The sequence below is a fragment of the Cupriavidus sp. 05T41 genome (genome assembly GCF_056396525.1).
Genome location: NZ_JBFTLQ010000001.1, coordinates 1 through 229,048, shown reverse-complemented (window position 1 = coordinate 229,048; position 229,048 = coordinate 1). Strand labels below are relative to the sequence as shown.

The 229,048-nt window shown below is 64.1% G+C and carries 205 protein-coding genes and 2 pseudogenes (1 of these 207 cut by a window edge); 92 read left to right on the top strand and 115 right to left on the bottom strand.

Annotated elements, in window-relative coordinates; all coding sequences use genetic code 11:
* The 13 genes from AC1DKV_RS01035 to poxR all read right to left on the bottom strand — a co-directional run.
* A protein-coding gene (locus AC1DKV_RS01035) for a 2-hydroxymuconate tautomerase (RefSeq protein WP_441614282.1) crosses the window boundary here: on the bottom strand, positions 1–91 show its 5' portion. It extends 101 nt beyond the left edge of the window; only the first 91 of its 192 coding nucleotides appear in the window; its start codon is at positions 89–91; the stop codon falls past the left edge of the window.
* Positions 92–310: 219 nt separating this feature from the next.
* Complete coding sequence (gene dmpH / locus AC1DKV_RS01030; RefSeq protein ID WP_441614280.1) at positions 311–1,099, bottom strand: 2-oxo-3-hexenedioate decarboxylase; 789 nt, start codon at positions 1,097–1,099, stop codon at positions 311–313.
* A 31-nt stretch (positions 1,100–1,130) separates the two neighbouring features.
* Entirely contained in the window at positions 1,131–1,913 is a 783-nt protein-coding gene (dmpE, locus tag AC1DKV_RS01025; protein ID WP_441614364.1) for a 2-oxopent-4-enoate hydratase, read from the bottom strand.
* Positions 1,914–1,975: 62 nt separating this feature from the next.
* Positions 1,976–3,430, bottom strand: a complete 1,455-nt coding sequence (locus tag AC1DKV_RS01020) for a 2-hydroxymuconic semialdehyde dehydrogenase (RefSeq protein WP_441614278.1) — start codon at positions 3,428–3,430, stop codon at positions 1,976–1,978.
* 138 nt (positions 3,431–3,568) lie between these two features.
* Positions 3,569–4,501 (bottom strand): catechol 2,3-dioxygenase, encoded by a 933-nt coding sequence (locus AC1DKV_RS01015; RefSeq protein WP_441614276.1) that lies wholly within the window; start codon positions 4,499–4,501, stop codon positions 3,569–3,571.
* A gap of 94 nt (positions 4,502–4,595) precedes the next feature.
* A complete protein-coding gene (locus AC1DKV_RS01010) occupies positions 4,596–4,910 on the bottom strand; it encodes a 2Fe-2S iron-sulfur cluster binding domain-containing protein (protein ID WP_441614274.1) in 315 nt (104 codons plus the stop codon).
* Between the two features lie 24 nt (positions 4,911–4,934).
* Entirely contained in the window at positions 4,935–6,005 is a 1,071-nt protein-coding gene (locus AC1DKV_RS01005; RefSeq protein WP_441649858.1) for an NADH:ubiquinone reductase (Na(+)-transporting) subunit F, read from the bottom strand.
* 29 nt (positions 6,006–6,034) lie between these two features.
* Entirely contained in the window at positions 6,035–6,394 is a 360-nt protein-coding gene (locus AC1DKV_RS01000; protein ID WP_441614270.1) for a phenol hydroxylase subunit P4, read from the bottom strand.
* A 104-nt stretch (positions 6,395–6,498) separates the two neighbouring features.
* Positions 6,499–8,013 (bottom strand): aromatic/alkene/methane monooxygenase hydroxylase/oxygenase subunit alpha, encoded by a 1,515-nt coding sequence (locus AC1DKV_RS00995; RefSeq protein ID WP_441614268.1) that lies wholly within the window; start codon positions 8,011–8,013, stop codon positions 6,499–6,501.
* A gap of 44 nt (positions 8,014–8,057) precedes the next feature.
* Complete coding sequence (locus AC1DKV_RS00990) at positions 8,058–8,330, bottom strand: MmoB/DmpM family protein (RefSeq protein ID WP_441614266.1); 273 nt, start codon at positions 8,328–8,330, stop codon at positions 8,058–8,060.
* A gap of 13 nt (positions 8,331–8,343) precedes the next feature.
* A complete protein-coding gene (locus tag AC1DKV_RS00985) occupies positions 8,344–9,336 on the bottom strand; it encodes an aromatic/alkene monooxygenase hydroxylase subunit beta (RefSeq protein WP_441614264.1) in 993 nt (330 codons plus the stop codon).
* A 77-nt stretch (positions 9,337–9,413) separates the two neighbouring features.
* Positions 9,414–9,632, bottom strand: coding sequence for a phenol hydroxylase subunit (locus AC1DKV_RS00980; RefSeq protein WP_441614262.1), 219 nt, complete (start codon positions 9,630–9,632; stop codon positions 9,414–9,416).
* Positions 9,633–10,049: 417 nt separating this feature from the next.
* A complete protein-coding gene (poxR, locus tag AC1DKV_RS00975) occupies positions 10,050–11,756 on the bottom strand; it encodes a phenol degradation transcriptional regulator PoxR (protein ID WP_441614260.1) in 1,707 nt (568 codons plus the stop codon).
* 177 nt (positions 11,757–11,933) lie between these two features.
* Here poxR and AC1DKV_RS00970 point away from each other — a divergent pair, with 177 nt between their 5' ends.
* On the top strand, positions 11,934–12,893 hold the full coding sequence (locus tag AC1DKV_RS00970; protein ID WP_441614259.1) for a patatin-like phospholipase family protein: 960 nt from the start codon (positions 11,934–11,936) through the stop codon (positions 12,891–12,893).
* A 101-nt stretch (positions 12,894–12,994) separates the two neighbouring features.
* Positions 12,995–14,212 carry a CaiB/BaiF CoA transferase family protein gene (locus AC1DKV_RS00965; RefSeq protein WP_441614258.1) on the top strand — a complete coding sequence of 406 codons (1,218 nt, stop codon included), beginning with the start codon at positions 12,995–12,997 and terminating at the stop codon, positions 14,210–14,212.
* Positions 14,213–14,276: 64 nt separating this feature from the next.
* Here the strand turns inward: AC1DKV_RS00965 and AC1DKV_RS00960 are convergent, their stop codons facing one another.
* The 14 genes from AC1DKV_RS00960 to AC1DKV_RS00895 all read right to left on the bottom strand — a co-directional run bounded on the left by AC1DKV_RS00960 (position 14,277) and on the right by AC1DKV_RS00895 (position 31,036).
* Positions 14,277–15,668, bottom strand: a complete 1,392-nt coding sequence (locus tag AC1DKV_RS00960; protein ID WP_441614257.1) for an efflux transporter outer membrane subunit — start codon at positions 15,666–15,668, stop codon at positions 14,277–14,279.
* Positions 15,665–18,841 carry an efflux RND transporter permease subunit gene (locus AC1DKV_RS00955; RefSeq protein WP_441614256.1) on the bottom strand — a complete coding sequence of 1,059 codons (3,177 nt, stop codon included), beginning with the start codon at positions 18,839–18,841 and terminating at the stop codon, positions 15,665–15,667. Before AC1DKV_RS00955 ends, AC1DKV_RS00960 begins: the two co-directional genes overlap by 4 nt.
* Entirely contained in the window at positions 18,838–20,037 is a 1,200-nt protein-coding gene (locus tag AC1DKV_RS00950; RefSeq protein WP_441614255.1) for an efflux RND transporter periplasmic adaptor subunit, read from the bottom strand. The genes AC1DKV_RS00955 and AC1DKV_RS00950 overlap by 4 nt, the downstream gene beginning before the upstream one ends.
* 123 nt (positions 20,038–20,160) lie before the next feature.
* Complete coding sequence (locus tag AC1DKV_RS00945; RefSeq protein WP_441614254.1) at positions 20,161–20,472, bottom strand: hypothetical protein; 312 nt, start codon at positions 20,470–20,472, stop codon at positions 20,161–20,163.
* 471 nt (positions 20,473–20,943) lie between these two features.
* Positions 20,944–21,642, bottom strand: a complete 699-nt coding sequence (locus tag AC1DKV_RS00940; protein ID WP_441614253.1) for an SDR family NAD(P)-dependent oxidoreductase — start codon at positions 21,640–21,642, stop codon at positions 20,944–20,946.
* 52 nt (positions 21,643–21,694) lie between these two features.
* Positions 21,695–22,411: an ABC transporter ATP-binding protein gene (locus tag AC1DKV_RS00935; RefSeq protein ID WP_441614252.1), complete on the bottom strand. Its 717-nt coding sequence runs from the start codon at positions 22,409–22,411 to the stop codon at positions 21,695–21,697.
* Complete coding sequence (locus tag AC1DKV_RS00930) at positions 22,392–23,126, bottom strand: ABC transporter ATP-binding protein (protein WP_441614251.1); 735 nt, start codon at positions 23,124–23,126, stop codon at positions 22,392–22,394. Before AC1DKV_RS00930 ends, AC1DKV_RS00935 begins: the two co-directional genes overlap by 20 nt.
* 12 nt (positions 23,127–23,138) lie before the next feature.
* Positions 23,139–24,161: a branched-chain amino acid ABC transporter permease gene (locus AC1DKV_RS00925; RefSeq protein ID WP_441643234.1), complete on the bottom strand. Its 1,023-nt coding sequence runs from the start codon at positions 24,159–24,161 to the stop codon at positions 23,139–23,141.
* Between the two features lie 13 nt (positions 24,162–24,174).
* Positions 24,175–25,059 carry a branched-chain amino acid ABC transporter permease gene (locus AC1DKV_RS00920; RefSeq protein ID WP_441614249.1) on the bottom strand — a complete coding sequence of 295 codons (885 nt, stop codon included), beginning with the start codon at positions 25,057–25,059 and terminating at the stop codon, positions 24,175–24,177.
* 93 nt (positions 25,060–25,152) lie between these two features.
* Entirely contained in the window at positions 25,153–26,418 is a 1,266-nt protein-coding gene (locus AC1DKV_RS00915) for an ABC transporter substrate-binding protein (protein WP_441614248.1), read from the bottom strand.
* 101 nt (positions 26,419–26,519) lie between these two features.
* The gene (locus AC1DKV_RS00910) at positions 26,520–27,500 is read right to left on the bottom strand and encodes a transketolase family protein (protein WP_441614247.1); all 981 of its coding nucleotides are present in this window, start codon (positions 27,498–27,500) and stop codon (positions 26,520–26,522) included.
* Between the two features lies 1 nt (position 27,501).
* On the bottom strand, positions 27,502–28,392 hold the full coding sequence (locus AC1DKV_RS00905; protein WP_441643233.1) for a transketolase: 891 nt from the start codon (positions 28,390–28,392) through the stop codon (positions 27,502–27,504).
* Positions 28,393–28,474: 82 nt separating this feature from the next.
* Positions 28,475–29,929 (bottom strand): NAD-dependent succinate-semialdehyde dehydrogenase, encoded by a 1,455-nt coding sequence (locus AC1DKV_RS00900; RefSeq protein ID WP_441614245.1) that lies wholly within the window; start codon positions 29,927–29,929, stop codon positions 28,475–28,477.
* Positions 29,930–29,941: 12 nt separating this feature from the next.
* Positions 29,942–31,036: an iron-containing alcohol dehydrogenase gene (locus AC1DKV_RS00895; protein ID WP_441614244.1), complete on the bottom strand. Its 1,095-nt coding sequence runs from the start codon at positions 31,034–31,036 to the stop codon at positions 29,942–29,944.
* A 221-nt stretch (positions 31,037–31,257) separates the two neighbouring features.
* Between AC1DKV_RS00895 and AC1DKV_RS00890 the strand changes: the two genes are divergently transcribed.
* From AC1DKV_RS00890 to AC1DKV_RS00880, 3 genes are all read left to right on the top strand, one after another.
* On the top strand, positions 31,258–32,121 hold the full coding sequence (locus AC1DKV_RS00890; protein ID WP_441614243.1) for a shikimate dehydrogenase family protein: 864 nt from the start codon (positions 31,258–31,260) through the stop codon (positions 32,119–32,121).
* Between the two features lie 67 nt (positions 32,122–32,188).
* The gene (locus AC1DKV_RS00885) at positions 32,189–32,869 is read left to right on the top strand and encodes a GntR family transcriptional regulator (protein ID WP_441614242.1); all 681 of its coding nucleotides are present in this window, start codon (positions 32,189–32,191) and stop codon (positions 32,867–32,869) included.
* Positions 32,870–33,210: 341 nt separating this feature from the next.
* Positions 33,211–34,116, top strand: coding sequence for a LysR substrate-binding domain-containing protein (locus AC1DKV_RS00880; protein ID WP_441614241.1), 906 nt, complete (start codon positions 33,211–33,213; stop codon positions 34,114–34,116).
* A 190-nt stretch (positions 34,117–34,306) separates the two neighbouring features.
* On the opposite strand, the gene AC1DKV_RS00875 is transcribed toward AC1DKV_RS00880, so the two are convergent.
* On the bottom strand, positions 34,307–35,305 hold the full coding sequence (locus AC1DKV_RS00875; protein ID WP_441614240.1) for an NAD(P)H-quinone oxidoreductase: 999 nt from the start codon (positions 35,303–35,305) through the stop codon (positions 34,307–34,309).
* A gap of 248 nt (positions 35,306–35,553) precedes the next feature.
* Here AC1DKV_RS00875 and AC1DKV_RS00870 point away from each other — a divergent pair, with 248 nt between their 5' ends.
* On the top strand, positions 35,554–35,934 hold the full coding sequence (locus AC1DKV_RS00870) for a VOC family protein (protein WP_441614239.1): 381 nt from the start codon (positions 35,554–35,556) through the stop codon (positions 35,932–35,934).
* Positions 35,935–35,978: 44 nt separating this feature from the next.
* On the opposite strand, the gene AC1DKV_RS00865 is transcribed toward AC1DKV_RS00870, so the two are convergent.
* Positions 35,979–37,382: an aminotransferase-like domain-containing protein gene (locus AC1DKV_RS00865; protein ID WP_441649859.1), complete on the bottom strand. Its 1,404-nt coding sequence runs from the start codon at positions 37,380–37,382 to the stop codon at positions 35,979–35,981.
* Between the two features lie 133 nt (positions 37,383–37,515).
* Here AC1DKV_RS00865 and AC1DKV_RS00860 point away from each other — a divergent pair, with 133 nt between their 5' ends.
* From AC1DKV_RS00860 to AC1DKV_RS00850, 3 genes are all read left to right on the top strand, one after another.
* On the top strand, positions 37,516–38,802 hold the full coding sequence (locus tag AC1DKV_RS00860; RefSeq protein ID WP_441614237.1) for a hydroxymethylglutaryl-CoA reductase, degradative: 1,287 nt from the start codon (positions 37,516–37,518) through the stop codon (positions 38,800–38,802).
* 157 nt (positions 38,803–38,959) lie between these two features.
* A complete protein-coding gene (locus AC1DKV_RS00855) occupies positions 38,960–39,472 on the top strand; it encodes a hypothetical protein (protein ID WP_441614236.1) in 513 nt (170 codons plus the stop codon).
* A gap of 30 nt (positions 39,473–39,502) precedes the next feature.
* Positions 39,503–40,891 carry a tripartite tricarboxylate transporter permease gene (locus AC1DKV_RS00850; protein ID WP_441614235.1) on the top strand — a complete coding sequence of 463 codons (1,389 nt, stop codon included), beginning with the start codon at positions 39,503–39,505 and terminating at the stop codon, positions 40,889–40,891.
* Positions 40,892–40,919: 28 nt separating this feature from the next.
* Here the strand turns inward: AC1DKV_RS00850 and AC1DKV_RS00845 are convergent, their stop codons facing one another.
* The 6 genes from AC1DKV_RS00845 to AC1DKV_RS00820 all read right to left on the bottom strand — a co-directional run bounded on the left by AC1DKV_RS00845 (position 40,920) and on the right by AC1DKV_RS00820 (position 49,750).
* Positions 40,920–41,921, bottom strand: coding sequence for a tripartite tricarboxylate transporter substrate binding protein (locus AC1DKV_RS00845; protein WP_441643232.1), 1,002 nt, complete (start codon positions 41,919–41,921; stop codon positions 40,920–40,922).
* A 79-nt stretch (positions 41,922–42,000) separates the two neighbouring features.
* Positions 42,001–43,803, bottom strand: coding sequence for an acyclic terpene utilization AtuA family protein (locus AC1DKV_RS00840; protein WP_441614233.1), 1,803 nt, complete (start codon positions 43,801–43,803; stop codon positions 42,001–42,003).
* The gene (locus tag AC1DKV_RS00835; protein ID WP_477137351.1) at positions 43,800–45,806 is read right to left on the bottom strand and encodes an acetyl/propionyl/methylcrotonyl-CoA carboxylase subunit alpha; all 2,007 of its coding nucleotides are present in this window, start codon (positions 45,804–45,806) and stop codon (positions 43,800–43,802) included. The genes AC1DKV_RS00840 and AC1DKV_RS00835 overlap by 4 nt, the downstream gene beginning before the upstream one ends.
* A 50-nt stretch (positions 45,807–45,856) precedes the next feature.
* The gene (locus tag AC1DKV_RS00830; protein ID WP_441614231.1) at positions 45,857–46,744 is read right to left on the bottom strand and encodes an enoyl-CoA hydratase/isomerase family protein; all 888 of its coding nucleotides are present in this window, start codon (positions 46,742–46,744) and stop codon (positions 45,857–45,859) included.
* A gap of 53 nt (positions 46,745–46,797) precedes the next feature.
* Complete coding sequence (locus AC1DKV_RS00825; protein ID WP_441614230.1) at positions 46,798–47,958, bottom strand: acyl-CoA dehydrogenase family protein; 1,161 nt, start codon at positions 47,956–47,958, stop codon at positions 46,798–46,800.
* A 172-nt stretch (positions 47,959–48,130) separates the two neighbouring features.
* Positions 48,131–49,750: an acyl-CoA carboxylase subunit beta gene (locus AC1DKV_RS00820; RefSeq protein WP_441614229.1), complete on the bottom strand. Its 1,620-nt coding sequence runs from the start codon at positions 49,748–49,750 to the stop codon at positions 48,131–48,133.
* Positions 49,751–49,930: 180 nt separating this feature from the next.
* Here AC1DKV_RS00820 and AC1DKV_RS00815 point away from each other — a divergent pair, with 180 nt between their 5' ends.
* The 7 genes from AC1DKV_RS00815 (at position 49,931) to AC1DKV_RS00785 (ending at position 58,198) form a co-directional block, all read left to right on the top strand.
* Complete coding sequence (locus AC1DKV_RS00815) at positions 49,931–50,656, top strand: IclR family transcriptional regulator (protein WP_441614228.1); 726 nt, start codon at positions 49,931–49,933, stop codon at positions 50,654–50,656.
* Positions 50,657–50,885: 229 nt separating this feature from the next.
* A complete protein-coding gene (locus tag AC1DKV_RS00810; protein WP_441614227.1) occupies positions 50,886–51,875 on the top strand; it encodes a hypothetical protein in 990 nt (329 codons plus the stop codon).
* Between the two features lie 16 nt (positions 51,876–51,891).
* A complete protein-coding gene (locus AC1DKV_RS00805; protein WP_441614226.1) occupies positions 51,892–53,244 on the top strand; it encodes a hypothetical protein in 1,353 nt (450 codons plus the stop codon).
* Between the two features lie 34 nt (positions 53,245–53,278).
* Positions 53,279–55,363 (top strand): 8-amino-7-oxononanoate synthase, encoded by a 2,085-nt coding sequence (locus AC1DKV_RS00800; protein ID WP_441614225.1) that lies wholly within the window; start codon positions 53,279–53,281, stop codon positions 55,361–55,363.
* An 18-nt stretch (positions 55,364–55,381) separates the two neighbouring features.
* A complete protein-coding gene (locus AC1DKV_RS00795; protein WP_441614224.1) occupies positions 55,382–56,518 on the top strand; it encodes an aminotransferase class I/II-fold pyridoxal phosphate-dependent enzyme in 1,137 nt (378 codons plus the stop codon).
* Positions 56,511–57,398, top strand: a complete 888-nt coding sequence (locus tag AC1DKV_RS00790) for a GIY-YIG nuclease family protein (RefSeq protein ID WP_441643229.1) — start codon at positions 56,511–56,513, stop codon at positions 57,396–57,398. The genes AC1DKV_RS00795 and AC1DKV_RS00790 overlap by 8 nt, the downstream gene beginning before the upstream one ends.
* Entirely contained in the window at positions 57,395–58,198 is an 804-nt protein-coding gene (locus AC1DKV_RS00785) for an amidohydrolase family protein (RefSeq protein ID WP_441614222.1), read from the top strand. The genes AC1DKV_RS00790 and AC1DKV_RS00785 overlap by 4 nt, the downstream gene beginning before the upstream one ends.
* On the opposite strand, the gene AC1DKV_RS00780 is transcribed toward AC1DKV_RS00785, so the two are convergent.
* From AC1DKV_RS00780 to AC1DKV_RS00770, 3 genes are all read right to left on the bottom strand, one after another.
* Complete coding sequence (locus tag AC1DKV_RS00780) at positions 58,140–59,486, bottom strand: sigma 54-interacting transcriptional regulator (protein WP_441614221.1); 1,347 nt, start codon at positions 59,484–59,486, stop codon at positions 58,140–58,142. The two genes, AC1DKV_RS00785 and AC1DKV_RS00780, sit on opposite strands and share 59 nt — an antisense overlap.
* Before the next feature lie 666 nt (positions 59,487–60,152).
* Positions 60,153–60,401: a GlsB/YeaQ/YmgE family stress response membrane protein gene (locus tag AC1DKV_RS00775; RefSeq protein ID WP_441614220.1), complete on the bottom strand. Its 249-nt coding sequence runs from the start codon at positions 60,399–60,401 to the stop codon at positions 60,153–60,155.
* A gap of 58 nt (positions 60,402–60,459) precedes the next feature.
* Positions 60,460–60,648: a hypothetical protein gene (locus AC1DKV_RS00770; protein WP_441614219.1), complete on the bottom strand. Its 189-nt coding sequence runs from the start codon at positions 60,646–60,648 to the stop codon at positions 60,460–60,462.
* A gap of 289 nt (positions 60,649–60,937) precedes the next feature.
* On the opposite strand from AC1DKV_RS00770, the gene AC1DKV_RS00765 reads away from it, so the two are divergent.
* A complete protein-coding gene (locus AC1DKV_RS00765; protein WP_441614218.1) occupies positions 60,938–61,846 on the top strand; it encodes a DMT family transporter in 909 nt (302 codons plus the stop codon).
* Positions 61,847–61,891: 45 nt separating this feature from the next.
* Here the strand turns inward: AC1DKV_RS00765 and AC1DKV_RS00760 are convergent, their stop codons facing one another.
* On the bottom strand, positions 61,892–63,874 hold the full coding sequence (locus tag AC1DKV_RS00760) for a methyl-accepting chemotaxis protein (RefSeq protein WP_441614217.1): 1,983 nt from the start codon (positions 63,872–63,874) through the stop codon (positions 61,892–61,894).
* A gap of 408 nt (positions 63,875–64,282) precedes the next feature.
* Between AC1DKV_RS00760 and AC1DKV_RS00755 the strand changes: the two genes are divergently transcribed.
* On the top strand, positions 64,283–64,516 hold the full coding sequence (locus AC1DKV_RS00755; RefSeq protein ID WP_441614216.1) for a hypothetical protein: 234 nt from the start codon (positions 64,283–64,285) through the stop codon (positions 64,514–64,516).
* A gap of 62 nt (positions 64,517–64,578) precedes the next feature.
* On the opposite strand, the gene AC1DKV_RS00750 is transcribed toward AC1DKV_RS00755, so the two are convergent.
* From AC1DKV_RS00750 to purB, 6 genes are all read right to left on the bottom strand, one after another.
* Positions 64,579–68,052 (bottom strand): error-prone DNA polymerase, encoded by a 3,474-nt coding sequence (locus AC1DKV_RS00750; RefSeq protein ID WP_441614215.1) that lies wholly within the window; start codon positions 68,050–68,052, stop codon positions 64,579–64,581.
* Between the two features lie 105 nt (positions 68,053–68,157).
* Complete coding sequence (locus tag AC1DKV_RS00745; RefSeq protein ID WP_441614214.1) at positions 68,158–69,711, bottom strand: Y-family DNA polymerase; 1,554 nt, start codon at positions 69,709–69,711, stop codon at positions 68,158–68,160.
* Positions 69,644–70,540 carry a translesion DNA synthesis-associated protein ImuA gene (gene imuA, locus AC1DKV_RS00740; RefSeq protein WP_441614213.1) on the bottom strand — a complete coding sequence of 299 codons (897 nt, stop codon included), beginning with the start codon at positions 70,538–70,540 and terminating at the stop codon, positions 69,644–69,646. The genes AC1DKV_RS00745 and imuA overlap by 68 nt, the downstream gene beginning before the upstream one ends.
* Positions 70,541–70,808: 268 nt before the next feature.
* On the bottom strand, positions 70,809–71,918 hold the full coding sequence (locus tag AC1DKV_RS00735) for a mandelate racemase/muconate lactonizing enzyme family protein (protein ID WP_441614212.1): 1,110 nt from the start codon (positions 71,916–71,918) through the stop codon (positions 70,809–70,811).
* Between the two features lie 49 nt (positions 71,919–71,967).
* The gene (locus AC1DKV_RS00730) at positions 71,968–72,957 is read right to left on the bottom strand and encodes a tripartite tricarboxylate transporter substrate binding protein (RefSeq protein ID WP_477137350.1); all 990 of its coding nucleotides are present in this window, start codon (positions 72,955–72,957) and stop codon (positions 71,968–71,970) included.
* Positions 72,958–73,027: 70 nt separating this feature from the next.
* Positions 73,028–74,392 (bottom strand): adenylosuccinate lyase, encoded by a 1,365-nt coding sequence (gene purB, locus AC1DKV_RS00725; protein ID WP_441614210.1) that lies wholly within the window; start codon positions 74,390–74,392, stop codon positions 73,028–73,030.
* Between the two features lie 103 nt (positions 74,393–74,495).
* Here purB and AC1DKV_RS00720 point away from each other — a divergent pair, with 103 nt between their 5' ends.
* On the top strand, positions 74,496–75,383 hold the full coding sequence (locus AC1DKV_RS00720; RefSeq protein ID WP_441614209.1) for a LysR substrate-binding domain-containing protein: 888 nt from the start codon (positions 74,496–74,498) through the stop codon (positions 75,381–75,383).
* A gap of 65 nt (positions 75,384–75,448) precedes the next feature.
* Here AC1DKV_RS00720 and AC1DKV_RS00715 read toward each other — a convergent pair whose 3' ends face one another.
* Complete coding sequence (locus AC1DKV_RS00715; protein ID WP_441614208.1) at positions 75,449–77,020, bottom strand: class I adenylate-forming enzyme family protein; 1,572 nt, start codon at positions 77,018–77,020, stop codon at positions 75,449–75,451.
* A 326-nt stretch (positions 77,021–77,346) separates the two neighbouring features.
* Positions 77,347–77,790, bottom strand: coding sequence for a PRC-barrel domain-containing protein (locus AC1DKV_RS00710; RefSeq protein ID WP_441614207.1), 444 nt, complete (start codon positions 77,788–77,790; stop codon positions 77,347–77,349).
* Positions 77,791–78,446: 656 nt separating this feature from the next.
* Here AC1DKV_RS00710 and AC1DKV_RS00705 point away from each other — a divergent pair.
* Positions 78,447–79,370, top strand: coding sequence for a class I SAM-dependent methyltransferase (locus AC1DKV_RS00705; RefSeq protein WP_441649686.1), 924 nt, complete (start codon positions 78,447–78,449; stop codon positions 79,368–79,370).
* A 245-nt stretch (positions 79,371–79,615) separates the two neighbouring features.
* A complete protein-coding gene (locus AC1DKV_RS00700) occupies positions 79,616–79,957 on the top strand; it encodes a hypothetical protein (RefSeq protein WP_477137349.1) in 342 nt (113 codons plus the stop codon).
* 72 nt (positions 79,958–80,029) lie between these two features.
* On the opposite strand, the gene AC1DKV_RS00695 is transcribed toward AC1DKV_RS00700, so the two are convergent.
* The 9 genes from AC1DKV_RS00695 to AC1DKV_RS00655 form a co-directional block, all read right to left on the bottom strand.
* Positions 80,030–80,341, bottom strand: a complete 312-nt coding sequence (locus AC1DKV_RS00695) for a Dabb family protein (RefSeq protein ID WP_441614204.1) — start codon at positions 80,339–80,341, stop codon at positions 80,030–80,032.
* Positions 80,342–80,395: 54 nt separating this feature from the next.
* On the bottom strand, positions 80,396–80,698 hold the full coding sequence (locus tag AC1DKV_RS00690; protein WP_441614203.1) for a YciI family protein: 303 nt from the start codon (positions 80,696–80,698) through the stop codon (positions 80,396–80,398).
* A gap of 5 nt (positions 80,699–80,703) precedes the next feature.
* Positions 80,704–81,603, bottom strand: coding sequence for an intradiol ring-cleavage dioxygenase (locus AC1DKV_RS00685; RefSeq protein WP_441614202.1), 900 nt, complete (start codon positions 81,601–81,603; stop codon positions 80,704–80,706).
* Positions 81,604–81,664: 61 nt separating this feature from the next.
* Entirely contained in the window at positions 81,665–82,621 is a 957-nt protein-coding gene (locus AC1DKV_RS00680) for a sugar ABC transporter substrate-binding protein (RefSeq protein ID WP_441614201.1), read from the bottom strand.
* 164 nt (positions 82,622–82,785) lie between these two features.
* Positions 82,786–83,754 carry an ABC transporter permease gene (locus AC1DKV_RS00675; protein WP_441614200.1) on the bottom strand — a complete coding sequence of 323 codons (969 nt, stop codon included), beginning with the start codon at positions 83,752–83,754 and terminating at the stop codon, positions 82,786–82,788.
* Entirely contained in the window at positions 83,751–84,725 is a 975-nt protein-coding gene (locus tag AC1DKV_RS00670) for an ABC transporter permease (protein ID WP_441614199.1), read from the bottom strand. The genes AC1DKV_RS00675 and AC1DKV_RS00670 overlap by 4 nt, the downstream gene beginning before the upstream one ends.
* On the bottom strand, positions 84,718–86,226 hold the full coding sequence (locus tag AC1DKV_RS00665; protein ID WP_441643227.1) for a sugar ABC transporter ATP-binding protein: 1,509 nt from the start codon (positions 86,224–86,226) through the stop codon (positions 84,718–84,720). Before AC1DKV_RS00665 ends, AC1DKV_RS00670 begins: the two co-directional genes overlap by 8 nt.
* Positions 86,223–87,614: an FAD-linked oxidase C-terminal domain-containing protein gene (locus AC1DKV_RS00660; RefSeq protein WP_441614197.1), complete on the bottom strand. Its 1,392-nt coding sequence runs from the start codon at positions 87,612–87,614 to the stop codon at positions 86,223–86,225. Before AC1DKV_RS00660 ends, AC1DKV_RS00665 begins: the two co-directional genes overlap by 4 nt.
* 81 nt (positions 87,615–87,695) lie before the next feature.
* Complete coding sequence (locus AC1DKV_RS00655) at positions 87,696–89,042, bottom strand: amidohydrolase family protein (protein WP_441614196.1); 1,347 nt, start codon at positions 89,040–89,042, stop codon at positions 87,696–87,698.
* Between the two features lie 336 nt (positions 89,043–89,378).
* Between AC1DKV_RS00655 and AC1DKV_RS00650 the strand changes: the two genes are divergently transcribed.
* Positions 89,379–90,293, top strand: coding sequence for a LysR family transcriptional regulator (locus tag AC1DKV_RS00650; RefSeq protein ID WP_441614195.1), 915 nt, complete (start codon positions 89,379–89,381; stop codon positions 90,291–90,293).
* A gap of 1,037 nt (positions 90,294–91,330) precedes the next feature.
* Here AC1DKV_RS00650 and AC1DKV_RS00645 read toward each other — a convergent pair.
* From AC1DKV_RS00645 to AC1DKV_RS00625, 5 genes are all read right to left on the bottom strand, one after another.
* The gene (locus tag AC1DKV_RS00645; protein WP_441614194.1) at positions 91,331–92,206 is read right to left on the bottom strand and encodes an NAD(P)-dependent oxidoreductase; all 876 of its coding nucleotides are present in this window, start codon (positions 92,204–92,206) and stop codon (positions 91,331–91,333) included.
* Between the two features lie 71 nt (positions 92,207–92,277).
* A complete protein-coding gene (locus AC1DKV_RS00640; RefSeq protein WP_441614193.1) occupies positions 92,278–93,345 on the bottom strand; it encodes a maleylacetate reductase in 1,068 nt (355 codons plus the stop codon).
* A gap of 311 nt (positions 93,346–93,656) precedes the next feature.
* Positions 93,657–94,535, bottom strand: a complete 879-nt coding sequence (locus tag AC1DKV_RS00635) for an alpha/beta fold hydrolase (RefSeq protein WP_441614192.1) — start codon at positions 94,533–94,535, stop codon at positions 93,657–93,659.
* A 107-nt stretch (positions 94,536–94,642) separates the two neighbouring features.
* Positions 94,643–95,761: a succinylglutamate desuccinylase/aspartoacylase family protein gene (locus AC1DKV_RS00630; RefSeq protein WP_441614191.1), complete on the bottom strand. Its 1,119-nt coding sequence runs from the start codon at positions 95,759–95,761 to the stop codon at positions 94,643–94,645.
* Positions 95,762–95,805: 44 nt separating this feature from the next.
* Entirely contained in the window at positions 95,806–96,876 is a 1,071-nt protein-coding gene (locus AC1DKV_RS00625; RefSeq protein WP_441614190.1) for an ornithine cyclodeaminase, read from the bottom strand.
* A 201-nt stretch (positions 96,877–97,077) separates the two neighbouring features.
* Here AC1DKV_RS00625 and AC1DKV_RS00620 point away from each other — a divergent pair, with 201 nt between their 5' ends.
* Positions 97,078–97,503, top strand: coding sequence for an Lrp/AsnC family transcriptional regulator (locus AC1DKV_RS00620; protein ID WP_441614189.1), 426 nt, complete (start codon positions 97,078–97,080; stop codon positions 97,501–97,503).
* Positions 97,504–97,508: 5 nt separating this feature from the next.
* Here AC1DKV_RS00620 and AC1DKV_RS00615 read toward each other — a convergent pair whose 3' ends face one another.
* Positions 97,509–98,417: a GntR family transcriptional regulator gene (locus AC1DKV_RS00615; protein WP_441614188.1), complete on the bottom strand. Its 909-nt coding sequence runs from the start codon at positions 98,415–98,417 to the stop codon at positions 97,509–97,511.
* Between the two features lie 178 nt (positions 98,418–98,595).
* Between AC1DKV_RS00615 and AC1DKV_RS00610 the strand changes: the two genes are divergently transcribed.
* From AC1DKV_RS00610 to AC1DKV_RS00590, 5 genes are all read left to right on the top strand, one after another.
* Positions 98,596–99,801, top strand: coding sequence for a C45 family autoproteolytic acyltransferase/hydolase (locus AC1DKV_RS00610; protein WP_441643225.1), 1,206 nt, complete (start codon positions 98,596–98,598; stop codon positions 99,799–99,801).
* Between the two features lie 17 nt (positions 99,802–99,818).
* Entirely contained in the window at positions 99,819–101,420 is a 1,602-nt protein-coding gene (locus AC1DKV_RS00605) for an ABC transporter substrate-binding protein (RefSeq protein ID WP_441614186.1), read from the top strand.
* A gap of 62 nt (positions 101,421–101,482) precedes the next feature.
* Positions 101,483–102,439, top strand: a complete 957-nt coding sequence (locus AC1DKV_RS00600; protein ID WP_441614185.1) for an ABC transporter permease — start codon at positions 101,483–101,485, stop codon at positions 102,437–102,439.
* Positions 102,436–103,248, top strand: a complete 813-nt coding sequence (locus AC1DKV_RS00595; RefSeq protein WP_441643224.1) for an ABC transporter permease — start codon at positions 102,436–102,438, stop codon at positions 103,246–103,248. The genes AC1DKV_RS00600 and AC1DKV_RS00595 overlap by 4 nt, the downstream gene beginning before the upstream one ends.
* On the top strand, positions 103,245–104,993 hold the full coding sequence (locus AC1DKV_RS00590) for a dipeptide ABC transporter ATP-binding protein (protein WP_441614183.1): 1,749 nt from the start codon (positions 103,245–103,247) through the stop codon (positions 104,991–104,993). The genes AC1DKV_RS00595 and AC1DKV_RS00590 overlap by 4 nt, the downstream gene beginning before the upstream one ends.
* Positions 104,994–105,065: 72 nt before the next feature.
* Here AC1DKV_RS00590 and AC1DKV_RS00585 read toward each other — a convergent pair whose 3' ends face one another.
* From AC1DKV_RS00585 to AC1DKV_RS00565, 5 genes are all read right to left on the bottom strand, one after another.
* Positions 105,066–105,641, bottom strand: coding sequence for a nitrogen fixation protein NifQ (locus tag AC1DKV_RS00585; RefSeq protein ID WP_441614182.1), 576 nt, complete (start codon positions 105,639–105,641; stop codon positions 105,066–105,068).
* Between the two features lie 291 nt (positions 105,642–105,932).
* Complete coding sequence (locus AC1DKV_RS00580) at positions 105,933–106,892, bottom strand: EAL domain-containing protein (RefSeq protein ID WP_441614181.1); 960 nt, start codon at positions 106,890–106,892, stop codon at positions 105,933–105,935.
* A 400-nt stretch (positions 106,893–107,292) separates the two neighbouring features.
* Positions 107,293–108,411 carry a hypothetical protein gene (locus AC1DKV_RS00575; protein WP_441643223.1) on the bottom strand — a complete coding sequence of 373 codons (1,119 nt, stop codon included), beginning with the start codon at positions 108,409–108,411 and terminating at the stop codon, positions 107,293–107,295.
* Between the two features lie 171 nt (positions 108,412–108,582).
* Positions 108,583–110,289 (bottom strand): hypothetical protein, encoded by a 1,707-nt coding sequence (locus AC1DKV_RS00570; RefSeq protein ID WP_441614179.1) that lies wholly within the window; start codon positions 110,287–110,289, stop codon positions 108,583–108,585.
* 446 nt (positions 110,290–110,735) lie between these two features.
* Complete coding sequence (locus AC1DKV_RS00565; RefSeq protein ID WP_441614362.1) at positions 110,736–111,527, bottom strand: XpsR family transcriptional regulator; 792 nt, start codon at positions 111,525–111,527, stop codon at positions 110,736–110,738.
* Between the two features lie 136 nt (positions 111,528–111,663).
* On the opposite strand from AC1DKV_RS00565, the gene AC1DKV_RS00560 reads away from it, so the two are divergent.
* On the top strand, positions 111,664–111,882 hold the full coding sequence (locus tag AC1DKV_RS00560; protein WP_441614178.1) for a hypothetical protein: 219 nt from the start codon (positions 111,664–111,666) through the stop codon (positions 111,880–111,882).
* Positions 111,883–112,120: 238 nt separating this feature from the next.
* Positions 112,121–113,227 carry a helix-turn-helix domain-containing protein gene (locus AC1DKV_RS00555; RefSeq protein WP_441614177.1) on the top strand — a complete coding sequence of 369 codons (1,107 nt, stop codon included), beginning with the start codon at positions 112,121–112,123 and terminating at the stop codon, positions 113,225–113,227.
* Positions 113,228–113,254: 27 nt separating this feature from the next.
* On the opposite strand, the gene AC1DKV_RS00550 is transcribed toward AC1DKV_RS00555, so the two are convergent.
* Positions 113,255–114,073: a transcriptional regulator gene (locus tag AC1DKV_RS00550; RefSeq protein ID WP_441614176.1), complete on the bottom strand. Its 819-nt coding sequence runs from the start codon at positions 114,071–114,073 to the stop codon at positions 113,255–113,257.
* Between the two features lie 771 nt (positions 114,074–114,844).
* On the opposite strand from AC1DKV_RS00550, the gene AC1DKV_RS00545 reads away from it, so the two are divergent.
* From AC1DKV_RS00545 to AC1DKV_RS00515, 7 genes are all read left to right on the top strand, one after another.
* Positions 114,845–116,251 carry an undecaprenyl-phosphate glucose phosphotransferase gene (locus AC1DKV_RS00545; RefSeq protein WP_441614175.1) on the top strand — a complete coding sequence of 469 codons (1,407 nt, stop codon included), beginning with the start codon at positions 114,845–114,847 and terminating at the stop codon, positions 116,249–116,251.
* Between the two features lie 45 nt (positions 116,252–116,296).
* Complete coding sequence (locus AC1DKV_RS00540) at positions 116,297–117,538, top strand: lipopolysaccharide biosynthesis protein (RefSeq protein WP_441614174.1); 1,242 nt, start codon at positions 116,297–116,299, stop codon at positions 117,536–117,538.
* 130 nt (positions 117,539–117,668) lie between these two features.
* A complete protein-coding gene (locus AC1DKV_RS00535) occupies positions 117,669–118,769 on the top strand; it encodes a glycosyltransferase (RefSeq protein WP_441614173.1) in 1,101 nt (366 codons plus the stop codon).
* Positions 118,770–118,781: 12 nt separating this feature from the next.
* Complete coding sequence (locus AC1DKV_RS00530; protein WP_441614172.1) at positions 118,782–119,816, top strand: NAD-dependent epimerase/dehydratase family protein; 1,035 nt, start codon at positions 118,782–118,784, stop codon at positions 119,814–119,816.
* A gap of 9 nt (positions 119,817–119,825) precedes the next feature.
* Positions 119,826–120,671, top strand: a complete 846-nt coding sequence (gene kdsA, locus AC1DKV_RS00525) for a 3-deoxy-8-phosphooctulonate synthase (RefSeq protein WP_441614171.1) — start codon at positions 119,826–119,828, stop codon at positions 120,669–120,671.
* A 46-nt stretch (positions 120,672–120,717) separates the two neighbouring features.
* Positions 120,718–121,650 (top strand): KpsF/GutQ family sugar-phosphate isomerase, encoded by a 933-nt coding sequence (locus AC1DKV_RS00520; protein ID WP_441614360.1) that lies wholly within the window; start codon positions 120,718–120,720, stop codon positions 121,648–121,650.
* Positions 121,651–121,670: 20 nt separating this feature from the next.
* The gene (locus AC1DKV_RS00515) at positions 121,671–122,831 is read left to right on the top strand and encodes a beta propeller repeat protein (RefSeq protein ID WP_441614170.1); all 1,161 of its coding nucleotides are present in this window, start codon (positions 121,671–121,673) and stop codon (positions 122,829–122,831) included.
* A gap of 69 nt (positions 122,832–122,900) precedes the next feature.
* Here the strand turns inward: AC1DKV_RS00515 and AC1DKV_RS00510 are convergent, their stop codons facing one another.
* From AC1DKV_RS00510 to AC1DKV_RS00480, 7 genes are all read right to left on the bottom strand, one after another.
* Positions 122,901–124,091, bottom strand: a complete 1,191-nt coding sequence (locus AC1DKV_RS00510) for a capsular polysaccharide export protein, LipB/KpsS family (RefSeq protein WP_441614169.1) — start codon at positions 124,089–124,091, stop codon at positions 122,901–122,903.
* Between the two features lie 98 nt (positions 124,092–124,189).
* Positions 124,190–124,999 (bottom strand): glycosyltransferase, encoded by an 810-nt coding sequence (locus tag AC1DKV_RS00505; protein ID WP_441614358.1) that lies wholly within the window; start codon positions 124,997–124,999, stop codon positions 124,190–124,192.
* Positions 125,000–125,124: 125 nt separating this feature from the next.
* The gene (locus AC1DKV_RS00500) at positions 125,125–126,309 is read right to left on the bottom strand and encodes a hypothetical protein (RefSeq protein WP_441614168.1); all 1,185 of its coding nucleotides are present in this window, start codon (positions 126,307–126,309) and stop codon (positions 125,125–125,127) included.
* A gap of 90 nt (positions 126,310–126,399) precedes the next feature.
* The gene (locus AC1DKV_RS00495) at positions 126,400–128,622 is read right to left on the bottom strand and encodes a polysaccharide biosynthesis tyrosine autokinase (RefSeq protein ID WP_441614167.1); all 2,223 of its coding nucleotides are present in this window, start codon (positions 128,620–128,622) and stop codon (positions 126,400–126,402) included.
* A 20-nt stretch (positions 128,623–128,642) separates the two neighbouring features.
* On the bottom strand, positions 128,643–129,080 hold the full coding sequence (locus AC1DKV_RS00490; RefSeq protein ID WP_441614166.1) for a low molecular weight protein-tyrosine-phosphatase: 438 nt from the start codon (positions 129,078–129,080) through the stop codon (positions 128,643–128,645).
* Positions 129,077–130,216: a polysaccharide biosynthesis/export family protein gene (locus AC1DKV_RS00485; protein WP_477117150.1), complete on the bottom strand. Its 1,140-nt coding sequence runs from the start codon at positions 130,214–130,216 to the stop codon at positions 129,077–129,079. The genes AC1DKV_RS00490 and AC1DKV_RS00485 overlap by 4 nt, the downstream gene beginning before the upstream one ends.
* 599 nt (positions 130,217–130,815) lie before the next feature.
* Positions 130,816–131,100, bottom strand: a complete 285-nt coding sequence (locus AC1DKV_RS00480) for a hypothetical protein (RefSeq protein ID WP_441614165.1) — start codon at positions 131,098–131,100, stop codon at positions 130,816–130,818.
* A gap of 672 nt (positions 131,101–131,772) precedes the next feature.
* Between AC1DKV_RS00480 and AC1DKV_RS00475 the strand changes: the two genes are divergently transcribed.
* Positions 131,773–131,976, top strand: a complete 204-nt coding sequence (locus tag AC1DKV_RS00475) for a hypothetical protein (protein ID WP_441614164.1) — start codon at positions 131,773–131,775, stop codon at positions 131,974–131,976.
* Between the two features lie 216 nt (positions 131,977–132,192).
* Here the strand turns inward: AC1DKV_RS00475 and AC1DKV_RS00470 are convergent, their stop codons facing one another.
* Positions 132,193–132,942, bottom strand: coding sequence for a carbonic anhydrase (locus tag AC1DKV_RS00470; protein WP_441614163.1), 750 nt, complete (start codon positions 132,940–132,942; stop codon positions 132,193–132,195).
* 773 nt (positions 132,943–133,715) lie between these two features.
* Positions 133,716–134,645: a viperin family antiviral radical SAM protein gene (locus AC1DKV_RS00465; protein WP_441614162.1), complete on the bottom strand. Its 930-nt coding sequence runs from the start codon at positions 134,643–134,645 to the stop codon at positions 133,716–133,718.
* A gap of 178 nt (positions 134,646–134,823) precedes the next feature.
* On the opposite strand from AC1DKV_RS00465, the gene AC1DKV_RS00460 reads away from it, so the two are divergent.
* The 3 genes from AC1DKV_RS00460 (at position 134,824) to AC1DKV_RS00450 (ending at position 138,913) form a co-directional block, all read left to right on the top strand.
* Entirely contained in the window at positions 134,824–137,544 is a 2,721-nt protein-coding gene (locus AC1DKV_RS00460; RefSeq protein WP_477137348.1) for an ankyrin repeat domain-containing protein, read from the top strand.
* A gap of 440 nt (positions 137,545–137,984) precedes the next feature.
* Complete coding sequence (locus AC1DKV_RS00455; protein WP_477137347.1) at positions 137,985–138,266, top strand: hypothetical protein; 282 nt, start codon at positions 137,985–137,987, stop codon at positions 138,264–138,266.
* 5 nt (positions 138,267–138,271) lie between these two features.
* Complete coding sequence (locus AC1DKV_RS00450) at positions 138,272–138,913, top strand: GIY-YIG nuclease family protein (RefSeq protein ID WP_441614159.1); 642 nt, start codon at positions 138,272–138,274, stop codon at positions 138,911–138,913.
* Between the two features lie 115 nt (positions 138,914–139,028).
* Here the strand turns inward: AC1DKV_RS00450 and AC1DKV_RS00445 are convergent, their stop codons facing one another.
* Entirely contained in the window at positions 139,029–139,709 is a 681-nt protein-coding gene (locus AC1DKV_RS00445; RefSeq protein ID WP_441614158.1) for a PIN domain-containing protein, read from the bottom strand.
* A 206-nt stretch (positions 139,710–139,915) separates the two neighbouring features.
* Between AC1DKV_RS00445 and AC1DKV_RS00440 the strand changes: the two genes are divergently transcribed.
* From AC1DKV_RS00440 to AC1DKV_RS00425, 4 genes are all read left to right on the top strand, one after another.
* Positions 139,916–140,599, top strand: coding sequence for a hypothetical protein (locus AC1DKV_RS00440; protein WP_441614157.1), 684 nt, complete (start codon positions 139,916–139,918; stop codon positions 140,597–140,599).
* A gap of 508 nt (positions 140,600–141,107) precedes the next feature.
* Positions 141,108–142,211 carry a BamA/TamA family outer membrane protein gene (locus AC1DKV_RS00435; protein WP_441614354.1) on the top strand — a complete coding sequence of 368 codons (1,104 nt, stop codon included), beginning with the start codon at positions 141,108–141,110 and terminating at the stop codon, positions 142,209–142,211.
* A 1,254-nt stretch (positions 142,212–143,465) separates the two neighbouring features.
* The gene (locus AC1DKV_RS00430; protein WP_441614156.1) at positions 143,466–143,756 is read left to right on the top strand and encodes a hypothetical protein; all 291 of its coding nucleotides are present in this window, start codon (positions 143,466–143,468) and stop codon (positions 143,754–143,756) included.
* A gap of 1,037 nt (positions 143,757–144,793) precedes the next feature.
* Positions 144,794–145,396: a cysteine hydrolase family protein gene (locus tag AC1DKV_RS00425; RefSeq protein ID WP_441614155.1), complete on the top strand. Its 603-nt coding sequence runs from the start codon at positions 144,794–144,796 to the stop codon at positions 145,394–145,396.
* 274 nt (positions 145,397–145,670) lie between these two features.
* Here the strand turns inward: AC1DKV_RS00425 and AC1DKV_RS00420 are convergent, their stop codons facing one another.
* From AC1DKV_RS00420 to mdlC, 5 genes are all read right to left on the bottom strand, one after another.
* A complete protein-coding gene (locus AC1DKV_RS00420; RefSeq protein ID WP_441614154.1) occupies positions 145,671–146,615 on the bottom strand; it encodes a ketopantoate reductase family protein in 945 nt (314 codons plus the stop codon).
* Positions 146,616–146,631: 16 nt separating this feature from the next.
* Complete coding sequence (locus tag AC1DKV_RS00415) at positions 146,632–148,014, bottom strand: MFS transporter (RefSeq protein WP_441614153.1); 1,383 nt, start codon at positions 148,012–148,014, stop codon at positions 146,632–146,634.
* Positions 148,015–148,285: 271 nt separating this feature from the next.
* A complete protein-coding gene (gene pobA, locus AC1DKV_RS00410; protein WP_441614152.1) occupies positions 148,286–149,476 on the bottom strand; it encodes a 4-hydroxybenzoate 3-monooxygenase in 1,191 nt (396 codons plus the stop codon).
* A gap of 13 nt (positions 149,477–149,489) precedes the next feature.
* The gene (locus AC1DKV_RS00405) at positions 149,490–150,938 is read right to left on the bottom strand and encodes an aldehyde dehydrogenase (protein ID WP_441614151.1); all 1,449 of its coding nucleotides are present in this window, start codon (positions 150,936–150,938) and stop codon (positions 149,490–149,492) included.
* 49 nt (positions 150,939–150,987) lie between these two features.
* Positions 150,988–152,607, bottom strand: a complete 1,620-nt coding sequence (mdlC, locus tag AC1DKV_RS00400; protein ID WP_441614150.1) for a benzoylformate decarboxylase — start codon at positions 152,605–152,607, stop codon at positions 150,988–150,990.
* Positions 152,608–152,728: 121 nt separating this feature from the next.
* On the opposite strand from mdlC, the gene AC1DKV_RS00395 reads away from it, so the two are divergent.
* Together AC1DKV_RS00395 and AC1DKV_RS00390 are read left to right on the top strand one after the other, a co-directional pair.
* Positions 152,729–153,637 carry a LysR family transcriptional regulator gene (locus tag AC1DKV_RS00395; RefSeq protein ID WP_441614149.1) on the top strand — a complete coding sequence of 303 codons (909 nt, stop codon included), beginning with the start codon at positions 152,729–152,731 and terminating at the stop codon, positions 153,635–153,637.
* A gap of 370 nt (positions 153,638–154,007) precedes the next feature.
* The gene (locus tag AC1DKV_RS00390) at positions 154,008–154,382 is read left to right on the top strand and encodes a hypothetical protein (RefSeq protein ID WP_441614148.1); all 375 of its coding nucleotides are present in this window, start codon (positions 154,008–154,010) and stop codon (positions 154,380–154,382) included.
* Positions 154,383–154,499: 117 nt separating this feature from the next.
* Here the strand turns inward: AC1DKV_RS00390 and AC1DKV_RS00385 are convergent, their stop codons facing one another.
* The 3 genes and pseudogenes from AC1DKV_RS00385 to AC1DKV_RS00375 form a co-directional block, all read right to left on the bottom strand.
* The gene (locus tag AC1DKV_RS00385; protein ID WP_441614147.1) at positions 154,500–155,039 is read right to left on the bottom strand and encodes a carboxymuconolactone decarboxylase family protein; all 540 of its coding nucleotides are present in this window, start codon (positions 155,037–155,039) and stop codon (positions 154,500–154,502) included.
* 19 nt (positions 155,040–155,058) lie between these two features.
* Positions 155,059–155,262 carry a hypothetical protein gene (locus tag AC1DKV_RS00380; RefSeq protein WP_441614146.1) on the bottom strand — a complete coding sequence of 68 codons (204 nt, stop codon included), beginning with the start codon at positions 155,260–155,262 and terminating at the stop codon, positions 155,059–155,061.
* A 280-nt stretch (positions 155,263–155,542) separates the two neighbouring features.
* Positions 155,543–155,764: pseudogene (locus tag AC1DKV_RS00375) on the bottom strand (transposase); the annotation flags it as partial.
* A 234-nt stretch (positions 155,765–155,998) separates the two neighbouring features.
* Between AC1DKV_RS00375 and AC1DKV_RS00370 the strand changes: the two are divergent.
* Positions 155,999–157,237: an IS110 family RNA-guided transposase gene (locus tag AC1DKV_RS00370; RefSeq protein WP_441614145.1), complete on the top strand. Its 1,239-nt coding sequence runs from the start codon at positions 155,999–156,001 to the stop codon at positions 157,235–157,237.
* A gap of 25 nt (positions 157,238–157,262) precedes the next feature.
* On the opposite strand, the pseudogene AC1DKV_RS00365 reads toward AC1DKV_RS00370, so the two are convergent.
* Positions 157,263–158,326 (bottom strand): annotated as a pseudogene (locus tag AC1DKV_RS00365) (IS256 family transposase); the annotation flags it as partial.
* Positions 158,327–158,463: 137 nt separating this feature from the next.
* Positions 158,464–159,270, bottom strand: a complete 807-nt coding sequence (locus tag AC1DKV_RS00360; RefSeq protein WP_441614144.1) for an alpha/beta fold hydrolase — start codon at positions 159,268–159,270, stop codon at positions 158,464–158,466.
* Positions 159,271–159,544: 274 nt separating this feature from the next.
* On the opposite strand from AC1DKV_RS00360, the gene AC1DKV_RS00355 reads away from it, so the two are divergent.
* The 4 genes from AC1DKV_RS00355 to AC1DKV_RS00340 are packed head-to-tail and all read left to right on the top strand — an operon-like array spanning position 159,545 to position 163,428.
* Positions 159,545–160,354, top strand: a complete 810-nt coding sequence (locus AC1DKV_RS00355; RefSeq protein WP_441614143.1) for an SDR family NAD(P)-dependent oxidoreductase — start codon at positions 159,545–159,547, stop codon at positions 160,352–160,354.
* Between the two features lie 20 nt (positions 160,355–160,374).
* Positions 160,375–160,692, top strand: a complete 318-nt coding sequence (locus AC1DKV_RS00350; protein ID WP_441614142.1) for a c-type cytochrome — start codon at positions 160,375–160,377, stop codon at positions 160,690–160,692.
* Positions 160,693–160,703: 11 nt separating this feature from the next.
* Positions 160,704–161,162 (top strand): (2Fe-2S)-binding protein, encoded by a 459-nt coding sequence (locus AC1DKV_RS00345; RefSeq protein ID WP_441614141.1) that lies wholly within the window; start codon positions 160,704–160,706, stop codon positions 161,160–161,162.
* 10 nt (positions 161,163–161,172) lie between these two features.
* Positions 161,173–163,428, top strand: coding sequence for a xanthine dehydrogenase family protein molybdopterin-binding subunit (locus AC1DKV_RS00340; protein WP_441614140.1), 2,256 nt, complete (start codon positions 161,173–161,175; stop codon positions 163,426–163,428).
* 492 nt (positions 163,429–163,920) lie between these two features.
* Here the strand turns inward: AC1DKV_RS00340 and AC1DKV_RS00335 are convergent, their stop codons facing one another.
* Positions 163,921–164,871, bottom strand: coding sequence for a GlxA family transcriptional regulator (locus tag AC1DKV_RS00335; RefSeq protein ID WP_441614139.1), 951 nt, complete (start codon positions 164,869–164,871; stop codon positions 163,921–163,923).
* Positions 164,872–165,122: 251 nt separating this feature from the next.
* On the opposite strand from AC1DKV_RS00335, the gene AC1DKV_RS00330 reads away from it, so the two are divergent.
* The 5 genes from AC1DKV_RS00330 to AC1DKV_RS00310 all read left to right on the top strand — a co-directional run bounded on the left by AC1DKV_RS00330 (position 165,123) and on the right by AC1DKV_RS00310 (position 169,737).
* Positions 165,123–165,653 (top strand): response regulator transcription factor, encoded by a 531-nt coding sequence (locus AC1DKV_RS00330; RefSeq protein ID WP_441614352.1) that lies wholly within the window; start codon positions 165,123–165,125, stop codon positions 165,651–165,653.
* A gap of 94 nt (positions 165,654–165,747) precedes the next feature.
* A complete protein-coding gene (locus AC1DKV_RS00325; protein WP_441614138.1) occupies positions 165,748–166,506 on the top strand; it encodes an SDR family oxidoreductase in 759 nt (252 codons plus the stop codon).
* A gap of 140 nt (positions 166,507–166,646) precedes the next feature.
* Positions 166,647–167,795, top strand: coding sequence for an MFS transporter (locus AC1DKV_RS00320; RefSeq protein WP_441614137.1), 1,149 nt, complete (start codon positions 166,647–166,649; stop codon positions 167,793–167,795).
* 17 nt (positions 167,796–167,812) lie between these two features.
* Positions 167,813–168,532: a hypothetical protein gene (locus tag AC1DKV_RS00315; protein ID WP_441614136.1), complete on the top strand. Its 720-nt coding sequence runs from the start codon at positions 167,813–167,815 to the stop codon at positions 168,530–168,532.
* A gap of 788 nt (positions 168,533–169,320) precedes the next feature.
* Positions 169,321–169,737 (top strand): HNH endonuclease, encoded by a 417-nt coding sequence (locus AC1DKV_RS00310; RefSeq protein WP_441614135.1) that lies wholly within the window; start codon positions 169,321–169,323, stop codon positions 169,735–169,737.
* 218 nt (positions 169,738–169,955) lie between these two features.
* On the opposite strand, the gene AC1DKV_RS00305 is transcribed toward AC1DKV_RS00310, so the two are convergent.
* Positions 169,956–170,861, bottom strand: coding sequence for a LysR family transcriptional regulator (locus AC1DKV_RS00305; RefSeq protein ID WP_441614134.1), 906 nt, complete (start codon positions 170,859–170,861; stop codon positions 169,956–169,958).
* A gap of 126 nt (positions 170,862–170,987) precedes the next feature.
* Here AC1DKV_RS00305 and AC1DKV_RS00300 point away from each other — a divergent pair, with 126 nt between their 5' ends.
* The 5 genes from AC1DKV_RS00300 to AC1DKV_RS00280 are packed head-to-tail and all read left to right on the top strand — an operon-like array spanning position 170,988 to position 175,288.
* Positions 170,988–172,025, top strand: a complete 1,038-nt coding sequence (locus AC1DKV_RS00300; protein ID WP_441614133.1) for a tripartite tricarboxylate transporter substrate binding protein — start codon at positions 170,988–170,990, stop codon at positions 172,023–172,025.
* A gap of 3 nt (positions 172,026–172,028) precedes the next feature.
* Positions 172,029–173,159, top strand: coding sequence for an NAD(P)/FAD-dependent oxidoreductase (locus tag AC1DKV_RS00295; protein ID WP_441614132.1), 1,131 nt, complete (start codon positions 172,029–172,031; stop codon positions 173,157–173,159).
* Complete coding sequence (locus tag AC1DKV_RS00290; protein ID WP_441614131.1) at positions 173,128–173,439, top strand: (2Fe-2S)-binding protein; 312 nt, start codon at positions 173,128–173,130, stop codon at positions 173,437–173,439. Before AC1DKV_RS00295 ends, AC1DKV_RS00290 begins: the two co-directional genes overlap by 32 nt.
* Positions 173,436–174,911, top strand: coding sequence for an FAD-dependent oxidoreductase (locus AC1DKV_RS00285; protein ID WP_441643221.1), 1,476 nt, complete (start codon positions 173,436–173,438; stop codon positions 174,909–174,911). Before AC1DKV_RS00290 ends, AC1DKV_RS00285 begins: the two co-directional genes overlap by 4 nt.
* Entirely contained in the window at positions 174,911–175,288 is a 378-nt protein-coding gene (locus tag AC1DKV_RS00280; protein WP_441614350.1) for a RidA family protein, read from the top strand. Before AC1DKV_RS00285 ends, AC1DKV_RS00280 begins: the two co-directional genes overlap by 1 nt.
* A gap of 263 nt (positions 175,289–175,551) precedes the next feature.
* Here the strand turns inward: AC1DKV_RS00280 and AC1DKV_RS00275 are convergent, their stop codons facing one another.
* Both AC1DKV_RS00275 and AC1DKV_RS00270 read right to left on the bottom strand, forming a co-directional pair.
* Entirely contained in the window at positions 175,552–176,814 is a 1,263-nt protein-coding gene (locus AC1DKV_RS00275) for an HNH endonuclease (protein WP_441614129.1), read from the bottom strand.
* A 63-nt stretch (positions 176,815–176,877) separates the two neighbouring features.
* On the bottom strand, positions 176,878–177,786 hold the full coding sequence (locus tag AC1DKV_RS00270) for an AraC family transcriptional regulator (RefSeq protein WP_441614128.1): 909 nt from the start codon (positions 177,784–177,786) through the stop codon (positions 176,878–176,880).
* Between the two features lie 115 nt (positions 177,787–177,901).
* Here AC1DKV_RS00270 and AC1DKV_RS00265 point away from each other — a divergent pair, with 115 nt between their 5' ends.
* From AC1DKV_RS00265 to AC1DKV_RS00245, 5 genes are all read left to right on the top strand, one after another.
* A complete protein-coding gene (locus tag AC1DKV_RS00265; protein WP_441614127.1) occupies positions 177,902–178,267 on the top strand; it encodes a nuclear transport factor 2 family protein in 366 nt (121 codons plus the stop codon).
* A gap of 618 nt (positions 178,268–178,885) precedes the next feature.
* On the top strand, positions 178,886–180,175 hold the full coding sequence (locus AC1DKV_RS00260; RefSeq protein ID WP_441614348.1) for a serine hydrolase domain-containing protein: 1,290 nt from the start codon (positions 178,886–178,888) through the stop codon (positions 180,173–180,175).
* A 147-nt stretch (positions 180,176–180,322) separates the two neighbouring features.
* Positions 180,323–181,429 carry a porin gene (locus tag AC1DKV_RS00255; protein ID WP_441614126.1) on the top strand — a complete coding sequence of 369 codons (1,107 nt, stop codon included), beginning with the start codon at positions 180,323–180,325 and terminating at the stop codon, positions 181,427–181,429.
* 306 nt (positions 181,430–181,735) lie between these two features.
* Complete coding sequence (locus AC1DKV_RS00250) at positions 181,736–182,284, top strand: DUF2726 domain-containing protein (RefSeq protein ID WP_441614346.1); 549 nt, start codon at positions 181,736–181,738, stop codon at positions 182,282–182,284.
* Positions 182,285–182,293: 9 nt separating this feature from the next.
* Positions 182,294–182,674 (top strand): DUF4124 domain-containing protein, encoded by a 381-nt coding sequence (locus AC1DKV_RS00245; RefSeq protein ID WP_441614125.1) that lies wholly within the window; start codon positions 182,294–182,296, stop codon positions 182,672–182,674.
* A gap of 89 nt (positions 182,675–182,763) precedes the next feature.
* Here AC1DKV_RS00245 and AC1DKV_RS00240 read toward each other — a convergent pair whose 3' ends face one another.
* The 3 genes from AC1DKV_RS00240 to AC1DKV_RS00230 form a co-directional block, all read right to left on the bottom strand.
* Positions 182,764–183,177, bottom strand: coding sequence for an ExbD/TolR family protein (locus tag AC1DKV_RS00240; protein ID WP_441614124.1), 414 nt, complete (start codon positions 183,175–183,177; stop codon positions 182,764–182,766).
* Positions 183,178–183,218: 41 nt separating this feature from the next.
* Complete coding sequence (locus tag AC1DKV_RS00235) at positions 183,219–183,947, bottom strand: MotA/TolQ/ExbB proton channel family protein (RefSeq protein ID WP_441614123.1); 729 nt, start codon at positions 183,945–183,947, stop codon at positions 183,219–183,221.
* Between the two features lie 72 nt (positions 183,948–184,019).
* Positions 184,020–184,691, bottom strand: coding sequence for an energy transducer TonB (locus AC1DKV_RS00230; RefSeq protein WP_441614122.1), 672 nt, complete (start codon positions 184,689–184,691; stop codon positions 184,020–184,022).
* A gap of 784 nt (positions 184,692–185,475) precedes the next feature.
* Between AC1DKV_RS00230 and AC1DKV_RS00225 the strand changes: the two genes are divergently transcribed.
* On the top strand, positions 185,476–185,829 hold the full coding sequence (locus AC1DKV_RS00225) for a hypothetical protein (RefSeq protein WP_441614121.1): 354 nt from the start codon (positions 185,476–185,478) through the stop codon (positions 185,827–185,829).
* A gap of 239 nt (positions 185,830–186,068) precedes the next feature.
* Here AC1DKV_RS00225 and AC1DKV_RS00220 read toward each other — a convergent pair whose 3' ends face one another.
* From AC1DKV_RS00220 to AC1DKV_RS00205, 4 genes are all read right to left on the bottom strand, one after another.
* On the bottom strand, positions 186,069–186,503 hold the full coding sequence (locus AC1DKV_RS00220) for a cupin domain-containing protein (protein ID WP_441614120.1): 435 nt from the start codon (positions 186,501–186,503) through the stop codon (positions 186,069–186,071).
* A gap of 106 nt (positions 186,504–186,609) precedes the next feature.
* Positions 186,610–187,971, bottom strand: a complete 1,362-nt coding sequence (locus tag AC1DKV_RS00215) for an MFS transporter (RefSeq protein ID WP_441614119.1) — start codon at positions 187,969–187,971, stop codon at positions 186,610–186,612.
* A gap of 120 nt (positions 187,972–188,091) precedes the next feature.
* Positions 188,092–189,030 carry a 3,5-dioxohexanoate:acetyl-CoA acetone transferase gene (gene kce, locus AC1DKV_RS00210; protein ID WP_441614118.1) on the bottom strand — a complete coding sequence of 313 codons (939 nt, stop codon included), beginning with the start codon at positions 189,028–189,030 and terminating at the stop codon, positions 188,092–188,094.
* A gap of 28 nt (positions 189,031–189,058) precedes the next feature.
* Positions 189,059–189,973 carry a 3-hydroxyacyl-CoA dehydrogenase family protein gene (locus AC1DKV_RS00205; protein WP_441614117.1) on the bottom strand — a complete coding sequence of 305 codons (915 nt, stop codon included), beginning with the start codon at positions 189,971–189,973 and terminating at the stop codon, positions 189,059–189,061.
* Between the two features lie 137 nt (positions 189,974–190,110).
* Here AC1DKV_RS00205 and AC1DKV_RS00200 point away from each other — a divergent pair, with 137 nt between their 5' ends.
* Positions 190,111–191,136 carry an AraC family transcriptional regulator gene (locus AC1DKV_RS00200; RefSeq protein WP_441614116.1) on the top strand — a complete coding sequence of 342 codons (1,026 nt, stop codon included), beginning with the start codon at positions 190,111–190,113 and terminating at the stop codon, positions 191,134–191,136.
* A gap of 367 nt (positions 191,137–191,503) precedes the next feature.
* Positions 191,504–192,223: a tetratricopeptide repeat protein gene (locus AC1DKV_RS00195; protein WP_441614115.1), complete on the top strand. Its 720-nt coding sequence runs from the start codon at positions 191,504–191,506 to the stop codon at positions 192,221–192,223.
* 316 nt (positions 192,224–192,539) lie between these two features.
* On the opposite strand, the gene AC1DKV_RS00190 is transcribed toward AC1DKV_RS00195, so the two are convergent.
* Together AC1DKV_RS00190 and AC1DKV_RS00185 are read right to left on the bottom strand one after the other, a co-directional pair.
* Positions 192,540–194,744, bottom strand: coding sequence for an OsmC domain/YcaO domain-containing protein (locus AC1DKV_RS00190; protein WP_441614114.1), 2,205 nt, complete (start codon positions 194,742–194,744; stop codon positions 192,540–192,542).
* 359 nt (positions 194,745–195,103) lie between these two features.
* Positions 195,104–195,826: a hypothetical protein gene (locus AC1DKV_RS00185; RefSeq protein WP_441614113.1), complete on the bottom strand. Its 723-nt coding sequence runs from the start codon at positions 195,824–195,826 to the stop codon at positions 195,104–195,106.
* A gap of 389 nt (positions 195,827–196,215) precedes the next feature.
* Between AC1DKV_RS00185 and AC1DKV_RS00180 the strand changes: the two genes are divergently transcribed.
* The 4 genes from AC1DKV_RS00180 to AC1DKV_RS00165 all read left to right on the top strand — a co-directional run bounded on the left by AC1DKV_RS00180 (position 196,216) and on the right by AC1DKV_RS00165 (position 200,480).
* Positions 196,216–196,977 carry a hypothetical protein gene (locus tag AC1DKV_RS00180; RefSeq protein WP_441614112.1) on the top strand — a complete coding sequence of 254 codons (762 nt, stop codon included), beginning with the start codon at positions 196,216–196,218 and terminating at the stop codon, positions 196,975–196,977.
* 1 nt (position 196,978) lies between these two features.
* Positions 196,979–198,229: an AAA family ATPase gene (locus tag AC1DKV_RS00175; protein ID WP_441614111.1), complete on the top strand. Its 1,251-nt coding sequence runs from the start codon at positions 196,979–196,981 to the stop codon at positions 198,227–198,229.
* Positions 198,230–198,651: 422 nt separating this feature from the next.
* Positions 198,652–199,305 carry a hypothetical protein gene (locus tag AC1DKV_RS00170; protein WP_441614110.1) on the top strand — a complete coding sequence of 218 codons (654 nt, stop codon included), beginning with the start codon at positions 198,652–198,654 and terminating at the stop codon, positions 199,303–199,305.
* Between the two features lie 5 nt (positions 199,306–199,310).
* The gene (locus tag AC1DKV_RS00165) at positions 199,311–200,480 is read left to right on the top strand and encodes a hypothetical protein (RefSeq protein ID WP_441614109.1); all 1,170 of its coding nucleotides are present in this window, start codon (positions 199,311–199,313) and stop codon (positions 200,478–200,480) included.
* 178 nt (positions 200,481–200,658) lie between these two features.
* Here AC1DKV_RS00165 and AC1DKV_RS00160 read toward each other — a convergent pair whose 3' ends face one another.
* The gene (locus AC1DKV_RS00160) at positions 200,659–201,192 is read right to left on the bottom strand and encodes a tautomerase family protein (protein ID WP_441614108.1); all 534 of its coding nucleotides are present in this window, start codon (positions 201,190–201,192) and stop codon (positions 200,659–200,661) included.
* A gap of 109 nt (positions 201,193–201,301) precedes the next feature.
* Between AC1DKV_RS00160 and AC1DKV_RS00155 the strand changes: the two genes are divergently transcribed.
* The 4 genes from AC1DKV_RS00155 (at position 201,302) to AC1DKV_RS00140 (ending at position 204,788) form a co-directional block, all read left to right on the top strand.
* The gene (locus tag AC1DKV_RS00155; RefSeq protein WP_441614344.1) at positions 201,302–202,342 is read left to right on the top strand and encodes a GlxA family transcriptional regulator; all 1,041 of its coding nucleotides are present in this window, start codon (positions 201,302–201,304) and stop codon (positions 202,340–202,342) included.
* Between the two features lie 402 nt (positions 202,343–202,744).
* Positions 202,745–203,128, top strand: a complete 384-nt coding sequence (locus AC1DKV_RS00150; RefSeq protein WP_441614107.1) for a DUF2946 family protein — start codon at positions 202,745–202,747, stop codon at positions 203,126–203,128.
* A 90-nt stretch (positions 203,129–203,218) separates the two neighbouring features.
* Positions 203,219–204,259, top strand: coding sequence for a transporter (locus tag AC1DKV_RS00145; RefSeq protein ID WP_441614106.1), 1,041 nt, complete (start codon positions 203,219–203,221; stop codon positions 204,257–204,259).
* Positions 204,249–204,788, top strand: coding sequence for a TlpA family protein disulfide reductase (locus AC1DKV_RS00140; RefSeq protein ID WP_441614105.1), 540 nt, complete (start codon positions 204,249–204,251; stop codon positions 204,786–204,788). Before AC1DKV_RS00145 ends, AC1DKV_RS00140 begins: the two co-directional genes overlap by 11 nt.
* A 183-nt stretch (positions 204,789–204,971) precedes the next feature.
* Here AC1DKV_RS00140 and AC1DKV_RS00135 read toward each other — a convergent pair whose 3' ends face one another.
* The gene (locus AC1DKV_RS00135; RefSeq protein WP_441614104.1) at positions 204,972–205,220 is read right to left on the bottom strand and encodes a DUF6130 family protein; all 249 of its coding nucleotides are present in this window, start codon (positions 205,218–205,220) and stop codon (positions 204,972–204,974) included.
* Positions 205,221–205,294: 74 nt separating this feature from the next.
* On the opposite strand from AC1DKV_RS00135, the gene AC1DKV_RS00130 reads away from it, so the two are divergent.
* Genes AC1DKV_RS00130 through AC1DKV_RS00120 form a run of 3 tightly spaced genes read left to right on the top strand, consistent with a single transcriptional unit; the run spans position 205,295 to position 207,241 of the window.
* Entirely contained in the window at positions 205,295–205,972 is a 678-nt protein-coding gene (locus AC1DKV_RS00130; protein WP_441614103.1) for a VOC family protein, read from the top strand.
* 48 nt (positions 205,973–206,020) lie between these two features.
* Complete coding sequence (locus tag AC1DKV_RS00125; RefSeq protein ID WP_441614102.1) at positions 206,021–206,281, top strand: hypothetical protein; 261 nt, start codon at positions 206,021–206,023, stop codon at positions 206,279–206,281.
* Positions 206,282–206,311: 30 nt separating this feature from the next.
* Positions 206,312–207,241 (top strand): enoyl-CoA hydratase/isomerase family protein, encoded by a 930-nt coding sequence (locus tag AC1DKV_RS00120; RefSeq protein WP_441614101.1) that lies wholly within the window; start codon positions 206,312–206,314, stop codon positions 207,239–207,241.
* A 54-nt stretch (positions 207,242–207,295) separates the two neighbouring features.
* On the opposite strand, the gene AC1DKV_RS00115 is transcribed toward AC1DKV_RS00120, so the two are convergent.
* On the bottom strand, positions 207,296–208,312 hold the full coding sequence (locus AC1DKV_RS00115) for a cupin domain-containing protein (RefSeq protein ID WP_441614100.1): 1,017 nt from the start codon (positions 208,310–208,312) through the stop codon (positions 207,296–207,298).
* Positions 208,313–209,050: 738 nt separating this feature from the next.
* Between AC1DKV_RS00115 and AC1DKV_RS00110 the strand changes: the two genes are divergently transcribed.
* The 5 genes from AC1DKV_RS00110 to AC1DKV_RS00090 all read left to right on the top strand — a co-directional run bounded on the left by AC1DKV_RS00110 (position 209,051) and on the right by AC1DKV_RS00090 (position 212,120).
* Complete coding sequence (locus tag AC1DKV_RS00110; RefSeq protein ID WP_441614099.1) at positions 209,051–209,497, top strand: OsmC family protein; 447 nt, start codon at positions 209,051–209,053, stop codon at positions 209,495–209,497.
* Between the two features lie 189 nt (positions 209,498–209,686).
* Positions 209,687–210,133 (top strand): OsmC family protein, encoded by a 447-nt coding sequence (locus tag AC1DKV_RS00105; protein ID WP_441614098.1) that lies wholly within the window; start codon positions 209,687–209,689, stop codon positions 210,131–210,133.
* A 498-nt stretch (positions 210,134–210,631) separates the two neighbouring features.
* On the top strand, positions 210,632–210,919 hold the full coding sequence (locus AC1DKV_RS00100) for a hypothetical protein (protein WP_441614097.1): 288 nt from the start codon (positions 210,632–210,634) through the stop codon (positions 210,917–210,919).
* Positions 210,920–211,019: 100 nt separating this feature from the next.
* Positions 211,020–211,367 carry an MTH938/NDUFAF3 family protein gene (locus AC1DKV_RS00095; RefSeq protein WP_441614096.1) on the top strand — a complete coding sequence of 116 codons (348 nt, stop codon included), beginning with the start codon at positions 211,020–211,022 and terminating at the stop codon, positions 211,365–211,367.
* 315 nt (positions 211,368–211,682) lie between these two features.
* The gene (locus AC1DKV_RS00090) at positions 211,683–212,120 is read left to right on the top strand and encodes a GNAT family N-acetyltransferase (RefSeq protein ID WP_441614095.1); all 438 of its coding nucleotides are present in this window, start codon (positions 211,683–211,685) and stop codon (positions 212,118–212,120) included.
* Between the two features lie 274 nt (positions 212,121–212,394).
* Here AC1DKV_RS00090 and AC1DKV_RS00085 read toward each other — a convergent pair whose 3' ends face one another.
* From AC1DKV_RS00085 to AC1DKV_RS00065, 5 genes are all read right to left on the bottom strand, one after another.
* Positions 212,395–212,544, bottom strand: a complete 150-nt coding sequence (locus AC1DKV_RS00085) for a DUF1214 domain-containing protein (protein ID WP_441614094.1) — start codon at positions 212,542–212,544, stop codon at positions 212,395–212,397.
* Positions 212,545–212,593: 49 nt separating this feature from the next.
* Positions 212,594–213,100, bottom strand: coding sequence for a 2,4'-dihydroxyacetophenone dioxygenase family protein (locus AC1DKV_RS00080; RefSeq protein ID WP_441614093.1), 507 nt, complete (start codon positions 213,098–213,100; stop codon positions 212,594–212,596).
* Positions 213,101–213,148: 48 nt separating this feature from the next.
* Positions 213,149–213,679 (bottom strand): VOC family protein, encoded by a 531-nt coding sequence (locus AC1DKV_RS00075; protein WP_441614092.1) that lies wholly within the window; start codon positions 213,677–213,679, stop codon positions 213,149–213,151.
* A gap of 110 nt (positions 213,680–213,789) precedes the next feature.
* Positions 213,790–214,566: an SDR family NAD(P)-dependent oxidoreductase gene (locus tag AC1DKV_RS00070; RefSeq protein ID WP_441614091.1), complete on the bottom strand. Its 777-nt coding sequence runs from the start codon at positions 214,564–214,566 to the stop codon at positions 213,790–213,792.
* A gap of 4 nt (positions 214,567–214,570) precedes the next feature.
* Positions 214,571–215,554 carry a Bug family tripartite tricarboxylate transporter substrate binding protein gene (locus AC1DKV_RS00065; protein WP_441614090.1) on the bottom strand — a complete coding sequence of 328 codons (984 nt, stop codon included), beginning with the start codon at positions 215,552–215,554 and terminating at the stop codon, positions 214,571–214,573.
* 172 nt (positions 215,555–215,726) lie between these two features.
* On the opposite strand from AC1DKV_RS00065, the gene AC1DKV_RS00060 reads away from it, so the two are divergent.
* A complete protein-coding gene (locus AC1DKV_RS00060) occupies positions 215,727–216,230 on the top strand; it encodes a carboxymuconolactone decarboxylase family protein (protein ID WP_441614089.1) in 504 nt (167 codons plus the stop codon).
* On the opposite strand, the gene AC1DKV_RS00055 is transcribed toward AC1DKV_RS00060, so the two are convergent.
* The gene (locus AC1DKV_RS00055) at positions 216,227–217,282 is read right to left on the bottom strand and encodes a LacI family DNA-binding transcriptional regulator (RefSeq protein ID WP_441614088.1); all 1,056 of its coding nucleotides are present in this window, start codon (positions 217,280–217,282) and stop codon (positions 216,227–216,229) included. The genes AC1DKV_RS00060 and AC1DKV_RS00055 overlap by 4 nt on opposite strands.
* Positions 217,283–217,735: 453 nt before the next feature.
* On the opposite strand from AC1DKV_RS00055, the gene AC1DKV_RS00050 reads away from it, so the two are divergent.
* Positions 217,736–218,914, top strand: a complete 1,179-nt coding sequence (locus tag AC1DKV_RS00050) for a monovalent cation:proton antiporter-2 (CPA2) family protein (RefSeq protein ID WP_441614087.1) — start codon at positions 217,736–217,738, stop codon at positions 218,912–218,914.
* A gap of 68 nt (positions 218,915–218,982) precedes the next feature.
* Here AC1DKV_RS00050 and AC1DKV_RS00045 read toward each other — a convergent pair whose 3' ends face one another.
* Together AC1DKV_RS00045 and AC1DKV_RS00040 are read right to left on the bottom strand one after the other, a co-directional pair.
* Positions 218,983–219,366: a nuclear transport factor 2 family protein gene (locus AC1DKV_RS00045; protein ID WP_441614086.1), complete on the bottom strand. Its 384-nt coding sequence runs from the start codon at positions 219,364–219,366 to the stop codon at positions 218,983–218,985.
* A 344-nt stretch (positions 219,367–219,710) separates the two neighbouring features.
* The gene (locus AC1DKV_RS00040; protein ID WP_441614085.1) at positions 219,711–220,700 is read right to left on the bottom strand and encodes a GlxA family transcriptional regulator; all 990 of its coding nucleotides are present in this window, start codon (positions 220,698–220,700) and stop codon (positions 219,711–219,713) included.
* Positions 220,701–220,782: 82 nt separating this feature from the next.
* On the opposite strand from AC1DKV_RS00040, the gene AC1DKV_RS00035 reads away from it, so the two are divergent.
* Complete coding sequence (locus tag AC1DKV_RS00035; protein WP_441614084.1) at positions 220,783–221,241, top strand: tautomerase; 459 nt, start codon at positions 220,783–220,785, stop codon at positions 221,239–221,241.
* A 382-nt stretch (positions 221,242–221,623) separates the two neighbouring features.
* Entirely contained in the window at positions 221,624–222,334 is a 711-nt protein-coding gene (locus AC1DKV_RS00030; protein ID WP_441614083.1) for a dienelactone hydrolase family protein, read from the top strand.
* Between the two features lie 261 nt (positions 222,335–222,595).
* Here the strand turns inward: AC1DKV_RS00030 and AC1DKV_RS00025 are convergent, their stop codons facing one another.
* The 3 genes from AC1DKV_RS00025 to AC1DKV_RS00015 all read right to left on the bottom strand — a co-directional run bounded on the left by AC1DKV_RS00025 (position 222,596) and on the right by AC1DKV_RS00015 (position 226,842).
* Positions 222,596–223,015 (bottom strand): DUF1254 domain-containing protein, encoded by a 420-nt coding sequence (locus tag AC1DKV_RS00025; protein WP_441614082.1) that lies wholly within the window; start codon positions 223,013–223,015, stop codon positions 222,596–222,598.
* A 60-nt stretch (positions 223,016–223,075) separates the two neighbouring features.
* On the bottom strand, positions 223,076–224,413 hold the full coding sequence (locus tag AC1DKV_RS00020; RefSeq protein WP_441649685.1) for a DUF1254 domain-containing protein: 1,338 nt from the start codon (positions 224,411–224,413) through the stop codon (positions 223,076–223,078).
* 626 nt (positions 224,414–225,039) lie between these two features.
* Positions 225,040–226,842, bottom strand: coding sequence for a sulfatase family protein (locus tag AC1DKV_RS00015; protein ID WP_477137346.1), 1,803 nt, complete (start codon positions 226,840–226,842; stop codon positions 225,040–225,042).
* 599 nt (positions 226,843–227,441) lie between these two features.
* Between AC1DKV_RS00015 and AC1DKV_RS00010 the strand changes: the two genes are divergently transcribed.
* Both AC1DKV_RS00010 and AC1DKV_RS00005 read left to right on the top strand, forming a co-directional pair.
* On the top strand, positions 227,442–228,560 hold the full coding sequence (locus tag AC1DKV_RS00010) for a substrate-binding protein (protein WP_477137345.1): 1,119 nt from the start codon (positions 227,442–227,444) through the stop codon (positions 228,558–228,560).
* Positions 228,561–228,590: 30 nt separating this feature from the next.
* A partial coding sequence (locus AC1DKV_RS00005) for an IS607 family transposase (RefSeq protein ID WP_477137344.1) occupies positions 228,591–229,048 on the top strand: 458 nt, incomplete at its 3' end.

Here is a 229,048-nt window from a genome sequence, read left to right as displayed (position 1 = left end):
ATTCCACCGCGGCGTCGGTGAGCGCGCGGATGAGGCGCGCCTTCTGCTCTTCGGTCCTGCCTTCGATCAGGAAGACTTGCATGATGGGCATGGTGTTTCTCCAGTCTGGTTTGGTCTGGTTTGGTTTGGGTTGGGTTGGCTTGACCTGGCTTGGGTCGATCGATTGCGTATAAGGTGCCGCCAGGCCCCGCGCACTCGGCGCGGGCTTGCCATGCCGTGCGGCAGGCCTAGTTCGGCCAGCATGACATCGTAACAGTGGGTGCCGTTGCTGTAGCCCTCGCGCTCGGCCAGCCACCTGCTGGCGGCGTGCTCAGACGAAGCGCATCGAAACCGTGCCCAGGTGCTGGTAGCGCACCGTGATGCTGTCGCCCGCCGCCACCGCGACGGCCTCGGTCACGCCGCCGGTCATGATGAAGGTGCCGGCCGGCAGCTCGCGCCCGCGCGCGCCCAGCATATTGGCCAGCATCGCCACGCTGCTGGCCGGATGGCCCAGCACCGCCGCGCCGGCCGCGGTGGCCACCACCTCGCCGTTCTTCTCCAGCACCACGCCGAGGTTCTTCAGGTCCAGCCCGTCGGCACCGCGGTGCGTGCCGCCGGTGACGAAGCGCGCGGACGAGGTGTTGTCCGCAATCACGCTCTTGAGATCGAAACGGAACTGCTCGTAGCGCGAGTCGATCACCTCCACCGCCGGCAGCACGAAGTCCGTGGCCGCCAGCACGTCGCCGATATGGCAGCCCGGGCCACGCAGCGGATGCTTGAGCACGAACGCGATCTCCGCCTCCACCTTGGGATGGATCAGCGCGGCGGTGTCGATGGCGCCGCCATCCATGCAGGCGCCGTAGTCGGTCAGGAAGCCGTAGACCGGTTCGGTCACGCCCATCTGGCGCATCTTGGCAAACGAGGTCAGGCCCATCTTGAGGCCAGCGATGCGGGTGCCGCGCGCTTGCTTGCGGGCGCGGATCGCGTCCTGGATGGCGTAGGCGTCGTCCCAGTCCATGTCGGGATGGGTATCGGTGATCTTGCGCACCGGCTCGCGCGTGAGTTCGGCGTTCTCCAGGAACTCGGCGAGCTGGAGGATGGTGTCTTGGGTCAGGTTCATGGCTAGCTCCTGTGCAGCGGATAGACGGGATTCACACGAAGCGCACGCCGGCCGAGCCGATGCCGCCGAGGCTGATGCGCAGCTGGTCGCCGGCCTTGACCGGCACCATCGCGGCCAGCGAGCCGGACAGGATCACCTCGCCCTTCTTCAGGCCAATGCCGAGCCGCCCGAGCGTGTTCGCCAGCCACGCCACCGCATTGGCCGGGTGGCCCAGCGCGGCCGCACCCGCGCCGGTGGCAACGATCTCGCCGTTCTTCTCCAGCGTCATGCCCACGGTGCCCAAGTCGAGCCCGCGCGGGTCCACCGCCGCATCGCCGAGCACGAACACGCCCGACGAGGCGTTGTCCGCCACGGTGTCCTGGATGCGGATCTTCCAGTCGCGGATGCGCGAATCGACGATCTCGAAACACGGCAGCACGTAGGCGGTGGCGCGCAGCACGTCGGCATTGGTCACGCCCGGCCCGGCCAGGTCTTCCTTGAGCACGAAGGCGATCTCGCCTTCGGCCTTGGGCGCGATCAGCGTGTCGGCGGCGATCGCCGCGCCGTCGCCGTGGACCATGCCGGACAGCAAGTGGCCGAAATCCGGCTGGCGCACGTCGAGCATGTCCATCACCACGCGGCTGGTCACGCCGATCTTCTTGCCGACCACCCGCTCGCCGGCATCGATCCGGTGCTGCACCATGGCCAGCTGGATGCGGTAGGCGTCGTCGATGGACAGGCCTGGCCAGGTCGCGGTCAGCGGAGCCAGCGGCGCGCGCGCGACCAGTGCCTGGTGCAGGCTCGCGCCGATCTCGCGGATCTGTTCTCGCGTGATGCTCGTCACGTCCATCTCGTTTGTCGCGTTTGTCGCGTTTGTCTCGTTGCCCATGGCCAGCCTCACAGCTTCACGCAGATATTGCGCAGTTCGGTATAGAACTCCAGCGAATGCACCCCGCCCTCGCGGCCAATGCCGGATTGCTTGGCGCCGCCGAAGGCCGTGCGCAGGTCGCGCAGGAACCAGGCGTTGATCCAGCAGATGCCCACGTCCAGCGCACGGCCCATGCGGTGGGCGGTGCCGAGGTCGCTGGTCCACACGGTCGCGGCCAGGCCATAGGGCGTATCGTTGGCGAGCCGCACGACCTCCTCTTCCGTATCGAAGGGCGCGATATGGCAGCAGGGCCCGAAGATCTCCTCGCGGATCACCGCCGCGTCCTCGGGCAGGCCGGTCCAGATGGTCGGCTGCACCCAGGCGCCTTCGGCCAGCGCGCCCGGCATCGGCGGCACGCCACCGCCGGTGACCACGGTGGCGCCGGCCTGCGCCGCCTTGCGGTAGTACGACAGCACCTTGGCCTGATGCTCCAGCGACACCAGCGGCCCCATGTTCACGCCGTCGTCGCCCGGCTTGCCCAGCTTCAGCCCCTCCGCCCTGGCCTTGAGCGCGGCGACGAAGCGCGCGAAGATGGGCCGCTGCACATAGACCCGCTCGGTGCCCAGGCACACCTGGCCGCTGTTCTCGAAGGCCGAGCGCGTGATGCCGGCGACGGCCTTGTCGAAGTCCGCATCCGCGAACACGATGCCGGCGTTCTTGCCGCCCAGTTCGAACGAGACCGGACGCACGCCATTGGCGGCAGCCTTCATGATGGCCTCGCCGGTGCGTGTCTCGCCGGTGAAGGTAATGCCGTCTACATCCGGGTGCGCGGTCAGGAAGGCGCCGGCGGAATCGGGGCCGAAACCGTGCACCACGTTGTAGACGCCGGGCGGCACGCCGGCTTCGTTCATCACCTCGCCCAGCAGCGTGGCGGTGGCTGGCGTCTCCTCCGATGGCTTGACCACCACGGTATTGCCGCATGCCAGCGCGGGCCCGACCTTCCACGTCATCAGCAACAGCGGCAGGTTCCACGGGCACACCACGCCGATCACGCCGCGCGGCGCGCGCACCGCATAGTTGATGGCCTCGCCGCCGTCCGGGGTGGCCATGGCGAAGCTCTCCGCCGGCACGTTCTTGATGAGGTCGGCAAACACCTTGAAATTGGCCGCGCCGCGCGGGATGTCGACATGGCTGGCCAGCGACAGCGGCTTGCCGGTGTCGGCGATCTCCGCCTGCAGGAAATCGTCGAAGCGGCGGTTGATGCCGTCGGCCACCGCGTGCAGCAACTCCACGCGCTGCGCCACGGTCATCCTGCCCCACGGTCCGTGCAGGGCCTGCCTGGCCGCGCTCACGGCGGCGTCCACCTCGGCCTGCCCGGCTTCGTGCACGCGGGCGATCAGGCTGTTGTCGACGGGGTTGCGGTCGTCGAACTGGCGGGCGGTGCCGACCCACTCGCCGTTGATGAAGTTCTTGAATTCTTTCATGTCTGTCTCGATGGTTGGGACGTTGCGCCGGGCCGGGCGCCCGGCCGGCTGTGCGCGCTCTCCCCTCTCCCACCGCGTGGGAGGGGGGAGCAAACCGGCGCCATCCGGTGCCACGCCGGTCCGCTCAACTCGCGGCGCTCAGGTCAGCACGCTCAGGAACGCATCATTGAGCTTGCGGTCGTGATAGAAGATCGCCCGCCCCAGTTCGTTGTCGGTCCAGGTGATGGTGGGCTTGTCCGGATAGTGGATATAGCCGCCGGAGAACACCTCGTTGCGGTTGCCGGAAGGATCGAAGAAGTAGATGGTGGCGCCGCGCGTGATGCCGTGGCGCGTGGGCCCGATATCGAGCGAGACGTCCTTCTTGGAGATGATGTCGGCGGCCTTGAGCACTTCGCCCCAGTTGTCCAGGTTGAACGAGGCGTGGTGGAACTTGTTCTTCTCGGGGTGGCGGATAAAGGCGATGTCGTGCGCCTTGTTGGAGCAGGTCAGGAAGGCGCCGATCAGCATCCGGTCCGGCCCGGCCACCACTTCCTCGGCCAGCGTGAAGCCGAGCACGTCGCGGAACAGCCTGACCGTGCCGTCGACGTCGTCGCCATACAGCAGGCAATGGTCGAAGCGGCTCGGCGCCATCCCGCGCAGGTCGTCGGGCCACGGGTCGGGGTTGCTGTCGCCGGTCATGCAGCCCAGCTTGTCCTTGTCCGCGAACAGCTCGATGGCATGGCCGGTGGGGATGGTGAAGCGAAAGCGCACGCCGGTGCGCGGATGCTCGCCGGCGGCAATCCACTGGCAGTCCGAGGCCAGGCCCGACTGCTCCACTTCGTGCGCCAGCCGCTCCAGCGTGCGGCCGCTGTCCACGCGAAAGCCCATGTAGTCCATGCCCGGGCTGTCGGCCTCGCGCAGGACCACGCTGTGGTGGTCATGCTCGTCCCAGGCCTTGAGGTAGACGCGGCCCTTGTCGTCGCGCGCGGTTTCGATCAGCCCGAGTACCTCGGTGTAGTGCCTGAGCGCCGGCTCCAGCTCCAGCACGCGCAATGCCACGTGCCCCGGACGCAATACGCCTGTCAATGCCATGACTGTCTCCTTGATCCTTGATGATGGGGTTATCGGTCCATCTTTTCTTGCTGCGTTTTTTCTACTGATCTACTGTTCTACGGTTCTGCTGCGACTACGTCTTCGGCATGCGCCGCTCCAGGCAGCGCTGCAGCAGCGCCACCGGCCGCAGGCGGATGTCGCTGTCCGGGTAGGCCTTGCAGGCCAGCACCAGGCCGCTGCCCTCCTCCGCCTCCGACAGGCAGGCGCGGCTCATCTTGCCGGTGTGGTAGCGCCCGGATTCGATGCGCACCTTGCAGACGCCGCAGCCACCGCCGCGGCAACCGGCCGGGATGCCGCGCTTGCCCAGCGCCTCCATGGCGCGCAGCAGGTTCTGCTCCGGCGCGCACGGGTAGCACTGCCCGCTGCCGGCGATCTCCACGTTGTGCATGGCGAGTCCTCGTGCAGGGTTCGTTCAGATCTTGAACAGCGGACTGCGCGCGCTGTTCTGCGCGTCGCCCGCCGAGATGAACTTCTCGGTATGGATGTCCGCCTCGAACAGCCGCCCCTGCATCAGCGTGCGGATGCAGGCCTCGATCATCGGCGGCGGCCCGCACAGGTAGGCCTTGTGCCCGCGAAAATCCGCGCCGCCGCCGCTGGCGCCATAAAGGCCCTGCAGCACATCGTGGACGTAGCCGCGCGCGCCGTCCCAGCCGCTGTCGCCGGGCTCGTCGGACAGCGCCGGCACGTAGCGGAAGCCCGGGTGGGCCGCCGCCAGCGCGCGGAATTCCTCGTCGTAGTACAGCTCGGCGCGGTTGCGCGCGCCCTGCACCAGCGTGATGGGCAAGGTCTCGCCGGCGGCCAGCATGTCGAGGATCATCGCGCGCGGGCTGGACAGGCCCGAGCCGCCGGCCAGGAAGATCATCGGCACGCGCGCGGACTTGCGCACGAAGAAACGCCCGTACGGTGCCGAGAAGCGCAGTTCGTCGCCCACCGCGAGCTGCTCATGCAGGTAGCCGGTGGCCTGGCCCCCCGCCACGCGCCGCACATGCAGCTCGACCAGGTCGTCGCCGGGCCGGTTGGCCAGCGAGAAGGCGCGCGGCTGGTCGCAGCCGGGCACGCGCAGGTTGAGGTACTGCCCGGCCTGGAAGGCGGCGGCGCCGCCGTCCTTCACGCGCAGCCAGATGCCGCGGATGGTGGGCGTGAGCGCGCGCGTGGCCACCACTTCGGCGCGGTAGTCGGCCAGCGGCAGGCCGAGCGAGTCGGCATCTTCCTCGATATCGGCCTCGATCACCATGTCGGACTGCGCGGTGGCGCAGCACGCCAGGCACTGGCCGTTGTCGCGCTCGAAGTCCATCAGCGCGAAGCTCGATGCCTCGCCGTGCTCGAACTCGCCACCCACCACCTGCACCTTGCAGGTGGCGCACAGGCCATGGCAGCAGGCATGCGGCAGCCACACGCCGTTGCGCAGGCAGGCATCCAGCACGGTCTGTCCCGGCGCGATGGGGATGGTCTGGCCGATCGGTTCAATGGTCAGGGAATACATCTCGGTTCTCCTTCAAACCCGCGCCGCGCTCAGCTGCAGCTGCCTGCGATACCGTCCAGCCCCGGCGTGCGGAAGCGGATCACGTCCTTGTGGCCGAGGCCGTTTTCCGCCAGCGTGCGGTCCAGCTCCGGCTGCCACGGCGCATTGCCGCGCAGCCACTCCACGCGGCTCCAGTCGATGCGGGCGAAGTCGGGGTGATAGCCGTAGACGCCAGGCAGCACGTTCTCCACCACGTCGCGCAGGCGCATCGCGGGCGGGAACGGGAAGCAGTGCGGCGCGCAGAACAGCAGGTGGCGGTCCCAGCCGATATAGAGCAGCCGGTTGCCGTGGAAGGCGGCTTCGCGGTCTGCCGCCTCGAAGGCGTAGGGGCCGATGGATACGACGGGCATGGTGGTCTCCTTTGCTCTCTTCTGTCTTCTGTCTTGTGTCTTCTGTCTTGTGTCTTGTGTCTTGTGTCTTCGGTCTGCGGTCTGCGGTCTTGCGTGCGCGTCGTTCAGCCCGCGCCGCCCGCCACGCCCTTCCAGGCGTTCCAGTTCTTCTGGTCCTGCGAGCCCTCGAAATCGAGGTTGTCCGCGCCGGGGTCGAGGCGATACCACTTGAGCACGTCATCGAGCGAGGCGCCGCCGCAGTTGCCCTGGTAGATCTGGTGCACCGGCAGCCAGGCCTGCGCGTATTTCTCCGGCTCGCCGTCGAAGATGTCCTTGCAGCCGTCCGAGCAGAAGTGGAACTTCATGCCGTGGTAGCTGCTTTCGCGGTAGCAGGTCTGGGTGGGGTCGTCCGGCTCGGAGAACACCATGGGAATCTGGCAGGTCTGGCACAGCATCGGCAGCGTGCCGTTGTAGAAGCGCTCGCCGGCTTCCTGGCGCTCCTGCCAGTGGTCCAGGCGCGGCTTGTAGTAGCGCTCGAAGGTGTCCGGGTATTTCTCGGCCAGCCAGCCCATCTCGTCCGGCTTGGGCACCCAGGTATGGAAGCCCGCCGCGCCGGCGTAGTTGTAGAAGGTGGCCCAGGCCTCATGCGTGATGCGGTCCTTGGTCTTGGTGGCGACCTCGTGGTACTTGGGCATGCGCAGGCCGTAGCGCTCCAGGTCCTTGAACAGCGCGCCGCCGGCCTGCTCGAAGTACATCTCCCAGGCTTCGGCCCACGACATCACGCGGCGTGGCAGCATGTAGTCCATCATCATGCCGACCAGCGTGAGCAGGCGGAAGCCGCGCCAGAACCATTTGTCCAGCCACTTCTGCAGGATGGGGATGTTGTCCGGGTCCTGCTGGCACAGGAACTTCACCACTTCCAGGCCCAGCGTCATGTGACGCGACTCGTCCGACTGGGCCGAGAAGCCGAAGGTGACCGTGGCCATGTCGCCGTTGTAGGCCGCGCCCGACATGAAGGGCATGAACAGCAGGTTGGTCAGCACGTACTCGAACGAGAACGAGATCGCGGTGATGAACTCGAACGGGCCGGCGCTCATGGCGTCCTCGAAGTAGGACTTGGGCACCGACAGGTACCAGACCCGGTCGTGCATGTGGCGCCATTCGCCGAAGCCATGGAAGTACTTGTTGTAGACCGAGAGCGTGTGCAGCTGCGTCTGCGCATGGCGCAGCTCGTCGATGGACTGCATCTGCGCCGCCACCCGCGCGCCGGCGCCGCGGAAATGGCGCCCCAGGTGGGCATAGCCACGGTGCGCGGCGTATTCGAGCGGCGTCACGCCGGTCAGGAACAGCCGCAGCGCGTTCAGGTAGCGCGGGTCCGAGACGTTGAGGTGGCCATTGTTCTGCACAAAGGAGTCGATGATCGCGTACAGCTTGCGCTCCTTCTCCGACTGGTATTTCCAGTAGGCGTCCATGGTCATGCGGAACGGGTCTTCCCACTTGTCCCAGTCATGGATCTTGATGCCCTCGTACTTGTCGTACGGGAAGACCTTGTCCATCGGCTCGTAGGTGGTTTCCCAGCCCAGGTCGCGCGTCATCGTCGCGTACTTCTCGCGCAGGTTGAGTTTCTTGCGTGCGTCCATGATGTCTCCGTTATTGCTTGCCTGCCGCGGGCGCGGCGGCGAATTCAGTCGTTCCAGCGCAGCGTGAAGGCGTCGTCGTCCTCGTCGATGTTGCCGGACAGCGAGATCAGGTTGAGGTGGATCTCCTGCAGGTCCCACTCGCGCCCGAGCTTCTCGGACACCAGCTCGCGCAGGATGGTCAGGTGCCCCGGCGCGTCGATCTTGACCATGGCCGGAAACCGCGACACCACGGCATGCGGGTTGGCTTCGGTGATGGCGTCGATGATGGGACGGGTGTCGTCGTTGCTTTGCAGCGCGATATAGACATTGGCGGTCATGGCGGCGCTCTCCTCAGGCAAGGCCAAGCTTGTGCAGGCGCGCGTCGAACTGCTCCAGGCACAGCGCCACGATCTGCTCGCCGCCGTCGCCCAGCAGCGTGTCCGCCACCGGCACCAGCGCCGCGCCCACCTGCTGTCGCGCCGCGCGCGCCCAGCCCGACAGCAGCATGCGGTTGGCCTCGGACTCGGCTGCCGCGGCCTGTACCACCGCGTCGACCCAGCGCGCATGCTCCTCGCGCCAGTCGTTCATGAACTCGGTCAGCACCGCCAGCCCGGTGCCGCAGGCGCGCGCGATGACGGCGTCGGCGTGCTGGTACACCAGCGGGTAGAGCAGCCCGTCGAGCACCAGGTTCTGGGTGACGAAGGTCTCGAACCAGTCCTCGATCACGAAGCTGTGCTCCACCAGGCGGCGCAGCGGCTGCCACGCGGCGCTGTCCATCCAGGCGGCCTTGGCGCGCTCGAGCGCCACGCCCGTGTTGCCGTCGAGCAGCATGCCGATGCGCGACAGGTACTGGGCAATGCCGAGCCGGTCCATCGCGCAGTAGGTGCAGGCCTGCGTGATGGCAGTGCCCCAGCCATAGTCCGCGCAGTAGAAGTTGTTCATGTTGGCGGCCCACTCCACGTGGCGCAGCGGCAGCAGGCCGTCGGCCAGGCGTTCCTGCCACTCCAGCGGCAGCGCCGGCAGCAGCCCGCGCTTTTCCACGAAGGCGAAGCTCTTCTCGGCGGCGTCCTGCTGGCGGCCGCGCGCGCCGACGTAGGCGCCGTAGTAGTACTGGCGCGGGTCCTTCAGCGCGTACCAGTCTTCCATCACGATCGCCGTGCGGCGCTTGTCGTAGAGCGCGTACTGCGGGTCCCACGTGGGGCGGTAGTGGAAGTTGACCTCCGACTGCACGTCGTAGGTGGCTTCCTGGTAGCGCGAGGCCGGCTTGTCGCCGAAGCGGCGCGCGATATTGCCGTAGGTCTGGCGCAAGGGCTGGATCTGCTGGGTCTTGATATCGACTTGCATCGCTGGGTCTCCTGGGTCGTGTTGTTCTTGTCGTGTTGTTCTTGTCGGGGGGATCGGGCCGGGTGCCGCCGGCCTGGTCAGGCGTCCTGCCCGGACGGCGGGGCCTGCGGCGGGAGGAAGCGCACGTGGTTGACGCTGCAGAACGCCTCGAACATCGGCTCGGGCATGATCAGCTCGACGTTGAGCTCGGGGTCCGCCACGCTGAAGGCGAACTGCACGAAGCCCTCGGGCGTGCGGCCGTCCACGCGCACATAGCGCGGCGTGGCTTCGAACAGGGGGACCGACTGGTTGATCATGGCGCGCTCCTCTGGTGGCAGATACGAGCTCTATTGCGAAGAGCGTGCCAGGCAGCGCGAAGCACGGCGGCACAAGGGCCGGCGGCGTCGAGGCGGGATTCGCCTGCGCGTTTACCCGCAAGCGCCGGGTGCCGCGCCATCGATGAATTGATCAATCCGGCGAAGGGGCTTGATCAAATGGTGAAAAGCCGCCCGGGGCGGACGTTTGCGGACAGGCTTGCGGCGCGGCGCGGATGCCCCGCGGTGCAACAGGCGATTTGCCGGAGACGGCGCAATGCCATGCGCGGGCTGGGCCGCGCGGCATATGCGGTGCAGCAGGCCGCGCTGGCGGCCTGGCCGCGCCGTTCGGGGGAGTGCATCAAATGGTGAAACGCTGCCTGGCGAGCGTTTTCGCGGGGCGGCCAGGAGATCGGGCGCTCAGGCGCCGCGGCTGCCCCGGTTCTTCCAGCGGTAGGCCAGCTGCGGCCGGGTAATGCCCAGCAGGCGCGCGGCCTGGCTCATATTGCCGTTGGCCCGCTCCATGGCCGCCTCCATCAGCACCGTTTCCACGTCGCCCAGCGCCAGCTGCTGCTCGGCCATATGGTCCAGCAAGCCGTGCACGGCCGCTTCGCGCAAGGCCGGCAGGGTGCCGCCCGCGCCGAGCCGCGGCGCCGTGTCCATGGCGGCCGGCGCGCTGGCGGGCAGGAACAGGTGGTCGGCCGAGATCAGGCCGCCGTTGCTGGCCAGGATGACCCCGCGCTCGATCACGTTCTCCAGCTCGCGCACATTGCCGGGCCAGTCGTAGCGGCGCAGCTCGGCCAGCGCGCGGTCGGTGATGCCGACGATCTTCTTGCCGTGGCGCGCGCCATAGCGTGCCACGAAGCGCTCCACCAGCAGGCGGATGTCGTCGAGCCGCTCGCGCAGCGGCGGGATCGTGACGGGATAGACGTTGAGGCGGTAATACAGGTCCTTGCGGAAGGTGCCGGCCTTGACCGCCTCGGCCAGGTCCACGTTGGTGGCGGCCACCAGCCGCACATCCACGCGGCGCGCTTCGGTGCCGCCCACGCGCTCCAGCTCGCCCTCCTGCAGCACGCGCAGCAGCTTGGACTGCGCCGGCAGCGACAGCTCGCCCAGCTCGTCCAGGAACAGGGTGCCGCCATGCGCCCGCTCGAAGCGGCCCGGGCGCGACTGGTGCGCGCCGGTGAAGGCGCCCTTCTCCACGCCGAACAGCTCGGACTCGATCAGCTCGTCGGGGATGGCCGCGCAGTTGACCGCCACGAAGGGCTTGTCCGCGCGTGCGCTCACGCCGTGCAGCGCCTGCGCGAAGCGCTCCTTGCCGACCCCGGTCTCGCCCAGCAGGAGCACGGTCACGTTGCTGGCGGCGGCGCGCTGCAGCAGGCCCCAGGCGGCGCGGAACTCGGGCGAGCAGCCCACCAGGTCGGCGGGCTTGCCGTTGTTGCGCTGGAGCGCGCGCAGGTGCTCGACCTCGCTTTGCAGCTCCAGGATGGTCTCGATCACCGGGTCGGGCTGGTACAGGGCCAGCACTTCGGCGCCGTCCTCCCATGCCTCCAGCGGCTTGCCGATGATGCGGCAATGCGCATGCCCGCAGGCGATGCACTCCACCTCCCGGTAGAGGATGGTGCGGCCCATCAGCGCCGAGGTATAGCCGGTGGCGTATCCGATCTGCATCCAGCAGGCGGGCGCGTCGACGACGCCGAACAGCTGGCGGTGCACGTCGCCCTCGAAGGAGTCTTCCCACAGGAATTCGCCATCGTAGATGCCGGCGGCGATGTCGATGTCCACCTTGACCGGCGTCACCCGCACCACGCCTTCGATGGTATGCAGGCAGGGACCGATCTCGAGCAGGCCGAAGTCGCTCTCGTTGGGTCGCATCTTCTTGGCCAGCTCGGCGTCGCGCATGCCGGAATGGAAACCCATGCGCATGAACAGGCCGCGCGCCCGCTCCATGCCGAGGGTATCCACCAACTCCTTGCGCAGCGCGCCCAGTGCGGCGGTATGCAGCAGGATCATGCGCTGTTCGTCGAGCCAGATGGAGCCCTCCTCCATCACAAAGCGCAGGCGCCGCGCAAGATTGGCCAGGCCATCGCGCATGGTGGCCGAGAATTTGTCGGTTGAACTACTCATCGTCTCCTCTCTTGTCGGCCCGGAAAAGCAGGCGCGCTCGTGCTTTTTCTGGCACTGTATGCACATTATGTGCCATAGGCGCACCCTCGCGCGTCCAACGCCTGTCAAGCCGGCCCAATGTCGCCTATGCTGTCCTTGTCAGGATTCTTCTAGCGCTGTTGCTCTGCACCACGAACCATGGAAAAAACCGCATTTGTCTTCGCCGGGGGAGGCAGCCTCGGCGCGATCGAAGCCGGCATGCTGCGTGAACTGGTGGCCTGGGGCGTCAAGCCGGACATGGTCATCGGCGCGTCGGCCGGCGCCATCAACGGCGCCTACTACGCCTGCAACCCCCACACCGCCGGCACCGCGAAACTGGAATCGATCTGGCGCAGCCTGCGCCGCGCCGAGGTGATGCCGTGGTCGTGGCGCAGCCTGTTCGGCATGCTGCGCGGGCAGCGCGGCCACCTGGTGGAATCCGCCGCGCTGCGGCGCCTGCTGTCGCACCACTTCGGCGACATGCCGCTGGAGCGAGCCGAAGTCCCGCTCTATGTGGTCGCCACCGATATGCAGAGCGGCGCGGAGGTGGTGCTCTCCTCCGGCAGCCTGGTGCAGGCGGTGCTGGCCAGCGCCGCCATCCCCGGCGTGTTCCCGCCGGTGGCGCTGGGCGGGCGCACGCTGATCGACGGCGGCGTGGCCAACAACACCCCGGTCTCCACCGCCATCCGGCTTGGCGCCACGCGCGTGGTGGTGCTGCCGGCCGGCTTTGCCTGCGCGGCCAGGCGCGAGCCGCGCGGCCCCATCGACCATGCCTTCAATGCGCTGTCGCTGCTGGTGGCGCGCCAACTGGTGCAGGACCTCGAGCGCTGGGCCGACCGGGCGCATATCTCGGTGGTGCCGCCGCTGTGCCCGCTCGATGTTTCCCCGTACGACTATACGCAGTGCGGCACGCTGATCGACCGCGCCGCGGCCGCCACGCTCGCCTGGCTCAATGCCGACGGCCTCAACAACCGGCACATCCCCGGCGCGCTGCACCCGCACTCGCACGACGCGGACAACCCGAGCTGCGATTTCGACCCCAACCAGGCGGCGGCAATGCATGTGCACGAGGCCGACCACGGCCACGCTGGCGAGCACAAGCCCCACGCCGCCCACTAGCACGCTTTGGCCGCGCCGTAATCCGGCTTTGGCATTGGCGAATTGCATGAACCCCGGATCCGGCCAATGATGCCGGATCTCCTTATTTGGCTGGCACGTACATGAGCGCAATCCTGGAAGGCATCAAGGTACTGGACCTGACGCGCGTGGTGGCCGGTCCCTGGGCCACGCAGAACCTGGCCGACATGGGCGCCACCGTCTACAAGATAGAGAAGCCCGGCGACGGCGACGATACCCGCAAGCTGGGGCCCTTCCTGACCGACGCCGACGGCAACGTCACCAACGACTCCGCCTTCTTCCTCGCCGGCAATCGCGGCAAGCAGTCCGTCACCATCGATATCTCCCAGCCCGAGGGCGCCGAGCTGGTGCGCCAGCTGGCCGCGCGCTGCGACGTGGTGGTGGAGAACTACAAAGCCGGCAGCCTGAAGAAATACGGGCTCGACTACGAATCCATCCGCGCGCTGCGCCGCGACATCATCTATTGCTCGGTCACCGGCTTCGGCCCGGACGGCCCCTACAGCGCGCGCCCGGCCTATGACTTCATCCTGCAAGGCATGGCCGGCCTGATGAGCACCTGCGGCCAGCCCGACGGCAGCCCGGGCGGCGCGCCCATGCGCACCGCCATCCCCATCACCGACATCCTCACCGGGCTGTACGCCTCGGTCGCCCTGCTCGGCGCGCTCTACCACCGCCAGGCCACCGGCGAAGGCCAGTACATCGACGCCGCCATGCTGGACGCCTCGGTCGCCGCCAACGGCCACCTCGCGCTCGGCTACCAGATGACCGGCAATCTGCCGCGCCGCGCCGGCAACACCAACCCCGTGGCCTCGCCCTCCGAGGTCTTCCCCTGCCGCGACGGCCACCTGATCGTCGCCGCCGGGAACAACGGGCAGTTCGCCGCCTTGTGCAAGCTGCTCGGCTGTGCCGAGGTCGCCACCGACGAGCGCTTCGTGCAGAACATGGGCCGCGTCGACAACCGCGACGCCCTGCGCGAGATCATCGGCGCGCGCATCGCCGAATGGCAAAGCGCGGATCTGCTCGCAGCCCTGGAGCGCGCCGGCGTGCCCGGCGGCCCGATCAACCAGCTCGACGCGGTCTTCGAGGATGAGCAGGTCAGGCACCGCGACCTGCTGATGCACCTGCCGCACGGGCGCGGCGTCACGGCGCCGAGCCTGCGCAGCCCGCTGCGGTTTTCAGCCACGCCGGTGGTGGTGAAGGCGCCGCCGATGCTCGGAGAACATACCGAGGGCGCGCTCCGGGCGGAGCTGGGCCTGAGCGAGGCGGAAGTGAAGGGCCTGAAGGAGCGCGGGGTATTGTAGGTCTTGCCGCCCCGCGGCCATCACCGCCCCATGCGGAGCGGTGATCCGGCCCCGCCGACCGTTCTTATTGCCCCAGGGCCGTGACAAGACCGGCCTGGCTCTGCAGTTCCACCGTCTGCGCCACGCACAGCGCGTCTTCGGCCTCCAGCAGCGTGCGCTGCACCTGCAGGGTATCGATAAAGGGCGTCTCGCCCGCCCGCCAGGAACGATCGATCTGCTCATAGGCAGCGCGGGCACTGGAAGTCGCGCTTGCCAGCCTGGCAACCCGGTCCCGGCTGCGCGCGGACGCCGCCACCGCGCTCTCGACCTCGGCGACCGCCCTCAGCACCGCGGCGCGATAGGCATAGAGCGCCTGCTCCGCTTCGGCGCGCCGCAGCGTCACCACGCTGCGGCGGCGGTTGCCGTCAAACACGGGCGCGCTGGCGCCGGCCCCCAGCATCCATGCAATTGAGCGCGCCAGCCCCGCGCCGGAGAACCCGTCCGCCACGGCGCCGATCGCGCCGGCCAGTTGCAGGTGCGGCATCAGCTCGGCTTGCGCCACGCCGACGCGCGCATAGGCGGCGACCACCCGGGCCTCGGCCGCCCTGATATCGGGACGCCGGCGCAGCAGCTCGGCCGGCGTCCCGATGCCCGCGGGCGGTGTCCAGCGCGGGCGCGCCGCGAGCGGCTCCATCTGCTGGTAGACCTCCGCGGGCGTGGCCGCCACCAGGATGGACAAGCGGTGCAGCGCGTTCTGCCGCTCCAGCTCGAGCAGCGGCAACTGGGCGAGCGTGGTCTGCGCCTGGGCTTGCGCGCGATCGACGTCCGCCACCGGCAGCGCGCCGGCGTCGAACATCAGGCGCGTCAGCTTTTCCGTCTCCGACTGGTTGCGCGCATTCTCGCTGACCAGCGTCAGCCGGTACTCGAGGCTGCGCGCGGCGAGATAGGTCTGCACGACCTCGGCCGTCACCGCGATCCCGACCGCCCGGGCGTCCTCCTGCGCCGACCTCACGTCGGCCTCGGCCGCGGCCACGCCTTGCCGGATACGGCCAAAGACATCGACTTCCCAGGAAGCTTCGAGGCCTGCCCCGAATGCGTTGGCGGTGACCGGCACCCCCGAGGGGGATTGCGCGGCCGGCAGCCGCCGCCGCGCGGTGTCGATACCCAGGCTGACTTCCGGCAGCCCCTGCGCGGCGGTGCCGGCCCGCAAGGCGCGGGCCGCGTCGATGCGGGCGACCGCCGTCTTCAGGTCCAGGTTCTCGGCCAGCGCGGCATCGACCAGCTTGTCCAGCACGGGATCGCGAAAGCCCTTCCACCAGCCGGACAGATCGGGCACCGCCGCGTCGCTGGCCAGGGAGGCATTGGCATAGCCATCCGCCAGCGGCAGCGGCGTGGGTGCCGCGGGCGGCGCGCCGGCGCAGGCGCCCAGCAACGCGACGGCGGCCAGCAAAGCAGGAATCAGGCGAACGGCGTTCATTGCGTCACCTCCGGCAATGCCAGCGTCGCGGCGTGCGCTCCCCTTCGTCGCGTCACCAGCTTGCGGATGCCGACATAGAACACCGGCGTGAAGACCAGGCCGAACAAGGTGACGCCGATCATGCCGAAGAAGACGGCGGCGCCCACGGCCTGGCGCATCTCGGCGCCCGCGCCCTCGGAGAGGATCAGCGGCAGCACCCCCAGGATAAAGGCGAGCGAGGTCATGATGATCGGGCGCAGCCGTTGCTGGCATGCCTCCACCACCGCCTCGACCAGGGCCACGCCCTGCGCCTCGAGCTGCCGCGCGACCTCCACGATCAGGATCGCGTTCTTCGCCGCCAGCCCCACCAGCACGATAAAGCCGATCTGCGTGAGGATGTTGATGTCCTGTCCCATGCCCTTCACCCCGAGCGACGCCGCCAGCAGGCACATCGGCACGATCAGCAGGATCGACACCGGCAGGCTCCAGCTGCCGTACTGCGCGGCAAGCACCAGGTAGACCAGCAGCACGCACAGCGGGAAGACCAGCAGGCCCGAGTTCCCCGCCGTGCTCTGCTGATAGGACAGGTCGGTCCATTCGAAGGCGATGCCCGGCGGCAGCACTTCGCCGGCCAGCCTTTCCATGGTCCGGATCGCGAACCCGGAGCCGAGCCCGGGCTCGGTATCGCCGCTGATCTCGGTGGCGGGATAGAGGTTGTAGCGCGGCGCCCGGTCCACCCCGGGCCGTTGCTCGATGCGCGTCACGCTGCCCACTGGCACCATGTTTCCATCCTTGTTGCGCACCTTCAGGCGCGCCAGGTCCTCGGCGGTGACGCGGAACGGCAGGTCGGCCTGCGCCGTGACGCGATAGGTGCGCCCGAGGATGTTGAAGTCGTTGATATACGTGGAGCCGAAATAGGTTTCCACCGCGTCGTTGATCTCCTTGCTTGGCACGCCCAGCATTTCCGCCTTCTCGCGGTCCAGCTCGACGAAGACTTGCGGCGTGGCGGCAGAGTACGGCGAGTAGACGCCGACCATGCCTGGCGTCTTGCCGGCCGCTGCGACCAGGTCTTCGGTGGCCTTCGCCAGCGCCGCCGTGCCCAGCCCGCCGCGGTCCTCCAGGCGCATGGAGAAACCGCCCGTGCTGCCCAGACCCTGCACCGGCGGCGGCATGGCCACCACGATCGAGGCTTCGGTGATGCCCGCCAGCCGGCCGCGCAGGTCCGCGGCGATCTTGTCGATGGTAAGGCCCAGCGGCTTGCGCTCGGCCCACGGCTTGAACACGGGGAACAGGCCGGCATTGCTCGCGGAGTTGGTGCCGGTGGCGGCCGAGACGCCGGAGAATACCGGCACCCGCGCCACGCCCGGCACCTGCAGGGCGATGTCCTCTATCTTGCGGGCCACGGCACTGGTGCGTTCCAGCGTGGCGCCATCGGGCATCCGCACCAGGACCACCAGGTAGCCGCGGTCCTGCTGCGGGATAAAGCCCTTCGGCGTCGATGCCAGCAGGTACAGCGTCGCCCCGATCAGCAGCACGTAGAGCCCGAGCATTGCCGGCATCGCCGCCACGACGCGGCGCACCAGCCTGCCGTACGCCTGCGCAAGACGCTCGAAGCCCCGGTTGAATGCCGCCGCCAGGCGCCGCATGCGCCCGCGCAGGCCGGTGGCGTCCGTGGCCGGCTCGCCGTGCTGGTGCCGCTTGAGGATCGAAGCGGCCAGCGCCGGCGCGAGGGTGATGGAGCTGAAGAACGAGATCGCGGTGGAAACGGCGATGGTCACCCCGAACTGCCGGAAGAACTGCCCCGAGATGCCGCTGATAAAGGCGGTCGGCACGAACACCGCGCACAGCACCAGCGTGATGGCGAACAGGGCGCCGCCCACTTCCTTCATGGTCAGCAGCGTGGCATCGCGCGGGCTGGCCCCGCCGGCGAGATGGCGCTCGACGTTCTCCACCACGACGATGGCGTTGTCCACCACGATGCCCACCGCCAGCACCAGCCCGAACAGCGTGAGGTTGTTGATCGAGTAGCCCAGCATCGCCATCACCGCGAAGGTCCCCACCAGCGACACCGGGATGGCGAGGATGGGGATGATGGACGCGCGCCACCCTTGCAGGAAGACCAGCACCACCAGCACGACCAGCACCACGGCTTCGTAGATGGTCTTGACCAGTTCGTCGATGCTGTCGCCGATGAACTCGGTCGGGTTGTAGCCGATGTTGTAGACGATGCCCTTGGGAAAGTCCTTGCCCAGGCGGGCCATGGTCTTCTCGACCGCGGCCATGGTGGCGACCGCGTTGGCCCCCGGCCGCTGCAGCACCTGCAGGGCAATGGTGGGATTGCGCAGCATATAGCTGTCCGTGGCATAGGCGAGCGCGCCTACTTCCACGCGCGCCACGTCCTTGAGGCGGACAATGCGGCCGTCCGCGCCCTGCTTGACGATGATATTGCTGAAATCGGCCGGCTCCTTGAGCCGCCCCTCGAAGATCAGGTTGGGCTGGAAGGCCTGGGCACTGATCGGCGGCTGCGCGACCACGCCGCCCGCCACCTGGGTGTTCTGCGCGCGAACCGCCGCGATCACGTCGCCCGGGGCCAGGCTGAACGAAGCCACGCGCTCGGGATCGAGCCAGATGCGCATCGCGTATTCGCGCGCGCCCAGCGGGTTGATATCGCCCACGCCGTCGATGCGCTTGAGGGCGTCGGCCACGTTGCGGATGGCGTAGTTCGAGACGTAGAGCTGGTCGTAGCTCTTGTCCGGCGAATACAGGAAGATGGTGGCCAGCTGGGTCGGCGACGACTTGCGCACCGAGACCCCGCTGCGCTGCACCGGCTCCGGCAGCCGCGGGGTGGCCAGCGCTACGCGGTTCTGCACCAGCACCTGGGCCTTGTCGACATCGGTGCCGGGCTTGAACGTGACGGTGATGTTCAGGCCACCGTCGGAGGTGGCCTGGCTGTACATGTAGATCATGTCCTCCACGCCGTTGACCTCCAGCTCGATCGGCGTCGACACGGTCTGCGATACCGTCTCGGCCGAGGCGCCGGGATAGCTGGCCTGGATCACCACGGTGGGCGGCGCGATCTCCGGGTACTCGGACACGGCCAGCGAGAAATACGCCAGGCCGCCCACGATGGTCAGGACGATGGACAGCACGATGGCAAGCACCGGCTGCTCCACGGATATGCGGCCGATATTCATGGCGTGGCCTCCGGCTTGCCTTGCTGCGCCAGCCTGGACTCCGCGGCCCGCGCCCTGGGCGTGACGGCTTCCCCGGCGCGCACGCGCTGGAAGCCTTCCACGATGACGTTGTCGCTGGCCTGCAGGCCCGAGGCGATCTCCCGCAGATTGCCGAACAGCTTGCCCAGCGTCACCGCGCGCACTTCCACGGTCTGGTCTGGCTTGACGAGATAGAGCACGCGACGCGTGGCGTCGGTGGCGACGGCGGCGTCGGGGACCAGCAGCGCGGCATGGGGCGTGGTGCTGGCGAGATGCACGCGGCCGAACTGCCCGGGGCTCAGCGCCAGGTCCGGGTTGGGCACCCTGGCGCGTTGCCTGAGCGTGCCGGTCGAACTGTCCAGACGGTTCTCCACGAAGTTCATCTTGCCGGCGAGCGTGGGCTGCGCATCGCCGGGCAGGGAGATCGTGACCTCCCTGCCCGCCCCCGCGCCGCCACCCTGCCCGCCTGCCGCCGTCGCGCGGACGTACCTCAGGTAGCTCTGCTCGTCCACATCGAAATAGATGTCGATCGGATCCTGCGAGACGATGCTGGTCAGCACGGTTGCCGCGCTGTCGCCGCCCCGCACCAGGTTCCCTTCGCTGACCTGCTTGCGGCTGATCCGGCCCGACATCGGCGCGGCGATGCGCGTGAAGGAAAGCTCCAGCCTGGCCCGGGCAAGCGTGCCCTGCGCGCTGGTGACTTCGGCGCGCGCGCCCTGTACCGCCTGCTTGCGCTGGTCGAACAGGCTCCTGGCGATCGTATTGGTCCCGATCAGCACGTTGGCGCGCTCGAACTCCTGCTCGCTCAGGGCCAGCTGCGAGCGCGCCTTTGCCAGCGCCCCCTCGGCCTCCATGACGGCAGCCTGGAAGGGACGGGGATCGATCACGAAGAGGAGGTCGCCCTTCTTGACGAAGGCCCCGTCCTGGAAGGCGATCTTCTCGAGATAGCCGCTGACGCGCGAGCGCACTTCCACCGCGTCGGTAGCCTCGAAGCGGCCCGTGTAGGTGTCCACGTCCTGCACCTCGCGCGCGGCGGGCTTGCTCACCGTCACGGTCTGCCGCGCGGGCTTGCCGACATCTTCCGACCGGCAGCCCGACATCAGTGCCAGGGCCGCCAGCGGCAGCGCAACAAGCACGGCCGCCCGCGCCAGGCGCCGGGTCCGTAAATTCTGTTTCATTGGGATTCCTGTACGCATTTCCGTGCCCGCCGGCTATCCGGGGGCATGCCGGTTGCTGCCGCCGGCGCGGGACCCTGCCTGGCGTCCCGCCCGGCGCGCCGGCATGCGCGCTGTGGCGATGGCTTACGCGCGCGCGCCGTCGGTGAAAGGATCGGCCTTGGTGCGGGCGCCGTCGGTGAAGGTGTCGCGCTGGCGCGCCGGATCCGCCGACGGTCCGCTGCGGTCGAGCCCGGCGATGCGCGCGCCGGCCAGGTAGGGATCGACACGGGCATGGGCACCGTCGGCGCGGGCATCGCGCTCGCGGGCAAGCGCGCCCTGCACGGCGGTGTTGCGTGCCGCCCTGTCGACGACGTGGTTCACATAGGCGGCCTGCGCCGAGCCGGCGAACACAGTGGCGGCGAGCGCGGCGGCGGTGATGAGGGTCCTGGCATTCATGATGATCTCCATGGCGTTACGGTGTATCGACGCTCGCAATGAGCGCGATGCGTGGCGGGGTGTCCCGGCTGGGGCCTGCCGCACGCTGTGCAACGAAGTATGGAGAGCCGGTGGCGCGAGAAAAACCGCCGCGCGGGCATAAGAGACTTGAATTCGCTGCAACAATGGCAGCGCGCCGGCCGCCCCCCGCGCGGACGCGCCAGGGGCCGGCGGCCATTCTTGACCGGCGCACAAGGATGATTTGCGCGCACGCAGGTTTTTCGGCGCCGCGGGTTTCCGGATAATCCGTGCCCGAGATCAGGCGAGACATCCGCCTGCCCGGGCCCGATGACCATCCACGAATTCGCCGCGCTGCCGGCGGCGCTGGCCGCCCGCAAGTGCGGCCATGCGCGCGGCAGGCAACTGGCCAGGCGGTGAGCGCACGCCGCGTCCGCCAGCACGACGGACGCGGCGCCAGGGTAGCGAAGCGCGTCAGGCGATGCCGAAGCCGCCATCCACCGGCAGGATCACCCCGGTCACATACTGGGCGTCCTCGGAGCAGAGGAACCGCACCACGCGCGCCACGTCGCGCGGCACGCCCCAGCGGCGCATCGGCAGCCGCGCCATGATGGCGGCGCTGCGCTCCGGATTGTCGAGCGCGCCGGCCGACAGGCGCGTGCGGATCCAGCCCGGCGCGACCGCGTTGACCCGCACGCCGTGCGGCGCCAGCGCGGCGGCGTACGAGCGCGTCAGGCCCAGGATGCCGGCCTTGCTGGCGGCATAGGCCGGATTGTTGGCCGAGCCGAAATAGCTCCACATCGACGCGATATTCACCACCGCGCCACGGGCGCGCACCAGGCGCTCCTGCAGCACGCTGCTGAGGATCTGCGATCCGTTCAGGTTCACGTCGACCACGGCGCGGAAGCCTTCCGGCGTGAATTCATTGCCCTCGTGCCGGATGATGCCGGCGGCGTTTACCAGCACCGCCACCTCGTCGAGGTCCGCCACGGCGGCCCGCGCGTGCTCGGCCGAGGTCACGTCGAGCTGGCGGAATGCCAGCCCGCCGGGCAGGTCCGCATCGGCATCCATGCCGAGGCAGACCACGCGCATCCCCGTCGCGTTCAGTTCTTCGGCAATGGCCCGGCCAATGCCGGTGCCGCCCCCCGTGACTACCGCTACAGCTTGTTCCATCTTTCCTGACTCCTGTTGGTCTTGCATCGGGCCGAGCCCTTGGACGCCTGCACTAGACGCCGAGATAGGTTGCGCGCAGGTGCGGGTTGGCAAGCAGTTCCCTGCCCGTTCCCGCGAGCGCGATCGTGCCGCTTTCGATCACATAGCCGTAGTCCGCCATGTCCAGCACCTGGTTGACGTTCTGCTCGATGACCAGGACGGCGAGGTCGCGCTCCTTGAGGCGGCGGATGCTGTCGAACAGCCGGTCGACCATGATCGGCGCCAGCCCCAGCGACGGCTCGTCGAGCGCCAGCACGCGGGGCATCGCCATCAGCGCGCGCCCCACCGCCAGCATCTGCTGCTGTCCGCCCGACAAGGTGGAGGCCGCCAGCTTCTGGCGCTCCTCCAGGATCGGGAACAGCGTGAACACTTCGCGCAGGCTCTGCGCGCGGCGCTGGCGCGCGCGCGCGTTGCTGGCGCCGATCAGCAGGTTCTCCAGGATCGACATGCCGAGGAACAACTGCTTGCCCTCCGGCGACTGGACAAAGCCCTCCAGCACCACCTCGTGCGGGGCCAGCCCGCCGATATCCTTGCCATTCAGGCGCACCGTGCCCCGCTTGCGGCGCAGCAGGCCCGACACCGTGCGCAGGAAGGTGGTCTTGCCGGCACCGTTGGCGCCGATCAGCGCCGTGATCGAGCGCGGCGCGAGCGACATGCTGACGCCGCGCAGGATCTGCTGCTCGCCGTATCCGGACCAGATATCGCTGACTTCAAGCACTGGCGCTGACATAGCCCTCTCCAAAATAAGCCTTCAGTACCTGCGGCATCTTCACCACTTCCGCCGGCACGCCGTCGGCGATCAGCCGTCCCTGCTCCATCACGATGACGCGGTCCGACAGGCCCATGATCACCTTCATCACATGCTCCACGATCAGTACGGTGATGCCGCGGTCGCGCACCTTGCGCACCAGTTCGACCATCTCGCCCGCCTCGTTCGGCGTGGCGCCGGCAACCACCTCGTCCATCAGCAGCAGGCGCGGGCTGGTGGCCAGCGCGCGGCCAAGCTCGAGCTTGCGCTTGTCGAACGCGGTCAGGTCGTTGGCATCGGTGTCCGCGCGCTGCGCCAGGCCCAGGAACTCCAGGCAGGCGTAGGCTTCGTCGCGCACCCTGGCGCGCGAGGCGCCCCGCGCGAAGCCGCCCACCATGACGTTCTCCAGCGCGCTCAGCCCGCCGAACGGCTTCGACAACTGGAAGGTGCGCGCGATGCCGCTGGCGCAGATCTGGTAAGGCTCGCAGCCGCGGATCTGCTTGCCCCCGAACAGGATCTCGCCTTCGTCCGCCTTGATGAAGCCCGCGATCAGGTTGAAGGCCGTGGTCTTGCCGGCGCCGTTGGGGCCGAGCAGGCCCAGGATCTCGCCGCTGCCGACGGTGAACGAAAGCTGGTTCACCGCCTGCAGGCCGCCGAAGCGCTTCGAGATGGATTTCACTTCAAGTAGGTTTTGCATGGTGTCCTCCCGCTAGACCTTGCGCGTGGCAGCCGTGTCCACCGCCGCGCGCCGCCTGGCGCGTGGTTGCAGCAGGCGCTCGAGCGGGCCGATGATGCCCTTGGGAAAGTAGAGCACCGCGCCGATCAGCACCAGGCCATAGATCACCAGGTGCAGTCCGAGGAAGCGCCCGGCGAAATAGGTCCGCGTGAACTCGGCGATCGGGTGCAGCACGAAGGCGCCCAGCACCGGGCCGATGATGGTGCCCTGCCCGCCGACGATGGCCATGATCGCAGCGTCGATCGACAGGTCCAGGCCCATGTTCCGCTCCGGGTTGATGTAGCGGAAGAACTGCGCGTAGAAGGCGCCGCCGAGGCCGGTCATGAAGGCGCTGATCGCCAGGGCGATCAGCGGGTACTTCGTGGTGCTGACCCCCACCGCCTGCGCCGCGGCCTCGTCGCCGCGGATTGCCTTCAGGTAGTAGCCCAGGCGCGAGCGCTCCAGCGCGTAGGTGGCCAGCAGCATCGCCACCAGCATGGCAAGGATGATGTAGTAGTAAGGCACCTTGCCATCGAACTGGAAGACCGCCCAGCCCCCCGCCGACGGCGGAATCACCAGGCCCTGCGCGCCCTTGAGCGGAATGCCGAGGAATTCGTCGGTGTTCTCGATCCAGATGCGCACGATCTCGGCGAAGGCGATCGTGGTCAGCGTGAAATACGGCCCCTTGAGCTTGAAGGTCGGATAGCCGATGCACACGGACAGCAGCGCCGCGGCCAGCCCGCCGGCGAGCATGCCGAGCCAGGGCGACACGCCCAGCCCGGTGAACAGCAGCACGGTGACATAGCCGGCGCCCCCGGCGAAGACCGAGTGCCCGAGCGAAAGCTGCCCGACATAGCCGCACACGAAGTTCCATGCCGACGCCATGTAGGCGAAGTACAGCACCATCACGAGCGAGTGCAGCGCGTAGCTGTCCTTGACGAACAGGGGCAGCACGACAGCTGCGCACAGCAGCGGCATGCCCAGCACCAGGTTGATATTGGTCCTTGACGACGTCATACGGAGGTCCCCCTCATTTGCGGCCTAGCAGGCCGTTCGGCCGGACCAGCAGGACAATGATGAACAGGCAGAACGAGAAGACCGACGCGGACGTGGCGGTCACGAACTGCGAAGAGAACGATTCGAACACTCCCAGCACCAGCCCGCCGAGCAGGGAGCCCGGAATCGAGCCGATGCCGCCCAGCACCACCACCAGGAAGGACTTGATGCCGAAGCCCAGGCCGGTGGTGGGCGAGACGGAAAGGAAGGGCACCAGCAGCGCGCCGAACAAGCCGAGGATGCCGGCGCCGATGCCGAAGGTCACGTTGTAGATGCGGCCTACGTTGATGCCCGACAGCGCCGCCGCCTCGCGGTTCTGCGCGGTGGCGCGGATCTTCCGGCCGGTGTCGGTGAAACGCAGCCAGTAGGCCAGGCCGGCGGAAACGGCAACCGCGGCCGCGCACGCGATGAGGCGCGGCACGTTCACGGGCAGGCCGCCGATGTCGATCGAGCCGCTCAGCACATCGGAGGTCACGGTGCGCACATCCGGGCCGAAACCCATCAGGATTGCGTTGTCGATGACAAGGAAGACGCCGGTGGTGAGCAACAGCGCGCCAAGCGGCTCGACCACCATGGTGGTCTCGCGCCGGAACAGCGGCGCGATGACGACGGCCTGGGTGAAATAGCCGAGCAGGAACAGCAGCGGCACCGTCAGCAAGGCCGTGGCATACGGATGGATGCCGAACACCGACCAGATCAGGTAACTGAGATACATGGCGAGCATCAGGAAGGAGCCGTGCGCGAAGTTGATCACCCTCAGCACACCGAAGATGAGACTCAGGCCCAGCGCGATACCTCCGTAGATCCCGCCGAGCAGTACGCCGTTGACGACGGCGTAAGCCAGAATGATTGGGTCCATATACCTACCTCGATTGGGCACGGCCGGCCGCGGCCGCCGTGCGGGATGTGACGGTCCGGCGCCCGCGCCGGACCGTGCGACTGCGCGGGGGGCTCAGCGCGCGCCGGGTGCCGGCAGCGGCCACACCGGCTTGACGCCCGCGAGCCGGTTGTCCGCCGGCCAGATGGTGCGACGCTCGCCGTTCAGGTTCTGCGAGATCACGCCATGGGCAAAGGTGTTCTGGCCCTGGGCGTCGAACTTGATGCGCTGGTAGCCCGTGACAAGCGCCGGCCCGCTGGCGATGTCGGTGGCCGCGAGCGCATTGCGCACCTTCTCCCGGTCGACGGAGGCGGCACGCTCCAGCGCATCCTTGACGATGTACACGTTGGACACGCCCTGGGCGCCATACGAGTTCATGCCGTAGCCCAGTGCCGCCTTGAACCTGGCATCCGCGGCGATGAGCACGGGGTCCTTGGCGGCCCGCATGATGTCGACCTGGAAGTCATCCTGCACGAACATGTACTCGACGGCCTTGGGCGACACCGCCTTATAGAAGTTCGGGTCTTCCGAACCGCCGCCCACCGAGTGCACGCCGTACGGGATATAGAGCCGGCTTTCGGCAAGCTGGCGCGTGAAGAGGATGTGATCCGGCGTATAGGCCACCACGATCAGGGCATCCGGCTTCGCGCTGCGGATCTTCAGCAACTGCGCGGACAGGTCGGTCTGGTTGGGCGGGTACGATTCATCGAGCGAGATCGCATAGCCGCGCTCCTTGGCCAGCTTCTTGATATTGGCCGCATGCGAGCGTCCCCAGTCGGTGCCTTCGTAGAAGAGGCCGATCGTCCTGGGCCCGTTGCCGGTCTCCTTCTTGAGCAGGTCCAGTGCGTCGATCTGCTCGCGCGCGTCGTAGATGGCCTTGTTGTTCGGGCGGAATACGTACTTGAAGCCGCGCTCGGTGATCTCGTCCTTGACCGCGCCGGTCACCAGCCAGGACACCTTGTAGCGCTCCGCGACCTCGGATGCCGGGAAAGTCACCGCGCTGTTGTAGGCGCCCACGATCAGGGGAACGTTCTCGCGCTGGATCAGGCGCTCGGTTTCCGCCACGCCCACGTCGGGCTTCGACTGGCTGTCGGCGAAGATCAGCTTGAGCCTGGCGCCCCCGAGCGAGCGGATGCCGCCCGCCTGGTTGATCTGCTCCGCGGCGATCTCCGCGCCCAGCTTGGTCTGGTTGCCGATGGTGGCGGCGCCGCCCGACAGCGGCAGCACGAATCCGATCGGCACTTCCCTGACCTGGGCAAGGGCCGTGGCGCATGCCAGCGCGGCGCCCATGCCAGCCGCCAGCAGGAACCCGCGCCGGGTTCTTGAAATAAGGGTACGCATATTGTCTCCTGTGTCGAATCGACTCTGTCTTGTTCTGGCAAAGGCGGATGCCTGCGACGCGGCGGACAGGCCGGTGCCGTGTCCGCCGCCGCCGGGTCCGCCTATGACGCGATGACTTGCCGCGCCAGCTGCTCGACGCCATTCGCATCGAGCTTGTAGTGCGCGTAGAGATGCGTCGGCGGTGCGATCAGGCTGTACTCGTCGAGGATGCCGTGGCGCACCAGGCGCACCCCCGCGCCGGCATCGGCCAGGACTTCCGCCACCGCGCCGCCGAGGCCGCCGAGCACGTTGTGCTCTTCCACTGTCATCAGCACGCGCGAACGCGCGGCAGCGCGCATGACGGCATCGCGGTCGAGCGGCTTGACCGTCGCCATGTCGATCATCCCGACCGAGTGCCCCGCGGCGTTGAGCCGCCTGGCGGCCTCCAGCGCGGGATGCACGCTCGAGCCGGTGGCGATCAGCGTGAGCTCCTCGCCCTGGAGGTGCTCGATGGCCTTGCCGAACTCGAACGCAATGCCGTCCTCATAGACCTGCGGCTCGCGCCCCCGGCCGATGCGGAAGTAGATCGGCTGCGCGTGGCCGGCCGAGGCCTTGATGGCGGCGCGCAGTTGCGGACCGTCCGCAGGCGCCACTACGGTCAGGTCGGCAATCGAGCGCATGATGGCCAGGTCTTCGGTGGCGTGGTGCGACGTGCCATAGAAGCCCAGCGAGATACCGGCGTGGTGGCCGATCAGGCGGACCGGCAGGCCCGAATAGGCCACGTCCATGCGGATCTGCTCGCAGCACAGCAGCGCGAGGAAGGATGCAAAGGTCGCGACGAACGGCGTGTAGCCGACGCTGGCCATGCCCGCCGCCGCGGTCACCATGTTCTGCTCGGAGATGCCGAACTGGATATAGCGCTCGGGGAAGCGCTGCGCGAAGCGGGCCAGCCCGTTCGAATATTGCAGGTCGGCCGAGCCGGCGAGCACCGGCGCGCCGGCTTCGACCAGGTCGGTCAGGCCGTCGGATAGGTAGCTGAGGCCGGGCGTGATGGCGTTCAGGCCCCGGTACTGCCAGGAGTCCTTGGAAAGTGGCTGGTTCATGCTATCGATCCTTTGCGAGAATTTCTTCGACGGCGCGCCGCGCGTCGTCGGGAGCCAGATAGCCAAGGTGCCATCCGGGTTCGGTCTCCATGTAGGAGACGCCCTTGCCCTTGACCGTCCTGGCGATCACGCACACCGGCGTGGTGCGGCCGTCATCGGCGCGCACCTGGCGCAGCAAGGCGGTCAGGGCGGCCACGTCATGGCCATCCACCACGTGGACTTCCCAGCCGAACGCGCGCCACTTGGCGTCGAGCGGCTCGATGCCCATCACCTCGTCCACCGCCCCGTCGAGCTGGTAGCCGTTGCGGTCGACGATGGCGACCAGGCGGTTGGCGCGGTGGTGCGCGGCGGACATCGCCGCCTCCCACACCTGCCCTTCCTGCATTTCACCGTCGCCCAGCATCACGAAGGTGGTGAAGTCGAGCCCGGCGTGCCGTCCGGCCAGCGCCATGCCCAGGCCCGCCGAAAGCGCGTGCCCGATCGAGCCCGAGCTGAAATCGATGCCCGGCACCTTGCGCATGTCGGGGTGGTCGCCCAGCGGGCTGCCCAGCCGCGTGTACTCGTCGAGCCAGGCCTTGGGGAAGAAATCCAGGTCGGCAAGGATCGGGAACAGGCCCACCGCGGCGTGTCCCTTGCCCATCAGGAAGCGGTCCCGCATCGGCCAGCCGGGTTCGCCCCGGCGCAGCTTCATCACGTCGTAGTAAAGCGCCGCGAACGTTTCGGCCGCGGAGAACACCGAGGTGTAATGGCCGGTCTTGGCGATCTCGATCAGCCTGATGGTTTCGAGGCGCACGAAGGTCGCGCGCTCCTTGAGCAGCGCGATCTGTCCGGCGCCCGGAGCGAACGCGCTCTCGGTGGCGGCCGGCTTGGCTGGCGCAATGGCGTGGTTCATCTGTCGTCTCCGGCTGTCTTTGATGCACGATATATCATGCATTCTTGTGAAAGATAAAGAAAATGCATCGCTTACGCTCCTCTTAAATACCGCCCATGCACATGTACTTGGGTTCCAGGTAGTCTTCGATACCCTGCCGGGCGCCTTCCCTGCCCAGGCCGGATTCCTTCACGCCGCCGAAGGGGGCGACCGCGGTGGAAATCAAGCCTTCGTTGATGCCGACCATGCCGCATTCCAGCGCCTCGGCGACGCGCCACACGCGGCTCAGGTCGCGTGTGTAGAAATAGCCGGCGAGGCCGAACGGCGTGTCGTTGGCCATCCGCACCACCTGCTCGTCGGATTCGAAGCGCAGCAGCGGCGCCACCGGCCCGAAGATCTCTTCGCGCCCGAGCTCCATCGCCGGCGTGACGTCGCCGACTATGGTGGGCGCATAGAATGCGCTGCCCGCATCCGGGCGCTTGCCGCCAGCCAGTATCCGGGCACCCCGGGCGGCCGCGTCTTCCACCATGGCGTGCACGCGGCCGGCGGCGCGCGCGTTGATGAGCGGCCCCACGGTGATGCCGGGCTCGCTGCCGTCGCCGACCTTCAGCGCCGCCACGGCTTCGCCCAGGCGGCGCGCGAACTCGTCGTAGACGGCGGCATGCACGAACATACGGTTGGCGCAGACGCAGGTCTGCCCCGCGTTGCGGTACTTGGAGACCATCGCGCCCCGCACCGCGGCGTCGAGGTCGGCATCTTCGAAGACGATGAACGGCGCGTTGCCGCCTAGCTCGAGCGACAGCTTCTTGATATTGGCGGCGGACTGTTCCATCAGCAGCCGGCCGACGCGCGTGGAGCCGGTAAAGGAGAGCTTGCGCACCACGGGGCTGCGCGCCAGCACCGCGCCGACCACCGCGGCCCGCGCGCTCGTCACGACGTTGAATACCCCGGGCGGCACGCCGGCGCGGCGGGCGAGCTCGGCCAGCGCCAGCGCGCACAGCGGTGTCTCGGAAGCAGGCTTGAGCACCACCGTGCAGCCTGCCGCCAGGGCCGGCGCCACTTTCCGCGTGGCCATGGCCACCGGGAAATTCCAGGGCGTGAGCGCGGCGACCACACCCACCGGCTGCTTGATCACGATCAGCCGGCGGTCGCCGGCCGGCGCCGGGATCAGCTCCCCGTAGGTGCGCGTGGCTTCTTCCGCGAACCACTCGACGAAGGAGGCGCCATAGACGACTTCCCCCTCGGCTTCGGCCAGCGGCTTGCCCTGCTCCGCGGTCATCAAGGCAGCGAGATCCGCCTGGTGCAAACGGATCAGGTCGTACCAGCGGCGCAGGCAGTCGGCCCGGTGCTTTGCGGTGGTGGCGCGCCAGGCCACCTGCGCGCGCTCGGCGGCGGCGATCGCGCGCAGCGTTTCCGCCTCGCCCATGTCGGGCACTTCGGCAATGCGCGCGCCGTTCGCGGGATTGGTCACGGGGAACCGTGCGCCATCGTCGGCCTGGGCCCATTCGCCATCGATGTACGCATGCGTGCGCATCAATGCGGCGTCCTTCAGATTCATGTTGTCTCCGGCTTATCGTGGGGTCTGTACAGCGCGCGCATCCACCTGCCGCATCGCATCCGCGATGGCGGCTGCGTCCAGCTCGCGCGAGAAATTCTTCATGTGCGGGGCGGCAAGCGACAGCGCGGCGGCGGATTCGAGTTCCTCGCGCGAGGCGTCGGTCAGCCCGAGATCCGCCAGGCGCAGGGGCAAGCCGATACGGCGATAGAGCGCCTCGACCTCCGCGCGCGCGTCGTCCTGGCGCCGCTCCAGCTCCAGCTGGACCAGCAGGCCATATGCCACCTGCAGCCCGTGCGGGGCCCGCTGCGCCTGGCGCAGCGTGGAGAGCCCGCGCGTCAGGGCGTGCGCGATCGACAGGCCGCCGCTCTCGAAACCCAGGCCGGACATCAGGATGGTGGCCTCCACTACCCGCTCGAACGCGGCATCCGGCCTGCCCGTGCCGGCAACCGCCAGCGCGGCCTGCGCATCGGCCATCAGCACGCGGTGGCATTCGCGCGCAAGCGCCGCGGCCGACAGCAGGGGCCGGGTGCCGAACATGTTCACGCCCTGTGGCGCGGCCGCGCATTGCGCCGCCTCGAACGATTTGGAGATGGCGTCGCCGATGCCCGCCAGCAGCATCGCTGCCGGGGCCTGCGAGATCAGCGCGGTGTCGGCGATGACGCAGGCCGGGCTGTAGGGCAGATGCCTGACCGCCAGCAGGCGGTGATGCTCGTCGTACAGGACGTAGTTCTTGCTGGTCGGGGCATCGTTGGAGGCAACGGTCGGCACCGTGACCACCGGCACCCGGTAGTGATCCGCCAGCGCCTTGCCCGCGTCGATGCCGCGCCCGCCGCCGGCGGCAATGACCACCGCCGGCGCGCTGGCGCCGAGTTCGTCCACCAGGCGGGCGACCAGTTGCGGGGTCAGTCCCTGGTCGAAGCTGACGCGGCGCAGCGCCACCGCGGCGGCACTGCATTGCCGCCCGACCCGCTCGCCGATCATTTCCATCACCCAGCGGTCCGCGACCAGCACGGCGTCGCCGCCGAGCCGGGCCACATGCGCGCCCAGCAAATCCAACGCTCCCACGCCCTGGACGTAACGTCCGGGCGAGCCAAATACCGCTTGCACGTTCTCTCCTCCTTGGATAGCGCCGGCCTGCCAGGTGCCGGCCTGCTGCTGTGTGCCGGAGGGCGCCGCCCGGCCGATCCGATCGGTGCCGCGCCCTTCCAAATACATGATATAGGATATATGCTACATCATTATCGACGCGTGGCAAGAAGCTTTTTTCCGCCGCCGTCACCGCAACCCTGCCTTCACAGCCTTTTTCGATTCTTCAGGAGCACCGCACCATGCCGGAAACAACCAAGCCCCCCGTGACGCCGATCGACGGCCGCACGCGGGTCGTCGTCATCCTCGCCTACCCCACGCACCACGTGCGCACGCCTGCCTTCTTCAATGCACGCGCCGCCGCCCTGGGGCTGAACGCGGTGCTCGTGCCATGGCAGATCTCGCCAGAGCAACTGCCCGGCGCGCTGGCGGGCCTGCGCCAGGTGGAGAACCTGGCCGGCGTGATCGTCACGGTGCCGCACAAGCAACAGATGGCCCGGCTCTGCGATGAACTCGAAGGCGTCGCCGCGGACCTGGGCGTGTGCAATGTGGCGCGGCGCACGCCCGATGGCCGCTTCGTCGGCAGGATGTTCGACGGCGTGGGCTTCGTCGCGGGCATGCGCGCGGAGGGGATCGATGCGGCGGGCAAGCGAGCGCTGCTGCTGGGCGCGGGCGGCGCCGCCACCGCGGTTGCCGCCGCCTTGCTCGATGCAGGCGTCGCGCAACTGACCATCGTCAACCGCTCGCGCGACAAGGCCGACAGCCTGGTGGCGCAACTGAAGGCGAAGCGGCCCGGCGCGCCCGTCGCCTCCGCGGCGAGCCCGGCCGGCCAATGGGATCTGGTCGTCAACGGCACCTCGCTCGGCCTCAAGCCCGACGATCCCCTGCCGCTCGATCCTGCCACGCTGGGAGCGCACAGCATCGTGGCCGAAGTCATCATGCAGCCGGCACAGACGCGCTTGCTGCTCGCGGCGAAGGCGCGCGGGTGCCGCATCCATCTCGGCGAGCACATGGTGACGGCGCAGATCGACCTGCTGGTGGATTACCTGCTGGGCATGCCGGCAGGCGAGGAAAGCGTGGGAAGCGGGGAACGTGGCGCGGGATGACGGGCGGGCCGGCGTTGCATATCATATATGATGTGTTCCTGAACATTCCTTACCGAGGCAAGCTGTCATGAAAGAACTCGCGCGCGTGGAGAAGAGCAATCTGTCGTCACGCGTCTACGACCAGATTCGGTCCGCATTGATGAGCGGCAAGTACGTGCCGGGCGAGCGATTGCGCGTGGCGGAACTGGCACAGTCGCTGGGAACGAGCACCACCCCCGTGCGCGAGGCGATCTTCAGGCTGGTGAGCGAGCAGGCCCTGGAGATGACCGCGGCAACCTCGATCACCGTGCCCGAGCTCGACCCCGGCACGGTCTCGGAGATCCAGCTGATGCGCACGCTGCTCGAAGGCGCCGCCGCGGAGGCCGCCGCGCTGCGCATCACCCCGCAAGAGATCGCCCGCCTGCGCAAGACGCACGAAGCCTTTATCAAGGCCGTGTCGACCAGCCCGCGCGAAGCGGCGAGCCAGAACCGCAAGTTCCACTTCGAGCTGCTTGCCGCGGCCCACCTGCCGAACCTGTTCGCGGTCGTCGAGAGCATGTGGGTGCGGATGGGTCCCCTGCTGCATATCTTCCATACGGAACTGCAGGCCAGCCGCGAGAGCCTCGAGGAGCATCCGCACTACCGCGTGCTCGACGGCCTCGCCAGGCGCGACGCCAAGACTGCCTCGGCGGCCATTCGGGACGATATCCAGTGGGGCAAGACCGTTCTGCTCGAATGGATGGCATCGCGCGAAGAAGAGCCTGTCTGATCTCCCGGGGCGCGCACGCCCGTGCGCCCGATTTCTCGTCCCCCGCTACCCAGGTGGTGAACCGGTTGCACGGCAGGGCATCGCCGGAAGACGCAAACCCGTCCCCGCCCGCAGCCACGCGCTGATCCCGATTGGCCGCCCTTGGCCGGGCCGGCCGCCATTGTTGCCCTCCAGGCAAATATCTTCTGACTCCGGACGGGTTTTTCCCGCACGCGGGGAGGCGCGATACTCCAGCCGCGCAAGCCCTCCGGCTTGCGGCGGCAGACCCCGCCCCGCGCCAATTGCGCCGGGCATGTCGGCCATCCGCCAATATCATCAGCCGCCTGGGCAAGACCGCAGCCATGAAGACCACCCTGGACGAACTCCTCACCTTCACCATCGTGGTGGATACAGGCTCCATCACCGCGGCCGCCGAGCAACTGCAGCAGACCGTCTCCGCGGTCAGCCGCTCGCTTACACGGCTCGAAGAGAAACTGGAAACCACGCTCTTGCGGCGTACCACGCGCCGGCTGGAGCTGACCGAAGAAGGCGGGACGTTCCTGGCCCACGCGCGGCGGATACTGGAGGCCGTCGAGTCCGCCGAGGACCAGATGGCGACGCAGCGCCGCACACCGGCCGGGAAGCTGCGGATCAACGCGGCAACGCCGTTCATGCATCATGTGATCGTGCCCCTGATCGGCGGCTTCCGCGCGCGCTACCCGGAGATCGAACTGGACCTGCACACCAGCGAGCACATCATCGACCTGCTGGAGCAGCGCACGGACGTCGCCATCCGCATCGGCATGCTGCGCGATTCGACCCTGCACGCGCGCCCCCTGTGCAATAGCCGCCTGCGGCTGGTGGCAAGCCCCGCGTACCTCAAGGCACGCGGCACGCCGCGCGAGGTGGCGGCGCTCCAGGGCCACAGCCTGCTTGGCTTTACCCAGCCCGACACGCTGAACCAGTGGCCATTGCGACACGAACTCGGCGAGGCCCTGCGCATCGAACCCAGCGTGCGCGCATCCAGCGGCGAGACCTTGCTCAAGCTGGCCCTCGCCGGGGAGGGCATTGCCTGCCTGGCCGACTTTATGACCCAGGCCAGCCGGTCGCGGGGAGACCTGGTCCAGGTACTGATGCAGGACACCGTGGAGGTTCGACAGCCCATCCATGCGGTCTACTACCGCAACACCCTGCTCTCCTCGCGCATCACGGCGTTCCTCGACTACGTCGGCGCGCAGCTCGGCGATTCCGTGTCCGGCCGCGCGTGACCGCGGCCATGCCCGCGGAAATGCGCCGGCCTACTTCAGCCGGTCCATCAGCGCGGCGGCGACGGCCAGGGCCGACGCCGGGTCCTGCCCGGTGATCAGTTCGCCGTCTGTCACGACGTACGGCGCGCGCCGGTCGCCTGCGCGGCGCAAGGCGCGCCGGCGGGACGGCCCGGCGCGCCTGCGGCCAGCCTCAGTCCTGACCGCCCGCCTGGCTCACTTCGAGCAGGATCTTGCCGGCGTGCGTGCTCGACTCCATCAGCGCGTGCGCCTTGCCCGCGTCGGCAAGCGGCATGATGGCGTGGATAAGCGGCAGGCACCGGCCCTGCTCCAGCACCGGCCAGAACGCGCTGCGCAGGCCCTCGATCAGTTCGGCCTTGTTCTCAGGCGTGCGCGCCCGCAGCGTGGAGCCGGTCATGTTGAGCCGCTTCAGCATGACCGGCAGCAGGTCGATCTCCACCCGGCTGCCCTCCAGGAATGCGATCTGGACCAGCGCGCCGTCCAGCGCCAGCGCACGCAGGTTCTTCTCGATATAGCGCCCGCCGACCATGTCCAGGACCACGTCGACACCCCGGCCACCGGTCACCTCGGCCACGACGTCGTTGAAGTCCTGCTCGCGATAATTGATCAGGTGCGACGCGCCGTGCTGCCGGCAGATCGCCAGCTTCTGCGCGTTGCCGGCGGTCACCGCGACGTCGGCGCCAACCTCGCGGGCAAGCTGGATGGCGGTGATGCCGATGCCGCTGCTGCCGCCGTGAATCAGGATGGACTTGCCGGCCGAGACCAGCTTGCCGGCGAACAGGTTGGCCCAGACCGTGATGTAGTTCTCGGGCAGCGCCGCGGCCTGCTGCAGCGTCAGCCCCGCGGGCACCGGCAGGCAATGCCGCTCGTCGGCCGCGCAGAACTCGGCGTATCCGCCGCCATGGGTCAGGGCGCAGACCTTGTCGCCGACCTTCCATTTCGTCACCGCTTCGCCAACCTGCACTACCGTGCCCGAGACCTCGAGGCCCAGGTAAGGACATGCCGACGGCGGCGGGTTGTAGAGACCAAGCCGCTGCAGCACGTCGGGCCGGTTGACCCCGGCAAACGCAACCCGGATCAGGACTTCACGGGCGGCCGGCCGCGGGGCATCGGCTTGCTTCAACACTAAGGTATCCGCCCCGGTTCCGGGGCCATGGCTGATGTACTTCATCGAGACGTCCTTTGCCTTACGGCGTTCTTTGTTGGTGGTGCGCGAGACGCGTCAACGCCGGATATCCCTGCCGCTGCGAGCCAGGCGCGGCCCCGCTTCACGCCCGGACATTGACGCGAACAGAATATATCATGCATGATACTTCGGCGTGCGGCGTGCTTGCGCCGCGCTTGCGGGAACGCCTAGACTGGGACTTCCCCACGCCGTATCAATCAGGGAGCGGACCGCTTCCGCCAAAGGAGCAAGGCATGCCGATTGCCGGGATGAACCATTTCACCGTGCTGACGTCCGCGCTCGAAGACAGCGTCAGCTTCTATCGCGAGGTGCTGGGCTTCGAGACCGGCGCGCGCCCGCCGTTTGCCTTCCCCGGGGCGTGGCTGTACGCCGGCGGCGCTCCCATCGTTCATCTTGTCGTCACCGATACGATGCCCAAGCCCGCGGCCGGGGTGCTCGACCACATGGCATTCAGTGCGACCGACCTCCCCCACTTCGTGAATCATCTGCGGCGGCTGGATATTCCGTTCAGCCTCGGGCGGCAGGCCGGCTCCGGCATCTGGCAACTATTCCTGCACGATCCCAACGGCGCGCGGATCGAACTGGATTTCGATCCGCGAGAACAGCAGCCCTGACGCGGCCAGCGCTGCCCGCCGCGCAGCGTGCCCGGGCGCGCCGGTCACGCGCCGCGCGAGCGGCCCAGCGTGCCACGTACCGCCGCTTCGAACCTCGGGTCCAGCACGGCGCCGACATTGAAGCGTGACCACGGCGAGGTGGCTTCGGAGTCGACGCGGAAGACGCGCCCGGGGGCGATCATGACCTTCTGCGCGAGAAGCTGCTCGGCCAGGACCAGCGAGTCGTCCACCTGCGGCAATGCACCCCAGAGGTACAGGCTCTGCTCGGTCCGCGCGAAGATGCGCGCATCCAGCCTGTCGAACAAGGACAGGGCCCTGGCGGTAGCTTCGGCCAGGCGGGATCTCAGCCTGGTGATGTAGCGCTGGTAGTGGCCTTCGCTCAGGATCACGTCGACGGTGCGCTCGCAATACTCCGAGCTGCTCACGTGGATCAGCGCCTTGAGATCGGCAAGATCGCTGGCCAGGTCGGCGCCGCAGGCAATGAAGCCCACGCGCAGCGCCGCGGAGAAGGACTTCGAGAAGCTGCCGATATAGATTGTCCGCTCCAGCTGGTCCAGTGCCGCCAGGCGGGGCAGCGTGGTTGGCTTGAAGTCCGCCAGCGCGTCGTCTTCCACCAGCAGGAGGTTGAACCGCTGCGCGAGCTGCAGCACGCGGTAGGCCTTGGCGGCCGAGAGGTCCGATCCGGTCGGGTTGTGCGCCACGGACTGGGTGAAGAACAGGCGCGGCCGCTCCTGGACCAGCAGTTGCTCCAGGGCCTCGAGGTCGGGGCCATCGGCAAGGCGCGGCACGCCGATGATCCTGGCGCCGGCCAGCTTGAGCTTGCCGAACAAGGGATAGTAGCCGGGATCGTCGACCAGGACGGTGGCGCCCGCCGGCAGGAAGTAGCGGATCACCAGGTCGATCGCGTCATTGGCGCCATGCGTCAGCACGATCTGCCGGGGGTCGGCGCCGATGCCCAGGTCGCCCAGCTTGCGCACCAGATGGTCGCGCAGCGGACCGTACCCGAAACGGTTGCCGTACCGGAACAGCGCCCCCAGCCCCGTGCGCACGACCTTGTGGTGGTACTTGTCCAGCCGCGCCTCCGACAGCCACGCCACCGGCGGGAATCCGTCCCCGACCGCCAGCACGTCGGGACTGCTCTTCAATTGCTCGCGCATCAGCCACACGATGTCCAGCGCGCGCCGGAACGAGCCGGCCTCTTCGTCCTGCCGCGCCTTCACCGGCCTGTCGAGCACGAAGTAGCCGGCACCGCGCCGCGGCTCGACCAGCGCGCGCCCGACCAGGATCTCGAACGCGGCAACCACTGTGTTCTTGCTGTAGCGGTGCAGTTGCGCCAGCTCCCGCAGCGAGGGCAGCTTGTCGCCGACGCGGTAGGCGCCTTCGACGATCTGGCGTTCGATGGAATCCGCCAGCGTGGTGGCGATCGATGGCGATCTGGGCTTGGTCACGGGCTTGTACTCCACATTCCGGTCGGCGATTCGATATCTGGGTGGCGACAACTGTCCCGCCAAACTGTACCTTTTTGCACTGGTACAGTACACCTAGACTGTCTCCATTCCTATACCACTCACGGAGACACCGATGGTGACCGATTCCCGCCTGCCCAACTTTCGCGCCATGACGCCGGCGCAGCGCCTGCAATATATTGGGGGGGCCGCCGCCCTGACCGACGACGAAATCCGGCTGGTCGCCGAGGCAGGCGCCCTTGGCGCCGAGCGGGCCGACGGCATGATCGAAAACGTGATCGGCACGTTCGAGCTGCCCTTCGGCGTGGCCGGCTATTTCCGCATCAACGGCCGGGACGTGCTGGTGCCGATGGCGGTGGAAGAGCCGTCGGTGATTGCCGCGGCGTCCTACATGGCAAAGCTCGCCCGCGAATGCGGCGGCTTCGAGACTTCCAGCACCGGTCCGCTCATGCGGGCGCAGGTGCAGGTCCTCGGCATCACCGATCCCTACGGCGCCCGGCAGGCACTGCTCAGGCATCGGGACGCGATCCTCGAAGTGGCCAACAGCCGCGACAAGGTGCTGATCGGCCTCGGCGGCGGCTGCAAGGACATCGAGGTCCACGTCTTCCCCGACACCCCGCGGGGCGCGATGATCGTGATGCACCTGATCGTGGACGTGCGCGACGCCATGGGCGCCAATACCGTGAATACCATGGCCGAAGCCGTATCGCCGCTGGTGGAGACGATCACGGGCGGCTCCGTGCGGCTGCGCATCCTCTCCAACCTGGCCGACCTCCGGCTGGCGCGCGGCCGGGTGCGGCTGACGCCAGAGGTGCTCGCCACGAAGGAGCGCAGCGGCGCCGAGATCATCGAAGGCGTGATCGACGCCTGCACCTTCGCCGCCATCGACCCCTACCGGGCCGCCACGCACAACAAGGGGATCATGAACGGCATCGATCCCGTGATCGTGGCCACCGGCAACGACTGGCGCGCGGTCGAGGCCGGCGCCCATGCCTACGCCTGCCGCGGCGGCCGCTACACGTCCCTGACGCACTGGGAGAAAGACACGGCCGGCGCCCTGGTCGGCACGATCGAGATGCCGATGCCGGTGGGACTGGTCGGCGGCGCCACCAGGACGCATCCCCTCGCGCGCCTGGCCCTGAAGATCCTTGGCGCGCGCTCAGCCCAGGAACTGGGCGAGACCGCCGTCGCGGTGGGCCTGGCGCAAAATCTCGGCGCGCTGCGGGCGCTCGCCACCGAAGGCATCCAGCGCGGCCACATGGCCCTGCACGCACGCAATATCGCGCTGGTGGCGGGCGCGGTCGGCGCGGAGGCAGACAGCATCGCCAAGCGGATGGCCGACGAAAAAGACGTGCGCACCGACCGGGCCGTCGCGCTGCTGGCCGAACTGAGGGGCAGGTAAGCGCGCGGCAGGCGGGCCGGCATCCACCCCGATATGGCCCGATGTGGCCCGATGTGGCTCGATACGGCCCGCACCGGACCAGGGGACAAACAATAAACAGAGCTGCCAGCGACGCGCCAGCGCGCCTCGGTGCCAGCCATATTCCGGAGACAAGCCAATGAACAAACAGGAAGCGGCGCCGGCGCGGCGCCTGGTCGAAGTCTGGGGCGATACCGCCGATACCCGCCACCTTGCGTGGTCGATCGCGATCGGAGCGGTGGTCAGCCTGACCGGGTTCCTGATCGCAAGCCGCATTCTCGCCGGGCTGGTCCGATCGCCGGAACTGGCGCGCGCCTATGCCATGCTGGCCGGCCTTGCCGGTTGCCTGCTGGCGGGCGTCATCTGCGCGCTGGTGTTCCGGCCGAAACGCGAAGTGATCGAGGACGCGGCGGGCGGACCCGGCGCAGCGCACGCCCCGGCCTGGCGCGAGGAAGTGCTCGACAAGCTCGAGGAAGAAACCGGCGGCCTCGGCTCGGTCGCGGACCTGCCGCCGGCCGTGGTGCAGGAACTGAAGGAACTGCAACTCTACGAGCTCTTCGCCTCGCGCGAACGCCGCGCCACGGCCCCGCACGCCGCGCAGGACAGCACCGCGCCCGCCCGGCCCGTCAGTGCGCGTTCCACACTGGCCTGACCCCCCGCCCAAGGACATCGAAGGTTCATCATGATCGAATCCGCACTTCTTACCCACATCCTCATTGCCACCGGCATGGGACTGGCAGGCGCCATCGTCTTCGCCGCGATCGGCCTGATCTCAGGCACCGACGAGACCACCACGCTGGCACCGCTGACGCTGCTGGTCGTGCTGCTGGGCGTGCCGCCCGAGGGCGTGTTTACGTTCTTCCTTGCCGGCGCCGTCGCAAAGCACATGACCCATGCCATCCCGACCGCGCTGCTCGGCATCCCCGGCGACACCATGGCCACGCCGCTGCTGCAGGATGCCAACCACCTGCGCAACCTCGGCGTGCCACACATCGCGCTGCGCAAGATGATCTCGGGCGCCATCATCGCGGCCTTTATCGCGGTGCCGCTGGCGGTGCTGTTCGCCGTCCTGCTCGCGCCGTTCGGCGCGGCCATCACCAAGGCCGCGCCATGGATCTTCGTGGCCGCCGCGGCGGTCATCGCCTACAGCTCCGCCGGCCGGTGGGCCTCCGTCGCGACGCTGGTTCCCTTCGTCGTCGTCATCGTGGCGCTGCAGACGCTGACCGCGAAATTCGGCGTCAAGCTGAGCATCAGCTACTTCCTGGGCATCGCGATCGGCCCGCTCGTCGCCGATCTCTTCTCGGTCATCTCTCCGGTGGACCGGCCGCGCATGCAGCGCGACCGCGTGCGCACCTTCGCCCTCGCGCCCGATGTCAAGGGATGGTCCGGCTATTTCCCGAATCCGCTCAAGGTACTGGACCGCAGCCAGGTGAAATGGACCGTGGCCACGGCCACCGTGTCCAGCGCGACGTTCGTCTTCAGCCCCGTGGCCATGACGGTGGTGCTGGGAGAACTCGTGGGCGCAAGGATCAGGCACGCCTATCACCGGCTGACCACCGTGCTCAGCGCCCGCAACGGCGTGACGGAAGCCACCTACATCGCCGAGGCCCTGATTCCCCTCATCGCCTTTGGCCTGCCGCTCAGCCCTGTTGCCGCCGGCCCTGCCGCACCGCTGTTCAATGCGCCCCCGGTGTATACCGTGGATGCAGGCTCCGGCCAGACGCACAACTTGCACAACCTCCTGAGCCACGGGGAATTCCTCGGCTATGGCTTGCTCGCCGTCCTGCTCGCCGCGCTGGTGTCCTACCCGTTCGCCATGAACCATGCCCGCCGCGCCGCCCTGTTCGTCTCGCGCAAGGTGTCGCACGAAGCCATCATCGCCACCTTCGTCGGCCTGATCCTGGTGATCAGCGTGTGGGAAGGCCAGTTCCTCGGCCTGCTGGTCATCCTGACCATGGGACTGCTGGGCGGGCTGCTCTCCAGGGCGATCGGATTCAACACCGGCGTGCAGTTCATGGGCTACTACACCGCCGTGCTGACCGTGCCCGCCTTGCTCAAGCTGATCGGCTAGGACAGGGGTGAAGGGAGCGAATCCCCCTTCACTCCACCTTGATCCCTCCCTTCTTCACCACCGCGCCCCACCGGACCGACTCTTCCCTGATGAATCCCTGGAACTGCTCGGGGGTTCCTCCCACCGGGTCGATGCCGTATTCGATCAGGCGCGCCTTCACGTCGGGCTGGTGCAGCACGGCATCCATGTCGCCGGACAGTTTCGCCAGCACGTCCTTCGGCGTCTTCGCCGGCGCGATCAGGCCGATCCAGCTGCTGGCGGTCACCGCCGGATAGCCGGCCTCGGCCATGGTCGGCACGTCGGGCGCGGCGCTCCAGCGCGTCGGGCTGGTGATAGCCAGGGCCTTGAGCTTGCCGGCCTTGACCTGCGGCATCATGGTCTGCACCGAGTCGAAGATCATCGCCACCTGGCCGGAAAACAGGTCCGGCAAGGCCGGCGAGACACCCTTGTAGGGCACGTGCGTCATCTTCATGCCCACGGCCTGCGAGAACAGCTCGCCCGCGAGGTGCGCGCCCGAGCCATTGCCGCTGGAGGCGAAGGTCATCTTGTCGGGATGCGCCTTGCCCCAGCTGACGAGCTCCTTCACGCTGCCGGGCGGCAGCTGCGCGCTGGAGACCAGCAGCAGCGGGATGCGGCCGATCTGGCTCACGCCGGTCAGGTCCCTGACCGGGTCGTAGGTCATCTTGGGATACAGGCTGGGATTGATGGCGTGGGCGGCCACCACCACCAGCAGCGAGTAGCCGTCCGGCGCGGACTTGGCGACATTGTCGGAGCCGATCATGCCGTTGGCGCCGGGGCGGTTTTCCACCACCACCGGCTGGCCGATGCGTTCGGCCAGCTTCTGCATGACCAGCCGCGTCACCGCGTCGGACACGCCACCCGGGGTGTAGGGCACCACCACCCGCACGGGCTTGGCCGGGTAAGGCGCATCGGCCTGCGCCGCGCCGGAAATGCCGCAAGCCAGCGCTGCCGCGAGCAGGCAGGCTTGCAGCCACTGGCTGCGGCCCCGGTTCGTCTTCGTCTTGTTCATGTCTCCTCCGTCAGGATAGGGCCGGCGCCTTGGACATCGGGTGGCTGGCGGCCGGTGTTATGCAATGGCAGCCCCGGGTCTACGCCCAGCCCTGCGGCACCGTCAGCGGAAAATCGAGCAGCATCTGCGCATAGCTCTTGCCGAGCGGGTCCGAGCGCAGGCTGGCCACGCCGCCGCCGCCCAGCGCGCGGTGCATCAGGAAGTTGAGCGCATGCAGGCCCGGCACCTCGAAGCGCTCGACCTCGCCCTCGACCAGGTGCGCGAAGTACGCGCGCACGGCGTCGGCCGTCAGCTGTTCGCGCAGCAACGGCAGGAAATCCGGCCGGCGGGCGATCACGCCGATGTTTTCGTCGTCGCCCTTGTCGCCGCTGCGCGCGAAGGCCAGCCTGACCAGCGGCACGGTCGCGCGCGGGCCCGCGGGCATGGCCGGCGCCATCGCGGCCGACAGCGGTGCCGCGGGCGGCAGGTCACCCGCCACGGCGGCGCAGGCGAGCATCTCTGCGCTGCCGTCGAGCTCCACCCGCACCGGCACCTCCGACTTGCGCACCAGGAAGGAAAACACCTTCACCACCGGCTGGATGTCCACGCGCCCCGCGAACGACGAACGGGTGCCGGCCGCCATCGAGGTGCCGGCCGACGAGCATTCGCGCTGCAGGAAGCGCAGCGCCCTGGCCTGCGCATGGCGCGCGCCGATGCGCAGCACCACTTCGCGCGTAGGCAGCGCGCGCGCATGCGGGCCATATTGCGACTCGCAGCCGAGCAGCTCGACCACGGTCTCGGTGTAATCGGGCAAGCCGCTCTCGGCCAGCATGGCGCGCGTGCGGGCCAGCAGCGCATCGGCGGTGCGGCGAGCCTTGGCGGGCGCGTCGATGCCGCGGATGGCCATCATCAGGCTGAGCTGGTAGCCGTCCTGCCAGGTGCCGTTGGCCTTGTAGTGCGCGCCGGGCGCGCGGCCGCGCGCGCCATGCACGCGCACCTGCCCCGGCGCCAGCAGCTCCGTGCGCACCATGCGGAAATCGCAGGTGACATCCGGCATCAGGTAGTTGGCGGGATCGCCCACTTCATACAGCACCTGTTCGGCCACGGCGGCGGGATCGACCAGACCGCCGGTGCCTTCCGGCTTGGAGAGCACGAAGCTGCCGTCCTCGGCGCAGTCGATCACCGGGTAGCCGATGCGGTCCCAGTCTGGCACGCGCTGCCAGTCGGTAAACAGGCCGCCGGTGGCCTGCGCCCCGCATTCGATCACATGCCCGGCCAGCGTGCCGGCGGCCAGGCGGTCCCAGTCATGCCATTGCCAGCCGAATTCGTGCGCCAGCGCGCCGACCACCACCGCGCTGTCCACGCAGCGCCCGGCAATGACGATGTCGGCGCCCATGGCCAGCGCGCGCGCAATGCCCTGCGCGCCGGTATAGGCGTTGGCCGACAGCAGTTCCGCGGGCGGCGCCGCGCCGGTATAGAGATCGGTCAGCCCCTGGGCGCGCCAGCCCTCGAAGCTGCCCAGCACGTCATCGCCGCTCACCACGGCGACCTTGAGTGCCAGCCCCTGCTTTGCCGCGGCCCCCAGCAAGGCCGCGCGGCAAGCGTGCGGGTTGAGGCCGCCGGCGTTGGCGATCACGCGGATGCCGCGCGAGAGAATCTGGCCGAGGTGCGGCGCCATCGCGGCCTGCACGAAATCGGTGGCATAGCCCAGTGCCGGGTCCTTGGCGCGGGCGCGCGCCAGGATGGACATGGTGGTCTCGGCGAGGTAGTCGTAGACCAGGTATTGCAGGCCGGGCACGGCCAGCAGTTGCGGCGTGGCGATGGCCGAATCGCCCCAGAAGCCCGATGCGCCGCCAATCCTCACGGTGCTCACCGCGCGCGAAGTACCGAAGATCCTGCTCATGCCTTCTCCCCTGCGCCGGCTTGCGCTTCGACCCGGGCCAGCAACGCGCCGGCGCGGGCCTGCCCGCCTTCGCGCGCATGAAGCTCAGTCAGCACGCCGTCGAACGGCGCGACGATGGCGTGCTCCATCTTCATGGCCTCCAGCACCACCAGCACCTGGCCGGCCCGCACCGGCTCGCCGGCGGCGGCCTTCACCGCCACGATGCGCGCGGTCAGCGGCGCCAGCAGTTCACCGGCGCTCTCGGCGCTGCCGGGCTTGCGTTTTTTCTGGCGCGGGTCCAGCCGGGCAAAGCGCCAGGCGCGCCCGGCGCTGAACAGATGCAGGGTATCGGCCTCGCTGGCGAAGACCAGCGGCAGGGCCGCGCCATTGCATTCCACCAGCGCGCTGCCGTCGCCGGCGTCCGCCCGCAGCACGCGGGTGGCGACGCTCTGCGGCGAGCCATCGTCGCCTTCGCGCAGGGTCACTTGCCAGCCGTCGGCGGCGGCACGCACATCCACGCGCCATGATTGCGCGCCGGCCTGCAGGCCGAGGCTGAAGGCGGGCGCCACCAGGCCCGGGCGCGCCGCGGCGGCCAACAGGCCCGTGGCAGCCAGCGCCGCGCAGGCAAGCTGCGGGAGCCCGGGAGACGGCGCCCCCAACGCAGCCTGCATATGCGTATCGACGAAACCGGTATGCACGTCATTGCCGGCAAAGGCCCCGTGCGCCAGGCAATCGGCCAGGAAGCCCTGGTTGCTGGCCACGCCCAGCAGCACGGTCTGCTCGACCGCGCGCAGCAGCTTGCGGCGCGCCTCCTCGCGGGTGGCGCCATGCGCCACCAGCTTGGCCACCATCGAGTCGTAGTGGACCGGAATCTCGCCGCCCTCCTGCAGCGCGTGATCCACGCGCACGTCGTGCGCGGCGCCCGGCACGCGCCAGCGCAGCACCGGACCGCCCTGCGGCAGGAAGCCGGCGGCCACGTCTTCGGCGGTCAGCCGCACCTCGATCGCATGGCCTTGCAGCGCCACCTGCTGTTGCGTCACCGGCAGCGGCTCGCCGGCCGCCACGCGCAGCTGCCACTCGACCAGGTCGAAACCGGTGATGGCCTCGGTCACGGCATGCTCGACCTGCAGGCGCGTGTTCATCTCCATGAAATAGAAATTGCCGTCGCCGTCGAGCAGGAACTCCATGGTGCCCGCGCCCACGTAGCCGATGGCCTGGGCGGCGCGCACCGCGGCCTCGCCCATGCGCGCGCGCAGCGCCGGCGACACCGCCGGCGACGGCGCCTCTTCCACCACCTTCTGGTGGCGGCGCTGCACCGAGCAGTCACGCTCGCCGAGGTGGATCACCTTGCCCTGCGTATCGGCAAAGACCTGGATCTCCACGTGGCGCGGCGCGATCACCGCGCGCTCCAGGATCAGCTCGTCGGAACCAAAGGCGGTGCCGGCTTCGGAACGCGCGCTGGCCAGCGCGCCCGGCAAGGCCTGCGCCTCGTGCACCAGGCGCATGCCGCGCCCGCCGCCGCCGGCCGCGGCCTTCACCATCAGCGGGAAGCCGATCTGCGCCGCGGCGTGCAGCAGCGCGGCGTCGTCCTGCGCCTCGCCCTGGTAGCCGGGGATGCAGGGCATGTCGGCGGCCAGCATCAGGCGCTTGGCCTCGGCCTTGTTGCCCATGGCGCGGATGGCCGTGGCCGGGGGGCCGACGAAGACCAGGCCGGCCTGCGCCACCGCTTCGGCGAATTCGGCGTTCTCGGCCAGGAAGCCATAGCCGGGGTGCACCGCGTCCGCGCCGCTGCTGCGCGCGGCCTCGACGATGGCCGCGATGTTCAGGTACGACGCGCGCGGCGCGGCGTCGCCGATACGCACGGCGCGGTCGGCGAACGCGACGTGCGGGCTGTGGCGGTCGGCCTCGGAGTACACCGCCACGGTGGCGAAGCCCAGGCGGCGCGCCGTGCGCATGATGCGCATGGCGATCTCGCCGCGGTTGGCGACGAGCAGGGTATGGAAGGGTCGGCTGGTAGCGGGCATGGTGCGGTCTGGAATGCGGAAAATCGGTATGGATGGATGGGCGGGCGCGCTCAGCCCTGCGTGGCCTGGGCAGCGCGCACGGCGGCGGCATCGAAGCGCACCACCCAGGCGGCGTCGCGCTTCTCGCGGAAGGCCTGGATGCCCTCCGCGCCTTCGCTGCGCATGCATTGCGCGAACAGCTTGGAGGCCTCGTCGAGCAGCTCGCCCTGCGGCAGTTGCGCGGTGCGCGCCACCAGCGGCTTGAAGGCGCGGTTGGCCTGCGGGCCGCAGCGGCAGATGCGCGTGAGCCACTCGGCCAGCAGCGCGTCGAGCCCCGCGCCGTCTTCGGCAAGCCCGTCGACGAGGCCCAGCGCCACCGCCGCGTCGCCGCTCACGCGTTCGCCCGACAAGCCAAGGCGCCGCGTGGCCGCCGCGCCGACCCGCGCCACCACGAAGGGCGCGATCTGCGCGGCAATGATGCCCAGCGATGTCTCGGACAAGGCAAAGCGCGCGTCGCGCGTGGCCAGCACGATATCGGCGGCGCAGGCCAGGCCCATGCCGCCACCCATGGCCGCGCCTTCCACCGCCGCCACCACCGGCACCGGCAGCGCGGCCAGGCGCTGCATGAAATAGCCAAACTCGCGGTTGCGGCTGGCCACCGGATCATCGGTGCCATGGTCCGCATCGAGGCGCGCGCGGAAATTGCCCACGTTGCCGCCCGCGCAGAAGAAACCGCCCGCGCCGCGCAGCACCAGGGCGCGCACCGCGATACCGGATCGGGCATCGGCTTCGGCGCGCGCCAGCGCGGCCTCCAGCGCGGCCACCACCTCGGGCGCGAGGGCGTTGCGCGTGGACGGCACGTTGAGGGTGACGAACAGCACGCCCTGGACTTCGCGCACGATCACGGCTGGCGCGGCGTGGCTGGACTGGGCGGCTTCGGACTGGATGGCTTGGTTCATGGCAGGGTCGGTCAGCGTCTGGATTGGTGGCACGGCAGGCAACGGCGCGGCGCTCAGCCCTTGGACATGATGCCCATCTGCTTGGCGATCACGGTGAGCATCACCTCGTCGGCGCCGCCGCCGATGGAGCCCAGGCGGAAGTCGCGATAGGCGCGCGATGCATGGTTGTCCCAGGTGTAGCCCATGCCGCCCTGGAACTGCATGCACCAGTCCGCCACCTCGCGCGACAGGCGGCCGGCCTTGAGCTTGGCCATGGACGCCAGCTCGACCACGTCGCCGCCGTCGATATAGGTGCGCGTGGCCATGTAGACCAGGGCGCGCAGCGCTTCCATCTCGGTCTTCAGTTCGGCCAGCTTGAACTGGATGAACTGGTTGTCCAGCAGCGGCTTGCCGAAGGCGATGCGCTGGCGCAGGTAGTCGGCGGTCTCCTCGATCAGCGCGGTGCAGGCCAGGCGGCGCGCGGCGCCGTTCAGGCGTTCTTCCTGGAACTGCTTCATCTGGTAGATGAAGCCCATGCCTTCCTCGCCGATGCGGTTGCGCACCGGCACGCGCACTTCGTCGAAGAAGATCTGCGCGGTGTCGGAGCACCACATGCCGAACTTCTTGATCTTCTGCACTTCCACGCCCGGCGTGCGCTTGCCGCCCTGCTTGAGCGGCACCACGATCAGCGACTTGTTCTTGTGCACCGGGCCGTCGGAGGTATTGCACAGCAGGCAGATCCAGTCGGCCTGCGTGCCGTTGGTGATCCACATCTTGGAGCCGCTGATGACATAGTCATCGCCATCGCGGCGCGCGCGCGTCTTGAGCGAAGCCACGTCCGAGCCGGCGCCCGCCTCGGACACGCCGATCGCCGCCACCATCTCGCCGGCGATGGCCGGCGCCAGGAACTCGCGCTTGAGCGCGTCCGAACCGAATGCCGTCAGGGCCGGCGTGGCCATGTCGGTCTGCACGCCCACCGCCATGCCCACGCCCTGCGCGTTGACGTAGCCGAAGGCCTCGGCCGCCGCCACCGCATACGAGAAATCGAGGCCAAGGCCGCCGTACTCCACCGGCTTGGTGATGCCGAGAAAGCCGAGTTCGCCCATCTTCTTGAACAAGGCATGCGCTGGGAAGATCTCCGCGGCCTCCCATTCGTCCACGAAGGGGTTGATCTCCGCCGCCACGAAGCGGCGGATGCTGTCCATGATGTTGCGATGGTCTTCGGTGTAGAGCATGTCCTTGTCTCCTTGCTTGTTCTTTGCCGGCGCAAACGCTTGACGCGTCCGCACCGGGGTCAATTCAATCTGCGCAGGTGCGCCAAACCGTCCGGCGTGCCCGCTGGTTGTCAGTCGTCACGCCCGCCCCCCAATCGGCAGTCGGGAGCAAACCATGGGTACGCGCCGGCCCTCAGAAACGCGCCACGCCGAACTGCATGGCACGCGGCGCGCGCGCCGCCGCCTCGCGCGCCGTGGCCAGCACGAAGGCCAGCACCGCGCGCGTGTCGCGCGGATCGATCACGCCATCGTCGAGCAGCAGCCCGCTGGTGATGAAGGCGCTGGCCTGGCGCTCGAAGTTCGCCACGATCTCGCCGGTCTGCTGGGCGAGCCTGGCCTCGTCCACCGCCACGCCCTTGCGCTCGGCCTGCTGGCGGGCGACGATCTCCAGCGTCATGGCGGCCTGCTCGCCGCCCATCACCGCGGTGCGCGCATTGGGCCACGAGAAGCAGAAGCGCGGGCGGAAGCCGCGGCCGCACATGCCGAAGTTGCCGGCGCCGAACGACGCGCCGCAGTAGATGGTGACCTGCGGCACGGTGGAATTGGACAGCGCCTGGATCATCTTGGCGCCGTGCTTGATCATGCCCGCTTCTTCCGAGGCGCGGCCGACGATAAAGCCGGTGGTGTTCTGCAGGAACACGATGGGCGTGCCGCTCTGGTTGCACAGCTGGATGAACTGCGCCGCCTTGGTCGCGCCGGCGGGGTCGATCGGGCCGTTGTTGCTGATGAAGCCCACCGCGTGGCCGTCGATGCGGCCGCGCCCGCACACCGTGGACAGGCCGTAGTCGGGCTTGAACGCCAGCCAGGCGGAATCGTCGGTGATGCGGCCGATGATCTCCAGCATGTCCACCGGCTTCTTCACGTCCAGCGTCATGACCGCGTCCAGCTCGCGCGCATCCAGGCGCGGCGGCTGCACCGGCTGCGGCAGCGCGGGCGCCACGGCGGGCCAGTCCAGGCTGGACACGATGTCGCGTGCCAGCGCGATGGCGTGCTCGTCGTCCTCGGCCAGGTACTCTGCCAGGCCGCTGACGGTGGCGTGCAGGTCGGCGCCGCCCAGTTCCTCGTCGGTGGCGATCTCGCCGGTGGCGGCCTTGAGCAGCGGCGGGCCGGCCAGGAAGGCGCGGGCACGGCCGCGCACCATCACCACGTAGTCGGACAGGCCCGGCATGTAGGCGCCGCCGGCGGTGGACGAGCCGTGCACCACGGTGATCACAGGCAGGCCGGCGGCGGACAGCCGCGCCAGGTTGTAGAAGATGCCGCCGCCGCGCACGAACTTGTCGACGCGGTACTTGCGCAGGTTGGCGCCGGCCGATTCCACCAGGTGGATGAACGGCAGGCGGTTCTCCAGCGCGATCTCCTGGCAGCGCATCAGCTTGAGGTTGCCGCCTTCGGTCATGGCGCCGGCATCGATGCCGGAATCGGTCGCCACCACCATGGCGCGCACCCCGCACACGAAACCGATGCCGGCCACCAGCGAGCCGCCGGGGATGGAGGTGTCGGGATCGGGATCGTCCATGCCGTAGCCGGCCAGGTTGGCGATCGGCAGGAAGGCGCTGGCCGGGTCCAGCAGGCGGGCCAGCCGCTCGCGCGGCAGCAACGCGCCGCGCCTGGCAAAGGACGGGCGGGCGCGCTCGGAAGCGGCGGCGGCGCGCTGCTCCAGCGTGCGCAGGCGCTCGATCAGGGCTTGCATGCCGCTGCGCTGGCTGGCGAAGGCGGGACTGGCGGGATCGATCCGGGACTCGATGGGAAGCATGGCGCTCGGCAAGGGACTAGGAATGTATCGATTGCAAACCAGGCGCCGGTGCGAGACAAGCGCAATCCCTCCGTTTGTGCATAATGTGCACAAATCCGTCTTTGAGACACGCCCCCGATGCCGACCCCTGCCGCCCGTCACCCCGCGCCGTCCCCCGTGGCCGCTCCGCAGCCCGCGCCCATGCCCGGCGTACAGAGCCTGGACCGCGCGTTTACCCTGTTGTGCCTGCTGGCCGAGCAGCATGAAACCGGCCTCACGCTGGCGCAGCTGGTGGCGCAGACCGGCATCGACCGCACCACGGCCCACCGCATGCTGCGCTACCTGCTGCACGCCGGCTTTGCCAGCCAGGACGAACAGGGCAAGCGCTTTCGCCTCGGCATGGCGGCCATGGCGCTGGGCCTGCGCACCATGAACCGCTCGCCGCTGGCCAGCGCCTGCGCCACGCGCATGAAGGCGCTGGCGCGCCGCACCGGCGACACCGTCTTCCTGATCGTGCGCATCGGCGACCACGGCTACTGCATGCATGCCGAGGAAGGCAGCCACCGCGTGCAGCACTTCCACCTGCTCGCCGGCAGCACCCGCCTGCTGGGCCAGGGTACCGCCAGCATGGCGCTGCTGGCCAAGCTGGCCGACGAGGAAATCGTCGCGCACTACGAGCGCCACCGCGCCGAGTACGAATCCAGCGGCCTGAGCCTGCTCAAGCTGCAGCGCGGCGTGGAGCGCAGCCGCAAGCTCGGCTATGCGCTGGCGGGCGCCGGCGGCGTGGCGGGGGTGGGCTACGCCTTCGCGCTGCCGCTGGCCGGCGAGGCCGCGATCAGCATCGTCTCCACGGCCTCGCGCATGCCGGTGGCGCGGCGCCGCGAGATCGGCGAGATGATCCGCGAGGCATTCGGCTCGCCCGCCTGAGACGCACCCGGCGCGCCGCCCCGCGCGCGAGGTGGCGAAGCGCGCTTCGCGCCGGCGTCCCTGCGCAGGTGTCCCGGCGAAGCCACATTCGCAGCCCGCCCGTGGCCGCGAATCGCAAACCCCTTTCTTTTCAAAGACTTGGCTCCTGGCGCCGAGGTGGCACGCTCGATGCGAACAGCTTGTCACGCGAGTGCCGCTGCTCGCCAACCTCTGCTGAAAGGAGCTGCAAATGCACGATATCGGGAGCGCCAGGCCGGGCGGTTGGGGGACCGGCTACAACGAGTTCGAACACGAGCTTTCCGGGGAAACGGCCGGCGAGTTCGGCCATGAGCAGGAAGGCGCGTTCGGCCACGAGTTCGAGACTGAATTCGAGCAGGGCGAAAGCGAGTTCGAGAACGAGTTCGAGACCGAAGTCTCCGGCGAGATGCAGGAGATGGAGCTTGCCGCGGAACTGCTCGCGGTCAACAGCGAACAGGAGATGGAGCAGTTCCTCGGCGGGCTGATCAAGTCGGTGGGCCGCGTCGCGACCAACTTCGCCAAGTCGTCGGCGGGCAAGGCGCTCGGCGGCATCCTGCGCTCGGCGGCAAAGTCCGCGCTGCCCATCGTCGGCAGCGCGCTGGGCAATCTCGTGCTGCCCGGCGCCGGCGGACTGATCGGCGGCAAGCTGGCCGGCATGGCCGGCAGCGCGCTCGGGCTCGAGCTCGAAGGCCTCAGCAATGAAGACCGCGAGTTCGAGGTGGCGCGCCGGCTGGTGCGCATCGGCCAGCACGCGGCACACCATCTGAGCAGCATGCCGCGCAATGTGCCGCCGGCCCGCGCGGCGCGCATCGCCTTCCTGCGCGGGGCACGCCAGGTGGCGCCCGGCCTGCTGCCGGCCATGCGCGCGATCTCCCAGGGTGGCATCGCCGGTGCGCGGCAACTGCCCATGCCGATCTTCGGCGCCCCTGCCGCCGCACCACGCGCGATGCAGCCGGCCTTCATGGGCGGGCAACCGGCCTTCGCCGGCGGGCAACCCGACTACGCCGGCGCGGGCGCCGCCTATGCGCCGGCGCCGCCCATGCGGCCCATGCCTGGCGGCTACCCCACCCCCGGCCCCGCATGCCCGACCTGCGGCGCGGGGCCGGCCCACGTCCATGTGGCGCAGGGCGGCACGTGGCGGCGCTCGCGCAACGGCCACGCCATCATCCTCTACCTCGCGCCGCGCCGGCAACCGTACTGAGCCCGGGAGCATTGCGATGAACGCCTGCGTCCAAGCCCTGCGGCTGCTCGAACAGGAAGTGCTCGGCATCCGCGCACGCCTGGACGCGCAACTGCCCTACGCCCTGCAGATGCCGATGGTGCCCGCGGCCAACGTCAGCGACGAGGCGATGGGCGCCATCGAGCGGCACATGCAGGCCGCGCGCAAGCAGTTGCGCGTGCGCATCGCACGTTTTCTCGCTTACCTGCGGCACGCCCGCGCCACGCCGCGCGACGTGGCACAGGCGCAGCAGCGCTATGCCATGCTGAAGCTGTACTTCCACGCCGCGCTGACGCACTTCGAGATCTTCGCCGAGGTGCTCACCCAGCGCAGCCAGCATGGCACCGGGGTATGGCTCTCGGGGCTCGACGTTGCCGCGCAGGACGGCTTGCGCCAGCCCGGCGTGCCGATGGCGCTGCCGCCCGTGATCTGCTACGTCGAGCGTGGCCACGGCGGCGCGATCCGGCGCGCGCGCACGCGCCTGCCCGGCGGCGGCGCGAACCCGGTGGCGGTCATCCGCATGCCGCGCGAGCGCATGGTCGGGACCGGCGTGGCGGCGTCGCTGTTCCACGAGGTAGGCCACCAGGCGGCTGCGCTGCTCGACCTGGTGAACGGCTACCGGCGCGCTTCCGCGGCACGTTTCGGCCATGCGCAGGCGCACTCCGTCTGGCGTGTGTGGGAGCGCTGGATCAGCGAGATCATGGCCGACCTGTGGGCCGTGTCGCGCGTAGGCATCGCCGCCACCTGCGGGCTGATGAGCGTGGTGAGCCTGCCGCGCGCGTTCGTGCTGCGCATCAACCTGGACGATCCGCATCCGGCGCCGTGGATCCGCGTCAAGCTGTCCATCGCGATGGGCAACGCGCTCTATCCGCATCCGCAGTGGGCAGCGCTGGCGCAGCTGTGGGAACGGCTGTATCCCCGCTGGCAGATGAGCGCGAGCCAGCGCAGCGCGTTCGACGAACTCGACCGCGCCATCCCGGCCTTCCTTGCCATGCTGCTGTCGCTGCGCCCGCCGCTGCTCGCCGGGCGCACGCTCGGCGCGGCACTGCGCCTGCCCGACCGCCACCCGCACACCCTGCTGCGGCTCTGGCACACGGTGAAGGCACGGCCCCAGCAGTTCCTCGCGGACACCCCCACGCTGGCCTTCGCCGTGCTCGGGCAGGCGCGCTACAGCGGACTGCTGCCGGCCAGGCAGGAACTGTTCGTGATCTCGGAGCTGCTGCAGCGCTGGGCGCTCGCGGGCTATCTGCCGTGGCGCGCGGGGAGTCCACAGTTGAGTGTGGTGTTGAACCAGCGGCAGCCGGTCCGGCCACAGGCCGGCGCGGCGGCGCCCTTTGGCATGTACGCCTGAAGTCTGTGCAGTCTGTGAAGTCTGATGGAGAAGGATGATGACGACGATCGAGAAGATGACTTTCAGCGCTCCGCTGGACCTGGGCGGCGGGTACGTGGAAGACGGCCAGTTCTTCGTGGCGCGCAATCCGGCCTCGCTTATCGAGGAGGGCGGATGGATGCATGCGGTGCAATGCGCGGCGAGGATCAAGAGCGGAGACAAGTATGCGGACATCCCCAAGGAAGGGCTGCAATTTGCCTCGCGGGAGGCGCCTGAGGCCATCCTGACGATCCAGCCGAAGGAAATCTCGGGCCGGGTCGGCGATGAGAAAGCCATGAAGAAGGCGGTCTCCGAAGTACGCAAGATATTCACCCAGTTGCTGGCACTGCCGGATGACTCGCGGGACGTCATGATCCTGGAGATCGTCAGCTGTCTCATGCTCCAGAAGGAAGCGCAGATCAGCGGCAAGATCGTATTTCCGTCCCGCGCCGATCCCAATGCCAACCCGGGGGTCCCGGCGAACCCTGGCACGGGCACAGGCACGGGCACGGGGGGCCAGGTCACCGGCTTCCACCCCCTGCCCGACCTCATCACCGAGCGTTCCGGCCCGCTCGCGCGCGACAGCTACGGCCACCCCACCCCGGTCACCCTGCAGCGGACCACCCGGACGCTGACCGGCGACGTCGCGCTGTGGCTGCTGATCAAGCTCAATGCCGACATGCTGAGCTGGGACAACTACATCAACCAGATGGACCGCCTGTTCTTCCCGGGCGATTTCACCGACGGCATGGCCGGCACCGCCGCGCCGATGTATGCCGCGGCCGCCCAGCTCAGCCGCCGCCGCTTCCTGCCGTTTACCGATACCGACGCCTACCGCGCCCTCAAGGTCGCCACCGAAGCGTTTATCGTGACATGGGGCGCGGTCGTGCCCAAGCCGCTCGACGCGGCCCTCCTGAGCGAGCTGCTGAGCGCGGACTCGGCCGCCATCGCGCTGGCCAACGACCGGCTCGGCCTGCGCCTCAACCAGCTCGCGGTGGAGGGCCTGGTCGCCAAGTATTTCGGCGACGCCAGCGTGCCGCCATCGCTGCCCTACCTGCAACGGGTGGCGATCGCCATGCAGGGCACCGACGCGGCCGGCGTGATCCAGGGCATGCTCGAGGACGAGGCCGGCAAGGTAGGCGACGACGTGCCCGACCCCAACGGCGCGTGCGGCAACAATTGCCTGTGGCTGCGCCACTGGAACCGCAATATCTCCGCCAAGCTGGCCCAGCCCCCGCTGATCGAGCTGATCTGGAGCTACTGGATGGAGGAGCTGCAACTGGTGCAGACCATGAACGCGATCTCGCGGCGCTTCCAGAACATCTCGGTCGGCCAGCACGACCCGCTGGCCCAGCTCGAGCTCGATCCGCTGCGCCCGCTCAACAACATGATCTGGGGCTGGGTCCAGGACGAGCAGCACCGCCTGCCGATCGAGCGCCGCGCGGCCGAGTACATGCACGAGTACGGCTTCCGCCTGATCGGCAAGGCCGTGCCGCAGATGCAGCCGGCCGACACGCGCAGCAAGTTCCTCGCCGCCTTCCATACGCTGCTCAACCTGTGCGTGCCGTTCTTCCGCCAGGCCGACGACACCACGGTGGTGCCCGACGGCTTCCCGCTGCTCAATGCCTTGCGCGAGGTCCACCTGATCCTGTCCGAAGGCGCGCACAACCAGTTCCGCGACCTGCCCACCACGGCGCGCGTGGAGATGATGATGCAGCAGTGGATGCTGGCGCGCACCGAGTTCCGCGAGTTCCTGCCGCGCCGCTCGATGATCGCGTACCCGGAGCCGTGGATGCATTCGGTGGAGAGCATGCGCAAGCTGCAGGGCTGGGGCGACACCAATACCTACCAGTTCTGGCAGCTGGCCACCACCGGCGAGCAGATCGTGTCGTCGATCCGCTGGAGCGACTGGAACTCGGTCAACGACCCGTCCAACGCGGCGAACTGGGCGGCATTCTTCCGGCCCGAGATCCAGACCTACATCCACTCCTATCGCGCGGTGACCGGCATCGACGTCGGCGCAGAGCCGGTCGACGTGCAGGTGCCGGGCATGCACCTGCTGCGCCGCCTGCGCGAGCAAAAGGGCATCAAGGTGGCCTGAGCGACAGGATGCGGCGCCATGGTCGACTTTGCTTCCGCGCTCTACCTGGGCCTGGCGCACCCCGCCTCGCGGATCGGCGGCTTTGCGGCGCTGACCACCGGCATGCCGGCCGCGCTGGGCGCGTCGCCGCAAGCCGGGCGGCTGGCGCTGCAGGCCGCGGCGCTGCAGGGCAGCGAGGCGGGCCTGGTGGCGCCATCCACGCTGCACCTGGCGATCGACGTGTTCGACCGGCTGGCCCGCACCCATGTGCTGATCGCCGACGACGCGCTCTACCCGGTCATGCGCTGGGGCCTGGAGCGCGTGGCCGGCCTCGGCACGCCGGTGTCGTGGTTCGCGCATGCCGACCTGGCCGGCATGCTTGCCCGCTTGCGCCGCATGCGCCAGCGCCACCCTGCGCGCGCGCCGGCGGTCATCACCGATGCCACGCGCCGCGAGGGCGCGGTGGTGCCGCTCGCCCGGTATCTCGCACCGGTGGCCGCGTGCGGCGGCGTGCTGGTGGTCGATCACAGCCAGGTGCTCGGCCTGCTGGGCCGGCAGCCTTCTGCGCGCCATCCGTGGGGACACGGCGGCGGCGGCATCCTGCGCTACGCAGGGCTCGGCGCGGCGCAGCCCGTGCTGCTGCTGGCGTCATGGGCCAAGGCCTTCGGTGCGCCGCTGGCCAGCCTGTGCGGCCCCGCCGCGCTGATCGCGGAGATCGCGCGCGACGGCCCGACCCAGTCGCACTGCAGCGCCGCGAGCGAGGCGGCGCTGCTGGCCGGGCTCGATGCGCTGGCCACCAACCGGCGCGAGGGCGACGCGCTGCGGCTGCGCCTGCTGCAGCGCGTGCACCACCTGCGCGCCGGGCTGCACTGGCTCGCGCGGGCGGCCTTGCCGGACCTGCAGGCCACGCTGCCCACGCATCCGATGCAGCAGATCTGGCTCGGCGCACCGGAGCGCACGCTCGCGCTCCACGCCGAGCTGCGCGCGGGCGGATTCCGCACCGCCTTGCTGCGCCGGCCCGAGGGCCGCTACGTACTGGCCGTGATCGTGCGCGCCAGCCACGGGATTGACGAGATCGACGCGCTGCTGGCCACGATGGCCACGCTGGTCCGGCAACTGCCGCCCTGCCGCGCCGTGCCCCACGCACCTTGCCTTGAGGAGCAACAGCATGTTTAAGACCGCAGATGGGGAGATGCTGGATCTCGCGCCATGGCGCATGCGCAGGCTGCTGCGGCTGCTTGCCGACACGCGCCGCTACCCCGCCGGCACGCCGCCGCAGATGCTCGTCAACGACCTGCGGCAGATCGTGGCGCGCGCGCGCCGCGTCAGCACGCAGCCGCGGCTCGGCACGGCGCGCTTCGAAAGCGCCGGGGCGTGCTGCCGCGCCTGCCTGCTCGCGCGGCTGCAGCAAGGCGTGCTGTCGCTGGTTGGCCTGAGCCTTGTGCCAGCGCTGTCGGGAGATCTCCCGGAAGATCTGCCGGCGCGACTGTCCGCGCGTCTGCCGGCGGATCTGTCGGCGGATCTGTCGGGGCATCTGTCCGAGCGCTATCTGCCGAAGGGCTACGCGGATGAGGCCGAGTACAAAATGCCCAAGCGCTCGGTCAACCGCACGCTGGCGTGGCGCCGGTGGCCAAGCCTGATCAACGCGGCGGTCAGCGCCCAGCAGGCATTGCCGCGCAGCGGTGTCTATCTCCTGGAGCGCAACGGCGTGCCGGTCTATGTCGGCAAGTCCCGCGACCTGCGCGGTCGCATGCTGGACCATCGCCTGCACGAACGGCTGCATCGCGACACAGGCCTTGCCGTGTGGGCCGCCGAGGTCCCGCCGGCGGACCTGGACGCCGTCGAACATGCGCTGACCCGCCTGCTCTCCTACTGGGCGCCCAGGACCACCGGCAGGCGCTCCATGCTGGTCAATACGCAGCGCACGGGCTCGGTCTCGGTCGGCGCCGGCGGCGTCGATATCCGCTGCGTGCTGCCGGTGGCCATGTCGGCGCTCGCGCCGCCGGGCAATCACATGTCCCATCCGGCGGACTCCGCGTTCGAGCTGGCGCCATGATCATCGACTTCCACGTCCACGCCGGCCAGGGCGATGGCATGACCGGGCCGTGGGACACCACCGCCCCGCTGGCCGCCTATGCCCGCCGCGCAAGCGAGGCCGGCATCGCGCACTCGGTATTGCTGCCCGTGTTCCAGTCGGACTACGCGCAGGGCAACCGCGACGTGGCCGCGCTCGTGCGCGCCGACCCGCGCCGCTGGACCGGTTTTGCCATGGTGCACGCCGAGCGCGACCGCGAACGGGTCCACCGCATGATCGAGGAGGCGGTGCTGCGCCTGGGCCTGCGCGGCATCAAGGTCCATCGCCACGATGCGCGCATCCACCGGCAGGTCTGCGACGCGGCGCGGCGCTGGCGGCTTCCCGTGCTCTACGACCCCGGCGGCGAGACCGGCGCGCTGAGCCTGCTGGCGCAGACGCATCCGGATGTGCCCTTCGTGTTCGCGCACCTGGGCAGCTTCGCCGACGACTGGGCCGCGCAACGCCAGGTGATCGACCTGATCGCGCGCTACCCGAACCTGTTCGCCGACACGGCGGGCGTGCGCCGCTTCGACCTGCTGGAGGAGGCGCTCGCACGCGCGGGGCCCGGCAAGCTGTTGTTCGGCTCGGACGGGCCCTGGCTGCACCCCGGCCTGGAACTCGCCAAGATCCGTGCGCTGCGGCCGTCGGCCGCGGCCTTCGCGCGCATGGCCGGCGGCAACGCGCTGCGGCTGCTGCGCCGCGCGCCGTTGCCGGCCGCCCGGCTCATTGGCCGCCCTCCACCGGCCGCAGTTGCCGCCGCAACTGCAATGCGCGCGGAGTGACGCGCAGCATCTCCGCCGCGCGCCCCGTGGAGCCCGCGCGGCGCTCGGCCACCTGCACCGCGATGGCCTCGGCGATCTGGCCGATGCTCTTGAGCCCGAGCCCGGCGTCGAGCGCGCCTTCCACGGCCCGGGCAAGCGTCTGCGTCCAGTCGTCCGGCGCGTCGGGCGCGCCACCGTCCGTCGCCTGGCGGTCGAGCGAGCCGGTGCTCAGCACGCCGAAGCCGTGCTGACGGTCGGCCATGCGCAGCACCACATTGCGCAACTCGCGCACATTGCCCTGGTACTCGCGCCGCATCAGCTGGTGCATGACCTCGGGCATCACCTCCGGCACCCCGGCATCCGCTTCGGCCAGGAAATGCCGGACCAGCAAAGGAATGTCCTCGCGCCGCTCGGCCAGGCCCGGCGCGCGCACGGTCCATTGCGTGATGCGGAAGTAGAGATCGCCGCGAAAACGGCCGGCCAGCACCTCGGCCTCGAGATCGCGATTGGTCGCGCAGGTGAGGCGGAAATCCGAACGGCGCCAGTTGTCCTCGCCCACCCGCTTGTACATATGCTCCTGGATCACCCGCAGGAGCCGCGCCTGCAACGACGGCTCGAGCTCGCCGATCTCGTCGAGGAAGAGCGTGCCGCCGTCGGCCAGCGCCACCGCGCCGTCGCGCGCGGCCACCGCATGCGTGAAGGCGCCCTTCGCATGGCCGAACAGTTCGCTGCCCGACAGCTCCGGGCTGAGCGTGGTGCAGTCGACCACCATGAACGGTCCCCGGCGGCGCACGGGATCCAGGTCATGGATCAGGCGCGCCAGCAACTCCTTGCCGCAGCCGCTATGGCCCAGCAGCAGGCAGGCGCCGCGCCCGAAGCGCCCCACCTCCGCCACCGCGCGCAGCGTGCCGCGCCACACCGGCGACTTGCCCACGGCGCGCTTTTGCAGCCAGTCCGAGGACAGGATGGTCTCCATCTCCGCGAGGCGCGCCAGGCGCAACGCGAGTTCGGTCAGCAATGCATCGTCGTCCTCGGCCGCAACCAGGTCGCAGACCGCCGCGGGCCACCACCCCTGCGCCTGGCAATCGCAGCGCGTGCTCGCCGTGCAGCCGGCGATAAAGGCATCGGGCAGCGGAAAGCCGCGCAGCCATTGCTGCGCGGCGGCCGCCACGCGGTCGCCGCGGGCGCGCGCGACGACCACCAGCATGCCCTCGCCCGCGCCCGACACGTCAAGATGGTCGGGCAGGCCGTGTGCGCGCAGCAACTGCGCGGCCTGCCGGGGGTCTTCCTGGTAGAGAACGACACGCATCCCATGGCCCGCGAAGATGGGTTACCGGTCCGGACTCAGGGCAACCGGGCAAAGCGCGCGGCCGGGCCTGCGGCGGCCCGGCAAGAACGCGGCAAGTCGTGACTGGTATCGGCAGAGCGCCGGCTTCGGGATGATGAGGGGGTATCGGAATCGCCCGCCGATGGCGTGGCGGCAGAAGACCGCACGCCGACGCTGCGCGAGGCACGCGGCCTCACGTCCTGGCGCGGGCCGGTAGTCGCCCCCGCATGCCGACGGTGCGGCCAGCGACAGTGCTGGATCCTGCCAGGCGGCGCGGTTCGATACCGCGCGGGCGGCGGCCGGAAGGCCACGGGCGTTCGAGACTGCTGCATCTGCGCCTCCCCAACGACCCGCCGGTTTTTAGTTTTTCCCCATACTAGGCGGCGCCTTGGCGCCAGGCAAATTGAATTTACTTAATCCTGTCATCGCGCTTCTGGCAATTCTTGCCACGGTGATGTGACCGCGAGGCGCCATTCGCCATTGGCCGTTGATGGCACGCGATCGCAGGCCCCGCGCGACGCATCGGCGCCGCGTGCCGGCATAGGCCGGCGCAAATGCCGGGGCGCGCCGCGGCGCGCATCACGCACCATGTCGAGGCGCTTCGCGCGCCCGGCGCCGCGGCGGAATGCAGGCGCCCGCGCCACGGCCTCAGCGCTTGCCGGCGACCAGGTGATAGCCAAGCAACAGGATCACCGCGCCGACCACGGCGCCGATGAAACCGGCCGACTGGCCCGGTCGATACCAGTGCAGGAACTGGCCGAGAAGGGTCGCGGCCAGCGCGCCGGCGATGCCGAGCGCAGCGGTGAGGATGAAGCCGCTGGGGCCACTGCCAGGCGTGATGGCGCGCGCCACGAGGCCGGCAATGAAGCCGATGAGAATGGTCCAGATCAGGTGCATGGGTCAGCAGGCAGGGAAAGGAATGCGCCCCGGGCGGAGCGCATTCCGGAACACCGCATTATTGCGCGGCGGGCTTGGCCGGCGAAGCGGTCTTGCTATGTTTGGTGGCGTGAGTCTTGTTGCTCTTGTGCGCGCTCTTTTCGACCTTGGCCGGCTCCTTGCTTGGTTCGGCGGCCGGAGCGGGGGTCTGGGCGTAAGCGCCCGCTGCGAAGAGTCCAAGGGTCAGGATGGCGAGGACTTTTTTCATTGCGATCTCCAGGTGAGGCGCGCAGCTTGCGCGTTGCCTGTAAAAACGGCCCGCCGCTTTGCCGTGTTGACAGCCTGCCCGCATCCACGTGTAACAGTTCGTATCCGGACCTCGCCGGGCATGCCGGACATCGCTCGCAAGCCGCGCGAGGCGCTCGCGCACCGGCATGGTCCCGATTGCACGTTTCCGACCGCGGGTTCCGGGACGATTGCATTCGACGCTGCGGCATAATGCCCGCCAGACGCGGAACCAAGAAAAACAGCAACACCGACAGGACCATAACCCTCTGATGCGCGCTACCGCCGCCGGCAAGGCCGGCCTCGACTGGACCACGCTTGGCCTGCTGACATTTCCGCCGTTGAGCTGGGCCGGCAACGCCATCGTCGGCCACTACGCCGCCGGCGCCATCCCGCCCATCACGCTGAACTTTGCCCGCTGGGCGCTGGCCGGGCTGCTGCTGGCGCCCGCCGTGTGGCGGGGCTTGCGCGAGCACGCCGCGACCCTGAGGCAGCACGCCGGGGTGATCGCCGCCATGGGCATGCTGTCGGTGTCGGTCTACAACGCCTTGCAGTACCTGGCGCTGACCACGTCGTCGCCGATCAACGTCACCCTGATCGGGGCTTCCGCGCCGATCTTCCTGCTGATCATCGGCGCGCTGTTCTTCCACGAGCGCGTGCGCGGCTGGCATGTGGCGGGCGCCCTGCTCTGCCTGGCCGGCGTGGGCGTGGTGCTGCTGCGCGGAGATCCCGCGCGGCTGGCGCAGCTCGATTTCGTGCCGGGGGACCTGTTCATGCTGGCGGCCACCATCATGTGGAGCGCCTATACCTGGCTGCTGCGCAAGCGGCGCCCCGACCTGCCGCTGGCCGTGCTGCTGTTCGCGCAGATCGTGGCGGGCGTGCTGGCCAGCGCGCCGTTCGCAGCGTGGGAGATGATGGCCGCGCACGCGCCGCTGCAGCTGGACGGCAAGGTGGTCGCCATCCTGCTGTACGTGGCCACGGTGCCGTCGCTGCTCGGCTACTTTGCCTGGGACCGCGCCATCGCGCGCGCCGGCGCGCAATTGCCGGTGTTCTTCTTCACGCTCACACCGGTGTTTGCCGCGCTGATGTCGAGCGCGCTGCTGGGCGACTGGCCGCGCTGGTTCCATGCGGCCGGCCTGGCGGCCATCGTCGGCGGCATCTGGCTCGCCAACCGGCGCTGAGTCGACGGCCGGGCGCCTGCGCCTGGCTTGCCATGCCCGGGCGCGCTACGCGGCCAGCGCCTGCTCCAGCCGGAACACCCCGACCGCCTGCTCCATGCGGTGTGCCTGCTCCTTGAGCGCATCGGCCGCCGCCGCGGCCTGCTCCACCAGCGCGGCGTTCTGCTGCGTGACCTGGTCCATCTGCGTGACGGCCTGGTTGACCTGGGCAATGCCGTTGCTCTGCTCGCGCGAGGCGCTGCTGATCTCGTCCATCATGGTGGTGACGCGCCTGACCGCGTCCACGATGCTGGCCATGGTCGCGGTGGCATCGCCGGCCAGCGCGGAACCCGATTGCACGCGCTGCACGGATTGCGAGATCAGCGCGCGGATCTCCTTTGCCGAGCTGCCCGCGCGCTGGGCCAGGCCGCGCACTTCGGTGGCCACCACGGCGAAGCCGCGGCCGTATTCGCCCGCGCGCGCCGCCTCCACCGCGGCATTGAGCGCGAGGATATTGGTCTGGAAGGCAATCGCGTCGATCACCGCGATGATCTCGACGATGCGCCTCGAATCGGCCTCGATCTCGCCCATGGTCTGCAGCACCCGCCCCACCGAGGCGCCGCCCGTCACGGCGATATCGCGGGCCTCGCCGGCCAGCGCGCTGGCCTGGTCCGCGCTGCTGGCGTTCTGCTGCACGGCGGCCGTGAGCTGCTCCATGCTGGCGGCGGTCTGCTCCAGCGAGGACGCCTGCGCCTCGGTGCGCCGGGACAGGTCCAGGTTGCCCTGGGCGATTTCACCGGCGGCGGCCAGCACGTTCTGCGCACCGGCCTTGGTATCGCCGATCAGCGCGCGCCAGTTTTGCACCAGCGAGAGCAGGTGCCGCTTCACCTCGCTCAGCTCATCGCGGCCATGCACAGCCATGCGCAGCGCCAGGTCGCCCGCGTTGATGCGCTCCACCATCGCGCCCACCTCGCGCACATCCGCGCGCATGCCGCTGCTGAAGCCCGCGAACAGGTAGAACGCCGCGCCCACCGCCAGCAGCGCCACCCCGCCCAGCGCTGCTAGCTCCCGCGTATCGGCGGCGATGCGCTCCTCCAGCATGGCGTGCCCGATCACCGAGAATTCCTTGTTGACCGCCGACACGGCGTTGATGGCGGCGCTGGCCTCGTCGAAGTAGGCCTTGGCATCGATCGCGATGCCGCTGGCACCCAGCATCTTGTCCTTGAGCGTGCGGTAGAACGCGTCCACGGCGGCCAGTTGCGCCTGCGACGCTTCCACGCGCTGGCGATATGCCGGGGCGCCGCGCATGACGCGGCCCATGTCGCGCCGCACGGATTCCAGGCCGTCCTGGATCTGCTCGCCCAGCGCGGCCAGTTCTGCTTGCTGCGCCGCATCGGAGTAACCGCCCTGGCTGATGATGGCAGCCCCCCGGCCGCGCGCCAGCGCGCTCAGCTCCGCCAGCTTGGGCATGGGCCCGACCATCAGGTTGACCAGGTAGTACGAGCCGCTGTCGGGATCGAGCGCGAGCGACGAGCGGTCGGCCACGTCGCCGATAAACAGGCGGATCTGCTTGACCAGCGCGCTGTGCTGCGCGAACAAGGGGCCCGCGGTCCCGTTCAGGCCCGATTCATGCATGGCCTGCCACGCCTGAACGAGCTTTTCCGCATCGGGCGTCACATCGAACCTGCCGCCCGCGCCGGCCTGCTGCCTGAGCGCCGCCAGGTGTGCCGCAGCCTTGGCATCGGCATCGTCGAAGGTGGCGCGAAATGCGGCGTTGCCGGCCAGCACGGCGTTGGCCGCGCCGCGCCTGACCTGCGTCTCGCGCATGAAATCGAGCGCGCGGTCGACGATGGCGAGGCCGCGCAGTTCGTCCTGCGCGGCGCGAATGGACTGTACGGACATGCCCAGCACCGCATAGAGCGTGCCGCACAGCGGGATCAGAAACAGGATGGCAAGCAAGGCAAGCTTGCGGGTGATGTTCAGGCGCGCCATCAGGCGCACTGCGGGAGAGAGAAAAGACGCCACGGAGGTCCCCAGGAATGACACATGCATGCGCCTTGTATCGGCCGCTCCGCAATGTACTGAAGGGCCCTTTTATGGCTTATTTTCGCGCGCACAAGGGTGGGGCCGAAACAGCACGATGACGGTGCAGGATGCCCGCAAAACGGGCGCGAAACAGACATGCGAAGGACGAGACAGGCGGCGCGGACGCGCTGGCCGGCGGCAGGCACGATGCGCTGCGACGGAATCGGAAAACAGGAGAACGAAATAATGCGGACACAAAACGGACGCACGCAGGACGCAATCCGCTCGTAGAAAGGGAGGGGACACGAAATCCGGCGCGCCGCGCCGGCCACGCGGCGCGAAACGCATGAACCAATCCGCGGCAGCGCTGTCTTTCCGTCAGTCACCGCGCACCGCGGTCCTGCGAAAGCAGGCATCCCTAACCTGGAGTCACCGATGTTGAGCCCCCACGAATTTGCCACCTTGCTATTGGTCCGCGATGCGCAGGACTGCCTGCAACTTGACCCCGTGGACCTTGAGACGCTGGTCGAGCACGGACTGGTATCGCTCGAGGAATGTACTTCCGGCCATCGCTGTCCGCGCGTGACGGTGCATGGTTTTGCGGTGCTGAAGGCGGTGGGGTGGCGCGACAGGGTGGGGGGCGCTTCGGAGCGGGTAGGGGCGGCCTGAGGCCCGCCTGCACCGGGCTTGCCGCCCGGCCCGCGGATGCCCGGGCAGCCGCACCCTCCCCCTCAATGAAAGTCCCGGCTGCTCACCATCAGCCGCCCCAGCATCGGACTCAGATCCACCAGCTCCGTCGCCACCAGGTGCCTGACCTCGCCCTGGCGCTGCCAGACCCCGATCACGCCCAGCATGGTCGCGCCCAGCACCTCCTTGCGCTGACGCTCGACCAGGTCTGGCCACAGGATCACATTGACCGAGCCGGTCTCGTCCTCGATCGACGCAAAGATGGTGCCGCTGGCGGTGGATGGCCGCTGGCGCACGGTGACGATGCCGCAGGCGCGCACGCGCCGGCCGTTGCCGTACTGCGCGAGCTGCTGCGCGGTGGCGTATTTCATGGCGTCCAGGCGCGGCCGCAGCAGCGCGAGCGGATGCGACTTCAGTGACAAACCCAGGCTGGCGTAATCGGCGGCCACGTCTTCGCCCAGCCGCGGCGCGGGCAGGACCAGTTCGCTCTCGGGCGGCGGTGCTTCGTAGAGCAGGTCGCGGTGGGCTGCCTGCAGCGCGGCGGCGCGGGCCTGCCAGCGGGCCTGGCGGCGATGCCCGGCCAGGCCGCGGAGCGCATCGGCGGCGGCCAGCACGTCGATGTCGTGGCGGTCCAGGCGGGCGCGCAGCACCAGGTCTTCCACGCTGGCGAAGGGCCGCGCGGCGCGCGCGGTTTCGATGCGCCGCGCGGCCGCCTCGCGCATGCCGCTCACGCGGCCGAGGCCGAGCCGCACCGCCGGCTGCGCGTGGGTTGCCGCCTCATGCTCGAGCGTGCTCTCCCAGCCGCTCACCGTCACGTCCACCGGGTGCGTGCGCACATCGTGGCGGCGCGCGTCCTGCACCAGTTGCGAGGGCGAGTAGAAGCCCATCGGCTGGCTGTTGAGCAGCGCGCACAGGAAGGCGGCCGGATGATGGCACTTGATCCACGCGCTGATATACACCAGCTTGGCAAAGCTGGCGGCATGGCTTTCCGGGAAGCCGTACTCGCCGAAGCCTTCGATCTGCTTGCAGATGGCCAGCGCGAAGGCTTCGGGATACCCGTTGGCGGTCAGCGCCCTGACCAGCTTGTCCTGGTGCTTGCGCAGGTCGCCCTTGCGCCGCCACGCCGCCATCGAGCGGCGCAGCTGGTCGGCCTCGCCGGGCGAGAAGCCGGCCGCGTCGATGGCCAGCTGCATCACCTGCTCCTGGAAGATCGGCACGCCCAGGGTGCGGCCCAGCACGTTCTCGATGACTTTGTCGTGGTACACCGGCGGCTGGCCGGTGCGCCGCACCAGCTCGCGCCGCTTCAGGTAGGGATGCACCATGCCGCCCTGGATCGGGCCGGGCCGCACGATGGCCACTTCCACCACCAGGTCATAGAAGGTGCGCGGCTGCAGGCGCGGCAGCATCGACTGCTGCGCGCGCGACTCCACCTGGAACACGCCGATGGTGTCGGCCGCGCAGATCATGTCGTAGGTCTTCCCATCATCGCGAGGAATGTCCGCCATGCTGCGAGGCGCGCCGGGGAAACCGCCGATCATCTCCAGCGCGCGCCGGATCGCCGACAGCATGCCCAGCGCCAGCACGTCCATCTTGAGCAGGCCGAGCGACTCGAGATCGTCCTTGTCCCACTGGATCACGCTGCGGTCCGCCATGGCCGCGTTCTCGATCGGCACCAGCCGCGACAGCTTGTGCCGCGCGATCACGAAGCCGCCCACGTGCTGCGACAGGTGGCGCGGAAAACCGCGCAGCTGCGTGGTCAGGCTGGCCCACTGCCGCACCGCCAGGGACTCGGGATCCAGCCCGTACTGGGCGATGCGCTCGAGAAATCCCCTGCCGCCGTCCCACCACGCCTGGCCCTTGACCACCTGCTCGACCACGCTGGCATCGATGCCCAGCGCGCGGCCCACGTCGCGCAGCGCGCTGCGCGAGCGGTAGGTGATCAGCGATGCCGCCAGCGCGGCGCGGTCCCGGCTGTATTTCTCGTAGATGTACTGGATGACTTCTTCGCGCCGCTGGTGCTCGAAGTCGACATCGATATCGGGCGGCTCGTCACGCTCGCGCGAGAGGAAGCGGCCGAACAGCATATTGGCGTCGGCCGGATGGACCTCGGTGATGAACAGGCAATAGCAGACCAGCGAATTGGCCGCCGAGCCGCGCCCCTGGCACAGGATGCCTTCGCCGCGCGCGAAACGCACGATGTCGTGCACGGTGAGGAAGAACGACTCGTACTGCTTCTCGCGGATCAGGGCGAACTCTTGCGTCAACTGCGTTTCCCACCTGGGTTCGAGTCCGCCGGGAAAGCGCAGCTTCACGCCTTTCATGGTCTCGCTGTACAGGTAGCCAAACGGCGTCAGGGCAGCGGGCACCAGTTCTTCCGGATATTCGTAGCGCAGCGTATCCAGCGAGAAATCGCACAGGCCGGCGATGCGCAGCGTCTGCGCCAGCGCATCGCGCGGGTACAGCCGCGACAGCCGCTGGCGCATGCGCAGGTGCTGCTCGGCATTGGGCGCCAGCGCCATGCCGCATCCGGCCAGCGTCTGCCCGGTGCGGATCGCGCTCAGCACGTCCGACAGCGGCTTGCGCGAGCGCACATGCATGGTCACCGCGCCCGCCGCCGCCAGCGGCACGCCGGCCTGCGCGGCGGCATCCTCCAGCCGCAGCCGGTGCAGGGCATCGGCATGGCCCTGCAATTGCTCGAGCGCGATCCAGGCGCGCGCGCCGAAGACCTGCCGCATCCACTGCGCCTGCCGCAGCAGCGCCTGCGGCTCGGGGCAATACGCGGGCAGCAGCAGCGCCACGCAATCGGGCATGCCGCGCAGGTGGGCCTGCTCCGCCTGCGGCGCGGCGATGTCTTCCGGGTGCAGGCAATAGGCGCCCTTCCCCGCGCGCCGGCGGCCCAGCGTGATGAACTCGCAGAGATTGCCGAAGCCTTCGCGGTCCTGCGCCAGCAGCACCAGCCGCAGCGCCGGCTCGCCATCGTGGCCGGTGAGCGTGAAGCGGCTGCCGATCAGCAGGCGGAACTCCTGCGCGGCGGCGGCCACGGCGGATAGCTTTTCATGGCGGAGCAGGCGCGCTTCGGCGGCCTCGCCGGGGCCCGCGGCGACCGCGGCATCCAGCCAGGCGCCCTGCGCGCCTGGCTCGCTGCTTTCGCCCTCCTGCGCTTCTTCCGCGGCCAGGGCCTCCAGGTCATCTTCGCCTTCCTCGTCCTCGCCCGCATCCAGGCCGGCGGCCAGCCGCGCCGCGCTGCGCGCGAGCGCGTCGCTGGTGCGCTCGCGCAGATCCTTGAGCGCCTGGTGCGCGCGCGCCGTGCCGGCCACCGAGCATTCGTCGGTCAGCGCCAGGCCGCCATAGCCCAGCGCGAACGCGCGCTCGATCAGCTCCACCGGGTGCGAGGCCCCTTCGAGGAAGGTGAAGTTCGAGATGCAGTGCAGCTCCACATAGTCGGGCAAGGCCGGCAGCAGCGCCGAGAGCGCGGCCGGCAAGGCGGAAAACGAAGGAGCGGCAGGCTGGCTGGACATGATGGAGGCGGACGGGAAGCAACGATGCGAAACTGGAATGCGAACAGGGAATGCAAATAGGGAACGCGAAATAGGAAATGCGGGGGCCTGGGGGCCGTTCCGGTTTCAGAACAACCCGTGGAGGAACCAGCGGTACTCGCCGCCCTCCTCCCGCCCCGGGCGCTGGCGATAGACCCAGCAGCGCAGGCCGTCGGCGCGCTCGGCGACGAAGTAATCGCGCGTGGCCAGCGCGTCGTCCCACCAGCCGGACTCGATGCGCTCGGGCCGCGACAGCAGCGCCAGCGGCCCGCCGTGGCAAGGCCGGTGGCGCTGCACGGTCAGTGGCAGCGGCTGCGCCAGCAGCCAGGGCGGGCGCTCGGGCCAGGCCTGCGTGCCCGCCCCCTGCGCGCGCGCGGGCATCTCGTCCACGGGGCACCAGCGGCTGGCGCGCTCGGGCCGGTGGTCCGCCAGCGGCTGCGGCTGCAGTACGTTCTCGCGGCCCAGGCGCGCCATCAGCGTATCGAGCAGGCGGCCCAGCTCGGCCGGCGTGCCGCCCGGCTCGGGAAACAGCGACTCGCTCTGCGGCAGGTACGCCTGCATGGCCTCCACCACCAGCATCAGTCCCACCGCCGGCACGGTGAACTGCACCCTGTCCAGCCGCTCCTGCAGCAGCCGGGACAAATGCGCCGGATCGCGGCTGGGCTCGGCCAGGCTCACCGTCACCGGCGTGGCCGGGGTCTCGCAGCCCAGGCGGTAACGCTCATGCTCGAGCCGCAGCACCACGCGCGTCACGCCGGCCTGTTGCACCGCCAGCCAGCCGCCCAGCGCCAGCAGCAGGCGCTGCGCGCCCGCCATCACGCCCTGGACGGATTCGGTGCGGCCCGGCAGCTCCATGCGCTGCGCGAAGGCGGGCGGCGCGCCGAACCAGGCAAAGCGCACCGGCACCTCGCCGTAGGCCTGGTCCAGCCGTACCAGCAAGTCCGCGCCGAGGCGGCGCCGCAGGCCGGCGCGCGGCAGGCGGCGCACCTCGCCCACGGTGCGGCAGCCGATGCCGTCCAGCCAGCCCTCGTCGGCCACGCCATGCAGCATCCCCACCGGCAGCCGGTCCAGCAGCCGTGCCATGCGCGCCGGCTGCAGCGCGCGCCGCGCCGGGCGCACCATGGCGCCGCGCCGGTCGCGCCTGAACGGCTGCGCCGCCAGCCACGCCGCGCCGAAGGCGCTCGGCGCGCAGCCAAGCTGCAGGAACGCCCCCAGCCGGCGCACCCGCGCATACACGGCGCGGCACAGCGTGCGATGCCCGCCGAACAGCCGCACGCTGGCGCCGGCATCGATCATCACCGTGGCCGCGTCGGGGTCCGGGTGCAAGGCCACATGCGGCGAGAAATGCAACAGCGCCAGCGCCAGCGCCGTCATCAGCTGCGCCTCCGCCGCCGGCTCGCGCTCGAGCTGCACCACCTGCGCCGACAAGGCCTGCACCCCGCCGCGCCGCATGCCGGCCTGCACGCCCAGCGCCGCCGCCGGCCCGTTGGCCAGCACCACGCGCTCGCGCTCCACCACCGCCACCGGCACGCTGTGATGCAGCAGGCCGGGAACGGCAGCGGCCGCGGCAGGCTCAGGCCAGTTCGGCTGCAGCGCGTCCAGCGACAGGCGCGGCAGATGCACCGCGATCCAGTACGACATGGGCTTGCTCTCCCGCAATAGCCTGGGAAACCGGCGATGGCGCAACCTCCGCAGGCAAGGTCCGCGGCGCGCACGGACGGCCCGGCACCGCCATCATCTCGTCGAGCGGCAGCACCAGCGGCTGCTCGCGCACCGGCCCGCGCCGCTTGTGAAAGGTGATCGACATCGCATTGCCCGGCGCCGGCGCCAGCAGCAGCCGCAGCACCGCCGGCGACGACTCGTGCAGCACGCCGGCCGGCCGGCACGCCCATACCGCCGCGTCGCCGGCCTGCGCCAGCACCTGCAGGCGGCGCAGCGCCTCGGGACGCGCCGCGGGCAGCCATACCACCACCGCGCCGAAGGCCTGGCTGCGCAGCACCTGCTCCGCCGCCCACAACACATCGGCCTGCGCCGCGGCCTTGCCCGCGCCGGCCGGCGCGCGCATCCAGAACACCTGCCGGGCCGGCAAACCCCAGCTGGCCAGGCACGTTGCATTGGGCAGGTGCGGCGGCCCCACCAGCGCCAGGCGGCGCTGCCCCGCCGCCAGCGCCACCAGGGCCGGCCGCAGCAGGCGCAGCTCGCCCACGCCGGGCTCGGCCAGCAGCAGCTCCGTCAGCGCCCCCAGCGGCCAGCCGCCGCCCGGCAACTCAGCCGACAGCGCGGCATGTCCAGTCTCCACCGCCGGCACGCTACCCGCCTGCCCCGCCCGGCCGAGCTGCCCCGCGCGCCACAGGCCGGGATAGCGCCGCTCGAGCGCATCCAGCGCCTCCTGGCGGCCCCCCGCGGGTGCCGGCGCCAAGGAAGAAACGCCCGGCAAGCCGGGCGAGTCGGTCTGAAGATGGGGTGTCATGTGACGCTTGCGGCCTTACCCCGAGGGACAAGGCGAGATTTCCGATTACTGTATATTTATACAGTATCACGGTTGGGCGCAAGGGTGAAGCGGGAGGGTCGGGGACGGTGCGCGGGAACGACGCCGGAAGGGGCAGAGAAGGCGCAAGGAAAGAGCACGGAAAGCCTGCCCCGAGGCGCGCGCGGGCCGGCCGGCAAGACATATCGGGACGCCCCGGCACGCCGTGCCCTGCAGTTGCAGTTGCAGTTGCAGTTGCAACTGCAGTCGCTCAGTTCACCCGGTATCGCTTCACCATGTCCCAGTCCAGCTCGATGCCGAAGCCCGGGCCTTGCGGGATCGCCATGATGCCGTCCTTGATGCGCGGCGGGTTGGCCCACATGCCGGGGAAGATCGGATCGCGGTCCGGGTCGGGGAAGCACTCGACGCAGATCCCGTGCGGCATGGCGCCCAGCATGTGCGAGGCGATCTGCGGCTCTTCGTGGTGCGCCATGCGCACGCCGGCCAGCGCGCAGGCCGCGGCGGCGCGGCGCCATTCGGTGATGCCGCCGCCTTCCGAGGCGTCGAAATTGACGATGTCCACCGCGCCGGCGTCCAGCAGGCGGCGCACGCCGGCCGCGCTGACTTCGCTCTGGCCTGCGTTGATGGGGATCGAGGTGGCCTGGCGCACCGCCGCCATGCCGCGCACATCGTCATGCCAGTGGCAGGGTTCCTCGAACCATGCGATGTCGTACGGCTCGACCAGGCGGGCGAAGCGCGTTGCCTCCGCCACGCTCCAGCCGCGGTTGGCATCCACCGCGAGCAGGAAGTCCGGGCCGCCGCCTTCGCGTGCGTACTTCACCCGCTCGGCGTCTTCCTCGGGCGTTGCCCCGCCCACTTTCACCTTGCAGCCGGCCATGCCGACCGACCTCAGCCACGCCATCTCGCCGGCCAGGTCGGCAGGCGTCTTGCCCGGCAGGTAGTAGCCGGCGATGGCGATGATGGGGATTTCCTGGCGGTAGCCGCCCATCAGGCGGCACACATTGACGCCGAGCGCCTTGCCGGCCAGATCCCAGACGGCCGAATCCACGCAGGCGATCGCGTTCATGACCAGCGGCCGGTCCGGCGCCTTGATGGTCAGGCGGAACAGCTTCTCCCAGATGCGTTCGCAGGCATGCACGGACTCGCCGACCAGCAGCGGCGCCATGTCCTGCTCGATCATGCGGGCGATCTCGGGGCCGTGTTCGCGGGGGTCGCCGTTGTACACCTCGCTGACCAGCCCCGAGCTGGTATGGATGCGGGTGATCACGGTGGCGCGGCTGTCGACCTTGTACGAGCTGCCGGAGAACACCTTGTTGAGCGGGATGCGGACGGCAATGGCCTCTACGCGTTCGATCTTCATGGTTGCGGATTCCTGTGGTCTTGCGGTTGGATGGGCGTGCGGGCCAGGCTCAGTCGATGGTGGCGCCCGAGCGCTTGACGATGGCAGACCACTTGACGCTCTCTGACTGGATGTAGGCGCCCAGGGCCTCGGGGGTGGAGCCCACCGGCACGATGCCGTCGAACATGAAGCGCTTGCGCAGGTCGGAGTTCTTGATCAGGGCCGCGATCTCGCCGCTGAGCTTGTCGACGATGGGGCGCGGCGTGCCGCGCGGCGCCAGCAGCGCGTACCAGACGTTGGATTCGTAGCCGGGCACGCCCGCCTCGGCGATGGTGGGCACGTTGGGCATCGAAGCCGCGCGCTGCGCCGTCGACACCGCGAGCACGCGCAGCTTGCCGGCCTTGATCTGCTGCGACGCGACGCCGTAGCTGGCGAACATCGCGCTGACCTGCCCGGCCAGCAGCGCCGGCATGGCGGGCCCCGTGCCCTTGAACGGCACATGGACCATGTCGAGCCCGGCCATGGATTTCAGGAGCTCCATCGACAGGTGCGGGCCGCTGCCGTTGCCGGACGAGCCGTAGGTGTACTTGCCGGGATTCGCCTTGACCAGCTTGATGAATTCCGCCAGGTTCTTCGCCGGCACGGAGGGATGCACGACCAGGAAGTACGGCGCGGAGGCCAGCAGCGAGACCGGCTCGAAATCCTTGATCGGGTCGTAGGGCAGTTTGCGGTACAGGCTCTGGTTGACGGCGAGCTGCGAGGTCAGCGCAAGCGCCAGCGTATAGCCGTCGGCAGGCGCCTTGGCGACCATGTCCATGCCGATATTGCCGTTGGCGCCGCCATGGTTGTCCACGATGATGCGCTGGCCCATGCGCTCGGACATGTACAAGGTCAGCGGCCGCGCGACGGTATCGCCGCCCCCGCCCACCGGATAGGGCACCACCACGCGCACGGGGCGGTTCGGATAGGTGTCGGCCTGCGCTGGCGCCGCCGCGGCGGCGCCCATGCAGAGCAGCGCCAGCGCGCCTGCGCGCCCCAGTAACCTGGCAATTCGGTTCATGACTGTGTCTCCTGTCTGTTTTCTGTTATCTGTTATCTGTTGACTGCTGTCTTTGCAGGCATGGTCGCCTTCAGTCCAGCCAGCCGCTTGCCCGGGTCTCGCCAAGGAAGCGCTCCACGATCTGCGGGGCAAGCCCGACATAGGTGGCGGGATCGAGCAGCGCATTGAGCGCCGCCGGTTCGAGCGCCGCCCGGATGGCCGGATCGCGCGACAGTGCCTGCTCGAAGGTGATGCCGCTTTCCATGCCCAGCATGGCGGCGGCGTAGACCAGTTCGTGCGCGCTCTGCTTGCCGACCTTGTCGGCCAGCGCGAACATCACGCGCTCGGACATCAGGAAGCCGCCGAGCAGGTCGAGGTTGGCGCGCATACGCGCGGCGTTCACGGTGAGGCCGGACAGCGCGTAGTGCATCATCTGCAGCATGGCCGCCGCCATCATGCAGCCCTCGGGCACGGCCTTCCATTCCATGCGCACGGCCGCCACGTCGCGCTCATGCTCGGCCATCTGGGCGTCGTGCATCATCGCCACGCTGTAGCGGATAGCGCGGCTGAGCGTCACCACGGTCTCCACCACGGCGGGATTGCGCTTGTGCGGCATGGTGGACGAGCCGACCTTGCCTTCGCTGAACGGCTCGGCCAGCTCGCCGATCTCGTCGCCCTCGAGGTTCATGATCTCGTTGGCGATCTTGCCCAGCGTGGCGCCGATCAGGCCGAGCACGCTCACGTACTCGCCCAGGCGGTCGCGCGCGGGCTGCCAACTGATCGGCGCCACGCCCAGTCCGAGGCGCGCCATCAGCCGCGTCTCCAGCTCGCCGGCCTGCTCGCCGAACGAGGCCTGCGTGCCGACCGCGCCCACCATCTGGCCCACGAAGGTGCGCTGCTCCAGGCCGCGCATGCGCTCGTGGTGGCGGCCGAGTTCCGACAGCCAGATCGCGCATTTGTGGCCGAAGGTGATCGGCAAGGCCTGCACGGCATGCGTGCGCCCGGCCATCGGCGTGTGCTTGTGCTCGTCGGCAAGGCGGTACAGCTCGCGCGACACGGCGCCCAGGTCGCGCATCAGGATGCCGTGGGCCTGCCGCACCTGAAGCATCATGCCGGTGTCGTAGACGTCCTGGGAAGTCGGCCCGAAATGCACGAACTCGCCCAGCCCGCCGGCGCATTGCCGCTGCAGGGCGCGCACCGCCGGCACCAGCGGGTGCTTTACGCGGCGGGTTTCGGCAGCGAGCGCGGGCAGGTCGATGTCCGCCACCCGCGCCCGGGCGCCGATCTCGGCGGCCGCCGCGGCGGGGATGATGCCGAGTTCCGCCTGCGCGGCCGCCAGCGCGGCTTCGAAATCGAACCACTTCTGCACGCGGTTCTCCTCCGAGAACACGGCCCGCATCTCATCGGTGCTCCACATGTGCTGCTGGAGGGACTGGTCGAACACACTGCTGGTCATCGCGGAAGCCTTTTTCGCCTGAGGGGTTACAGCCATTCTCGGCCGCCGGCTTCTTTCTGTAAAATGACATGTTCGTAGACAATCATTGCCAAAATGGCATGATATGACCCTCCAACAACTACGTTGCCTGCAGGCAGTCATTGCCAGCCAGCTCAGCGTCTCCCGCGCCGCGGACGCCCTGCACACCACCCAGCCGGCAGTCAGCAAGCTGATCCGCTCACTGGAGAGCGAGATTGGCGTGGAGCTGTTCGTGCGCCGTGGCAACCGGCTGGTGAGCCTGACCGATGCGGGACAGGAAGCGGCGGCGCTGTCGCGGCGCGTGCTCAACGACACCCGCGCGCTGAACGGGCTGGCCGGCGCCGGGCAGGCGGGCGGCGGCAGCGGCACGCTGCGCGTGGGCACCACGCACATCCATGCGCGCTATGGCCTGCTCGACGCCATCCGCCGCTTCAGCACCGCGTACCCGGCGGTCAACCTGGAACTGCTGCAGGGCCACCCCGCGCAGATCCTGCAGTGGGTCAGCGAGAACGCGGTGGACCTGGGCATCTCCACGCTGCCGGACGTCACGCCGGAGGGCATCATCTCGGTCGAGGCCTACCCCATCCCGCGCTGCCTGATCGTGCCGCGCCGCCATGCGCTGCTGAAGCTGGCGCGCGTGACCATCGAAGACATCGCGCGCTACCCGCTGGTGACCTACGACGAGCACTTCAATTCGGGATGGGTGGTGATGCGCGAGTTCCAGCGCCGGGGGCTGTCGCCGCGCGTGGTGGTGCGCGCGACCGACGCCAATGTGATCAAGGCCTATGTCGCCGCCGGCCTGGGCGTGGCCGTGGTCCAGCAGATGGCGGTGGAGCCGCGGCGCGACACCGATCTCGCGGTAATCGATACCGCGGACCTGTTCCCGCCGTCGATGGCGGCAGTCAGCCTGCGGGCCGACCAGTACGTGCGCGGCTATATGCAGGATTTCATCGACATGATCGCGCCGCGATAGCGGTTGGCGGCAGACGGCAGACGGCAGGGGGCGAGCGGTGCGCCCGCCGCCTGCCCCGGGCCGCCTCAGTCCAGCGCCTGCCCCGGCCGGAACCCGTCGCGCAGTTCACGCTTGAGCACCTTGCCGATCGCGCTGCGCGGCAGCACGTCCACCAGTTCCACCACGGCCAGGCGCTGGGTCTTGCCGACCTGATCGTTGGTCCAGTCCATCAGCGCCCCGGCCGATGCCGCGGGGGCTGCCGCGCCGTCGCGCAGCACCACGAAGGCCACCGGTGTCTCGCCCCAGCGTTGCGAGGGCACGCCCACGACCGCGCAGTCGGCCACGGCGGGGTGCTTCTGCAGGATGCCTTCGAGATCGCTGGGATAGATGTTGAAGCCGCCGCTGATGATCATGTCCTTCTTGCGGTCCATCAGCGTGAGGAAGCCGTCCTGGTCGAAACGGCCGACGTCCCCCGTGCGGATGAACAGCTTGCCCGCGGCGTCGTGCCAGTGGGCGGCGGCGGTCTTCTCGGGCTGCTTGTGGTAACCGGCCATGATGGCGTTGGAACTGCCGACCACTTCGCCGATCTCGCCCACCGCGACTTCCTTGCCGTCGTCGTCGATCAGGCGGATATCGTGGCCTTCCATGGGGCGGCCCACGGTATGGAGCTTGTCCGGGAATTCGTGCGCGGCCAGCACGCAGCTGCCGCCGCCCTCGGTCATGCCGTAGTACTCGACCAGGCCGCCCGGCCAGCGCTTGAGCACATCGGCCTTGAGCGCCGCGCTCAGCGGCGCGCTGGTGGAGAACTTCATGCGGTACGAGGACAGGTCGTAGCTGTCGAAGTCGGGGCGCGCCATCAAGCGCTGGTATTGCACCGGCACCAGCATGCTGTGCGTGACGCGGTGCCGCGCGGCCAGCTCCAGGTAGCGCTGCGCATCGAACTTCGGCATCAGCACCGCGGTGCCGCCCAGCGCCAGCGTGGGAATGAAGCTCACCAGGGTGGTGTTGGAATAGAGCGGCGTGGAGATCAGCGTGACGGCGTCGGGGCCGTAGCCACCGCTTTCCTGCACGCGGCGAATCTGGTTCCAGCGCAGCGCGTGGGCATGCACGATGCCCTTGGGCGTGCCGGTGGTGCCGGACGAGTAGATGATGTTGAACACCTGCTCCGGGTCCAGCGGGTGCTCCTGCGGCCGGCTGCCCTCGGGCGCGAGCCAGGCCTCGAACGACTGGCCGGCCGGCGCACCGGCCAGGCCCACCAGCGGCACCCCGATGCCGTCCTTCACCGGCGCGAGCTCGCGCAGGACATCCGCGTCCACGAACAGCACCCGGGCATCGGAGTCAGCCACCATGCCGGCCAGGCTGGCCGGCGTGGACGACGGCGCCAGCGGCACCAGCGCCACGCCCGCGCGCAGGCCGCCGATCAGCAGCGCCGCGTACTCCGCCGACGCCGCCGCGCAGATGGCCAGCGCCGCGCCGGGCCGCAAGCCGTCACGCTGCAGGGCGGCGGCGACCCGGTCGGCCAGCGCATCGAATTCCGCGTAGGTGAGCGAGCGGCGGTTGTCGATCACCGCCGTGTGGCCGGGCCGCTCGGCGGCGTGCAGCCGCACGCAGTCCGCCAGGTTGCCAATCGGCTGCGCAAGAAGTTCTGTGATGCCCATGGGAAATTCCTGTCTCCATCTGGTGCCGCGATCGGTTCCGCCGGATGCGGCGGCCGTCGCGAACGGATTGTGATCGGGAACGGCAATACGCCGCACCGTCCGGCAAATCCCGCCGCCGAGCTGCGGCCGGACCGGAGGATTCTCGCACGGACGCGACGTTCGGGTGCGGTGGGCCCGACGGGGCCGTCCGCGGGATACACAAGCGAAGGCCCCGGGGGCACCCCCGGGGCCTTCTCTCCCCTGCAACGCGGCAGGCGGAAACGCGAAGGACCGGCTACCGGCTTGCGCCAGAGGCTTGCCTTAAAGCCATGCCTTAACGGCTTGCCTCAGAGCGGCCCACTGCCGCCGATCCAGTAAGGCGAGCGCCCGTAGTATTCATGCAGCGTGGTGCCCCACTGCGGATCCGCCATCGCAGGCCAGCTGTCCTTGTCGAAGCCGGGCGCATCCTTGATGCGTTCCGCGGTGACGCCGATACGGAAACACTTCTCGTCGGTGTCGAGCGTAAGGGCGCCCCACGGGATGGCGTGCAGCGTGTCGCCCATGCCGAGGAAGCCGCCGCTGGTCAGCACGGCGTAGGCAATGCGCCCGCCGCGCACGTCGAGCATGATGTCCGAGATCTTGCCGACATGCTCGCCATCGGACGAATAGACCTTGTTGCCGTCCAGCGTCGCGGCCGCCATGACCTCGGGCCCGGGTCCATCACCGATACCGTTGCCGACAATGGCCGCGCCGGCGCCACCGGCGAGGCCGCCGGGATTGAGTTGGTTCATCTTGGTCTCCTGGATGGGATTCGTTCCGAAACCGGGCGCAACGAACATGCCAGCACGCATCCGCGCACTGCCCGCGGCGTGCCGCGCTCCAGGGGACGTGCCAAGGGGCGCGCCGCGGGAAGAATTACAAAGGCGGGTAATTTTCGGTGGCGGGTGGGGTCCGCCATGCCGGCCAGTCTGTGCGCCGGCGCACATGGCTTCGTGAAGCGGCCGCTCCGGCATCTGGGCAAAAGCTGCTAGATTTCCATGGCGGAATGAAAGGCGCACTTCCGCACCGTCGTGCCGGTGATGCCGTTGCTGCATTCATCCGCACCATCACCTGCCCGCCGCCGGACCATTGGAGCATTCGGCCACTGGACCCCTGGACGTGGCAGGACTTCAGCCTTGATTCCGGTTGCCAGAAGCGGGCGCGGCATGCGCGCCGGCTTCGCGCGGCAACGTTCCCGAATTTCCAAGTGGGCAAGGGGTTATCCGGCGCCCGCGAGCGGTTGAATCCGCGGCCCTGCCGTTGCCCGCAGCGGGCAGCGCTGCCGCACAGCTTGCCACCTTCACCCGGAGCCCCGATGCGCGTCCTGCCCTCTCTGTCCTCAGCACCTTTCTCCAGCCTGTTGCGGCGTGCGCCGCCGGAGCCGTCCCGCCAGCGGGAGCCGCACGGCATGCAGCCCGGCCCTCGCCGCGGCGGCCCCACCACCGAAGAAACCGCGGCCTATCACGCGCGCCTGCAGCCCTATCTCCAGGCCGGCACGGTCTTGCGCGGCGCGCGCTTGCCGAAGGCAGCCATCGCGCGCTATACCACCGGCATGCGCGCCAACGCGCACTATTTCAGCCACCCGCTGTGGATGGATGAGTGGCTGCAGAACGTACACCGCTACCCTGAACTGCGCGAACGCTGGCATGCGGCCATCGGCACGCTCGACGACAAGATCCTGGTCGACATCGGCTGCGGCCCCGGCAACCTGCTTGCCACGCTGGGCGGCCAGCCGCGCGAGGCCATCGGCGTGGATATCGCGCCGGGCAGCCTGGCAATGGCCGCGCGCGTGGGTTATGCGCCGCTGCTGGCCGATGCGCACGGCCTGCCGCTCAGGACAGCGATCGCGGACATCGTGGCCATCAACGGCTCGCTGCACCACTGCGACGACATGGAAGGCGTGCTGGCGGAATCCGCGCGCCTGGTCCGTCCCGGCGGGGTACTGGTGCTGGACCACGACCCGCAGCAATCGGCCTGGGATTTCAACGGCGCCGCCTTGCTGATGTGGCGCCTGCGCTTGCCGCTGTACCGCTGGCTCGGGCGCGGTGGCCACCGCGCAGCCGATGACGAGCAGCGCCGGGCGCTGGCCACGGAGCTGCACCACCGGCCCGGCGACGGCGTCAGCGAGCGCCTGCTGCGTGGCACGCTCGAGCCACGTGGCTTCAAGGTGGAGATCTACCCGCACAGTTACCGGGTGGGCAAGGACGTGCTCGACGGCAACATCGGCCGGCCGCCGCTCAAGCTACGCGTGGCACAGCGCTTGTCCGGCATCGACCCGGCCTCGCGCGAGGCGGCGCTGAGCCTGTTCTGCGTGGCCACGCGAGCGGCCTGAGCGCCGGCGCGCCCGTGGGCCCTGCCCCATGCGCATGACGCGAGACATGCGCCTTGCCTGTCCGGATCCGCCCCGGCGGGCCGGCGCATGCCGGAAGACGAACCAACGCTCGCCGGGACCACGCGCCCGGGCCGCGATCCCGCGGCCCAGTCGCCTTTGTAAGCCGTTTCCCTACGCCAGATTCATCCACCGCCGATACGTGTTTTCCACCGCGCCGACGCCGTCGCGCCGCCCCCGCGCCTAGCATGGAATCAAGGAATTACCGCGATGCCCCCGGCAGCAAGCCCGGGCTCCCGGCAGCCGGCAAGCACGCCGCCAAGCGAAGAAGCGAAACGGCGAAGAGCAACGAAGCGGAGAACAAAATGCGCCCGGACATCACTACCCTGCATTCGATCGTGGCCAAGTGGATCGCCCCCGCCGAGGGCCTTCCCCTGCGCGTGGCACGCTTCGGCAGGACGCACGCCGGGCACGTGCCTTATGTCTGCGTGCAGCGCGCCGCCGACATGCTGTTCTTCTTCCGCCACGGTGATGGTTCGTGGTGCGTGTTTCCGCCGGTGGCCGCGCGCGCCTGGGGGGCGCAGGGCTGAAACCCGACCCCGGGGCGCAGACTCGCGCGCCCGGGGCGGGAGCCGTCTTGTTGCTCAGGTTGCTCAGGCAGCTCAGGCGGCTGCCTCGTAATCCACCTGGTGCCGCGCGATGCGCAGGTCGCCGAGTTCTTCCTTCACCCGCAGGTGCTCCGGGTGCGTGGCATAGCCTTCCAGCGCGCTCTGCGACTCGAACTCCGAGTAGAGCACTACGTCGCAGGCATAGTTGACCCCGCTCGAATCCACTCCCACTTCCAGATGCCGCAGGCCCGGAATGCGGCCGCGCAGCCCTTCAAAGGCGAGCTTGAGCCGGGCCACGGCGTCGCGCTTGTCCCGCTCGGTCTCGCCGCGCAGGTTCCACATCACGATGTGTTTGACGATGGACACGTTTCCCCCTTGTCTTGGTTCAGCTTTGGCTCAGCTTGCTTCCCGACGCGCCGCTCAGGCCGGCGGGAAGCCGGCCTTCTGCGGCCACAGGTTGGCGAACGCGTGCACCGCCGACTGCCCGTACACGCCGGCGCGCGTGAACGGCTCCGCCGCCAGCCAGGCCTTTGCATCGGCGTGCGAGGGGAAATCGATCACCAGCAGGCTGCCGACCATGGTTTCGCCATCGTCGCCGAGCAGCGGGCCGGCAAAGGCAATGCTGTCGGCCTTGGCGCCCAGGTAGACCTTGTGATCGGGACGGACCTTGGCGCGCAGCTCGCCGGTGCCCGGCTTGTCGAGAAGATGGAATACAAACAGCATGTGGCTTACCTCCGGTTGGATGCGGATTGCGCCGGCGCGGCAGGCGCGGACGGGTTGAGGATGAAATCGAAATCAAGCGTATAGAACGGCGCGGCCGACACCTTGCCATCCGGCGTGGTGCCGGACTCGTGCCGCACCCAGTCGGCGATCAGCGAACTGCGCACGCCGAATACGGCATCGGAATCCAGGTACGCGTCGCCGTCGCGGAACACATGCGTGATCAGCGTCTCGTAGCCCGGCGCCGAGATCATGAAGTGCAGGTGCGCGGGACGCCAGGGATGGCGCCCCATGGCGTCGAGCATGTGGCCCACGGGACCGTCGTGCGGGATCGGGTAGCACTCCGCCAGGATCGACTTGAAGCGGTAGCCGCCTTCGGCGTCGGCCATCAGTGCGCCGCGGCCCTGGTGCTGCTCGAGCCCCGGCTGTTGCACATCGTAGAAGCCCTCGGAATCCGCCTGCCACACCTCCATGCGGGCGCCCGGCACGGCTTCGCCGCCAATGCCCTTGACGTGCCCGCTGACGTAGCAGGGGTCGCCGGCCATGCCGTTGCCGACATCGCCGCCGAGTTCGTATTCGGGCGCGCCGTCCACGTAGAACGGGCCGAACACGGTGGCCTCGGTGCACCCGCGCGGCTTCTTGTGGTTCTGCGCGGTCACCAGGGTGGACAGGCCCAGCGTATCGGACAGCAGGATGAATTCCTGGCGGGTGCCGGTGCAGGTCTGCCCCACCTCGGTCAGGAACTGGATGCCCTGCGCCCACTCCTCTTCGGTGAGCTGCACTTCGCGGGCAAAGGCATGCAGATGCTGGACCAGGCTGGTCATGATCTGCTTGAGGCGGCCGTTGGGCATGTCGGCGTGCCGCGCCAGTACCGCCTGGGTGATGGTCTCTTCGTCGAGATTACGCATGATGTCGGTTCAGTGATTGAAGATGATCGGGTCGCCGCGCTCAGGTCTTGGCGGCGTCTTCTCAGCGCGGGCAGGTCCGTTTTTCCACGGGCACGTCGAGCGCCTGGTAGTTGGTCTTGTCGATCACGGTGGCCGGCAGCACGATGCTCGGCGTCACCGGCATGCCGCGCAGCTTGCGGATGGCGGCCATGGTGCCCAGGCAGCCCTGGGCAAAACCATTGTAGTCACCGGTGGCCAGCAGGGTGCCGGCCTTGATCGCGTCCACGGCCTCCTTGGTGCCGTTGATGCCGGACACCAGCGCCTTGCGGTTGGCGCCCTGCAGCGCCTCGATGGCGCCGATGGCCATGGCGTCGTTGGCGGCAAAGATGCCGTCGATCTGCGGGTAGGACTGCATCAGGTTCTCCATCACCTGCAGGGCCTGCAGGCGCTGGTAGTTGGCCGGCTGCGACGCCACCAGCTTCACGCCGGGGAACGCCTTGAGCGCGTCGTGCAGGCCGCGCACGCGGTCGATATTGGTGAGCGAGCCCTTGATGCCTTCGAGCAGCACCACGTTGCCCTTGCCGCCCATGGCCTTGAACAGGTGGGTGGCGGTCTTCAGGCCGAGGTCATAGTCGCTGGCGCCGACGAAGGACACGAAGTTGCCCACGTCGCTCTTGTCGGTGACGTTGACCACCGGGATATTGGCTGCGTTCATCTTCTTCACGCCCGGGCCCATCGCCTTGTAGTCCACCGGCACGAAGACGATGGCGTCGGTCTTCTTGACGATCACGTCCTCGATCTGGCTCATCTGCTCCGGAATGCTGTCCGGCTTGGTGGGGATGTAGTGGGTCAGGCGCGCGTTCATGCTCTTGGCCGCGGCGTCGGCCCCCTGGCGCAGCACCTGGAAGAAGGGGTTGGTCTGGTTCTTGGTGAATACCGCGATGCGCTCGCCGTCGGCGTGGGCCGGCAGGGCCAGCGTGGCGGTGGCGGCCAGGGCCAGCATGCCGGCGAGTTGCTTGAGCTTGGGTGCGTTCATCATGTCTCCTGTCGTCTGTTATCTAGCTGTTGTCTGGCTGTTGTCTGTTGCGAATCGTCTTGTGTGAACCGTCTTGTGTGAACCGTCTTGCCTGCGTCTTGCCTGCGTCGTCCTGCCTGGCGTACCGCGCCTGCACCGCCGTGAACCGGAAGACCCGCGGGCCGGCCTTATGACCTGACGCCGATGCGCTTGCGCGACAGCGTGTCCAGGAACACCGCCAGCACCACGATCACGCCCGTCACCAGCGGCTGCCAGTTGGCGCTGACGGTGAGCAGGTTCATGCCGTTGAGCACCAGCGTGAGGATGATGGCGCCGACCAGCGTGCCCGATACCCGCCCCACCCCGCCGAACAGCGAGGTGCCGCCGATCAGCACCGCGGCGATGGCCGGCAGCGTGAGCGATTCGCCGATGTCGCCTTCGGCCGAGTTCAGCCGCGCCAGGAACACCAGGCTGGCAATGCCGGCCATGGCGCCGCTGACCAGGTAGACCAGCACCAGGCGCTTGATCACCGGCACGCCCGACAGGCGCGCGGCCACGGGGTTGGCGCCGATGGCATAGATCTCCTGCCCGTAGGTGGTCTTTTGCGACATGGCGGTGCCCGCCAGCAGGAACAGCAGCATCAGGTAGACCGGCACCGGCACGCCGAGCAGGTAGCCGCTGCCGATGGCGCGGAACTCCGGCGGGAAGCCGTGGATGGTCTCGCCGGCCATGAACCAGTAGGTCACGCCGTGCAGCACCCACAACATGCCGTAGGTGGCGATGAAGGGCGGAATGCGCAGCAGCGCCACCAGCAGGCCGTTGGCCAGGCCGATCAGCGCGCCGGTGCCCAGGCCCGCGCCCACGCCCAGCATGGTGGAGCCGGTCGCCTTCATCACCGTGGCCGCCACGCAGGCCGACATGGCCACGTTGGCCCCCACCGACAAGTCCAGCCCGCCGGTCAGGATCACCAGCGTCAGGCCCGAGGCCAGCAGGAACAGCAGGCTGGCCTGGCGCAGCACGTTGAGGATATTGCCCAGCGTCAGGAACGCATCGGACGCCAGCGCCAGCGCCAGGCACAGCAGCCCGAGCGCGAACAGCCGGTAGGCGAACGAGCGGGCGTCCGCCGACAGCGGCGGAATCAGAGTGGCCGTGTTCATGCTTTCCCCCTTCCCTTGAACGATTCGATCAGCAGCACCACCAGCACCAGCAGGCCGATGGCCGCCACCTGCACCGACGACTGCACGCCGACCAGGTTCAGGCCGTTGCGCAGCACGCCCACCGCCAGCACGCCCAGCACCGTGCCCGGCAGCCAGCCGTTGCCGCGGTCGAAGGTGGTGCCGCCCACCGCCACCGCGGCGATGGCGTCGAACTCCATGCCGATGGCCGCGGTGGGATGCCCTGCGTTCATGCGCGCGGTCAGCAGCAGCGCCGCCACGCCGGCCATCAGGCCACCCAGCACGTAGACGGCGATCAGGTACACGTTGATGCGCACGCCGGAGAACTTGAGCGCCTCGCGGTTGCCGCCGAGGGCGAACACATAGGCGCCGAAGCGCGTGCGGTACAGCAGCCAGTGGAACAGGCCGTAGAACGCCACGCCGATCCACAGCGGGAACGGAATGCCCAGCCACTCGCCGGAGTAGATCAGCGGGATGGTGTCGCCGATGCCGACCACGCTCTGGCCGTCGGTGGCCACCAGCGCCAGCCCCTGCGCGGCGCCCAGCGTGCCGAGCGTGGCCACGAAGGGCGGGATCTCCAGCCAGGACACCAGCGCGCCGTTGAGCAGCCCGAACGCCAGCCCGGTCAGCAGCGCGGCGCCCAGCGCCAGCGGCAGGGATTGCGTTGCCACCATCACCATCGCCAGCACCACGCCGCACAGCGTGAGCACGGCGCCCATCGACAGGTCCAGCCCCTCGGTCATGATGATCAGCGTCATCGGCAGCGCGATCAGCAGCAAGATGGTGGACTGCGTGCCGATATTGAGCAGGTTCTCCACGCTCAGGAAGCCCGAGCCCGTCAGGCTGAAGGCCAGCGCGAGCAGCCCCAGCACCCATACCGAGCCGGGCATCCTGCCCAGCGGATTGCTGCGCGGCTGGCCCAGCGGCCTTGTCAGTGCATGTGTATCAGGCATCGTTCATCCCCAATTGCAGAATCCGTTCTTCGGTCATCTCGCCATGGGCGACTTCGCCGGCGATGCGGCCGCCGCGCATCACATAGGCGCGGTCGCAGACATTGATGATTTCCGGCAGCTCCGAGCTGATCAGCAGGACGCCGGCGCCCTGCTTGACCAGGCTGTCGATCAGGGCAAAGATCTCCGCCTTCGCCCCCACGTCGATCCCGCGCGTGGGTTCGTCGAAGATAAACAGCTTCGCCTCGGCCACCAGCCATTTGCCGATCACGATCTTCTGCTGGTTGCCGCCGGAGAGAAACTGCGCGAGCTGGTCGCCGTTGGGCGTGGCGATGCGCAGCCGCGCGATCTCGCGCTCGGCCAGTTCGCGCGCGCGCTCGGCGCGGTACCAGCGCGAGGGAAACGCCCGGCGCAGCCCGGCCAGCAGCATGTTGTCGCGCACCGTGCGGATCAGCGCCAGTCCTTCGGTCTTGCGGCTCTCGGGGATCAGCGCGGCGCCCAGTTCGCGCGCGCGGTCCGGCCCGCCATTCATGCGCCGGCCGAAGATGCTGACCTCGCCAGCCTGGATGGGATCGGCGCCGAACACGGCGCGCGCGACCTCGCTGCGGCCCGAGCCAACCAGCCCCGCCAGCCCCACGATTTCTCCGGCCCGCACCTGCAGGTTGATATCGGCAATGCCGGTCGCGGCGCTGACGTTGCGTACGTCGAGCGCCACCTCGCCCAGCTGCGCGCTGCGCTCGCGGCTGTAGCTCATGTCCACCTTGCGGCCCACCATGCGTGCCACCAGTTCGTCCGGGGTGGCGTCGCCCGGCAGGCAGGCACCGACCTTGCGGCCGTCGCGCAGGATGGTGATGCGGTCGCCCAGCGCAAAGACTTCAGCCATGCGATGCGAGATATAGATCATCGACACGCCGTCCGCCTTGAGCCGTTCGATCACCGCGAACAGCTTCTCGGTCTCGCGGTCCGACAGCGCGGCGGTGGGTTCGTCCAGCACCAGGATGCGCGCGTTCTGCGACAGCGCCTTGGCGATCTCCACCATCTGCTGCTGCGCCACGCCCAGCTTGTGCACCGGCGTATGCGTGCTGACCTCCATGCCCAGGATGTCGAGGATGCGGCGCGCTTCGGCGTGCATCTTCGCGTGGTCGACCGAGCCCGGGAAGCGCCCGCGCGGCTCGCGCCCCAGGAAGATGTTCTGCGCGATGTCCAGGTAAGGCACCAGCGAGAACTCCTGGAAGATCACCGCGATGCCCATGCGCATGGTGTCGGCCGGGCCGCCGACGGCGACCGGCTTGCCTTCATGGTGGAACTCGCCGGCGTCGGCCAGGTAAACGCCGCACAGGACCTTCATCAGCGACGACTTGCCGGCGCCGTTCTCGCCCAGCAGCATGTGCACCTCGCCGGGGTAGATGGCGAAGGACACGTCATCGAGCGCCTTGACACCGGGGAAGCTCTTGCAGATGCCGCGCATCTCCAGCAGCGGCGTGACTTCTGTGATGGCGTTCATGATTCGGTCCTGAAGATCTTGCCGGGGTTCATGATGTTGTGCGGGTCGATGGCCTGCTTCACGCTTCGCATGACATCCACCGCGCCGCCCAGTTCGGCTTCCAGGAAATGCATCTTGCCGGTGCCGATGCCGTGCTCGCCGGTGCAGGTGCCGTCCAGGCGCAGCGCGCGCTCCACCATGGCGTCCTGCAGCCGCATCGCGCGCGCGATCTCGGCGGGGTCGTCGGGGTTGACCAGGATCAGCAGGTGGAAGTTGCCGTCGCCCACGTGGCCGACGATGGGCACCGTCAGGCCGGAGGCGTCGATATCCTGCCGGGTCTCCAGCAGGCAGCGCGCCAGCTCCGAGATCGGCACGCACACATCGGTGATCATGGCGCGCGCGCCGGGGCGCAGCGCCATGCCCGCGTAGAGCGTGTTCTCGCGTGCGTGCCACAGGCGGCTGCGGTCCTCGGGCCGCGTGGCCCACTGGAAGGCATCCGCGCCGTGGCCCGCGGCGATGGCCTGCACCTGCTCCGCCTGCTCGCGCACCGCGGACTCGCTGCCGTGGAACTCGAAGAACAGCGTGGGCTTTTCCGGGTAGTCGAGGTGGGAGTGCAGGTTGACGCCATGCATCATCACGCTGTCGAGCAGCTCGATGCGCGCCACCGGCACGCCCGCCTGCATGGTCTCGATCACGCAATCGACGGCGTCTTCCAGCGTGCCGAACGGGCACACCGCGGCGGACACGGCCTCCGGCAGCGGATGCAGCCGCAGCGTGATCTCGGTGAGCACGGCCAGCGTGCCCTCGCTGCCCACCAGCAGGTGCGTGAGGTCATAGCCGGCGGCGGACTTGCGCGCGCGGCGGCGCGTGCGCACCACGCTGGCGTCCGGCATCACGGCCTCGAGCGACAGCACGCTCTCGCGCATGGTGCCGTAGCGCACCGCCATGGTCCCCGAGGCCCGCGTCGACGACATGCCGCCGATGGATGCATCCGCGCCAGGATCGATGGGAAAGAACAGGCCGCTGCCGTGCAGCTCCGCGTTGAGCTGCTTGCGCGTGACGCCGGGCTGCACGCGGCAGTCCATGTCGCCCTGGTTGACGGCCAGCACACGGTTCATGCGCATCATGTCGATGCAGATGCCGCCCTGCGGCGCCGAGGCATTGCCTTCGAGCGACGTGCCCGCGCCAAACGGCACCAGCGGCACGCGCGCGCGGCCGGCCACGGCAACGATGCGCCGGACTTCCTCGGTGGTTTCCGGAAACACCACGGCGTCCGGCAGCTTCACCGCGTGGTACGCCTCGCTGCGGCCGTGATGCTCGCGCGCGGCCAGCGCGGTCGAGCAGCGCTCGCCCAGCATCTGCCGCAGTTCGGCGAGCGCGCGGTCGCGCTCGTCTGGTGTTGCATGCATGGTCTCCTCCTTTTGATTATTTCGAATCCCTGCGGGGAGAAGGCCTGCGCCGGTTGATGCGCCGCCTCTCCTCCGGCCCCTCTACCCGGCCATCGTCGCCACCAGCCGCTCGCCCGACTCGCGCAGCGCGTCGAGCTTGCCGGGCAGCCCGTCCACCAGCAGGCGCCCGTGGCGCTTGCGCGCGCGGCCGGCCACGAACACGCTGTCGATATTGGCCAGGCTGGCCTGCATGACGATGGCGCTGACGGGATCGTGCAGCGGCATCATGTTGAGCCGGCGCGCATCGATCAGCACCAGGTCGGCCTGCTTGCCGACGGCCAGCGAGCCGATCCGGTCCTCCATGCCCAGCATGCGTGCCCCGGCCACGGTGACCCATGCCAGCGCGTCGCGGCAACTCACCGCGTGCGCAGGGGCGATCTCGCCGTGCGCCTGCCGGTAGGCGGCATGGTCCAGCGCGCGCTGCACGCCCAGCGCGATGCGCGCGGCGACGAACATCTCGCCCGACAGTCCCGACTCCAGGTCCACGCCCAGCGACGGCATCACGCCCAGCCGGGTGAGCCTGCCGGTGATCGGGAAGCCGTGGCCCTGCGTCAGCTCGTTCTCCGGTGTGAGCGAGAAGCTCATGCCCAGGCCCGCGAAGCGCGCAAGCTGGTCGTCGGTCAGGTTGTTGCCGTGCACGATATTGATATGGGAGCCCAGCAGGCCGGCCTGCTCCAGCCGCTCCCAGCCATCCGGCGTGCGCGCGCTGCCGCCGCCCTGGTGCATGCTGGCCAGCAGGCCGAACTCGCGCGCCAGCGCGAAATCGTGCAGCGCCACTTCCAGCGTCGAGTAATGCGGGCCCAGGATCGCCAGCCCGAGGCTGAGCAGGTGCGAGCCCTGCAGGCGCTTCGCCAGGCGCTCCACCTCGCCGCGCGGATGCGGCATCTCCCAGAACGGCAGCGCGCCGGGCTTGGGATCGGGCTTGGGCGAGCCGTGCAGGAAGGCCGCGCGGATGCCCGACTGTTCCAGCGCATCCACGGCGGCATCGCTGTGCGCCGGCGTGGGATTGTTGTGGCACCAGTCCACCAGCGTGGTGGTACCGCAGTCGAGCTGGTTCCAGGCGCCCACCAGCGTGGCGATGCCGATGTCGGCCGGCGTGAAGCGCGTGGCCAGCCCCGCATGCATCTGGCGGAAGTATCCGGTGAGCGTCCAGCCCGCGGCCACGCCGCGCAGGGCGGTCTGCCACGTATGCATGTGTGCGTTGACAAAGCCGGGCGCGACGATAAAGCCGCGGGCGTCGATGATCTCGGCGTTGTCCGCGCTCACGGCGTCGATGCGCGGCGCGATGGCGGCGATGCGATCGCCTTCGACCAGCAGGTCGCCGGCAAGCTCGCCGAGCGCGGGTTCCATGGTGACCAGGGTGGCGCCGCGGAACAGGATGCGTGACATGGCTGCGTCCTCCTCAGCGCGAACGGCGGGCAATGCTGGCGGTGCCGGACAGGCAGGCAGGAAGAGGCTGGATGGCGGGCATGGGTCGGTCTCCGTAAGCGGCGGCACTGCCGGCAACCAGGGTCGCCAGCGTGCCGCTCTGTGTATGGCGGGCTACGTGTCAGCGGGTGGCCTTTGCAGGGACCGCGCGGGCTGACATGCGCTGGAACAAACTCTATACTCCCGGCAAACGGAAAAAAACGACGGATAAGGAAATCTTCTTTCCGCCAGGCGAGAGAATCATGCGGCGCCTGGCCGCAGCGTCCGCACCGGGTCAAAGACAAAGGGGAGACGAAGATGGACCGCTGGACCGAACTCGAACTGTTCGTGCAGACCGCCGAACTGGGCAGCATCACCAAGGCTGCCGACAGCCTGGATATCTCCAATGCGGCGGCCAGCCGCTACCTGGCCTCGCTGGAGCAGCGCCTGTCGGCGCGCCTGATCGAGCGCAATACGCGGCGCCTCTACCTGACCGACGTGGGGCACGAATTCTTCCGCCGCTGCAAGGGCGTGCTGGCGGAAATCAAGGAAGCGGAGGCGGCCGTCAACGCCAATGTGCTGGAGCCGGGCGGCACGCTGACGATCACGGCCTCGATGTCGTTCTCGATGAAGCACCTGGCGCCGCTGCTGCCGGAATTCACCCGGCTCTACCCGAAGGTGGACGTCAATATCCTCACCGCCAACCGCTACTACGACATCATGGACAGCGGCATCGACCTCGCCATCCGCACGCGCGAGTTCGAGCCCGATTCCGGCCTGACGGTGCGCCGGCTGGCCGAGACCAGGCGCGTGCTGGCGGCCTCACCGCGTTACCTGGACCGCATGGGCGCGCCGCGCGAGGTAGAAGACCTGCTGCGCCACCAGATGCTGATCTATTCGTACGCCAACCGTCCGCACGAGCTGAACTTCACGCGCGGCGGCGAGGAAAGGGGCGTGACGGTGCGCAGCAAGCTCGAATCCAACGACGGGCAGGTGATTCGCGCCGCGGCGATGGAAGGCCTGGGCATCCTGGTGCAGCCCAAGTACATCATCTACGACGATATCGTGGCGGGGAGGCTGATTCCGGTGCTGGATGACTGGGATTTGCCTCGTCTTACCATTAATATTGCGTTTCAGAGCCGGCGCTATCTGGCTGCGAAGGTGCGGTTGTTTATTGATTTTTTGGTGGCGCACTTCGAGCGGATGGATTATGAGAGGAAGTGGACTTCTTGAGGATTTTTTGTTTTTCCGGCGGTCTGTAGAACCTCCCTATAAAACGTACACATCAAGATCTTAAAGTCAACTTCAACTTCAACTTCAATTTCAACTTCAAAGTCAAATTCAACGTCAAAGGCTTTCGCTCCCCCGGAGCGACCTACTTTCTTTTCCCCGAAAAGAAAGTAGGCAAAGAAAGCGGGCTGCCTGGCCGGCAGGGGCAGAAACGTTGGGATTTCTCGTGTTGCTGGTTTCGTCGTGGGGTTTTTGGTTCTGCTTGCATCCTGCCGTTACCGGGGCGGGCGGCCGCGATCTTGCTGGCTGCAGTGGTTTCGGGGTCAGACCTATGATGGCGAGCACACTGCCAGTTCTGCCATCTGCCGTTACCGGCTTGAGCGGCCACGACATAGCACTCTCGTGGTTTCGTGGTGGGCGCGGTGGACCGGGGCGCGGGTGTGCCGGGTTACTTCAAGCCGGCCACCGCTTATTTCTGAAGCTGACGCTATTAGGCACGGAGCTATGAGGCACCGAACTCAAACAGGGGCCACCGCGCCCACCGCTTATTTCTGAAGCTGGCGCTATTAGGCACGGGAGCTATGAGGCACCGAGCTCAAACAGGGGCCACCGCGCCCACCACGAAACCAGTGCCGCTCCTATGACGTCCCCATCCGCCCCGGTCGCGGCAGCAGATTGAACCACCTGGGCTGCCGCCATCATGTAGCGCCACCACGAATCGAACGCCACCCGCAGGATAGCGACCGCCAAAACCGGTAACGGCAGGATGCAAGCAGAACCAAGAACCCCACGACGAAACCAGAAACACCAGAAATCCCAATGTTTCTGCCCCTGCCGGCCAGGCAGTCCGCTTTCTTTGCCTACTTTCTTTTCGGAAAAAAGAAAGTAGGTCGCTCCGGGGGAGCGAAAGCCGTTGACTTTGAAGTTGACTTTTAATTTGAAGCTTTGAAGATTTTAATCCTTGAAGTTGACTTTGAATCCAAATCCCTTGAATCAAATCACATCATATCAAACACCTAAAGACCAAAATCCACCCCCCCTTATCCCTCCACCGTCAACCCCGCCCCCAACCGCGCAGCCTTGATCACCGCCGCGTAGTCATCACCAGCCATGCCCTGCGCCGCAGCGCCCTGCAGCATCTGGCCGAGCAGCGCGGTCAGCGACAAGGGCACGCGCAGATCCGCACCGGCATCCAGGATCAGCCCTACGTCCTTGAGCATCTGGTCCACCGTGAAGGTGGGCGTGTAGTCATGCTCCACCAACTGCGCTGACTTGGCCTTGACGATGGGCGCGGCCACCGCACTGGCGGTGATCACCGACCACATGTCCTGCCACTTCAGGCCGCCCTTGGCGCCCAGCGTCAGCGCTTCGGCCAGCATGCCGGAGGTCAGGCCGATCATCAGGTTCACCACCAGCTTCATCAGGCGCGCCTGTTCCGCCTCGCCCAGGTAGAACTGGGCCGGCCCGAGCGCCGCCAGCAGGGGCCTGGCCTGTTCATAGGCGGCCTCTGGACCGGACACCAGCGCGGTGAGCTGGGCGGCTTCGGCCATCTTGTTGTTGCCGGACACTGTCACGCGCAGGTACCGGACATCGCGTTGCGCAAGCAGCGCCGCCACGCGCGCGGACGCCTGCGGCGACACCGTGCTGGTATCGATGTACAGCGTGCCCGGCGCCGCCAGTTCCGCCACCTGCGCGCCGACCGCCTCGAACGCCGCGTCGTGCGGCAGCGAGCTGAACAGGATGTCCTTGCCGCCGCATGCCTGCGCCAGCGACGCGGCCGTCTTCAGGCCGGCCTGGCGCGCTGCGTCCAGCACGGCGGGCGCCAGGTCGAAGCCGGTGACCTCATGTCCGGCCGCGGCCAGGTGGCGCGCCATGGGCAAACCCATCTTGCCGGTTCCGATAAAGCCGATTTGCATTGCTGTCTCCAGTGTGTGTCGTGCTGTGTTGTATGGCGCTGTGTTGCGCCGTGCTGGTTCGCCTGCGCGCCTCAGTCGGGGCGTGCGCCCTCGAAGGCCGCCTGCAGCAATTCGCGGATCGGCGCGCGCTCGATCGGGCGCGGATTCCAGTAAGGGTTGGCCAGCGCGATATCGGCGGCGCGGTCCAGGTCTTCGGCGCGCATGCCGATGTCGCGCAGCGCGGTCGGCGCACCGTGCCGCGCTGCGAGGTCGTACAGGGCGCGTGCCGCCGAAGTGTTGCCGCTGCCCAAGGCGCGGCGGATGCGCGCCATGGCTTCGGGCGCCGCACTGGCGTTATAGGCAATGGCGTGTGGCAGCACCACGGTATGGGTCTCGGCATGCGGCAGGTTGAAGCTGCCGCCGAGCGTGTGGCACAGCTTGTGATGCAGCGCCATGCCCACGCTGCCCAGCACCGTGCCGCACAGCCAGGCGCCGTAGAGGCAGTCGGCGCGCGCATCGAGATCGGCCGGGGCTTCGAAGATACGCGCAATGCCGCTGGCCAGCGCGCGGATGCCCTCCTCGGCCATCAGGGACGTGACCGGATTGGCATCCTCCGCATAAAGGCCTTCGGCGGCATGGGCGATCGCGTTCAGGCCGCTGGTCACGCTCAGCGCCACCGGCAGGCCGGTCGTCAGCACGGGATCGTAGATCACGGTGCGCGGCAGCACGCGCGCATCGCGTCCGGTCTTCTTCAGGCCGGCGTCGGTGATGCCGTAGATCGACGTCATCTCCGAGCCGGCATAGGTGGTGGGGATCGCCACGATGGGCAGGCCGGAGGTCAGCGCCACCGCCTTGCCCAGGCCGGTGGTGGACCCACCGCCCAGCGCGACCATGCAATCGGCGCCGACCGCCTGCGCGTGCGCAATGGCGGCGCGGGCCGATTCCAGCGGCACATGCATGACCGCGCCGTCGTAGACGCCGGCCGACAAGGGCCCGAGCTGTTCCGACACGCGCGTGGCCTCCGCCACCTGGTTCGGCGTGCACAGGACCAGCGCGCGGGTGGCGCCTAGCCGCCCGAGTTCGGCGGCGAGCTGGTCCAGCTTGCCGGCTCCGAACAGCACGCGCGTGGGCTGGCTTGCATAGACAAACGATATGGACATGATCTTGTCTTCCTCCGCATGGGTCGGGACCGCGCCCGCACCAATGTGTTTTATTTCGCACTTTGCGCTGCGCCTGCAGACAGGCCTGCGTCCGCGCAACATCTTTGTGCACGTTAGCCTTCCGCCTGCCGGAAAGAAATGCCCGAACGGGAAAACACTCTTGATGCCAGCGGAAGAATCGCCGGTCCGGCCGGATTGCCGGCCGCTCAGCCTCGATGCCGGGCGCTACGGGCGCCCGTCGTGTGCGTCCAGCCAGGCAGGCCGCGCCGGCGGGCACCGAGGCGTGTCGGACGATATGAGGATAGGCCGGCTTATGCCAGCCAGCCGTCCAGCAGCGCATTGACTTGCTCGTGCGCTTCGTACTGGACCCAGTGGCCGGCGCCGGGCACGATGCGCACCTGCCGCCGCGCGTCGCCCTGCGCCATGGCCTGCGCCGCCGCCATCGGTTCGGCGGTCACGTCGTGCTCGCCCCAGGCGAGCAGCACGTCGCCGCCAAAGCGGTCGAGCGCCTCGCGCAAGCCGCCCGCGCGCGAGATCGGCTTGCTGCGAAAGCGCGTATGCCTGCAAGACTCGGTATGCGCATGCAGCGCCATGGCGTCGATACGCGCGGGGTCGGCAATCATGAAGGCGGCGAGATTGTGGCACATGGCTTGCGCCAGCGCGCGCTCGTCCGGCGCCTTGCGCCAGTCCACCAGCGCCTGCTGCTGGCGCCGCACGCCAGCGTGCCCGGCCGAACCCAGCAAGGCCAGCCGGCCCACCGCGCCGGCCGAGGCCGTGACGTTGGCAGCGACGTTGGCGGCGACCAGCCCGCCAAAGGAAAAGCCGGCAAGGTCGAAGCCGTCCGCGCAGCCGGGCAATTGCGCGGCGGCGGCGGCCAGCGTGCCGGCAATGAGGGGCAGCTCGCTGGCAATGTCCCCCGATTCGCCGAAGCCCGGCATGTCGGGGGCCCATACGGTGCGCCGCGCGGCCAGTGCCTCGATATTGCGCACCCAGTGCAGCCAGCTGCCGTGCCCGCCATGCAGCAGGATCAGCGGACGCCCCTGGCCGAAGCGGCGCCACACCACGCGGCAGCCGCCGGCATCGGTGACCGTGCGGCCGGCCTGGCGTTCTAGAGCCGCGACCGCGGCCAGCGCGGCCGCGGTATCGGGTTGTGCCAAATGATCGAAATGATCGGGAACAGTGCCTTGCATCCGGATACCTGCGCGTGCGCGCGAGAAGTCGGCCGGCACCAGCTGCCGGCGAGCCAGGCAGCAGTGTAGCGCCACCCCCGCCGGTAGCCCGGCAGACAGGCACGCCCTCACGGCCCCAGCAGGTTCCCCACGCGGAATGCCCGCGCGCCGGAGACCCGGCCGATCTGGTCGCCCGGCTTCACGTAGCGCACCTCGCGGCCCATGTAGAAGACACCGTCGGTATGGCTGACGATGGTCTCGCGCGTGCCCTCCACCGGATCGACGATATCGAACAGGGGCTGCCCCGCCTTCACCTGCGCGCCCATCGGCGCGCGATAGACCAGCAGGCCCGCCGCGGGCGCCACGAACTGCTCGCTGCCGGCCAGCGGCGTTGCCGGCTGGAGCAGCGGCGGCAAGGGCGGCGCGTCGCCGTCGATCGCGCCGATATGGGTCAGGTAGTCGAGCAGCGCCTGCGTGTCCTGCTGCGCCAGGGCATCGGTCACGTCGCGCTGGCCGCGGTGCTCCACGGTCACGGCGATGCTGCCGTGGGGAATGGGAAAGCGCTTGCCGAATTCCTGCTGCAACTGCCACCAGGTGTAGCTGTGCGCTTCGTCGAAGGAGTGCGCGCCGGAATCGAGCGCCAGCAGGCTGGCGGTGGCGCCGAGATAGCGCGCCAGCGGCTCGACCTCCGGCCAGATCGCATCGCCGGTGTAGACATGCATGGCGGCCTCGCGCGAGCAGTGCAGGTCGAGCACGACGTCCGCATCGTGCGCCAGCAGCATCAGCGCGTGTTGCAAAGACTTGAAGGCATTGACGGCGGGGCGCGCCAGCAGCGCTTCGCGCCAGGCCGCGCGGATGGTACGCAGATTGTGCGCGCTGTCCTGCGTGAGCTTGCCCTCCACCGCCGCCGCAATGTCCTTGAACAGCATCGGGAAGCCGCGGTTGAAGTTATTGCCACTGGCCAGGTCGAAGCGGCCGATGAAACTGCCCAGCACCGCCTGGCCAAGCCCGAGCGGATTGGCGGCGCTGACCAGCACCACCTGCGCGCGCAGCCGGCCCTGCGCCTCCAGCTCGCGCAGGCGCGCCTTGAGCGTGACGGCCACCAGCATGGCGGGGATCTCGTCGGCGTGCAGGCCGGCCTGCAGGTAGATCTTGCGCCCGGCGGCAGCGTCGCCGAAATGGTGGCTGGTGAGCTGCAGGGCAAGCCCGGGCGCAGGGGAGATCAGGGGATGGATCTGGCTTTGCATGGTGTGTGTCTTCGCTAGTGGGTCTTGCCCTCGGGGGGCCTGGCTTAGTTGACGGGCTGCGCGAGCGGCGCGGCCCGCGGCGGTGCGGGCGGCACGCACGGGCTGGCGAGCTGCGCGAACAGGTCCTTGGGATCGGGCAGGCGCGGGATCAGCGCCGCGTCCTCGCCCAGCCCCAGCGCGATGGCCTGGTCGCGCAGGTAGCGCAGCGCCGAGTAATCTTCCAGCGCGAAACCGACCGAATCGAACACGGTGACCTCGCCCGCATCGCGCCGGCCCGGCACGCGGCCGGCCAGCACCGACCACAGCTCGGTGACGGGGAAATCGGCCGGCATCTGCTGCACGTCGCCCTCGATGCGGCTCTGCGGCTCGAACTCGACGAACACGCTGGCGCCACGCAGGATGTCCGGATGCAGCTCGGTCTTGCCGGGGCAATCGCCGCCCACGGCGTTCAGGTGCATGCCCGGCTCGATCATGCCGGGCGTGAGGATGGTGGCGAGCGCCTTGTCGGCGGTGACCGTGGTGACGATGTCGGCGCCGCGCACGGCTTCGGCCGTGCTGGCGCAGGCGCGCACTTCCAGCCCGGGCACATCGGCCAGGTTGCGGCGCAGCTTGGCGGTGGCGGCGGGATCGACGTCAAAGGCCTGGATGCGCCGGATGCCCAGCAGGTGATAGAAGGCCAGCGCCTGGAACTCGCTCTGCGCACCGTTGCCGACCAGCGCCATGGTGGTGGCGCCGGCCCGCGCGAGCTGGCTGGCGGCCACCGCGGACGTGGCCGCAGTGCGCAGCGCGGTGGTCAGGGTCAGCTCGCTGAGCAGGACCGGCTCACCGGTGTCCACGTCGGCCAGCACGCCGAAGGCCATCACGGTGGGCAGGCCGGCGCGGGTGTTGGCCGGGTGGCCGTTGACGTACTTGAAGCTGTAGAGGCGGGCATCGGCGATCGGCATCAGTTCGATCACGCCGAGCGCCGAATGCGTGGCCACACGGGCGGATTTGTCGAAGTCCTGCCAGCGCAGGAAATCCTCGCGGATATAGGCGGCCATGCCGCGCAGGGCGTGGCCGAGGCCGCGCTCGGCGACGATGCGCGATACGTGGCTGGGTGAAAGGAACAAGGTCATGTGGGTCTCCGGTGGAATTGGTGGGTGCATGTCGGCGCGCATGGGTGCGCCTTGGTGCGTATTGGCGCCTATGCGGAACACACCCATTCTTCCAGCCGGCAAAGCCAAAATGAAGTGGTTATTGTGTCAACAAAATACTATCATCGCATCAGAATGACCACAACGACTTTCGTTTCGACACATCGACCCATATGGACCCACATGGACGCCTTCGACCACCAACTGCTGGCGCTGCTGCGCGCCGACGCCCGCGCCAGCGTGGCCCTGCTCGCGCACCGGCTCGGCGTGGCGCGCACGACCATCACCAACCGCATGGCGCGGCTGGAAAAATCCGGGGTGATCGTGGGCTATACGGTGCAGCTGCGCCCCGAGGCGCGGCCGGATGCGATTGCCGCATGGATGAGCGTTGCCGTGGACGGCAACCAGACGCGCGAGGTGATCGCCACGCTGCTGGGGGAGCCCGGCATCGCGGCGCTGCATGACACCAATGGCAGGTGGGACCTGCTGGCCGAGGTGCGCGCCTCGACCCTGGAAGGACTGGCCAACGTGCTGGAACGCGTGCGGCTGATCAAGGGCATCAGCGCCACGGAAACCAGCATCCACCTGCAGAGCTACAAGCTCTCCTGACGCGCTCAGTCTTCGCCGGAGCGCACGCCCGACGTCAGCCTGCTGGCGACGTCCAGGTGCTTGCGCATCAGTTCGGCCGCGCCTTCGCGGTTGCCCGATTCGAGCGCGGCAAGAATGCCCAGGTGCTCGTGGCAGCTCACTTCCACGCGGCCGTGGCCGTGCTTCCAGTCGTAGTTGGACAGGCGCCGCAGCCGGTTCATGCGCCGGACTGCATCGGCGTAGAAACGGTTGCCGGAGGCCAGCGCCAGCCCTTCGTGGAAGGCCGCGTTGGTCTCGAAGAAGGCCACGCTGGAGGCCTCGGTCCACGGCTGCGTGAGAAAGGCGGAATGCTCGATGCGCATGCGCGCGGCCCATTCGGGCGACAGCGCAAACCCGGGCTCCAGGATGGCCGCCGGCTCGATCGCCATGCGGAAGCGGTAGCTCTCCAGCCGCGCCTCGTTGTACCAGGCCGAGTCCTGGAATTTCCAGCGGTAGCCCAGGCGGCGCTCGGCCAGGCCCAGGTCGGCCAGGCGCACCAGCGCCTGCTTGATGGTGGCGCGCGTCTCGCCGTAGCGCTCCATCAGGTCGCGCTCGGAAACCTCGTCGGGCAGGATCTCCCGCCGGCGGTCGTGCGCGATGCGCACCAGCAATTCATCCCCGCCTTCGCCGGCCGCCTCTGTCGGCGCCTCCAGCGGCGGATGCGCCAGCAGTTCCACCCCCTTGTTGCGGCGCCGCTGCACGAAACCCTGCGCCTCCAGGTGATCCAGCGCGGCGCGGATCGGTGTGCGCGACACGCCCAGGTGCTCGGCCAGGCGCTGCTCGTTGAGGCGGTCGCCGGCCTGCAGCGACTCGTCGCGAATCCACTGCGCAATGCGGTAGCCCAGCGCCAGGCGCACGCGTCCAGTCGACTCGGGGATCTCCGGTGAAGTATCCATTGATTTTTTTGTACTCACAAAATACACTATTTATAGCACACCTGACGGCACACTGCCGTGACGCCATCAAGACAGCGCGCCGTTACCGCCTTTATGCAGGCCTTTACGCAGACTTTCCGCAGACCCTTACGCAGACTTTCCGCAAGTTACGCAATTATTTGACGCCGAAAACGCTCCCATGACCAGCCATCCCGCTTCCCCGGACCAAACCGCCATCCATGACACCGTTCCCCACTGCCCGCTGATCGAAGTCAGCGGCGCGCCGCGCGAGCGTGGCCGGCAATACGGCGAACAGGCCGTCGTGCGCATCAAGCGCGGCATCGAGCACTATGCGCGACAACTCGAGAGCAACCAGCTGGGCTGGCCGGAGCTGCGCAAGATCGTGGCCACCTTCGAGCCCACCATTGCCGCGTTCGACCCGAACTATATCGAGGAAATGAAAGGCATCGCCGAAGGCGCGCAGGTGGAGTACGCCGCCGTGGTGATGCTCAACGCGCGCACCGAAGTGCTCAAGCTGGCCGACCGCATGCGCAACCAGCAGCCGGTGCCGCTGGACCCGGACGGCTGCACCGGCGTGCTGGCGCTGCCCGGCGCCACCGCCAGCGGCCGCGTGATCCACGCGCAGAACTGGGACTGGAAGGCGGAGTGCGCGGAATCGTCCGTGGTGCTGAAGGTCAGGCGCGACGACGGCCCCGATTTCCTGACCTTCACCGAAGCCGGCGCGCTGGCGCGCTCGGGCATGAACGCGGCCGGCATCTCGATCACGGCCAACTACCTGGAGTGCGAGCGGGATTACCGCACGCTGGGCGTGCCGCTGGCGCTGATCCGCCGCAAGGTGCTGGAGCAGCGGCGCCTGGCCTTTGCCATGCAGTCGGTGTACGTGACCGCCAAGTCCGCCGCCAACAATATGATGGTGGCGCACGCCGACGGCGTGGCCATCAACTTCGAATGCGCGCCCGATGAAACCTTCCAGGTGCTGCCCGAGCGCGGCGTGCTCGTGCATGCCAACCACTGGCTGAGCCCGGTGGCGCTGACCAAGCTGCGCGACCTGGGCATCCAGAAGATGCCGGATTCGCTGTACCGCGACGAGCGCGTGCGCCAGCTGGTGCAGCCGCATATCGGCAACATCACCGTGGACACCATCAAGCGCGCGCTGTTCGACGACTTCGAGACGCCGTATTCGGTTTGCCGCCCGCCGCGCCCGAACTCGAGCAACAACCTGTCGGCCACCGTGGCGATGATCGTGATGGAGCCGGAACTGGGCGTGATGGAAGTCTCGATGCTGCCGGCGCTGCACCCCACCTTCGCCACCTTCCGCCTGGATATGGAGATCCAGCGGAGCGGCGCCGCCGCCCCGGCCCACGCACGGGCAGTGGCGGCCTGACGCGGCGCGGAGGAGCCATGGAGACGAGACGAACCACCGCCGCGCGGCCGCTGACCCGGCTGCTGACGGCCATATCCACCCTGGCGGCATGCCTGGCGCTGGCCGCGCCGGGCCTGCACGCCCAGCCCGCGCAGGACACCCTGCGCATCCGCCTGAACGCCGACGTGCGCTCGACCGACCCGGGCGTGAACCGCGACGCCAACAGCGATGCGGTGGTCGCGCACATGCTCGAAGGCCTGGTCGCGTTCCGCGAAGACACCACCGTGGGGCCGCTGCTGGCGCAGAGCGTGACACCCTCGGCCGACGGCACCACCTACACCTTCGTGCTGCGCCCCGGGCTGAAATTCCACAACGGCGCGCCGGTCACGGCCGACGACGTGGTGTATTCGTGGAACCGCTACATGACGCCGGGCAACAACTGGCGCTGCCTGTCGGAGTTCGACGGGCGCGGCCAGGCCAAGGTGCTGAAGGTCGAAGCGAAGGACGCGTCTACCGTGGTCTACACGCTGGACCGCCCTTCCGCGCTGTTCCTCCAGACGCTCGCGCGTCCCGACTGCGGCGGCACCGGCATCTACCACCGCAGCTCCGTCGGCCCCGACGGCAAGTGGCGCGAGCCGGTCGGCACCGGGCCGTTCAGGTTCTCGGAGTGGAAGCGCGGCCAGTACATGGAACTGGTGCGCAACCCGTCCTACGCGGCGCTGCCCGGCAAGCGCGACGGCGCCACCGGCAACAAGACCGCCGAGGTGGGCAAGGTACGCTTCATCGTCATCCCCGACGTGGCGGCGGCCAAGGCCGCGCTTCTGTCGGGCGGCGTCGACATGATCTTCGACGTGGAAGACAACGACCTGCCCGAATACCGCAAGCGCCGCGACCTGGTGCTGGAGAGCGTGCCCACCATGGGCCTCAACGGCCTGCTGTTCCAGACCCGCGACCCGCTGCTCAAGGACGTGCGCATCCGCCGCGCGCTGGCGCTGTCGATGGATGTGCCCGAGATGGTCGGTGCCATCACCGAAGGCGGCTCGCAGCCCAGCCGCTCCGCCATCCCGCGCCCCAGCCCTTACTACGGCCGCGCGCAGGCCGGCATGCCGGGGCGCGACATCGAAGCCGCGCGCAAGCTGCTGGCCGAAGCGGGCTACCGTGGCCAGCCCATCAAGATCCTGACCACCAAGCGCTACAACTCGCTGTTCGACATGGCGGTGCTGACCCAGGCCATGGCCAGCGAGGCCGGCCTGCGCGTGGACGTGGAAGTGCTGGACTGGGCCACCCTGCTCGACCGCTATAACCGCGGCGACTACCAGGCCATGGCCTTCAGCTATTCCGCGCGGCTGGACGCGTCGCTGTCCTACGACATGATCATCGGCCCGAAGGACAAGCAGCCGCGCAAGGTGTGGGACACCGCCGACGCCATCCGCCTGCTCAACAACAGCATGAGCCTGTCGGACCGCACGCAGCGCCAGGCCATGTTCGACGGCCTCGACGCCCGCCTGCGCGAAGACGTGCCGGCAGTGTTCTTCTACTCGGAAATGCGCACCAGCGCCGCGCGCGATTACGTGAAGGGCTACAAGGGCTGGCCTCTGGGCCAGCCGCGTGCCTGGGGCGTGTCGATGGCGGGCCGCTGAGCGCCTGGCGGCGCGCTTGATGGCCCGCCTCACTGCACACTGTCAATAACCGGAGCCACCCCTTGTCTTCGTCCTTCCTGCTCTACCTGCTCAGGCGCGTGCTGTGGACGCTGCCCACGCTGCTGCTGGTGGCGGCGCTGGTATTCGTCCTGATGCGGCTGATCCCGGGCGACCCGGCCCAGCTCATCCTGGGCGATGCCGGCACGCCCGAGCAACTTGCCGACCTGCGCACCCAGTTCGGCCTCGACAAACCCATCCTGCTGCAGTTCGGCCTGTGGCTCTCGCATATGGCCAGCGGCGACCTGGGCCACTCGCTGAGCAGCGGCGAGGCCGTGCTGCCGCTGTTGCTCGAACGCTTCCAGGTCAGCGCCGCCATCGTGCTGGTGGCGGTGGGCGCGGCCACCGCGCTGGCCGTGCCGGCCGGGCTGATCGCCGCGTGGAAGCAGAACTCGCTGACCGATACGGTGATCGTGGCCGGCGCCACCTTCTTCCTGTCGATCCCCAGCTTCTGGCTGGGCCTGCTGTTGCTGCTGTTCGTCGGCCTCAAGCTGGGCTGGGTGCCGGTGGTGGGCTACGTCACCTTCAGCCAGGACTGGCGAGCCGCCGCAAGCTTCCTGGTGCTGCCCGTGGTGACCCTGACCCTGATCGAGATGGGCGTGCTCACCCGCATGGCGCGCTCCAGCGCGATCGAGACGCTGCGCCTGGAGTACGTGACCCACGCCCGCGCCAAGGGCCTGTCGGAGCTGCGCGTGCTGCTGCGCCACGTGCTGCCCAACGCCTTCGCCCCCACCTGGACCTTGATCGGGCTGGTGCTGGGCAACCTGCTGGGCGGCATCGCGGTGCTCGAAACCGTGTTCACGCTGCCCGGCCTGGGGCGGTTGCTGGTGGACGCGATCTTCGCGCGCGACTACCCCGTGGTGCAGGGCTGCCTGCTGTTTACCGCGGCTATCTACGTGCTGGTCAACCTGGTGGTGGACCTCTTCTATCCTCTGTTCGATCCGCGGGTCGCGACATCATGAAACTACGCACCAATGCACTGGTGGGCGGCCTGCTGGTGGCCTCGGTGACGGCGATGGCGCTGCTCTCCGTGGTCTGGACGCCCTACAACCCCCTGCGCCTGAACCTGCGCATGCGGCTCAAGCCGCCTTCCGGCCTGCACTGGCTGGGCACCGACGAGTTCGGGCGCGACATCCTCTCGCGCCTGCTGGCTGGCGCCGGCGCCAGCCTGATGGTGGCCGCGCTGACCGTGCTGGTGGCGCTGCTGCTGGGCACGCTGCTGGGGCTGGTGGCCGGCTATTTCCGCGGCAAGACCGACCGCCTGATGATGGTGATGAACGATGCGCTGCTCGCCTTCCCGGGCATCCTGCTGGCGCTCGGCATCATGGTCATCACCGGCGCCAACAAATACGGCATCGTGCTGGCGCTGGGGCTGGCCTACACGCCCACGGCGGTGCGGCTGGTGCGCGGCACCGTGCTGTCGCTGCGCGAGAAGGAATACGTGGAGGCCTCGCGCGTGATCGGCAACAGCGAGCTGACCACCATGCTGCGCCACATCCTGCCCAACTGCGCCGCGCCGCTGATGGTGCTGGGCACGTCGATGTTCGGCTGGGTCGTGCTGGCCGAAAGCGCGCTCAGCTTCCTCGGCCTGGGCGTGCCGCCGCCGGCGCCCACCTGGGGCAACATGCTGTCCTCCGGGCGCCCCTATATCGAATCCGCCGCATGGCTGGGCATTGCCCCGGGCGTGTGCATCGCGCTGACGCTGCTCGGCATCAACCTGCTGGGCGACGCACTGCGCGACTGGCTCGACCCCCGCATGGAGCAAGGATGAACTCCAGGATGAATCCCCCCACGCCTGACGAACGTCCGGCGCCCGGCCCCACGGCCGCCGCCGGCGACCAGGGCGCCCCGCTGCTGAGCGTGCGCGGCCTGACGCTGCGCAGCGCCGCCGGCGCGCGCATCCTCAACGGCATCTCCTTCGATATCGCCCAGGGCGAGGTGCTTGCGCTGGTGGGCGAATCCGGCAGCGGCAAGACCATGGCCGGGCGCGCCGTGATGCGGCTGCTGCCTTCGCAGGTGCGCCACACCGGCGGCACCATCACGCTTGCCGGCAACGATATCGCCGCCGTGCCGGACCGGACCATGCGCTCGCTGCGCGGGCAGGTGGCGGGCATGGTGTTCCAGGAGCCGATGGTCTCGCTCAACCCCGCCATGACGGTCGGCGCGCAATTGTGCGAAGGCCTGATGCTGCATGAGAAGATCCCGGCGCAGGCCGCGCGCGAGCGCGCCGTGGACATGCTGGCGCGCGTGCAGATCGCCGACCCGGAAGGCTGCATGGCGGCCTATCCGCATGTGTTCTCGGGCGGCATGCGCCAGCGCATCATGCTGGCCTCGGTGATGCTGCTCAAGCCGCGCCTGCTGATCGCCGACGAGCCCACCACCGCGCTGGACGCGCTCAGCCAGCGCGAAGTCATGCAGATCATGGCGGACCTCACCCGCACCAGCGGCACCGCCGTGCTTCTGGTCACGCACGACCTGCAACTGGTGGCGCACTACGCGGATTCGGTGCTGGTGCTCAAGCGCGGCGACCAGGTCGAGTCCGGCGCCGCCTGCGACGTGCTGCGCAATCCGCGCGAGGCCTATACGCGCAGCCTGATCGCCGCGCTGCCGCAGCGCGACGACAACCGCCCCGCCGTGGCCGACGCCCCGCCCGTGATCGAGGCGCGCAACGTCTCGATCGGCTATCCCGGCACCCAGCGCCTGTTCTCGCGCACCGCCGCCAAGCTGGCGGTGGACCAGGTCTCGCTGGCGATCCGGCCGGGCGAGGTGGTGGCGGTGGTGGGCGGCTCGGGCTCGGGCAAGACCACGCTGGGGCGCGCCATGATCGGCCTGCTGCCGCTCGAGGGCGGCGAGATCCGGTTCCGCGGGCAGCCGGTCGGCGCGGGCGACAGGCACGCCCGGCGCGAATTCCGCCTGGCCTGCCAGATGGTGTTCCAGGATCCGTACTCCTCGCTCGATCCGCGCCAGCGCATCGGCGAGATCGTGGCCGAGCCGCTCAACCACGGCGAGCCGCTGACCCGCGCGCAGCGCCGCGAGCGGGTCGACGCCATGCTGGCCGAAGTGGGCCTGGATGGATTGGGCGAGCGCTTTCCGCATGCGCTCTCGGGCGGCCAGCGCCAGCGCGTGGCGATTGCCCGCGCGTTGATCCGGCGGCCCGCGCTTGTGGTGGCGGACGAACCGGTCTCGGCGCTGGACATGACGATCCAGAAGCAAGTGCTGACGCTGTTCCGGCAACTGCAGGCGCAGCACGGCTTTGCCTGCTTCTTCGTCTCGCACAACCTGGCCGCGGTGTCCGAGGTGGCGGACCGCATCGTCGTCATGCACCAGGGGCGTATCGTCGAGCAGGGCAGCGTGGCCGATATCTTCGACCGGCCGCAGCACGCCTATACGCGGGCGCTGCTGGAGGCGGCTTATGTGGCGCCGGGGCAGCAGGCGCCGCTGTCGATGCAGGCCGGTGCGGCGGGCGCTGGCGCCGCTGGCCTGGCTGAGCGCCCGGCGAGCGTCAGCGCTTCGTAGCGGCGCCGGTCCTCTCCGCGCGCCTTCGCTCCCGCATACGGGAGCGGGGCCGGGGAGCGGAAAACCGCCGGACTAACGCCAGACCACCGCCACCGTCTGCGCCCCATGACACGCCGCATAGTTCTCGCAGCCGGCGCAAGCCGGTTCGGGACAGGGATGCAGGTCAAGCCGCAGGCATAGCGCATGGTAGAAGAACTTCTTCCACTTCATGTCCATGGTGTTGGCAGCGTATAGAGAGGGAAAGTACTCCTGCAGCAGGCGCGACACGTCGTGCCTGCCGGACAGCCCCATGTCATGCCACAGATGCGAGCCGCCGAAGCAGCCGCTGGCCAGCGCGTGCGCAGCCCAGCGCATCTCGGGGCGGGCGGCCTCGCCGCAGGAAATGAGCATCTCCACCAGGTCGGGAAACTCGCAGGGCAGCGCCGCGGCATCCACGGGCGCGGACTCGGGTGCCCATCCCGCCTCCCGGGCGCCGGGAAAGCAGTGCCCGAGCATCTCCCAGAATTCGGCTTCCGCCAGGCCAAGCCATTGCGCGAAGCGGGGCAGCTTGCCGGCGTTGGCGCTTTCCAGCACCCCGGCCAGCGCGCGCGCCGCCGGCTCACCCGGGGAGAGTGAAAACGCATCGAGGATCAGTAAGGACTGGTTCACGGCACGGCCTTGTGAAGACGGACCCCGCACGCCAGGCAATCTGCGCGATCAGAGCGATCAGCAACCTGCGGCCACAGGCTGCCGGATGCGGTAGATGCAGTCGATGCGGAAGATGCGGTAGTCCAGTGACCGAAATATAGCGGCGTATATAACGACAGTCAAACCTGCCGCCACGGGTCTGGCGCTGCGCACTCCGCACGCGTTTCGCGGCTCAGTCCTGCCTTATCACCGCCGATCCACACCCATCACCGCCCATCCGCACGTATTACCGGAGCCAGCCGGAATCCAGGATCAGAGCGTCAGCTGGTCCAGGCCCTCGAACGGCACCGGCGCCGAGATGGCATAGCCCTGCAACAGGTCCGCGCCAAGCGACCTGGCCAGCGCCATATCCTCGTCGTTCTCCACCCCTTCGGCCACGGTCTGCAGTTCCAGCGCGCGTGCCAGCTCCATCGACAGCGACAGCAGCCGCCGCGCGCGTTCGGCATGGCGCGCCCGGTGCAGCATGGTCTTGTCGATCTTGACCTGCTTGAAGGGCAGCAGGCCCAGTGCCTGCAGCGAAGCGTAGCCGGCACCGAAATCGTCCTGCGAGATCACCATGCCGCGCGCCGACAATGCGCTGAGGTTTTCCAGCAGGCGCATCTCGCCCTCGCGGGACAACCGCGTCTGCTCCGTGAGCTCGAGCACCACGCGCGCGATATCCAGGCCGTGCGACATGCTCATGCGTAACATGGCCGGGATAAAGCCGGCGGCGGCCGCCGTGCACGGGTTGACGTTGAGCGAGAAGCGGCCGCAGTAGCATGGGAAGCGCGCCTGCACGCGCGCGCAGGCACGCAGGAAATGATCCAGCAGCAGGTTCTCCACGCCATGTCCGGCGAGGTTTTCCACGAACTTGTCCGGCGCGTGCACGCGGCCCTTGTCCGACCAGCGCGCCAGCACCTCGAGCCCGACGATGCCACCGTGCAGCGCACTGATCTGCGGCTGGAACACCGGATAGATATGCCCCAGCTCGATCGCGCCGACCAGATCGGCCCTGGAGAGCGCGAGCAGCTCGTCGCTCTGCAGGCTGCGCCCTTGCGCGTCCGTGTCCGCGTCCGGCTGCGCAAGCGTGGGCTGGGCCATCCTTTGCCGCAGCCGCGCCATGCGCTGGACCATGGCATCGTAGCGGCTGCCCTCCGTTGCCGCTGCGGGTGCGGATTGCGGCGGTGCTGCCGGCCAGGCGCCCGCCTCGCTACTGATTAACGCGATATGCAATTCAAGCTCCCGGAAGCCAATCCTTACTGCCATTCCCTGACCACGCCAATCTCGCCTTGGTTTTTGGTTTTTATTGTTCTTGTGGTTTTTTCTTGTTTTTATCGTTTTTATCGTTTTTCTTGTTCTTCGCGTTCACCTTCCGAACTGCAATACCACCGACCCCATTCTTTCAGTCCGCGGCCGGCTACGGGCGATTTCAGTTCCCCTCGTTAGCAGGACCACCCTCTAACGCAGGGTACTGCTGCAATGCAGCGAGGACCACAATGTATCTCAGCAAGACTGACCCCTTGCTAAACACTCAAGGGGTGCAGGGGCGCCCTGCACCTGCACCCCTCTTTTTCGCCGGCGGCAACGCCCGCGCGATACCACGCCGGCCTCACGGCGCGCTCCCCCCTCGGCATCAGAATCCCACACGCAAGCCAATCGAGCCGTAGCCGTAGTAACGGTCGAGCTTTCCTGCCGTTGCGGCGTTATAGAGGAACGGGATGGTGCCCACAAAGTTGTGCAGCGACGCCTGCCCGCGCAGGAACACTTCCACGTTCTTCACCACCGCGTACGACAGCTCCAGCCCCAGCGTGTGGTTCGAGCGGATCGGCGAATAGCCATAAGTGCTCGCGCGGTTGTCGACGTTGCTGCGCAGCAAATACTGGAACTGGTAGCCCAGCCGCGCGCTGAAGTTCTGGTACTTCCAGCGCCATGCGCCACCCAGGTTCAGGTAGCCCGCCACGTAGTTGAAATCGTCATTGAAATTCAGACCGTACTGCCCGGCGTCCGTGGAGAAGGAGGCCGACTGCAGGTTGGTATTGCCCACGCGGCATGGCGCGGCCAGCGCGCCGTTGGCAATATTGTCCGAGCCGATGGAGACATTGAACGTGCAGCCGCCCTGCTGCAGGCGCGTATTGATGCCGCCGATGGTGACGCGGCTGGCGCCCAGGCCAAAGAAGCCGGTCAGCTGGTTGCGCTCGGTGAGTTCGCCGGAAAAGATCACGTCTGCCTGGGCCTGGATATCGTTGGCGTCCTGGACCGTGATGCTGCTGAAGGTGGCGTTCCTGACCTTGAGCGCGGAAGAGCGGTCCAGGCTGCCGGCGCGGTCGCCCCACAGCGAGAAGCGCATCATGATGCGGTCACGCGCGCCGGGTTCGGCCAGCGGATCGTAATGCAAGGCCAGCATCCAGCTATCGATCTGGTTGTTGTCCGGACCGTAATCGATACCGCGCCGCCAGTAGGTCGCCGAGGCCGACCACTTCGGCGAGAACTTGTAGCCCAGCATGAGCCGCCCGCCGCGATAATCGCCGGCGTTGTCCGGCACGCTGCCCTGGCTCTCGCGCAGGTTGAAGACATCGACCGTGTGGTTGACCATGTCATAGCTGGCCTCCACACGCACGGTATTGAATTCGCCGGTGGCAGGCTCTGCCAGCATGAACACATCGTCTGGCGCCGCGCTGGCCGCGCCCGCGCATGACAAGCCCAGCAACAGGGCGCCGGCCTTGCCGAGCCGGCGCGTGGGATACAACACCATAGAGAGACTCCGAGGCCCGGGGAGCGTGCCTCATGCACGGCGCGCACCGGGTCGTGGCCCGGCGCGCTGCACGCAAAAAAAAGCCAGTCATCCGCCGCGGCGCCTGCCGGCGCGCGACGGATGACCGGGCATGCCCTCCCCGTGCGGGCGGAGGGCCTGGCTACGCACCGGTCAGGGGTTCAGCGTGACCGAGGTCTTGATGCCGTTGCCGCTGACGACTGCCGAGCCGGTCTGCACCGACTGGACCGAGGTCTTCTGCGGGCTGCCGCCGACCAGCGCACCCACGCTCACCGACTTGCCGCCCTGGCCCGCCACGGCAAACGTCACCGGGAAGGTGGTGGTTGCCTTCGGCGTGAGCGCATCGATCTGCGTCTGGCTCAGCGCCCCGGCGTTCTTGAGCTTGCCGAGGAAGGTGGTGAACGGCAGGTTCAGCGAGCCGCCGCTGGCGCTGTCGAACAGGTTGTCGGCCACGGCATTGGTCAGGCTGACATTGGCCGAGGTGGCACCCGAGATGCTGAACGAGTACGTCGTGTTGGCAGGCACCTGCACATTGGTCAGCGCCGAACCGCTGAAGGTCAGCGACACCTTCTCGATGATCACGTTCACGGTGCTGCCGTTGTAGGTGTAGCTCAGGCCGGCACGCACGTCAGCCGCACCACCGGCGAAGGCATCGCCGCTCTGCGACACCGCCACCTTGATCGAGCTGAGCGCGCCACCGCCGGTGACCGTGACCGCATCGCCGACCGGGAACGTCTGGCCGTTGATGGTCATGGTCGCCAGCTGGATGAAGTTGGTCGGCTTGACGGCATCGGTCACGGTGGTGATGACGGTGGAGACCACCGAGCCACCGAGGGCGGTCGCGGCGCTCTGGATCGCGCCGGCATTGCCCGTGGCCACGGCGTTGCCGAGCGTCTTCAGGTTGGCCGTGATGGATGCATCGACCAGCGCCGCGGGCGTGACCGCCGACATCAGGGTGCTCGTCGTGGTGGACTTGGCGCTATCGATCACCGCGTTGAGCGAGCCGCCCGACTGCAGTGCCGCCACCGTCGCGGCCGGATCGGTGCCCAGCACGATGGTGCCCAGTGCGGCGCTCACGTTGGCGACCTGGTTTGCGACGACGGGGCCGGCCAGCGCGCCCACGTTTGCCGCCACCGTATCGATGTTCGCCTGCAGGTTTGCCGGCAGGCCTGCCTTGGCGTTCTGCACTGCGGACGTCACCACCGACGTCACCAGCGTGGCGCTGCCCAGGTCAGCCGTGCCCGAGGCGGCGTTCACCGCGGTGGCCACCGCCTTGGCAGCTGCCGCAGCGGCATCGGCCGCGCTCAGCGTGCCGCCGCCCTTGGCCAGGCCCGTCAGCGTCTTGGCAACCTGGTCAATCAGTTGCTGCACCACCACGGCTGCCTTGAGCACCGCTGCGTCCTGCATCGGGTCCAGCGTGGCCAGGTCCTTGCCGGACAGGCCAAGCTTGGTAGCCAGCGCGGCGGCCTGGGTAGGCCCGAGCTGCGCCACCAGCGTGGTCAGCGGCGTGACCACCGGCGTCACGCCAGCCTTGTAGGTGACAGCGGGCGCCTGCAGCACGCCGGTGAACGGCTGCTTGGTACCGATGTCGGTACCGCCGGAGACTTTCAGCGCGCTCGTGCTGCAGCCAGCCGGGAAGGTGAAGTCGCCGGTTGCGCTGGTCGTTGCCGTCTGGTTTGCGCAATCGACAAAGGTCACGGTGGCGCCCGACAGGTAGAAGTCGACCGCCTTGCCGCTCACGGTAACCGCTGCCGGCGTGGATGGCGACGAAGAATCCGACCCGCCCCCGCACGCTACCAGCGCAACCGCGGCAGACGCCATGATGCCGAGGGTAAAGATATTCCTGAAATTGGTTTGCACGCTTCTCGCTCCTGAAATCAACACTTCAATACTTCGATGATGGTCTGTGGCCCAGCGCGCCGGACGACAGCAGCACGCCGTTGCCGGCGCCCTTCGCTGCCCTCTCCTGCTGCGCATCACGGATACCCTTGCTGGCTCTCGCAAGCGGATTCAGCAGCAACGGTCCGATGCTGCGTCTTGCCAGCACACTAGATAAACAATCCCAACTACCGTGTCACCCCTACTAGGCGGGGGAAAGCATTGGCTTGCACGCAAGGCGTTATCCGGGAGCCCGCGTGGCGTGATGGCGCGACCCTGCCGCAGCGGCCGCGCCACCTGCATCCATGCACCCGGGCCGGGCCATTGCGCTCGCTTCTGGCGCAACACGCAGGCGCGCGCAGGCAAGCACCAGCACATGCCGGTGCCCATGCACACGCCCGAGCCCCGCTACAGTGCAGATGCGGCAGCTACACCGGCTGCAGTACCTGCAGCGCCGGGAAATCATCCGGGTTGAGCCATCCCGCCACGTAGCGCCCCATGGCCTCGAGCAACACATCCGAGGTCAGTCCCGACGCGCCGGCCAGTGCCGGGCAGATGATCCAGGTGGTACCGTCGCGCTCCAGCACGCGCAGTGTCTTGGCCAGGTCGGCGGGCTGCAGGATGTAGTCGGCAGCGCGCGCATCCTCCAGCGCAAACGCCTGCACGTAGTCCGCGAGATGACGCTCACCAAGGCAGACCACCACCTTCGGCTTCCAGTGCCGGCGGATGCCATCGATGAAGCCGAAGCGCTGGCCGCTGCGGCACAGGTCAAGGTAGCGCTGCTTGGGCACCAGCGCAGGCTGCCCGCGGAACGCCTTCGACCACGGCGTCTGCCCGATCAGATGGGCCGGCAGCGGGAACAGGCTGAGCTTGAACTCCGCGCCACGCGGCGCGTAGAGAAGATGGTCGAAGTAATGCTTCCAGTCGCACTCGCTCGGCGCGCTCCCAAACGTGTGTGCGCGCGCGGCCGCCATGATCCTTGCGATCTTCTGGTGGGATTGCCAGCGTTCCATGCTGGCGCGGTGCTTGTCGCGGTATCCGGCATCCCAGGCGCCCGGCTGCTCGCGCGGCACCAGCGGCGCTACCAGCGACTCGACCCACGGGTGCGGCGTGCTGTCGCAAAACCACACCGCTGCCCCCGGATTTCCCCCTTCCATACCAACGTACGACGCGAAATACGCGTCCAACTGCTCACGCGAAAATACTGTCTTCTGCTCTATTTCCATGCCTCTACCGCTTGGTGGAGTTAAAGATGCCACACGCAGAGGCAATACACACCTGTACGAAAGGCAACGAGACGCCCCGAATGCATCGGCAAATCTCTAATAGAACCTGGAGACAACCCGCTGAATGGGGATGGACAACGCGCTGGAAATCCCGCGCCTCTCATCCCGCTTCGTATCGGAGACCTGCCAGCCCGACGCCACACCGGCCCCGACGGATTTGACCTTCCTGCAACCAATCTGGATCAGTCTTTCCCTTTGGAAGATGCTGTCCGGCGTCTTTGTCATGATGACCCGCGTGCCGCCGAACCCCGCCTTAAGGAAACCTGATCGCGTTTGCGCGAAACACTAACTAGGCGGACCGAGATTTTGCGCGAGAATCGAGCGATGCGCGCCCCCCTTTCGAGGGATTCGTTGCACTCTTGTTTCCCTTCTTGAGCGGGGTAACGCCCGATGCCGGCACAGGGCAAATTCGCGCGCGAAAAGCAATCCCATAAAAGCGGTAGGGTACGGCCACGGCGCGCACGGCCATTCTTCTATACAGTAGGGCAGGCGCACCGCTCCTCTTCTCTCAGGACGGCGCGGCAACCGTGTCCCCCCTGCCCCTCGCCCTTTCCTCCGCTAACGCATCGCCGCAGGCCAGCCGCCTGCAGCACAGCCGTTTCGAAGTCGGCGGGCCGGCGCACGCCAGCGCGAACCCCAATGTAAGCGGCCAGATACTCACTTGGCGGCAGCGCGTGGGTCATGTCATGGACCTGCATGTGAGCCGCGACAGCCTGATCGCCCCCTTTCACGGCGCCATCGACCGCTATCTGGTCGGCGACATGCTCTTCACCGACAGCCGTTGCGACGGCGTGACGCTGCAGCGCAGCCTCGCACGTATCTCAACCGATACGATGCGACACCATGTGCTACAGGTATTTGTGGAAGGCAGCGCCGGCGAGGTGGAGGGAATGCAACGCAACCCGGTGCCGCGCCACGGCGGGATCCTGCTCACCGATCTCGGCCAGCCTATCCAGATGCAGCGTGGCACCACGCGCGCGCTCTCGATCTTCGTGCCCCGCGCCATGATGGACACCGTCTTTGCTGAAGCCGAAGCCGCGCACGGGCGCATTGTCGAGACCGATACCCCGCTGACCCGCCTGGCGGTGGACCATGCCAGGATGCTCGAACGCGAGCTTCCCCGCATGGCGCCCGAAGCCGCCGCGGATGCCATGCAAATCGGTGTGGAACTGCTGGTCGCGGCGTTTCGCCGTGGCGCGAAGCTCGAAGGCAGCGCCAGGTCCGCGGCCCGCAGCGCCATGCTGGCGCGCGCACGCCGCCTGATCGACGCCGATCCCGGCGAGGCCGGCCTGTCCCCGGCAAACCTGCTGGCAAAGATGGAAATCTCGCGCCCGACCCTGTACCGGCTGTTCGAGGACGAGGGTGGTGTGCAGGCGTATATCCGCAAGAGCCGGCTGCGCGCCGCCGCCCTGGAGCTGGTGCGGTATCCGCGGCTTGCCGTCAACGACATCGCCTACGGCCTGGGCTTCAACAGCGCGTCTGATTTCACCCGCGCCTTTCGCCGCACGCTAGGCATGTCGCCCAGCGACCTGCGTGCCTACGCCACCGACGCCGGCAACACCGGGCTCAGGCAGGCCGCCCTGGCCCTCCAGGGCGAAGAATTCCGCCGGTGGCTGCACCGGCAGCAAGCCTGAGCCACACAGCGCACCCGCAGGGCCGCATCACGCCGCGAGGCGCAGAGCCGCCGGATCCGGCTGGCCAGGCGCGTCTGGCCGCGTCTGGAAGTCGGCCAGCGTCAGCCACTGGCTGATGAACCCGCCCATCGCATTCAGAAGGACATCCGAAGCCAGCCCGGCGGCACCCGCCACGGCCGGGCAGATCACCAGGTGCGTGCCCTGGTCTGCGTAGATCCGCAGGACCCTTGCCTGGTCGGCCGGCTGCAGCGTGTGCTCCGTATAGGGCAGGCCGCGCATGCCGAAGGCGTGGAGATAGTCACTTTCGTGGCGCTCGCCAAGGCATACCACCACCTTGGGCCGCGCGCGCCGGCGCATTGCCGCGATAAAGCGGAAGCGCGTGCCGGTGCGGCAAAGCGCCAGGTACTTGCCCTTGGGGTTCAGTTCCGCCTGTGCGCCGTGCAGCCGCTTCCAGGGCAGCCCGTTCTCGGCCCGCACCGACAAGGGAAACAAGCTCAGCTTGAAATCCCAACCGCGCGGCCGGTAAAGGTACTCCGCCAGGTAACGCTGCCAGTCGCCGCTATCGTCCCGCCCGAACAACACCATCTCCCGGGCCGCGGCCATGATGCGGGCAATGCGCTGGTGCGTCTGCCACTTAGCTATCTGCCGCGCGTGGCGCAGACGGAAATCCGCGTCCCAGGCCGGCACCGTGCGGCGCGGTGACAACGTCACCGGCAATGATTCCGCATCTGTCATCGGCATGTAATCGCAGAACCAGACTGCGCCCGCCAGATTGCCCCCCTCCATGCCCACATAAGACGCAAAGTAACTATCGAGCTGCTCACGCGTGAAGCCATTCCCATCCATTTCCATCTTTCCAACGGTTGGTCGCCTTGCAACGGGTACGAGGCGTGGATCAGTTCAGACCCACAGCATAGGCCGGCGCACGCGCATCGCTTGACCGTCTGTCTCACTTTTCCCCTCGTCGGATGGGAAAATTTTCAGCCTCGCAAGAGCCGCCGGCCGGCAATGACCGCGCCCGCGCAATCCCGCAGAGCCGGTGTAAGCAGCCGAATCACGCGCCACGCCACCTCTCCCCGGCTCCATCAATCCAAGCACCCCCTACCAAAGCAGGGATAAAAGATAAGGCGCAACGGATGACGCAGGTTATTTAAAAAAATCATATGACCCACTGTCAATGCAGACCGTGGCGAACCTTGCCGCGCGATACGGCAGCCCGCAAGCGCCGCGCGCAATAAGCGCCGACGATCCCCACTCTATCCCTTCTCACGCAGGGTACCCGGGATTCTCGCTGCACCGCATTATCCGCACCATCGTAAAGACGAAGTACACCGCGCGGCTTATGCCGGCGGGCAGAAACCAAGCGTTGCAATTCCAATGGGCAGTCCGCAAAGGACGCCGCAGGTGGCAAGGTCAGCCACCATCGCGCAGCCATGCCATGGGACCCGACTGCCGCGGAAGCAGTCCGCACGACTTTGCTTTGTCTTGCCGTGGCCAGCGCCGCGGCACTGTGCATGGCGCCGGCAACACCGGCCGCCCGCATAGCCAATTAACCGGCGGGGAGGAACAGTACGGTGCACAAGGTGCACCTGCTACGCGAACGCTTCGGGAGAAGTCATGGGAGTCTATCGCGACATGTTCGCCAGGCATCACGATCAGCTAGCGCTGATGGTGCGCCTGTTCGACATCGGGGCCATCTTGATCGCCGGCTACCTGGCGGCCGCACTACGCTTCGCGCCTGACCTCGGGCCAGCCGCGCCCGTTCACCAGTTCATCCAGTACTTTGCCTGCGCGGTGGCCTTCATCGTCATGCCGGCGTTCGACCTCTACGCCTCCTGGCGCGGCCGCAGCCTTGCCGCGATGGCCACGCGCGTGATCTCCGCCTGGACGCTGGTCTGGCTGATCAGCCTGCTGATGTGCTACTTCATTCATCAGGCAGACGCACTCTCGCGCCTGTGGATGGCCTACTGGTACGGCCTCTCCCTGGCTGGCCTGTTCATCGTCCACCTGGCCAGCCGCTCCGTGCTGGGCATCGTGCGCAGTGCCGGCGCCAACCACAAGCGCGTGCTGATCGTGGGCTACGGCCGCACCGGCCAGGAGATGTACCGCCGCGCCACCGTCAGCCACCGCACCGGCTACAAGGTCAGCGGCATCTACGCCCCCGAAGGCGAAGCCACGCCCGAAGGCCGCCCGCGCATCACCGACACCGCCGACATTGCCGAATTCTCACGCTCGCACGGCATTGACGAAGTCTGGCTCACCCTGCCCCTGAGCGAATCCCTGCAGATGCAGGAAATCGCCTTCTCCCTGCGCAACGACTTCATCGACATCAAGTGGATGCCCAGCGTGCTGGACTTCGACCTGCTCAACCACAAGCTCGGCAACTTCCTGGGCATGCCCGCGGTGGAAATGAACCGCCCGCCATCGCTAGGCGTGCGCGGCACCGTCAAGGCCATCTTCGACCGCGCCTTTGCCGCGCTGGTCCTCATCGCCCTTTCGCCGCTGTTCCTGCTGATCGGCATCCTGATCAAGCGCAGCTCGCCCGGCCCGGTCTTTTTCAAGCAAGAACGCCTGGGCCTGGACGGCCGCGAGATCCACGTCTACAAGTTCCGCAGCATGCAGGTACACGCCGAGCACGGCGTGGTCACCCAGGCCACCAAGGGCGACAACCGCATCACACCCATCGGCGCCTTCCTGCGCCGCACCAGCCTGGACGAGCTGCCCCAGTTCATCAACGTGCTGCGCGGCGAAATGAGCGTGGTAGGCCCCCGCCCGCACGCCATGGCGCACAACAACCTCTACAAAGAGCAGCTGGACTTCTACATGCTGCGTCACCGGGTCAAGCCCGGCATTACCGGCTGGGCCCAGATCAACGGCTACCGCGGCGAGACCGACACGCTGGACAAGATGGCCAAGCGCGTGGAGCACGACATCTTCTATATCCGAAACTGGTCATTCTGGATGGACCTGCGGATAATCTTCTTCACTGCTTTCAAAGGCTGGACGGGAAAAAATGCGTATTAGTCGATTCCGGTTCGCAGCCCTTCCTGGCACGTTGTGAGCAGTAGGATGTTCCGCATCAAGGACTCAGCCGTCGCACTGGGCTCGACGGTCACCGCGCAGCTACTCTTCTTCGCATGCGTTGCGGTGATCGCGCGCTCCTACGGCCCAGAGGCGCTTGGCGTCTTCAACGGCGACGTGGCGCTCGGAATGTTTCTCGGCACCATATTGGCATTCCGATACGAGTTGGCCTGCGTCAGCGACTCCCGTGCAATCTCGCTCACCTCGCTTCGACATGCTCTGACACTCGCCAGCGCGAGCACAATCGCATTAGGGATATTACTGTACTTTCTTTTCAGCAAGTACACGGTGGTCGTATTCGCAATGTCTTTCTTTGCGCAACAAGCCGTCGCCCACTATCTAAATTCCCTACGTCATTACGTAGCCATCGCTTTTCTCCGCGTCCTTGTTAACGCGCTCCTTCTAGCTTCGCTGATCACCGCGCCGAAAATATTTGGCTCTGTCGAGATCAACCCTTTTTATGAATTTGCGTTTGTCACGTTGACTCTTTCGACGGCCTCAGTATTTCTCATCCTATTTTTCAATAGGAAGTGTCGAAACACGATTTCTTTCTACCGTTTCATCCACGAAAATCTTCGTTTCGCCAGCTACACACTCCCCGCCACCCTGTTGGCTTCAGTCTCTCTCTATGCACTCTCGATCCTGGTGCCACGCTGGTTTGACGCCATAGCTGCTGGTTATTTCGCCGCCGCCTATCGCTTCGGCGCCTTCCCAGTATCACTCATCGCACAAAGCATTGGCGGCGTACTCCGCCGCGACGCGGTTTCTGCCGTGGCAAAGGGGGCGCCGCTGCTCACTGTCCTACGCCCATATGCGGCTATGCTCTCGATTCTGGCAGCCGCCTACGTCATTGCCGGAATTACACTCTATACGACGTTAGTCTCCCTCTTTCTCGGCGAGAAATGGCAGCACTCGGCAATCTACTTTCACGCCTTGATGCCGTTCTTCGCCCTTCAATTGATATACATACCGCTGTCGCAGGTCTTCCTGGCAACAAAATCTCAGCGCATCGACCTACTAATCCAGCTGGTTAGTGCAATAAGCCTCGCCAGCGCATTGATAATTTCAAAGATAAGTAAGTTCACGTTGCTGGGTACGTCGCTTGCATTCTCCATCGGTGGCTCGCTGGTTCTTCTTTTTGGACTTTTCGTTATCTTTAGAGTCTCAGCTGACTCACATCAAAAGAATCATTCAGAAATCACCGATGAATTGCAAGCAACGCTACGATAGTGAATTCTATTAATAATCTGACAAAACACACTGTGATTGCAAGTTACATTACATCCATAAGAATCCTGAACAATTAACCTCGAATTATCTAGCGATAGCCGAAGCTTACAGTCGAGTTAAAAGCAAGTCTATGAAGATCACGCACCTCATCGAGTCCACTGCGACAGGTACTTTGTCGATGGTTTGCCTTGCCGCCAACTACTTCGCCGCGAACGGACACCAAGTAAGCGTCGTCTACTCCCCCCGACCGGAAACGCCAACTGATCTCGAATCACTGTTTCACCGCGATGTCGTCCTGCATGCCCTTCCGATGGGCCCACGGGATCTTCCTGGCGGCATCCTCGAAGCTCGCAGGAAACTGAAGGAACTCAATCCAGATGTGCTGCACATGCATTCGTCCTTCGCAGGGTTCGTGGGTCGCCTAGCGACAATTGGGTGGAAATCAGATCTAAAATCATTTTACAGCCCGCACTGTATCTCCTTTATGAGAACCGATATTTCGGATCTCAAGAAGCGAATCTTTACGCTGCTAGAAGCCATTGCTGCTAAACGCCATGGAACCTATATCGCCTGCTCGCGCAGCGAAGCGCTAGCCATTGAAGATTCGTTGGGACTTCCCGCGCTCATACTTGAAAATGCTGTTGACGTCGGCTTCTTTACCAGGCCAAACACCGACACCCCGCTTCGAGCGCACCGACCAGACAAGCGCCTCACAGTTGTCACCGTAGGTGGGATTCGCCGTCAGAAGGGTTTCGACCTCTTCTCAGACATTTCGAGACTTCTTTCTCACCGAGGCTTCGAATTTGTTTGGATCGGAGACGGCGACCTCACCAGCAAAGCAGCCCTCACAGATGCAGGTGTTCGCGTAACTGGATGGCGTACTCGCCAAGAAGTACGCGACATGCTTCATTCCGCAGACGTGTACCTCTCAACCGCGGCTTGGGAAGGCATGCCTGTCTCAGTCATCGAGGCAATGGCATCCGGGTTGCCCGTTCTTGCAAATCGATGCCCGGGGAACGTGGACGTCGTTGACGATGAAGTCAATGGGGTTCTGTTCTCTGGCGCAAGTGAGGCCGTTGGCCAACTCGAACGTCTATATCTGAATACTGACCTGCGTACCCAGATCGCGCACCAAGGGGAGCAGGCCGCTCGCGGGCGCTTTGCCCAAAGCAGGTTCCTTCACCAACTCGAACAAATTTACATCCAGCCTTCCCGGGTTGGTGCTCACTAGGAGAAACTCATTATGGAGGAAATCGGGGACGGCAACTGCGCGGTTATCTTCGGCGGAAATGGTTTTATTGGTGCATTTCTGGCATACAGCCTCGCATCCAGCAAAAAATATCGCAAGGTATACCTTTTTGACCGAGAAAGTATCGAGGAAAAGCAAAATCAGTTTCGACTTGAAATGGTGCGATCCAGCGGTGCCATTGAGCTACTTGGGGACGTGCGGCATCCAATCACATGGGCACCGGATGAGAGAGTCGACTTCGTCGCGAATCTAGCTGCAGTGCATCGCGAACCCGGCCACCTCCCGCATGAGTACTACGAGACCAATATCCTCGGTGCGGAGAACGTGTGCGATTGGGCTAGACGAGTCAATGCGACGAATATTATTTTCACAAGTTCGATTGCACCTTACGGCGTAAGCGATGAACGACGTGACGAGAATTCATTGCCGGTCCCGGCTTCTGCCTACGGCGGATCTAAGCTAGTCGCCGAAAAAATTCATCTTTCGTGGCTCAACGAAGATCGCTCACAAAGAGTACTAACAATCGTTCGCCCCGGTGTAGTTTTCGGGCCTGGCGAAAGCGGGAACGTATCTCGGCTCATCCATGCCGTCATGCGGCGTTATTTCTTTTATATGGGGAATAAGGAAACGCGGAAGGCCGGCGTCTATGTAAAAGAATTGGTTGACGCAATGCAGTGGGTACATCAGCAACAGATCGACAGCAAAGACGCATATGCGCTATTTAATATGTCGATGGAACCCGCGCCTGCAATTCGTGACTATGTGAATGCTGTGTGCCTGACTGCCGGAATTAAACGTCATGTACCGGAGGTGCCATTTTCTCTTCTACTTTTGGCATCTCACAGCATCAGCTTGCTCGCCGGCTTGATCGGCCTGAAACAGCCATTTAGTCCTGTTCGGGTACGCAAACTCGTCCGCCCTAACTATATAACGCCTGGATACTTGCTTGCCTCGGGCTACTCATTCAAGTATGACCTGGCCGGTGCGTTTCAAGATTGGCAAACGCTATGCCCGGACGACTGGAAATAGGAACTTAACATGCAGATTGATATTTCGCCCGATATTCGCCTATCAAACCAACTTCCCCTTGTCCTTATTGGTGGCTTGAACGTTCTGGAGGATCTCGACAGCACGCTTTTTGCGTGCGAGCGATTCATGAAGGTCACGACTGCCATCGGAATCCCATTTGTCTTCAAGGCGTCATTCGACAAGGCCAACCGCTCCTCCATACACTCTTATCGCGGACCGGGATTGTTGGAGGGCATGCGCATATTTGACAGGGTAAAAGATGAATTCGCCGTTCCCATAATTACGGATATCCATGAACCTGCGCAAGCCGAGGTCGTCGCAAAGCACGTCGATATCCTACAGATTCCGGCATTCCTGGCACGACAAACCGATCTTATAGTGGCGGCCTCACATACCGGAAAACCGCTAAATATCAAAAAGCCACAATTCATGAGCCCTACGCAAGTCAGGAATATCGTGATGAAGTGCAAAGAGAGCGGGAATCCGAATGTTCTCCTCTGCGAACGAGGCGCGTCCTTCGGCTACGACAATCTTGTCGTCGACATGCTCGGCTTCCGCGAAATGATCAACGCCACCGGTGGTCACCCGCTGATTTTCGATGTCACTCACAGTCTACAGCGACGAGATGCAGGAGCGGAGGCGTCCGGTGGCCGTCGCGGTCAGGTCCTCGAACTGGCGAAAGCCGCTGTCTCGCTTGGTATCGCTGGCCTCTTCCTCGAGGCTCACCCAGACCCCGACAACGCGCTTTGCGATGGCCCGAGTGCACTTCCGCTTGATCTGCTCGAGCCAGTTTTGAAGCAAATCAAGGCGCTTGACGACCTTATAAAGTCTTTTGACACGATAACCGTAAATTGATTTATCGAATAGCAATTTTCGCACGCAACAAATGAATAATAGTCACATCAGCAGCAACGAATTAATTAAGTGGGGAAAGGCGACTCTCCAATCCGAGGCAGACGCAATCTCCGCCCTCCTCCAAGGGATCGACGAATCATTTGCACAAGCTGTGCAACACATCCTTCGCTCGCGCGGGCGGGTCGTTGTCTGTGGCATGGGAAAATCTGGCATAGTCGGAAAGAAAATTGCGGCCACTTTAGCCAGTACTGGAACTCCGAGTTTCTTCATGCACCCCGGCGAGGCTTACCACGGCGATCTCGGCATGGTGACAGCAGAAGATACGTTTCTCGCAATCTCGAACTCCGGCGAAACCGACGAGGTCGTAAAGATAATTCCGTACCTTCGCGATAACGGAAATCATCTGATCTCGATCACTGGGAATCCTGCGTCTACGCTAGCAATGGCAGCACATTGCCATCTGAGTATCGGCGCCGTCGTTGAAGCCTGTCCGTTCCAGTTGGCACCCACATCATCCACCACCGCAACCCTCGCTCTCGGGGATGCACTGGCTGTTGCCGCGATGCGCGCGAAGGATTTTTCCCCCGAGGCCTTCGCTAGGTTTCACCCTGGTGGATCGCTGGGGAGAAGGCTGCTACGGAAGGTGGAGGATGAAATGGTGAGAGACCTACCATTTGTAGAACTCGACACCGGGATTCTGCAAGTGTTGAGCACAATGACAGATGCGAGGTTAGGAATCGCCTTAGTCAGATCCGGCGACGCAGTTGGCGTCATAACCGACGGCGACATTCGTCGGGCGATTGAGCGCCATCGCAGTGCGGTTTTCGAACGAACAGCACGTGACATGATGTCGACCGATCCATTCGCCGTGCCGGTCGGAACGCGCGTGGAGGACGCGTTGGCTCTTATGGACCGTAAAGGTGTCTCGTCGTTGCTCGTAACTCAGAATGACCGCATCGTCGGTGTTTTTAAAAAGTAGCATCCGCACTGCAGAGAAGAATGAACTCTCTTCGCACTCTCGGCATAACATTTATTCTCGGCGCACACATTTTCCTATTGAGTTGCACTGCTCAAGTAGTCAACGGAGGACCACCTGGCACAGTCGTCTCACATCGATTCGCGTCCGACTCGCTATATTTGGGATCACCTTCAATCGCGAAACTGCGTGACGGTACGATAGTGATCTCTCACGACGAGTTCGGACCAGCTGCTAGTGGCGAAAGAACTTTCGTTTACAAGTCGGTCGACCAAGGGGAACACTGGTCTCAAGCGGCCGTCATCGATGGCCAGTACTGGTCATCTATCTTCACTTTCCGGAATAACCTCTATCTACTCGGCACCACAAGTGATCGTGGAGCGCCAATTATCCGCAAGTCCGAAAATGGAGGTATTACCTGGACATCTCCAGACTCGGCCCGCAACGGCTTGTTTCCACTTAGCGGGCGTTATCTTTCCGCCCCTGTCCCAGTTCTCGTTCACGAGGGCAGGCTCTGGCGCTCAATGGAGCGAGTGCAGAAAGCAGGCCTCGAAAGTATCGTATTGTCCATTCCGGAAGATACGCTTGACCTGTTGAACACATCAAATTGGACAATCAGCGCGGGGGCGACTCCCAGTCGACGTTGGCTTGACGGCAGATTTCTCGGATGGATGGAAGGGAATCTCGTCGCAAGCGCAAGTGGCCACGTGACAAATATTCTTCGAGTCAACTACAACGACCGTGAGGAGAAAGCAGCCCTAGTCACTGTCGATTCATCTGGTTCCCGCGCTGAATTCAACCCAGAAACTGGATTCATCAACCTCCCAGGCGGCGGAAAGAAATTCACTATACGCTTCGATGCGAGCAGTGGCTACTACCTCGCTCTATCGAACGCGGTGAAAAATGACTACGCGGGGGGCAACTACGAGCGAGCAAGAAATCGATTATCTCTCATCTACTCTCTCGATTTGCATGATTGGAAGGTCGCCGACGATATAATATTCAATCCAGATTGGAATAGACATGGCTATCAATATGCCGACTGGATCTTCGACGGTGACGATATTTTAACTGCGGTTCGAGTCGCGGCGGACGACTCTCGAGGTGGCGCAAAAAATCAGCACGATTCAAATTACATCACATTCTTGAAAATTAAAAATTTCCGAAAATTACTGCCAAAATGATTCATACCGACTGGCCGCGGGTCCGTCCAAGCGATTGCGCGGCCAGTTCGGAAGCATAGCACCCCACCTTCAATCGGCAGAAATCTGCAACGCCCGTGCTGCGGCCGTTCGGGAGATCGGCATACGCGAAAAGTAGTCGATACCGTCAACCAGGTACCGGTGCACAAATTTCCGCACCTGCACCTCATCGAAATCTCTGTAATAGCTTCGACCAAGACATATTACGGACTTTCCGTACAGATGTGCCTCGAGGCCAATTGTCGAGTTAATCGTCATAACGCAACGCGCGTACTTAATCAAAATCGTCGTGTTGCCCCCAACAATACGAAATCCAAGTTGGTGAGCCATCACCTTAATAGTCTCTATTTCGTTTAAATTGAATTCGGCCGGGTGCGGCTTGACAAGCAGGATGCACCCCAACTCCCGTGCTTTCTCGACAGCAATCCGTATCGCTTCCACATTACCCACTTCGGAATGGAGCTTTAGCTGAGTATCCCCACTCACTTGCAACGGAAGAAAAATGTACTCCGTTTCTTTTAACCTTTCCACATCCATATTCTCGTTGGCTGCCGTGACGGATGCGGCGCTACGAAGCCTTAACCCTTTTACCTTCCTTTGAAGAACGCCATTTGTCCCCAATTTAGCCAGATAATTCAAGCCAGAAGCTATTTTTGCCGCGACCCTCACATTAGATTGAGGTGGGGGGAGGCGCTTATATTCCTCGTATTTTTTGAACCATCGACGATGATCCTCAAGGTCAGCATCGGGCAAAACGTCGAGTAGTGACGGGTCTCGGCTGATGCTTGAAAGCGCATTTACACCCTCTGAGTCTGAAAACAGCTTGTCTGGTAGATTTGATATCTCCAGAAATACTGTATCGATATCCATCTCCTGACAGACCCGCGTCGCCGCTCTGCCAAGCATCTGCTGCCCATTCCACATCGCACACTTCACCACACCGAGTTTCTCGAATAGCTCTCGCGTCTTGCCGTATATGATGCTGTAGTCCTGCATCAGTTGCTGGAACGGCAAATCATCGTTTAAATGCTCGATCGACGTCAGTACGTCGTCCTCCCGCAGGTAGCGAGCCTCGCCACAACTTCTGCGAAAGTAGAATGACCTCTGCTTCGCGGCACGGATCCGAAGATGAGCGATTGGCTCAGAAGTCAGAAAAATGAAGCCGTACCGGTCCGACAGAGGGAGAACCAATCTCTTGAAGAATTGGACGCGCTCCAGAGAGTCAACGATAATTGCGATCATGGCATCGTTCCAGTTGCAACTTCACCGCTCAATATATGTCAAGGCTCGAAAATTCGAGCCGGAGCGAATCGTTGAAATAATATTCCTTCGCTGCCTAGTCACTGTAACTTCCGCATCGCGCGGCGCAGGGTTACTGTGAATCCTCTCGGCGTGCAGAAAAGCAAAATTGACCTAATCAGGCCATAAAATGCGTACGGATTAACTTCGAAATTTTCCAATATAATTTTTATTCTGCTCTTGATCTGAATTCTCCGCCGCATATTGGATATCCCCGCCGGACTAATTAGGCAGTCTACCAAGCTTTCGTTCAGATTTGACGCTTTATGGTTTTGGATAATCTTGAAGAAAAATGCGTAATCTTCCGCTGCTGGCTTATCAACCGGATACAAGCCAGACGTGGCAAGTAAAGAACTCCTAAACATTACTGCCGGATGCGTAAAGGTCGGATTTAGAAACATCATCTTTTTGATCGACGCAAAATCCGATGGGTGCTTGAGGGTGTATAACAGTTTCCCTTCCAAATCGACGAAATCAACCCAACTTCCGACAAGATGGTAATCCATATGTGAGTCCAAGAACTCAACTTGCTTTCTGAGTCGATCGTTCTTGCAACGGTCACCACAGTCCAGCCTGGCAACATACTTGTAAGATGTACCGAGATCAATGAGACCGCGATTCAAGGCATGTTCGATCCCCTGATTCTCATCCAACTCAATCAATCTTATTTTCAGCGCGCCTGAATATTTCTCCAAGATATTGACCGCTTTCCGTTCGACTCTACTGCCGTCATCCACGACGATGACGTCCGGCGCCAGCGAACCGGCCTCGACAGAGTGGATGGTCTCCAACAACGAATCGCCCGCGTTATAGTAAGGTATTAGGACGCAGCACTTACCGGCATTCCCCATCATAACCACCCTCAGGTCACCATTTATTAAGCTAATTACTCGCCTAGATCAGAACTGGATCTGATCACGAACTACACGTGTTCATTTGCCAACCTACGGATTGCAACGCGCTCGCAAGCAAGTTTCTATTTCTTATGCCTTCCTGCAACCCGCATCATTTCCGGTGCATGCTCCCTTTCGGCAACTCTTCGCCATAGGCAAATTTGGTAAAAGGAGGCTAGGGTAAACCAAAGCAGACCAAAAAGAATATGAAACTTAAAAAGAAGCAAAGGAAGAAAGAAGAGCAACTCGACAAAACAACCGCGAAATATTCGCGCAAGGATAGTTGCAAATAATCCGCACCCCAATACTCCCGAAGCAAAATACAAGTAGACCAGGAAAGATGAGTCGCGAACATGGTAACCCCAAAGTCCGGTTACACCGACCCGGGATGTCTCATCCCAAAAAAATCCCGCTCCAAATACATCAGCATTCCACTCGCGCTGCTTGAATTCCTCGAATACAGATTGCCTGCTGGAAATTGCATCGTAATCTACAGACTCTGTGACCCGTAGATTATAAAACTCAAACAAAAATGGAGAGGCAGCGAGAGCTGCCGCAAGGATGGCCACTTTTACCCAGCGAGATCCCTTGCACGCAACAAGAAAGACTGTTCCCAGCAAAGCAACCACAAAAATCGCGGCGATTGAGAGGCTTAGTGTTGCGGTCCCAAGTGCGATAATAATCGGGACCGTAATGCGCCGGTCAATGGCCAAAAGAACGGCGGCAGCAGGAAGTACGGCCATGGCGTAGAATGACGGCTCAGAAAACAAACCTACTCCCCTAATCCCGATGGCTCTTCCTTCCAGCGCCTTAGTCATATAGAGGGATTCCGATTCAACCTCTCTAACATAGTTATTCAAATCGATGAAATCACCGGTCGCCAAGAAATATCCAACCTGGAATAGAAAGAATGCTGCATGAATAAATATAAGAACCTGACAAGCCTTACGCAGCTCACTACACCCAACCACAGCAGACTTAAAGCATATATAAACGGCAGCAATATAAATCTGGACGAAAAAAAACTTAATAAAAAAATTTAAATAAAAATCGTGAAGTATTGAGATCGACCAAACAATCGCCGTGGATGCGAGCACCCCAAGCACTGCGACGCCTAATCCATTTTTTATACTCAACAACTTGCTTCCGTTCACAAGCAAGAGAAGGCACATTAAGATGTACCCGATCGCCGTAGCTCTGACACTAAATGCGTTCAAGGAGAAGAAAAACAAGCTTCCCGAGAAAAGCAAAAATGAAAAACGATTCATCGATGTTGTTCCCTCCGTCGGATTCCCCTTCGCAGGAATCGGTGATTCTGCAAAAGGCGGTGAGCAACCGGCCAGCCGGAGGGTAATACCCTATGCCCCATAGTTGTAGTAGGCGTAACGATACCGACCATATTTCGAGCCATAGCTATATCGAAACGCTTTTGGATCTAGGCCATTAAATATCACACCCTTCACATCGGCGTTGGCATGTCCCAATTGCTTGGCGCTCTCTCGCACCTCTCCGATGGTGCTTCTTTCGAACCTCGTCACCAAGAAAACAGCACCGCAATGTGCGGCGAGAATCGCTGTGTCCGATACAGCCAAAACCGGAGGGGTATCAATTATCACCAAGTCATAACGCCCACTAAACTCATCTAGCAAGTGGACCATTTTCTCATTCAACAGTAACTCAGCTGGATTTGGAGGAATTGTTCCTGTCGAGATAAAATCCAACCCCTCCGCCACGTCACCGTGAGTAACATCTTCAATACTCGCTTTTCCAGCAAGTACATCCGACAAACCAAGGTTTCGATCTTTTCCGAAATATTGATTCAGATAACCTCTTCTCATGTCCGCATCGACTAGAAGCACTCGCTTTCCACCGGAAGCCATAACTGCAGCCAGATTCGCTGAGACAAATGACTTTCCCACTCCCGGCGTGGGTCCCGTTAAAAGGACGCGATTATTGTCAGCGTCAAGCATCGCGAACTGGAGAGCGGTCCGCAAGCTGCGTAAGCTTTCAATGGACGTCTCGTTTGGATAGCGATTCGCGAGTAAGTATTGACCTTTTTTTCGCGAGTGAAGTTCGTTGCTTAAGCTGACCTGTCCCTGCGAGAGCGGAACTGTTGCATAAACGCTAAGCCCGGTGTGTTGCTCGATATCTTGAGGATCGGTAATTCCTCCGAATAACCAATTCCTGATAAATGCGACAATAACACCGAACATAAGTCCGAGAACAGCCGAAAGCGCGATGACCAAGGGCTTCTTGGGTCTAATGGCTTCCTCTGGAACGGGAGAATTATCCAGCAGACGAACATTCCCGACCTTGCCTGCCTTCACCAATTTGAGTTGCTGCATGTTGTTCAGCAACCCTACGTATAGGTCGTTGTTCACTTGAACATCGCGCATCAGACGCAAAGCGTCTTGCTCGATGTTGGGTAGGGATTTCACTCGAATTGCTACGCTTCCAACTTTCTCGTTTAGGCCAGCGATTTGCTGGTCGAGCGCTATCACGGAGGGATGACCAGGTGCGAAGCGAGTTATCAACTCAGCGCGCTTTTGCTTCAGTTCGAGAAGAGTAGTGTCGGCGGTAACGCTTTCTTGGAGAAATGCTTTACCTTCCTCACTCAAATTGAATGTGCCGCGTTTGTTACGCATGTCATTGTATTTGACTTCTGCACGCTCCAATTCGACTTTCAGTTGTGGAAGAAGATCGCCAAGGAATACCAGAGATTTTTCTGCTTCTGCAGCCTTCCTTTTGATATTTTGGGCAACGTATTCCTCACCAATCTCATTCAGGATAGCGGCCGTCAGAATCGGATCTTTTCCATCTAGCGACGCACCGATTATGCCGCTTTGTTTTCCTTTTTCCGCAATCTTTAGATCGTCCTGCAGATCCTCAAGCGTTTTCAATCTTGAATTTCGCACCAGGTTGAATTTTACGCCTGCCTTCGCTTTCAACGAGGTCACCAACACGCTGACAGTCCCGACACTCTGTTCGGATCGAATATCCTCGCCGATAACGCCCGCTATAGGATGATCGAGGCTAGGCTGCTCCAGGGAATAGCGACCGTCTCCCAAGCTTACAATCTGGAAGTTTTCGCCCTCGAGCTCTTCTGGAATATCAAAATGATCGACCTTGATTGCTTCCGCTGCCCAAGCGTAGCCGCCCAACCCGAAGAACCCGGGCTCTGAAAGGCCTTTCGCCTTGCGCGCGATCCCTGCTCCAACCAGCGGGAAGTACTTTGGCTTGGCATCGATATAGAGCTTCAGATTGTCTACTGCTTTTCCGACCACCATTCTTGATCGAAGAATCTCGATTTCCGCGGCAGCCTCTGCCTTCACATCGAAGAGGCTCGATACATCCCCAAGAAGGCTCTTCGCACTGTTGGGGCTGTCCTCAACCTGGACAAGGATATCCGCCTGGTATACGGGTCGCGCAAGGAAGGCGTATGCAATTCCAAGCATCAGAACGACGCACGCAATTGCCGCAATCAGCCAACGGCTTGCAAGCAGCACGTCCAAATACCGGACTAGGTCAATTTCTTCTTCCGGCGGCGCGGCTACAACGACTGGGGGAGGGGTCTGGTTCATTGCCTTTGCTACCAATACTGTTAACGGAGCGCCTGGATGCGCGGCACCCAGGCTTCCACGCCTCGTTGGATCAACTGCAGAGCGTTTTCGAACGCAGTGCGGCTTTCGCGGTACGGATCTGGCACGTCGAACTTGGCGAACTCTCCCATGCGAAATACCCGCCCGGTGGTGGCGGGATAGTGCCGCTGGATATCTTGGCGCTGCTCGTTGTCCATTACAAGGATTAGGTCTGCCCGCGTCGCTAAGACCCGGCTGAGTTGCTGAGCGCGGTGGGCGGTGATATCGATACCGCGTTCCTTCATCAGTGCGACTGCGATAGGGTCGGCAGGATCGCCAATAAGCGCCCCGAGGCCGGCGGACGCGACATTTGTCTCAGGCAAAGCCTGTTTCAGAATCCCCTCTGCCATCGGACTCCGGCAAATATTGCCGATACATACCACCAGAACAGTCTTGATCATTTGGCTACGTTCGCGGCGCCCGTTACGAAGTTGCCGCTGGGCAGCAGCTGGTTGATCACGCGGCTCCAGCGGACCACACCGGCGGCATCGACGTAGACGACGTCCCTGGGCTTGAGCTCGAAGGCTTCGGCCAGCGCGTAGGAGACGGGTGATTTGCCGTCGAGGTGGAACACCTCGGCGTCGCCGTCACCACTCTTGCGAATGACATAGAGTTCTTTGGCATTGGCGGATATGGGATTAAGTCCGCCGGCTTCGCCGATGGCCTCACTGAGCGTGAGGCGACCGTTGCGCGGCAGCACGGTGATGGGCCGCACCACTTCCCCAGCAACAAACACCTTGCTGTCTTCACGCTGCTCCACGCGCACAATGTCGCCGCTGCGCAGCAGGATGCGCGCGGGGTCCACGCCTTGTTGCAGGAGCGCCGGCATATTGACGATGTAGTTCTTGCCATCGCGCGAGATGCGGATGCGACTGTTGTCGCCGGTCAGAACGTTGATGCCGCCTGCGCGGTTGAGTGCCTCGACCAGCGTCATTGGCACATCGTCGATGTTCTGCGGGCCCGGGGTTTTGACTTCGCCGTCCAGGTACACGCGCTTGCTGCGGAATGCCAGCACGCGCACGGTCACCTGCGGCATGGTGACGTACGGCACCAGTGATTTGCTGAGCTGGCCGCGAATATCATCCGGTGTCTTACCCAGGACCTGGATCACCCCTGCATACGGGAACTGAATGGTGCCCGCCGGGCTGACCACATAGCCCGGTACGTTAGCGGCACCACTGTAATTGGGAATGTCGTAGGCCTGACCGATCGAGTACGTCTGCGTGGGGAACACCAACTCAGGGTGATCCCAGACGACGATGGAAAGAATATCGCCCACACCAATGGTGTACGGCTTCGGCTCAGCGTACAGTGCCTCGATGCCGGCGTTGGCCGGTACAGTGGACGCCTTCAGCGCCCGAACCAGTGCGGGGGTGATCAGCGTGACCTTGGGCACGGATTCCGGGTCTTCCGGATCGAGCGGTCGTTGGGGATCGAAACGCATCCCGGGCGCGAGTGCGCAAGAGGCCAGCAACGGGACAATGCCCAGGCTGATTAACGCTCTGATAAACGACTGCTTGCTTGCATACTTGAACACGACTAGTAATTCCCTTGATACCCGAATGCCCGCGCTGCTGTCATTCTCTGACACGCATTGCTGAGACGAATCCGCTGGTCCGACATTGGCACACGCTGGTGCCTTCCCGCTCTACTGTGTGCAGCGCGCGGAGATGAACCTGGCGGTGATGGCCTCGTGTTGTCTGCCCGGCATGCTCTCTTGCACTGCATCACCGCGCGAAGGACCGGCGAAGTGTATGGCTCCAGGGGGGCAATCTTCAAGGCAATACAGGCGTTTTTCCTGTCTTTTCGATCCCCCCTTAAGTGTGGACCCGACAAAGGTAGGGATGCGCCGACAAGGGGTTACGAGCAACAATCGCCCCCTTGATGACGGTGGGAAATTGCGCCGGTACCCTGCATGCTTCACCCGAAAGGGTTAGTAATTCGTTCGAAATTTCCAGCGATATTTCTGGCAGATTTATTTGATGTTTTATTGTGCTCTGCCAAGGGAAATGACTTTTGATTCTCTGCCCACCCTACGATGGGAGGGAAAACTCGATCGCACAAGGGCACCGTACGCACGAACGCGACAACCCGGCAGTCCTGCTCGCCGGGTTACCGCGTAATGTTGACGCTGCATTATGCCCCGCCCTGTCCCTCTTGTTCATGCTGGGCAGCGAGTTCGCTCAGCACCAGAGTCTCGTGCGCCAGCCCGGCGGCAAGCGAGAGCAGATGCCCCTGAGGATCGTCCGCAAGGTCCTGGCCAACGGTGGCGCCGTCTTGCGTGACAGTGAGCAGCGCGTGGAGCTGCGCGGCCTTCTCACCCGCCAGGCTCAGCGGGTCTTCACATGGGAAATGGGCCGTAATGAACATGTCGGCGCCGGTGTGTTCAGCAGTGATGCCGTAGCGGGTGTGCTTAACCATGGAACACGCTCCTTTGCATCGCGTTGATGCATCCAGAGGCGGGGGCGAACTGCGGATGTGTCGATTGCAAGCAATGGGTGACGGGAATGAAGGACATGGAGTGACCTCCTGTGCGAACAGGTTTGACAAGGAGCCGCGCGGAGCGGCTCGACGTCCTTTGTGAACGGGCTGTCAAACCCAATCGCCGTGGATGCGACACGCGAAGTCTAGATGCCAGCAAAAATCCAAGCCAGCTAAAGTGCTTCGAGCGTCGCCCACAGTGGACAGGGAGATGAGTAAGCATGGGTGCCTCGTACGTTAGCGGTAAGAATGCCGCCTTGCGGCGGTCGTCCGTCTACGTATTGCGGGCTGCTATCCCCGGCCACCGCGGTTGCGGCGACTGCAGAATCTTAGCGAATCAAGTCTTGAAGGGAACGTCCCGTTGTCTCATGCGGGCCCGCGAAGTGCCCGGCACTCAACCCCCACCGCCGAACTCGTGCCTCCGCTGTTGTCGCGGACTGAGCCATGGCTGCTGACTACGTTTCCCTGATGTTCGCAATTCGAAGTTGAGTGGAGTGAAGCGGTCGCCCGGACGGCGGCGCATCCACCCCCTGCTATCCCCCTCGCCTTAGGGGAAAAGAAATACACCGGCGAGCCGTACACTTCCCGGATGAATTTTTGCGGCGCTGCACCATGAGCATCTACCTGCTTGGCTTTCTCGCCTTTGAGGCGCTGTGGTTCTTTCCGTTCCGGAAGGTCTTCCGCACCGCCCGTTTCGAATCGGGCTACGAATACCTGGCGCTGATTCCGCTGGTTGGGCCCTTGGTCTGCCTTTGGATTCTCGCCTTTAGACCCTGGCCGCTGAAAACGCGACTGGTGCGCTCCTTGTCGTCCTGAATAAAGAAAGGTTCATCGCCGATCTGCAGGCGACTGAAGGCCGGAGAACGACCCCTGTCAGCCGTTCAATCCAGCGTCGCCCCGACGGCAGCTTCCAGGGTGCTGCAGCCGGCCGGTGGCTAACCTTGGCTAGCGGATGTACCGCGCTTGCGGCACCGACGCGTTATGTAGTCTGCGGCAACATCCCTCCAGATATTGAGGGACCTTGGGCTCGCTCTAGCTCCCGGCCTGTATCTCGCGCCCGTTCAGCGGTTGCGTCGGCCGCGCATTCATCTTGTACAACTTGCGGAACGCCGCGAGCTGCGCCGATGACAGGCTCACTGGCGTCTTCATCACCACCCACCGCACATCTTCGCTGCACGGCGGCGTCGTCAGCGATCCCATGAAGGTGTAGTTGCTGCGATCCGCCGGCAGCAGGTCGCCAGCATTGATGTTGCCATCCAGCCGCCGTTTCTCGCCTTCCTTCGCCGGCAGGTTTGCAAAGACTGGCCGCAGCGTGGCATTTGACTTCCCGGTGCGGAACAGCACGGCGATCGCCGCCAGCTTGCCGTCCGCGCTCTTGTGTACCAGATGGGCGACCAGTGGATAGGCCTTTGCGTTGATTTTCTCTTCGCTCGGGGTGTGGAAGTGGAACTGCACGAGCTTGTAGGCCACCCCGTCGAGGGTAAGGGTGCCCCCGTTCTCGGGCTCGATCTGGATGGTATGGCCGTTGTTGATGACCTCTGCGCTGGCAGGCATATGGGAGAGGCCAACGGGTTGGGCCGTCTTGCCGGTCACCTTGCGTGTCTCGATATTGATCGGTGACTGCCGGTGGCCGATTCCACACACCGCGTAATCCGCTTCCAGACCCGCCCAGTGCCTTGGGTCGGTCTTGCCCTGGTAGGACCAGTGCACCTGCTCCGAGGCATGGGCCAAGGGGGTGAGAAACAAGGTTCCCAATGCTGCGATCACGATCCGTGCTTTCATCTGATTACCTCACGTTCTGAAAATCGCTTAACTCAGGCGCGGAGGCCGGCTCCGGCGCGGCCAGCGCACCATGGCACCAGAGGTGCCGGAATCGTGCAGACGCCGGCTTGCGGGCCCGGTCGGGCTACCTCCATGTGCGCAGGAAAGTGTATAGGAAATGAAGATGACATCGGGCACCGTGAATTCCCATGTTGCCCAACGGCAAGGTACTGGTTGGGGTGGTGGTGTGGGAGTCCTGTCCTCGTCAGAACTGTTCCACCGAGATCGATGCGCACATGTCCGCGGCGCGCGCTGGCAGGTCTGCCAGAGCATCGTCTCCACGAAGCTGACGTTTGAATGTCTCGGGGGCGCCGTGCGCGAACGGCCGTAGGGCGCTAAGACAGCTCTCGGCAAGCCTTCGTCTGCGGCAAGGGCGCCGTGTGCCCCCGACGAGGTGCGGAAAACACTCCCCCAACTCCCTGCGTAACGCACTTTTGAGCACCTTCCCCGCCGCCGACAGCGGTAGGCTGTTGCGGAACGCGAAGCTCTTGGGGCATTTGTACCCTCTATCCTGCGTTTGCGGACGGCACACTCTCGTTAACGACTCGACGCGCGTTTTTCACGTCTCGCTTGAAGTTCAACCAGGCCCTTCGATCGCCGGGGGCACAGGGGACGATCAACGCTCTTGCCCAGAAGGAGGCAGCAGGCCGCCGTGTCTGCCTCCCCGCGTAAATCTCCAACCCTCCCTAACGAGCCGGCGAACAAGGACGTCATCTCCTTTCCGGGGGAATACTTCATCGCACGGTGCCCGTCGAGGAGTATCGAGCCAGATATCTCGTCGACGACAAAGCGATCTTCGCAAATGCGGCGATTGCACCGATGCGAGGGATTGGCGGACTGTAGTGATACCCGCTGCGAGATCCCGCGTTCTGGAAGAAGCGTCCAAGCGGATCGATCATGATGTATGACTCGACCATGTCGACATTGTTCTCGGCGCGCAGTGGCAAGCCGTATCCGGAATGACGTTTCACGAAGGCGGCGAACTGAGCGTCGGAGACGCCGAGCTCGGATGAAATGATCGGGAGCATCTTGAGCACCTTCCACTTTTCCGGTGCCAGTTTGCGTATCAGCGGTGTCATGTCTTCATCGCAGTTTAGTGCGTTGACAACCGTATTGATTTTCAGGCGGAGTTCTGGATTGATGCGTCGCGCGGCCGCAATGCTTCCTTCCAGCGTGTCGGGCGTAATCTGCCGTCCTTGTCTGTCACGACGACCGATTTCTCGGTTGCTCGCACTACACGCCGAATCCAGACTGACGCCAAGCAACGACAGGTATTCGGCCAGCGCTTCCGCCAGTGCAGGAGTCAGCAAGCTGGCATTGGTGATGATCGAAACGCCAAATCCCAGTTCGCGCGCAAGCGCTGCAATGTTCAGGATCTGCCTGCTATACAGGAGCGGCTCGCCGCCGGCCAGGTTCAGCCGGACGGACGTCCATTTGAATGCAGGCGTAAGCGGATTGGTCGCGTTCCCGGGAACAAAGAACGTCTGCAGTTCTTGGAGCAGGCGCGTCGTGCCAGCCCAGTCATGAATCAGTTCTCGACGGGACTCGGCGTTGTCCCATTTGGCATAGCAATAACGGCAACTGTAGTTGCACGCTTCGGTCACATGCCAGTTGATGACCAACTCGCGCGAGATGGGCTGATGCTCTTTCTTGGCTTGCAGCAAGGACACTCTCCGGTGGATGCGGGTTCCCCCAGATTGCCCGTAGTGCGGCCACCGCGAAATGAATCTACCCGTCCCCTCGATCGCGCCGGATCGAAAGGCGGGGGACGCCAAAGTTCATTGGATTCTTTCCCTCCATCGCAGAGAATGAGGATCACTATCCACTTCTTAGGATGCTTCCATGGCCGTCCTGCCGACCTTCGAATCCGTTCTGCTCGAAATCAGCCAGTGCATCGGCCTTGAGCGTCTGTCGTCAAAAGATCAAGGGAAGTTCGTCAAACTCGAAAAGAAGCTCAAGAGTCACCTAGCCATACTGAAAAGCGAGCTCGAAGGGATTTTCGATGCGCTCGAATTGAGCGAAGCCGCACGCCGCGATGCCTCTATCAATCTGGACGATTGGACGGGCTTCCATCGTTCCCTCTCTCAGAATGTCTGGACATTTGATGCAAGCGCTCAGCAGGTTGTCTGGCATATGTGCGCCTTCACCTACGCTCCAGCGGCAGGACGCCTGATCGCAAATTGGAATCTCGTCGAGCCCTTTGACCACGGCATGCCCGGCGGTGAATTCTGGTTCCTTCCCAACGTCGACCAGACGACGAAACAGATATCCCTTCCCGTGCAGCACGTCGTCGATTGGCTTATGGATCTTCTCGGCCTGCCGATGGATCAGGTCGTACTCAGTCTGGGCGGCGCCAAGGCTAGAGACGACGCCGATGCGCCCGATTCGATGGAGCGGACACTCTACAAATGGCGGAATGGGACGATCCCCAGGATCCAGTCGATCAAGGACTATTTTCCGAATGACGCCACCATGGAATTCAAAGGCACCCTCGACTTGTCCGGTGAGCTGCCGCACGAGGAACGGATCGCCGCCGCGCTGACCTTTGTTCATCGCAAGAAGCTGGACCCGGAAGCGCTGCGTTCGCAGATCCCGATGACGCAGCCCGGCCGCATTGAAGCTGTCATGAACGACGAGGCATCGACCGAAGAGCAAGCGGAATTCGTGCGGCTGCTCGAGGTTCGCTATGCCAGGCCGTCGATGCGCACCATTCGCCAGCGCCTCCGCATCGCGCGTGCGGTGCAGGACGGCTACAAACGTCTCGTGGAATTTCTGTGTCCGGGCGTTGCCTTCACCTGTCCTAACGCCAATGAGAACAAAGTGCTGCAGCTCTTCGCCCTCTTTCGGATCAGCTACAACATAACCGTCGAAGCCTATAAGTGCGCCGAAAGCGAAGTGGAACAGGACGCCTGGTTCGAGCATCGTCTTCCGCCTCTGGAGCGAGCGACGGTTTTTCTGTCGATCGCGCCTTCGCAAAGGTTGTCCGCCAAAACCGAAGTCGCCGATCTGCTGACCCACCGCTTCACGACCCTAGACTCGCAGGCCCCACTTGACGACTTTTTCGCGATGGATAGCGCGGATGCGCTACGCGTGGCCCAGACGAAGGGCTTGTTGCTGAGCGACTTTATCGAGAGCAGGAAACTGGAGATCGATCTGAAGGACCGGGCCCGCAGGTCCTCGCCCTGGCGAGCATTGCAGGCGGAAACTGACTACATGGCGGTTAGCCAGTTGGCGTTGTCCTCCGACGCCTCGCCAAGGGCGCGCCAGGCGGCTATTGAGCGCATGAGACAACTCGCGCAGTCCCCCCAACAGGTGGTCGGCGCACTCGTGTGCGCACTTGGGAACCTTCTCAACTGCGGCTCCTCGGACCGGCCCCACGACGTCGAACAGCGCGTCGAGGCGCTGCTGCAAGAAGCGGAGCGCAGTCCTGCGCGCGCTACCTGGGCGTTGCCGCTTCTGCAATATCGGGCGAAGCACTGCCTCGCACGCAATCAATTCGAGGAGGCGACAGAGCTTTTCAAGCAGGCTATCGACTCCGGCTATCAGCGCAACTTCGGATCGATGTTCGGCGAGGCGGCGCGCGACCTCTTAGCGACACTCGTCGCGGACCGGCGACTCGATCCCGATAAGCACGAGCGACCGTATCGCATCATGCTGGCGAATAACATGATAGAAGGCGATCCTATAAACATCGACATAAAGGACGTAGCGAAGGTCGTCGCCGAATACTTCTGGGACACGCTCTACAAGCCCTATCCGGGCTACCCGAGGGAACGGCCAATCGCCGAGGCGCAAGTGAAGCAAATCATGGGCGAAACATTCCGGATGATCGAAGAAGGAGATTGGGACAGTCTGCAGCGCTGGTTCGACGATAACGCCAAATCGTTCGGCAACAAGAAGTTGGACAGCGTGCGAGGCGATTCCGTCCTGCTGTGTTGGTTGAAATTTCTCAACGGGCTCGAAGCGAGTATGCCGCGCTTGCACACCATGATTCCGAAGGGGCTGTCCGACGATGTCAGTAGGCTTGCCACGCACCTCGAAAGGCGCCGCCACGCGATCTGCCTTCTACTGAGAGCGTGGCCTGAACAGGCGAACCTGACGGATTTCAAGCGGCAGAGCCCGCTTATGCTCTCGGCTGATCGCGGCGACGTCCCGATTGTTCGCGCCGTGCTCGATGCCGGCGCTGTTGTTGACCAGCAGGACCATCTAGGCAGAACGTCAATTCACGCCGCAGTGAAAGGCGGGGGGGCCGAGTGTCTCGCCGTCATTCTCGCGTACCACCCAAATCTGCAAATAGTCGAGGATGGCGAGAAAAGCAGCGCGTTGCATACTGCCGTCAAGCTCGGACGTGCCAAGATCGTGCACATGCTGGTAGATTATGATCCCGGCTTACTCCACCTTGACAACGCGAGTGGGTTTACGCCGCTTGAATTTGGTGAGCAGATACTGCGTGATTGGTCAGTCTTCGAGCGCGCAATGAACTACAACCACGTGAAGATCGCAGACCGGAGCGACTATGTCTCTTGCGTGGAGTACCTACGTTGCATGACTAGCGGTAAATAGGAGGAGTCACACCCAGTCGCCCTGCTCCACCGGATCGATATTCGGCCTTCGGCGAGCCGTTTTCGCGACTTTTGTATCCGTGAGTGATGGTGATCGGCCGATTACCAACGGGAAGCAGTCGGCTGAAAGTTTTCCGAATGGCAATGGCGGACGGCAGTGACCGGTCGAACGCGGACTCGCCTGCACCGGCGGAAACGCTCAGGAACGCCGGTGTTTGGGGGCGGACTTGGTCGGCTAGTCAGGTCGCGGGCGGATAGCTGGCCCTTGCCAACCCGCTTCTGTCATTCGTCATTAAAATGGGGTAACGTCAGGTTTGTGAGGACTCTGGTCAACTCAAACCATAAGCAAGTGCGCGCATAGAAGAATGGACAATCAATCAGGGGCGGCGACAGTGCAAATTTTTATGCTGACGGCTAGAATGACCTTCCATCTGTTTCGCCATGAATTCCGCTATGACGCGTCATTGGTCTGAAGACCCCTACTGGACGGAGGCTGCCCACCGCTTCTATGAGCTTCGCGAAGAAGGAACGAAGCAACTCGTCATTGACCTCGATGCCATCGACGAGACCCTATACGACGGGGATGGTCCTGCATACCGGGCCCTTGAGGCCATGCTCTCGGTGCACGAGCATGAAAGCATGGATGGATTCCGCGGGGCTCCTCGAATTGTCCTGGCGCTGCTGCAGATACTCAGCGAACAAGACCGCAACTCCAAGAAATAACGCCCATGCCCAGAGTTATCTACGTGCTGAAAAACGAGGCCATGCCCGGTCTTGTGAAAATCGGGCTCACCACCGATAGCGTCGAATCCCGCATTTCCAATCTAAGCTGCGGCACCGGAGTGCCGCTGCCGTTCGAGTGCCACTTTGCCGCCGAGATACCGGAGGAGATCAATCTGAACAAGCTGGAGAAAACTCTCCACCAGCTATTCTCCGAACACCGCATTAACCCAAAGCGAGAGTTCTTCAAAGTCGAGCCAGAGAAGGTCGTGCTGGCACTGAGCATCGGCAACTTCAAGGAAATTACCCCAGGCAAAGCCGACATCGACCCCGTCGAAGTGCAAGCCATGGAAAAGGCGAAGGAACAGCGCCGATCGCGTATCAATCTTGCTGCGCTCGGTATCAAGGCTTGCGACATCCTGGTGCTGGCTCGGGATGAGAGCATCACGGCAACAGTCCTCGATGGCGGTAAGGTCAGCTTCAAGGGCGAAACCATGAGCCTGTCCGGCGCCGCCCTGAAAGCCCTCCAGGACATGGGATACAAATCGAGTTCGGTCAGCGGTTCCGACTATTGGATGTTCGATGGCGAGCTGCTGGACGAGCGCAGAGTCCGGCTCGAAGCGAAGCAATTCGAAGAACAACCGGCCTAACCAAAAGGGACCCCCCCACCCATTGGTGGGGCGAGGGCGCGCACGCGACGGCGCTACCGACGCATCTCTGCCATTCGGAACAGCTCGCGTCGAGCGACTGTTGGACTGCCGCTCGTCACCGGGCGTATCGGCCTACGCAACCGGCACACATCCATTCCCCATCGTCGTAGATACCCCCGGTCATGTCGCCGCGGCAGTTGCACCACCCGCAGACTGCGAGAATGCCTTGCTGGCGGTCTGTGAGGTGCCTGCCGCCACGCTGACCTTCACGCTCTGCGAAGCCGGCTTGAGAGGAAGGCAGTTGCTTGCGGTCCGGGGGGCTCGCGAAGCAGCCGCAATTCGTACACCAGCGGCCGCCGTAGTGCGCGATTGTACTCACCTTGTGACATCTCCTGCAGGCGGTCGTTTCGTCATTCTCGCCCTGACACACGGGCTCGCACACGAGTTCGTCCATGCTCTCCAGACGTCGACATTTCAACCCGATCTTGTTGAGGTAGGCCAGCAAGGGGTCGAAGCCCTTGTCTCTCGACAAGACAAAGCACTCTGTCTGTGGTGCGGTCTCGATCATTCGGCCGAGTTGGAATGCGATGTGGAAGTCCAGTGCATTCTTGCCACTGCCTTCGATTTTCAGGAAGTCAACGCGCTGGAACCTGTGCGCGGTGGCGGGCTTGGTGACTGCCTTTGGTGGATTCTGATTCGCGCCGACGAAGATCATCGCGCTATAGCTTTTGTCCAACGGCGAAAGGTCAATCTTGTGGACGTTCTCGTAGTCCACCAGCAGGAGCTTCCTAGTCATGTCTTTGCAGCCAAAATGTACGTAAGCTGGAATTGTGGCTCGTTCAGGGCGGCTATGTACTCCCGCCGCCCCATACTTTAGTGGGGGGGTTGCCATCAGGTCGTCGCCGCTAAGATGTTAGGTCGTGCATACACGGGGGAAACGGCACAGTGGGCGTCCAGGATCGAGACTACACGCGGGACCGCGAGAGATTTCGCGACGGACACATGAAATTGCCACCGCGCCGACGCGGGTCAGGACTGACGGTGGGCCATGTGGTCATCGCGGTTATCTTCGGGTGCATCGGCTTACTTGCTGTTCCGATGTGGAAGCTATTTGGGCCTCGCGACTACAGCCTACCCACGCCGCCGTGGGCCGAGGTGCACGGCAGCGACGGCATAGGGCAAACCACAACGGCCGGATCGTCGTCCGACCCCGAGCGGCGCATCCTTGGCCAGATTCCGAACTCAATGCCTGCCCAGCCTGCAACGCCGCCGACTCCGTCTGCCCCCGCCCAGCCGTTTCCCGACAATGGCACCGTGCTGACATTCCAGCAACTGCCGGAAGGTCAGGCCGCAGGATTTACCGTCGACGCAATGGCCAGCAGCAGCCTGAACATCGTTAAGCTTGAGGAATGGAACACCCAGCGGCCGGTTCTGGTGACATTTGTACGCGGAGGGACGGTGTCCAGTATCAAGGTTCCCTTCGGTGTATATCGGGTCAAGATGGCGGGGGGTGAAGCCTGGTACGGGCTTGACGATCTCTTCGGCCCTTCCACGCAGGTGCAGGTCGGAGACAAGCCGCTTCAGTTCTACTCAACCGGGGACACCATTACTGGCCATACCCTGTATCTCCAGCGCACGCCGGCGGGCAACTTCCCTACCAGCAGGGAAGGCAGGCGCGCCTTCTGACCATCTGGAATCCCGTTGCGTTCCGATCAATTTCCTTGGTGCTCTGGGGGCTAGGCTGGATCGTCGAAGGGTTCGCAGCTACGCTGTTGGTGACCCGGTGCTGCGCTCCGGCGCAGGCTACTGTGAATGCTGAGTGCCTGCTTTCGCAAGCGAACACCGCCCGCTTCTGGCAGGCAAGCGATCTCCACCAGTCGTGAGCCGGTCGGCTCTTACCGATCCCATACCTGTCGGTCGTCACGGGGGCACATCAATGGCCGTTTCCAAGGTACAACGTCCCTTGATGTCGGCATGGAAAGCGTCGCCAATTCGGCCGACGCAGACCTGGACGGTCGAATGATCGACCAAGATGCCACGCTCGGCCATCCTCTGTTCGAGATGACGCAGACCCAGTGCTGGCGCTGGCGGGCCGCTTGGGCTACTCTGCCGCATAGGCTTAAAGATCAACTACGGGCCGATCGCTCATGGCCCCGGCACACATCCGCCCGTGTATCGTCGAACTGCCTTTCGCCTGCGCGGCCTGTGCACCGTGGCCGCATTGTGCGCCGCCACCGGCGCGGCATCCGCGCCGCTGTCGTTCATCGATCCGGAGGATGGCCAGTTCGACGCCAGCGACTACCTGCTCAACCACAAGGGCGCGCTGCCCGTGCCGATCGTCATTACGGAGCCGGCCGTCGGCTACGGGGCCGGATTCGGGCTGCTGTTTTTCTCGGAGTCGGTTGCGCAGGCGCGATCCGGCGAGAGCGGGCCGGCGCCGCCCAACATCACCTTTGCCGGGGGCCTCTATACCGAGAATGGCACGTGGGGCGCCTTCCTCGGGCATTTCCATACCTGGGATGGCGACCGCTACCGCTACCTCGGCGGCCTCGCCAAGGTCGACGCGCGACTGGACTATTTCGGCGTGCTCAATCAGCCGCGCGCCTACGAACTGAGCGGCGCGGGAACCGTCCAGCAGTTCCTGGCCCGTCTCGGCAACAGCCGCTGGTATGTCGGCCCGCGCTACGCCTACTTCGATGCCACCACCACGTTCAGGCACGGCAGCAGCGCGCCCGAACTGGGCGACATTTCGCGGGGCCAGCGCATCGGCATGGGCGCGCTGGTGGTGGATTACGACTCGCGCGACAACATCTTCTACCCGCGTCGCGGCACCTACGCCGAACTTGAGCTCCAGTTCGCCCGGCCCGGCCTGGGCAGCTCGAACAGCTTCGACCTGTACAACCTGCGCGGCTACCACTGGATGCCCATTGGCAACACGTTCGTGCTTGGCCTGAGGGGTGACGGCCGTATGTCGAGCGGCCAGACGCCGTTCTACGCACAGCCCTATGTCGATCTGCGCGGCGTGCAGAAGGGCCGCTACCAGGACCGCAACGCGCTGGTGGCGGAGGCCGAACTGCGCTGGAACGTCACCCCGCGCTGGAGCGTGCTGGGCTTCAGCGGGGTGGGCAAGGCATACGGCCACTGGCACAGCTTCGACGAGGCGCAGAACGTGGTCAGCGTCGGCGCCGGCTTCCGGTACCTGGTCGCCCGCAAGCTGGGCGTGGCGGTCGGGATCGACGTGGCCCACAGCAGGGACCAGAACGCCTTCTACATTCAGGTTGGCAGCGCCTGGCGTTAGCCAGGCTCAGGCCGTCCCGGCGAGCGCGCCATCGCGGGCTCAACCGACCCACCCGCGCGCAGACTTCGAACATTCCCTGGCGGAAGTAAGTAAGCCCTGACGAGATGGCTCTGGCCGGTCGAAGTTCTGCTATCTCCCATCTCCGGCCACATGACTGGTGTGAACTTGCTGCATGACGGCGGGTTCACAAGAGCCTATTGAGAGCTACACCAGCGAAGCAACGATTGCCGGCTCCGCATTGGAAGACCGCGTTGGCCGATCAAGTGACGTCGGCAGCCGGCGATTGAATGACTGTTTGCTTGAGTGGAACTGCCGCATAAATGTCCATGCGGAGCGTCAGACGAAAGTCTCTTCCTGGCCGATCTCGGAACTCGAAGGTCGCTCACCTGGGGCCCGCCGGCCGCCCGCGCAGTGAGCTTCCATACCCGACTGCGGACTCAACCGTTAATTCGACACCGCGCTGTCGTAAGGCCGGAAGCTTCGTGACGAAGCCACCTTCGACACCATCACCCAATGGTCGAGAATTGATTGGTCCCCGTTTGTTGTACGGCTCTGACATCCCACTTCGGCGTAAGCGGACTGAGGATGGTTCGTTGGTAGATTGCACGTTTCAGCGCTTTCGGACCGATGACACATGGCGATCTTCGGATGGGCTAGACAGGCATGCGCGAGTCTGGTGATCCTCCTGGAATGTAGCAATGCCGTCGGTGCGAGCGATACCTGTGCCCATTTCCTTGGAGAAGCGGTTCGGATCGACGCCCATGACACTGTTCCCACGCGTGGTAGGGAGGGCGCTGTGTTTCCCCGACCTCGGGCCATGCTCGCCAGGTAGTATCGCTGCGGGACGATTCTGGAGAGCGAATCCCCCACACACGGATACGACGGCGCTGAAAGAGGAGGTGCTGGCCTACTCAGCAGGCTCCCCGGCATTCGTTTCCCGGATCGCCGGCTATCGATGTGCGGATGGCCGGCTGCTCTATGCCACGATCCTTACCGATGCGCCAAGCAGACGAGGCTCTAGCTGCCCGTATCACCTAGACGGAGCCGAAGTGCGTTCACCAAGGCGTTGCAGATGCGCAGCAGCCCCCCCTTTGGTGAATTCTCGGGTCGAGGCAGACATAACGGCGATGGGTTCTGCAGAAACATCGCTTACGGTTTGTCACAACCTCATCGTCAACGCCAAATCAACGTGGATCGTTTTCACGGGTAAGCACGGCAACTTGCTGTGCCTCTAACCTCAAAGAAGGATTCATCATGAAGAAGCTGTTCGCCGCTGTCGCCTCCCTCGCCATCACCGGCGCCGCTTTCGCCCAAGGCGTTGCCCCGGCTCCCGCTGCTGCCCCGGCACCGGCCGCTGCGGTTGCGCAAGCCACTCCGGCTCCCGCTGCGAAGGCTTCCGCCAAGACCGCTACCCATAAGCACGCCACCGCGCACGCCAAGGCCACCAAGGTGAGCACGGCGAAGGCTGCTGCTCCGGCCGAAGCGAAGGCCACCCCCGTCGCGGCTGAGAAGGTCGTGACGACCCCCACCGCCACGAAGCAGTAAGGCGGCGTCAGCGAGGCGGGCGGAAGGGTAGTCGTTCGAGCCAAACCTTCCGCAAGCCTTCAGCGGCTTCTCAAGAAAGCAGCCGACCGATAGGTCGGCTGCTTTGTTCTTGGCTATCGCGATCGGTGACTTCTGTCCTGAACGTGATCGTGACGCCGGCTGCCAGGCGCGGCCGTTTGGGCTCTTACCCGGCGAGCGCCATCAAATCGCTCGCGTGGCAGACCAATTCATCCCAGTTCAGTGCGCCGTGTAATTGGGCCGCAAGATCGAGGCCACTCGCGAGGTGGGATGCGTAACTCTATGGCCAGGTTCTGGCCATGCAGATGGCCACAGCGACCGGCCCTGCCCGACCCCTAAGCGGTCCTTCAGTCTCGCCCAAGGTAAAGCCCATTAATAAACCTATTAGACACTTTTAGCCGCTCAAATCTTGCATCGCGTGTGGTTTTTGTGCAGACACGCAGGGGTGACCAGGATTTTTTAGTTATCGCCCGGTTTCTTCCGTTGAGATCGGGCCGCTGGCCGCCAATCCTGCCGGCGCCGAGCGCGGACCCAGCGCGCCGAGAACGCGAGACGAAAAATCCCCCGCTAGCATGCCTGGGGGGATTCGGACGTTGCTGTCTCAAGACACCGAGGGGCGTAGGTCACGCGTCCTCGGGCGTTGCTGTGACAAGTCCGGCGTCGCATCGCCGCCCGGGAGTGATTCCCGCACGCCTGAGGCTATGCGTAGGTTTGCGTAGTTTCAGGGAAGCGGAGCGTGCCCTGGGCAGGGCCGAGATAGACGAACCGCAGGTGGCCTTGAGTCGTGCAGCCTTGTTGGACGCGGCAGCAATCTTCAAGTCCCTGGCTTGATGGCTGCTTATGGCCGAACTCCGCCGTCGGCTCACCGTTCGAGGACCGACGGCGGTCATCGGTGGCTGCCGACCCAGAACGGACAACCCATTGGTCGTGGTAGAGTCGATCATCATTTTTTATCGCGTAGCCTTATGTCGTCACCCGTTGAACGTGGTCCGGTCGATTCAGCAGACCATCAACAGGGCATGGAAAGCGCCGCTGATGCGCGCAGTGTGACCATGCAGATTCCGGCAATTGTTCCAGCGCAAACCGCTCTGGTGGTCATGCATTATCAGACCGACATCCTGGCGTTATTTCCATCGGTCGCGCCCACTTTGCTTTCCAATACACGCAAGCTGTGTGACGCTGCGAGGGCCAAGGGCGTCAGCGTCTATTTCGCCAAGATCCACTTTCGTCCAGGCTATCCGGAAGTCAGTCCGTTGAACAGGAACGGGCAGGGAATCAAGCAACTTGGTCTTTTCGTCGACGACCAGATCTCGCCGGAACTCGGCCAACAGGCCACCGAACCGCTCATCATCGCGCATCGTGCCAGCGTGTTCTTTGGTACCGACCTGCAGGTGCGGCTTTCCGCGCAGGGTATCGATACCCTGCTCATGGTGGGCATTGCGTCGACCGGTGTGGTGCTGTCGTCGGTCGCGTACGCGAGCGATGCAGACTTCCGTTTGTTCACGGTCAAGGATTGCTGCTACGACCCAGATCAGGTCGTGCACGATCATCTTTTTTCAACGGCGTTCGATTCGCGCACAACGGTGCTCTCGCTCGTTGATGCCTTGCTGTTGCTTGCCTAGCATTTGCTGGCATTTCGTGTCGCCGGCGTACTGGCAGCTCACGATGGCCGTGAAGTCGACTGCTGACAAGGGCTATAAAGTCTCGGTCAAATATCCGTTCGACACGAGCTGGAGGGACCGGGAAATGCGGCTGCCCGCTTATCGGGCGATCTGTATCTGACCGCTGATGTCCGCCATCGACGGCGACAGGCCTCGTTCTATCAAGACGCAGGCTATTGTGTCTTTATACGGGGCCTCCCATTCAAACGCTTGATGGGGTTACATCCTGATGTGTTTATGAGAGAGACGGCTGATGACAGGCAATTGCCCGCGCCTCGACGAGGCGCACGAGCGACAGCAGCGTTTCGGTTGTGGGCAGCTTCATGTTTAAGCTATCGGCCGTGGCGACCGCTGCTCCATTAATCGCTTCGATCTCGGTGCGGCGCCCGGCCTGAACGTCCTGCAACATCGATGGCTTGTGCCCCTTGTGCTGAGCAATGGCGCCTGCGACATTGGCTTTGCACTTGGCTGGATTCACTTCGATACCGAGCCTCTGTGCGACCGACAGCACTTCAACGACGACTAGCTCTGCGAGGCGGCTACCTTCAGGCGTAGTACCGAGCTGATCGACTGTGCACCCAGTTACGGCGCAGATGCTGTTGAGCGCGGCGTTGAACGCGACCTTCTCCCAAATCGCAGCCCATACGGTGGCTTCCGAACTGCACTGGAGACCGGCGGCCGAGAGCGTCTCGGAGACCACGGAGACGATCGATCGGACGTTGCCGTCAGCGGCCATGAGTCTAACGATACCCTTGCCATGTGAGTGCACGTGGCCAGGCGCAACCATGTCGGCCGGCCAGGTGGTCACGCCGATGAGGATGCGCTCTGGCGAGACGAACTCGCTGATCTTCTCAACGTTGCCTAACCCGTTCTGCAGGGACAGCACATGGACATCCGGACCAATCAGGTGCTTGACGCCTTGGAGCGCGGCGCCAGTGTGCAGGGTCTTGGTAAAGATCACCAGCAACTCGGGTAGTTCCTGAGCTTCCCCAGGTCGGCAAATCTTGAGCGTCTTCACACGCCGATCGCTGTTGTCCGTGACCAATCGCAAGCCATCCGATTGGATTGCGCTGATGTGTGCATCGTTGATATCGATCAGAGTGACGTCATTGCCGCACTCAGCGAGCAAGCCGCCAAACATTGAGCCCATGGCGCCAGCGCCGACTATGGTAATTTTCATGATTTCCCTCAGAATTTCAGCTAGTGATTGCCACCGCGGAACTCGGCTTTAACAGCCCCTCACGCTTCGGGATGTGACGCGTGACGACAAGGAGCGCGAGCATCGCGAAGACCATCGCGGAGCCAAGTAGTGCGAGATAAGCCATGGCACCACCGGCCGTAATGACCGCTGCCCCTGCGAATGCACTGAGGATCGCACCCAGTCGTCCGAAGGCCAGCGCGGACGCGGTGCCGGTCGCTCTGACGCTGGTGGGGTACATGAACGCGCACAGCGCATACATGGTGGACTGCACTGCATTGACGAACATGCCATGCACACCGAAACCGAAGATCAACAGGTGCGTGTCGCGCCCGACATTCAGGGTCTGCATCGCGAATGCACTTGCGGCTGCACCGGCGCAGCACAGCACCAAGGGCCAACGTGACCCGAATCGCGTTATCGCAACAGCACAGACCAACGCGCCAATAACGCCTCCGAGATTGTAGGCGGTCAACCCCGAGCCAGCGACGGCCATCGACAATCCTTCTGATGCCAACATCGTCGGCAGCCAGCTAAAGGCGCCGTAGACGGCGGTAAGACACAGGAAGAACGCAGCCCAGGTTGCCAGAGTGTCGCGCGCCAGACCATCTGAGAACAGCGCGCCAAACCCGGCCCGCTCTTCTACGCCCTGTTCCGCGGCGTCGGTGTACGTTGCATTGGCGGCCATCGGATGGCCCATACGCCCTAGCAGCTTGCCCAACTCATCCCAGCGTGCCGGATGGCGTGCCAGGAATCGAGGCGTCTCTGGCAAGGTGAACAGAAGAATGATAGCCAGCGCAATTGGAAAAGTTCCACCGATAAAGAACAGTCCGCGCCAGCCGAATGCCGGCAGGATTTCACCGGCAAAGAGGCCCGCCAGCATGCCGCCGAGCGGCACGCACACAATCGTGGCCGTGACTGCGAGCGTCCTGCGGCGCGCCGGCGTGAACTCGGCCGTGACCGTGGTCGAACTCGGCAGTGCGCCACCAATGCCCAGGCCGGCGACAAACCTAAGTGCGGCCACGGTCAGGACATCGGGCGCGAGGCCAATGGCGCAGGTCGCTGCGCCGAAGACAAAGACGCTGGAGATGACCGCCATCCGACGTCCGAATCGGTCCGCGAACAGGCCTGCGCAGGCGCTGCCGATCCCCATGCCAATGAGGCCAGCGGCAACCGCTGGGGCGAAGGCGCTTCGCGTGATGTTCCACTCCTTGATCATCAACGGAATCGCGAAGCCGATGAGTTGACCATCAAAGCCGTCCATCACAATGGACATGGCTGCCAGGAAGACCACAATCTTTTGCATGGTCGTATAGGCGCCATCGTCGAGCAGACGACCGATATCGGCATTGCCCTTGAAGGGAACCGCTTGGGGGCTCATGCGCGTACTCCCAAGTTGCAGGTCGTGGGCAGCATGCGCTGGCATTGGCCGCGCGATGGAAAAGCTTGCGAGCCAACGGCTGACGGGGTTCGATCGATCATGTCTTGTCTCCTGATTGAGCGCTCTGGCGTCCGCGCGCCCTGGTAGTAGCAGTAGAGGTGTCCAACCTGTACGCCTGCCGGAAAACTGCTTTATCGAGAAAACGGCATTCCTCACCACATAGCTTTCGAACAGCCTCCGCCTCTTCCCGGGCGGTCTGACGGACTGAATCTCAGTCGTCGAGCGCGTCGAATGGCAAGCCGACATAGTTCTCGGCCAGCGCTGTCAAAGCAGCACGCGAGCCGGTTACGTAGTCGAGTTCGGCGACCTGCACCTTGTGCTGGAACTCGTCCGCGTTGGGGAAGCGATGCAGCATCGAGGTCATCCACCACGAGAAGCGTTGCGCTTTCCAGATGCGCCGCAGTGCGGTTTCGCTGTAGCGCTCGAGCAGATCCTGACGGCCGTTCTTGTAGAACTTGCCGATGGCCCTTGCGAGCACTCGTACGTCGGCCGCCGCGAGGTTCAGACCCTTGGCACCCGTGGGCGGCACTACGTGCGCCGCGTCTCCCGCCAGGAACAGGCGGCCGTACTGCATCGGCTCAGTCACGGAACTGCGCATGCCGACCACGGTCTTGCTGAATATCTGGCCCTCTTTGGGGGCCCAGCCGTCACGCGTTGCCAGGCGTTCGCGAAATTCACTCCAGATACGGTCGTCGGACCAGTTTTCAATTTTGTCGGTCGGCTCGCACTGCAAGTACATGCGTTGCACATCCGGCGAACGCGTACTGACGAGAGCAAAGCCCCTATCGCTTAAGGCGTAGATCAGTTCGTCTGATGACGGCGGTGCCTTGCACAGGATCCCGAGCCATCCGAAAGGATAGAGCCGCTCAAACCCGCTAAGCATGCCTTTCGGAATCGATGGGCGACTAACCCCTTGCGTGCCATCGCAGCCGGCGATGAAGTCGGCTTCAATTGTCTGCAGATTGCCGCCCCATTGACGAAATCGCACGCTCGGTGCCGTCGAGTCGAGGTCGTGGATGCTGACATCGGTCACTTCGAACCGAATGTCGCCACCCGTCGCCAGGCGCGCTTCCACCAAGTCCTTGATCACCTCGTGCTGTGCATAGACCATCACAGCCTTGCCACCAGTGAGTTCTGGAAAATCGATGCGGCGGTCAATGCCGTTGAAGCGCAGGATGGTTCCTTCGTGCCGAAAGCCCTCGCGCTCCATACGCGCGCCAACGCCAATCTCTTTCATGAGATCAATCGTGCCCTGCTCAAGCACGCCGGCGCGGATCGTGGCCTCGATGGCTTCGCGGCTGCGGGTTTCGAGGACAATCGACTCGATGCCTTGCAGGTGCAGGATGTGGGACAGCAGAAGCCCGGCCGGGCCGGCACCGATGATGGCAACTTGTGTTTTCATTCCGGTGTTTCGCTCAGAAGGGGTAGTGACGCGGGGTCGTTTGAACGGTCACCCATCGCAGATCGGTGAAGGCCTCGACACCGGCTTTCCCGCCGAAATGTCCAATGCCACTGCCCTTGACGCCGCCAAATGGCATCTGCGCTTCGTCGTGCACCGTGGGCCCGTTCACGTGGCAAATGCCGGACTCGATGCGTCCCGCTACCTGGATGGCGCGCGCCACATCACGGCCGAAGACCGCGGCTGCGAGGCCGTATTCGTTATCGTTGGCGCAAGCGACCGCCTCTTCCACGCCACTGACACGCACGATGCCTTTCACGGGGCCGAAAGCCTCCTCGCGGAAGATGCGCATGTCCGGCGTTACGTGGTCGAGCAGGGTCGCGGGCATCAGCGTGTCGTTCGCCTTGCCACCCGCCACGAGCTTCGCGCCTTTCATAAGCGCATCATCGATCAGTTCGTTGCAGCGTTTTGCCGTGCTCATGTCCACGACTGAGCCGAGAACCGCCGGGCCAAGACGCGGATCACCGAGCGGAAGACTCGATGCACGTGCGCTCAACCTGGCAACGAAATCATCGGCGATGGCCGAATCGACGACGATCCGCTCGGTCGACATGCAGATCTGTCCCGAATTGGCGAACGCACCGAACACGGCCGCGTTGACGGCAGCATCGACGTCGGCGTCGTCGAGGACGACCAGCGGCGCCTTGCCACCGAGTTCGAGAACCACGGGCTTCAGGTACTTCGCGCAGGTTGCGGCAATGAGCTTGCCCACGTGGGTTGATCCCGTGAAGTTCACTCGTCGCACAGCCGGGTGCGAAATCATGGCCTCCACTACAGCAGCCGCGTCGGCCGGCGCATTGGTGACAAAGTTCACCACGCCCTTGGGTAGCCCGGCCTCTTGCAGCGCCTCGATGATGAGGCCGTGTGTCGCCGGACAGATCTCGCTGCCTTTGAGCACCACCGTATTGCCACAAGCCAGTGGCGTCGCGATGGCCCGTACAGCCAGGATCACGGGCGCGTTCCAGGGAGCGATGCCCAAAACGACTCCCGCAGGCTGTCGTACACCCATGGCGAGGTTGCCCGGCACGTCGGAAGGAATGATCTCGCCGCCGATCTGCGTGGTCAGCGATGCGGCCTCGAGAAGCATACCGGCCGCAAGGTGAACGTTGAAGCCTGCCCAGATCGCCGACGCGCCGGTCTCGGACGCTATTGCAGCCGCGAATGCCTCGGCTTTCGCTTCGAGCGCTTGTGCGGCCCTCGTCAGCATCGTTCTACGCTCGGTTGGGCCCGTGTGCGACCAGGTCTTGAAGGCCGCGGCGGCAGCGTCGACGGCCGCGACCGCGTCTTCCTCGGTGGCCGCGGGCGCGACCGTCGCAACGCTGCCGTCAAGCGGATTGCGCCGCTCGAAGGTGGCGCCATTGCGGGCCTGGACTTGCTCACCGTTGATCAGCATCGAAATCTTCATTGGTTTGTCTCCGGAAGGTCTTGTATGGAAGCGGGAGTGGGCGGTGTGTTCAGGCGACCTGAACCTCCACGACGTTTGGCGCCTTGCCGGCCAGGGCAAGGTCGAGCACCGTCCGCAAATCGCCGGAATCGCTGACGAGTGTGGCGGCGCATCCCATGCCCTTTGCCAGCGACAGGAAATCGATGTCGGGCAGTTCCGTTCCCTGAACGACATCGGTTGCGGAGAACCCGAACACGGGCGCGAAATCTTGTAGCGCAGCGTACCGACGGTTGTTCAGGATCACGAAAGTGATCGGCAGCTTGAGTTGCGCTGCGGTCCACAGCGCCTGTATCGAGTACATGCTGGAACCGTCGCCCATCAGGCAGATGACGCGGCTGCCCGGTTTGCCGAGCGCTACGCCCACTGCTGCCGGCATGCCGTAGCCGAGACCGCCGCTGTCCATCGTGAAGAAAGTTTCGCTGCGGGTGATTGGCAGATAGGCTTGCATCACCGGGCGGGCGCTCGGTGCTTCCTCGACCACGATGTCCTCGGGCGCTTTTACTTCCGCCAACGTCTGAAGGACATAGGCAACCGACATCAACGGCGAAGGCTCTGCCTTTGGCGCGCTGATCTTGGCCGGCGGCGAGGCTCGAATCTGGGGCGCCGGGCGGGCGAGCAGATCAAGAACTCCAAGGCGGATGCTGCCGACAGCCGACATTCCAACCGGCGTCCAAGCCGCGGTATCCGGGTCCTCAGTTAGCTGGCACAACGTAGCTCCGCTTGGGATGTGTGGTCCCGCGCCTTCGACGTGATACGCGAACGCGGGCGCACCAATGGCCAGGATCAGGTCATGGTCACCGAGCAGTTCGACGATCCGCTCGCGCATTGCGGGCAGGAAGCCAGCGAACAACCGATGATCTTCGGGGAAACTACACCGGCCCGACATCGGCGCTGCCCACACGCGGGCGTTGTGCGCCTCAGCAAGAGCAACGACCTCGTTCCACGCGTTGTCCCGATCGATTGCGGCACCTACGACGATCGCCGGTCGATGACTTGCATCTAGCGCGTCGCCGATTTGTGCCAGAACGGCAGGCTGCGGGCGAAGTTCCGTACTCACAACCCTTGCCGGCACGAACTCTGCTGGTTGGTCCCAGTCGTCTACCGGCACCGACACGAGCACGGGGCCACGCGGCGGCATCATCGCGATGTAGTACGCCCGCGCGATGGCCTTTGGCACGTCTTGAGCGCGCGCAGGCTCGATGCTCCATTTCACATAGGGCTTGGGGAGTTCAGTGGCTTGGGCGGAAGACAGGAATGGGTCGAAAGGGAGGATCGAACGCGCTTGCTGGCCTGCCGTGATGACCATCGGCGTGCGATTTCTATGAGCCGTAAAGATGTTGCCCATCGCATTGCCCACGCCTGCTGCCGAATGCAAGTTCACGAAGGAAGCATTTCGCGTTGCCTGGGCGTAGCCATCCGCGATGCCGACCACGGTAGCCTCCTGCAAACCCAGCACGTAGCGGAAGTCGCTTGGGAAATCGCGAAACATCGGGAGCTCAGTCGAACCGGGGTTCGCGAACACGGATGTCATGCCGAAACGACGCATGAGGTCGATGACGGCGTCGCGAACGGTGACGGTGCTGGGTTGCTTGGCTGCTTCGACGACGGCGAGTGGTACGGGTCCGGTCATTTCGCGCTTTCCTTCTGTTGTGCGCTGGACGGGTCGCAGCGCTTGTCTCGATGGCGCAAGTGTGAAAGCTCATCACTCTCATGAAAATTGCTTTTTTGAGAGAAAGTCATTACCGTTAGGCATGACTTTCGATCTCCAATATCTTGTCGCCTTCAACGCCATCGTTTCGTCCGGAAGCCTTGGTCGCGCGGCTGACGCCTTGAATGTGACGCAGCCGGCTCTTAGTCGCACGATTCGCCGGCTCGAGGAGCAGGTTGGCGCACCTCTGTTCGAGCGTCACTCAAAGGGGATGCAGTTGACGGATGTGGGCAGGGCGTTGCAGCCCCACGCGCTCCTTTTGCAGCGCGAGTCTGAGCATGCGAGTGAGGACATCAAGGCGATGCTGGGCTTGGCAAAAGGAACGATTCGCGTCGGCGCAGTCGGCAGCATCGCCTGCCTGGTGCTTCCATTGGCAATCGGCAGCACATGCAAGAAGTGGCCAAATCTTCAAGTCCAGATCATCGAAGGAGTCTGGGATCGCCTTGCTGATGCGCTTGTCTCGCACGAAATCGATCTGGCGCTGGGGGCCGACATTGAGGACACTGACGAAATCGTCGCTGTCAAGGATTGCCGTTGGGAGGACACCAGCTACGTGGTTGCTGGTCGGCGCCATCCTTTGCGAAAAAAACCAAATCTCAAGCTCGTTGATACGCTGCAAGAGCGTTGGGTCATGCTTCCGAAGGGAACCGCGCCTTTCGAGCATATGAAGAAGGTGTTTTCGCGACAGAACCTGGCCTTGCCCAACGTCGTCGTCGAGACACGCTCCGTCACTGCGCTCAAGAGCTTGATTGGCCGTTCAGGTTTCCTCGGCTGGATGCCCGAGCCCATGTACGACGCCGAGCGCAAGGCGGGACTCATCGACGCTCTGGAGATACCGGGCGCCAGCGACAAGAGAGTTCTGACTGCATTCCGTCGAAGGGCCGGCATGCTGCCCGGTCCTTCGATCAAGCTTCTCGAGGAACTGCGCGCTCTAACGGCGCAACTATCATGATTGTCGTGGCGCTGGGTCAGGCCGGTCTCTGTCGGATGCCCTGCGCGAAGCCGCGGCCGTCTCTGACCGACCCTTTACCGACATACTGGATCCGATTTCGATGTGTCTGTTCACTGGCAGAGAGCGGGCGTTCATCACCTTCAGCAGATCGTCATCGAAAGTATGGTTATCTCGCAGCCTGGAACAAGGCGAGGATGCTCCTGCATCGCTTCTCGGCATCCTGAGAAGCTGCTCATTATTTCCATGACGCTGAAGAAGGACACGTAGGTGTGCGGGTCGTCTAGCCGAGCGGTTCCTTGCACGGCAATGCCCCTTCTGGCAAGGTTACGATTGCCAGCCGATTGCCGATCGCCCACCGATTGACCAATCGGTGTCTCACATCAAAAGGAAACCTGACCTGTCGCTGCTGCAACCATCCGCCCGACGCGATCTGCTGATCTTGTGGCTATCTATCACTGTGGCCGCTTTTGTGCTGGGGTGGCTGCTGCTGCTATTGAGTCGCCAAGGCGCCGGCCCCCAGATTGCGCGTGCGCGCCAACTTACCTCGATCAGTTGCCAGACCCTGCAGGCCGGCGCAGCACGCGTTCGCCAGCAACTTCCATCAGAGGACGATCGACGCGAATCCATGGACCTGGCTGCGGCGCAGGCGGTGCTCGATCTGGCGCTGCACGACCAGCCGGGCATGGAAGGCGGTTACTGGCGCGCGAATGCAGGGGTGGTGGCCTACGCCTTCCCGACCTACTAGCTGCTGCAATTCAGGGTTTTCAGTGCGATCCGCATATATGAAGCTAGCCTAGATCTTGACCTCCCGAAAAAAATGAAGGGAAGTCAAGATATGCGTGATTACACGGCTGTCGAATGGTTACTTGACCGCCGGAAAGTCCAGAGTCGTATCGTTGACGCGATTGAAGATGTTGGTCGTCAGAATCGCAGTGACTGCGAGAATCGATTCAGTGACTTGCGAATCGGTATAGCCAGCCCGGCGTACGTTATCCAGGCTGCTCTGCGGAACGGTACCGGTTGTGCGAACGAGGGTCAGTACGAACTTTACGAGCGCGTCGAGTTTTGCATCAGAGCTCAATCCGCCGGCGCGCAGTTCAAGCATCTGTTCAGCAGTAAAACCCGCCATTTTGCCGGTCAAAGTATGTGCTGCGAGGCAATAGTCGCAACCGCTGTTTTCGCTAATAGCAAGGTTGATTGCTTCCAGCTCTTTCGCAGAAAGCTCGCCGCTGGATTTCAAGGCTGCGTTTGTCGCCAACAACGATTGGAGCACGACGGGAGATTGCGAACCAATGCTCGCGTACGCGTTCGGAACCTTCCCTAGGCCGCGTTTGATGTTGGCGAACAGTTCCGCAGTCAGGCCGGTGGCGGACGTGATATCGATCGTGGACATACGAGTCATTTGGATTCCTTTAGTAAGGTTAAGCTACGGGGATGGGGTTCTCGGCGAGGGACTGGTTGAACTGGTCGACCAACGCGTGTTCCTGGGAACCAGGGTTGTTGCGCAGCGGCATCGCGACATCCACCACCACCTCGGTGGTGGCGGTCTCGAGCTTCCACATCGTTTCACCGATAAATGCAGGCAGCGGCATGGCGCGTGGGACGGGAGGCAGTCGATTTTTCACAACTAGCTCTACCCTAACGACGACAAGGCCGTGTTCGAAGATAATTCGCCAAACATTGCTTTCGCCTCAGCGTAACAATCGTTCGCTAGCGCAATAGTGTTTCGTTGGTAGACTTTTTCGGACGTGAGGCCGAGGGTTGGCGAAAGCGAGGAAACGGAAAGTAGGGGTAGAAGCGTGAACCGATGGATGAGATTCTTTGTCGCTGCGGGACCTGTCAGTTTTTTTGTGTGCAGGGCAGTTAAAGGCTCACTATCATTTCGACCGGTGAGCCGGCATTATCTCAACGATGTGGATGGGTGAACCGTTCCTCATAGTGGATCGCAAACTGGTTCATGGCAGCCTTCCAGTCATGCGTTGAACTGCCCCACTTCCCCGTGATGTTGCGCAGGGCCAGCCACAGTAGCTTGGTCGCCGCCTCGTCGCTGGGGAAGTGGCCCCGCGTCTTGATGATCTTGCGCAACTGCGCATTGATGCTCTCAATGGCGTTGGTAACCGGCATGATAGGAGCCGGTGCCCCTCCTCCTCACCGAGTAACTTGGTGTATGGTTAGACCATCCGGGACAGGGGCACCGGGGAGCACTTCGGGTGGGCAGGCCGTTCATATACGTTGAGCCGCGAGCTCGTGTTAGTAGTTGGCCGCCCCTGCGACCCGCCCGGTTGCGCTGCGAGCGCGAATCCGTAGTTGTCGTGCTGTCCCACCGGCTCCCATTTGCGATGTTTCCCATGGGAGACGCCAATGCGAGTGATAGGACTGGATGTATCGCGATCGGTAGCTGAGATCGCCTATCTGGAGAATGGCCTGCTGCGCGCCGGTGGGCGCGTCGGACTGCGACGCGATGAGCTGGAGCGCTTTGCCGCCAAGCTAAAGCCCGACGACCACGTGGTACTCGAGGCGACCGGCAATACGATCGCTATTGCGAATGTGTTGAGAGGCCATGTCGGCAGGGTGATCGTCGCCAACCCGCTGCAAGTCCGTCTGATTGCGGAAGCCCGCGTGAAGACGGATAAGATCGATGCGACGATCCTCGCGCAACTCTATGCGAGTGGCTTCCTGCCCGAGGTTTGGATTCCAGACGAGACCACGCAAGCGATGCGGCGGCAGGTGTCGCGTCGAGCCCAGATCGTGCGGCAGCGGACGCGGCTCAAGAATGAGATTCACGCCGTCCTTGCCGCACATCTCATCGAGCGGTGTCCGGCGACAGACCTGTTTGGCAAGAAAGGGCGGGCCTGGCTGAGCTGGCAGCAGCTACCCACGGATGAGCGCATCGGGATCGACCAGCGGTTGCATGAGCTGGACCGGCTGGCAGAGAATCTGCAGGAGGTCGAGCGCATCCTGGCCCAATCCGCTATTCAGGACGACAGGCTGCGCAAGCTCCTGACCATCACCGGCGTCAACACCACCGTTGCGATCGGCTTGCTCTCCGCCATCGGCGATATTGCTCGCTTTCGCTCGCCGGAGAAATTGGTCAGCTACTTTGGCCTCAATCCTTCGGTCTACCAATCCGGCTCGCACCCAGCAAAGCACGGACACATCAGCAAGCGCGGACGCTCCTACGCGCGTGCCATGCTAGTTGAGGCTGCCTGGGCCGCAGCGCAAACGGCCGGCCCCATTCGTGCCTTCTTCTTGCGCATCCGGGATCATCGCGGTCAGCAGATCGCGGCTGTTGCCACCGCGCGCAAGCTGGCAATAATCGTCTGGCACGTCCTCACGCGTAACGAATCCTTCGCGTGGGATCGCCCAGCGCTGACAGCGCGAAAGACCCGTGAGTTGGAATTGCAGGCAGGCCTGCCTCCTGCGCGCCGCGGTAGCCGCAAGGGGTCTGCCGCCGCCTACAATCTGAAGTCCGTCCGGGATCTGGAGCGTGCAGTTGGAGAGCAAGCCGAGCAGGCTTACCAACGCCTGTTCTCGCGCTGGAAGCAAGCGCGACCGCAGGGTGCGGTTCGCGCTCCCTGGCCACCGATACGGACGCCATGAACGGCGGAGATTGCCGCGGGGGCTTGTCAACTTCATCCGTCGTGTAGATGATCTTGCGGATCGCCGGCGGGAACATAAAGAATGGGATCACCTGGTCCCAGGCGCGACGCCAGGACGCGGCGATCGGGCGTACCGCTTGCCCCATTCCCCTTGCTCGAAGGCCGCCAATTCGGCCAGCGCAACCTCCACGGTGGGCGCGGTGTACACGGGCTTGAGAGCCGCTGCGACGGCCCGGCGCTCCTTCCAACTGGCGTACTCCAGGCTGTTTCGGATCAGATGCACGATGCAGGTCTGCAGCGTCGTGTCCGGGAACACCGCATTCAGGGCCTGCTCCATGCCCTTGAGCCCGTCAGTCACCGCAATCAGGATGTCCTGCGTGCCACGGGTCTTCAGGTCATTAAACACCTTCATCCAGAACTTGGCGCCTTCGGTGGTTTCGATCCACAGGCCCAGGATGTCGCGCGTGCCGTCTGGCAGTACGCCCAAGGCCAGGTAGACGGCCTTGTTGCGCACCACGCCGTCCTCGCGCATCTTGACCCGCAGCGCATCGAAGAACACCACCGGGTACATCACCTCCAGCGGGCGGCCCTGCCAGGCGGTGACCTCGTCCATGACCGCGTCGGTTACCGAGCTGATGAACTCCGGTGAGACCTCGGTCCCGTATTGTTCGGCCAGAAACGCCTGGATCTCGCGCACGGTCATGCCACGGGCATACATGGCGATGATCTTGTCATCGAACCCGGTGAAGCGCCGCTCGTGCTTGGGAATCAGGATCGGATCGAAGCTGCCGTCGCGATCGCGTGGGATGTCTACGCGCAACGGGCCGTCTTCGGTCAGCACGGTCTTGGCACTCCTGCCGTTGCGCTGGTTGGCCGTGCCGGCCGGACGCTCGGCGCCCGGCGAGTAGCCCAGATGATGGCCTAGCTCGGCGCCCAAAGCTCGTTCGATCAAGGCCTTCTTGAACGCCATCGAAGCGTCCTGGACCGCCTCGGCAGTCATCGGGCCCTTCACGAAATGGGCGATCAAGTCCTCGGGGATGGTGGGCAGCTCACGGTCAGCGGCCCGGCTCGTCTTGGTTTTGCGTGGCATGACATGCTCCTTGGCGACATGTTATGCCCCAAACACAAAATTTCTGACAGGTCCTCGCTGCGGGGTGGATACTAATGACCCTCATGCTCGCTGCTATGGCTGCGGCCGCATCGCCATGGGTTCGCGACGGCCATCACTTATGCTAGGAAGCGGTCTACCTGCATCACGAAATCTTCAACCTCCTGGAACAGGAACGCGTGGCCAGCATCGGGATAAAGGATTAGCTTTGCATCGGGTGCCTGCTGTGACAATACGAAAGAGCGATAGGCCGGTAGCATGACATCACACGCGCCGTTGGCAACGAGCATCGGCAGACGTAGTTCGCTGGCCCGGTGCAGCACGCCCTGCCACGTCGAAATGGCCTTGATTTGTGCCATGAATGCCTCGGCCGTGACGGCGGGGCCGCGGTCCAGTTGGTCAGCGATTCTCTTCAACGAGGCGCGGCCCGCATCGACTCCGAATTCGCTTTTCGAGAAGAATAGAAACAGGAAATCTTCGATGTCATTGACGGGACGTGTCATGACCTGCGGAACTCTCGGATGAGGTTGCGGCCCATCTGTGATTCCACCGGGACTGGATCCAGCGACGATCAGGCGTCGCACCAGATGCGGGGCCTCAAGTGCCAACTGCTGCGCGACCACCCCGCCTAGCGACCAACCCAACACGTCCACCTGCTTTTGACCCAGTGCTGCGATGACCGCGCATGCTACCGCCGCCATGCCCGCAATCGTGTCCGGCACGATGCCGCCCGACCGCCCGATTCCCGTACTGTCGAACCAGATGATGCGCCGATCCGCCGACAGTTCTTTGATAAACGCCGGATCCCAATCATCCATCGTGCCGCGGAACCGCTGCAGCAGCAGTAGCGGGAGACCTCCCTCGGGGCCCGTTTCGCGCGCGCAGATTCGGCCATATGGAGTGTCGATGTCGAAAGAACGTGTCATGGTGGGTAGATATATTGTGGATCGTTCTCGATGAGTACCCCGCCAAGCGTATTGCCGAATCCGTCCCGATGCAGGACATAAACGCGGCGCTTTCGGTCATGCCTTTGGTTCGCGCCCACGCACCGCCGAGTATGACGACACGTGCATGCAAGATTGTTGTCCGAAAATTGTGCGTATATGTCAGTCCGTGGAACATCACTATCCCTATGCTTGGGCGTATCTGCTTGCCACTCCATGCGCACCAGGCAACTCGCTCTCACCCAAAGGGATACACATGCCATCACAACTCGGAACCGCTCTCGTCACTGGATCGTCCTCCGGCATCGGCGCCGTCTACGCCGATCGCCTCGCGGCACGCGGCTATGACCTTATTCTCGTTGCACGCAATGAAGAACGGCTGCGCGCGCATGCGGCGAGGCTCGCGAGCACGCATGGTGCCCACGTAGACGTGCTCGTGGCGGATCTTACCGACGCTGCCGACCTTCGGCGTGTCGAGACCACCCTCGCTAGCAACGATCGCATCTCCATGCTGGTCAACAACGCTGGCTTCGGCGGTGCGGGTACCCTCTCGCAATCGCGAGTGGACGACATGGAACGCATGATTGGTGTCAACGTCACCGCCGTCATGCGCTTGTCCTATGCGGCCGCGCCAGCGTTTGCCGCGCGCGGCGCCGGTGTGATCATCAACATCGCATCTATCGTCGCGATCGCTCCCGAGATCCTCAATGGGGTCTACGGCGGCGCAAAGGCATTCGTACTCGCATTCAGCCGCTCGTTGAAGAAAGAGTTGAGCGAAAGCGGCGTGACCGTTCAGGTCGTACTGCCGGGGGCTACCGGCACTGACTTCTGGGAAGTCGCGGGTCTCCCTACGTCGAATCTCCCGGAAAGCTGGGTCATGACACCCGAAACGCTGGTGGACGCAGCACTGAGCGACCTCGACGCCGACGTGTTTGCCTCGATTCCGTCGTTACAGGACGACTCGCAATGGCATGCATGGGAGACCGCGCGCGAAGCCATGGCGTCAAATTTGTCCTCCCGCGTCGCCGCGCCGCGCTACGCGGCGCGTGCCGGGAAGCAAGACTAAAACCCTGAACCTCACTCCCCATGAACAAAACAATCGCCCCTCTGGCCTTGGTTGCTATGGCCACCCTCTTCTCTCACCAACCGGCCCGAGCCAGTGAAGCCCTCGCACAGAAGTACGCGTGCGTGGGCTGCCATCAGGCAAATGCCCGCCTGGTAGGTCCGTCGTGGAAAGAAATCGCCACCAAATATAAGGGCGGCAGCAAGGCAACGGAGCAACTCGCAACCAGCATCAAGGCCGGTGGCAGCGGTAAGTGGGGCGCTGTACCGATGCCGCCGCAGCCGCAAGTGCCCGATGCCGATCTCACCGCCCTGGCGCAGTGGGTCCTTTCGCAGAAGTAGAGGAGGCCAGAATGACCACCCTGAACATCAATGGCAAGACGGTCGATGTCGACGCCGATCCGTCCACGCCGCTGCTGTGGGCGCTCCGCGATAATCTCGGCATGACTGGCACGAAGTTCGGCTGTGGCATGGCCGCGTGCGGCGCGTGCACGATCCATATCAACGGCACAGCGACGCGGAGCTGCGTTATGCCGATCTCGTCGGTGACCGGCACTAAGGTCAATACCATCGAGAGCATGGGCGACGACAGAATCGGCCGCGCGGTTCTGGACGCCTGGATCCGGCACGATGTGGCGCAATGCGGCTACTGCCAGAACGGTCAGGTGATGAGCGCCGTGAGCTTGCTGCGCACCAAGCCGCGGCCGAACGATGCCGATATCGATCAAGCGATGGCGGGCAACATTTGCCGCTGTGGCACTTATCAACGTATCCGCGCGGCTATCAAGGATGCCGCGCGCGCGATCGCCTGAGGAGCGCCACATGCGTATTCGTGGACTGGAAGCGCTGGCGGGCGGTGGTAGCACGGCCGCGCCCGAAAACAGCGTCGCGCCGCTCTCGCGCCGCACCTTTCTCAAACTGACCGGCGTTGCCGGCGGCGGACTCGCGCTGGGCCTGGTCGGCGGTGTCGAACTCGCCCAGGCAGCGGAAGACGGCGCGAAGCAAAAATCGCCGTCGCCTCCGCAGGCATTCGTGATCATCGCCCCCGACAACACGGTGACGATTGCGGTCAATCGGCTCGAGTTCGGACAGGGTGTGCATACCGCGCTGCCAATGGTGCTGGCCGACGAGCTCGACGTGGACTGGAAGAACGTGCGGTCAATGCTGGCCCCGGCCGGCGATGCTTACCGCGATCCGGGCTTCGGTATTCAGATGACGGGCGGCTCCACCGCGCTGATGCATTCGTTTACGCAGTATCGCGAGCTCGGCGCACGCGCCCGGGCGATGCTCGTGACTGCGGCGGCCAAACAATGGAATGTGGACCCCGCCAGCTGCGCCGCCGTGCAGGGGGTGGTCACATCGGGCACGCGTCGCGCCACCTATGGTGAGCTCGCCAATGCGGCCATGAGTCTGCCGGTGCCGACGACCGTGGTATTGAAGGACCCATCGCAGTTCCGCCTCATCGGCAAGCCAATGCCGCGCCTGGATGCCGCCTCGAAGCTGCGAGGCGACCCCGTGTTCGGCATCGATACCCGGCTCAAGGACATGGTTGTCGCCGTAGTCGCGCACCCGCCCCGCTTTGGAGGCAAGGTGAAGTCGTTCAACGCGGACAAGGCGCGCGCGATCAAGGGCGTCGTCGACGTCATGCAGGTGCCCGCGGATCGCGGCGGCTCCGGCCTGGCGGTGGTCGCCAACGGATACTGGGCGGCCAAGCAGGGGCGCGACGCGCTGCAGATCGAATGGGAGGACACGGGCTCGAAGGTCAGCACGCAGGCGCTTTACGAGGAATACAGCAAGCTTGCGATGCAGCCGGGCAAGATGGCGCTCCCGCTGGAGAGTGGCGACGTGCAGGCGGTCCTCGCGGGCGCTGCGCGCGTGATCGACGCCGAATATCGGCTGCCGTATCTCGCGCACGCGCCGATGGAACCGCTCAACTGTACCATGCAGGCCGAGATTAGCGGCAATAAGGCGACCAGCGTCAAGGTCTGGGTCGGCTCGCAATTTCAGACCGTCGATCAGGCGGCGATCGCCCAAACGTTGTCGCTGCCGGTCGAGAAGGTGACGCTGAACACGATGATGGCCGGGGGTGGCTTCGGCCGGCGTGCCGTGCCGACGTCGGACTACCTGGTCGAATCGGCAGGCGTACTTCGCGAGTGGATTGCCAGAGGGCATGCCGAACCGCTCAAGGTCATGTGGAGTCGCGAAGACGATATCAAGGGCGGCTACTACCGCCCGCTGCACGTCCACCGCGCGCGCATCGGCTTCGACGAAAAGGGGCAGGTCGTAGGTTGGCAGCACGCGATCGTCGGCCAGTCGATCGTCATGGGAACCCCATTTGAGCCTGTTCTCGTGAAGAACGGCGTGGACTCGACCATGACCGAAGGCATCGTCGAGAACGAATACGCTCTGCCGATGCAGGTGACGGCCCATCACCCGAAGGTCGATGTCGCGGTGCTCTGGTGGCGCTCGGTGGGCAACACCCACACGAGTTTCGTCAAGGAGACGCTGATCGACGAGATCGCCACGGCCGCGAAGCAGGATCCCGTCGCTTGGCGCATGGCACGACTCGACACCACCAAGCATGCCCGACACCGCGCCGCCTTGCAGCTGGCCACGGATAAGGCCGGCTACGGCAAGCGCAAATTGCCGAAGGGGCATGCGTGGGGCGTGGCCGTGCACGAATCGTTCGGGACCGTAATTGCGTATGTCGTCGAAGTGTCCGTCGCCAAGGGCGAGGCGCGCGTGCACAACGTCACGGCCGGTGTCCACTGCAATCGCGTCGTCAATCCGCTGACTGCAGAAGCCCAGGTCCAGGGCGCATGCATCTTCGGCTTGTCGATGATTCGGCCCGGCTTCGCCATCGAGATGGAGAACGGAGTGGTTCGGAACAGCAATTTTCCGGACTATCCGCCACCGCGGATGCCCGATGCACCGCGCATCGACGTGTTCTTTGTGCCGTCCGAAGACGCACCGTCGGGACTGGGCGAGCCTGGCGTGCCGCCGATCGCACCGGCGGTCGCCAATGCACTGTTCCGGCTGACGGGCAAGCGCCAGCGGCAGATGCCCTTCGTCGTTTGATCGTTTGATCGTTTGATCGTTTGATCGTTTGATCGTTTGATCGTTTAGAGGCAGAGAGGCAGAGAGGCATCACGTCCTCTCTGCCTCACAATCTACTGTTAGCAGCAACCGTTTGGTTACTGTGCACCCTGTATGCCGCGCCCGCACTTGGTAGTGTTCCCTCAAAGGGCTTTGTCGTCCTCGATGACGATGGATTTGTAAGGTCGAGAACTTAGTTCATTCGATGTAACCGGGAATTAGCACCAGGATCAGTGTCGAGCTACAGAAAGAAACCTATAATGCACTTTTAATGTGAGACACCGACCGCTCATGGGTACTGACCACCCACGCGCCAGGATGCCCTATGCGCCTTGTCTGGTGTCGGCATCCGTCTGGGTGAGGTCGTATTCGAGCCGCGAGGCACGTCGTTTCGCAAGCCGGTGGTGCGACGCTGCGCATCCTAGCGTCGAAGACATGCTCGTAACGCGACCACATCGGTCGCTGGCCGTCAGTTCATTCCGTCACTTCTTGCTCGACTAGTGCATCATTTCGCCGGATGCTGCTTGGCGACACGCCGTAGGCGCGTACAAAGGCCCGGCGCATACGATCGCGGTCCGCGAACCCTGTGTCTCGAGCCACGGTTTCCATCGGGTGACGACCTGACTCGAGCATGGTTCTGGCCATTTCCAGCCGGAGCATCTCGACGGCCTTAGCCGGCGACTGCCCAGTCTCCTCGCGGAAGACACGGCTGAACTGCCGCGGCGACAGGCGCGCGGCATCCGCTAGCTCCTCCACCGTCAGCGCATTGCGCAGATTTTCCTTCGCGTAGATCAGTGCGCGTTTGACGCGATCGCTGCGCGGCTCGAGTTCCAGCAATGCAGAAAACTGGGATTGCCCACCGGGGCGGCGGTAATAGACGACCAGACGTCGGGCCACGTTACGAGCCAGCGCCGCGCCGTGGTCGTGCTCGATGAGCGCCAGGGCGAGGTCCATTGCCGCAGACATGCCGGCCGAGGTCCAAATGTTTCCGTCCTGAACAAAAATGCGATCCTCGTCGACACGAACCTGAGGAAAGGTTTCCTGCAATCGTCTGGCATGCAACCAGTGGGTGGTAGCAGTCTTTCCGTCCAGCACGCCGGCTTCTGCAAGTGCGAACGCGCCCGTGCAGATGCCCGCGACACGTCGTGCCTCGCGGGCCGCACGGCCGATGTAGGACTTCAGCCCGGGATCCAGGGGGCCCGGGACACGAATCCCTGCAACCATCAACGTATCGGGCATCGTGTCGAATTTGGTGGTCACGATCCCCAAGCCAATTGTCGAATGAACGATACCTCCGTATTGGGAGAGGATCGTCATGCGGTAGCCCTCTTCGCCGAGCTCCGCATTGGCCAGTTCAAACGCGGATAGCGCCGAGAGACCGATGACCTGGAATCCATTTTCCAGAATCAAGCCGATTTGCCGCATTGCTTCTTTCTCGTTACGTCAGCGTCCCAATGACAGTTTCATGAGACTCTCCCGCAATCTATTCCTGGCGCCTGACGCCGTCAAGTGAGCGGTCAGTGTCGAGCGCCGCGCAGCCTGAAGATGTCCGGAATCTCCGCGATTTCGTCTGTCCGCAGAGACACGACCAGGCCTATCCTTGCCATGCCTTCGCCCCTCCCTCGCAGGCGTAGGGCTCCGCCCCGGAACCGGCAACCGAACAAGGATGCCCAGCAATTCCGCATGCGACGAGCAGCCACCTCGTCCACATCGTCGATGACGAAGACGCAATCCGCACATCTTTGTCCAGCCTCCTCCGCTCCGCCGGCTTTGACGCGCGTACCTTCGAGCGCACATCGACCTTAAACGCGTCCGAGAAGCCGGACCGACCGAGCTGCTTGCTGCTTGACGTCCGCCTGCGCGGTGAAAGCGGTCTCTATTTTCAGCAGAAGGCCACCCAGGTCCATCGCATGCCCTTCATCTTCATGACGGGCTTCGCCGACATCAGCAGTTGCGTACGCGCCATGAAAGCTGGTGCTTGGGACTTTCTGCTCAAGCCGCTTGTTGATCTGAACAAGCAGATTGCAGCCGAACCTGGCATCAGCGATATCACCGTCAAGGTACACCGCGCTGCGGCTATGCGAAAGATGAGGGCAACCTCCCTAGCCGACATTGTGCGCAAAGCCGACCTAATCGGCCTCACACCGGACAGTGATGATCGTCTCCCCAATCACTTTGTCCTGAATCGACGGATTAATGACATGTGAAACCGCATGGGTTTCCGCCACATTAGAGGGCAAGTGGCGCTGTGGTCTGAAGCACCGAGGCAAGCGCTTTCTCTTCTAACGAAAGGATGTGGTAATGCAACTCACCGGGAATACCATCTTTATTACGGGCGGGACGTCGGGCATTGGCCTGGGATTGGCGAAGGCCTTTCATGCCTTGGGAAACAAGGTCATCATTGCTGGACGCCGCAAAGTACTTCTGCAGCAGATTTCGGTGGAGCATCCCGGCATTGATGGCGTTGAACTCGATATTTCCGACGCTGCCGACATCGCGCGCGTGGCGAAGGACTTGATCTCGGACTATCCCACGCTGAACGTTCTAATCAACAACGCGGGCATCATGCCGTTTGACGACGCGTCGACTCCCGTCGAGGATGCCGCGTCTCGCAGCATCCTCGACACCAACCTCTTGGGCCCGATCCGCATGACGTCGGAGCTCGTCGAGCATCTGAAGGGTCAACCGCGCTCGACGATTATCTACAACACGTCGGTGCTGGCGTATGTCCCGATCGCCACTAATGCGGTCTATTCCGCATCTAAAGCGGCGCTGCACTCTTATGCCCTGTCGCAGCGCTTCATGCTCCGCGCGACCAACGTGACAATCCAGGAGATCGCACCGCCTTGGGTCGACACCGACCTCGTCAAGAAGAGCGGCGATCCGCGTGCCATGCCCCTGGAGGCGTTTATCGAAGAAACCATGCGCGGCCTCGCGACCGAAGCGCCTGAGGTGTTTGTCGAGTCCATTCGCGCCATGCGCGATAACCCGGGACTCGGCGAGCATCAGTTGGTTCACGACTTCAACCAGCACATCGCCGATAACCCCATCCCGGTTTAACGAGAAGCCTGGCGCCCCGGCCCGGAGTGCCAGTGACCACGCGCAGGAGAAGATCTTTGTCACACAATAGCCGTGCGGTAACGGCACCCGCGGCCTCTGCGGTACCCGCCCCCGAACGCAACGACTCGCTAGTACCCGCCTTGTTTCTGGCGCTCGGCACGTTTGCGATTGGCACCGAGGGATTCATGATTGCGCCTCTGCTATCTACGATGGCAGCCGATTTCGGAATGACCGTGCCACATACCGCACTGCTCGTCGTGGTATTCACACTGACCATGGCCGTGAGTTCACCTGTCGCGACGGTCATGACGGCGCGATTACGGCGTCGCAGCGTACTTCTGTTCGCCATGACCATCTTTGGCGGAGGAAACCTGCTGGCCGCCTGGTCGCCCAGCTTTGGGCTCCTGATGGCCGCACGCGTGATGATGGCCGTTGCTTCGGGTCTGTATGTGCCCAACGCCAACGCCCTTGCCGGTGCGATCGTATCTGCTAGCAAGCGAGGCCGGGCGTTGGCCATTGTGAGCGGGGGTATGACACTGGCGATCGCGCTGGGCTTGCCTCTTGGCGGCGTAGTGGGACATGCCTTCGGCTGGCGTGCCACCTTTCTGGCGGTCGGCGCGATGAGCCTGACGGCGATTGCAGGGATTCTCGTCGGCGTCGCCCGGGATGCCGGTGCTGGCATTCCTGTGGCAACGCTATCGCAACGGCTCTCAATCGCCCGTCAGCCTGCCGTCGTCCGATTGCTTTCGGTGAGCCTATTCTGGTCCATCGGTGCCTATGCTGCATATCCCTATATCGCAGCCTACCTGTCTCGCGTGCTTGAATTCGACGCAGTTGGCATCAATGCGACTGTTTCGATGTGGGGCCTGGCGGCGGCAGTGGGTGTTACGGCGGGAGGCACGCTGACGGACAAGTTTGGCTCGAGCCGAGTGGCGCGCTACTCGCTTTTCGCCCTGGCACTTTCATTCTGGGCGCTCGCAGTGTCGGCCTCCACGCATACGGCGGGCCCGGCGCTGTTACCAGTCCTGGCGGCGATCGCGGTCTGGGGCTTCGCCGTCTGGGCGTTCTTCCCGGCACAGATGTCGCGCCTGATGGCAGCCGGCGGCCCGTCCCAGGCACCGCTCTCGCTGGCCTTAAACACGTCGACCATGTACTTCGGCTTTTCCATTGGCAGCGCAATAGGTGCGGCGATTCTGGCGACTGATGCCATCTGGGGCATTGGCCTATTCGCCGGCGCGTGTGAGATGGTCGCCCTTGTTCTCAATCGCCATGTGGCACCGGCTAGGTAATGAAAAAGGTCCATTCTATGAACAGCATCGCGAAAGCCATCATCGACGCCCACGGGGGCCTCGCCCAATGGCGGGAATTTACAAAGGTTCAGGCCGACTTGAGCCAGGGTGGGGCACTATGGGCTATCAAATCCCAACCCGGTGTACTCGACACGACTACGGTCACAGTAAGGACCGACAGTCAATGGGCGTCACACGAACCGTTCGGAACGCTCGCGAACAGGAGTGACTTTACGGGACGCCGAATCGCTCTACTAGATGCGGCTAATCAAGTTCTGGAAGAGCGTATCCAGCCCCGCACCTCGTTTGAAGGACACAAGCTGGAAACCTCTTGGGATCCACTGCAACTGGCCTTCTTCGCTGGCTGTGCTATGTGGACCTATCTGAATACACCATTCTTGCTCTCATGGGACGGTGTAGTGTGCGAGGACGCAGGGACATGGACAGAGCGCGGCGAAACATGGCGCAAGATCGAAGTGCGCTACCCAGATTCGCTAGAGGTATTCAGCAATGCGCAGGCAATCTACGTTGATTCCGACAATCTAGTACGTCGCCTTGACTATGACGTGGAGATCGCTGGCAATACAGCCGGAGCGCATTACGTCAGCGACTACATCACGGTTTCCGGAATCCGATTCCCGACTAGACGTCGCATCTATCCTCGCCTACCAGACGGTCAAGCGTTGTCGGAGCCGCTGGTCGTCTCTATTGATGTCAGCAACATTGCCCTCAGTTGAAGAGCCGCGCGAGGAAGTATCGCGCGGCTAAAGCATCCTTAACGCGGCAGCGCGCGCGGCACTACTTCGAGGACTTCGCCGGAGGCGTCTCCACGGTATCGAGGAAAACGACGTCTCCCCAACCATCCGGAACCGCAACGCAAATTCGAAGCCGTCGCAGCGCGGCATCGTCGATGCTGGCGCCTTCAGCTTTAGCTTTGGCGAGCAGCTTGACCTTGCCGGTGCCGCCGCAGCAGCGGTGATTTTGCGCAGGCCATGGCTGTTCATCGCCACTGGGTGGAGGTCGCTTGGTGGCCAAACACGTAGACCAGACCCGACTCAAATGGCTGCGTCTCTTGTCCGGCCCATAGCGGCCGTTGGGATCGTGATGTGCAGTGACGCCTCTTGGCCGGCAAGCGACCTCCGCTGGTCGGTTCCCCGTCGGCTTATGGCACCATTTAGCGTTCCAACTTTCCAACTAGCGTTCCGAGGCTGCGATCAGGCTTCCCTGCGTCTAGGAATACGCCTTAGACTGGACAGCGGCATTTGTCGACGCGTCAATGTCCTTCGCAGAGCCATTAGAGCTTTGCGGCGGCGCGGCAGTACGAGGTGCAATGTTGCGATTTTGCAAGGCGGGCGCGCCTTTCCCTTGCATCTCGGGAAAATGTGAGGCTAAACTCCTTGCTGTCAGTCTCCGCTAGGGGCTGAAGAGGTGCCAGCACGAGCTACTTGGCTGGTTCCCGTGTATGCCTTGTTAAGGGCGAGCGGGTTTCGAAGTTTCCGAAATCTTCCTGAACACAGGATCGCTCATGCCCTCGACTCTCGCGCGTCTGCGCGCCCGTGCCTTCCATCGTCAATCCGGTCGTTGCTTCTATTGCTGCTGCCCCATGTGGGAGCAATCCATGGGAGCGTTCGCAGCGACCTTCTATCTCTCCAGTCGGCAGGCTCGACACCTGCAATGTACGGCCGAGCATCTGCATGCCCGAGTCGATGGCGGCGGCAACTCCCAAAGCAACATCGTGGCCGCCTGCCGGCTTTGCAACGCCCGCCGACACCAGGGCAAAGCAGCGCGGGACGCTGCCCATCACAAGGAATACGTAGAGCGGCTCATGCGCCGGAGACGGTGGCACCACCCCTGGGTCTTCGAGAAGCTACTGCGTTCAGTCGGGTCCGTGAACCCGCCGACCCCCGCCGCCGTTGGCACCGATTGCGAATTCCACGCCTAGAATCCTTGGGTCGCCCCGTCACGACCGCTTGGCTGCGGCCAGCGGCTGGACCGCTCCCGACCCATTCCTGCCCCCCAGCGCTAGATCGTCAATGGCTTCTTTACGCGTTCAATCAGCCGTCAGATTCTGGGCAGGGAGAAATCCGAGCCTTAGATGAAACGCGGGCGGAAGAAATTTCCGCTTCCGGCAGCAAAAAACCGAGTGTCGCCGAAGGCATTCTAACGCCGCTTCGGGTGTCTAATCTCTTCCCTGAAGTCTTCGGCGAAAGCTTCCGCCAAGAGGAGTCTGGGTCCAGGATTCGGGAAGATGATTGCGTATCGCGAAGCTAGCTCTTCTCTTAATGGTCGCACGACGACGTCATGCGCTGAGAACAGCTCCGCAGCCCAGCGTGACACCAGTGTGATTCCCGCCCCGGCCGCTACGAGTCCGCAGGCTACCAAGGAATGGGGTGTATCCACAATGACGTTTGCCGCAACTCCAGCATTCGAAAACGCGTCGTCAATCTGGTGGCGCAGAAAACTGTGCTGGGACAGCAAAATTAGCCGCTCACTGGCAAGGTCCTTGACGGAAATTGCCCGCTTCGAGGCGAGTCGATGACCGACCGGCAGTACCGCGACTGCCGGACTGGGTTCCAGTGGCTCCATCGCGATAGCGGGCCGCGACAGCGGCAGTTCGATCAAGCCTACGTCGAACTGACGTGTAGCGACGAGATCCGCGACCTGCCGGGACGGCAGGCTCTCGATGTAGACGGATACATTTGGTCGGGTCGACAGAAAGCGAGCAATGGCCCTCGGCAACAGCCACTGAGAAATCGAAGGTAGCGTCGCAATACGCAGTGCTCCCGCGCGCTGGTTACGGATGTCTTCAGCGATCTGGGAAATCCGTTCGAGGCTGCCATAGATTGGCTCGATCTCACGGTATAACGCCTCCGCCTCAGGCGTCGCCACAAGCTTACGACCCCTGCGCTCGAAGAGCTTGTATCCGATGCGCAGTTCGAGGAGGGCGATTGCTTTGCTGACCGCCGGCTGCGTCACGTTCATCAGTTGCGCTGCTCCGACTACGGTACCCGTGCGCATTACGGAGTAAAAGGATTCAACTTGGCGTAGATTGACGGTCTTTTTCATACATAACTTTCTGGAATAAGCAGGCTGTAAAGAATGAATTGTCATGCAGAGGTAGCGCTTCTAAGATTCATTCACCCTGGACCCAAATCTTAGCGGCAAACCAGGGGTATGGAGATACGGACAAACATGCCCCCCGAACTCAAACATGACAAGACCCTTCTGCCACAGACGCCGCGCTGCGGCCTGGGCAGCTTACTGGCATCGGCAGGGGTCACCGCGTTCGCGATGTTCGCGTGCTTCCCGGTGAGCGCACAGGAGCCGACGCAGTCATATCCAACCCGCCCAATCAAACTGGTAGTCGGGTTTCCCCCGGGCGGATCTTCGGACGCGACCGCGCGGTTGCTGGGCGCTGCGTTGAGCGTGAAGCTCGGCCAGCAGATTGTGGTGGAAAACAGGCCGGGCGCGAATTCCATCATCGCGACTCAGTATGTGAAGAGCCAGCCTGCAGACGGCTACACGCTCTTGTCGGTTTCCTCGTCGTTCGCCATCAATCCGGCCCTTCAGAAGCTGAACTACAACATCTATAAGGACTTCGCGCCCGTTGCGCTGCTCGGCGTCATTCCGCTGTGGCTCGTTACGCCGGCTAGCATTCCTGTGAAATCGATTCCCGATCTGGTCTCGATGGCCAAGGCGCAGCCGGGCAAGCTTCCTTATGCGAGCTATGGCCCTGGAAGTGCGGGTCATTTGGCATCGGAGTTGTTGCTGTCCAAGACGGGAATCAACATGATCCACGTGCCCTACAAAGGCAGTGGTCCTGCGCTGATAGACCTCATGAGCGGGCAGGTGACAATGATGATGCCCACAGTGGCGTCGTCAATCAACCTCGTCAAGGAAGGGAAGCTTCGAGCTATTGCCGTGTCGAGCAAGAAGCGTGTCTCAGCGGTCCCCGATGTTCCGACCATTGCGGAGTCGGGCGTACCTGGCTTCGAACTTGTGGCGTGGGAATCCATCCAGGCTCCGGCCAGCACCCCCGCACCTATCGTCAATCGACTAAACACGGCTATTCGCGAAGTGATGGCAACGCCAGATTTCCGCGAGAAGCTCGTCAAGCTCGGCATCGAACCGGATTCGGGCAAGACTCCCGCCGAGGTCGCTGCGTTCATTCGCAGCGAGGCAGACAAGTTCGAAAAGATTGTCCGCGAGCGCAACATCAAGGCGGAATAGGCCATGGGTACTGATCACATCGACACGCTCGTCATAGGCGGGGGCGTAGTGGGCCTATCCGTGGGATATGGGCTTGCCCGCAGCGGAGATACCGTGTGCGTGCTTGACGGAAGCGATGACGCCTTTCGTGCATCGAGAGGAAATTTCGGCCTCGTCTGGGTCCAGAACAAGGGGCTGGGTCGTCCGGCCTATGCACGCTGGACCATGCAGGCGGCGCGCGAGTGGCGAGCACTCGCGACGGAACTGCAAGACCTCACGGGAATTGACGTCCAACTTCAGCAGCCAGGCGGAATTAGTATGAGCTTCGATGAGAAGACGCTCTCTGAGTCCGCCGGGAAACTCGCAGTATTAGGTGCACAACTCGGTATCAACTATCCATACGAAGTCCTAGATCTGCCGAGCCTGCGCCGGCTCATCCCAGAAACCGGCCCGGATGTTGTCGGTGCGATTTACTGCGAGCTCGACGGTCATGTCAGTCCGCTGCGTACGTTGAGAGCGCTGGTCCAAGGCTACAAGGCTCTCGGTGGCCACCTGGTGACCGGCGTAAGCGTTGGGAAAATTGAGCACCGCGCGGGGGAATTCCGAGTCCGGGCTGGAGACCGCACGTTCTCGGCATCGCGCGTGGTACTCGCTGCCGGACTGGCGAACAGAGACCTTGCTCCCCAGGTAGGACTATGCGCCCCCGTACGACCTGTACGAGGCCAACTCCTGGTTAGCGAACGGGTGTCGCCATTTCTGCGATATCCGTGCCATTACGTGCGGCAGACGGGCGAAGGCGTTGTGCAGATCGGTGACTCGAAGGAAGAAGTCGGGATGGACGATGGCACCACGTTGCCTGAACTGGCTCGCATTGCAGCGCGAGCGGTGCGCAGCTTCCCAATGCTGGCCAATGTCAACTTGGTTCGCACATGGGGCGCGCTGCGTGTCATGACTCCGGATGGCTATCCGATTTATGAGCAGTCCGTTGAGTGCCCGGGAGCTTTCGTCGTGACGTGCCACAGCGGCATCACGCTGGCACCAGCACATTCCGGCCCTCTTGTGGAATGGATACGTACCGGCACCGAACCGGTTGAAGTTCGGGATTTCAAGGCAAGGCGTTTCGATGTTCAAGTCAATCAAGTTATCGCCCACTGAGCTGCAGCCGACTGTTGTCATCCACGTGGAAGGACAAGCGGTACATGCGTGCGCGGGCCGGACCCTGGCGACAGCATTGCTTGCCGCGGGAATCGTGCCTTTTCGAAAGACGGCAGTATCGGGAGCTCCACGGGCGCCGCTATGCCTCATGGGTGTATGTTTCGACTGCGTCGTAGAAGTGGATGGCGCTCAGAACGTGCAATCCTGTATGGTCGAGGTGCGCGAAGGAATGCAGGTGCGGTTGCCATCGGGCGCACGGCGCGTGGAGGCAGCAGCATGAGCTCAGGGAACAATGTTCGCTCCATCGACGAAAAGCGGATCAACGAAGGCTTCACCCACGACCTCATCATTATAGGTAGCGGTCCTGCGGGGATGTCGGCAGCGACAGTTGCGGCAGCGTGTGGCCTGCGGACTGTCGTGCTCGATGAACAGCCTCGCGCTGGCGGCCAGATATACCGGAATATCACGGTCGCGCCCCGAACGGTCAAAGAGTTGCTCGGTCCGGACTACTGCCATGGCGCGTCCTTGGCGGAGCGCTTTGCAAAATCAGGGGCCGATGTCCGGTACGGCACTTTGGTGTGGGATGTGGCGCGTGATCTGACTGTTACCGCGCAACAGTCAGGACGCTCGTTCAACGCCCGTGCTCCGCAATTGGTGATTGCCACCGGAGCGATGGAGCGCCCCTCGCCGTTACCCGGTTGGACGCTACCAGGCGTACTAAATGCAGGCGCTGCACAGATCGCTCTTAAGACGGCAGCTCAAGTCCCAGACGGCAGGGTTGTGCTGGTGGGAAGCGGTCCATTGCTACTGTTGGTTGCATGCCAACTGCTAGACGGAGGAGCCAAAATTGCCGGCATCATTGAGACAACCCCCACAGAAAACAAGCGGCGCGCATTGAAGCATCTGACATTGGCTGCAACGTGCCCGAAGATTCTCGGAAAAGGTCTACGGATGCTATGGAGGCTGCGCCGTGCGGGCGTACGCTTTGTCAAGCATGTGGAAGATCTTCGCATTGAGGCTACAGATGACGGTCAACGTGTGCGAGCGGTGTCATTCGTCGAGGGCGGCAGAGCGCAATGTATCGAAGCCGACGTTGCCTTGCTTCATCACGGCGTCGTGCCCAATACTCAGATAACCAGGCTCTTGCGTGTGGACCACTCGTGGAGCGATGAGCAACTGGCGTGGCATCCGACCGTTGATGCGTGGGGTGAGACGTCCTTGTCTGGGCTTCGAATAGCCGGCGATGGTGCGGCGATCGCGGGCGCTTTGGCTGCGGAGGCCAGTGGTGCCATCGCTGCCATAGGGGCTGCGGTGGCAATCGGAAGACTAGACGCTAAAAGGGGCGAGCAACTTGCGAAGTCTTGGCGCTCCGCGCTAAAGCATCAGCAGCGTGTCCGTCCATTCTTGGATGCCCTTTATCGCCCTCCAGAATGGCTCGTTGACTGTGCTGACGACACTGTTGTTTGCCGATGTGAAGAAGTCACCGCGGGGCGCGTCCGTGAGATGGCGAAGTTGGGGTGTGAGGGACCAAACCAGACTAAGTTCTTTAGTCGCTGCGGGATGGGGCCATGTCAGGGGAGGATGTGCGGAATCACCGTGACCCAGATACTTGCGAATACCCACCATCGTACGCCGAGTGAGATTGGCGCCTATCGCATTCGTGCCCCGATCAAACCAATAAGTCTTGGGTCGCTGGCCGCCCTAGCGTGCCCCCCCAATCAAGCACCACAAAAGAAGGAACACAAGTCGTGATGGCAATCCAGAGACACCATACGAATTCGCGTCTGAGCAAGGTTGTCCGCTATGGCGGACTGGTGTATCTGTGCGGACAAACTGCCAAAGGGAGTGCTTCCGCCACCGGCGATATCGCCGCGCAAACAAGTGAGGTCTTGTCACGTATCGAGGCGCTCCTTACTGAAGCGGGAAGCAGCCCTAGCCGGCTTCTCTCTGCGACGGTCCATCTGCGTGACATCAGGGATTTTCCAGGAATGAACGCTGTATGGGAGGGGTGGTTGGCAGACAACAAAGCGGAGGCACCCGTTCGTACTACTGTCGAGGCAGCGCTCGCCACGGAGGGGCTACGAGTTGAAGTAACTATAGTGGCGGCAGAAGGAAGCGCGGCTGTATAGGAGAGTAAGAAACCTAGCGATCGCTGTCCGAACTGCTACGCGTGCAGCCCTTAAAATGTTATGCGCGTGCGTTCTCATACGACCGCTGTGGATCCGGCTGCGGTCGTATGATCTGATGCGGCGAAGGTCAGTCATTGGCCGGCAAGCGTCCCCTGGCCGGCCAATCTCTCCGACTACACGTCAATCTGGTCCGCCAAAATATGCCTGGCGACTTGACACCACATGCCGATAGGGTCAAGTCGGCCGGCGCTGTCCATCTGGCCTCAGCGGTCGCCTAGCGATTGGGAAGAGGCGCTGACAAATTCCACACGGCGCTCTTCGAGCCGGTCGAATTCCGCGTTATGAAGCATTAGGTAGGCTGCACGCCTCTCGCATGGCTTGTTCTCAAGATCTTGCAAAGGACCAAGCTTGTTCAGATCGCAATGCGTCATGGACTTGGAGACTGCCAATTTTCCGTCCGGTCGGAAAGTGATCATATATCGATCAAACAACGCATCCAGGTTGGCTGACAGCAGTAGGCCATTCTTGGGGTCGAGCCTCTGTGCGTCGGTCGAATGCTTCCACGGCACGATGTGTGAGGCGCGCAGCGCCGAAAGAACGGTCAACCGCGTGACTGCACACGCGCTATTGAACTCTTGCTCGAGGTCGGCCCGAAATTGCCCTTGCCCCAGACGCACAGCCACTTCTGCGAGACGCTCCGTTTCGGATTTCGACTTGTCTGTCAAGATCGTCTGCAAGTCTTCCTGAATATTCGCCGCGTCCAGACTGCTTTCCGGCGGAAAGAAGGCTGCGTCAATCCGTCTCGCCCAATCGCGCATCAGCAGTAGACTTGTCGCTTCATCCTCGATCCATAGATAAGACCCGCTGTAGTCCGTATAGACGTGTAGCCGATCCGGATCACAGCCATGGTCGCGGGCGAAAGCATACTTTTCGAAATCTTGAGGCGCTTTCGCGATAGAGACCTTAACGCCTTCCTTTGGAAAGCGGTACAGGCAAGCATACGGAACTTTACTCAACCAAAGCTGCTCGCTCATCAGTCCGATGTAAATGCCGCGCCAGGTGATACGCAATGTTCGTCGTTGAGCCTTCACCGGGCCCTGCGTCGTAGCTGCGACAGTAAAGCCCTCCTTCTCCAACGAACGAATGATACCCATTGCAAAGGCATTAGGCGGGGCACCGGTATAGCCTGAAAAGGCGGATGTCGAGCCACTGGAAGTCATTGGGGTCTGGCTCGATGATTTCCCAGTTCTATCCTGCAGGAGGGAAATTTCATGCTTGATCAACGCCGCAAGTGACTCTACAGATTCCACCCTCTCCAGCGAGCGATCGCCCCCGGACGCGTGGGACTGTGCAAGCTTCAGATCCCATAGGCCCCGAGGCGCCGACTTGAGCCGAAAGATTCGGTTCAAAACACTCTTCTTGCCAAGGAAATAGCTGGTGCTATTGGTGTTCTTCTCTCGCTCCAGTTCGGGGAATCGTTCGCGAACCAAGGCGTGGATCTGTTCGAGACTTAAAGCGGTCTTCATGGGCCTATTGCTGGGAGGAAACCATCATGATACCGATTCGTTGATCTGAGCGTCGATTCACCGTCAGCGACCTTTCCATTGATGGCGGTACTTGATCGGCGAGACACCACGCGCCAACTTGAAGGCACGACTGAACGAAAACTCCGATCCATAGCCGACGCGCGACGCGATCTCACTGAGGCGTAGTTCGGTTTCCTCCAGCAGTTGCGCGGCAATGCCCATGCGCCAACGCGTCAGGTACTGATGCGGTGGTTCGCCCACCAGGGCGCAGAAGTTGCGGGCGAAAGCGGCTCGCGACAAGGTGGCTTCTTTGGCGAGTGCCGTGAGCGTCCAGGCACGTTCTGGTGCTTCGTGCATCCGCGCAAGGACCCGCGTCATTTGCGGCGACCGTAGGGCCGAGAACCAAGCGTTATCTGTAGGGGACGCATTTTCAGCCCATTCGCGCATCAAGTAGACGAACAAGGACGAAAGCAGATTCCGCACCACGATGTGGTTGCCAAAGTTCGGCGTCTCTACTTCGTTACGGAGCATGCGCAGCGTATCGCTCAGAGGAGAATGCCCGGGTTCCATCCCGGCGCGAAGCAGCACGGCCTGCGGAAGCGCCCTTAACGCGGGGAGCGCCAGATGCTGATCCAGGTCGAACTGGCCGCAAATGAGCGTGGTGGCCTTGGGATCCGGGTCAACGACGCCGTCGCGTCTGGCAAGGAATGTATCGAGTGGAATGGCCTTGCCTCGCTTCGAATGCACGACTTCATGCGCACCACCGCGCGGGAACAGAACCAGTTCACCAGCACGCAATTCCAGCGTCTGCGCATCAGATTGACGCACGAAGGCATGTCCTTCCGCAGCGAAATGGAACACCACGGCATCGCGACGCTGCACCGCAAAGCCCCATGGCCCTGCCACGCGCGTGCGTACCAGCACCAGGCCATCGGCTCGGACCGCCTTTAACCAACCGTTCAACGCTTCCATGACCTCATCATAGCTGCTGAATGAGACGAAATGATATGAATTCTGGATGCATCGATATGGATCATCTTCCCTTGGGCTGCTTTACTACGGAACACCCCTCCCCGAAAGGCGAACCATGAACAGAGAACGCATTCAAGCTGCCATCGACACCATCTACGCACGCATCTTCAACAACGGCGAGTCCGAGCTATTGCCGGGCCTGGTTGCGGGTCCGTACATCCAGCACAACCCCCTGTTTCCGGATGGCACCGACTTCATCGCCGGCTACATCAAGCAGGCCGGCAAAGTGCCGTGCGAGGTCAAACGTATCGCGATCGATGGCGACCTCGCATTCATTCACGTGCGCTATCTGGACTGGGGCGGCAAGGAAACCGCAGGCGTCGACATTTTCCGCTTTGACGCCAATGGAAAGATCGTTGAGCACTGGGACGTGCTGCAGCCGGTACCGGAGACGGCCAACAACACGAACACGATGTTCTGAGCAGGCGAGGGACTCGCACGAAGCAACCCGTACGATGTTGGCCTGGCGCGCTGTCAACCTGAGTCAAAGGGAGCTGGCCCATGTCCGCCTATGAAACCGTGCGGGTCAATACATCACATGTGGTGATGACCCGGTGATGACCGTCACCCTATTCAATCCACCGATCCACCTTGAAACGGACGCGATGATGGCGGACCTCGATCGCCTTCACCGCCGTCTTGATCCTTGGCCCTGACTGGCTGTAGCCGCCACATTTGCCCGCGCCGAGTGCCATTTTTGGGTTCATCGCCGATTTGCGTGGGCAGCTTTGCGGGTTGCGTGTGGTGGTTCGTATGCAGCAGCCCGGTGTCCGGGCCTTGTTACCGTTGTCACGCTTGGCTGGGCCTGCTTCGCCGACGCCGCGGCCGCGGCGACGACCCATTCCCAACGGTTATGGCGTTATGCCGGGCAGCCTATTGCCGGATATCCGCTACACGCCGCATCCTCCGTTGCAACGCGCTAATCGAAGCGCGGGCAAACGGAGGAGACAAGGTGCGGTTCCCATTTTCCATTGGCAAGCCAGGCGTACGGCGCTGTAACGCAATCGCAGCGATGGCACTGCTGGGCACGCTGCCGGCGGTGACGTTGGCGCAGCCGCAGGCTGCCCTGTCGGCGGCAACCCCGACGTCAATTCCGGCGGCAGACCCGGCCACCAGCATCATGCAAGGGTTTCCGCCGCCACCCGACGCACAGGTCAACAGCAGCAACGCGTTTCGCTACCCCTACCTGCGCTGGGCCTTCCGGCACGCGCGCGAACTTTCGCCCACAGCAGGCATTCGGCACTCGGCACAGCCCCTGCCCATGCCGGTGCAACCCGTTGCGGGCCTGGACCTGGTCAGCTTTGAAGTCGACCGTCAGACCATCCGGCTTGATGAGTACTTGCGCCAGACCCATACGGACGGCTTCATCGTGCTGCACGAAGGGCGCATCGTCTACGAGCGCTACTTCAACGGTTTCGGCGCTGAACAGATGCATATCTGGGCATCGATGACCAAATCGGTCACCGGGCTGCTGGCTGCCATGCTGGTCGACGAAGGCAAGCTCGATCCAGAAACCAGATTGTCCACCTATGTGCCCGAACTGGCCGGCACCCCATTCGGCGAGGCCACCGTCCAGCAGAACCTCGACATGGAGGTTGCCGTCGGTTATCCGGAACACCTTCCACCAGATCTTGGCCTGTTCGGCGCGGTGGGCATCCTGCCGCGCCGCGAAGGTGCTCCGGACAATATCTATGCCTTCCTGAAGGTGGCCATCCCGGCCGCGGACAAGGCAGCGGATGTCTGGTACTACCAGAACGGCTCGCCCGAAGCCGTAGCCTGGGCCCTGCGCCGCATCACCGGAAAGTCGTGGGCGCAAATGGCTTCAGAGCGGATCTGGTCGCGCTTCGCCGAGGATGACGCCAGTGTCCAGATCGACCGCCTTGGCACCGAGATGGCCAGCGGCGGGATCAGTAGCACTCTGCGCGATGCGGCCCGTTTTGCCGAGTTCGTCAGACTGGCGCAAGCGCAACGCTTGCCAGACCACGTTGCCAATGCCACGCGCATCGCGCTGCAGCCCGGCCACAATCAGGCCCGGTTTGCGCGGGGCAACCTGGCAGCCGGTCGGCAGGGCTACGCCTATCGGGACTACTGGTACCAACGCAACGATGGCGACGGCTCGGTGGAAGCCGGCGGCCGCTTTGGCCAGAAGATCTACATCAACCCGCGCCGGGCGCTAACCATCGTCAAATTCTCTTCGAGTCCCGACACCGCGCCGCGCGCTACCAGCGCCAGCGACAAGCGGCAGACCGCGGCATCGCGCGGGCCGCTTGAATCGTCCGAGACATTCGGCCGGGCCGCGCAGGCCATCTACGGCGCCATCGCGCGCTGACGCCTGACGGCAGGCTGCCTGGCGGCCTGGCTGTGTGCGCCCGCGCCGGACGCCCGCTTCGCGTTCGTCCGGCGACTTCCGGTCTCGCTTGCGGTGCCACCTGCCGCGCCGTCCATGAAGAAATCAATAATAAAGGAGACCACCAGAATGAAGACGCCCCTATGGATGTTGTCCGCCGCCTGCGGCGCGCTGTCCGGCGCGGCCCAGGCGAGTGTCACGTTGTACGGCGTGGCCGATGCCAATATCGAGTACGTGAACCATCTCTCGCCGAAGCTGCCCACGCAGCCCGGCTTTCCCGGGCCGGGGGAAACACGTGTGGCGCTGAACTCGGGCGGCCTGTCCGGCTCGCGATGGGGCCTGCGTGGCACGGAGGACCTGGACGGCGGATTGAAGGCGGTGTTCGTGCTGGAAAGCGGCTTTGGCCTCGACGATGGCAAGGCTACGCAGTCGGGGCGCTTGTTCGGCCGCCAGGCGTTCGTTGGCCTGCAGAGCGAGCGCGCCGGGCGGATAACGTTCGGGCGCCAATACACGGCGATCTTCGACGCGTTCTCCAACTTCTCACCATCCGGCTATTCGACCCAATATGAACCGATCGCCGCACAGCTGGGCCTGGATTTCCGCTCGGACAATATGGCGAAATACACTGGCAACTTCGGTGCCTTGACGGCCACCGCCGACTGGTCGTTCGGCAACGGCGTGTTCGGCAACGGTGAGGCTCCCGGCCAGTTCCGCCGCGACACTGGCTATGGCGCCGGCCTGAATTACTTTTCCGGTCCCTTCGGCCTGGCGTTTGCCTTCAACCGCTACAACCCCACCATCCCGACCAGTGGCGACGTCGGCAATTTTCGCAAGGCCGGGGTGGCTGCCAGCTACAGCGCGGGCCCGGTCAAGCTGATGGCCGGCTACCGGTGGGGCCTGAACAAGGCGAGCAACGGTGCCACCATCGTAAGGGACGACTATTACTGGGCCGGCATCAACTACCAACCTACCACTGCGCTGGGCCTGACGCTCGGCTACTTCTATGACGACGTCAAGATGCTCAGCGGCACCAATGTACCCAACGCCTGGCAAATCAGCTTCATCGCCGACTACAACCTGTCAAAGCGCACCGATATCTATCTGACCATGGCCTACGTGCGAAATGCTGGCATCAATTTCGATACTTCGGCGGTCAGCTTCGCCAATGGCTATTTCCTCGGGGCGAACGACCGCACCATGACGGCGGTCGCCGTCGGCATCCGACACAAGTTCTGATGGGTGACCGCCGGGAAGGTGGCGGGGCTCATTCCCGGCGGCTACCCACTGATATCTTGCGGTCGACATCGCGCATGTAGGGCGCTAAGACAGCTCCCGGCAAGCCTTTGTCTGCGGCAAAGGCGCCGTGCTGCCCCCGAAGGCGGCGGAAAACCCCCTTCCCTAACGCCTTCCGCACACTCTGGCGAGCGCCGGGCTGCGCATCCCGACCCAAGCTCGCCCCACTATGGAGGGGTGCTGCCAGGTCGTGTTAGTGCTTAGTATCGCGCGATACAACAATAGGCGCAGGAGGGTCAAGTGAAAGCGATGCTCGGGCTGGTGTTCCTTTTCGGCATTGTCGTCGTTGTCCTGTCGGTACTGAAGGCGGCAGGCGCAGGCGGGAGTCCCTCTAAGCATTTTCGCTTTGCCCGCAGAGCGCCATTCTTGCGCCAGGATGAGATACAGCTCTACGAGCGGCTGAGCGCGGCGCTGAAAGAAACGCACGTCTTTCCCCAGGTCGCAATGTCCGCGTTTGTACAGCACAAGGGAAAATCACAGGCCGCCAGGAACCTGTTCGCTCAGAAGTATGTCGACTACCTGGTTTGTGAGCGCAAGACGATGCGGCCGCTCTATGTCATCGAGCTTGACGGCGCCTCGCACGGTAGCGCTAAAGCACAGAAGCGCGATAAGCAAAAGAATGATGTTCTTGCATCGGCCGGTATCCCGATCATGCGCTACACATCCAAGGACGTCGAACTGGGGACGATCCTCAGCGACTACATCACTGTTATCTCGCCACAGTCGACTGAAGGAACTGGCCCGTCAGGACCGGAGAGCGCGCGAAAGCTGCGCGCTGTGCAGGCACCCGTATCCTGAAGTTGCACCATGCAGAGGTATCTGACAATCGCGATGTTCGTCATGGCCACGAATGCCGCCGGCCAGACCATCTATCAATGCCGGAGCGCCGCGGGGCAAGTCACGTTGCAGGATGCCCCGTGCCAGAGCGACGCAAAGACGGAGATGGTAAAGAAATCCATCGGCCAACAAAACGCAGAGTATCGCGCTGAACCGTCATCCGTCTTCGATCCCAAGGGGCAGGCCAGGCTCACTTCAAGCATCATCTGCCCGTCGCTGCGCCAGTCCTACCAGGCTGCTGTTACCAACGCTGAGCGTGCCATGCTCAGCCATAATCCGGTACAGACGCAGCAAGCGTCGGAGGCTGTACAGCGCGCTGGCGCACAAGTATCCAGATACCGGTGCGAATAGCTATACGCTGAACCCACACAGCAATTCTCCTCTGAGATCTCCAAAAACACGGGCGTTCGCATCGGCGCCGATTCTGCCTAGCAGCAGTGTCAACGCCTCGGTTCGGTAATGAACCCGATTTTGTCGATGCCGCCGCGCTGCGCGGCCGCCATCACCTCGGCCACGCGCTCGTAGCGCACGTCGCGATCCGCGCGCAGATGCAATTCAGTTTGCGGCCGCAGCTTGACGGCTTCCGCAATGCGTTGCTCCAGCGCGGCGTTGTCTACCAGCTGCTGGTTCCAGTACACCCTGCCCTGCGCATCGATCGACAGCTTGATGTCCTGCAGCCTGGTGTCGTTGGGCTGGTTGCTCGCACGGGGAAGACTGATCTTCACCGCCTGATTGATGACAGGAATGGTGATGATGAAGATGATCAGCAGCACCAGCATGACGTCGACCAGCGGCGTCATGTTGATCTGGCTCATCAGTTCGTCATCGTCTTCGTCGAGCGTGCCAAATGCCATGATGCTTATCCCTCCTGTTTCGGGCCCAGGGATGCAGGCGCTCAGTTCTCGACAGCCAGCCGCATCGAACCGTCATCGGCGCGCGCGCTCGTGGTGGGGCGCACGCGGGCGCCGGTCACGAAGTAGGCGTGCAGGTCGTGCGCAAAGCGGTTGAGCTTGCTGATGACGCCCTTGTTGCCCCGGCTTAGTGTGTTGTAGCCGAGCACGGCCGGGATTGCCACTGCCAGGCCGAAGGCGGTCATGATCAGCGCCTCGCCCACCGGGCCGGCCACTTTGTCGATGGTTGGCACGCCAGCGCCACCAATGCCGATCAGCGCATGATAGATGCCCCACACGGTGCCGAACAGCCCGACGAAGGGCGCGGTCGAGCCGACCGAGGCCAGCACAGCCAGGCCCGATTGCATGTGCGCCACGGCTTCGTCGTTGGCGCTCCTGAGCGAGCGAGTCAGCCAGTCCGAGATGTCCAGTGCATCCTGCAGTTGCGGCTGGCTGGCGAGATGGTGCTGCGCGGCTTCGCGGCCGGCCATGGCCAGCGCGCGGAACGGGTTGGCATCGTTGGCGCCCAGCGTGTCGAGTGCGTGATCGAAATTGTCCGACCGCCAGAAACGCATTTCGGCGCCACGTGCCATCGACTTGAGGCGAACCAGATCCCACGCCTTGGTGAGAATCACGATCCACGAAAGCACCGACATGATCAACAGAATGATGGCGGTGGCGCGCATGACGACATCGCCTTGCGACCAGAGGTGTGAGAGTCCGAGGTCCTGCATGGTGGCTCCTGGATAGGCGGTGAACAAGCGGTGAATAGGCGGCGTTTAGCGGGCGCGGAAAGTTCCGGCAGTTCAGTCCAGTTCGAAGGTGACCGGCTGCTGTGCGGTGACCGCCACGCCACGGCCGTTCTCCATATAGGGCTTGCAGCGCATCGCCTGTACCGCATTGACCGCGGCCGTATCGAGGCGGGTGGATCCGCTTGAGCTGACAACGGCCGCTTTGACCACGCGGCCGTTTTCGTCAGTGGTCAGGCGCACGATCGTCTTGCCGGTTTCACCCGTGCGGCGCGATTGCGCCGGATAGGTGACCTGCGGCGACGAGCAAGCGATTTCACCGATTCCCACCGCGCGGGGCGCGGCGTTTGCCGCTGCGGCAGGTGCGGCTGGTGCGGGCGGCTCCAGCGCCGGAGCTGGGGCAGCGGGCGGAGGCGGCGGCGCCTCGATCGCGTTCGGCAGCGGCGGCAATGATGCTACGGCGGTCGGCGTGGGTTGCGGCTTGGGTGGGTTCGGGTTCGGGTGCGGCGTCACCACCCTGGCCTGTCTGGGCGGCGTCGGTTGCGGCGTGGGTGGCTCCGGCGCTGGCGGTTGTTGCGGCAGTTCCATCGGGATGATGCGCGCGATGATCTCGGGCCCGACAACCGCCTCGGTCAGCTTGCGGCCCAGGCCGGTCTGGATCAGATAGAGCAGCCCTGCGTGAAGGAGCAGGACGACGATGGCGACCTTGAGGAATCGTTGATCAAACATGGGAAGAGTCCCCGCTAATGGCGCTAACCGTTGCACGGCTCCGACTCTGGAAGCCACTGAGCCGACAGACGGCACTGCCGCTCTCGGGCGACAGCGCGTTGCGTACCTAGTCCAGGCGCCTGGCTGCGACCACGAGCGTGTGCAGGTTTTATCGCTTCCTGCTGTGTCAGGCTGCCCCGCGGTGGAGAGGGAGACGGTGAGAGAGGCGGATTGGATTCTGCCGATTGGGCATGGGCGACAGCGGCGACAGCGGCCGCGCCGCCGGCCGCGATGGCGCGTAGCGGAAAACGGGTCATGGCAAACGTGCGGGCCCGCACTGCCCGACATCGGCAGGTGCCGCACAGGGGTTCGTCTGCTGGTGAGCCTGCAGATGCGCGAGCGCATGGACCGCCACCACCGACTGAGCGAACAGCAGGAACAGGACCAGCAGGATCGATAAGCAGCGCTGCCGCATGGGAAGCAAGGAAAGAGGATCAGCACTCTTTGCAACTTTGTTGCAAGTCTGCCACCAACAAACCGGGCAAGCAATCGCTCAGTGGCGAGGTGGCGCTGCGCAGGACTGACGGGGATCGTCAGCTTGTCAGTTGTACTGCCACGACTGCCCCGCAGGTGATCGCGCCTTCTCTTCGCCACGCGTGTCCGTCAACAGGACCGAAGCTGGGACGCAGGTTTTGAATGTGGGTCCACGGCGTCGCGATGGCGGGCCATTCGCTCGTCTATCATGGTTGGCAGGCGCGCCTGTTTGCCGCTGAACCGTGCGGCAACCTATCGAAAGGAGTCTGGCATGAGCACTTGCGATCTGCCGCACCATGCCCACCATCATCACCGGCATGGCATGCACTGCGGCCATACGGCAATCCGGCACAACGGACACATCGATTTTCTGCATGACGGCCATTTGCATCATCCGCATGCGAGCCATGTCGATGAGCACCGGCTAGAAGTCGGTGAGAAAAATCCCGACCGATGCACGCCGGACCACAACTGCGGGGGGCACGAGCCCGGGCATGTCCACGGCCCCGGCTGCGGGCACGAAGCCGTGCCACACGGTGACCACATGGACTACCTGGTCAAGGGCCATCTTCACCATCCACACGGTGACCATTGCGACGATCACGGCCCTGTAGATCTGGCGTAGCGAATGGCGTGGTGTACTGGGTGCCGCTGAGCAGGCGGATGGGGGTGTTGCACACACCCCCCATGGCGACGATATTGGCTGGCATCCGCATCCCGACCCTTCTCGGACAATGACGAGATCATGTCTTCTGGCGGCTTAGGCATTGTGGATTCAACCGGTCAACGCAACGGATTGATGGAATCGTTCAGCCGGTGTATCGAAGTCCAATGTCTTTCGGGGGCGCTCCTACGCGCAACGCGTCAAGCCGCCCGTTGCTTCCATGGCGTTGGCTTCGGTACCGCACAAGGTCCTTCCACCTCAATGCTTGCGAAATCGGCAGGTCCCACTACCTCCAGATACTCCATGTCTTCAGAGTAATCGAAAAGGTAGTGCCTGATTCCCGGCGCCTGATGCACGCAATCACCTGCGGCCACCAGCGTCTCGCGGTCCTCGTACATGAAGCGTGCCCAACCTTTCAGCATGTAGACGATGTGAAACTCTGCCTTATGTACATGCCATCCAGTGCCGTTTTCCGGTGCATTATTCGCCCGCACCAATTGCGCGATCACGCGTCCGTTCGTGGCGGCAGCAATGCCAAGGTCGCGATACACAAAGAAGTCGCGAAGGCCTTCACCCCGGAACGCCGTGTCGGTTGGAAGCACGTGCGAGAAGCGGGTAATCGTTGTGGGTTTCATTACAGATCTCCTTTGCTGGATTCATTTCTGGCCGCCATACGGTGCAGTGAAATATTGGTGCTGCGGGCTGCGTGAAACGCTGCCGTCCTGATGGAAGCGAAAAGGCCTAGTCCGGTTGCGCGGCGCCCACACGCAAGGCGCTCTTGGGCAGTACAAACAGAATGGCGAGACCACCGATGACCATGATGGCAGCGATGACATAGATGCCGTATGACAAGCTTCCGGTCTGCCCCTTGATAAAGCCCAGTAGTGTCGGACTGACGAAGCCGCCAACCACGCCGATGGAACTCACTAGTCCGATTCCCACCGCAGCGGCCTCTTTGCGCAAGTACGTCGGCGGGATGGCCCAGAATGCAATGCCGGCACCGAACTGGAAGAAAGCGCCGAAGCAAAGGACTGCGAGGCTCGCGGCGAGCGAGGACTGAAGCCATGTGGTGGATGCCAGCGCGGCCGCCGCAATGATGAGAGCACCGCCGACGTGCCAACGTCGCTCCTTGAATCGGTCCGAACTGCGCGTCAGCAACAGGACGCCCGCACCAGCGCACACATACGGGATGGCAGAGTACCAGCCGATCTGCGCGACATCGGTGACGCCCAGTCCCTTGATCATCGTTGGCAGCCAGAACGTAAAGGTGTAGTTCGCACAGGCTGTAGCAAAGTAGATCAGCGCGAGCAGCCACACACGAGCATCAAAGAAGGCCTGGCGAAGCTCCGATCCCACTCCACTGTGCGCACTGGCGGCTCCAGATGCATCAGCACCGAGAGCGTTCTGGATAAGATCCTTCTCCGCGGGCGTCAGCCAACCGGCATCCGCAGGCCTGTTCTTCAGCAAAAGGAAGCAGGCGATACCCAGAAATGCCGTGGGCAACCCTTCAAGCAAGAACATCCACTGCCATCCCGCGTAGCCACCGACGCCGTTCATCGACGACATGATCCAGCCAGACACCGGACCACCGATGATTCCCGACACTGGAATGGCGAACATGAACATACCCGTGACGGCCGCACGGCGCGTGCTTGGGTACCAGTAGGTGAGGTACAGGATGATGCCAGGAAAGAAGCCGGCCTCGAAAACGCCCAGCAGGAAACGCACCACGTAGAACTGTGTGGAAGTCGTGACAAACATCGTAGCGGCCGATGTCAGGCCCCACAGCACCATGATCCGCAGAATTGTAAGCCGTGCGCCGATGCGTTCGAGCAGGAGGTTACTCGGAACCTCGAACAGCAGGTAGCTGAGAAAGAAGATGCCCGCTCCGAGGCCATACACGGCATCGGAAAAACCCAGATCTCCCTTCATCTGCAATTGCGCGTAGCCGACGTTGATCCGGTCCAGGAACGCCAGCAGGTATGAGAAGAAAATCAGCGGCAGGATCCGCAGCGTGATTTTTCGATAGACCTGGTCCTCGGACAGCGCGTGCCCGTTGGCATCGGCAGTCAGCCCTACGCTGACATTTGTGGTGGCAGGCATGTTGTCTCCATGTTTTCTAAGAGTAGATGGCGCATTCTTGGCGCGCATGGCAGCGCCCCCCCCCGCCTCGTGGCGGGGCGCGGTGATGCTTGAAATGGGAATTGGATAATCCGAAGCCGCTCAGAATCGGGTCTTGTCCCGACCCTTGAGTTGCAGGAACTCTCGCGCTTCTGCGGGAGTCGCGATCTCAAGGGAGAGTTCCTCGAGGATGCGACGGATCTTTCGGACCTGTTCAGCGTTGGTTTTCGCCATGACACCCTTGCCGAGATAGATGCTGTCCTCCAGTCCCACCCGGACATTGCCGCCCATGATCGCTCCCATCGTGAGCAGCGACATCTGGTGACGGCCCGCGCCGAGGATGGAGAACGCATAGTTCTGCCGGCCAAACAGTCGATCCGCTACCGTGCGCATCGTCGTCAGGTTCTCAGGGTCAGGTCCAATCCCGCCCAAGATCCCGAAGATGGATTGAATGAAGAACGGTGGCTTGATCAGTCCTTCATCGACAAAATAGGCCAGGTTATAAAGATGGCTGACGTCGTAGCACTCCAGTTTGAACCGGGTTCCATGCTCGCCCAGCTCGCGCAGCACGTGGGTGATGTCCTTGAAGGTGTTCCGGAAGATCAGGTCGTCCATCCCCTCAACGTATGGGCGTTCCCACTCATGCTTCCAGTTCGTGATCTTTCTTGCGATCGGATGGATCGAGAAGTTCATCGAACCCATGTTGAGAGAACACATTTCCGGCTTTGCGCGCAGCGGGTAAGCGAGGCGCTCTTCCAGCGTCATCCGCGTACTCCCACCCGTCGTGATATTGATCACGGCATCCGTGGCCTCGGCAATTCGGGGAACGAACTGCTGAAACAGCTCCGGATCTGGCGAAGGCCTTCCGTCGACGGGATCGCGGGCATGAAGGTGCAGAATGGAGGCACCCGCTGCGGCTGCGTCGATCGCCTGCTCCGCGATCTGGTCAGGCGTAATCGGAAGGTACTCCGACATCGTCGGCGTATGCATGGCGCCGGTAACCGCGCAGGTGATGATTACCTTGTTGTTGGCTTTGCTCATAGTGACACCCAAAGTCTCTGGTGGATGGTTAGCGCCCAAGGGCGGTAATCAGATGCATGGCAAGGGCGTTGCGCACTTCATCGGCGGACTCTTGTGTCCAGTCACGCAGACCCTTCCCGGTCCGCATGCCTGAATTTCCCTGCCCGAGCAGATCATCGAGAAGCGGAGAAGGCTCTCGCGAGTTATCGAGGTCGGGAAAGATGAGCTGATGGACGTTTCGGGTGAGTTCCAGGCCTACCAGATCGGCATTCTCCATGGGGCCCAGAACCGGTAGCCGCATGCCGAAACTCTGCTTCACGACGATGTCGATCGTCTTCGCATCACAGACACCCCGGTAGACGAGCGAAATGGCTTCCCTCCACAGCGCATGCTGAAGTCGGTTGCCAATAAATCCTGGTACGTCTTTATGAACTTTTACGGGGCATTTGCCGACTTGTTCCAGGAGGGCGAACGTTTCATTGAAGACATCGTCGGACGTTTCTTCGATCCGGATCACCTCGACCAGCGGCACCAGATGCGGCGGATTCCACCAATGGGTACCTAGCAGTCTTGCCTTGGCCGCATCGCTCAACTCGCGGCCGATCTCGCTAATTGGAATGACGGAGGTATTGCTGGCCAAGATGGCATGGCCGGGCGCTGACGCGGCGATTTCCCGGAACAGGTGCTGCTTCAATTCGATTCGCTCGGGTGCCGCCTCAATCACCAGGTCTGCCTCGGCAACCGCTGCTTTCAGGTCGCGTTCGAGCCGTAGATTGCGAAGAACCGAGAGCGCCTTGCCGCCCATCTGGACCAGATTGTGAGAGATGTGAGCCGGCGCCTTATGGAGCACTTCTTCGTTGGAGTCGGTCAATGTCACGAGGTGATTTGCGGCGGCAAAGACTTGCGCGATGCCATGACCCATCAGGCCGGCACCCACGACGGTCACGTTGAGGCGTTTCTGCACTTACTGTCTCCTAGCTGTTCTCATGTCCTGCGGCAGGTGCCGGGGATCAGGCTGTGCGGTAATACTAGAAAGCAAAGACTTGCCTGGTAAGGTCCCTTTCGGACATATTGATGTCCGAAAGAGACACAGGAGAGATCATGGCGGCTCGCCCCCCACTACTGAACGACCGGATCTACGCGCCGTACAAAATCGAAATGCTGGTAGAGGTGCTGGAACGCCAGGGCCTCTCGGCAGAGGCCTGCCTGCAAGGCAGCGGATTGGCAGTGGCGGACATTCATAGCCCCGAAACGCAAACCTCTGTCCGTCAGTACCTGCAGGTGTGCCAGAACGCCGTGCGTTTGTCGTCAGACCCGGCAACTCCCTTCGAAGTCGGTCTTGCCATGCACCTGTCCGCATATGGGATGTACGGATATGCACTGATGTGCAGCGAAACCGTAAAGGACTTCTTCAACCTGGGCGTGAAGTATCACAAACTCGCCACGCCAACCTTAACCATTCAGTGGCGGGAAGATCCAGACACGGCGGTGTGGGTATTTCCGGATGCCTTCATCACTAGCCCCTCGCCGGAACTGCGGCGGTTCCTGATCGAGCAGCAGTTCGCCCAGCATGTCACCCATCTGAAGGACATTGCCGGCGCCGGATGCCTTCCGGTCGAGGCCCGATTTTCCTATCCCGCACCGGCTCATGCGGGCCTCTATGCGACCTATTTCAAATGCACTTGCTTGTTCAACCAGGAGCAATGCGAACTCGACTATCCCCGCGCAATCCTTGACGGAAGGCCGCAGCTTGCGCACAGGCTGACCTCGACGCTGCTCCAGGATACATGCGACCGCCTGATAGGCCAGGCGAAGACTTCCACGGGAACCGCCGGCGAGATCTATCAGTTGATGATGCGCACACCCGGCCAGTTTCCATCAATGGATGAAGCCGCTGCCGCGCTACACATGACCACGCGGACATTGAGGCGTCATCTCCTTGCCGAGGGGGTATCGTTCGTTGAAATAGCCGACGACGTAAAGTGCTCATTGGCCACGGAGTATTTGCGAACAACCGAATTAAGCATCGACGACATCGCGGTACTCACTGGCTTTACCGATCCCGCGAATTTTCGAAGAGCTTTCAAGCGATGGACGGGAAAGAACCCCGGGGAATTCCGTGCGTAGTACGGAAGCTGACAACGCCGCGACTAGCGAGTGGAAGCGTCATCAAGTTCCTGGTAACTCAGTTTGACCCGACAGCGGTGTGCGTCCGTTGGGTCGCCGCAACATACCCCACTTCAGAAGCAACATCCCCCCGTTCTGGTGATGGTAGCTTGCAGTCCGCAGAAGGATTGCAATGCGCAACCATGAGCCTGGAGCGCAATCCGTGCGAAACGAGATTCCAGCCGTCCCGATCTGGCGGTATGGTCATTGCAGGCAACGAGGCGATCGAGAAGCACTTTTTGCACCCGCCATCTGCCCTGACCCAGCGACTCTCTCATTCCGCATGCGATCCAAATGGATAAATAACGGTAATAAGGGGAGATACGCCATGAAGCTGGTACGGGTACTACTGACGACCGCAGCGCTGCTGCTCTCGGTCTCATGTCTGGCGCAGGAGGCAAGCACGCCTTCAGCGCTCGATACCGAAGCTGCACGACTGCTACAGGAGGGTTCGCGACTGGCCATCGCGGGCAAGCGAGCAGAAGCGATCGAGGACTTCGACAAGGTAAGCGCCATGTATGAGAGCGCGCTCCAAGGCAGCAAGGTTAAGCTGTTTAGTGCCAGATTCCAGCCCGAGGCATTGTTTTACCTCGTGGAAGCATCCAATGCCAAGACGCCGGCCAGGGTTGTCTCCGGCAATTGGGCCTACGCGTATTACATGAAAGGCTACGTGCTGGTCGAGCTTGGCCGGCTCGCGGATGCCAAGGTCTCGCTGCAACAGGCCATTGATCTGGCTCCGCACAATTCCCAATTTCTTGCGGAACTGGCGAGTGTGTATCAACGCGAAAAGGACTGGTCTCTGGCGATGAAGACCTTCCAGGCTGCCGAAACGCAAGCGCGTGAATTTTCTCCACCGGCGCTGAAAAACGCTGAGCTTTCGCGGGCATGGCGCGGCCAGGGATATGTCTACGTAGAACAGCACCAACTCGCTGAGGCCGAGGCCCTGTATCGCAAATGCCTCGAATTGGATGCTTCCGATACCAGGGCCGCAAACGAGCTCCGTTTCATTCAGGCCCAGCGGGCGAAACAGGACAACCGGGCTCAGTGAGTGCCGGTGCGGCGCGACGGCGACCACGTTCGGCTAGCGAATTCGATGTGGTGACCAGAATCTCGAGTGTCCGCATCGGCCGACGAACCGACTAGTGCCGTCGATGCGCGAATGTCCGTTGTTTAAGTTGAAACGACGCCCGGGCGTTCGAATGGACCGGCGGGCCGACGGCCGTAGCCAATCTCGGGCGGATGACCCGCCGAGGAACTGCGACTGTCCCTGCCTGCCCTGAGCGGCCTCTGAGCTTTCTCGAAAGCGGACACTGAAGGCGAGTGCTTCCCGATGGAGGCCTTCCCCGCCTTCTTGATCCTTAGCCTTAACTGGCTATAGCCGCCACATTTGCCCGCGCCGAGTGCAATTTCTTGTAGCTGTCGATCAAGCGGTGGTGCCTGTCGAGCCCCTCCAACTTCATGCTGGTTGGCGTCAAACCAAAGAAACGCACGCTGCCGTCCACTGAACCCAGCGCCGCGTCCATCCGCGCATTGCCATACATCCGGCGGAAGTTGACCGCGTAGTCGTCCAGGTTCAGATCGTCATCCAACTGCACTTCCAGCACCACATTCAAGGCCTGGTAAAACAGTCCGCGCTCGACCGTGTTGTCGTTGTACTGCAAGAAGGCGCCCACCAGCTCGTGCGCCGCCTCAAATTGCTGCAAGGCGAGATTGATGAGCAGCTTCAACTCCAACACTGTCAGCTGCCCCCAATCCGTATTCTCGTCAAACTCGATGCCGATCAGCGTGGCGATGTCGGCGTATTCATCGAGCTCACTGTTATCCAGACGCTCAAGCAGGGCCTCCAGGCTTGCGTCGTCCAGGCGATGCAAGTTCAAGATATCTGCGCGGAACGACAGTGCCTTGTTGGTGTTATCCCAGATCAGATCTTCTACAGGATAAACTTCCGAATAGCCCGGAACCAAAATCCGGCAAGCAATGGCGCCTAGCTGGTCATACACAGCCATGTACACCTCTTTACCCATGTCCTCAAGAATGCCGAGCAAGGTTGCTGCTTCCTCGACATTGGAGTTCTCGCCTTGGCCAGAAAAATCCCACTCGACAAAATCGAAATCCGCCTTGGCGCTGAAAAAGCGCCACGACACCACGCCGCTGGAATCAATGAAGTGTTCGACAAAATTGTTCGGCTCCGTCACGGCGTTACTGACAAAGGTGGGCTGCGGTAAATCGTTCAGGCCTTCAAAACTGCGACCCTGCAGCAACTCTGTCAGACTCCGTTCCAGCGCCACCTCGAAACTTGGGTGCGCGCCGAACGAAGCAAAGACACCGCCAGTTCGTGGGTTCATCAAGGTGACGCACATCACCGGATAAATTCCACCCAACGAAGCATCCTTCACCAATATCGGAAAACCTTGCTCTTCCAGCCCCTGAATGCCTGCCCGAATGCCAGGGTATTTCGCCAGCACTTCCTGGGGCACATCGGGCAGTGCCATTTCGCCCTCCAGAATTTCGCGCTTTACCGCCCGCTCGAAAATCTCGGACAAGCATTGCACTTGCGCTTCGGCCAGTGTATTACCGGCACTCATGCCATTGCTGGCGTAGAGGTTTTCGATCAGATTGGAGGGAAAATACACCACTTCGCCGTCCGACTGCCGTACAAACGGCAGCGAACAGATACCGCGCTGCACATTCCCCGAGTTGGTTTCGTACAGGTGCGAGCCACGTAATTCGCCATCCGGATTGTAAATGGGCAGGCAGTATTCATCGAGAATTCCAGCCGGTAGCGCATCTTTGCGTCCAGGCTTGAACCAGCGCTCGTTCGGGTAATGTAAAAACGCCGCATTGGCGAGGTCTTCGCCCCAAAACGTACCGACATAAAAATGGTTGCAATTCAGGCGCTCGATAAATTCCCCCAACGCCGACGCCAGCGCGCTTTCCTTGGTCGATCCCTTGCCATTTGTAAAACACATTGACGAGTGTGCGTCACGGATATGCAGCGACCAGACATTGGGAACGATATTGCGCCATGAAGCGACTTCAATCTTCATCCCCAAGTCCGCCAAAATGCCAGACATATTGGCGATGGTTTGCTCCAATGGCAGATCCTTGCCCGCAATATAGGTGCCGGCGTCAGACGCCGGCTTCAAGGTCAGCAACGACTGAGCATCGGCATCCAGGCTCTCTACCTCTTCGATCACAAACTCGGGTCCGGCTTGCACCACTTTTTTTACCGTACAGCGATCGATGGAGCGCAAAATACCCTGGCGGTCTTTGGCAGAAATATCCGCGGGCAACTCGACTTGAATCTTGAAAATCTGCTGATATCGATTTTCCGGATCGACGATATTATTCTGCGACAAGCGGATATTATCGGTCGGAATGTTGCGATTTGCGCAGTACAACTTGACAAAGTAAGCCGCACATAATGCCGACGAGGCCAGGAAATAATCGAACGGGCCAGGTGCAGAGCCATCGCCCTTATAGCGGATCGGCTGGTCGGCTACCACCGTGAAGTCATCGAACTTGGCTTCAAGACGTAGCTTATCGAGAAAGTTGACCTTAATTTCCATGGGGGAATTCCAAAAATCCTGCTCAAAATGATGCGACCGCTATTATCCGACGCCGCGCTGGCGCATTGTAATATATCGGTGCTTTCTACAGGCGCCGTCGCATACGGATAATTTGACAAGTGAGCGCCAATTGCGCAGGACGTGGCTGGAACTTCACGCCATGGCGATATCCAGGGCAGCGAGTTGTCAAAGACCTATCGCAGGCTGCGTAGCGTACTGACCACTTGGAGGTGCCTTATTAGTCGTCGGGACGGAATGTGATGATGAAGCGGTCCCGCACCCGAGCCGACCGCACTGTCCGCGCCGCCTGCCAGCGCCTCGTCGCGGTCATTCGAACATTCGTAGGACGGAACAGCTGACTAGCAATCGGGCTGTATTCCGTAGAAGGTATAAAACTCCGCGATCGGGGCTTCGACGGCGAGCGCCTGCAGTGGGAAGGTGAGTGCCAAGTCTCGAACATTCGTCAGATTCAAGAGCCGTCTCTTGAAATCCTGCACAACGCCGAGTCTGAGCGAGCCATCGCGGTGGAGAAATTGTCCCCATAGCGATACGTGGCGATACCGCGGTTCTGCAACCCTGGCGCTCGCGACGTACGCCGCGGGAAAGCACCGCTGGTATGCAGGGAGGTTATAGAGCCACGAGGTGCCCACGACTCGTGTCACTTGTTGCCTGTTGCGCTTGACGTCACCGAAGAGTGACCGGAGTTCAGCAAGCCGTGCAGGCATGCGCTCCATGCTCAAAGGAGATGCCGTGGTGGATTCCGCATTCTGGAAATGAATTCGCACACATTCCGCGTCCTGCATCGCGTATGAAAAACAGCCAGCGGCCGCTGCAGTTCGGGAATCCTCACCTTGCGTGAGATAGAAACGATACGTCCATTCGCCAATATCCGATGTCCGGGTCAGTCCATCGACGTACTGACGCCAAATGGGATGACGCTGGTCAAAATCCCTGCCTAGCCCAAACCGAATGTAGAAGTTCGTGTAGTCGAGCAATGCTCGTTCGACGGGCATGTCGACAAGACCCGCAACTGCCCGGGCAAAATCAAGCTGCAACTCGAAAAAATCCCTGCTGTAAGCCATTGGCGCCGCCTCCCTAGAGCGTGGCAAGAGCGATGGCGACGGCTCGCATGTTTTCCTTGAAGCTTCGTTTTTTTGGCGATTGGTTTCGCATTAGACCTACAGGGAAATACGGCATTAATTTCCGGAAATGGTTACCAAAAGACCTCGTAATGTCTCTTGTGAAAGACAGGCAAATGAGGCGTGAATGTTGTTGGATTTGTGGAAACTGGCAAATGTCGCTTTATGGCCGGACTGGGGCGTCGAATCATTGGCCTTCCCCGGAAATCGGCGATGAATCTCTATTTTTGCTTGCCTTGAGCGGGCAGCGTAAGCCAATATCTTGAGTTCCAAGTATCATGGGGATTTGTTCGGCGTAGCTCCTCAAGACCACCAAGAAGAACAAACACCTGATGGACAACGACGTTCCACTCGACCCGCCGCGTCTGAGCGCGCGCAGCGAGCCTTTGCCGACGAGGTTGCCGCGCACGCTAGCCTCCGCGACACTTCTTGCCGCGCTGGTCATGATGGCTGCACTGGCCGGCTCGGGGCAGTTCGGGCGCTTGTCCCCGGCCTTCCTTCTGCACGACGTGGATCATCTCTCATCCGCGCAGCAGCAAGCAAGACTCGAGGCCTTCAACGCCGTCACCGCCTTGCCGGTCGCTGCCGTCGAACCAAAGGATGAAGAGACTGCCCTTGCAGGAATGCGGCTCAGCGCGATCGCGCGCGAAGCACTGACAGCCGACCTGCATGAGCGCCCGATTGAAGCGGCTGCGGCTTCGCCGAAGCCCGCCACCGGCACAGGCTCGTCCGTCACGCCACAGGCGCAGGGGCCCGAGACCGTCCCTCACCCTGCTCCGGTCAGCACCGTGCGGCCAGTCGCTCCGGCCAGGCACCCAACCCGGCTGATCTGGCTGACGCTGTGGGACACCGACGATGAGGATGGCGACGTCGTACGCATCCAGAGCCAGGGATACTCCCGGGTGGTCACCCTGACGCGCCAGCCAATGACGTTCGCGGTTCCTGCTGCGTCGTCCGGGGTCGTCAATATCGCCGGAATGCGCGACGGGGAAGGCGGTGGCATCACGGTCGGCGTGGCTTCCGGCGCCTCGCGCGTGACATTACCAATCATGAGCGTTGGGCAGACTATCGGCCTGCGCACCCAGGCTCCGTAAGATGGTCCGACTGCTGAACGCCGCCAGCCGCGTGCTCCCCCTGGCTTTTGTCGCGATCGCGTTGATCGCCATCGCCCAATTCTGGATAGAACATGGGCCTTCGGGAGCGGTCATGCACGACGGCCTGCAGGATGCTTTGCACCGGCTGCGCGAAGTGGCCTGGTATCTTTTTGCTGTGGCCTTCGGGCTATGGTTCTTCGTCTTTGCCGGACTAATTCATGAGCGCACGCGGACCTTGTCCGCCAGTGGCAATCGGGGGGGATGGGTAATGGATGTTCTGGATCGCTTGACCAACAAGCGTGTGCTTGAGGAAAAACTCGCGGCCGATGCCGAATCGGTCTTTATCGATGCGAACCAGCTCGCCGAGGCACTGAAAGGCAAGGTCATCGGACAGGATGCCGTGTGCGACGACATGGCAATGCAGATACGCAGGCGCCTCGCGCTGAAGCAGCGCGGCAAGCCGGTGGGTGTTTTCTTGCTCGCCGGACCGCCCGGAACGGGTAAAACCTATCTGGCCAAGCGCCTGGCCAGCGAGTTGCAACGTGCCTTGATGCACCTGGACATGACGCAGTTCTCGAAGGGCGGCTTCGCTGCCACCTCGCTGTTCGGTTCATCCAAGGGGTACGCCGGTTCGGACACCTATGGCAAGCTCACAGCCGCCTTGCGTGATGTACCCAACTCGGTCGTGCTGCTCGATGAGTTCGAAAAAGCGCATGCGGAAGTCCACAAGAACTTCCTGACTGCCTGGAACGACGGCTTTGTAACGGAAGCGTCTGACGGCAAGCAGATCCCGACCACGCAAGCCATCTTCATCCTGACTACCAATGCGGCGACCGATGCGCTCCAGGAACTGAGCAAACGCTTCGAGAATGATGCCGATGGCATGCGCCAGGCTGCCACCAACGCATTGCGTGAGGCTGGCATTGCGCCCGAAGTGCTCAACCGCATCGACCGCATCTTCGTGTTCAAGCCGCTCTCCGGAATGGATGTGGCGCGGGTAACGGCACTCGAAATCGAGGCGATGATTCAGAGCTACGGCCTCGAGATCGTGGACGGCGGCATCGCCCCGGAAGTGCTGATCGCACTGATGCAACGGCAGGCGCGGCTTGGCGGTGGCGCGTCGTCGCGGGATCTGGTGCGGGCAGCCGAGGAATCCATTGCCGACACCCTGATCGAAGCGCGACAGAAGGGCCATAGCCGTATTGCGCTGATTGCCGAAGACAAGCGCATTGTTGCCAAGCCCGTCTCGTGATGACCGCAAACGTTTCCTGGTCCGGTGCCTGGCGCAGGCTGTGGGCACGCGCTCCAATATGGCGTAGCGCCGTGTTGCTGGCGACGGTCGCCACCGTGCTGTTCGTTTGCCTCGGGCGGAATCCACCGCACCTGCGCGGTTCCACTTCAGAGGACCTGCAGGCCACGGCCTCCTACACGGCTCAACCCCGACCGCAGACCGAGCCGGCCCCACCGCCCGCCATTCCTGCGGGAGATCTCCCCCGTGCAGCGATGCCAGCACCACCGGAGGTGCCAGTCGCACATCCCAGAAAGCAGGAGGCCGCGCGCATCCAGCAGCCCGCGCCTGCCGCGCCGCGCGAGGTACCACTTGCACTGTCACGCCCGGCCGGCTCGGCTTACTCCGATCCGGTGCAAGGCGCGTCCCCTGGTGCCAAGGCTCCAATGGGCAAGACTTTCCGCGATATGTTCGAAGTTGGCGGGCACCGACTACCGTTGCCTCCCGGTACGTGGACGGTGCTATCTGATATCCGCGGCAACCGTCCAGATCAGACGATCGCGACCTATTTCCTTGGTCGCATCGAACATCAGCGACTCGCCGGCGCGCTGATAGTCCAGTCAGTCGTGGCGAAGACCTCACCAGCGACGGGGTTCCCGGTGGCGCGCTCCTGCGATGACGGTAATGCGCTCTACGTGGTCAACGAATCGAACGAACCCAATGGCAGTCAGTCTTGCTGGCTGATGCACAACATCTTCACGCCGCCGTGGACCCATTGGGACGACCGAAGCGTGCGCATTGGCCAGGCTGAACGCGCCGCTGCAGGCGAGATGTCCGTGCGCGGGATCTCCTATCCGCAGGATTTCGTAGTGGTCGAGTTCCATCGCGCCGAGAAGGCAGACCTGCTGCATGTGGCGTACCTGTTTAGTCCGGAGCAGGAACACATCAACACATCGCCGGCGAGTACGTTCCGCGATTCTGACTGGTATGGCCCGAATGTCGCGCGTGACGCCGCCAGGGTTGCCTATGTCGGGCGCCTGCGGGACTGGGGAGCAAATTGGTGGAACAGATACAAGCAAGCCTTCGCGTCAGTCGGGTAGGCCTGATGCCATTCGCCCTTGACTGGAGATGGCCGACCGTCCCGGCGCTGATGGCGGGGCTGGCCGCCCTCACGATAACAACCGTCGTGCGAGCCGATCCGCCGTCTCTCCCGCCCGGCGAAAAATTGCTGTTCCAGCCGGGCTTGCCGGCAGGCTGGCGTGGAATCCCCTCGCCAGCCAGGATGGCCGCCGAGGCACCGTCACAGGTCACGACCGAGCGTTTCGTACCGGAGAACCCGTGGCAAGCCGACTGGGAAGAACTGCTCGCAGTGACCATCTTTCTTGGCCAACGGCTGGATCCGGCCAGTGCGCTCGAGCTGGAGCGCAAACCAAAGAGCCAGCACAAGACTAGCCGCTGCCAGGCGGTGCCGCAGATGATGTACAGCGATACCGAAGCGGCGAACGGTTACCCTGCCGCCACTGATGTCGTGTTCTGTCCCGATGATGGTAACGGGAAGGCGTATCTGTCGATTGGCAAGTTCATTGCCGGCACCGTCAACTATTACGCGCTACATCGTACCTGGACATTCCCCGCCACGAGCAGCATCCCGGTTCCGACGGACGAGCAGCGCCGCTGGGTCAACATCATGACGGGGGCCATTGTTTGCGACAACCAGGCAGCCTCGAGTCCCTGCAAGATTCGTCCCGGCATCAGCTACATGGCCATCACGCCGCGCCAGGTTGCAGCCACATCGCCGGCAACAGAGCACATCATGGCGGCGCTGGCCAAGAGCCATTCCGCAGCATCGGCACAACTGGGGGATCAATCGCCCACGTTGCCGCAGCCTGGTCCGGTGCAGGCAACCAGCCTGTATGGCGTCCCGCTCAGCCAGGCGACGCGTACATCGCTACGGCGAGCCATCCAGGGAAGTGGCCTGATGAAAGCCATCAAGCTGGATCTCATTGATAGCGTCGACAGCTACACCCCCATCCCGTCCACGGCCGATGCCAGGCAGCTCGATGTCCATTACGCACCGGATGGACGGTTTAGCCAGGCCGAGTACCTGTTCAAGCCCGACGTTGGAATCGACAAACTCGGCGAGAGGATGAAGTCCAGATTCGGGCCACCGGCTGCCACTGCGGGGGACACACTGCGCTGGATGCCAGCGCCGACACTGACAATCGAATTGCGGCAGGGGGCGGGCGGTGCGGTGTTGGCATACAAGCGCGACTAGAGCGTGTTATGCATTTTTCGTCACGGCTCATGTCATAGGGAGATGACGAAACGCAGACCCTACCCAACGGACGTGTCGGACGAGGAATGGAGCTTTGTAGGTTCTCCTTCGGTTCTTTGAACGTTGGCAGCGGGCGCGGGCATCCGCTCGCGCACCGCCAGCACGACATGTGACGCTGTTATGACCTGGCACTTCCAGCGCTAATGGCATCAACGGCGGCTTCCAGCGTGATGCGTGCTTTTTCGCGCCGTCTGCGCGCGAGTCGCTCCTCGCCGGCGCTGCGTTCGGACTCACCGGCCAGTAGCGCATGAATGGCGGGCAGCCTGAGGATGACGCCGCGACTGCCCCAGGTACCGTCCGGAATTTCTGTCGGAAAGACCCATACCCGCGATACGACCTCGTCGAACGGTCGGCCCTCGGCACGGGCGACCGCTTCCGTGATCGCTTTAACCAGTGCGCTACGCGACTCATCGGTGTACTGCCCCTCGGGCGCCGAAGGAATAATCCGGTAGCGCACTGCCTTCGAGCGCTCTCCTCCGACGAATACCGCGGCCGGTCGATGCAGATGGAATACCGATACGGCTTGCGCAACCGGATTGCCCGGGTCGTACCCTTCGGCTTTGATCAGGATGTCAGTCAGTTCTTTAACCAGGCGTGCTTCCGCTTCAGGCGTCAAGGCATCTTCCGGCCACAGTGCGTCGATCATTGGCATGGTGTCACTCCTTCTTCAGGTGTTTCGGTTCGCTGATCATCGGCCTTTACGGGCAGACCTGGAAGTGGCAGTATTGCCATCATCCGAGGAATATCAGACACATACGCAAATGATCACGATCCGGATCTGGGTCTATGACGGCATCCTGGCATCGGGCGTTGCGGGACCCATCGACGTCCTCAATGCCGCCAACCACCTGAGTGCACGGGAAGCCGCACATAGTCGCCATCCTTCCCCCAAGTTCACCTGGCGCGTGGAGTCGCTGGACGGAGGACCGGTCAAGGCCGCATCGGGCCAGAGCATTGCCGTGGACGGGAAAATCGATCCCCGCAAGCGTTCGGACGCCATTCTGGTAACGGCCCCTTTCTTCTCCAACATGGAAGAATTCATCGGCCGCCACAAGCAGTTGAACGCGCTGACCTCCGCGCTACGGAGCCAAAGCGAGGCGGGCGCCGTGCTGGCCACATACTGCACCGGCAACTACCTGCTTGCCGAGGCGGGCTTGCTGGACGGCCGGGTCGCCACGACACACTGGGCCACTGCGGCGGACTTCGCCCGACGCTATCCGCGCGTCGAGCTTCGGGCCTCGGAGATCCTGATCGCGCAAGATCGCATCATCTCGGGCGGCTCCGTGACGTCGTATCTCAACCTCGCCGTGCGGCTGGTCGAAACGTTCGCGGGCGAGACGCTTGCCGCGAGGACCGCCAAGTCACTATTGATCGACATGAACCGGACTTCTCAAGCGTCTTATGCGAAGCTTCTCGACGACCACGGTCATGCCGATCCGCTCGTCGCACGAGCGCAACAGCGTATGGAGGCGACACTTCAGCAGGGGTTTCGGCTGAGCGAGCTCGCCGAGTGGCTCGCTGTCAGCGAACGGACGCTTAACCGGCGTTTCAAGCTGGCAGTAGGCCTGGCACCATTGGCGTATCTGCAGAACCTGCGCATCGAAGTAGCCAAACAGTTGCTGGAATCAAGGCCCATTGGCCTTGAGATGGTCAGTCAACGCGTCGGCTATGGAGACCTCAGCACGTTCCGGCAACTGTTCAAGCGCAAGACCGGCCTTTCGCCGAGCGAATATCAAATGCGATTCGCGCGCACTTCGATCACGGACGAGACAGAAAGCAAGTCGCACAGCCCTCCCGATTAGCAATCCGCAACGCCGCAAAGGCGGAATGCCGCGGAACCGATCCAACAAGCGGTTGATTGCGCAAATGGATGCACAGCTTTGTGTTGTTCGAGCGATGCGGTGAACTCCGCCGAAACAGGGGTGGCGCAATACACCGCGCCCGGTCAATGCCGACCGGCGACGGGCGACGTCGTGCTGGCTTCCTGGAAGAGAGTGGCGTAGCGTACGGAATGCGGGGAGATGCGGCGTAAGCTGGAAATATGAATGGACAGGGGCCGTTTGCGATGACTTCCGGCGCAAATGCCGATCCGGCGGCAGTGGGTGCGACTCGGTGTCCCCCCCGGTCTAGCTGAATCAAGCCCAAAGCGTCCTTTCAGGCGACGGCTCGCCACGATAATCAGCCCCCCATTTACACGAAGCAACATGTCCTTCACCCATCGGCTCGTCTTCTGGCTCGCGCTGCTGGGCATGGCGCTGCACGCGCCATTGCTGCCGATGACCCACGGGCAATCGGCCGAGGCAATGCTAGATCACTCGATCTGCAGCGCAAGCGGCATAAGCGTGGTCTCAGTGGCCGATCAAACGCCCCTCGGTCAGGGCGCCCCCGGCAACCACCAAAGCCTCGGCGATTCCCTCTGCTGCCTGGTCTGCGCGGATCTCGGCAACACTAATGCGATACCGCACGCGCCGTTTGTCTTTCAGCCTCGCCTCAGCCAGCCTGGCCTTGTGCGGCCGGTGTTACAGCGCAATGCCTATCGGCCTCCGAGCATTCTCCTCGCGACGGCCCGAGCGCCGCCTTTGGCATGATCGGCTTCGCCTGATCGCCCGCGCGCTGCACGGGCGCGCGCCCATGCCACGGGCGGACTACCGGTCCGCCCCCGTATTGCCCTGAACACCATGAATCCGATCCTTCGCGCCGGCACCGCAGGTGCCGCATTGCTGCTTCCCTCGTTTGCGTTCGGCTGCGCCACCTGCGGCTGCTCACTCAGCGCCGATGCCGCCATGGGCTACTCCACAATGCCAGGCTGGCGCATCAGCTTCGATTACAGCTTCATCAACCAGAACCAGCTGCGCCATGGGACAGGATCCGTCCCCGCCACGCAGGCTGCCGCAATCAACGACGCTGGCGGCAGCCAGGAGGTGGAGAAGCAGACAATCAACCGTTACTACAACCTGGGCCTGAGCTACAGCCCGAATAGCAGCTGGAGCTTTAGCACGATCGTCCCCATCATCGACCGCAGCCACACCACGTACGGCAACGCGACTTCCGACCAGCTCACGCCGGACAACGTGAGCGGTGTGACGGCCAGCGGCCTGGGCGATATCAAGCTCATCGGCACCTACCAGGGCTTCCTGCCCACCCGAAACCTTGGTGTGCAACTTGGCGTGAAGCTGCCCACGGGCGCCTACGGCAGCCAGAATGTCGTCACCGGCGCCACCGTGGGCCGCCCGGTGTTCTTCTCCTCAGGCCCGAATGCGGCTGCGGGCCAGGCGCTCGACGCCAGCCTGCAACCCGGTACCGGCAGCACCGACCTGATCCTTGGCGCGTACTATTACCAGCCGGTCAGCCAGAATTTCGACGCCTTCATCAATGGCCAATTCCAGGCGGCGGTGATGCAACGGCTGCACGACGTCAATGCGGACTATCGTCCCGGCAATCTCCTGACCGTGAGCACCGGCGTGCGCTACGTAGTCAAGCCAAAGGTGGTGCCCCAGCTACAGTTCAATTTCACGCACAAGAGCTCAGACCAGGGCGCACTTGGCGACACCATCAGTACAGGCGGTAGCGTGCTCTACCTGAGCCCCGGGGTCACCGTCGCCGTGAGCGAGCACGTGCACATGTACGCCTTTCTGCAGAAGGCAATCTATAGCAATCTTCAGGGGTACCAACTCTTTCCTCGCTGGACTGGCAACCTCGGGGTGTCCTATGCGTTCTGATCTCTCGTCTCGTCGCGACTGGATCCGCAAGGCCGCCGCGCTTGCCTGCGGACCTTCTCTTGCTGGCTGGCACACATCGGCGCGCGCGGAGAGCCTGGCGGTGGGGCGGCCGGCGCCACCGCTGGTGCTGCGCACGCTCGACGGGCGCAACATCGATACGCGGGACCTGCATGGCCAGGTAGTAGTACTCACGTTCTGGGCAACGTGGTGCGGCCCGTGCCACACAGAGCTTCCTGTCTTGTCGACCTATGCGACGGCTCACGCCCGGGAAGGACTCACCGTGCTCGGCTTCAGCCTGGACACGCCAGACTCGCTCGCCGACGTACGCAAGATGGCTGCCAGCCTCGCCTTTCCGGTAGGACTGCTGGGTAGTGCCTACGCGGGCGGCTACGGCCGGGTCTGGCGTCTTCCGGTGAACTTCACCATCGACCGCGCGGGGATCCTCGCCGATAACGGCTGGGATGATGCCAGCCCGGCCTGGACAGCCGAGCGGCTGGAGCAGGTCGTCACGCCTTTGCTGAAGCGGTAACTGGACAGCGCCTTGGGCGACATGCACTGCGGGCGGCGTTCCTGGTCATCCCGATGCGCGGCCGGTCAGACTTCCACAGGAGTGCCCCTCCAGAACGTGCTGGCGGGCGGGCGCCTTGGAGGCGCGCCAGGACCACGGCCGAGGGACCCGTCCAAATCCGACGACGTCGCGTCACTGGCCGACCTACAATATGACCAAGGTCAATGTGAGCAAGTGAGCGGGCGTTGCCAGCGTAGGGGTACATCGCCTGTTAGTGTTGTCGCTGGCGTCTGCCCAATGCCGAGGCAGGTCGTCGACGGTTATGTGCAGATGCCGGAGCCGGAGAGACTCGGCAACGGCGCCGGTGCCGAACACCGCTACGACGTTCTCCCTGCATCGGGACTGGATCTGCGCGATGCTTCGCGCCAGCTGATCCGGCCCGACAAACCACATCCCGTTCCCTTCGCCAGGTGTTGTTGTCGTCAATCTCAAAGGCCGCGTTGCGGCCCAAGCATGCGGAGGTTCACATGAGCAGCGCTGCAGTCGAGACCCCGAACGTGCGGGGCGTGGACATGAAGCTCGAGATCGTCGTCATCCCTGTTTCGGACGTCGATCGCGCCAAGCGTTTTTACGGCGGCTTGGGGTGGAGGCTTGACGCCGATTACGCCTCCGACGATGGCTACTTCCGCGTCATCCAGTTCACGCCGCCCGGTTCCGGGTGCTCGGTCATCTTCGGCAAGAACGTCACCGCGGCCACACCCGGCTCCGCCCAGGGACTGTACCTGATCGTCTCCGACATCGAGGCGGCTCGCAAGGAACTGCTGGGACGTGGGGTGGAGATCAGCGGAGTGTTCCACGACGCCGCCGGCGCGCACGCCGGCGCGGATGAGCCGTATCTGTTCGGGCGGATGCGGGTTAGCGGTCCGGACCCCGAGCATCGCAGCTACCGCTCGTTTGCCTCGTTCAGCGATCCGGACGGCAATGGCTGGCTGTTCCAGGAACTCACCCACCGAGCGCCCGGTCGCGTGGACACAGACGCCACGACCTTCGCCTCGTCAGCGGATCTCGCGGCGGCGTTCCGGCGGGCGGAGGCCGCGCACGGCGAGCACGAGAAGCGAACCGGCGGCCAACGCGATGAGAATTGGCCGGACTGGTATGCGGAGTACATGGCTTGCGAGCAGGCAGGCAAGGACCTGCCCTTGTGAGCTGGCGGCTCTGCCGATCGCTGTCGCCATCGCGGCGGTCGAACGCCCATGACTCGTGATTTCGACGCAGTCATCATCGGCGCCGGGCAGGCCGGTCCATCCCTCACGGGCCGGCTGACCGATCCCGGAATGGCCGTTGCGCTGGTCGAGCGCAAGCTCTTCGGGGGGGCGATGCCGGCGCTCGACCACGTGCCCGACGTGATGAGCGCCGGCATCCCGTATACGGCCCTCCAGCAGGCAGTCCCGATACACCCGACCGTATCTGAACTCATCCCGACCGTGCTCGGAGAGATAAGGGCTGTTTCTTAAGTCGACTTATCCGCGCAGTAGAGGTCCCCGATGTGCAAGCTGCCGGGACCCGAGGTCACCTTCAACGCCACGCTGGTCTACCAGTGCCTTTGGAGAAGCACCATGCCCGACTCTTCTCAGTTCGACATTGACCGCACCTATCCGGGCCGCTGGACGATTACCTTCAGCAACCCGCCGATCAATATGTTTGTTCCCACGACGATCGTCGAATTGGGAGCGCTCATGACCGACCTCGAGGCGGACCCGTCCGTGAAGGTCGTAGTGTTCCAGTCGGCGAATCCCGATTTTTTCGTCGCCCATCTCGACGTAGCCAAGGCAGTTGAACGACCTGAGGTGCTGGGCCTTTGGCGCGACTTCGTGCTGCGCGTCTCGTCCACGCCAGTCGTGAGCATTGCCAAGATTCGTGGCCGCACGCGCGGCATCGGTAACGAGTTCGTACTGGCCTGCGACATGCGCTTCGCCAGCCGGCAAAGCGCCCTGTTCGGCAATCCCGAGGTCGGCGTCGGCCTGATCCCGGGCGGCGGAGCGCTGGAATGGCTCCCGCGCGTGGTCGGCCGCTCGCGGGCACTTGAGATTGTCCTCAGCGCCGACGATTTCGATGCCGACGTCGCCGAACGCTATGGCTGGGTGAACCGCACGCTGGACGACGACGAACTCGACGCCTTTGTCGATACGCTTGCCAGACGCCTGGCCTCATTCGACCGTGAAACACTCGGCGCGGCGAAAGCCCAGGTGAATCGGTTCGGAACGCCGACGGGTGCCGAACTCCAGTCGAGCATCGACCTGTTCTTCCCGGCCCTAGCCTCGCCAAGTGGGCAGGCACGCCGCGCCAAGCTCCGTAGCCTGGCTTACGGCGTTCCGAGCGACTTCGAAATGAACTTCGGCAGGTACCTGCCTTCGCTCGGGCAGGCGGGCGACGATGACACAGACCCACCACCTGCCGGCGCGCCAAAGGGCTAAGCCTCGTCCCGCAATTCGTGCTGCGCCCGCAGAAGCGGCGCGGCGCTCCGCGCCCTATGCGCGCTCGCTCCCGCGTTCGGCAGTTCCGTCTGCCTCGTCGTCCGATAAATGCGAGGCACCGCCCTTAAGCGCGTGCTGCCGCCACTCGCCCGGCGTCATCCCCATCCGCTCAGCAAACACGCGCCGAAACGCAGACACCGACTGATACCCGACCAGATCGGCAACCGCCTCGGCGGATAGTGTGGATTTTCGTAGCGCGTTTGCGGCGGCGCTCATCCGGATGTCGGTCAGCAGATCCATCGCAGAGCGGCCGAGACTCGCCTGGAAATGCCGCATGAACGTGGCGCGCGACATGCTGCATAGTCCGGCCAGTTCCGGAAGCGTCCACGCACGAGCCGGGTCGTTGAGCATTGCAGCAGCGGCCGGCGCGAGCCTTGGGTGCGCGGCGAGCGCCAGTATCCCGGTACGTGCCTGACCGGCCTCACCGGCCGCCCGCAGCGTCAACGCAAACAACGCTGACGAAAGCGCGTTCAGGATCGCGCCGCTGCCCACTTCGTTGTCCATCGTTTCGGCTCGCATCAGCGCGACGAGCCGGCTCAGACGTTCGGCCTGCGGCAGGTTCTGTGCAGCGATGCCGATGTCTTCGGTGCGTACCACGAGTTCCGACGGAAGATAGCTCCGGATTAAACGGTCATGAGGCGGCGCGACGACAAATCGCCCGCACAACATGTCCAGCGCCTCGCCAGAGCCGCCATTTTCGCTAATCAGGAGACTGCCCGAAGCGCGTTCCCTGGCCGGAACCGGTACCGCACCGCTGCCGTCGTGCAACACGTGCGCAGAACCGTGCGGCAGTAACGCGATGTCGCCGGCCCGCAATTCATAGGTTGCCCCATCAACCGAATTCTCGAGTAGCGCCCTGCCGGTCAATATGATGTGGTACGGAATTTCTTGAGCTCCGGCCTGGGAGAAATTTTTTTCCCACGGCGCTCCCAGCGAGCACCGGGCATCCACTTTCCCGGTGACGGTCACGAGATCCATGAAACGGGTGAGCCAGTCGGTCTCGTATTGCATATCGGACATCTCCATCGATAGCGGCAATACGACCGCTAAGCGCTCGTTCGCCGTTTTGGACTGACTTGATAAGATTGCTTCGCAGCGCCACGATCGCCTTCTCTACTTTGGCGAAAGTGTCTGGCGCGAGGCCAGTCGCCTCAGAGAGATCCATAGTCGAGAACTCTTCGCGCAGCCGTCGACCGCTTTGCCTAAGTCTGAACCGCACCTGACGCTCGTCTTCGAGATCGCGCGCGGATGACCTCAAAGCCGCTTTGGCCCCAGTGTTCGCGGATGATGATGTCGCCTTCCTGCGGCTTAAGGTCAGGATGCCATCCTCCGCCCCACGTCCCCTTTCCCAGTCGGAAGACAAGTGCGCACAGGTTCGCTTCGCGCAGTCGGCGGCGCCCTGCTCGCGTAGGACAATTTGTGACGCCTCGCACATCGCAGATGGTGAGCCAAGAGTATAACTATGATATTAATAGTGTCAAGCACTGCGCGGCCTTATCGACGATTTCCGGGAAGTTGACAGCTCAAGACGCCGCCGCTCACCAGACTGTGGAGCGGTGTCGGGTAGGCGGGTCGACCGACCCCGGCAAGCACACAGCAGCGGTCGCCCCGTTGGTACAGCGTCACGAACAGACGCCACCTGTCACTGCTTGATCCTTTCGAGCACGCCTTTGACCCATTCAAGACTCGGCGAGCGTAACGCATCGACTTACAGTCTGGGCTCCTACTTACACATCGAAGGAATCTCAAATGAGCAAGATCGAACAAGTCCTCCACTCAGGCAACAGTCACGCCACGATCAATCTCGACCCCAACGTCCAGCGCGGTGAACTCGGCGTCCTCGACCTCAACCTGTCGGCACCCGGCGGTGACAGCCGCGAGTTCATCGCCACCGAACTGCATCCGAGAGCCGAGCAGTTGTTTTCGGGCGCGTGGTCGGCCTGTTACATCAGCGCGTTCGAGATTGCGGCCTCGATGAAGAAGGTGACGCTGCCGTCCGACTATTCCGTGGACATCCAGGTCAGCATTGGATCGGTCGGAGCCGGGCATTGCCTTGGCGCCAAGTTCACCATCCGCGCGCCGGGTCTGGCAAAGGAAGTCGTCGAGGCAGTCGCGCACCTGGCTCATCAGCTCTGCCCGTACTCGAAGGCTGTGCACGGCAACATCGAGGTCGGCCTGGACATCGTCACGGCGTGATCGGATAAGGCATACGGGTCTCACCAAAATATGGTTGAGGAATCTGGTCAAAGCAAGATACTCATTCATGCTGAAACTCGCGTGCGATTAAATCTTATCCGCTTAATGCCAAAGACATCTTCGCCATTCATGCAACGCATGCGATCACATCGCACGAGCTTTAAATCCACTTAATTCAAGGAATCCATCATGGAAAAGATCGAAAAAGTCCTCGCCTCAGGCAACACCCACGCCACGGCCAATCGCGACCCCAATGCCCAGCGCGGCGAGTTTGGCGTCTTCGACCTCAAGCTGACAGCACCCGGCGTTGAAAACATCGAGTTCATCGCCACCGAGCCGCACCCGACAGCCGAGAAGTTGTTTGCGGGCGCGTGGTCAGCCTGTTACACCACCGTGTTCGGGATTGCGGCCTCGATGAAGAAGGTCACGCTGCCGCCCGACTATTCCGTGGACATCAAGGTCAACGTTGGGCAGACCGGTGCCGCGTGGTTCCTCGGCGCCGAGTTCACCGTTCGCGTGCCGGGTCTGGCCAAGGACGTCGTCGAGAAAATCGCGCACCTGGCCCATCAGATCTGCCCGTACTCGAAGTCTGTGCGCGGCAACATCGAGGTCAGCACCAACATCGTCACGGTGTGATAAGGCGAGCCATGTCGCCGTGACGCGGGCGCGGTAGTCTTTTCGCACACCGCTAGACCGCGCATTCCTCCGTCGCCGGGCCGTCGCGCATCTTCGTTCCTGATGCGCGACGGTCACGAAAGCACGGTTGGCCGCGGCGCAGCAGGGCCGGGCCGCATGTGAATGGCGGTTTGTGGGTCGTCAGCCGTCACTGACGATGGAACTTGGCCCCGACTACAACAGCAGCAGTCTCCGTGCGATGGGAGGCAATATCGATAGCACTTCATCGTGCTCATCGAATGCCAACCACGCGCTCCAGGCTCACTGGCAATATGTTCTCCATGTTGGGGGCCGATAGCCTGGAGCCTCTCATGGGGCCTGTAATCTCAGGGGCATACGCGATCTGTTTGAGCGACGGGTAGGAGATTGAGTGTGGCGCGATCGGTCAACGCTCCAAATTGACGCGCCGAAAAATCAGGTGCAACCTTTCATCATCTTCCCTCCGCATCGGAGCCCGCCATGACCTCCCAAGAATTCCGAGCATTCAAGGCAAACCTGGCGATGTTGCTACGCGACATGCCGATCGGAACCACTGCCGATTTCTCCGACGTGGCCATTGCCTACTGGGATGGCACGCAGGTGATCGGTGCTTATTTGCGCGACGGCGGGCGGCTGGATGAGGACTTCGACCGGAACGCGTGGGAGAGTTGGCACGACGAACTAGTCGGCTGGCAGGCCAATCCGACCTCCACCGACCGCGAGGAACTGAAGGCCACCCTGCAGCACCCCGCGCAACGCGCCGCCTGACCGCAGCACCTCGCCAGCATGTCTGCCGACCAGAGCGGGCGCACGCAAAGGCCAGCCACCGCGCACAGCAACGCGCACCCAAATCGCAGAGGAGCCCCAAATGCGGTTTGAATCATTCTCCTTCGGCACCATCAGTATCGACGGCGTCACATACGACCACGACGTAGTCATCGACCACGGCAAGGTCCGCAATCGCAGGAAAGGTCCCTCCAAGCCATTTCGCGAAGCGTTCGGCCACACGCCGCTGTCGATCCAGGAAGACATCCCCTGGAACTGCAGCAAACTCGTGGTCGGCACCGGAACTGGCGCGTTGCCGGTGATGGACGAGGTGAAGCGCGAGGCGAAACGACGCCATGTCGAGCTGGTCATCCAGCCGACAGCCGACGCCATCGAGACGCTCGAGGCGAATCCCAAAGGCGCCAACGCGATCCTGCACCTCACCTGCTAGCGCCGCCAGCCGTCCGCGTCGGATGACAGGCGTCGGGCGGCGTCCGTTCCGGGCATCCCGACAGGTCATATACGCCCCCATTTCGCCACGCGCGCAGACGCGCGCGATGTGCCAGGTAGGCTACTGCGGCTTGAAGAAATGTGCGAGGATCCGCTCGTCAGTACGGGGTATATAGACAATGCCCTTCAATCCGTTGCGTTGACCGGTTGAATCCTCACGGCAAAGCGGACCTTCAAATGCCCAACCCACCGAGAAACCTCGCCACTCGGCTCCGTGCAATAATCTGCATTTTTCGAGTGACGATCGACTTGAGCCATGACTGAACATCGCTGCAGCAGGTTGGAAATCAGAAGGCTGTCGCCGCCGGAATGGATGCAGGCATACCCTGTCATCGCTCAGCTTCGGTCCCTTGACGAACCCGAATTCCTGGAGCGGGCCCGCCGGCAATCGCATTCGGGCTACGAGCTTGTGGCGGCATTCCAAGATGGGAAGATTATCGGCGTGATGGGCATGAGACCCGTCCACACCTTGGCGCGCGGGGCGCACCTTCATGTTGATGACCTGGTGGTCGATGCGGCGGGCCGAGGGAGCGGTGTTGGCCGATCCTTGATGGACTATGCCGAAGCCGACGCCCGTGCCCGCGGCATGACCGCGATATTTCTTGATGCGCGGCCGGACGCCGTTCCGTTCTATGAGCGCGAGAACTATGTGCTACACCCCGCCCCATCAATGAAGAAGGCTCTGTTGCCTTAAGGCAGGCCGGCCACGGTCAACGCGATTCGTTCACGTCTTCAGCCTGCAGATTGGCAAAGATTTGCAGCCGCCGCGGAAGGTCCGCCTCGGCTGCGGATTCAACCGGTCGGATGCCCCGCCGCGAAACTGCGATCCGTCTCGGTCATTCGAGGGCTGACGCGGAACGGCCGGTTCGGCCCGAGAGGCGGCCGATTACCAAGATGGCAAGTGCCGCGCCCGAAAGCGCCACCCGTTGATCGCCTTATTGATTGTGCATGTCGGTTGCATGGGTGAGTTAATCTCTGCGCTCGACGCCTGGCGCCGTCCACTGGTGATTCAAGGGTTCCGGCTTTGGCCAGTAATAGCGCATGGCGACCATGAAGGGGCCGTTCGGGGCAGGCAGCCAGTTGGATTCCTTGTTCTTGCCTGGCGAATCCTTCTGCACGTAGATGGTCTGCCCCCCATCCTTGTCTCGCCTGAGGCGACGCCAGGAACTATTCGTTCGAAAAGCTCGCCCCACCCTTCGGGCGAATGTACTTCGGCACCGGCTTCCCTGCACGCTTCGCTGCACTCAGAATGCCGGCTTCGATAGCGCCGGCATCCCGTACGCTTTCGTACTCTCCGCCCGAGAAAATGACGTTGGCCCCGTACACTACCATGAAGCCTTCGGCCGCTTCCTTGGCGTCCGGCGGCACCATGAACGTATGCACTGAGCCACCAGGCTCGTAGAGGTAGCTCCCCGCTGTTTGGGGATCCTGAGGGTACTCTTCGTAGTTCCACTGCCCCTTCGTTGTGAAGAAATGCACCGTGCCCGTGTGAAAGTGGGGTGGAAGTTTAGTACCGGGCTCGAACTTCCCATAGAGAACCCAAACTCCGTTCTCCTTGTCGAGGAACAGTGGAATGATGGTCGAGCCAGGCTCGGAGCCAGGGAACTCTTCTACGTCGTGAATATTCAGCGTCAGCAGACGGTCCTGATGCGTGATGGTCTTGGGCAGCGGCATGCGAAGTACTCCTTTGGCGTCGCTTGGTTAATGTGGGCAGGCATTTGCTCAAACGCGGATGATGGCCTCTTTGCCACTCCACTCTTGCGCGGCTGCCGCCACCCTTTTGAAGTACTCCCCCTTGCCACCGCGTAACTCGGAGATCTCGATTACGCAGCTCGGAAGATCCTTGTGGACAAGGTAGGTGAACCGGCCACGCTCTCCCATTTGACCGGCGTGACCCTCAACGTAGCCGGACTCAATCAACTGAGCGCGAAGCGCGTCGAACTGGTCTTCCGTCCAGAAGGCGACATGCTGCGTGCAGTCGCCGCCGGCGGCTTTGAGAGAATCCAGATAAAGCGATGGCGCATCATCGTGCTGTTGAATCAGCTCGAGCTGGATGTAGCCAGAGTTGGCCACCGCAATCGAGACCTTCGGCGGTGTGGATTTTTCGCCGTAGTACGTGAAGGTCGAGGGTGTCGCGTCTTCACGATAGAACCACGGGCCAACGCCGAGCACGCGCGACCAGTGTTCCATTGCCTTCTCGATATCCTTGACGACGTAGCCGATTTGACGAATGCCGGCGTAAATTTGACTCATGAGTGTGCACTCCGAACGGATGATTGATTTGGTGGACGTGGCCACCATGGATGTGCAAAGCGACGCTGTGCCCGCGATAGCGTGAGCGGGCAAGGGCTATCGGTTGCGACTTAGAGGGAAAGTGCGCCGTCGACTCGCAGCTCGATACCCGTGATGTATTTGGCGTCGTCGCTGGCGAGGAATGCTGCTGCGTTCCCGATGTCTTCTGGCGTACCTTGTCTTCCCATGGGGCAACGCGCATCGCGGTCGATATTCGCCTGGATCGGATCGGCATAGAGCCTTGTCGCGTGCTCGGTGCGGATCATCCCTGGGAGAATGACGTTGACGCGAACCTGATCGCGGGCATACCGGCGCGCGAGCACTCTGGTCAGATGGTTCACCGCCGCCTTCGACGTGTTGTACGACAGGTAGAACGTAGTCGGGCTTGGCCGAATGCTGGCTGTCGACGAAATATTCATCACCGAGCCTCCGCCCTGCCTGACCATCAACGGAATGAACTGCTGACACGCGAACATGACGCTTTTCAGGTTGATGTCATGAATGCGATCCCATTGCTCTTCGGTGATCTCCTCCAGTTCGCAAACATGTTCGGCGCCCACGTTGTTATGGAGGATGTCGACCCGGCCGTAGCGATCGATCGTCAGATCTTTGATGGCGACAATGTCCGCCAGCTTTGCTGCGTCTGCTTGTGCGGCAACGGCCTTCCCGCCGGCTTCAACGATTTTGTCTACCGTTCGCTGAGCCGCGGCGAGATCAATGTCGACGCATACAACCGTAGCGCCATCCCTTGCGTAGCATTGCGCTGCCGCCCCGCCGTTGCTTTGACCCTGCGGCGGATTGCCACCGCCGATCACCACTGCAATGCGTCCTTCCAGTTTTCGATGCATGGTTTTACCCGATGTGAAGGTTTGCCTTCTGGGACAGCGATCGGTATTTGCTGACCTCGCTGGCCAGGAAGGAGGAGAATTCAGCCGGTGTGCTGGGTGTCGCGGTTACCCCGAGCGTGAGCAGCTTCTCGGCGACCGCGGGCTTGCGCAGAATGGAACCGACGTCACTGCTGATTTTCTGTGCGATGGCGCTTGGCAGGCGGGCGGGTGCAAACAGGGCTGCCCAGGAGGTAAGGTCGTACTCCGGCACACCGGACTCTGCAACAGTTGGCACACTCGGGAGCAAGGGCGACCGCGTCTTTGTCGTGACGGCGAGGGCCTTGAGCTTCTTTTCCCTGATGAACGGCAGCCCTGCAGACAGATTGTCGAACCCCAGCTGGATCTGACCAGCGAGAAGGTCATTCAACGCGGCGGCGCTCCCCTTGTACGGGACGTGGACCATCTTCAGCCCTGTCATCTCACAGAAGAGCTCACCCGACAGATGCGGAGACGTTCCGTTGCCGACCGACGCGTATGAATACTTGTTCGGGTTCGCGCGCACCAGGTCGATCATCTGCTTCAGATTCTCGGCCGGGAAGGATGGGTGCGCGAGCAGGACGTTTGCCAGTGTTCCAACCAGCGTCAGTGCTGTGAAATCTCGAATCGGGTCGTAGTTGATGTTTTTGTAGAGAGCGGGGTTGATCGCATGAGACGCGATACCGCCCATCAGCAGCGTGTATCCGTCTCCGGGCGAGCGGGCGACATACTCGGCGCCAATGCTGCCGCCTGCCCCTGCCCGATTCTCAACGATGACGGGCTGTCGCCACATCTGGCCGAGGTCGGTTGCAATCAGGCGCGCCATGACGTCCGAAGCGCCACCCGGAGGATTCGGCACGACGATCTTGACTGGCTTGTTGGGGAAGGCACCATCGGCTGCCCGAGCCGATGTGCACCACGGAATGGTGCCAGCAACGGCAAGCGTTGCCAGGAACCTGCGGCGATCAATCATAAAGCTGTCTCCAGATGTTCTTGAGCTGCACGCCAGCAGCGAACCACGACTAGCCAGCGGCATGGCATCTATACTAATATCGTTATTAGTCGTTTTCAAGAGGGAGCTTGCATCTGCAGGCGCCGCGACTGGACGCCTGGCACCCCATCAACATCGATACCGAGGAGAAAAAATGACGATTCCGTACCCTAATATGGAAAATGTGGCCAGTGAGTGGCGCGAAGTGGTCGAAAAGAAACCACTGAACGTCTTCAAGATGCTCTTCCACTCGCCAAACATGGCGCCTGGCTACTTCTCACTGGCGGAAGGGATACTTCGTGGCAACACACTGTCCGGACCGTTGCGCGAACTGGTGATCTTGCGCGTCGGCAATCTGTATGACGCTCCGTACGAGCTGTACCACCATGAAAGGCTGGCGCGCGCCGCTGGCCTGTCGGAAGCCGGAATCGCAGGCGCCAGGCTGGGAGCCAGGGCTGAGGGACTTAGCGATGCTGAGCGCTCTGTGATCACCTGGACCGACAGCATCGTGAACAATCACGAGCTGGTCGGACAGGAGCGTCATGACGCCGTCGACATGTTCGGCTACAAGGGGCTCATGGACCTTGTCATGACTGTCGGCTTCTACCAGCTAGTGTGCAACTACCTGCGCACCTTCGAAATCGCGATCGAAAGCTAGTTGCGGGCGCGGGGCGGCGCACACGAGTGCCGGATAACAAGCTCCACCGGGACCCGCGCCGTCTCCGCCTTGACATCAGGAGGCGTTCCGCCCCGAAGCCGGGCGAGCAGCATGCGCGCGGCAATCCTTCCACATTCGCCGATGTCCCATTTGAGCGAAGTGATCGGGGGCGTATGCAGGCGGACCAGGTCGGTATCGCCTACCCCGATGAGCGAAATCTCCTCGGGGATTTTCAGCCCGGATGATGCGATCGCGGAGAGGACACCCGCGAGCATGCCGGTTCCCAGGCAGATCACGGCAGTAGGGCAAGTGCCCTGCTCCAGTAGTCCTCGAGTTTGACTGTAAGCTTCGTGACCGGAGGCGTCTAGTTCGCAGATCAGCGAGGGATCCAATGCAATCCCGGACTCCGCCAGCGCCATTTCGTATCCGCGCAAACGTTCACGTCCGGGACGAATTCTCGAGGCTGGCGTCAGTACCGCGATACGCTTGTGACCCAGTCCGAGCAGATACCGCGTGGCTTCCAGGGCGCCGCTCATGTGATCGGCGATGACAGCGTCGCCCATGCCATGGCTTTCCCGGTCATGAAAGACGATCGGCAGCTTGCTCGCCTCCAGTACCTGTGCGACTTTTTTGTCGGCTTCGTCGGCATGGGCGACGATGAGCCCATCAACGCGACCCGAGCCGTAGGCGTTGAGAAGCGCGACCTCGCGCTGCGGCTGACTATGCGTGCTGGAGACGAATAGCAGGTAACCAGCTTCGTCGAGAACTTCTTCCGCAGCGGCCAGGAATACGCCGTGCAACGGGTTGGATATGTCGGAAACCAGTGCAGCGACGGCTTTCGAGCGCTGACTCTTGAGTCCTTGTGCCATCGGATTGGGCACGTATCCGAGTTCGCGAACGGATGCTTCGACGAGTTGCCGCGCCTCCTCGGATACCCAGTTCTTGCCGGTGATTACCCTCGATACCGTGCCCTGTGAAACGCCCGCATGGCGGGCTACATCGAGCACTGTTATTCGCTTTTTCTCCGCGGGCATTTGGTTTGGCGTGGCCATGGCAAGGCGCTCATTGTAAGCCAGCGCGCGAGCGCTCCCATGCCACGCGAGACCAGGCGCCATTTCACATGTCTCATACGGCACGTGCAAATCGACCTTTTCGCCGCCATGCGTTGCGATGTACTAATAACGTTTTTAGACTCGTAAAGTATTTGGCCAGATCGCGATGGATGGCGAGGGTGCCAAACGCCGTGAAAAAACTCGCCGGGGATGAGATTGGGTAACTCGAGATCAAACCGATGGGGCGCTGCGTAGATGCCCATAGTGCGCCGATTCATACGTCCAGTTGAGCGTTGCAATATATGAGTTTGGTGCAGTCGTGAGGGCGGCATCACTTGTACAGTACACGCGCCTCCTTAATGGATGGTCTAGGATCACTTAGGACGACCGCACAAGGCCGGCAATATCGGGGGATGGAACGCCATCGGTCTCGGCCCAACGAGGAGCGTACTGATGGAACAATTGCTGGCTGACTCGGTGATATTTCTAGCGGCGGCATTGATCGCGGTGCCGCTGTCGGTTCGTTTGGGCTTCGGCTCGGTGCTTGGCTACTTGGTAGCTGGGGCCGTGATCGGGCCCTGGGGGCTGAGGCTCGTCACGGATGTCCACTCGATCCTGGACATATCCGAACTGGGCATTGTGCTGATGATGTTCATCATCGGCATCGAGATGGAAATCGACAAGCTGTGGGCGATGCGCCACTCCATCTTTGGCTATGGCGCGGCCCAAGTGGTTCTGTGTGCGGCGCTGCTGGCAGTGGCGTTCATCGCCTTCGGCCTCCCTTGGCGGGTGGGTGTGGCAGCCGGCTTTGCCTTGTCGCTGTCTTCCACTGCGATGGTGATCGCTATCCTCGAGCAGAATCACCTGATGGATACGCCGCTTGGGCAAGCGAGCTTTGGCATCCTCCTGTTCCAGGATATCGCCGCCATTCCGATGATTGCCTTGTTGCCGCTGCTGGCGCCGATCCCTGCGGAAGCCAGCGCGTCGGGCGGGTGGCTCGCCGCCGGGAAGGCACTGGCCATGATCGCCGTGGTGCTCGTCGGCGGGCGCTTCCTGCTGAAATACATCCTGCACGTGATCCAGTGGAGCAAGACGCGCGAGATCTTCACCATCTTTGCGCTGCTCTGGGTCATCGCCATCGCCTTGCTGATGCACGTCGTTCACCTGTCGATGTCCCTTGGCGCCTTCATGGCCGGACTGCTGCTGGCCGGATCCACATGCCGCGAGGAGATTGAATCTGATATGGCGCCCTTCAAAGGCATCCTGCTCGGACTGTTTTTTATCGCTGTCGGCATGACGATTGATTTTGGTGTCCTGGCCGATAGGACATGGCTTGTGGCCCTGCTGGTGATTGCCCTGACTGGAGGCAAGTTTCTCGCACTCAAGTATCTGGCCAACCGGGTCAACCTGCCGCCTGAGCATCGGACTTACTTCGCGATCCTGCTTTCACAGGGCGGCGAATTTGCCTTTGTCGTGATGGGGGCAGCACAGTCGGCCAACCTGATCCATGCCGAGCAACTGTCTGTTGTCACCGTCGTCGTTGCACTATCGATGGCAACGACTCCGCTTCTCCTCCTTGCGCATCGCAAGCTGCTGGGCGCGAGGACCGCCGGGCATCAGATTGGTTCGTAGCGCAGGAGACGATGCGCTGGCATTGGCGTACCATTAAGCGACTGTGCTTATCTCGCCGCAATGCGTTGTCACGCGATCTGCTGAACCCATTGACTCCGCCAACCCGGCGCCTCAAAGGGATCCGAAAAATACTGGGTCTCGTGAACGACCTTGCCGTTGCAGAACTCCATGATGCTTACCGTGTAAGCCGGTCGCCCGTCATAGGTGATCGAGTATTCCGTGACCCACAGATTACCCTCTCCTTGAACTCGCCTGACATCGAAACCTGCTGGCTTGCCTGGATGATGACTCCGCAGTGCCTGCAAATTCATTCGCCCAAGGATTCGCTCACCTGACTGGGGATAGTCACAGATGGCATCGTCATCGTAAATATCGTGTTCTGCGTCGAGATCGCCGGCCGCCGACGCTTGCCAGTGCGCATTCAGGGTTTCACGTATTTTCTCTTCCTGCATGGAGTGCCTCCGGATACCGTTTAGCTTCATCTAATGCACGTGTCGAGGAATAAACCCCGGGCCGCCCGTCTTGCCGACTTCGAGACTCCACGAAGCATGTGCTCAATGAGTGCTCTTACCGCGGGCAGTGGAGGCCTCAACTTCATCGTGATGGGCAGTTGCTAGCAAGGGGGTGACTTTGCGAATTGTCTACGCTCTTCGAGGCGGTGTCTAACGACCCGTTCCTGGCCGGCAAGCGACGGCCGAGACCGACGGGCGGTCGACCGAGGCCGCCCCACTGCTGCCGATCGCGAAAGACCGGAGCGGACAGTCAACCCTGTGTTGATACCAGATCAACCGGGCGCTCAGTACGCGTTCGGTCTGAACTGTCTGGGGGTTGCACCGACAAGTTTGCGCATCATCCTTCTGAGAGCCGTTGCGTCTCTGTAGCCTACTTGCTCGGCGATCTGTTCCACGGTCATCCGGCTTGTGGCAAGCAGCATACGCGCCCTGCCAAGCCGGACGCTTTGCAACAAATCCTGCGTGCTACGCCCCGTGGCGGCCCGCACATGACGCGTTAGTGTGCGTTCCGACATGCAAAACTGCTCCGCCAGCTGGGCCAAACCGGGCAACTCAGGCAGCGAGGCCTCTGCATGCGCGACGATCTTGCCTATGAGCTCGCTTCCATTCGCGAGCAGCGACGGCGCGATGAACGGTGCCTGTGCCTGTCGCGCGTCGACAAGAAGCACACGGGATAAGGTATCCGCCAGCGCCGGCCCGGACTTGCTACGCAGCAAATACAACAGCAAATCGGTTTGCGCGAGTGCCGCGCCTGCGGTCACGACCCTGGAGTCCTCAATCACTATGCGGTCGGCATCGACTGTGCAGCGTTTCTCCAGCCGTTGAAGTAACGGCGCCAGCCACCACGACGTTGTCGCCCGGCGCTCGGCGAGCAGACCGGCCGCCTGAAGCAGGAAAACCGCGGAACAGGACGCCGCTACGGTGCCGCCACGCTGCGCATGATTGCGCAAGACCTTGATTGCCATGAGCGCGTCATCTTGTTCCATACGGCGCGATATATCGATTGCGCTTTCAAGTCCCAGTCCGGGCACGATCCAGATCGAACCATCGGCGCGCGGGGTCTTTGGCAACGGTTTCGCATCGATTGAGATACCGTGCCCGAGCTGCACCCTGTTGCCGGCAGTCGAGTAGATGCGCCATCGGGGCGCCGCGACGCCAACGCGCGCTGACACGGAAGCTGCGGCCGAAAGAATGTCGAGTGTTAGCGCGACGCTCGAGGAATAGGCGCCGTCAAGGACGAGGATCGTGAAATCATAGAATGGCTGGATACGCATGAAAGATGTCCAATCAGACACTCGGATTCTGCGCGTGCCGACGCTCTAATACAAGCTCCCGTACACAAACGAAGGAGCTGTCTTGCCAAACATTCTCGTCAAGCTTCCCAAGAATTCTTTTCCCACCCAGCATCGCGAGGCGCTGGTACGCCTGCTCAATCAGGCTGCTGCAAGTGCAGAACAGATTCCCGACGATGCAAAGAAGCGCTTCCTGTGCTGGGTTGTGATTGACGAAGTCGCGCCGGGATTCTGGACGTGCGGAGGAATTGATATGACAGCACAGATTCTGCCGTGCGTTGCAATGATTTACTTACCCGCCGGCGTGCTGGACGCGGCCACCCGCGCCCGATACGTCAGTCTTGTCCACGATGCCTTCAGGCAGGCGTTGCCCACTGCAGACCAACGCCGCCTCGCCACCTCGGTAATCGTTCACGATGTCACGGAGGGCTCATGGGGAGCAAACGGCGCGATCTGGCGTCTCCCGGACTTTGCGGAGGCGGCTGGCTTCGCTCACTTGAAATCACTTAACGCTGCGAACTGACAATGTGTGGGCGTTGCCCGGCAAGACGACCACCCCGCCATCTGCTGCATGGTGGTTCGGTCGCCGGTCAACGTCCGCTTGGCGGCTCACGCTCTGATCGGCCGCTCCTGGCCCGATCTCGGCCGGATGCCCCGCCGCGAAGCTGCGACCGTCCCTGACCGAACTTGCAGCTGTCATTGGTCTGAGCTTGAACAGGGCACAAATTTGCATGTCAAGCAGTTGGAGACTATAAATCCATCAATATCTATTGTTATGCGGACACCACTGTCCGTATAAATACGGCCAGGTCCCCCACAGCAGGTTGCGCACGCGGGACGAACGACGCTGTGGGGTAGCATCACAATGCGCTGAAGGGGCGGTGCGCGAATTCAAGGAGGCGCCCATGCTGAGTGTTTTTTTCCGGTTCCTCGTATCCTTGCTTGCGGCCGTTTCATTGTGCGCGGGCGCTCAGGACTCTGGTCCAAAACAGAAAGAGTTCCTACCGAAGTCAGGTAATGGACGCGTCGTCGTCCTTGTTTCTGGCCAAACGGGCATGCCTGGCTACGTGATGACCGCGCAGCAGATCGCCGACGCCGGCTTCGATGTCGTTCTGGTCGACGGCAATGAATTCTGGATCAAAGACACGAGCCGTGCCTGGAGCATGCTCAAAGAGGTGATTACGCGGGCTCAGGCGGGCGCGCGCGCGCTGCCAGGCAAGGTGGGCGTCGTTGGCTATTCGCTCGGCGGAGCGACCGCGCTGACCTACGCGGCGCGGATGCCAGAGCTCGTTGCAGCGGTCGTTGTAGGCTATCCGTACACCGCTTTCATCAAGGACCCGGCCGACTTTGTCGCCAAGATCAAGGTTCCAGTGCAAATGTTTGCCGGTACGGCAGACACCTACAAGGATTGCTGCCGAATCGAAACGGCGCGCCAACTCGCCGACGCTGCCAAGGCCTCCTCCCCACCCATGCTGACGCTGCATGAGTACGACGGCGTCGGTCACGGGTTCAACTTGGCCACGGCCGCACGTAAGGATCAAGCCGCAGGCCGGGACGCGATCGAACGGACGATCGCACAGCTGAAACAGGCATTGCCGGCGGAAGGAACGAAGTAGTAGCGGCGCGAGGCGTGTCAAGTGCGCCCTAACCACTCGTTCAACTGGACGCGCCAATTCTGCCATTAACCTGGCAAGCGTCGGTGGTGGCGCGCCGGTTAACTTGATCGTTAGCGGCAGCTTTCTAGCCGGCAAGCAGCCATTGTCAAGCTGGCCAAGCAATGGCACCTTGTCGGCTTCCCCTCCCTCGATCAGCTCCGCGCGCAGGTATTCGGTGCCAATCGCGTTGGCTTCCTACTCTTCGAGGTTCTTGCGCTGGTCCTATTCGGTCGAGCCGTCGGCGTTCCCGGCCGGCGCCTCGACGACGAGCGGGCCGTCTTTCCTGAGATCCATATAGCCCATCGCATAGACGACGTCGGAGTTTGGTGTCGTCACCTGCGTGGAAGCCTTGATCCGCTCTTTCCAGACCGGCAGGACGTTGTAGCCTGCGCCGAAGACCTTCTTCGATCCTTCCTTCATCGCCCAGATATTGAGGGCGGGCAACGCCCACAAGTAGGCTTGTGTCGCGCGCTGGAAGATCAGTTCGTCCTGCAGCACACGCGAGGTTTCCGGCGTGGGGTAGTCCTTCTCGAATGCGGCATTGGCGAGTGCGTCGTAGCGGGAACCCTGCCCCATTGCGGCGCCTGAGAGGCCCAGCGCCAGGGCAGCCAATGCCATCGAAGTCCAACGCAGTGCTTTCATCTCGGGCCGCAATTTGTGCGTGCTTGTGGTTGCAGCCGGCCGACGACTTCAAAGGGAATGTCAGGCCACCTTGCGGATGGCGGGCGGCTTCCACGAACCATCCAGGATCGGCTGCTTGCCCCAATAGGCACGGATGTAGAGTGAAAAGGCGCCGCCCGGCGCGGGCAGCCAGTTCGGTTCACGTTCGCCGCCAGGCGACTTTGCGCCGGCATGGAGTGTCAGAGAGCCATCGGGATTTCGCTTCAGCGAGGTGTTCTTGGTGCCGAGCGAGTAGCGCTTCAGGTTGTTCGCGTGGAAGAGGTGCTTGTCGTTGTAGAGCGTCAGCGACCAGAAGCCGTTGACGGGCGGCTCCTGCCCTGCGGGAAAGACGATCTCGTAGCTGTTTGCTCCATTGAGCGCGGCACCGGATGCGTCGTAGTCGGTGTAGAAGTACTGTGTCTCGGTGGGCCGGTTGTCGAACATGTTCGACTTGGCCGTACCGGTGCGGTCAAAGTAGTCGAAGCCCGTCTGGGCATTGTTGGTAGACCGGTTCCAGCCATTGCCCGCCGGCAGTCCGTTGCGACGCCATTCGAAGAACGGATCGATGGCATCCCGCTCGGTCTCGACCGCCGTGGAGACGAGCATCTTCTTGATTTCCGGGTCGCGGTTCGCCGCCTCCATCAGCGAGCGGAACTGCGCATACATCGCTTCCTCCCCCGGCAGCGGCGGCACGGTTTCCAGCACCTCGCCGAACTGGTCGAAGAACTTCTCAGGTATGACCCACTTGGTTTCGCCACCGCCGCCGCCATCGGACTTAGGGCCCGGGATCTCGGGCGCCCTGGCCCAGTCGATCGTCTTCATCTTCCCGTCGAACTGTTTGAGCGGATAGAAGACAACCTGGTTGAGCACGGGCTGGATTGCCTTTCGGTCATCCGCGGTGTCGTTCATGAACACGCGCGGGATGGCGTTGGCCAGCGCAGTCGGGCAACGGATGATCGCCGTGATGCCGGCCGGCTTGTTGCCCTTCCAGTTGGGCCCGGCCAGCAGGTAGAAGCCGGGCCGGGTCTTGTACGGCTTGCCCATCTGGCCGAACTGGTTGGTGCGGGCATCGTATAGCGCATAGACCCAGAACCGCTCGCCGAAGTCGGGAACCTGGGCGACAACCGGCTCCTGGTCGAGCGAAAAGAAGCCAAGCCCGTACACCACGTCCTGGTTGGGGCAGGTCACGAAGGTTTCGGACGGATCGATGTAGTCATGAAGCATGCCCACCTGGCCGCGCGGCGCGGCAGGCAGTACGCCGTTCAGCAAGCCGGGGTGTGGCGCCTGGGTGATGCGCGCATTGCGGTTGAGCATGTTCACCATCGGCCAACCCCACACATAGGCCATGCGGGCGATGACCTGTGCGTATCCCGCGTGCATGGGCAGCCCCGCAGGGGGTTGCACTTCCCGGGCTGGGGCGTGGCCTGTGGCGGCCGACGCCTTCGGCGCAGCATCCTTCGCGTCATTCTTTGCGGCGGCAGCGGCCGGCTGCGGCATGGCCGCCAGCGACGCATAGGCCAGGGGAAAGGCACCACCGAGTGCAGCAAGAAGCCTTCGGGTCGTATTGACATCGTCCTGGTCGCGCATGCCGGCCTCGCAGCTCTGGTCTTCGGAGATGGGTGGCGCAGGCGGAATATCAGCCACCCGTGCCTTGAACTCCCGATTTTGAACAGTCAGTGTGCAAACTGGAATTCAATTGTTCCGCCACTCGATTTAAGCGTTTTCAACATTGCGCTTGCGCGCCGGTTCCGGCCGGGCCCAGGCTGGGTCCAGCACTCCGACCAAGGTAATCCGCTCCAGGTGTTGCCGATATGGGATTCCAATAACGCGCTCTTAGCGGGCGCACCCGGCGAAGGAGGAGAGGTCGCTCCTGAAAAGAGCTGACGTTTGAATGCCCACCTGCAAGCGCCGGCCAACGGCCGGTCCTGGCTAATGGATTCAACCGGTCGAGTTGGAGGGCGCATTGGGGGCCAGGGAATTGATCCCCGGGCATCGGCCCGGATGCATCATGCGCCGGCCATGGTTTCCGCCGTGACGTCCCACCCTGCATCGATGCCACCGGGGAGCATTTGTCCACGGTCTTCACCCACTTCAGCGTCTATCAGCCGGTTCAGCTTGTCGTTCATGGCGAGAAGCAGATCGCGGTGGCTGCTGTCTGCCGCCAGATTGTGCATCTCGAACGGGTCGGCCTGCAGATCGTATAGCTCCACGTCATTGAACCGGTTGAGCTGTTCCAGCGTGGTGGGCCGGTTATGCTGCTTGGGCGAGAAGTACCGTGCGAAGGTGTAGCGTCCATCGTAGACCGAACGTACCGCGCCCCGCTTCATCAGGTTGGGCCGGATGCCGGCGCTCTTGAGCTGGTCCGGCTTGCCGCCCTTTTGCAGGTAGTCCACTGCCTTGAAAAGAAAGTCGCCATCGAGATAGGCGAGCATGTTGTAGCAGAACAGCGCGCCATTGCGGACGACTTCCAGGCCTGCCTGGTCGGGCGCGTCGAGTAGCCCCGAGAAGTCCTTCCCTGCCAGCCCCTTGACGATGGCAACGCGCTTGTCGGCGCCGATGCCAGTCATCGCAATCAAGGTCGGCGCGATGTCCAGGTGCGATGTGACTGCGCGGCATTGCCTGCCACCCTGATAGGCGGGGTGAGCGATGATCAGCGGGACGTTGTTCTGCTCCCGATACGAGACGGCGCCCTTGGCGTGGAGCTGGTGGGCACCATCCATGTCGCCGTGGTCGGACGTGAGGATCACGATGGTCTTGTCGGTGAGGCCGCTGGCGTCGAGTTCGGCCAGGACGGCCGCGATATTGCGGTCCACATCGCGCATGCAGTTCAGGTAGTAGTTGTGCCGCCGGCGCCAGCGCGCGTCCTCGTTTGGAATGGCGCCGACCAGCGCATCGTGCGAGCGAAGGAAATCGCGGTGCGCCGGCGGCCGCCCCGGCGCATCGAGGGCCTGCGCCCGGCTTGCCGGCAGCGTGAAGTCCCACTGCCTGGCATACAGCGGGTCAACCGGGTCGCGGGCGACATGGGCGAGTCCGCGCTTTGCCTGGACCTCGGTTCCGGGAGCGTCGGTGTCGTAGAACATCACGTCATGCGGGTTGACCAGGTTGACCGCGAGGAACCATGGCTTGCCTTGTGCCGCCAGCTCGCGGCCTTTTCCGCGCAGCCAGCTCACGCCCATTGCGGCGATCACCCCGTCGTGCAGGTAGCCGCCGCTTGTGTGGGCAATGATGTCGCCAATGCCGACGTAATCAGAGAAGCCGTAGGCTTCCATTTCGGCGGTAAAGATCTTGGTGGGTGTGCCGAGCTTGTTGACCGTCTCGAATTCCTTGGTGAGATGCCACTTGCCCTTGTACGCGGTGTAGTAGCCTGCGTCGCGAAGCATGTCGCCGAGCGTGCGTGTCTCGGTCGACATACTGCTGATCCACGGGAAGTTGGTGTTGTCGAACATCCGCGTCTGCTGGATGTGCTGCCCCGCGTAAAGCACGGAGCGCGATGGCGTACAGACGCACGAGTTGATCAGATGGTTCACAAACGTGGTGCCGCTCTTCGCCAGGCGCTCGTGTGCGGGCAGGCGATAGTCCGCCGGCAGGTCTCCAGGCTGGAAATGGCGCTCCTGATCGACCAGGATGAAGAGAATGTTAAACGGGCCCGCCGGGCGGCCACCCATGGCGGGTGCTGGCTTGTCGGCATCGGGCGTTGCGGCCTGCGTGCTTTCGCCCGAGCCAAGGCTCAACGCCACGGCGCCCTGCCCGGCCGTGCGCAGGAACTCCCGGCGCGTCAGCGTGGACCCCGGTTCCTTGTCATTTGCCATCACGCCTCCTCATCCATGGCGCTCGCCGCATGGCGGACTTCCGGATCGCGGCATGCTATCGGGCAGGTAAGACTACCGCAGCCTATCAATATCGCTCTTGAGCGACAAGCCGATTTGCTGCCGCTACTGCGTGTTGAACGTTGCCCACCGCACATAAGGGAGTTGACGCTGTGGCGAGGCCTGGAGCAAAGCGGCGGGGCTCATAACGGTGTCCTGAAGGACGACGAACATCTCAGGGAACCACATGTCGAGCCCGCGCTAACGGCAGTCGCCGCCATACCGCTTGCCGCATACCTTTCGCAGCAAGTCGCTCCCGCTACTTTTCATCGGGAGGTTTGCATGATCGACCTGAGCAGCCACTTGCACCCTCGATCATGTGGCGCTTGCCTAACAACTTGTAGCTGTCATTGGTCGTCTTGACTCTTGACTTGAACGGGAGCACCAGTCGCATGAGGTAGCGGACAGGAAAAACTGCCCCAATGGACTAGTCTTGACCATATCGCCCGGCTAGCGGTGCAAGCCGGCGCCCTTGCCTTGCGCTACTGATCGTGGCCGTCGGGTGTTCGCCGATACCCGATCGTTTGAGCGGAGAAGAACCGATGAGTGAATCAACAAGTGGATCCGTCAAGGTGGGCGTCATCACCGACATGACAGGTCCCCTCTCGTTCCTGGGTATCGCCAATGCAAATGTGGCCAGAATGGTGATCGATGAGATCAACGCAAGGGGTGGTTTGTTGGGACGGAAGATCGATCTGTACCTCGAGGACAGCGCAACGACCGATAGCGTCGGGGAAGCCAAGGCGAGGAAGCTCGTCCAGCAAGATCAGGTCGACGTTGTCTTGGGCGGCATTTACAGCTCCATGCGGCAAGCCATCAAGGGCTCTGCTGTCTTGCAGGGCAAGAAGCTCTACATCTATCCGGAGCAATACGAAGGAGAGGAATGCCACCCGCTGATCTTCTGCACCGGCCCGGTGCCGGCTCAGCAGCTTGAATCCACGATTCCATGGCTGATGCAGAAAACCGGAGCAAAGAAGTTCTACTGCCCATCGGCTGATTACATCTGGCCGCGCACGATGAACAGGAAGCTGCGTGAGGTGGCAACCGCCCATGGCGGCTCGATCGTCGGCGAGGAGTACTTTCCGCTCGACCACACCGACTATGGAGCGACAATCGAAAAGATCATCTCCAGCGCAGCCGAGGTGGTATTCAACACGATAGTTCCGCCCGGCCTGGGGTCGTTCCTCGAACAACTCCATCAGTCCGGCTTCATGAAGCGCGGCGGCCAGCTCGTGTGCACGTACTTCGAGGAGAACTTCCTGGGCTTCTTTCCGCCGGAACAAGTGGAGGGCCTGTACAGTTGCCTCGACTACTACCAGAACGTCAGCGATCCTTTTAGCAAGGAACTGCTGGCGCAGTATGACAAGCTCTATCCAGGCGACGCCAAATTCACCGCTGGCAGCGCAGCCACCGGCATGTACCGTGGCCTGAAACTCTGGGAGGCGGCGGTAAAAGAAGCCGGCTCACTGGACCAGGATGGTGTGATCAAAGCACTGGACCACGCGAAGATCGCTCAGGGGCCGGGCGGCCCGGCTGAAATGGTGCCCGGCCAGCATCACGTCCGGATGAACATGTATATCGCCCAGGTGAAGGGCACGAAATTCGAAATCTTCAAGGACCTGGGGGCCATGGATCCGAAGGAGACCGACTCTAGTATTTGAAATAGTGTGCAAAAGTGTATAATTATTGCCATGGAGCGCACATATAGCACTGGAAAGGCTGCCGAAATGCTCGGCGTGTCTGTGAAGACTTTGCAGCGATGGGAACGCGAGGGTCGGCTCATTCCGGCCTCTCGAAGTGATAGCAATCGGCGCGTCTATACCGAACAGCAACTGGCCGACTTCCGCGGCCTTCAGCGCTCGGGCGGCAAGGCACCCACTCGCGTGGTGGTCTATTGCCGAGTGTCCAGTGCCGCTCAGAAGCCGGATTTAGCCAATCAGCGGCGGGTCATGGAGGAGTTTGTTGTCGCGCGCGGGCTTGCAAACGTCGAATTCATTGAGGAAATCGGAGGAGGACTCAATTTTCAGCGCAAACGATTCCAGGCGTTGATGAACGAAATCGGCCAGCGTGAGATAAGAGTCCTGGTAGTTGCGCACAGCGACAGGCTGACTCGCTTTGGCTTTGAGTGGTTTGAGCACTATGCAAAAAC

Coding starts and splice junctions, on each gene's coding strand:
- AC1DKV_RS00105 (WP_441614098.1), top strand. CDS start 209,687: ATGGAAAAGATCGAAAAAGTCCTCGCCTCAGGCAACACCCACGCCACG.
- AC1DKV_RS00315 (WP_441614136.1), top strand. CDS start 167,813: ATGAACAGCATCGCGAAAGCCATCATCGACGCCCACGGGGGCCTCGCC.
- AC1DKV_RS00605 (WP_441614186.1), top strand. CDS start 99,819: ATGGAGACGAGACGAACCACCGCCGCGCGGCCGCTGACCCGGCTGCTG.
- AC1DKV_RS00350 (WP_441614142.1), top strand. CDS start 160,375: ATGAACAAAACAATCGCCCCTCTGGCCTTGGTTGCTATGGCCACCCTC.
- AC1DKV_RS00490 (WP_441614166.1), bottom strand. CDS start 129,080: ATGATCAAGACTGTTCTGGTGGTATGTATCGGCAATATTTGCCGGAGT.
- AC1DKV_RS00030 (WP_441614083.1), top strand. CDS start 221,624: ATGCTGAGTGTTTTTTTCCGGTTCCTCGTATCCTTGCTTGCGGCCGTT.
- AC1DKV_RS00075 (WP_441614092.1), bottom strand. CDS start 213,679: ATGAGTCAAATTTACGCCGGCATTCGTCAAATCGGCTACGTCGTCAAG.
- AC1DKV_RS00280 (WP_441614350.1), top strand. CDS start 174,911: ATGGCAATCCAGAGACACCATACGAATTCGCGTCTGAGCAAGGTTGTC.
- AC1DKV_RS00560 (WP_441614178.1), top strand. CDS start 111,664: ATGGACAACGCGCTGGAAATCCCGCGCCTCTCATCCCGCTTCGTATCG.
- AC1DKV_RS00710 (WP_441614207.1), bottom strand. CDS start 77,790: ATGAACCAACTCAATCCCGGCGGCCTCGCCGGTGGCGCCGGCGCGGCC.
- AC1DKV_RS00480 (WP_441614165.1), bottom strand. CDS start 131,100: ATGGTTAAGCACACCCGCTACGGCATCACTGCTGAACACACCGGCGCC.
- AC1DKV_RS01020 (WP_441614278.1), bottom strand. CDS start 3,430: ATGAAAGAATTCAAGAACTTCATCAACGGCGAGTGGGTCGGCACCGCC.
- AC1DKV_RS00660 (WP_441614197.1), bottom strand. CDS start 87,614: ATGCATGCAACACCAGACGAGCGCGACCGCGCGCTCGCCGAACTGCGG.
- AC1DKV_RS00925 (WP_441643234.1), bottom strand. CDS start 24,161: ATGACGTCGTCAAGGACCAATATCAACCTGGTGCTGGGCATGCCGCTG.
- AC1DKV_RS00010 (WP_477137345.1), top strand. CDS start 227,442: ATGAGTGAATCAACAAGTGGATCCGTCAAGGTGGGCGTCATCACCGAC.
- AC1DKV_RS00540 (WP_441614174.1), top strand. CDS start 116,297: ATGTTCCGCATCAAGGACTCAGCCGTCGCACTGGGCTCGACGGTCACC.
- AC1DKV_RS00505 (WP_441614358.1), bottom strand. CDS start 124,999: ATGGGGAATGCCGGTAAGTGCTGCGTCCTAATACCTTACTATAACGCG.
- AC1DKV_RS00965 (WP_441614258.1), top strand. CDS start 12,995: ATGAGCGCAATCCTGGAAGGCATCAAGGTACTGGACCTGACGCGCGTG.
- AC1DKV_RS00780 (WP_441614221.1), bottom strand. CDS start 59,486: ATGCGTGTCGTTCTCTACCAGGAAGACCCCCGGCAGGCCGCGCAGTTG.
- AC1DKV_RS00970 (WP_441614259.1), top strand. CDS start 11,934: ATGGAAAAAACCGCATTTGTCTTCGCCGGGGGAGGCAGCCTCGGCGCG.
- AC1DKV_RS00225 (WP_441614121.1), top strand. CDS start 185,476: ATGAGCACTTGCGATCTGCCGCACCATGCCCACCATCATCACCGGCAT.
- AC1DKV_RS00995 (WP_441614268.1), bottom strand. CDS start 8,013: ATGGACGCACGCAAGAAACTCAACCTGCGCGAGAAGTACGCGACGATG.
- AC1DKV_RS00300 (WP_441614133.1), top strand. CDS start 170,988: ATGCCCCCCGAACTCAAACATGACAAGACCCTTCTGCCACAGACGCCG.
- AC1DKV_RS00800 (WP_441614225.1), top strand. CDS start 53,279: ATGATGACGACGATCGAGAAGATGACTTTCAGCGCTCCGCTGGACCTG.
- AC1DKV_RS00770 (WP_441614219.1), bottom strand. CDS start 60,648: ATGAAAAAAGTCCTCGCCATCCTGACCCTTGGACTCTTCGCAGCGGGC.
- AC1DKV_RS00220 (WP_441614120.1), bottom strand. CDS start 186,503: ATGAAACCCACAACGATTACCCGCTTCTCGCACGTGCTTCCAACCGAC.
- AC1DKV_RS00640 (WP_441614193.1), bottom strand. CDS start 93,345: ATGTCCATATCGTTTGTCTATGCAAGCCAGCCCACGCGCGTGCTGTTC.
- AC1DKV_RS00845 (WP_441643232.1), bottom strand. CDS start 41,921: ATGAACAAGACGAAGACGAACCGGGGCCGCAGCCAGTGGCTGCAAGCC.
- AC1DKV_RS00445 (WP_441614158.1), bottom strand. CDS start 139,709: ATGACTAGGAAGCTCCTGCTGGTGGACTACGAGAACGTCCACAAGATT.
- AC1DKV_RS00905 (WP_441643233.1), bottom strand. CDS start 28,392: ATGAACCACGCCATTGCGCCAGCCAAGCCGGCCGCCACCGAGAGCGCG.
- AC1DKV_RS00130 (WP_441614103.1), top strand. CDS start 205,295: ATGAGCAGCGCTGCAGTCGAGACCCCGAACGTGCGGGGCGTGGACATG.
- AC1DKV_RS00635 (WP_441614192.1), bottom strand. CDS start 94,535: ATGCAAGGCACTGTTCCCGATCATTTCGATCATTTGGCACAACCCGAT.
- AC1DKV_RS00335 (WP_441614139.1), bottom strand. CDS start 164,871: ATGCGGCAAATCGGCTTGATTCTGGAAAATGGATTCCAGGTCATCGGT.
- AC1DKV_RS00355 (WP_441614143.1), top strand. CDS start 159,545: ATGCCATCACAACTCGGAACCGCTCTCGTCACTGGATCGTCCTCCGGC.
- AC1DKV_RS00960 (WP_441614257.1), bottom strand. CDS start 15,668: ATGAACGCCGTTCGCCTGATTCCTGCTTTGCTGGCCGCCGTCGCGTTG.
- AC1DKV_RS00910 (WP_441614247.1), bottom strand. CDS start 27,500: ATGAACCAGCCACTTTCCAAGGACTCCTGGCAGTACCGGGGCCTGAAC.
- AC1DKV_RS00810 (WP_441614227.1), top strand. CDS start 50,886: ATGCACGATATCGGGAGCGCCAGGCCGGGCGGTTGGGGGACCGGCTAC.
- AC1DKV_RS00880 (WP_441614241.1), top strand. CDS start 33,211: ATGAAGACCACCCTGGACGAACTCCTCACCTTCACCATCGTGGTGGAT.
- AC1DKV_RS00920 (WP_441614249.1), bottom strand. CDS start 25,059: ATGGACCCAATCATTCTGGCTTACGCCGTCGTCAACGGCGTACTGCTC.
- AC1DKV_RS00440 (WP_441614157.1), top strand. CDS start 139,916: ATGAAATTGCCACCGCGCCGACGCGGGTCAGGACTGACGGTGGGCCAT.
- dmpH (WP_441614280.1), bottom strand. CDS start 1,099: ATGAACCTGACCCAAGACACCATCCTCCAGCTCGCCGAGTTCCTGGAG.
- AC1DKV_RS00430 (WP_441614156.1), top strand. CDS start 143,466: ATGAAGAAGCTGTTCGCCGCTGTCGCCTCCCTCGCCATCACCGGCGCC.
- AC1DKV_RS00140 (WP_441614105.1), top strand. CDS start 204,249: ATGCGTTCTGATCTCTCGTCTCGTCGCGACTGGATCCGCAAGGCCGCC.
- AC1DKV_RS00665 (WP_441643227.1), bottom strand. CDS start 86,226: ATGAACGCCATCACAGAAGTCACGCCGCTGCTGGAGATGCGCGGCATC.
- AC1DKV_RS00145 (WP_441614106.1), top strand. CDS start 203,219: ATGAATCCGATCCTTCGCGCCGGCACCGCAGGTGCCGCATTGCTGCTT.
- AC1DKV_RS00325 (WP_441614138.1), top strand. CDS start 165,748: ATGCAACTCACCGGGAATACCATCTTTATTACGGGCGGGACGTCGGGC.
- AC1DKV_RS00065 (WP_441614090.1), bottom strand. CDS start 215,554: ATGATTGATCGCCGCAGGTTCCTGGCAACGCTTGCCGTTGCTGGCACC.
- AC1DKV_RS00040 (WP_441614085.1), bottom strand. CDS start 220,700: ATGCGTATCCAGCCATTCTATGATTTCACGATCCTCGTCCTTGACGGC.
- AC1DKV_RS00690 (WP_441614203.1), bottom strand. CDS start 80,698: ATGCTGTTTGTATTCCATCTTCTCGACAAGCCGGGCACCGGCGAGCTG.
- AC1DKV_RS00110 (WP_441614099.1), top strand. CDS start 209,051: ATGAGCAAGATCGAACAAGTCCTCCACTCAGGCAACAGTCACGCCACG.
- AC1DKV_RS00615 (WP_441614188.1), bottom strand. CDS start 98,417: ATGGATACTTCACCGGAGATCCCCGAGTCGACTGGACGCGTGCGCCTG.
- AC1DKV_RS00820 (WP_441614229.1), bottom strand. CDS start 49,750: ATGCTTCCCATCGAGTCCCGGATCGATCCCGCCAGTCCCGCCTTCGCC.
- AC1DKV_RS00945 (WP_441614254.1), bottom strand. CDS start 20,472: ATGAATGCCAGGACCCTCATCACCGCCGCCGCGCTCGCCGCCACTGTG.
- kdsA (WP_441614171.1), top strand. CDS start 119,826: ATGCAGATTGATATTTCGCCCGATATTCGCCTATCAAACCAACTTCCC.
- AC1DKV_RS00755 (WP_441614216.1), top strand. CDS start 64,283: ATGTTGAGCCCCCACGAATTTGCCACCTTGCTATTGGTCCGCGATGCG.
- AC1DKV_RS01005 (WP_441649858.1), bottom strand. CDS start 6,005: ATGTATTCCCTGACCATTGAACCGATCGGCCAGACCATCCCCATCGCG.
- AC1DKV_RS00200 (WP_441614116.1), top strand. CDS start 190,111: ATGGCGGCTCGCCCCCCACTACTGAACGACCGGATCTACGCGCCGTAC.
- AC1DKV_RS00155 (WP_441614344.1), top strand. CDS start 201,302: ATGATCACGATCCGGATCTGGGTCTATGACGGCATCCTGGCATCGGGC.
- AC1DKV_RS00185 (WP_441614113.1), bottom strand. CDS start 195,826: ATGGCTTACAGCAGGGATTTTTTCGAGTTGCAGCTTGATTTTGCCCGG.
- AC1DKV_RS00950 (WP_441614255.1), bottom strand. CDS start 20,037: ATGAAACAGAATTTACGGACCCGGCGCCTGGCGCGGGCGGCCGTGCTT.
- AC1DKV_RS00550 (WP_441614176.1), bottom strand. CDS start 114,073: ATGGATGGGAATGGCTTCACGCGTGAGCAGCTCGATAGTTACTTTGCG.
- AC1DKV_RS00275 (WP_441614129.1), bottom strand. CDS start 176,814: ATGAAGACCGCTTTAAGTCTCGAACAGATCCACGCCTTGGTTCGCGAA.
- AC1DKV_RS00855 (WP_441614236.1), top strand. CDS start 38,960: ATGAACAAACAGGAAGCGGCGCCGGCGCGGCGCCTGGTCGAAGTCTGG.
- AC1DKV_RS00850 (WP_441614235.1), top strand. CDS start 39,503: ATGATCGAATCCGCACTTCTTACCCACATCCTCATTGCCACCGGCATG.
- imuA (WP_441614213.1), bottom strand. CDS start 70,540: ATGACACCCCATCTTCAGACCGACTCGCCCGGCTTGCCGGGCGTTTCT.
- AC1DKV_RS00685 (WP_441614202.1), bottom strand. CDS start 81,603: ATGCGTAATCTCGACGAAGAGACCATCACCCAGGCGGTACTGGCGCGG.
- AC1DKV_RS00545 (WP_441614175.1), top strand. CDS start 114,845: ATGGGAGTCTATCGCGACATGTTCGCCAGGCATCACGATCAGCTAGCG.
- purB (WP_441614210.1), bottom strand. CDS start 74,392: ATGACCAGCAGTGTGTTCGACCAGTCCCTCCAGCAGCACATGTGGAGC.
- AC1DKV_RS00860 (WP_441614237.1), top strand. CDS start 37,516: ATGGTGACCGATTCCCGCCTGCCCAACTTTCGCGCCATGACGCCGGCG.
- AC1DKV_RS00080 (WP_441614093.1), bottom strand. CDS start 213,100: ATGCCGCTGCCCAAGACCATCACGCATCAGGACCGTCTGCTGACGCTG.
- AC1DKV_RS00750 (WP_441614215.1), bottom strand. CDS start 68,052: ATGTCCAGCCAGCCTGCCGCTCCTTCGTTTTCCGCCTTGCCGGCCGCG.
- AC1DKV_RS00815 (WP_441614228.1), top strand. CDS start 49,931: ATGCCCGGCGTACAGAGCCTGGACCGCGCGTTTACCCTGTTGTGCCTG.
- AC1DKV_RS00655 (WP_441614196.1), bottom strand. CDS start 89,042: ATGTCACGCATCCTGTTCCGCGGCGCCACCCTGGTCACCATGGAACCC.
- AC1DKV_RS00955 (WP_441614256.1), bottom strand. CDS start 18,841: ATGAATATCGGCCGCATATCCGTGGAGCAGCCGGTGCTTGCCATCGTG.
- AC1DKV_RS00370 (WP_441614145.1), top strand. CDS start 155,999: ATGCGAGTGATAGGACTGGATGTATCGCGATCGGTAGCTGAGATCGCC.
- AC1DKV_RS00990 (WP_441614266.1), bottom strand. CDS start 8,330: ATGACCGCCAATGTCTATATCGCGCTGCAAAGCAACGACGACACCCGT.
- AC1DKV_RS00840 (WP_441614233.1), bottom strand. CDS start 43,803: ATGAGCAGGATCTTCGGTACTTCGCGCGCGGTGAGCACCGTGAGGATT.
- AC1DKV_RS00670 (WP_441614199.1), bottom strand. CDS start 84,725: ATGCCTGATACACATGCACTGACAAGGCCGCTGGGCCAGCCGCGCAGC.
- AC1DKV_RS00175 (WP_441614111.1), top strand. CDS start 196,979: ATGGTCCGACTGCTGAACGCCGCCAGCCGCGTGCTCCCCCTGGCTTTT.
- AC1DKV_RS00500 (WP_441614168.1), bottom strand. CDS start 126,309: ATGAATCGTTTTTCATTTTTGCTTTTCTCGGGAAGCTTGTTTTTCTTC.
- kce (WP_441614118.1), bottom strand. CDS start 189,030: ATGAGCAAAGCCAACAACAAGGTAATCATCACCTGCGCGGTTACCGGC.
- AC1DKV_RS00265 (WP_441614127.1), top strand. CDS start 177,902: ATGAACAGAGAACGCATTCAAGCTGCCATCGACACCATCTACGCACGC.
- AC1DKV_RS00935 (WP_441614252.1), bottom strand. CDS start 22,411: ATGTCAGCGCCAGTGCTTGAAGTCAGCGATATCTGGTCCGGATACGGC.
- AC1DKV_RS00735 (WP_441614212.1), bottom strand. CDS start 71,918: ATGAAGATCGAACGCGTAGAGGCCATTGCCGTCCGCATCCCGCTCAAC.
- AC1DKV_RS00050 (WP_441614087.1), top strand. CDS start 217,736: ATGGAACAATTGCTGGCTGACTCGGTGATATTTCTAGCGGCGGCATTG.
- AC1DKV_RS00875 (WP_441614240.1), bottom strand. CDS start 35,305: ATGAAGTACATCAGCCATGGCCCCGGAACCGGGGCGGATACCTTAGTG.
- AC1DKV_RS00420 (WP_441614154.1), bottom strand. CDS start 146,615: ATGAAAATTACCATAGTCGGCGCTGGCGCCATGGGCTCAATGTTTGGC.
- AC1DKV_RS00650 (WP_441614195.1), top strand. CDS start 89,379: ATGGACCGCTGGACCGAACTCGAACTGTTCGTGCAGACCGCCGAACTG.
- AC1DKV_RS00160 (WP_441614108.1), bottom strand. CDS start 201,192: ATGCCAATGATCGACGCACTGTGGCCGGAAGATGCCTTGACGCCTGAA.
- AC1DKV_RS00240 (WP_441614124.1), bottom strand. CDS start 183,177: ATGGCATTTGGCACGCTCGACGAAGACGATGACGAACTGATGAGCCAG.
- AC1DKV_RS00395 (WP_441614149.1), top strand. CDS start 152,729: ATGACTTTCGATCTCCAATATCTTGTCGCCTTCAACGCCATCGTTTCG.
- AC1DKV_RS00470 (WP_441614163.1), bottom strand. CDS start 132,942: ATGAAAGCACGGATCGTGATCGCAGCATTGGGAACCTTGTTTCTCACC.
- AC1DKV_RS00825 (WP_441614230.1), bottom strand. CDS start 47,958: ATGCTCTACACCGAAGACCATCGCAACATCATGGACAGCATCCGCCGC.
- AC1DKV_RS00125 (WP_441614102.1), top strand. CDS start 206,021: ATGACTCGTGATTTCGACGCAGTCATCATCGGCGCCGGGCAGGCCGGT.
- AC1DKV_RS00870 (WP_441614239.1), top strand. CDS start 35,554: ATGCCGATTGCCGGGATGAACCATTTCACCGTGCTGACGTCCGCGCTC.
- AC1DKV_RS00180 (WP_441614112.1), top strand. CDS start 196,216: ATGGACAACGACGTTCCACTCGACCCGCCGCGTCTGAGCGCGCGCAGC.
- AC1DKV_RS00025 (WP_441614082.1), bottom strand. CDS start 223,015: ATGAAAGCACTGCGTTGGACTTCGATGGCATTGGCTGCCCTGGCGCTG.
- AC1DKV_RS00625 (WP_441614190.1), bottom strand. CDS start 96,876: ATGACCTTGTTCCTTTCACCCAGCCACGTATCGCGCATCGTCGCCGAG.
- AC1DKV_RS00620 (WP_441614189.1), top strand. CDS start 97,078: ATGGACGCCTTCGACCACCAACTGCTGGCGCTGCTGCGCGCCGACGCC.
- AC1DKV_RS00760 (WP_441614217.1), bottom strand. CDS start 63,874: ATGCATGTGTCATTCCTGGGGACCTCCGTGGCGTCTTTTCTCTCTCCC.
- AC1DKV_RS00150 (WP_441614107.1), top strand. CDS start 202,745: ATGTCCTTCACCCATCGGCTCGTCTTCTGGCTCGCGCTGCTGGGCATG.
- AC1DKV_RS00835 (WP_477137351.1), bottom strand. CDS start 45,806: ATGCCCGCTACCAGCCGACCCTTCCATACCCTGCTCGTCGCCAACCGC.
- AC1DKV_RS00885 (WP_441614242.1), top strand. CDS start 32,189: ATGAAAGAACTCGCGCGCGTGGAGAAGAGCAATCTGTCGTCACGCGTC.
- AC1DKV_RS00785 (WP_441614222.1), top strand. CDS start 57,395: ATGATCATCGACTTCCACGTCCACGCCGGCCAGGGCGATGGCATGACC.
- AC1DKV_RS00530 (WP_441614172.1), top strand. CDS start 118,782: ATGGAGGAAATCGGGGACGGCAACTGCGCGGTTATCTTCGGCGGAAAT.
- AC1DKV_RS01015 (WP_441614276.1), bottom strand. CDS start 4,501: ATGGCATTGACAGGCGTATTGCGTCCGGGGCACGTGGCATTGCGCGTG.
- AC1DKV_RS01000 (WP_441614270.1), bottom strand. CDS start 6,394: ATGCCCGTCGTATCCATCGGCCCCTACGCCTTCGAGGCGGCAGACCGC.
- AC1DKV_RS00700 (WP_477137349.1), top strand. CDS start 79,616: ATGGAATCAAGGAATTACCGCGATGCCCCCGGCAGCAAGCCCGGGCTC.
- AC1DKV_RS00120 (WP_441614101.1), top strand. CDS start 206,312: ATGTGCAAGCTGCCGGGACCCGAGGTCACCTTCAACGCCACGCTGGTC.
- AC1DKV_RS00720 (WP_441614209.1), top strand. CDS start 74,496: ATGACCCTCCAACAACTACGTTGCCTGCAGGCAGTCATTGCCAGCCAG.
- AC1DKV_RS00250 (WP_441614346.1), top strand. CDS start 181,736: ATGCTCGGGCTGGTGTTCCTTTTCGGCATTGTCGTCGTTGTCCTGTCG.
- AC1DKV_RS00890 (WP_441614243.1), top strand. CDS start 31,258: ATGCCGGAAACAACCAAGCCCCCCGTGACGCCGATCGACGGCCGCACG.
- AC1DKV_RS00460 (WP_477137348.1), top strand. CDS start 134,824: ATGGCCGTCCTGCCGACCTTCGAATCCGTTCTGCTCGAAATCAGCCAG.
- AC1DKV_RS00830 (WP_441614231.1), bottom strand. CDS start 46,744: ATGAACCAAGCCATCCAGTCCGAAGCCGCCCAGTCCAGCCACGCCGCG.
- poxR (WP_441614260.1), bottom strand. CDS start 11,756: ATGAGTAGTTCAACCGACAAATTCTCGGCCACCATGCGCGATGGCCTG.
- AC1DKV_RS00930 (WP_441614251.1), bottom strand. CDS start 23,126: ATGCAAAACCTACTTGAAGTGAAATCCATCTCGAAGCGCTTCGGCGGC.
- AC1DKV_RS00165 (WP_441614109.1), top strand. CDS start 199,311: ATGCCATTCGCCCTTGACTGGAGATGGCCGACCGTCCCGGCGCTGATG.
- AC1DKV_RS00425 (WP_441614155.1), top strand. CDS start 144,794: ATGGAAAGCGCCGCTGATGCGCGCAGTGTGACCATGCAGATTCCGGCA.
- AC1DKV_RS00745 (WP_441614214.1), bottom strand. CDS start 69,711: ATGTCGTACTGGATCGCGGTGCATCTGCCGCGCCTGTCGCTGGACGCG.
- AC1DKV_RS00055 (WP_441614088.1), bottom strand. CDS start 217,282: ATGGCCACGCCAAACCAAATGCCCGCGGAGAAAAAGCGAATAACAGTG.
- AC1DKV_RS00095 (WP_441614096.1), top strand. CDS start 211,020: ATGCGGTTTGAATCATTCTCCTTCGGCACCATCAGTATCGACGGCGTC.
- AC1DKV_RS00255 (WP_441614126.1), top strand. CDS start 180,323: ATGAAGACGCCCCTATGGATGTTGTCCGCCGCCTGCGGCGCGCTGTCC.
- AC1DKV_RS00295 (WP_441614132.1), top strand. CDS start 172,029: ATGGGTACTGATCACATCGACACGCTCGTCATAGGCGGGGGCGTAGTG.
- AC1DKV_RS00450 (WP_441614159.1), top strand. CDS start 138,272: ATGCCCAGAGTTATCTACGTGCTGAAAAACGAGGCCATGCCCGGTCTT.
- AC1DKV_RS00290 (WP_441614131.1), top strand. CDS start 173,128: ATGTTCAAGTCAATCAAGTTATCGCCCACTGAGCTGCAGCCGACTGTT.
- AC1DKV_RS00020 (WP_441649685.1), bottom strand. CDS start 224,413: ATGCACGCGGGATACGCACAGGTCATCGCCCGCATGGCCTATGTGTGG.
- AC1DKV_RS00495 (WP_441614167.1), bottom strand. CDS start 128,622: ATGAACCAGACCCCTCCCCCAGTCGTTGTAGCCGCGCCGCCGGAAGAA.
- AC1DKV_RS00060 (WP_441614089.1), top strand. CDS start 215,727: ATGACGATTCCGTACCCTAATATGGAAAATGTGGCCAGTGAGTGGCGC.
- AC1DKV_RS00775 (WP_441614220.1), bottom strand. CDS start 60,401: ATGCACCTGATCTGGACCATTCTCATCGGCTTCATTGCCGGCCTCGTG.
- AC1DKV_RS00340 (WP_441614140.1), top strand. CDS start 161,173: ATGCGTATTCGTGGACTGGAAGCGCTGGCGGGCGGTGGTAGCACGGCC.
- AC1DKV_RS00305 (WP_441614134.1), bottom strand. CDS start 170,861: ATGAAAAAGACCGTCAATCTACGCCAAGTTGAATCCTTTTACTCCGTA.
- AC1DKV_RS00115 (WP_441614100.1), bottom strand. CDS start 208,312: ATGCAATACGAGACCGACTGGCTCACCCGTTTCATGGATCTCGTGACC.
- AC1DKV_RS00575 (WP_441643223.1), bottom strand. CDS start 108,411: ATGGTGTTGTATCCCACGCGCCGGCTCGGCAAGGCCGGCGCCCTGTTG.
- AC1DKV_RS00610 (WP_441643225.1), top strand. CDS start 98,596: ATGACCAGCCATCCCGCTTCCCCGGACCAAACCGCCATCCATGACACC.
- AC1DKV_RS00645 (WP_441614194.1), bottom strand. CDS start 92,206: ATGCAAATCGGCTTTATCGGAACCGGCAAGATGGGTTTGCCCATGGCG.
- AC1DKV_RS00215 (WP_441614119.1), bottom strand. CDS start 187,971: ATGCCTGCCACCACAAATGTCAGCGTAGGGCTGACTGCCGATGCCAAC.
- AC1DKV_RS00190 (WP_441614114.1), bottom strand. CDS start 194,744: ATGGAAATTAAGGTCAACTTTCTCGATAAGCTACGTCTTGAAGCCAAG.
- AC1DKV_RS00070 (WP_441614091.1), bottom strand. CDS start 214,566: ATGCATCGAAAACTGGAAGGACGCATTGCAGTGGTGATCGGCGGTGGC.
- AC1DKV_RS00100 (WP_441614097.1), top strand. CDS start 210,632: ATGACCTCCCAAGAATTCCGAGCATTCAAGGCAAACCTGGCGATGTTG.
- AC1DKV_RS00515 (WP_441614170.1), top strand. CDS start 121,671: ATGAACTCTCTTCGCACTCTCGGCATAACATTTATTCTCGGCGCACAC.
- AC1DKV_RS00730 (WP_477137350.1), bottom strand. CDS start 72,957: ATGAACCGAATTGCCAGGTTACTGGGGCGCGCAGGCGCGCTGGCGCTG.
- AC1DKV_RS00015 (WP_477137346.1), bottom strand. CDS start 226,842: ATGGCAAATGACAAGGAACCGGGGTCCACGCTGACGCGCCGGGAGTTC.
- AC1DKV_RS00940 (WP_441614253.1), bottom strand. CDS start 21,642: ATGGAACAAGCTGTAGCGGTAGTCACGGGGGGCGGCACCGGCATTGGC.
- AC1DKV_RS00985 (WP_441614264.1), bottom strand. CDS start 9,336: ATGCAAGTCGATATCAAGACCCAGCAGATCCAGCCCTTGCGCCAGACC.
- AC1DKV_RS00360 (WP_441614144.1), bottom strand. CDS start 159,270: ATGACACGTTCTTTCGACATCGACACTCCATATGGCCGAATCTGCGCG.
- AC1DKV_RS00230 (WP_441614122.1), bottom strand. CDS start 184,691: ATGTTTGATCAACGATTCCTCAAGGTCGCCATCGTCGTCCTGCTCCTT.
- AC1DKV_RS00900 (WP_441614245.1), bottom strand. CDS start 29,929: ATGAATCTGAAGGACGCCGCATTGATGCGCACGCATGCGTACATCGAT.
- AC1DKV_RS00170 (WP_441614110.1), top strand. CDS start 198,652: ATGGGCAAGACTTTCCGCGATATGTTCGAAGTTGGCGGGCACCGACTA.
- AC1DKV_RS00980 (WP_441614262.1), bottom strand. CDS start 9,632: ATGATCAACCAGTCGGTCCCCCTGTTCGAAGCCACGCCGCGCTATGTG.
- AC1DKV_RS00045 (WP_441614086.1), bottom strand. CDS start 219,366: ATGCAGGAAGAGAAAATACGTGAAACCCTGAATGCGCACTGGCAAGCG.
- AC1DKV_RS00310 (WP_441614135.1), top strand. CDS start 169,321: ATGCCCTCGACTCTCGCGCGTCTGCGCGCCCGTGCCTTCCATCGTCAA.
- AC1DKV_RS00475 (WP_441614164.1), top strand. CDS start 131,773: ATGAGCATCTACCTGCTTGGCTTTCTCGCCTTTGAGGCGCTGTGGTTC.
- AC1DKV_RS01010 (WP_441614274.1), bottom strand. CDS start 4,910: ATGCACAACGTGGAGATCGCCGGCAGCGGGCAGTGCTACCCGTGCGCG.
- AC1DKV_RS00245 (WP_441614125.1), top strand. CDS start 182,294: ATGCAGAGGTATCTGACAATCGCGATGTTCGTCATGGCCACGAATGCC.
- AC1DKV_RS00415 (WP_441614153.1), bottom strand. CDS start 148,014: ATGAGCCCCCAAGCGGTTCCCTTCAAGGGCAATGCCGATATCGGTCGT.
- AC1DKV_RS00135 (WP_441614104.1), bottom strand. CDS start 205,220: ATGTGGTTTGTCGGGCCGGATCAGCTGGCGCGAAGCATCGCGCAGATC.
- AC1DKV_RS00405 (WP_441614151.1), bottom strand. CDS start 150,938: ATGAAGATTTCGATGCTGATCAACGGTGAGCAAGTCCAGGCCCGCAAT.
- pobA (WP_441614152.1), bottom strand. CDS start 149,476: ATGAAAACACAAGTTGCCATCATCGGTGCCGGCCCGGCCGGGCTTCTG.
- AC1DKV_RS00705 (WP_441649686.1), top strand. CDS start 78,447: ATGCAGCCCGGCCCTCGCCGCGGCGGCCCCACCACCGAAGAAACCGCG.
- AC1DKV_RS00805 (WP_441614226.1), top strand. CDS start 51,892: ATGAACGCCTGCGTCCAAGCCCTGCGGCTGCTCGAACAGGAAGTGCTC.
- AC1DKV_RS00455 (WP_477137347.1), top strand. CDS start 137,985: ATGAATTCCGCTATGACGCGTCATTGGTCTGAAGACCCCTACTGGACG.
- AC1DKV_RS00385 (WP_441614147.1), bottom strand. CDS start 155,039: ATGACTCGTATGTCCACGATCGATATCACGTCCGCCACCGGCCTGACT.
- AC1DKV_RS00235 (WP_441614123.1), bottom strand. CDS start 183,947: ATGCAGGACCTCGGACTCTCACACCTCTGGTCGCAAGGCGATGTCGTC.
- AC1DKV_RS00535 (WP_441614173.1), top strand. CDS start 117,669: ATGAAGATCACGCACCTCATCGAGTCCACTGCGACAGGTACTTTGTCG.
- AC1DKV_RS00915 (WP_441614248.1), bottom strand. CDS start 26,418: ATGCGTACCCTTATTTCAAGAACCCGGCGCGGGTTCCTGCTGGCGGCT.
- AC1DKV_RS00765 (WP_441614218.1), top strand. CDS start 60,938: ATGCGCGCTACCGCCGCCGGCAAGGCCGGCCTCGACTGGACCACGCTT.
- AC1DKV_RS00795 (WP_441614224.1), top strand. CDS start 55,382: ATGGTCGACTTTGCTTCCGCGCTCTACCTGGGCCTGGCGCACCCCGCC.
- AC1DKV_RS00285 (WP_441643221.1), top strand. CDS start 173,436: ATGAGCTCAGGGAACAATGTTCGCTCCATCGACGAAAAGCGGATCAAC.
- AC1DKV_RS00790 (WP_441643229.1), top strand. CDS start 56,511: ATGTTTAAGACCGCAGATGGGGAGATGCTGGATCTCGCGCCATGGCGC.
- AC1DKV_RS00510 (WP_441614169.1), bottom strand. CDS start 124,091: ATGATCGCAATTATCGTTGACTCTCTGGAGCGCGTCCAATTCTTCAAG.
- AC1DKV_RS00590 (WP_441614183.1), top strand. CDS start 103,245: ATGAACTCCAGGATGAATCCCCCCACGCCTGACGAACGTCCGGCGCCC.
- AC1DKV_RS00345 (WP_441614141.1), top strand. CDS start 160,704: ATGACCACCCTGAACATCAATGGCAAGACGGTCGATGTCGACGCCGAT.
- AC1DKV_RS00675 (WP_441614200.1), bottom strand. CDS start 83,754: ATGAACACGGCCACTCTGATTCCGCCGCTGTCGGCGGACGCCCGCTCG.
- AC1DKV_RS00680 (WP_441614201.1), bottom strand. CDS start 82,621: ATGATGAACGCACCCAAGCTCAAGCAACTCGCCGGCATGCTGGCCCTG.
- AC1DKV_RS00630 (WP_441614191.1), bottom strand. CDS start 95,761: ATGCAAAGCCAGATCCATCCCCTGATCTCCCCTGCGCCCGGGCTTGCC.
- mdlC (WP_441614150.1), bottom strand. CDS start 152,607: ATGACCGGACCCGTACCACTCGCCGTCGTCGAAGCAGCCAAGCAACCC.
- AC1DKV_RS00595 (WP_441643224.1), top strand. CDS start 102,436: ATGAAACTACGCACCAATGCACTGGTGGGCGGCCTGCTGGTGGCCTCG.
- AC1DKV_RS00715 (WP_441614208.1), bottom strand. CDS start 77,020: ATGGGCATCACAGAACTTCTTGCGCAGCCGATTGGCAACCTGGCGGAC.
- AC1DKV_RS00270 (WP_441614128.1), bottom strand. CDS start 177,786: ATGGAAGCGTTGAACGGTTGGTTAAAGGCGGTCCGAGCCGATGGCCTG.
- AC1DKV_RS00195 (WP_441614115.1), top strand. CDS start 191,504: ATGAAGCTGGTACGGGTACTACTGACGACCGCAGCGCTGCTGCTCTCG.
- AC1DKV_RS00090 (WP_441614095.1), top strand. CDS start 211,683: ATGACTGAACATCGCTGCAGCAGGTTGGAAATCAGAAGGCTGTCGCCG.